The sequence below is a fragment of the Pontibacter liquoris genome, assembly GCF_022758235.1.
Taxonomy (GTDB): Bacteria; Bacteroidota; Bacteroidia; order Cytophagales; family Hymenobacteraceae; genus Pontibacter; species Pontibacter liquoris.
Genome location: NZ_JALEBG010000003.1, coordinates 1 through 230,686, shown reverse-complemented (window position 1 = coordinate 230,686; position 230,686 = coordinate 1). Strand labels below are relative to the sequence as shown.

Annotated in this window: 181 protein-coding genes, 2 tRNA genes and 2 pseudogenes (1 of these 185 cut by a window edge); 97 read left to right on the top strand and 88 right to left on the bottom strand. The window is 52.1% G+C overall.

The annotated features are described in order from the left end of the window. Positions 1 to 849: the 5' portion of a sensor histidine kinase gene (locus LWL52_RS18005; protein WP_242922789.1), read on the bottom strand. Its footprint begins 636 nt before the window's first position; only the first 849 of its 1,485 coding nucleotides appear in the window; the start codon lies at positions 847 to 849; its stop codon lies off the left edge, out of view. A 397-nt stretch (positions 850 to 1,246) separates the two neighbouring features. Here LWL52_RS18005 and gcvT point away from each other — a divergent pair, with 397 nt between their 5' ends. Beyond that, positions 1,247 to 2,335 (top strand): glycine cleavage system aminomethyltransferase GcvT, encoded by a 1,089-nt coding sequence (gene gcvT / locus LWL52_RS18000; protein WP_242922787.1) that lies wholly within the window; start codon positions 1,247 to 1,249, stop codon positions 2,333 to 2,335. A 99-nt stretch (positions 2,336 to 2,434) separates the two neighbouring features. Further along, entirely contained in the window at positions 2,435 to 3,160 is a 726-nt protein-coding gene (locus LWL52_RS17995; RefSeq protein ID WP_242922784.1) for a 2-phosphosulfolactate phosphatase, read from the top strand. A 52-nt stretch (positions 3,161 to 3,212) separates the two neighbouring features. Here the strand turns inward: LWL52_RS17995 and LWL52_RS17990 are convergent, their stop codons facing one another. From LWL52_RS17990 to dtd, 3 genes are all read right to left on the bottom strand, one after another. Next, complete coding sequence (locus LWL52_RS17990) at positions 3,213 to 3,539, bottom strand: nucleotide pyrophosphohydrolase (RefSeq protein ID WP_242922782.1); 327 nt, start codon at positions 3,537 to 3,539, stop codon at positions 3,213 to 3,215. 15 nt (positions 3,540 to 3,554) lie between these two features. Further along, positions 3,555 to 4,478 (bottom strand): hypothetical protein, encoded by a 924-nt coding sequence (locus LWL52_RS17985; RefSeq protein ID WP_242922780.1) that lies wholly within the window; start codon positions 4,476 to 4,478, stop codon positions 3,555 to 3,557. 77 nt (positions 4,479 to 4,555) lie between these two features. Beyond that, positions 4,556 to 5,008 carry a D-aminoacyl-tRNA deacylase gene (gene dtd, locus LWL52_RS17980; RefSeq protein ID WP_242922778.1) on the bottom strand — a complete coding sequence of 151 codons (453 nt, stop codon included), beginning with the start codon at positions 5,006 to 5,008 and terminating at the stop codon, positions 4,556 to 4,558. Between dtd and LWL52_RS20585 the strand changes: the two genes are divergently transcribed. Continuing rightward, on the top strand, positions 5,007 to 5,132 hold the full coding sequence (locus LWL52_RS20585) for a hypothetical protein (RefSeq protein WP_255749828.1): 126 nt from the start codon (positions 5,007 to 5,009) through the stop codon (positions 5,130 to 5,132). The genes dtd and LWL52_RS20585 overlap by 2 nt on opposite strands. A 775-nt stretch (positions 5,133 to 5,907) precedes the next feature. On the opposite strand, the gene LWL52_RS17975 is transcribed toward LWL52_RS20585, so the two are convergent. Then, positions 5,908 to 6,564 (bottom strand): hypothetical protein, encoded by a 657-nt coding sequence (locus LWL52_RS17975; RefSeq protein ID WP_242922763.1) that lies wholly within the window; start codon positions 6,562 to 6,564, stop codon positions 5,908 to 5,910. A 135-nt stretch (positions 6,565 to 6,699) separates the two neighbouring features. On the opposite strand from LWL52_RS17975, the gene LWL52_RS17970 reads away from it, so the two are divergent. Further along, a complete protein-coding gene (locus LWL52_RS17970; RefSeq protein WP_242922761.1) occupies positions 6,700 to 7,596 on the top strand; it encodes an ATP-grasp domain-containing protein in 897 nt (298 codons plus the stop codon). Here LWL52_RS17970 and LWL52_RS17965 read toward each other — a convergent pair. After that, the gene (locus LWL52_RS17965; protein ID WP_242922759.1) at positions 7,593 to 8,483 is read right to left on the bottom strand and encodes a universal stress protein; all 891 of its coding nucleotides are present in this window, start codon (positions 8,481 to 8,483) and stop codon (positions 7,593 to 7,595) included. The genes LWL52_RS17970 and LWL52_RS17965 overlap by 4 nt on opposite strands. 164 nt (positions 8,484 to 8,647) lie before the next feature. Between LWL52_RS17965 and LWL52_RS17960 the strand changes: the two genes are divergently transcribed. After that, positions 8,648 to 11,371 carry a hypothetical protein gene (locus LWL52_RS17960; RefSeq protein WP_242922757.1) on the top strand — a complete coding sequence of 908 codons (2,724 nt, stop codon included), beginning with the start codon at positions 8,648 to 8,650 and terminating at the stop codon, positions 11,369 to 11,371. Positions 11,372 to 11,574: 203 nt separating this feature from the next. Here the strand turns inward: LWL52_RS17960 and corA are convergent, their stop codons facing one another. Then, complete coding sequence (gene corA / locus LWL52_RS17955; protein WP_242922755.1) at positions 11,575 to 12,708, bottom strand: magnesium/cobalt transporter CorA; 1,134 nt, start codon at positions 12,706 to 12,708, stop codon at positions 11,575 to 11,577. 70 nt (positions 12,709 to 12,778) lie between these two features. Continuing rightward, positions 12,779 to 13,381: an IMPACT family protein gene (locus LWL52_RS17950; protein ID WP_242922753.1), complete on the bottom strand. Its 603-nt coding sequence runs from the start codon at positions 13,379 to 13,381 to the stop codon at positions 12,779 to 12,781. Positions 13,382 to 13,527: 146 nt separating this feature from the next. Between LWL52_RS17950 and LWL52_RS17945 the strand changes: the two genes are divergently transcribed. The 7 genes from LWL52_RS17945 to LWL52_RS17915 all read left to right on the top strand — a co-directional run bounded on the left by LWL52_RS17945 (position 13,528) and on the right by LWL52_RS17915 (position 20,699). After that, positions 13,528 to 13,965 carry a sugar 3,4-ketoisomerase gene (locus LWL52_RS17945; RefSeq protein WP_242922751.1) on the top strand — a complete coding sequence of 146 codons (438 nt, stop codon included), beginning with the start codon at positions 13,528 to 13,530 and terminating at the stop codon, positions 13,963 to 13,965. A gap of 48 nt (positions 13,966 to 14,013) precedes the next feature. Beyond that, positions 14,014 to 15,120 (top strand): DegT/DnrJ/EryC1/StrS family aminotransferase, encoded by a 1,107-nt coding sequence (locus LWL52_RS17940; RefSeq protein ID WP_242922749.1) that lies wholly within the window; start codon positions 14,014 to 14,016, stop codon positions 15,118 to 15,120. Positions 15,121 to 15,127: 7 nt separating this feature from the next. Continuing rightward, a complete protein-coding gene (locus LWL52_RS17935) occupies positions 15,128 to 16,069 on the top strand; it encodes a glycosyltransferase (RefSeq protein WP_242922747.1) in 942 nt (313 codons plus the stop codon). Positions 16,070 to 16,257: 188 nt separating this feature from the next. Next, positions 16,258 to 17,235: an acyl-ACP desaturase gene (locus LWL52_RS17930; RefSeq protein ID WP_242922745.1), complete on the top strand. Its 978-nt coding sequence runs from the start codon at positions 16,258 to 16,260 to the stop codon at positions 17,233 to 17,235. 33 nt (positions 17,236 to 17,268) lie between these two features. Then, positions 17,269 to 17,598 (top strand): hypothetical protein, encoded by a 330-nt coding sequence (locus tag LWL52_RS17925; protein WP_242922743.1) that lies wholly within the window; start codon positions 17,269 to 17,271, stop codon positions 17,596 to 17,598. Positions 17,599 to 17,613: 15 nt separating this feature from the next. After that, the gene (locus LWL52_RS17920) at positions 17,614 to 18,714 is read left to right on the top strand and encodes a vWA domain-containing protein (protein WP_242922741.1); all 1,101 of its coding nucleotides are present in this window, start codon (positions 17,614 to 17,616) and stop codon (positions 18,712 to 18,714) included. Positions 18,715 to 19,181: 467 nt separating this feature from the next. Further along, positions 19,182 to 20,699: a sigma 54-interacting transcriptional regulator gene (locus LWL52_RS17915; protein ID WP_242922739.1), complete on the top strand. Its 1,518-nt coding sequence runs from the start codon at positions 19,182 to 19,184 to the stop codon at positions 20,697 to 20,699. 81 nt (positions 20,700 to 20,780) lie between these two features. Here the strand turns inward: LWL52_RS17915 and LWL52_RS17910 are convergent, their stop codons facing one another. The 3 genes from LWL52_RS17910 to LWL52_RS17900 all read right to left on the bottom strand — a co-directional run bounded on the left by LWL52_RS17910 (position 20,781) and on the right by LWL52_RS17900 (position 22,946). Then, complete coding sequence (locus LWL52_RS17910; protein ID WP_242922731.1) at positions 20,781 to 21,071, bottom strand: hypothetical protein; 291 nt, start codon at positions 21,069 to 21,071, stop codon at positions 20,781 to 20,783. A 111-nt stretch (positions 21,072 to 21,182) separates the two neighbouring features. Further along, positions 21,183 to 21,755 (bottom strand): DUF1572 domain-containing protein, encoded by a 573-nt coding sequence (locus LWL52_RS17905; protein WP_242922723.1) that lies wholly within the window; start codon positions 21,753 to 21,755, stop codon positions 21,183 to 21,185. A 150-nt stretch (positions 21,756 to 21,905) separates the two neighbouring features. Then, the gene (locus tag LWL52_RS17900) at positions 21,906 to 22,946 is read right to left on the bottom strand and encodes a DUF4917 family protein (RefSeq protein ID WP_367615727.1); all 1,041 of its coding nucleotides are present in this window, start codon (positions 22,944 to 22,946) and stop codon (positions 21,906 to 21,908) included. Between the two features lie 186 nt (positions 22,947 to 23,132). Between LWL52_RS17900 and LWL52_RS17895 the strand changes: the two genes are divergently transcribed. Further along, entirely contained in the window at positions 23,133 to 23,867 is a 735-nt protein-coding gene (locus LWL52_RS17895) for a hypothetical protein (RefSeq protein ID WP_242922719.1), read from the top strand. A 138-nt stretch (positions 23,868 to 24,005) separates the two neighbouring features. Next, entirely contained in the window at positions 24,006 to 24,770 is a 765-nt protein-coding gene (locus tag LWL52_RS17890) for a ZIP family metal transporter (protein WP_242922717.1), read from the top strand. Between the two features lie 64 nt (positions 24,771 to 24,834). On the opposite strand, the gene LWL52_RS17885 is transcribed toward LWL52_RS17890, so the two are convergent. Further along, positions 24,835 to 25,296 carry a peptidylprolyl isomerase gene (locus LWL52_RS17885; protein WP_242922715.1) on the bottom strand — a complete coding sequence of 154 codons (462 nt, stop codon included), beginning with the start codon at positions 25,294 to 25,296 and terminating at the stop codon, positions 24,835 to 24,837. A gap of 151 nt (positions 25,297 to 25,447) precedes the next feature. Between LWL52_RS17885 and LWL52_RS17880 the strand changes: the two genes are divergently transcribed. Next, a complete protein-coding gene (locus LWL52_RS17880; RefSeq protein ID WP_242922713.1) occupies positions 25,448 to 26,104 on the top strand; it encodes a fasciclin domain-containing protein in 657 nt (218 codons plus the stop codon). Between the two features lie 156 nt (positions 26,105 to 26,260). On the opposite strand, the pseudogene LWL52_RS17875 reads toward LWL52_RS17880, so the two are convergent. The 8 genes and pseudogenes from LWL52_RS17875 to LWL52_RS17840 all read right to left on the bottom strand — a co-directional run bounded on the left by LWL52_RS17875 (position 26,261) and on the right by LWL52_RS17840 (position 36,273). Then, a pseudogene (locus LWL52_RS17875) lies at positions 26,261 to 26,967 on the bottom strand (SDR family oxidoreductase). Positions 26,968 to 27,372: 405 nt separating this feature from the next. Then, positions 27,373 to 28,296 carry a ribosome small subunit-dependent GTPase A gene (gene rsgA / locus LWL52_RS17870; RefSeq protein WP_242922711.1) on the bottom strand — a complete coding sequence of 308 codons (924 nt, stop codon included), beginning with the start codon at positions 28,294 to 28,296 and terminating at the stop codon, positions 27,373 to 27,375. After that, complete coding sequence (locus LWL52_RS17865) at positions 28,293 to 29,546, bottom strand: 3-deoxy-D-manno-octulosonic acid transferase (RefSeq protein WP_242922703.1); 1,254 nt, start codon at positions 29,544 to 29,546, stop codon at positions 28,293 to 28,295. The genes rsgA and LWL52_RS17865 overlap by 4 nt, the downstream gene beginning before the upstream one ends. A 422-nt stretch (positions 29,547 to 29,968) precedes the next feature. Further along, positions 29,969 to 30,721: an SDR family NAD(P)-dependent oxidoreductase gene (locus LWL52_RS17860; protein WP_242922702.1), complete on the bottom strand. Its 753-nt coding sequence runs from the start codon at positions 30,719 to 30,721 to the stop codon at positions 29,969 to 29,971. A gap of 1 nt (position 30,722) precedes the next feature. Further along, the gene (gene porT / locus LWL52_RS17855) at positions 30,723 to 31,508 is read right to left on the bottom strand and encodes a type IX secretion/gliding motility protein PorT/SprT (RefSeq protein ID WP_242922693.1); all 786 of its coding nucleotides are present in this window, start codon (positions 31,506 to 31,508) and stop codon (positions 30,723 to 30,725) included. After that, positions 31,457 to 32,179, bottom strand: coding sequence for a bifunctional demethylmenaquinone methyltransferase/2-methoxy-6-polyprenyl-1,4-benzoquinol methylase UbiE (gene ubiE / locus LWL52_RS17850; protein WP_242922690.1), 723 nt, complete (start codon positions 32,177 to 32,179; stop codon positions 31,457 to 31,459). Before ubiE ends, porT begins: the two co-directional genes overlap by 52 nt. A gap of 146 nt (positions 32,180 to 32,325) precedes the next feature. Next, positions 32,326 to 34,299 (bottom strand): OmpA family protein, encoded by a 1,974-nt coding sequence (locus tag LWL52_RS17845; protein WP_242922688.1) that lies wholly within the window; start codon positions 34,297 to 34,299, stop codon positions 32,326 to 32,328. 645 nt (positions 34,300 to 34,944) lie between these two features. Beyond that, positions 34,945 to 36,273 carry a hypothetical protein gene (locus tag LWL52_RS17840; protein WP_242922686.1) on the bottom strand — a complete coding sequence of 443 codons (1,329 nt, stop codon included), beginning with the start codon at positions 36,271 to 36,273 and terminating at the stop codon, positions 34,945 to 34,947. A gap of 142 nt (positions 36,274 to 36,415) precedes the next feature. Here LWL52_RS17840 and yihA point away from each other — a divergent pair, with 142 nt between their 5' ends. The 4 genes from yihA to LWL52_RS17820 all read left to right on the top strand — a co-directional run bounded on the left by yihA (position 36,416) and on the right by LWL52_RS17820 (position 38,370). Beyond that, the gene (gene yihA, locus LWL52_RS17835) at positions 36,416 to 37,018 is read left to right on the top strand and encodes a ribosome biogenesis GTP-binding protein YihA/YsxC (RefSeq protein ID WP_242922684.1); all 603 of its coding nucleotides are present in this window, start codon (positions 36,416 to 36,418) and stop codon (positions 37,016 to 37,018) included. A 67-nt stretch (positions 37,019 to 37,085) separates the two neighbouring features. Further along, the gene (locus LWL52_RS17830) at positions 37,086 to 37,490 is read left to right on the top strand and encodes an energy transducer TonB (RefSeq protein ID WP_242922675.1); all 405 of its coding nucleotides are present in this window, start codon (positions 37,086 to 37,088) and stop codon (positions 37,488 to 37,490) included. Positions 37,491 to 37,512: 22 nt separating this feature from the next. Beyond that, entirely contained in the window at positions 37,513 to 37,995 is a 483-nt protein-coding gene (locus tag LWL52_RS17825; RefSeq protein ID WP_242922667.1) for a DUF5606 family protein, read from the top strand. A 66-nt stretch (positions 37,996 to 38,061) separates the two neighbouring features. Further along, positions 38,062 to 38,370, top strand: a complete 309-nt coding sequence (locus LWL52_RS17820) for a hypothetical protein (RefSeq protein ID WP_242922665.1) — start codon at positions 38,062 to 38,064, stop codon at positions 38,368 to 38,370. Between the two features lie 144 nt (positions 38,371 to 38,514). Here the strand turns inward: LWL52_RS17820 and fbp are convergent, their stop codons facing one another. Continuing rightward, the gene (gene fbp, locus LWL52_RS17815) at positions 38,515 to 39,558 is read right to left on the bottom strand and encodes a class 1 fructose-bisphosphatase (protein WP_242922663.1); all 1,044 of its coding nucleotides are present in this window, start codon (positions 39,556 to 39,558) and stop codon (positions 38,515 to 38,517) included. A 92-nt stretch (positions 39,559 to 39,650) separates the two neighbouring features. On the opposite strand from fbp, the gene LWL52_RS17810 reads away from it, so the two are divergent. The 5 genes from LWL52_RS17810 (at position 39,651) to LWL52_RS17795 (ending at position 43,744) form a co-directional block, all read left to right on the top strand. Continuing rightward, positions 39,651 to 40,910, top strand: a complete 1,260-nt coding sequence (locus LWL52_RS17810) for an aspartate kinase (RefSeq protein WP_242922661.1) — start codon at positions 39,651 to 39,653, stop codon at positions 40,908 to 40,910. 237 nt (positions 40,911 to 41,147) lie between these two features. After that, positions 41,148 to 41,270 carry a hypothetical protein gene (locus LWL52_RS20575; RefSeq protein WP_255749825.1) on the top strand — a complete coding sequence of 41 codons (123 nt, stop codon included), beginning with the start codon at positions 41,148 to 41,150 and terminating at the stop codon, positions 41,268 to 41,270. Between the two features lie 206 nt (positions 41,271 to 41,476). Then, a complete protein-coding gene (locus tag LWL52_RS17805) occupies positions 41,477 to 42,250 on the top strand; it encodes an enoyl-CoA hydratase-related protein (RefSeq protein ID WP_242922659.1) in 774 nt (257 codons plus the stop codon). A gap of 366 nt (positions 42,251 to 42,616) precedes the next feature. Further along, on the top strand, positions 42,617 to 43,081 hold the full coding sequence (locus tag LWL52_RS17800; RefSeq protein ID WP_242922657.1) for a Fur family transcriptional regulator: 465 nt from the start codon (positions 42,617 to 42,619) through the stop codon (positions 43,079 to 43,081). A 27-nt stretch (positions 43,082 to 43,108) separates the two neighbouring features. Next, positions 43,109 to 43,744, top strand: coding sequence for a peroxiredoxin (locus tag LWL52_RS17795; RefSeq protein WP_242922655.1), 636 nt, complete (start codon positions 43,109 to 43,111; stop codon positions 43,742 to 43,744). Positions 43,745 to 43,844: 100 nt separating this feature from the next. On the opposite strand, the gene LWL52_RS17790 is transcribed toward LWL52_RS17795, so the two are convergent. Next, entirely contained in the window at positions 43,845 to 45,470 is a 1,626-nt protein-coding gene (locus LWL52_RS17790; RefSeq protein WP_242922653.1) for a hypothetical protein, read from the bottom strand. Positions 45,471 to 45,516: 46 nt separating this feature from the next. Then, entirely contained in the window at positions 45,517 to 47,115 is a 1,599-nt protein-coding gene (locus LWL52_RS17785) for a hypothetical protein (protein ID WP_242922651.1), read from the bottom strand. A 333-nt stretch (positions 47,116 to 47,448) separates the two neighbouring features. Between LWL52_RS17785 and LWL52_RS17780 the strand changes: the two genes are divergently transcribed. After that, positions 47,449 to 49,935: a DUF5686 and carboxypeptidase-like regulatory domain-containing protein gene (locus tag LWL52_RS17780; RefSeq protein WP_242922649.1), complete on the top strand. Its 2,487-nt coding sequence runs from the start codon at positions 47,449 to 47,451 to the stop codon at positions 49,933 to 49,935. Positions 49,936 to 50,112: 177 nt separating this feature from the next. Here the strand turns inward: LWL52_RS17780 and LWL52_RS17775 are convergent, their stop codons facing one another. The 5 genes from LWL52_RS17775 to typA all read right to left on the bottom strand — a co-directional run bounded on the left by LWL52_RS17775 (position 50,113) and on the right by typA (position 58,501). Further along, complete coding sequence (locus LWL52_RS17775) at positions 50,113 to 51,213, bottom strand: PepSY-associated TM helix domain-containing protein (protein WP_242922647.1); 1,101 nt, start codon at positions 51,211 to 51,213, stop codon at positions 50,113 to 50,115. Continuing rightward, positions 51,213 to 53,552, bottom strand: a complete 2,340-nt coding sequence (locus tag LWL52_RS17770) for a TonB-dependent receptor (protein ID WP_242922645.1) — start codon at positions 53,550 to 53,552, stop codon at positions 51,213 to 51,215. The genes LWL52_RS17775 and LWL52_RS17770 overlap by 1 nt, the downstream gene beginning before the upstream one ends. Before the next feature lie 194 nt (positions 53,553 to 53,746). Continuing rightward, on the bottom strand, positions 53,747 to 54,961 hold the full coding sequence (locus LWL52_RS17765; RefSeq protein WP_242922643.1) for an OmpA family protein: 1,215 nt from the start codon (positions 54,959 to 54,961) through the stop codon (positions 53,747 to 53,749). Between the two features lie 304 nt (positions 54,962 to 55,265). Beyond that, positions 55,266 to 56,441: an OmpA family protein gene (locus tag LWL52_RS17760; RefSeq protein ID WP_242922641.1), complete on the bottom strand. Its 1,176-nt coding sequence runs from the start codon at positions 56,439 to 56,441 to the stop codon at positions 55,266 to 55,268. A 254-nt stretch (positions 56,442 to 56,695) separates the two neighbouring features. Continuing rightward, on the bottom strand, positions 56,696 to 58,501 hold the full coding sequence (gene typA, locus LWL52_RS17755; protein WP_242922639.1) for a translational GTPase TypA: 1,806 nt from the start codon (positions 58,499 to 58,501) through the stop codon (positions 56,696 to 56,698). A gap of 389 nt (positions 58,502 to 58,890) precedes the next feature. Here typA and LWL52_RS17750 point away from each other — a divergent pair, with 389 nt between their 5' ends. Continuing rightward, positions 58,891 to 59,157 (top strand): hypothetical protein, encoded by a 267-nt coding sequence (locus LWL52_RS17750; RefSeq protein ID WP_242922629.1) that lies wholly within the window; start codon positions 58,891 to 58,893, stop codon positions 59,155 to 59,157. Between the two features lie 137 nt (positions 59,158 to 59,294). Here the strand turns inward: LWL52_RS17750 and LWL52_RS17745 are convergent, their stop codons facing one another. After that, positions 59,295 to 59,519 carry a hypothetical protein gene (locus LWL52_RS17745; protein ID WP_242922627.1) on the bottom strand — a complete coding sequence of 75 codons (225 nt, stop codon included), beginning with the start codon at positions 59,517 to 59,519 and terminating at the stop codon, positions 59,295 to 59,297. A 228-nt stretch (positions 59,520 to 59,747) separates the two neighbouring features. On the opposite strand from LWL52_RS17745, the gene metG reads away from it, so the two are divergent. Continuing rightward, positions 59,748 to 61,787, top strand: a complete 2,040-nt coding sequence (metG, locus tag LWL52_RS17740) for a methionine--tRNA ligase (protein ID WP_242922625.1) — start codon at positions 59,748 to 59,750, stop codon at positions 61,785 to 61,787. Between the two features lie 166 nt (positions 61,788 to 61,953). Here the strand turns inward: metG and LWL52_RS17735 are convergent, their stop codons facing one another. The 6 genes from LWL52_RS17735 to purL form a co-directional block, all read right to left on the bottom strand. Then, complete coding sequence (locus tag LWL52_RS17735; protein ID WP_242922617.1) at positions 61,954 to 63,213, bottom strand: MDR family MFS transporter; 1,260 nt, start codon at positions 63,211 to 63,213, stop codon at positions 61,954 to 61,956. Between the two features lie 227 nt (positions 63,214 to 63,440). Beyond that, positions 63,441 to 64,004, bottom strand: coding sequence for an aminoacyl-tRNA hydrolase (gene pth, locus LWL52_RS17730; protein ID WP_242923816.1), 564 nt, complete (start codon positions 64,002 to 64,004; stop codon positions 63,441 to 63,443). Between the two features lie 268 nt (positions 64,005 to 64,272). Continuing rightward, the gene (locus LWL52_RS17725) at positions 64,273 to 64,857 is read right to left on the bottom strand and encodes a 50S ribosomal protein L25/general stress protein Ctc (RefSeq protein WP_242922615.1); all 585 of its coding nucleotides are present in this window, start codon (positions 64,855 to 64,857) and stop codon (positions 64,273 to 64,275) included. 121 nt (positions 64,858 to 64,978) lie between these two features. Beyond that, positions 64,979 to 65,908 (bottom strand): ribose-phosphate pyrophosphokinase, encoded by a 930-nt coding sequence (locus tag LWL52_RS17720; protein ID WP_242922613.1) that lies wholly within the window; start codon positions 65,906 to 65,908, stop codon positions 64,979 to 64,981. 155 nt (positions 65,909 to 66,063) lie between these two features. Beyond that, positions 66,064 to 66,136 (bottom strand) — tRNA-Gln (locus LWL52_RS17715). 107 nt (positions 66,137 to 66,243) lie between these two features. After that, the gene (gene purL / locus LWL52_RS17710) at positions 66,244 to 68,460 is read right to left on the bottom strand and encodes a phosphoribosylformylglycinamidine synthase subunit PurL (protein ID WP_242922611.1); all 2,217 of its coding nucleotides are present in this window, start codon (positions 68,458 to 68,460) and stop codon (positions 66,244 to 66,246) included. Between the two features lie 193 nt (positions 68,461 to 68,653). On the opposite strand from purL, the gene LWL52_RS17705 reads away from it, so the two are divergent. The 4 genes from LWL52_RS17705 (at position 68,654) to atpC (ending at position 71,544) form a co-directional block, all read left to right on the top strand. Beyond that, positions 68,654 to 68,884 (top strand): hypothetical protein, encoded by a 231-nt coding sequence (locus tag LWL52_RS17705; RefSeq protein ID WP_242922601.1) that lies wholly within the window; start codon positions 68,654 to 68,656, stop codon positions 68,882 to 68,884. 81 nt (positions 68,885 to 68,965) lie between these two features. Beyond that, positions 68,966 to 69,487: a hypothetical protein gene (locus LWL52_RS17700; protein ID WP_242922599.1), complete on the top strand. Its 522-nt coding sequence runs from the start codon at positions 68,966 to 68,968 to the stop codon at positions 69,485 to 69,487. 215 nt (positions 69,488 to 69,702) lie between these two features. Then, positions 69,703 to 71,208: a F0F1 ATP synthase subunit beta gene (atpD, locus tag LWL52_RS17695; RefSeq protein ID WP_242922590.1), complete on the top strand. Its 1,506-nt coding sequence runs from the start codon at positions 69,703 to 69,705 to the stop codon at positions 71,206 to 71,208. Positions 71,209 to 71,298: 90 nt separating this feature from the next. Next, on the top strand, positions 71,299 to 71,544 hold the full coding sequence (atpC, locus tag LWL52_RS17690; protein WP_242922588.1) for an ATP synthase F1 subunit epsilon: 246 nt from the start codon (positions 71,299 to 71,301) through the stop codon (positions 71,542 to 71,544). A 206-nt stretch (positions 71,545 to 71,750) separates the two neighbouring features. Here atpC and LWL52_RS17685 read toward each other — a convergent pair whose 3' ends face one another. Next, positions 71,751 to 73,250 (bottom strand): potassium/proton antiporter, encoded by a 1,500-nt coding sequence (locus LWL52_RS17685; RefSeq protein WP_242922586.1) that lies wholly within the window; start codon positions 73,248 to 73,250, stop codon positions 71,751 to 71,753. Between the two features lie 250 nt (positions 73,251 to 73,500). Here LWL52_RS17685 and LWL52_RS17680 point away from each other — a divergent pair, with 250 nt between their 5' ends. Further along, positions 73,501 to 74,631, top strand: coding sequence for a trans-sulfuration enzyme family protein (locus LWL52_RS17680; protein WP_242922584.1), 1,131 nt, complete (start codon positions 73,501 to 73,503; stop codon positions 74,629 to 74,631). Positions 74,632 to 74,911: 280 nt separating this feature from the next. Here the strand turns inward: LWL52_RS17680 and LWL52_RS17675 are convergent, their stop codons facing one another. Then, a complete protein-coding gene (locus LWL52_RS17675; protein WP_242922576.1) occupies positions 74,912 to 76,045 on the bottom strand; it encodes a DegT/DnrJ/EryC1/StrS family aminotransferase in 1,134 nt (377 codons plus the stop codon). Further along, positions 76,035 to 76,688, bottom strand: coding sequence for an acetyltransferase (locus LWL52_RS17670; RefSeq protein ID WP_242922574.1), 654 nt, complete (start codon positions 76,686 to 76,688; stop codon positions 76,035 to 76,037). Before LWL52_RS17670 ends, LWL52_RS17675 begins: the two co-directional genes overlap by 11 nt. Positions 76,689 to 77,015: 327 nt before the next feature. Between LWL52_RS17670 and ispE the strand changes: the two genes are divergently transcribed. Then, on the top strand, positions 77,016 to 77,825 hold the full coding sequence (ispE, locus tag LWL52_RS17665; protein ID WP_242922572.1) for a 4-(cytidine 5'-diphospho)-2-C-methyl-D-erythritol kinase: 810 nt from the start codon (positions 77,016 to 77,018) through the stop codon (positions 77,823 to 77,825). Here the strand turns inward: ispE and LWL52_RS17660 are convergent. The 3 genes from LWL52_RS17660 to tgt form a co-directional block, all read right to left on the bottom strand. Next, on the bottom strand, positions 77,781 to 78,722 hold the full coding sequence (locus tag LWL52_RS17660; protein WP_242922563.1) for a DMT family transporter: 942 nt from the start codon (positions 78,720 to 78,722) through the stop codon (positions 77,781 to 77,783). The two genes, ispE and LWL52_RS17660, sit on opposite strands and share 45 nt — an antisense overlap. Further along, entirely contained in the window at positions 78,723 to 79,799 is a 1,077-nt protein-coding gene (locus LWL52_RS17655) for an LptF/LptG family permease (protein ID WP_242922561.1), read from the bottom strand. It lies immediately after the preceding gene. Between the two features lie 102 nt (positions 79,800 to 79,901). After that, positions 79,902 to 81,032, bottom strand: a complete 1,131-nt coding sequence (tgt, locus tag LWL52_RS17650; protein WP_242922559.1) for a tRNA guanosine(34) transglycosylase Tgt — start codon at positions 81,030 to 81,032, stop codon at positions 79,902 to 79,904. A gap of 323 nt (positions 81,033 to 81,355) precedes the next feature. On the opposite strand from tgt, the gene LWL52_RS17645 reads away from it, so the two are divergent. The 4 genes from LWL52_RS17645 to rsmG all read left to right on the top strand — a co-directional run bounded on the left by LWL52_RS17645 (position 81,356) and on the right by rsmG (position 84,141). Beyond that, positions 81,356 to 82,420 (top strand): glycosyltransferase, encoded by a 1,065-nt coding sequence (locus LWL52_RS17645; protein ID WP_496197647.1) that lies wholly within the window; start codon positions 81,356 to 81,358, stop codon positions 82,418 to 82,420. Beyond that, the gene (locus LWL52_RS17640; RefSeq protein ID WP_115567331.1) at positions 82,411 to 83,019 is read left to right on the top strand and encodes an RNA polymerase sigma factor; all 609 of its coding nucleotides are present in this window, start codon (positions 82,411 to 82,413) and stop codon (positions 83,017 to 83,019) included. Before LWL52_RS17645 ends, LWL52_RS17640 begins: the two co-directional genes overlap by 10 nt. A 203-nt stretch (positions 83,020 to 83,222) precedes the next feature. After that, the gene (locus LWL52_RS17635) at positions 83,223 to 83,441 is read left to right on the top strand and encodes a hypothetical protein (protein WP_242922550.1); all 219 of its coding nucleotides are present in this window, start codon (positions 83,223 to 83,225) and stop codon (positions 83,439 to 83,441) included. A gap of 61 nt (positions 83,442 to 83,502) precedes the next feature. After that, complete coding sequence (gene rsmG / locus LWL52_RS17630; RefSeq protein WP_242922548.1) at positions 83,503 to 84,141, top strand: 16S rRNA (guanine(527)-N(7))-methyltransferase RsmG; 639 nt, start codon at positions 83,503 to 83,505, stop codon at positions 84,139 to 84,141. A gap of 806 nt (positions 84,142 to 84,947) precedes the next feature. On the opposite strand, the gene LWL52_RS17625 is transcribed toward rsmG, so the two are convergent. Beyond that, entirely contained in the window at positions 84,948 to 85,901 is a 954-nt protein-coding gene (locus LWL52_RS17625; RefSeq protein ID WP_242922546.1) for a YheT family hydrolase, read from the bottom strand. A 547-nt stretch (positions 85,902 to 86,448) separates the two neighbouring features. Here LWL52_RS17625 and rpsT point away from each other — a divergent pair. Further along, positions 86,449 to 86,712: a 30S ribosomal protein S20 gene (gene rpsT / locus LWL52_RS17620; RefSeq protein WP_242922544.1), complete on the top strand. Its 264-nt coding sequence runs from the start codon at positions 86,449 to 86,451 to the stop codon at positions 86,710 to 86,712. Between the two features lie 417 nt (positions 86,713 to 87,129). Here rpsT and pyk read toward each other — a convergent pair whose 3' ends face one another. Then, positions 87,130 to 88,557 (bottom strand): pyruvate kinase, encoded by a 1,428-nt coding sequence (gene pyk / locus LWL52_RS17615; RefSeq protein WP_242922542.1) that lies wholly within the window; start codon positions 88,555 to 88,557, stop codon positions 87,130 to 87,132. A 552-nt stretch (positions 88,558 to 89,109) separates the two neighbouring features. On the opposite strand from pyk, the gene LWL52_RS17610 reads away from it, so the two are divergent. From LWL52_RS17610 to lgt, 5 genes are all read left to right on the top strand, one after another. After that, positions 89,110 to 89,346 (top strand): acyl carrier protein, encoded by a 237-nt coding sequence (locus LWL52_RS17610; protein WP_025609494.1) that lies wholly within the window; start codon positions 89,110 to 89,112, stop codon positions 89,344 to 89,346. 65 nt (positions 89,347 to 89,411) lie between these two features. Beyond that, positions 89,412 to 90,665, top strand: coding sequence for a beta-ketoacyl-ACP synthase II (gene fabF / locus LWL52_RS17605; RefSeq protein ID WP_242922533.1), 1,254 nt, complete (start codon positions 89,412 to 89,414; stop codon positions 90,663 to 90,665). After that, positions 90,665 to 91,405: a ribonuclease III gene (gene rnc / locus LWL52_RS17600; protein ID WP_242922530.1), complete on the top strand. Its 741-nt coding sequence runs from the start codon at positions 90,665 to 90,667 to the stop codon at positions 91,403 to 91,405. The genes fabF and rnc overlap by 1 nt, the downstream gene beginning before the upstream one ends. Before the next feature lie 195 nt (positions 91,406 to 91,600). After that, on the top strand, positions 91,601 to 93,490 hold the full coding sequence (gene nadE / locus LWL52_RS17595) for an NAD(+) synthase (RefSeq protein WP_242922528.1): 1,890 nt from the start codon (positions 91,601 to 91,603) through the stop codon (positions 93,488 to 93,490). A 111-nt stretch (positions 93,491 to 93,601) separates the two neighbouring features. Then, on the top strand, positions 93,602 to 94,462 hold the full coding sequence (gene lgt, locus LWL52_RS17590) for a prolipoprotein diacylglyceryl transferase (RefSeq protein WP_242922526.1): 861 nt from the start codon (positions 93,602 to 93,604) through the stop codon (positions 94,460 to 94,462). Positions 94,463 to 94,517: 55 nt separating this feature from the next. Here the strand turns inward: lgt and LWL52_RS17585 are convergent, their stop codons facing one another. After that, positions 94,518 to 95,378 carry an SdiA-regulated domain-containing protein gene (locus LWL52_RS17585; RefSeq protein WP_242922524.1) on the bottom strand — a complete coding sequence of 287 codons (861 nt, stop codon included), beginning with the start codon at positions 95,376 to 95,378 and terminating at the stop codon, positions 94,518 to 94,520. Between the two features lie 143 nt (positions 95,379 to 95,521). Between LWL52_RS17585 and LWL52_RS17580 the strand changes: the two genes are divergently transcribed. After that, the gene (locus LWL52_RS17580) at positions 95,522 to 95,920 is read left to right on the top strand and encodes a VOC family protein (protein WP_242922522.1); all 399 of its coding nucleotides are present in this window, start codon (positions 95,522 to 95,524) and stop codon (positions 95,918 to 95,920) included. 49 nt (positions 95,921 to 95,969) lie between these two features. Here the strand turns inward: LWL52_RS17580 and LWL52_RS17575 are convergent, their stop codons facing one another. After that, the gene (locus LWL52_RS17575) at positions 95,970 to 96,623 is read right to left on the bottom strand and encodes an alpha/beta hydrolase (protein WP_242922520.1); all 654 of its coding nucleotides are present in this window, start codon (positions 96,621 to 96,623) and stop codon (positions 95,970 to 95,972) included. 508 nt (positions 96,624 to 97,131) lie between these two features. Further along, on the bottom strand, positions 97,132 to 97,614 hold the full coding sequence (gene cdd, locus LWL52_RS17570) for a cytidine deaminase (RefSeq protein WP_242922518.1): 483 nt from the start codon (positions 97,612 to 97,614) through the stop codon (positions 97,132 to 97,134). A 128-nt stretch (positions 97,615 to 97,742) separates the two neighbouring features. Here cdd and LWL52_RS17565 point away from each other — a divergent pair, with 128 nt between their 5' ends. Further along, positions 97,743 to 99,086 carry a saccharopine dehydrogenase family protein gene (locus LWL52_RS17565; RefSeq protein ID WP_242922516.1) on the top strand — a complete coding sequence of 448 codons (1,344 nt, stop codon included), beginning with the start codon at positions 97,743 to 97,745 and terminating at the stop codon, positions 99,084 to 99,086. 150 nt (positions 99,087 to 99,236) lie between these two features. On the opposite strand, the gene LWL52_RS17560 is transcribed toward LWL52_RS17565, so the two are convergent. Further along, positions 99,237 to 100,667 (bottom strand): dicarboxylate/amino acid:cation symporter, encoded by a 1,431-nt coding sequence (locus LWL52_RS17560; protein WP_242922514.1) that lies wholly within the window; start codon positions 100,665 to 100,667, stop codon positions 99,237 to 99,239. Between the two features lie 265 nt (positions 100,668 to 100,932). Here LWL52_RS17560 and LWL52_RS17555 point away from each other — a divergent pair, with 265 nt between their 5' ends. The 4 genes from LWL52_RS17555 to LWL52_RS17540 all read left to right on the top strand — a co-directional run bounded on the left by LWL52_RS17555 (position 100,933) and on the right by LWL52_RS17540 (position 104,176). Continuing rightward, on the top strand, positions 100,933 to 101,922 hold the full coding sequence (locus LWL52_RS17555; protein ID WP_242922512.1) for a dipeptide epimerase: 990 nt from the start codon (positions 100,933 to 100,935) through the stop codon (positions 101,920 to 101,922). A 173-nt stretch (positions 101,923 to 102,095) separates the two neighbouring features. Then, complete coding sequence (locus LWL52_RS17550) at positions 102,096 to 102,551, top strand: MarR family winged helix-turn-helix transcriptional regulator (RefSeq protein WP_367615722.1); 456 nt, start codon at positions 102,096 to 102,098, stop codon at positions 102,549 to 102,551. Positions 102,552 to 102,597: 46 nt separating this feature from the next. Further along, entirely contained in the window at positions 102,598 to 103,257 is a 660-nt protein-coding gene (locus LWL52_RS17545; protein ID WP_242922511.1) for a YceI family protein, read from the top strand. A 151-nt stretch (positions 103,258 to 103,408) separates the two neighbouring features. After that, entirely contained in the window at positions 103,409 to 104,176 is a 768-nt protein-coding gene (locus tag LWL52_RS17540) for a DUF6503 family protein (RefSeq protein WP_242922509.1), read from the top strand. Between the two features lie 128 nt (positions 104,177 to 104,304). Here LWL52_RS17540 and LWL52_RS17535 read toward each other — a convergent pair whose 3' ends face one another. Continuing rightward, the gene (locus LWL52_RS17535) at positions 104,305 to 104,847 is read right to left on the bottom strand and encodes a hypothetical protein (RefSeq protein WP_242922507.1); all 543 of its coding nucleotides are present in this window, start codon (positions 104,845 to 104,847) and stop codon (positions 104,305 to 104,307) included. A 92-nt stretch (positions 104,848 to 104,939) separates the two neighbouring features. Then, complete coding sequence (locus LWL52_RS17530; RefSeq protein ID WP_242922505.1) at positions 104,940 to 107,102, bottom strand: S9 family peptidase; 2,163 nt, start codon at positions 107,100 to 107,102, stop codon at positions 104,940 to 104,942. 256 nt (positions 107,103 to 107,358) lie between these two features. Between LWL52_RS17530 and LWL52_RS17525 the strand changes: the two genes are divergently transcribed. From LWL52_RS17525 to LWL52_RS17495, 7 genes are all read left to right on the top strand, one after another. Then, complete coding sequence (locus LWL52_RS17525) at positions 107,359 to 107,640, top strand: ATP-dependent Clp protease adaptor ClpS (protein WP_242922503.1); 282 nt, start codon at positions 107,359 to 107,361, stop codon at positions 107,638 to 107,640. 12 nt (positions 107,641 to 107,652) lie between these two features. After that, the gene (recR, locus tag LWL52_RS17520; RefSeq protein ID WP_242922501.1) at positions 107,653 to 108,261 is read left to right on the top strand and encodes a recombination mediator RecR; all 609 of its coding nucleotides are present in this window, start codon (positions 107,653 to 107,655) and stop codon (positions 108,259 to 108,261) included. A 265-nt stretch (positions 108,262 to 108,526) separates the two neighbouring features. After that, the gene (locus LWL52_RS17515; protein ID WP_242922493.1) at positions 108,527 to 110,572 is read left to right on the top strand and encodes a T9SS type B sorting domain-containing protein; all 2,046 of its coding nucleotides are present in this window, start codon (positions 108,527 to 108,529) and stop codon (positions 110,570 to 110,572) included. A 1-nt stretch (position 110,573) separates the two neighbouring features. Continuing rightward, positions 110,574 to 111,584 (top strand): PorP/SprF family type IX secretion system membrane protein, encoded by a 1,011-nt coding sequence (locus tag LWL52_RS17510; protein WP_242922491.1) that lies wholly within the window; start codon positions 110,574 to 110,576, stop codon positions 111,582 to 111,584. 168 nt (positions 111,585 to 111,752) lie between these two features. Beyond that, a complete protein-coding gene (locus LWL52_RS17505; RefSeq protein WP_242922489.1) occupies positions 111,753 to 112,967 on the top strand; it encodes a pyridoxal phosphate-dependent aminotransferase in 1,215 nt (404 codons plus the stop codon). Continuing rightward, positions 112,967 to 113,986: a bifunctional heptose 7-phosphate kinase/heptose 1-phosphate adenyltransferase gene (locus LWL52_RS17500; protein WP_242922487.1), complete on the top strand. Its 1,020-nt coding sequence runs from the start codon at positions 112,967 to 112,969 to the stop codon at positions 113,984 to 113,986. The genes LWL52_RS17505 and LWL52_RS17500 overlap by 1 nt, the downstream gene beginning before the upstream one ends. After that, positions 113,967 to 115,766 (top strand): TrkH family potassium uptake protein, encoded by a 1,800-nt coding sequence (locus LWL52_RS17495; RefSeq protein ID WP_242922485.1) that lies wholly within the window; start codon positions 113,967 to 113,969, stop codon positions 115,764 to 115,766. Before LWL52_RS17500 ends, LWL52_RS17495 begins: the two co-directional genes overlap by 20 nt. A gap of 199 nt (positions 115,767 to 115,965) precedes the next feature. On the opposite strand, the gene hemE is transcribed toward LWL52_RS17495, so the two are convergent. Both hemE and LWL52_RS17485 read right to left on the bottom strand, forming a co-directional pair. After that, entirely contained in the window at positions 115,966 to 117,006 is a 1,041-nt protein-coding gene (gene hemE / locus LWL52_RS17490) for a uroporphyrinogen decarboxylase (RefSeq protein ID WP_242922483.1), read from the bottom strand. A gap of 188 nt (positions 117,007 to 117,194) precedes the next feature. Beyond that, positions 117,195 to 117,818, bottom strand: a complete 624-nt coding sequence (locus LWL52_RS17485; protein WP_242922481.1) for a MarC family NAAT transporter — start codon at positions 117,816 to 117,818, stop codon at positions 117,195 to 117,197. Positions 117,819 to 118,112: 294 nt separating this feature from the next. Here LWL52_RS17485 and LWL52_RS17480 point away from each other — a divergent pair, with 294 nt between their 5' ends. The 3 genes from LWL52_RS17480 to LWL52_RS17470 all read left to right on the top strand — a co-directional run bounded on the left by LWL52_RS17480 (position 118,113) and on the right by LWL52_RS17470 (position 120,980). Next, positions 118,113 to 119,243 carry a 5-(carboxyamino)imidazole ribonucleotide synthase gene (locus tag LWL52_RS17480; protein ID WP_242922478.1) on the top strand — a complete coding sequence of 377 codons (1,131 nt, stop codon included), beginning with the start codon at positions 118,113 to 118,115 and terminating at the stop codon, positions 119,241 to 119,243. Between the two features lie 6 nt (positions 119,244 to 119,249). After that, positions 119,250 to 119,780 (top strand): 5-(carboxyamino)imidazole ribonucleotide mutase, encoded by a 531-nt coding sequence (gene purE, locus LWL52_RS17475; protein ID WP_242922476.1) that lies wholly within the window; start codon positions 119,250 to 119,252, stop codon positions 119,778 to 119,780. A gap of 309 nt (positions 119,781 to 120,089) precedes the next feature. Next, positions 120,090 to 120,980, top strand: a complete 891-nt coding sequence (locus tag LWL52_RS17470) for a hypothetical protein (protein ID WP_242922474.1) — start codon at positions 120,090 to 120,092, stop codon at positions 120,978 to 120,980. A gap of 10 nt (positions 120,981 to 120,990) precedes the next feature. Here the strand turns inward: LWL52_RS17470 and LWL52_RS17465 are convergent, their stop codons facing one another. Then, positions 120,991 to 121,971, bottom strand: coding sequence for a glycosyltransferase family 2 protein (locus LWL52_RS17465; RefSeq protein WP_242922472.1), 981 nt, complete (start codon positions 121,969 to 121,971; stop codon positions 120,991 to 120,993). A 316-nt stretch (positions 121,972 to 122,287) separates the two neighbouring features. Here LWL52_RS17465 and LWL52_RS17460 point away from each other — a divergent pair, with 316 nt between their 5' ends. Then, positions 122,288 to 123,526, top strand: a complete 1,239-nt coding sequence (locus LWL52_RS17460; RefSeq protein ID WP_242922470.1) for an acyltransferase family protein — start codon at positions 122,288 to 122,290, stop codon at positions 123,524 to 123,526. A 192-nt stretch (positions 123,527 to 123,718) separates the two neighbouring features. Here the strand turns inward: LWL52_RS17460 and LWL52_RS17455 are convergent, their stop codons facing one another. The 11 genes from LWL52_RS17455 to LWL52_RS17405 all read right to left on the bottom strand — a co-directional run bounded on the left by LWL52_RS17455 (position 123,719) and on the right by LWL52_RS17405 (position 136,314). After that, positions 123,719 to 124,732, bottom strand: coding sequence for a glycosyltransferase family 2 protein (locus LWL52_RS17455; protein WP_242922468.1), 1,014 nt, complete (start codon positions 124,730 to 124,732; stop codon positions 123,719 to 123,721). Positions 124,733 to 124,737: 5 nt separating this feature from the next. Beyond that, positions 124,738 to 125,649, bottom strand: a complete 912-nt coding sequence (locus LWL52_RS17450) for a glycosyltransferase family 2 protein (protein WP_242922466.1) — start codon at positions 125,647 to 125,649, stop codon at positions 124,738 to 124,740. 14 nt (positions 125,650 to 125,663) lie between these two features. After that, positions 125,664 to 126,674, bottom strand: coding sequence for a polysaccharide deacetylase family protein (locus tag LWL52_RS17445; RefSeq protein ID WP_242922464.1), 1,011 nt, complete (start codon positions 126,672 to 126,674; stop codon positions 125,664 to 125,666). 2 nt (positions 126,675 to 126,676) lie between these two features. Next, positions 126,677 to 128,299 carry a glycosyltransferase gene (locus LWL52_RS17440; protein WP_242922456.1) on the bottom strand — a complete coding sequence of 541 codons (1,623 nt, stop codon included), beginning with the start codon at positions 128,297 to 128,299 and terminating at the stop codon, positions 126,677 to 126,679. Positions 128,300 to 128,302: 3 nt separating this feature from the next. Further along, entirely contained in the window at positions 128,303 to 129,571 is a 1,269-nt protein-coding gene (locus LWL52_RS17435; protein WP_242922454.1) for a glycosyltransferase family 2 protein, read from the bottom strand. 14 nt (positions 129,572 to 129,585) lie between these two features. Next, the gene (locus LWL52_RS17430) at positions 129,586 to 130,869 is read right to left on the bottom strand and encodes an ABC transporter ATP-binding protein (RefSeq protein WP_242922452.1); all 1,284 of its coding nucleotides are present in this window, start codon (positions 130,867 to 130,869) and stop codon (positions 129,586 to 129,588) included. 5 nt (positions 130,870 to 130,874) lie between these two features. Next, a complete protein-coding gene (locus LWL52_RS17425) occupies positions 130,875 to 131,729 on the bottom strand; it encodes an ABC transporter permease (RefSeq protein ID WP_242922450.1) in 855 nt (284 codons plus the stop codon). 532 nt (positions 131,730 to 132,261) lie between these two features. Further along, a complete protein-coding gene (locus tag LWL52_RS17420; protein WP_242922448.1) occupies positions 132,262 to 132,978 on the bottom strand; it encodes a hypothetical protein in 717 nt (238 codons plus the stop codon). Between the two features lie 107 nt (positions 132,979 to 133,085). Then, positions 133,086 to 135,020: a molecular chaperone DnaK gene (gene dnaK / locus LWL52_RS17415; RefSeq protein WP_242922446.1), complete on the bottom strand. Its 1,935-nt coding sequence runs from the start codon at positions 135,018 to 135,020 to the stop codon at positions 133,086 to 133,088. A gap of 327 nt (positions 135,021 to 135,347) precedes the next feature. Continuing rightward, on the bottom strand, positions 135,348 to 136,025 hold the full coding sequence (locus tag LWL52_RS17410) for an SGNH/GDSL hydrolase family protein (protein WP_242922436.1): 678 nt from the start codon (positions 136,023 to 136,025) through the stop codon (positions 135,348 to 135,350). Between the two features lie 16 nt (positions 136,026 to 136,041). Continuing rightward, positions 136,042 to 136,314: a hypothetical protein gene (locus LWL52_RS17405; RefSeq protein ID WP_242922434.1), complete on the bottom strand. Its 273-nt coding sequence runs from the start codon at positions 136,312 to 136,314 to the stop codon at positions 136,042 to 136,044. 249 nt (positions 136,315 to 136,563) lie between these two features. Here LWL52_RS17405 and LWL52_RS17400 point away from each other — a divergent pair, with 249 nt between their 5' ends. Both LWL52_RS17400 and LWL52_RS17395 read left to right on the top strand, forming a co-directional pair. Further along, on the top strand, positions 136,564 to 137,136 hold the full coding sequence (locus LWL52_RS17400; protein ID WP_242922432.1) for a DUF4142 domain-containing protein: 573 nt from the start codon (positions 136,564 to 136,566) through the stop codon (positions 137,134 to 137,136). A 100-nt stretch (positions 137,137 to 137,236) separates the two neighbouring features. Then, positions 137,237 to 137,806, top strand: coding sequence for a DUF4142 domain-containing protein (locus tag LWL52_RS17395; protein ID WP_242922430.1), 570 nt, complete (start codon positions 137,237 to 137,239; stop codon positions 137,804 to 137,806). A gap of 60 nt (positions 137,807 to 137,866) precedes the next feature. Here LWL52_RS17395 and uvrA read toward each other — a convergent pair whose 3' ends face one another. The 6 genes from uvrA to LWL52_RS17365 all read right to left on the bottom strand — a co-directional run bounded on the left by uvrA (position 137,867) and on the right by LWL52_RS17365 (position 144,735). Beyond that, positions 137,867 to 140,776: an excinuclease ABC subunit UvrA gene (gene uvrA, locus LWL52_RS17390; RefSeq protein ID WP_242922427.1), complete on the bottom strand. Its 2,910-nt coding sequence runs from the start codon at positions 140,774 to 140,776 to the stop codon at positions 137,867 to 137,869. A 136-nt stretch (positions 140,777 to 140,912) separates the two neighbouring features. Beyond that, complete coding sequence (locus LWL52_RS17385) at positions 140,913 to 141,296, bottom strand: YidH family protein (protein ID WP_242922419.1); 384 nt, start codon at positions 141,294 to 141,296, stop codon at positions 140,913 to 140,915. Between the two features lie 175 nt (positions 141,297 to 141,471). After that, on the bottom strand, positions 141,472 to 141,837 hold the full coding sequence (locus tag LWL52_RS17380; RefSeq protein ID WP_242922417.1) for a YidH family protein: 366 nt from the start codon (positions 141,835 to 141,837) through the stop codon (positions 141,472 to 141,474). A 138-nt stretch (positions 141,838 to 141,975) separates the two neighbouring features. Continuing rightward, on the bottom strand, positions 141,976 to 142,368 hold the full coding sequence (locus LWL52_RS17375; RefSeq protein WP_242922415.1) for a DUF202 domain-containing protein: 393 nt from the start codon (positions 142,366 to 142,368) through the stop codon (positions 141,976 to 141,978). Between the two features lie 121 nt (positions 142,369 to 142,489). After that, positions 142,490 to 143,353, bottom strand: a complete 864-nt coding sequence (locus tag LWL52_RS17370) for an LOG family protein (RefSeq protein ID WP_242922413.1) — start codon at positions 143,351 to 143,353, stop codon at positions 142,490 to 142,492. 134 nt (positions 143,354 to 143,487) lie between these two features. Next, positions 143,488 to 144,735 carry an ABC transporter permease gene (locus LWL52_RS17365; protein ID WP_242922411.1) on the bottom strand — a complete coding sequence of 416 codons (1,248 nt, stop codon included), beginning with the start codon at positions 144,733 to 144,735 and terminating at the stop codon, positions 143,488 to 143,490. A gap of 203 nt (positions 144,736 to 144,938) precedes the next feature. Between LWL52_RS17365 and queA the strand changes: the two genes are divergently transcribed. Further along, positions 144,939 to 145,985: a tRNA preQ1(34) S-adenosylmethionine ribosyltransferase-isomerase QueA gene (queA, locus tag LWL52_RS17360; RefSeq protein ID WP_242922409.1), complete on the top strand. Its 1,047-nt coding sequence runs from the start codon at positions 144,939 to 144,941 to the stop codon at positions 145,983 to 145,985. Positions 145,986 to 146,098: 113 nt separating this feature from the next. Here the strand turns inward: queA and LWL52_RS17355 are convergent, their stop codons facing one another. Both LWL52_RS17355 and LWL52_RS17350 read right to left on the bottom strand, forming a co-directional pair. Further along, positions 146,099 to 146,974, bottom strand: coding sequence for a dienelactone hydrolase family protein (locus tag LWL52_RS17355; RefSeq protein ID WP_242922401.1), 876 nt, complete (start codon positions 146,972 to 146,974; stop codon positions 146,099 to 146,101). A 59-nt stretch (positions 146,975 to 147,033) separates the two neighbouring features. Next, complete coding sequence (locus LWL52_RS17350) at positions 147,034 to 147,852, bottom strand: NYN domain-containing protein (protein WP_242922399.1); 819 nt, start codon at positions 147,850 to 147,852, stop codon at positions 147,034 to 147,036. A gap of 456 nt (positions 147,853 to 148,308) precedes the next feature. Here LWL52_RS17350 and LWL52_RS17345 point away from each other — a divergent pair, with 456 nt between their 5' ends. Together LWL52_RS17345 and LWL52_RS17340 are read left to right on the top strand one after the other, a co-directional pair. Continuing rightward, complete coding sequence (locus LWL52_RS17345) at positions 148,309 to 149,313, top strand: DUF1028 domain-containing protein (protein ID WP_242922397.1); 1,005 nt, start codon at positions 148,309 to 148,311, stop codon at positions 149,311 to 149,313. A gap of 1,019 nt (positions 149,314 to 150,332) precedes the next feature. Further along, entirely contained in the window at positions 150,333 to 151,736 is a 1,404-nt protein-coding gene (locus LWL52_RS17340) for a M20/M25/M40 family metallo-hydrolase (RefSeq protein ID WP_437179366.1), read from the top strand. A 128-nt stretch (positions 151,737 to 151,864) separates the two neighbouring features. On the opposite strand, the gene LWL52_RS17335 is transcribed toward LWL52_RS17340, so the two are convergent. The 4 genes from LWL52_RS17335 to LWL52_RS17320 form a co-directional block, all read right to left on the bottom strand. After that, positions 151,865 to 153,076, bottom strand: a complete 1,212-nt coding sequence (locus LWL52_RS17335; RefSeq protein ID WP_242922395.1) for an S-adenosylmethionine:tRNA ribosyltransferase-isomerase — start codon at positions 153,074 to 153,076, stop codon at positions 151,865 to 151,867. 70 nt (positions 153,077 to 153,146) lie between these two features. Then, positions 153,147 to 153,692, bottom strand: a complete 546-nt coding sequence (locus LWL52_RS17330) for a hypothetical protein (protein WP_242922386.1) — start codon at positions 153,690 to 153,692, stop codon at positions 153,147 to 153,149. A gap of 166 nt (positions 153,693 to 153,858) precedes the next feature. Continuing rightward, entirely contained in the window at positions 153,859 to 169,338 is a 15,480-nt protein-coding gene (locus LWL52_RS17325) for an Ig-like domain-containing protein (protein WP_242922384.1), read from the bottom strand. A 478-nt stretch (positions 169,339 to 169,816) separates the two neighbouring features. Then, entirely contained in the window at positions 169,817 to 170,824 is a 1,008-nt protein-coding gene (locus LWL52_RS17320; RefSeq protein ID WP_242922382.1) for a PorP/SprF family type IX secretion system membrane protein, read from the bottom strand. Positions 170,825 to 172,151: 1,327 nt separating this feature from the next. Here LWL52_RS17320 and LWL52_RS20695 point away from each other — a divergent pair. The 4 genes and pseudogenes from LWL52_RS20695 to LWL52_RS17300 form a co-directional block, all read left to right on the top strand. Continuing rightward, positions 172,152 to 173,555: pseudogene (locus LWL52_RS20695) on the top strand (choice-of-anchor Z repeating domain-containing protein); the annotation flags it as partial. Positions 173,556 to 173,579: 24 nt separating this feature from the next. Beyond that, on the top strand, positions 173,580 to 179,078 hold the full coding sequence (locus LWL52_RS17315) for a DUF8696 domain-containing protein (protein ID WP_242922380.1): 5,499 nt from the start codon (positions 173,580 to 173,582) through the stop codon (positions 179,076 to 179,078). Between the two features lie 410 nt (positions 179,079 to 179,488). After that, the gene (locus LWL52_RS20570) at positions 179,489 to 180,292 is read left to right on the top strand and encodes a tellurite resistance TerB family protein (RefSeq protein WP_255749823.1); all 804 of its coding nucleotides are present in this window, start codon (positions 179,489 to 179,491) and stop codon (positions 180,290 to 180,292) included. A 104-nt stretch (positions 180,293 to 180,396) separates the two neighbouring features. Then, positions 180,397 to 180,564: a hypothetical protein gene (locus tag LWL52_RS17300; RefSeq protein WP_242922373.1), complete on the top strand. Its 168-nt coding sequence runs from the start codon at positions 180,397 to 180,399 to the stop codon at positions 180,562 to 180,564. Positions 180,565 to 180,625: 61 nt separating this feature from the next. On the opposite strand, the gene LWL52_RS17295 is transcribed toward LWL52_RS17300, so the two are convergent. Then, complete coding sequence (locus LWL52_RS17295; protein ID WP_242922371.1) at positions 180,626 to 181,240, bottom strand: DsbA family oxidoreductase; 615 nt, start codon at positions 181,238 to 181,240, stop codon at positions 180,626 to 180,628. 105 nt (positions 181,241 to 181,345) lie between these two features. Between LWL52_RS17295 and LWL52_RS17290 the strand changes: the two genes are divergently transcribed. Next, complete coding sequence (locus LWL52_RS17290; RefSeq protein WP_242922369.1) at positions 181,346 to 182,530, top strand: serine hydrolase domain-containing protein; 1,185 nt, start codon at positions 181,346 to 181,348, stop codon at positions 182,528 to 182,530. Positions 182,531 to 182,625: 95 nt separating this feature from the next. On the opposite strand, the gene LWL52_RS17285 is transcribed toward LWL52_RS17290, so the two are convergent. The 6 genes from LWL52_RS17285 to rpsF all read right to left on the bottom strand — a co-directional run bounded on the left by LWL52_RS17285 (position 182,626) and on the right by rpsF (position 190,882). Then, entirely contained in the window at positions 182,626 to 185,874 is a 3,249-nt protein-coding gene (locus LWL52_RS17285) for an amidohydrolase family protein (RefSeq protein WP_437179369.1), read from the bottom strand. A 484-nt stretch (positions 185,875 to 186,358) separates the two neighbouring features. Next, positions 186,359 to 188,434 (bottom strand): thioredoxin domain-containing protein, encoded by a 2,076-nt coding sequence (locus LWL52_RS17280; protein ID WP_242922357.1) that lies wholly within the window; start codon positions 188,432 to 188,434, stop codon positions 186,359 to 186,361. 106 nt (positions 188,435 to 188,540) lie between these two features. Further along, a complete protein-coding gene (locus LWL52_RS17275; protein ID WP_242922355.1) occupies positions 188,541 to 189,524 on the bottom strand; it encodes a GSCFA domain-containing protein in 984 nt (327 codons plus the stop codon). Positions 189,525 to 189,805: 281 nt separating this feature from the next. Continuing rightward, complete coding sequence (gene rplI, locus LWL52_RS17270; protein WP_242922353.1) at positions 189,806 to 190,249, bottom strand: 50S ribosomal protein L9; 444 nt, start codon at positions 190,247 to 190,249, stop codon at positions 189,806 to 189,808. A 13-nt stretch (positions 190,250 to 190,262) separates the two neighbouring features. Beyond that, positions 190,263 to 190,514 (bottom strand): 30S ribosomal protein S18, encoded by a 252-nt coding sequence (gene rpsR, locus LWL52_RS17265; protein WP_196267828.1) that lies wholly within the window; start codon positions 190,512 to 190,514, stop codon positions 190,263 to 190,265. Continuing rightward, complete coding sequence (rpsF, locus tag LWL52_RS17260; protein ID WP_242922351.1) at positions 190,514 to 190,882, bottom strand: 30S ribosomal protein S6; 369 nt, start codon at positions 190,880 to 190,882, stop codon at positions 190,514 to 190,516. The genes rpsR and rpsF overlap by 1 nt, the downstream gene beginning before the upstream one ends. 564 nt (positions 190,883 to 191,446) lie before the next feature. Between rpsF and LWL52_RS17255 the strand changes: the two genes are divergently transcribed. The 19 genes from LWL52_RS17255 (at position 191,447) to LWL52_RS17165 (ending at position 215,634) form a co-directional block, all read left to right on the top strand. Next, a complete protein-coding gene (locus LWL52_RS17255) occupies positions 191,447 to 192,784 on the top strand; it encodes a c-type cytochrome (RefSeq protein ID WP_242922349.1) in 1,338 nt (445 codons plus the stop codon). Between the two features lie 41 nt (positions 192,785 to 192,825). Further along, the gene (locus LWL52_RS17250) at positions 192,826 to 195,819 is read left to right on the top strand and encodes a TAT-variant-translocated molybdopterin oxidoreductase (RefSeq protein WP_242922346.1); all 2,994 of its coding nucleotides are present in this window, start codon (positions 192,826 to 192,828) and stop codon (positions 195,817 to 195,819) included. 20 nt (positions 195,820 to 195,839) lie between these two features. Then, positions 195,840 to 197,303 carry an NrfD/PsrC family molybdoenzyme membrane anchor subunit gene (nrfD, locus tag LWL52_RS17245; protein WP_242922339.1) on the top strand — a complete coding sequence of 488 codons (1,464 nt, stop codon included), beginning with the start codon at positions 195,840 to 195,842 and terminating at the stop codon, positions 197,301 to 197,303. Then, positions 197,296 to 197,820, top strand: a complete 525-nt coding sequence (locus LWL52_RS17240) for a DUF3341 domain-containing protein (protein WP_242922337.1) — start codon at positions 197,296 to 197,298, stop codon at positions 197,818 to 197,820. The genes nrfD and LWL52_RS17240 overlap by 8 nt, the downstream gene beginning before the upstream one ends. Next, entirely contained in the window at positions 197,820 to 198,500 is a 681-nt protein-coding gene (locus tag LWL52_RS17235) for a c-type cytochrome (protein WP_242922330.1), read from the top strand. The genes LWL52_RS17240 and LWL52_RS17235 overlap by 1 nt, the downstream gene beginning before the upstream one ends. 25 nt (positions 198,501 to 198,525) lie before the next feature. Continuing rightward, on the top strand, positions 198,526 to 199,782 hold the full coding sequence (locus LWL52_RS17230) for a quinol:cytochrome C oxidoreductase (RefSeq protein WP_242922328.1): 1,257 nt from the start codon (positions 198,526 to 198,528) through the stop codon (positions 199,780 to 199,782). A 24-nt stretch (positions 199,783 to 199,806) separates the two neighbouring features. Continuing rightward, positions 199,807 to 200,877, top strand: coding sequence for a cytochrome c oxidase subunit II (locus tag LWL52_RS17225; RefSeq protein WP_242922326.1), 1,071 nt, complete (start codon positions 199,807 to 199,809; stop codon positions 200,875 to 200,877). Between the two features lie 19 nt (positions 200,878 to 200,896). Continuing rightward, positions 200,897 to 202,723: a cytochrome c oxidase subunit I gene (locus LWL52_RS17220; RefSeq protein ID WP_242922324.1), complete on the top strand. Its 1,827-nt coding sequence runs from the start codon at positions 200,897 to 200,899 to the stop codon at positions 202,721 to 202,723. Positions 202,724 to 202,727: 4 nt separating this feature from the next. Then, positions 202,728 to 203,804: a COX15/CtaA family protein gene (locus LWL52_RS17215; protein WP_242922322.1), complete on the top strand. Its 1,077-nt coding sequence runs from the start codon at positions 202,728 to 202,730 to the stop codon at positions 203,802 to 203,804. After that, positions 203,804 to 204,706 carry a heme o synthase gene (gene cyoE, locus LWL52_RS17210; RefSeq protein WP_437179365.1) on the top strand — a complete coding sequence of 301 codons (903 nt, stop codon included), beginning with the start codon at positions 203,804 to 203,806 and terminating at the stop codon, positions 204,704 to 204,706. Before LWL52_RS17215 ends, cyoE begins: the two co-directional genes overlap by 1 nt. Beyond that, positions 204,703 to 205,293 (top strand): cytochrome c oxidase subunit 3, encoded by a 591-nt coding sequence (locus tag LWL52_RS17205; protein WP_242922318.1) that lies wholly within the window; start codon positions 204,703 to 204,705, stop codon positions 205,291 to 205,293. Before cyoE ends, LWL52_RS17205 begins: the two co-directional genes overlap by 4 nt. Positions 205,294 to 205,319: 26 nt before the next feature. Continuing rightward, a complete protein-coding gene (locus LWL52_RS17200) occupies positions 205,320 to 206,066 on the top strand; it encodes a cytochrome c oxidase subunit 3 (RefSeq protein WP_242922316.1) in 747 nt (248 codons plus the stop codon). An 82-nt stretch (positions 206,067 to 206,148) separates the two neighbouring features. Next, positions 206,149 to 206,496: a cytochrome C oxidase subunit IV family protein gene (locus LWL52_RS17195; protein WP_242922314.1), complete on the top strand. Its 348-nt coding sequence runs from the start codon at positions 206,149 to 206,151 to the stop codon at positions 206,494 to 206,496. Positions 206,497 to 206,548: 52 nt separating this feature from the next. Next, positions 206,549 to 207,169: an SCO family protein gene (locus tag LWL52_RS17190; protein ID WP_242922312.1), complete on the top strand. Its 621-nt coding sequence runs from the start codon at positions 206,549 to 206,551 to the stop codon at positions 207,167 to 207,169. Further along, positions 207,147 to 207,701 (top strand): DUF420 domain-containing protein, encoded by a 555-nt coding sequence (locus LWL52_RS17185; protein ID WP_242922310.1) that lies wholly within the window; start codon positions 207,147 to 207,149, stop codon positions 207,699 to 207,701. Before LWL52_RS17190 ends, LWL52_RS17185 begins: the two co-directional genes overlap by 23 nt. A 32-nt stretch (positions 207,702 to 207,733) precedes the next feature. After that, a complete protein-coding gene (locus LWL52_RS17180) occupies positions 207,734 to 207,991 on the top strand; it encodes a hypothetical protein (protein WP_242922308.1) in 258 nt (85 codons plus the stop codon). Next, a complete protein-coding gene (locus tag LWL52_RS17175) occupies positions 207,988 to 208,389 on the top strand; it encodes a DUF983 domain-containing protein (RefSeq protein ID WP_242922305.1) in 402 nt (133 codons plus the stop codon). The genes LWL52_RS17180 and LWL52_RS17175 overlap by 4 nt, the downstream gene beginning before the upstream one ends. A gap of 52 nt (positions 208,390 to 208,441) precedes the next feature. Beyond that, entirely contained in the window at positions 208,442 to 212,146 is a 3,705-nt protein-coding gene (locus LWL52_RS17170) for a sensor histidine kinase (protein ID WP_242922303.1), read from the top strand. After that, positions 212,143 to 215,634, top strand: a complete 3,492-nt coding sequence (locus LWL52_RS17165) for a DUF8818 domain-containing protein (RefSeq protein WP_242922301.1) — start codon at positions 212,143 to 212,145, stop codon at positions 215,632 to 215,634. The genes LWL52_RS17170 and LWL52_RS17165 overlap by 4 nt, the downstream gene beginning before the upstream one ends. A 91-nt stretch (positions 215,635 to 215,725) precedes the next feature. On the opposite strand, the gene LWL52_RS17160 is transcribed toward LWL52_RS17165, so the two are convergent. After that, positions 215,726 to 216,088, bottom strand: a complete 363-nt coding sequence (locus tag LWL52_RS17160) for a PepSY-like domain-containing protein (RefSeq protein WP_242922299.1) — start codon at positions 216,086 to 216,088, stop codon at positions 215,726 to 215,728. Between the two features lie 602 nt (positions 216,089 to 216,690). Then, positions 216,691 to 217,656: an ADP-glyceromanno-heptose 6-epimerase gene (gene rfaD, locus LWL52_RS17155; protein WP_242922297.1), complete on the bottom strand. Its 966-nt coding sequence runs from the start codon at positions 217,654 to 217,656 to the stop codon at positions 216,691 to 216,693. 94 nt (positions 217,657 to 217,750) lie between these two features. Here rfaD and LWL52_RS17150 point away from each other — a divergent pair, with 94 nt between their 5' ends. Genes LWL52_RS17150 through lpxB form a run of 4 tightly spaced genes read left to right on the top strand, consistent with a single transcriptional unit; the run spans position 217,751 to position 221,265 of the window. Beyond that, positions 217,751 to 218,659, top strand: coding sequence for an ABC transporter substrate-binding protein (locus tag LWL52_RS17150; RefSeq protein ID WP_242922288.1), 909 nt, complete (start codon positions 217,751 to 217,753; stop codon positions 218,657 to 218,659). Next, entirely contained in the window at positions 218,656 to 219,666 is a 1,011-nt protein-coding gene (locus tag LWL52_RS17145; RefSeq protein WP_242922286.1) for a FecCD family ABC transporter permease, read from the top strand. Before LWL52_RS17150 ends, LWL52_RS17145 begins: the two co-directional genes overlap by 4 nt. Continuing rightward, on the top strand, positions 219,667 to 220,089 hold the full coding sequence (locus tag LWL52_RS17140) for a 6-pyruvoyl trahydropterin synthase family protein (RefSeq protein ID WP_242922284.1): 423 nt from the start codon (positions 219,667 to 219,669) through the stop codon (positions 220,087 to 220,089). A 60-nt stretch (positions 220,090 to 220,149) separates the two neighbouring features. Further along, the gene (lpxB, locus tag LWL52_RS17135; RefSeq protein WP_242922281.1) at positions 220,150 to 221,265 is read left to right on the top strand and encodes a lipid-A-disaccharide synthase; all 1,116 of its coding nucleotides are present in this window, start codon (positions 220,150 to 220,152) and stop codon (positions 221,263 to 221,265) included. A 385-nt stretch (positions 221,266 to 221,650) separates the two neighbouring features. Here lpxB and clpX read toward each other — a convergent pair whose 3' ends face one another. The 4 genes from clpX to LWL52_RS17115 form a co-directional block, all read right to left on the bottom strand. Further along, positions 221,651 to 222,874, bottom strand: coding sequence for an ATP-dependent Clp protease ATP-binding subunit ClpX (clpX, locus tag LWL52_RS17130; RefSeq protein WP_242922272.1), 1,224 nt, complete (start codon positions 222,872 to 222,874; stop codon positions 221,651 to 221,653). Positions 222,875 to 223,223: 349 nt separating this feature from the next. Beyond that, positions 223,224 to 223,919 (bottom strand): ClpP family protease, encoded by a 696-nt coding sequence (locus tag LWL52_RS17125; protein ID WP_242922263.1) that lies wholly within the window; start codon positions 223,917 to 223,919, stop codon positions 223,224 to 223,226. An 88-nt stretch (positions 223,920 to 224,007) separates the two neighbouring features. After that, the gene (tig, locus tag LWL52_RS17120) at positions 224,008 to 225,330 is read right to left on the bottom strand and encodes a trigger factor (RefSeq protein ID WP_242922261.1); all 1,323 of its coding nucleotides are present in this window, start codon (positions 225,328 to 225,330) and stop codon (positions 224,008 to 224,010) included. Positions 225,331 to 225,403: 73 nt separating this feature from the next. Then, positions 225,404 to 225,485 (bottom strand) — tRNA-Leu (locus LWL52_RS17115). 264 nt (positions 225,486 to 225,749) lie between these two features. On the opposite strand from LWL52_RS17115, the gene LWL52_RS17110 reads away from it, so the two are divergent. From LWL52_RS17110 to LWL52_RS17095, 4 genes are read left to right on the top strand one after another with little or no spacing between them, the layout of a single operon-like run. Next, the gene (locus LWL52_RS17110; RefSeq protein WP_242922253.1) at positions 225,750 to 227,960 is read left to right on the top strand and encodes a RelA/SpoT family protein; all 2,211 of its coding nucleotides are present in this window, start codon (positions 225,750 to 225,752) and stop codon (positions 227,958 to 227,960) included. A 32-nt stretch (positions 227,961 to 227,992) separates the two neighbouring features. Further along, on the top strand, positions 227,993 to 228,493 hold the full coding sequence (locus LWL52_RS17105) for a Fur family transcriptional regulator (RefSeq protein WP_242922251.1): 501 nt from the start codon (positions 227,993 to 227,995) through the stop codon (positions 228,491 to 228,493). Continuing rightward, entirely contained in the window at positions 228,465 to 228,815 is a 351-nt protein-coding gene (locus LWL52_RS17100) for an STAS domain-containing protein (RefSeq protein ID WP_242922249.1), read from the top strand. The genes LWL52_RS17105 and LWL52_RS17100 overlap by 29 nt, the downstream gene beginning before the upstream one ends. Positions 228,816 to 228,822: 7 nt before the next feature. Further along, positions 228,823 to 230,109 carry an adenylosuccinate synthase gene (locus tag LWL52_RS17095; RefSeq protein ID WP_242922247.1) on the top strand — a complete coding sequence of 429 codons (1,287 nt, stop codon included), beginning with the start codon at positions 228,823 to 228,825 and terminating at the stop codon, positions 230,107 to 230,109. Positions 230,110 to 230,686: the final 577 nt, after the last annotated feature.

Below are 230,686 nucleotides of genomic sequence, written 5' to 3'. Positions count from 1 at the left end.
GTCATGCGACACCACATAAGCAAACTGGTCGAGCTCTTTGTTTTTGCGGTCCAGCTCCGAAAAGGTCTCATCGATGGTACCCGACATGCGGTTGAGGGATTGTGAAAGCTGGCTGAGCTCATCCCGCGACGTATCGATGATCTGCGTCTTATAATCCCCCTGCGAGATCTGCTCAGCTAGCGTCACCATTTTAATGATGCGCCCGGTAATCAGGCGTGTGATATAGTATGCCCAGCTAAGCCCGATGATCACGGACAGGATGGTAAGGATGGTGGAAACCTGGCGGGTGGTGTTTATACTTTTGTTAAGCCGCACACTGCGGGCATCCCGCAACTGGTATTCATAGGCATTGAATTCGCGGAAAGCAGTCCGGATGGTATCCATGATTATTTTCTCGCGCAGCACCAGGCTATCGAGCCTTGCATCGTAAAAGCGGCTGGACCGGGAGGCAAGCGTATCGGTCTGTTTCAGCCGAATGAGCGGCTCCGCCATGTCTAACTGCCATTTGGTTTGCAGGGCAATGATGTCGTTTATCTTCTGGGTTTGTTCCTGAGAACTGATTGTGAAATTCTTTATTTCATCAAAAAGGCTGGGGAGCTGATCTTTGGCCTGCACATAGGGTTGCAGGAACGTGGGGTTCCCGTTGAGCAGATAGCCCCGCAGGCCTGTTTCCATATCGATGATGTTTCGCTGCAGCGCAGCCGAGTTGCGCACCACATTCTGAGACCGGTATACCCACTGGGTATTTTCGATCACATCTTCCGACAACTGTAAGTTTACCAGGGCAACAGCCGTAAACAGAACCGAGATAATAACGAACCCGGCAAATAGCTTTACAGATAATTTCATGTATAAATAACAGTCTTGTACGCTTGCGGACTTTATGCACAACAGCCGGTCAGCACCGCCCCGACCATTCGCAAAACAAGGGCAGTAGCAGAAAGGCATTGTTGCAGCGGAACCCGCAATATACGGCTGTTTGCCCGAAAAAGTAGTCATTAATATATTCCTGCCTCCACTCACGGGATAGTATAGCCATCAAGTCATCATTTAAATCTGACTTTAAAGCGGGGTAGAGCCTTTTTCAAGATGCTTTTCTGTAGCAGAAATTACTACATCGAAACCGGTAAAAAGGCGCCGGGTTCGGTACGCTAATAGGGAGCGGGCTTCGTTTAAAATTTCGGGAGTGGCTTTAATTTGTTATTTTTGCAGCAAAACAGCCTTACCATATAAATCCAAAAGATAAATGGAACTGAAGAAAATTGCCTTGAATGACGTGCACGAGGCGCTGGGCGCTAAAATGGTGCCTTTTGCCGGCTATAACATGCCTGTACGCTATTCGTCAGATATAGAAGAACACAACGCGGTGCGCAATGCTGTCGGCATTTTTGATGTGTCGCACATGGGCGAGTTTATGGTGCGTGGCCCGCAGGCCCTGGACCTGATCCAGCGCGTAACCACAAATGATGCCGCCAAACTGGAAGACGGTAAAGTGCAGTATTCCTGCCTACCCAACGAAAACGGCGGTATCGTAGACGACCTGCTGGTGTATCGCTTCGGTGAGGAAGAATACATGCTGGTGGTAAACGCCTCCAACATCGACAAAGACTGGGACTGGATTAGCAAGTATAACACCCAGGGCGTGGCGCTGGAAAATATTTCGGACGAGATGTCGCTGTTTGCCGTGCAAGGCCCAAAGGCCACCGAGGCGCTGCAGTCGCTTACTTCCATTGACCTGCCCGCCATGGTATACTATACTTTTGTAAAAGGCGAGTTTGCCGGCGTGTCTGATGTAATCGTATCGGCCACAGGCTATACCGGCGCAGGCGGATTCGAGATCTACGTGAAAAACCAGGATGCCCGTAAGGTGTTTGACGCCATTATGGAAGCCGGAAAGCCCTTCGGCATCAAGCCCATCGGCCTGGGTGCCCGCGATACGCTGCGCCTGGAAATGGGTTTCTGCTTGTATGGCAACGACATCGACGACACCACTTCTCCATTGGAAGCCGGCCTGGGCTGGATCACCAAGTTTGACAAGGACTTTACCAATGCCGCTAACCTGAAAGCGCAGAAAGAAGCCGGTGTAGACCGTAAGCTCATTGCGTTTGAGATGGTGGATAAAGCTATTCCGCGTTCGCATTATGAAATCGTAAACGCGGAAGGCGAGAAGATAGGGGAGGTTACCTCCGGCACGCAGTCACCTACCTTAAGCAAAGGCATCGGGCTGGGCTACGTAGCTAAAGAATACAGCAAAACCGACAGCGAGATCTTTGTGCGCGTGCGTAACAAGGACATGAAAGCCAAAGTGGTGAAGCTGCCGTTTGTCAAAAAGTAATTTTATAAGAGACACAAGATACAGGATGTAAGATACAGACGAAATATGCTGATCAGAAAGTCCTGAGTCTTGTGTCTTACATCTTAAGTCTAAAGAGTAATGCCAAGTATAGATGTGTGTTACAGCCCGGAGTTGTTGCACTTGTATGACCTGGAGGGGAAGGCTGTTGTAGCCGTGGATATTCTGCGGGCTACCTCTACTATGACCACTGCCTTTGCCTACGGTGCCGCCGATATTATCCCGGTCATGAGCCTGGAAGAGTGCATGGCTTATGCTGCACAGGGCCACCTGACGGCTGCCGAACGCGATGGCATTAAAGCAGACGGTTTTGACCTGGGCAATTCGCCATTCGGCTACATGCAGGAGGAGATCAAAGGCCGTACCATTGCCATTACCACCACCAACGGCACGCGCGCTATTCGTTTGTCTGAAGCAGCTTCGGAGATCATTGTGGGTTCGTTCCTGAACCTGCAGGCCGTGGCCGACCACTTGCGGGAGCTGCAGCTGGATGTGCTGGTAGTATGTGCCGGCTGGAAAGGCAAGTTTAACCTGGAAGACACGCTGTATGCCGGTGCCCTGGTAGAGCGGTTGCAGGATGCTTTCGCTTTTGAGAACGATGCCACCTTGGCCTCGTTATACTTATACCAAACGGCCAAGGCCGATCTGCTCACTTTTCTGCGGCAGTCCTCGCACGTGCGCCGGCTGGAGAACCTGGAGATTCACAAAGACATTGCATTCTGCCTGCAGCACGACCTTTACAACGTGTTGCCCGTTTGGCGCCACAACAAGCTGGTAGACCTTAAAGTTAGAAAGTTAGAAAGTTAAAGAGTTAGAGAGTTAAAGTATAAACAGCTTTCTAACTCTTTAACCTTCTAACTTACTTCAGTTTTTCGTTCTGTTTATGGCGCTGGCTGTCGCGGCTGGTTTTTTTGTCCAGGTTCTGGCGGAGGGCTTCGGTCAGGTCGATGCCGGTCTGGTTAGCCAGGCAGATGAGCACAAACAACACATCGGCCAGCTCGTCGCCCAGCTGTTTGCCTTCATCACTTTTCTTAAACGACTGCTCGCCATACTGCCGGGCAATGATGCGGGCCACTTCGCCCACTTCTTCGGTCAGGATGGCCATGTTGGTCAGCTCGCTGAAGTAACGAACACCATTCTCCTTTATCCATTTATCAACAAGGGCCTGTGCATCAGCTATAGTCATGTGGGGGTGGGTTGGTTATCTGCCAAATTTAATCACAAAATCCACATAAGGTACGCCAATAAATATTTCCTGGGCAATGTCCGGGTTATTTATAAAGGCCAGGTCCACTGTCAGCTTCTCGCCCATAAACCGCAGGCCATAGGAGTAAATGCCGTAATACCCGTCGGTCGGGGCCAGCCAGTTTTCCGTAACCAGCCCAACTTTGCGGCCCACGCGCCGCATACCACTAAACGTAATAATGGGCTTGCTGGAAAAAGAACCATCTACATACCCGTAACCCAAGCCAAGTGTGGCGTTGTTGTCGGTGCTGCCGTAGGTTACAATGCCGTAGCCAACGCCTAAGCCGCTGAATTCCTCTTCAATGTTGGCAGCGTTAAGGTAGAGGATGCCTGCCCCGGCACGCAGTTTCTCGCTTACCGGGAATGTATACTTGGGAGTGAGAAAGAAAACAGGCGTTCCGGTAACAGTGGAAATGAGCTCAAACCCGCCGCCCAGGGTAAAGTTGTCGGTTATACCATAGTTAAAGGAGTTAACGGTCAGGTAGGTGTTCTGGTAATACATTTCTCCTTTGCGGAGGCTGAAAGCGGAAGGGCCAAAAAGATAGCGGGTGGCGTTGGGATTCTCGAACCAGTAAACGCCGTTTTTAAAGTTACGCTCATCTAGTTCCTGCAAGCGCTTCACCCTGCTTTTAGGTATGGTTATGTCGCCGGCACTTTCGGTGCGTAACCGGATATTAAGCTCATCCTGGCCCAGCAGAATGCCCTGAATCAAAGAACCATCGTTTGTTTCCACCACCCAGCGCCGGGGAGCGCCTTGCTGTACCTGTGTGGTATCGGTCTGCGCCACAGCGCTGGAGCTCAAAAGGAGCAACACCCCCAGGCAAAGGCATAGGTAAAAGCGGGCATGATGGTTAGAGGCCGATAGAAAGTTGCATCGCATAGGGCAGGATTTAAAAATGTAAGTATAAAAATATAGAATATACTTTATACGTACAATACCTCCCGGAAGCGATGGCGTTATTCCTTATTTTTAGAGTCGATAATGATGGTAACCGGTCCGTCGTTGAGCAGCGATACTTTCATGTCGGCGCCAAATTCGCCTGTTTGTACCGGCTTGCCCAGCGCCGTCTTCAGCAGGGTTACAAAGCGCTCGTAAAGCGGAATGGCGATAGCCGGAGGTGCGGCCCCGATGTAAGACGGGCGGTTGCCTTTCTTGGTATTGGCAAAGAGCGTAAATTGGCTGATGACAAGTATATCGCCGTTTACATCCTGCACGCTCAGGTTCATCTTCCCGGCTTCATCAGAAAAAATGCGGAGCTGGGCAATTTTAGATGCCAGCCAGGCCAGGTCTTCCTCAGTATCGTCGGGGCAAATGCCAGCCAGCACAAGCAAACCTGTTCCGATCCGGCCTTTTACTTTTTTCTCAATCTCGACAGAAGCCTCGGTGACCCGCTGAATAACGACGCGCATGGTTTACTCTTATTTGGTTTGGCGCAAAGGTATTGATTTGGAAAAGCGCTTACAAACGGCTGCGCTGGCAGCGGATCGTTTTGCTCTGCTTAAGCATAGAAAGGCAGGTATTGAAATGCTGTAGGAGCCGGGTCCAACCACCCCTGAGCCCTCCTTGACTAAGGAGGGGAGTTCGGTGATTACTGCAGGTGAAGTATAATCTTTGTGGTTCAGGCTGTTGATAAAAGACTAACTCCCTTCCATGTTGTCATCTCGACGCAAGGAGAGGTCTGTCTGAAATGCTATCAGGAAACTATTTTAGATTTCTCCTATCGTCGAAATGACAGCTTGCTGAAGTATAAGCAGGTTAGTTTCAGTGATAACATCTCCCTACCCCCTTCAAAGGGGGACTTAGTTTAAGTTGCATAATAAAAGACAGGAGCTATCGAAACAGATCCCAGTCCTTGGGTTGAGCGCCTTGGTGTGTTGCGGTGCCTGAAAGGCAGCCCGCAGCGTAAGCGAGGAGCAGCTTCACGCCACAGCGCGATGCCCGAGGACGAGCCCCCGCGGACTTGGAGCGCTCCAAAGCAATAAATGAAACAAGGCAAGTATAAGACTGAGCAAGAAAGGCTGCTAGCAAGTATAGCTAAAGTATAAAACTGCGGATTGTGATCAGCTAGCAAAGTATAACTCAAGTATAACCGGAAGTATAAAACCGAGCATCAACCTCAAGCTAACAAGTATAGCCCAATTGGAGTTGCAGAAGGCGGCAGCAAAGTATAGCTTGAGGTAGCTTCCTTAAACGGAGCAATACAGCTAGTTTCCAAGTATAACCAGCAGTATAAACCAGAGGCCTCAAACAGCACCTGGCAAAGTATATCCGAAAGTATTACTCGAAAACAGAAAATAAAAACGCCTTATCAGTCCACGTAGCCTTCGTAGCGGATGCGACTCACTTTGCCGTTCTTCAGAAAAAAACGCAACGAGACGGGGGCGCCTTCACGGTTAGAGGCAACTACCTCGGTAGGCGTTTGTGTGATCCGGAGCGGTTGGTCAGGCTGGGCCTTCAGGCGATTCATAAGCTCAGCCTGGCTCATACCCACCCGCAGGTTGTTGCGCAGCGTAATCGCGCTGCTTTTAATATCGGCCACTTGCAGCAGCAGCTCGCCGGTTTGGGTAGGGGCGTAAAACTCCAGCATCGAGGTGTCAAACCGGATGGTGAAAAGCGTATCGGTAACAGCCGGTTCGTGCAAATTTTCAATGGCATCGGCATCTATGGTGAAATCAGTGCTGATGCGGTCGTAGTAAGCACTCAGGCTCCGGCCTTGGGCGCGGCTGGCTACAAAAGGATTTCCCAGCAGGTCTGTTGTGGCAGATTCGCGTGTGTTGCGGCGCGTGGCGGTGGTGTCGGCAGCGGCCAGCGTAGGCAGTTGCTTGTGCGGAGGGGCTGCCTGTTCTTCCTGCCCTTTGTCTGCGCTGCAGGCCGGCGAAAATATACTGATGGACAACAGCAACACCAGCAACCGCACCGAAAGGGAAGGGTTGTAACAGAGGGTGTTGTGGCGCAGGTAGGGCATGATGAGCGTAGAAAGAGGATGAAAATTTACACCTTACATACGTGAACCGGCCCCCAAAAAGTTATATTTAAAAGGATGGCTTTGCGTGTTTCTCCGCCGGATAAAGTTTAAATTCGCAACAAATATCAAACAAATATGGCTATCCAACAAATCGCTTTCATAACCTATAAAAGTACGGGTAATTACAGTGGCATTTCAGATGAGGAGAACGAAGCGCTGCTCCTGTTTCTGCAGGAAAAAGGCCTGGCCATTTCGTATCAGATCTGGGACGACCCTACTGTGGACTGGCGCCGGTTCGATGCCATTATCATGAAGTCGCCGTGGGATTACTTTGATAAGATAAATGCTTTTAATGCTTGGCTGGATGAACTCGAGAAGCTGGATGTGCCGGTGCTGAACCCCTTGCAAACCATCCGCTGGAACACCGATAAAAGCTACTTCAAAGACCTGGCAGCACAGCGCGTGGAGGTAGTGCCTACCTTGTGGCTGAACCAGGGCGATGCGTTTCAGGCCGAGGAGGTGTTTGCCCAATTGGGCGTGGAAAAGATCATCGTGAAACCGCGCGTGAGCGGGGGCGCCAAGAATACGCTGGCCCTTACCCTGGAGCAGGCCGTCGCCAGCACTTCTGCCATCAACGCGCTGCTGCAACAGGAACCTTTCATGGCGCAGCCTTTTATTCCGGAGGTGGCGCAGCAGGGCGAGTGGTCTTTCCTGTTTTTCGGGGGCAAGTATAGCCATACCGTGCTTAAAACCGCCAGGCCCGGCGATTTCCGGGTTCAGCACTTCTTTGGCGGTACCATTCATACGCCCACGCCACCGGCAGCCTTGTTGGCCACGGCGCAAACCATTGTAGAGAAGTTCGCCGCCGACTGCCTGTATGCCCGCGTAGACGGCGTAGCGATTGACGGCCGCTTTGTGCTGATGGAACTCGAACTGATAGAGCCTTTCCTCTTTATGGCAACCAGCCCGGGAGCTATGGCGCGTTATTATGAAGCGCTGCAGGCGCAGTTGCAGGCGTTGCGGGTAAGCTAGGTAGCAGTGTCGTTGTTGTGGAAGATTAGCAGTGGCACTTCTGCTGTGAGGACAAGTTTCTCTGCCAGACTGGGGTGCAGTATCCCCGCCAACATCCCCTGCTTGTGGGTAGTAAGCGCCAGCAGGTCTATCCGTTCGCGTTGCACATAGTCCTGCAGTGTCTCTGCTACATCGTCGCCCTCCAGCAGGGTAAAGTGAACGTCTTGTTCAGCTAAATTGGGTTGCAGTTTTTCTTTGAGCTGCGCTAGTAGCTGCCTGGCTTTCTTCTGGTCTGCCGGCGTTGCGATGTGCAGGCAGTGGAGGGTAGGATGGAAGGGTGCCAAAGTACCGATCAGGTACAAAATGGCTTCTTTATCTGCCTGATCAAAGCTGGTGGCGTATAGGATGTTGTGCCCTGCCTGTCCGGTATTGGTATTCGGAACGGTGAGTAGCGGCACGTTCAGTTTCTGTGCCATTTTGGTTGTAACGGTGCCAAAAATATTGCGGGCCAGGCTCGTCTCGCCCCGGGTAGCCATTACCACCAGGTCTGGATTATAGCGCTGTGCCTCTTCGGCGATCTTCTCTTCCGGCAACCCATGGACTAAGGCACGTTCCACCTGTACATGGCTCCCTTCTAAGCCAGCCTCGTTCAAAAGCTGCAGGTACAATTCTTCCAGTTGCATTTGGGCATCAGTATCATTGCGATGTAGCACCCGCTCTGTCTGTCGCTCCGATTGGGTCATTTCCTGGGGTGGGGGCATGTCCGTATCGGCATCCGACAGATAGTCCTGGTGGCAATGCAACAATAGCAGCCGGGCCTGTGGCTGGGCGGCTGCCAGCCTAAGCGCATAGCGACAGGCCTCTTCCGTACCGGCAGTGAAATCAACAGGGAGCAGGATTTTATACATAGTAGCTTTTATAAGATTGCAACTGTATACGATGGCTGGTGCGGGGATAGTTGTTACATAGCGGTTGAATGCTGCTTACGCGGCGCCTGCCGTGCAAACTACTGCCGGAGGCAAGGCTTTAAATTCAAAATTTCGCTTAGTTTTGTAGTCAGAACTTGCATCCCATGCCCAAACGCATCCTTTTATACTTTCTCGGCTTTGTTGTACTGGCGTCGCTGGCCTACTATGGCTTTAGCCGCTGGAAAGACTCGCGGGAGAAAGTGGACCTCTGGACGCTGGTGCCTGATAGCGCCACCTTTATTGTGGAAACCAGCCACCACGCCGCCCTGGTGGAGCATCTGAAGGAAACGGAGCTTTGGAACAGCGTGGCCATACTTCCTTTTGCCCAGCGCTTTCAGGAGAACATGGCCTGGCTCGACAGCATCTCGCCCGGCTCGCAGCGGTTGGCGCGCTTTCTGGATCAGAAAAATATTCTGACCTCGGTGCATGTGGTGGGCAAGGCCGATGTGGAAGTGGTATACTATGTGCCGGTCAATTCGGTGGGAGAGCACCGCTTTGTGCGCACCCTGACAGAGAACATCAGCAAAAGTGCGGTCTATAAAGAGGACACACGCAAGTACCAGGGCGTAGAGCTGACGGATGTGATCAACACGCGCAACGGCAGTAGCTTTACTTATTTCTCATATCATAACAACCTGATCATGAGTCCCTCGCCGGTGCTGGTGGAGGAGATCGTGCGGCGCATTAACCACGGCAACCTGGTGTCGGTGGCGGCCAGCTTTAAAAGCACCAATTACCTGAACCAGCCCGAAGTATACGCCAACGTTTTTGTTAACTACCGCAACCTGCCCGACCTGCTGGGTTTGTTTATGCAGCCCGAGCTGATGCCCCAGGTGCAATACCTGAGCAGCCTGTGCCAGAGCGGGATGCTGGAACTTAAACTGGAGCACGATAAAATATTTCTCAACGGCTTTTCGAACCCGGAGCGCCTGAAAGGGTCGTTGCACAGCGACATGCAGCCCCGGCGGCCGTATCCGCTCGGCGTGAAAGCTTACCTGCCCAGCCGCACCGCGGTGCTGCTCCATTTTGGCCTGGAGGAGGTAGCCCGACTGCGGGCGCAGGGTAGCGAGGCCCGGAAAGGCTCGGCCTATGCCGCCACTGCCGACAGCCTGGTGCATACTTTCAGCAACGAAGTAGCCCTGGCGTACCTGGAATCTTACAACATCACCACCAGCCCCGAGAAAGTAGTGTTTGCCCACCTGGGCAAGAAAGCCTCTGCCAACAAATTGCTTGCAAGCCTGATCCGGCAGGTAGCGGCCGCACGTAAAAACAAGCCCTACAAAGAGGAGTATGGCAGCTATACCATCCAGCTGCTGGACGTGCCGGAACTGCCGGCGCAACTGTTTGGCAGGCTGTTCGGTGGCTTTGAGCAAAGTTATGTGGTGCAGGTAGACGATTACATGTTGTTCTCCTCCGATATGGCCACACTGCGTTCGTTGCTGGACGATATCTCGGCCGAAAATGTGTGGAGCAAATCGGTGGCGCAAAAAGCTTTTCTGGAAGAAACACTGCAGGAAGCTAATTTCAGCCTCTACCTGAACACCGTTAATGCCTGGTACATCCTTAACCGCTATGTGACCGACAACGACCGCGAAGACCTGCTGCAGAATGCCTCGCTCATCAAGCGGTTTAACCAGGTAAGCCTGCAGTTCTCCAAAGTAGACTCACAGTACTATACCAGCTTTGTGTTCAGGCGGCAAAACAGGAGCAAGACAGGTGAAGATGTCTTCAGCACCGAACTCACCATGCCGTTCCCGAGCCGGCTGGACACCCGGCCTTTTGCCATCCAGAATGCCGTGGACCGAAGCCCGGAGGTGGTGGTGCAGGACTCGGCCAACATACTTTATAACATCACAGCCAACGATAAGCTGGGCTGGACTGATACGGTGGGCACCTCCATCAGGGGCGAGGTGCAGCAGATAGAATACGGGCCGGACAAAAAGCTTCGCTACCTGTATGCCACTGCTAACCACATCCACGCCGTAGACAACCACGGCCAGGAACTGGACAACTTTCCTTTTAACCTGGGCGACTCGCTGCGCATCCAGCACCTGTCGGTATATGATTATGATGGCAAAGGCAATTACGGCCTGCTGGTAGACGATGCCCAGGGCAACCTGTACCAGTATGATATGCGTGGAACGGCTATACCTGGCTGGCAGCCGCGGCCCATGGACTACCGCCTGGCGGCCGCGCCGCAGCATGTGCAGGTGGGCGGCCACGACGTGCTGCTGGTGCTACTCGAAAACGGGTATGTGTATGCCCTCAACCGCGACGGCGAAACGTATCCCGGTTTCCCGTTCAGTGTTAAATCGCCGCTCACATCGGGTGCTGTGATCAGGGCGGGGTCCGACTTGCGCCGCACCGAAGTCACAGCTGTGACAAAGTATGGCCAGGTGGTGGTGTTTAATTTGCAGGGCAAAGTGCTGCGCCGGGAGCAGTTGCTGCGCCCCAGCAAGCGGGCTATGTTCGAGCTGGTGCCCGAAAGCAGCAATGGGCGCTCATTTATACTCGTGCGGCAGGACCAGGGCAAGGTGGCTATCTTTGACCAGGACCTGAAGCAGGTTTTTGAGAAGCGGTATGTGACCTCGGCGCCTAAAATAGTGCAGTTCTATCACTTCGGGGGCGATAAAAAACTATACGCCATGACTGAGACCGGCCCGCAGAAAACATACCTCTATGATGTGAAAGGCAATCTGATTGGCAGCCGCGCCCTGGAAAGCAGCCAGCCCGTCACCTTGTATTACAACGAAGCAACCAACAGTTATACTTTATACAAGGTGTTCCGGCGAGAGCTTAAAAAGATCTCCTTTAAAGTGGCGGAGTGATGTTCGGACCCCGTATCAAGTATCAAGTATCAAGATGAAAAGAACAGGATACAACGGGTGTTCGGGATGAGCGTTATACTTTGCACCAGCTACGGAAGCATACTTCTTATACTTCTTTATACTTCCCGCAACTCCTACGCTTTCCTGTTTACCACCCAAGCTGGTACCATAATACGAGCTTCTAGCTGTGTGACAGGGAAAATTTAAAAGCTCCTGAACCAGCCTTTCCTGTAAAAGAAGAATAGCTGCAGCCCGATGAGCGCGACCATCAGAAAGAGCAGGATCGGGTACGCGTACGGCTGGTACAGCTCGGGCATGTTGAGCGGATAGACGCGACCCGTTTCCGGGTTTTCGTGTGCAAAGTTCATCCCGTACAAACCCACTATAAAACTGAGCGGAATAAAGATACTGGAGATAATGGTGAGCACTTTCATGATCTCGTTCATGCGGTTGCTGACCGTTGACATGTAGAGCTCCACCAAGCTGGAAGTCATTTCCTTTTGGTTGTCGATCAGGTCGATGAGCTGCACGACATGGTCGTAGGCATCGCGGAAGTATACGCGCAGGTTCCCGGGAATCACGTTTTCATCGAGGCGCAGCAACTCGTTCAGTTTGTCGCGCTCGGGCCAGACAATGCGGCGGAGCTTGATCAGTTCGCTTTTGAGGCTGAGCACCTCGCTGAGCGATTGCCGGTTGGGCTCCAGCAACACTAGCTGCTCTAATTTATCGGTATAACTGCCGATATCGCTCATCACCGGGAAATAATAATCCAGCACCACATCCAGAATAGCATAGGCCAGGTACATGACCGGGCGCGTACGGATAACGCCTTTGCCAACGCGGATACGCTCGCGTAGCGGGTCCAGACAATCCTCGTAATCGCTCTGCAGCGTGAGCACGTAGTTGGGGCCTGTAAAAATGGAAAGCTGCACATCATCCAGGCAGTGCGTGTCGTTTGACCAGCGCAGCATGCGCGAAATCAGGAACAGGCGGTTGCCCTCGAATTCTTCTACTTTCGGCCGCTGGTAATCGTTGATCACATCCTCCATCTGCAGCGGGTGCAGCCCGAAATCGCGGGTGATCTCTTCCAGTAACGAGAGGTTACCATACCCGCGTATGTCGACCCAGTGGCGGGCCTCCGGGGCGTTTCGCACCTTTTTGAGCAGTAGCTCATAGCTTTCCAGTTCCATTTCTTCCAGCGAGCTCTCGGAAAACGAGATCAGGAAAAAGCGCGGCTCATAGGCTTCGGCAGGCACGTACAAATGCCCGGGGCGGTCGCCCACTCTGCGGTCCAGTATCTTGCTTCGGTTGTGGCGGTTTTTTCTTCGTTTCGACATAGTATGGCAAAGCAGCGGTACAGGTGCAAGGTAGTAATTAATTCAGGCGCCGCCACGTTTGGAGCCGTACTTAAACAACTTCCGAGACCGATACGGCATCCAGCTCCAGCAGCCTGGCGGTCACGTCGGGCTGCAGCTTTTTACGCACCTCCAGCACCAGGTGGCAATCGAGCGCAAACTGCTGTTGTTTTATCTCCAGTTCGTATTCCTTTACCAGGCGCATCACCTCGTTCATCTGCGCATACTGGAAGTGCACCTGCAGCTGCACGGTTTCATACTTCTCAACGATGGTTGCCTGGCTAAGAGCATCGGCCGCCGCTGTTTTGTAGGCGTTTATCAGCCCGCTTACCCCCAGTTTTACTCCGCCGAAATAGCGCACCACCACTACCAGCACGTTGCTCAGCTCAGCCGAGCGGATCTGGCCAAGAATCGGGTCACCGGCCGAGTGGTTGGGTTCCCCGTCGTCGTTGGCGCGGTAGCGGCTTTTGTCGGCTCCCAATGTATAGGCGTAGCAATGATGGCGGGCATCGTAGTACTGCCGGCGGAGCGCTGCCAGCTGCTGCTTCACTTCCTCCTCCGAGTAAACCGGGTAGGCCAGGGCAATAAATTTGCTGCCTTTCTCTTTGTAGAGGCCTTCGGTGGGTGCGGCAATGGTATGGTAGGTATCTTGCATGGTTATAACCTGCGCTCAGGGCAGCAACGGCAGGAAGTATAAAACAAATTTAAACGAAAAGTTGACGCCTTACCAGCAGCTGTGCCCGAACACATAGCGCATTTCCCATAAAATCTGCTTATTTTGTAACAAACAAGCTTTATACTTTGCCCCAAGCCCCTTATATCCTGACCTTCGATAGCATTGGCTCCCTGTCCGAAGGCTTTCTAACCACAACCCAGCAGGCGCAGCAGTTGCCCTTTGCTGTGAAACGGGTGTTCTGGATGCACGGCACCCCAGCTGCTGTGGTGCGGGGGCGGCACGCTAATGTGGAGACGCAGGAAGTGCTGGTGGCCTTAACGGGAAGTATAAACGTGAAAACCGAGACAGCGGAAAGTTCAGCCGTATTTGAACTGAAACATCCTGACCAGGGCTTGTATATACCGGCTATGTGCTGGACGGAACTGACATTTTCTCCGGGCGCCATTGCGCTTTGCCTGGCTTCTACCGATTTCAGCGAAGCAGATTACATCCGGGATCACGCATTATTTAAAAAACTGGCTGTGCCAGCGGCAGCCTTAAAAACGGAACAAAGCCGTAAGTAGCCTTTTATCATTTGCCCTAAGCTATTCTTAAGCCCTGCCCCAAGCCTTATGCCGCTCCTCCCATACTTTGCTTTCAGAGATTACCCGGCAGGGCTGGAGGCACAGCTCATGCAGGCCGTAACCGACACCGTGAGCAGCAAAAGGTATATCCTGGGGGCGCACTTAGAAGGGTTTGAGCAGGAATTTGCGCGGTATCTAGGTATGGCAGCTGCCATCGGAGTAGGCAACGGCTACGATGCCCTGGTCATAGCCTTAAAAGCCGTGGGCGTTGGCCCGGGCGATGAGGTCGTGGTGCCGGCTCATACGTTTGTGGCTACCCTCAACGCGGTGCTGCAGGTAGGAGCCAGGCCGGTGCTGGCCGACCCTGATAAAGCAACTAATAACCTCACAGCCGCCTCTGCAGGCAAATACATTACCTCCCGGACAAAAGCAATTTTGCCGGTGCACCTTTACGGGCAGGTATGCCAGATGCAGGAGCTGCAGCAACTGGCCCAAGAGCACAACCTGCTGTTGATCGAGGATGCCGCACAGGCACATGGCGCAAAGTATAAAAATCAGCTGGCGGGCACCTTTGGCCACGCAGCGGCTTTCAGCTTTTACCCCACCAAAAACCTGGGTGCCCTGGGCGATGGCGGCGCTGTGGTTACCAACAGCCCGGCGCTTGCTGATTTTGCCCGCCGGTACAGGAACTATGGTGAAAGCCGGAAGTATCAATCAGAACTCATCGGCATCAACTCGCGGCTGGATGAGCTGCAGGCGGCCGTGCTGCGGGTAAAGCTACCGCAGCTCGACGTACTCAACGCTGAGCGGCAGCGGCTGGCGCAGGTATACCTGCAGGCGTTGCAGGGAACAGGTGACCTTATACTTCCGGTTACAGCGCCGGACTGCAGCCATGTATACCACATCTTCAGCATCCGCACCGAATTTAGAGATCAGTTGCAGGCCTGGCTCCAACAACAGGGCATTGCGACGGCGGTGCATTACCCTGTGCCGGTTCACCTGCAGCCTGCTTACCGTTTCCTGAAGTATAAACCCGGCGATTTTCCGGTGGCGGAGGAACTGGCCACAACGAGCCTGAGCCTGCCGCTTTTTCCAGGGCTGGCACAGACAGAGCAGCAGGCGGTGATACAATGTATAACGCAGTTTTTTAACTAAGTTGCTGATGAGCCGGCTGCCTCTAGTTTCTGTTATCTGCCTGTGTTACAACCATGAACGCTTCCTGGTCGAGGCGCTCGATTCCGTTCTGGCCCAGACCTACCCCAACCTCGAAATAATTGTGGTAGACGACTGCAGCACCGATAACAGCGTTGCAATCATCAAGCAATACCGGCAGCAGCATCCGCACATTAGGTTTATTAGCACCGGGCATAACCGCGGCAACTGCGCGGCCTTTAACATGGGCTGGCATGCCAGCAAAGGCGCGTTTCTAATCGATTTTGCTACCGACGATGTGCTGCTGCCCGACCGTGTGGCCCAACAGGTAGCTGCTTTCCAGGCGCTGGATCATAGCTATGCGGTTGTGTATTCTGATGCGGAATATATCAGCGAGCGCGGGGAGCCGTTATACCTGCACAGCCACAAGTATAAAGCAGCTCCGGATGGCGATGTGTTTGCCGAAGTGCTCCAGCGTTACTTTATCTGCCCGCCAACCATGATGATGCGCCGGACGGTGCTGGAAGAACTGGGGGGGTACGATGAAGCGCTGGCTTACGAGGATTTTGATTTCTGGGTACGGTCGGCCCGCAGGTATAACTATTATTATTTACCTGCAGTAACTACCCGACGACGGCTGCATGGCCGTTCCCTTTCCAGAAGCTGGTATGCGCCGGGCAACAGACTGCTGGCTTCCACGGTTACTGTTTGCGAAAAAGCCGCCGCCCTGGTGCAGACGCCCCGGGAGCATTCTGCCTTTAAAATCAGGTTGTTATATGAAGTCAGGCATGCCTACCTGACGGATAACTTTGAAGAAGCGGCCCGGCTCTTTTCTCTGCTATCCCGCCAGGGGAATATCCCAATAAGCTACCGGCTGATGGAGCAATTAAACAGGGCCCGTTTTAGCCTGCATTTTTTCCGGAAATGGTATTTTATGCTTAGATATCTGTAACATTTGCACAGTTCTTGCATAGAATGGGTATATTTACGTATTTTTATCGACTCACGCATTTATTTTTGCGTAAATAACACTCCAGGAGGTTTACCTGCACGCCTGTTTATCAATAATATGCGTATACTGACGTCCTGTTTCTAAAGTATTTTAAAAGCAATTTGAGCCTTATCAAACAAAATAGCATTATGATCACAGCAGTTGCCACAAGAGGAGAAGTAATTCGATGGATGGAAAGTTTTGTGAGTGAAAAAATCACGGAATTTCTGAAATCGGTAGAAGACAGCTGGCAACCTGCTGATCTTTTACCTGATACGACGTTCGATAATTTTCTGGACGAGATCAAACTCCTGCGTGAGAGGGCCAAAGACCTGAGCTACGATTTATTGGCTGTGCTGGTAGGTGATACCATTACCGAAGAAGCGCTTCCCACCTACGAAAGCTGGCTGATGACCATTGACGGCCTGCCACAGGACCCCAATGGGCCGTGGATGAAGTGGAACCGCAGCTGGACTGCCGAGGAAAATCGCCATGGCGATGCCCTGAACCGTTATTTATACCTGACAGGCCGCATTAACATGCGCGAGATGGAAGCTTCGACGCAATACCTGATTGCTGATGGCTTTGACCTGATGACCGACAACGACCCATACCGCTCGTTTGTGTACACTAGTTTTCAGGAAACGGCAACCAACATTTCGCACCGCCGTGTAGCCCAGATTGCCAAGCGGCAGGGCGATAACATGCTGGCCAAGCTTTGTGGCCACGTAGCAGCCGACGAGGCACGCCATGCCAAAGCATATAAAGCGTTTGTGAGCAAGATATTTGAAGCCGATCCGAACGAGATGATGCTGGCTTTTGAAGATATGATGCGGAAGAAAATTGTGATGCCCGCCCACTACATGCGCGAGCTTGGCGTGGAGATCGGCCGCACATTCGGCCATTTTACCGATGCCGCACAGCGCATCGGCGTGTATACTGCTGCCGACTACACTGATATTCTGGAAGGCCTGATCGATGAGTGGAAGATTGATGCCTTAACCGGCCTGAACGAAGCCGGAGAGCGCGCCCGCGATTACGTGATGGCCCTACCTGTAAGACTGAAGCGGGTGGCCGAACGCATGAAAGCGCCTACTCTGGAGTATAAATTCCGTTGGATAGACTAATTTAATAGACTATACAGCAAGTATAAAAAGCATATGAACGAGCAGCCTGGTAAACAGGCTGCTCGTTTTGTTTTCAGCCCTGGGCTAAAGAAAAACCAGGTTCCAGTAGCCTTTCTTCTTCTAAATCGGCGCTGGCGGGTAATTTCTTTTGGTGGCAGCCGGGCAAATGTGCCCGGCAAAAAACAGGCTACCTATATCGCTTTTATGCAGCGGCACGTTTTAAAGAGAGCTGACAGAAATAAGGATTGCCAGTTTGTTGTGGAAAACTGCGGCAGCAGCTGTGTAACACGATCTTTGACCTGTTGCTGCAATCTTATCGGGCTTTTACCGAACATTGCACCCGCCCCGTGTGTTACAGAATAATAAAATACTGAATTTATGGCTTTAGGATATCGCTTTACAGACTATGTGCCGCCGCAGGACGACAAGCCCGGGTTTGAGTCGCTGCTGAAGATATTTCTGCAGCTGGTTACCATTTCTTCCGGCGATGTGGGCGAGGCGCTGGCCTGGCTCAGCTCGCTGGACAAACAGTATAACCTGACCAGCGACGAGTATGGCATCGGGGATTTTATTGAAGATCTGAAAAAGAAAGGCTACCTGGACGAAAACCCACAGGAGAAAGGAGCCTTTACGCTCACTGCTAAAAGTGAGCAGGGCATCCGCCGCAGTGCGCTGGAAGAGATCTTTGGCAGGCTGAAAAAAGGCGGCAAAGGCACCCACGCTACCCCGCACACCGGCATCGGCGACGAAGCCGGCACCGACCAGCGCGAGTACCGCTTCGGCGATGCGCTGGAGCAGATCTCCATGACGGATTCGCTGCGCAATGCCCAGATAAACCACGGCATTGGTGATCTGCGATTGACCGAGCAGGACCTGGAGGTAACCGAAACAGAACACAAAACCCAGGCCGCTACGGTGCTGATGATCGATATTTCCCACTCAATGATCCTCTACGGCGAAGACCGCATTACGCCGGCCAAAAAAGTGGCCATGGCGCTGGCGGAGCTCATCAAGCAAAAGTACCCCAAAGACACGCTGGATATACTTGTGTTTGGAAACGATGCCTGGCAGATCGAGGTGAAGGACTTGCCTTACCTGGAAGTGGGCCCGTATCATACCAATACAGTAGCAGGGCTGGAGCTGGCCATGGACATTCTGCGCAAGCGCAAAACGCCTAACAAACAGATCTTCATGATCACCGACGGCAAACCTACCTGCCTGAAAGAAGGGCTGCATTACTATAAGAATAGCTTTGGCCTGGACCGCAAGGTGGTGAATAAAACGCTGAACCTGGCCGCCCAGTGTCGCCGCATCAAGATCCCGATCACCACGTTTATGATCGCCTCGGACCCTTACCTGCAGGCGTTTGTAGATGAATTTACGAAGGTGAACAACGGGCAGGCGTATTACAGCAGCTTGCAGGGCCTCGGCCACCTTGTGTTCCGGGATTACAAGCAAAACCGTAAGAAGAATTTTTAACGTGTAGCTCTCGCAATGTGCGCAACAGCTTCGAAGTATTCCGGAGGCTCCTGCGAGCGTCTTGGATGCTACTAAGTAATAGAATGCCTGTATATGTTGTACCGAACTTCGTAGTATGAAACCATCCCTGCCACGGTTTCCCTGATCCGCAAGGGATGAGACCAACATGGCAAGCAGGGAGTTCTCAAGAGTCAACTTTTGGATTGTAAATCCGAAAGAGCAGTAGTGGGGGAAGCTTACGAGATTCTGGTTTTAAATCTTCGGGCAAGCAAATATAAGATAAACGAGAAGGCTAAGAACACTTGAAAAAGGCTGAGGCTAATTTTATGGGTAATCCGCAGAGCGCCTCCTATAATAACGATAAGTACCGCGAGGTACATCAGCAAAGTGTATAAGGATGGCTTTTTCATAGCCTGAAACTACATTTTTATCGCGAGATAGCAATTCAACAATTCAAAAACTAAGGAATGAACTATAACGATATTCCAGCCGAAAATCTGCTGAAGATAAAAACACTAGGCCAGCTGAAAGCAGCCGGCTACGAACCACAGTCCGTAAAGCAGGAGCTGCGCCAGAACCTGATCCGGAAGCTGCAGCAAAAAGAAGATATTTTCCCGGGCATCTGGGGTTATGAGGAAACCGTAATTCCGGACATGCAGCGGGCCATCCTTTCCATGCACCACATCAACCTGCTGGGGCTGCGCGGGCAGGCCAAAACCCGTATCGCCAGGCAAATGATAGACCTGCTGGACGAGTACATCCCGGTAGTGCAGGGCTCTGAGCTTAACGATGACCCCATGCACCCGATCTCGCGCTACGCCAAAGACCTGGTGCACGAGCACGGCGACGATACCCCGATTGGATGGCTGCACCGCGACGAGCGTTATACTGAAAAACTGGCGACGCCGGACGTATCGGTTGCAGACCTGATCGGCGATGCGGACCCTATAAAAGCGGCCACCATGAAGTTGCCCTACTCGGATGAACGGGTAATCCACTTTGGCCTGATCCCGCGCTCGCATCGCGGTATTTTCGTGATAAACGAGCTGCCCGACCTACAGGCGCGCATCCAGGTGTCGCTGTTCAATATTTTGCAGGAAGGCGATATCCAGATCCGGGGCTTTAAGGTGCGCATGCCACTCGATATCCAGTTCGTATTCACGGCCAACCCGGAGGATTATACCAACCGGGGCTCTATTGTAACACCGCTGAAAGACCGTATCGATTCGCAGATCATCACCCACTATCCGAAAAGCATTGAGACGGGCAAGAAGATCACTCGCCAGGAAGCGCATGTAAAGGATGGGCAGGAGCACGCCGTAAAAACCAACGAGCTGGTAGGCGATTTGATCGAGCAGGTGGCCTTTGAGGCCCGCGAGAGCGAGTATGTGGACCCCAAAAGCGGTGTATCGGCCCGCCTGACCATTTCGGCTTACGAAAACCTGCTGAGTGCGGCCGAGCGCCGCGCACTGCTAAACGGCGAGAAAACAACCTATGTGCGTGTAGCTGATTTCCTGAACACAATCCCGGCTGTAACGGGCAAAGTGGAGCTGGTGTACGAGGGCGAGCAGGAGGGAGCGGGCCATGTGGCGCAGGTACTGATGGGCAAAGCCATCCGCACGCAGTTTCTCAAGTACTTTCCGGACCCCGACAAGGCCAAGAAATCGAAACAGGGCAACCCTTATAAAGCCGTTACAGCCTGGTTTGGCGATGGCAACACCGTCGATATTCTGAGCGATGCGTCTGCAGCTGATTACAAAAAGGCATTGCTCAAAGTGCCGGGGCTGGAGGCGCTGATAGAAAAGCATCAGCCCGAGGCGAAAGGCGAGGAAAAGCTGTTTATGATGGAGTTTGCGCTGCACGGCCTGGCCGAGCACAGCCAGCTCAGCAAAAATAAGCTGGCCACCGGCCTGCAGTTCAAAGACCTGCTCAGCGGCATGTTCTCGATGCCCACTTTTGGCGAAGAGGAGGAAGAAGACTTTTAGGGAGTTCAGAGTCCTGAATTCTGAGTCTCGGGTTGAATAGAAGTATAAAGGCAGGAGCAGCGATGTTCCTGCCTTTATACTTTATACTTCAAAAAGCGTGGTGGTTATACTTTGCCATTCCTCATCAAGCGTTAGCTGGGGTCTTTGGCGGCCTGCACGGTGGTACCAGTAGTCAGCATTCCAGGTGTCGCCTTCCTTGCGGTGCAGGTAGGCGTGCAGCCAGGCGGCAGTTTTATCAGGCAGATCCTGGATGAGTTCGTGTGCTTTCTGCCAGTCGCCGCTGCCTTCGTGCCACATGGCCTGCAAGTATACCGATAGGCCGGAAGGCGGCGCATCGCTGGTCAGGCTTTGCGTAAAGGTGGAGAGATTCATAAGGTTGATAAGTATAATAGAAGAGGCCAAAGTTATAGCCGCTTTCCTTTTTATGAAAGCTACTTCCATTGGTGGCCCTTAAAAGGTGGTTTCGTAGCTTGACGATGGTCTTTATTCTTTTTTCTTCGGAATAAATTCATCTGTAAAATGCTCCTGGTGTTTTGGGCGGGAGAACTTTTCCTGGTTAAAGGCTTTGGAGTTGCCTTTGGGAATGGACAAGGAAGTCCAGTTATCTGCACAAACCATTTTGCCAATGAAAACAATTTGCCCGATATGGTACGGGTAATGTGCCAATTGCCTGTTAATTGCTTCCAGTACCGTATGCCCTTGGTTCCGGATGTAAATTGTTTTCTCCAGGTCTTCCGGCGTCAGTGCTTTTAATGTGTTCAGGAAGCAATTCCATCCCTCGTTCCACTTGTCTGTTAATTCCTGCTTGGAGGTAAGGTCGTTTTCAAATTCACTTTCCCGGTCGCGCCATTCCTTCTCACCGTCAGTCGTCAGAAAATCAGTCCAGCGGGAAAGCATGTTTCCCCAGAGGTGTTTTACTATAATGGCGATACTGTTGCTGTCTTCATTGTATTGCCAGAATAGTTTCTCGTCCGGAATTTGTTGGAAAGTCTTTTCTCCGAGCATTTTATAATACTCGAATTGCTTAATCACGCTTTCTAAATAACCATCTGCCATAACGCTTCCTTTTACAGGTTGTTAATCAAAACAAACGACTACTAAGCTATACGATTGAGGTCTGAGTTTTATACTTTCATTAACATGCCTGATTTGAGGGGCAGTGAGGCTGTAGATTGAGGCTGGCATTTACGATATGTTATGTGTTTTTTATTGCCAGATCTTAGCAGTTCTCGCATTGTAAAGATTGACTTTACACATAAATTTGCCTTTGATTTTTTCTAGATATTCCAAATTTTCGTCGGCGAAGACCCCAATGTAAACACTGTGTAACTTGTTCCCAGCAGGCTTTCCCAGATGTGCTGCTTTGTTGATTGCATCAATAATATGGGAATCATATTCTCCGAAATTAAAACCGAAAGTCACTAATGAACCTTCAATTTTACAAAGCTCATCGTAACAAAATGATAAATACTTATTATGCATGATATGATTGAGCTTTTCTCTTGCACTTCCTGCAGTAACAAATATAGGGTATTCTTTACTTTCCATTCGTTCATGAATCTTATGTAATAAATAGTGCTGAGAATCATATTCTTCTTTGACAATATCAATTCCTGTATCGAATATTGGTAAAGCTCCATGTAAATAGAAAACATTTTGCCTCTCTTTATACTTGCCCCAACGTAGTTCGGAAAATTCAGCATCCTCTCCTTTGATTATCTCTTCAGGATTCTCTAATTCTCTGCCAAAGCCATCTATAGCAATCTTTGAGTCATTTCTCATTAATACCCAGTATGGAAGCAAATCATAATTAGTAGAGAATACCTTTCCACTATTTGCAAGAAAGTCATTTAGGTAACTATGACAGCATTGGCTTTTTTCCGCAGGAACTATAAAGACATGTTCTGGATGAAGAGCTTTAACAGCTTCAATTAAACTGTTTTTTAAGGTTGTACTGGCACCTTCTATTTTATTAACTAAATGGACATCATTACTAAAGGCTTTGGCAATTTCAGCAAAATTGTCCAACTGCTGCATTATCAGTTCGAAGTTCTTAGTATTGATAATGGAAAATAGCTTTATAAGAAGTTCATTTTGTGAATCGTCAATAAATGTGCTTAATGCGTTATATGAAAATATTTTTGGATCATACGCCATACTAAATCCATTGCCGAATAGTAGATGTTTAGTTCGCTTCTTTTGACGGAGTGATTTAACAACTTCGTCATAAGATGGTAATGTTTCAATTTTTATTTCTATATTTAAAATTCCATCTCACTACCACCCCAAACGCGAACTTACGCTTAGCAGCCTGAGGTATGGAGCGACCTTTATACTTCTAAATATAACGAATTTGCTATTGTTTATACCTCCCTTTCCTCTTTAAATCCTTTACCCGTAACTCCATGCCTTAAATTGTGGTAGCAGGTAGGTATGGAGCATATCTCGATCTGGCCGGTGCTGGTGCTGGCGCTCATACATGCGTTTGGTTCTAAGTTGCGGTTCCTGGGTGGCGTGCCGCGAAGCATCTGGCTTTCGGCGGCCGGAGGTACGTCGGTGGCCTACGTGTTTCTGTACCTGTTTCCGGCATTGGGCGAGGGGCAGGCGCAGGTACAGCGGGCATTTCCGGGCGAAAGTTTTCTGCGCCACCACGTCTATATTATGGCACTACTGGGGCTTACTGCTTTTTATGGCCTGGAGCGGGCGGTGGTGCAAAGCAAGCAGCAAAACGAAAAAACAGCAGGCGAAAACAAAGCATCTGCCGGTGTTTTCTGGCTGCACATGGCTTCCTTTGGCGTGTATAATGCCCTGATCGGCTATCTCCTGTTTCAGCGTGAAGAGGGGACAACCCAGCAGCTGATCCTGTTTTCGACAGCCATGGGCCTGCATTTTCTGGTAAACGACTTTGGGCTGCTGTCCCACCATCAGGAGCGGTATAAGAAAGCCGGGCGCTGGGTGTTGGTGGCTGCTTTAATAATAGGCTGGAGCATTGGGTACCTGCTGGTGCTGTCGCACACGCTGATCGTGTTGCTGGTGGCTTTTATAGGCGGCGGTGTTATACTCAACGTGCTGAAAGAAGAGCTACCCGAAGAGCATGAAAGCCGTTTCTGGGCCTTTGTACTGGGAGCCGCCGCCTATGCCATCCTACTCCTTTCCCTCACTTCGTAGCAGGCGCAGGGTGCTTTCGAAAAGGTAATAGCCTGGCTACGGCAGCCCGCATGCGTGATACTGGCCTGTTCGTATTTACCACCAACTGCTTTTAACCGTAAGACCATACGTCTGGGCACATCATCATAAAACGATACTATGGCACTTCCGCTTTGGTTACAGGCTGGCTTGTGGGGCTTATTAGCAGGCTCGGCGCTTTTACTGGGCGCAGCGCTCGGTTATTTTGTTCCTATCCGGCAACGTCTGGTGGCCGCTATTATGGCTTTTGGCAGCGGCGTGCTGATCTCGGCGCTCTCATTCGACCTGATGGCGGAAGCCTATAAACAGGGCGGTTTTGCAGCTACGGCGGCCGGCTTTTTGGTTGGGGCCATTATTTATACGTTCGCTAACTGGCTGCTGGCGCAACGGGGAGCAAAGCATCGCAAGCGCTCGGGCGAGCAGCAGGCTTCTGAGGCACAGGACAGCGGCAGCGGAGTTGCGCTGGCCATTGGCGCGCTGGTCGATGGTATTCCCGAGTCTATCGTGATCGGGGTAAGTATGATTTCGGGCGGGGCGGTAAGTATGGTGGCGGTAGCGGCTATTTTCCTTTCCAACCTGCCCGAAGGGCTCTCCAGCTCGGCCGGCATGAAGAAAGCCGGGCGTTCCAAAGCCTATGTTTTCGGTGTCTGGTGCAGCATTGCTGTTATTTCAGGCGTGGCGTCGCTGGCGGGTTATACGTTCTTCAGCGGCTTCCCGCCGGAGGTGATCGCAGCCACTACTGCCCTGGCAGCCGGCGCCATCCTGGCCATGCTCTCCGATACCATGATCCCGGAAGCGTTTGAGTATGCGCATAACTTTACGGGCCTGATCACGGTGGCTGGCTTTCTGCTGGCCTTTATCCTGAGCCGCCTGGCAGGGGTGTGATAAACGAAAAAGCCGCCCCGGTCAGATACCAGGGCGGCTTTTATAAGTATAGCCTGAAGGCGGTTTACGCTTCTTCGTTCACTACAATTTTCTCGATCTTGTCGTTGGCACGGATCTGGTCGATCACGTCTACGCCTTCTACCACTTTGCCAAAGCAGGTATGGTTACGGTCTAGGTGGGCCGTGTTTTTGCGGCTATGCACAATAAAGAATTGCGAGCCGCCGGTGTTGCGGCCGGCATGGGCCATAGAAAGCACGCCACGGTCGTGGTACTGGTTTTCGCCTGTCAGTTCGCAATCGATCTTATAGCCGGGGCCACCTGTGCCGGGTGTGCCTTTTGCACCTTCGCGCGAGTTAGGGCAACCGCCCTGGATCACGAAATCAGGAATAACGCGGTGAAAGGTCAGTCCGTCGTAAAAGCCTTTTTTGGCCAGGTCGATAAAGTTCTGTACTGTTTTAGGAGCATCTTTTTCGTAAAACTCAACTTTCATAACACCTTTGCCGGTGTGGATTTCTGCAGTTCTCATGTATACTTCTGGTTTAGCTTAAAAATCAATCTAGATAACAAAAGTACGTAAATTATAGTTTAAGAAAGCTAAGAGGAGGCTATACTGCGTTTAAAGCAGGATTTTTGGTCCCTTTTAGCAATTTTAATTCAATTACAGCCTATAACGAACTATGAAAAGAACGAAAATACTGGCATATGCCCTGGCATTATGCACGAGCACCCTGGTAATGAGCTGCGGCACGAACCAGGGCAACAGCGAGAACGAACTACAGCAGGAAGCAGGCACCAACCCTGGTTCAGATGCGGGTGCCCAACAAACGACTCCGAATGCGGCCGGTGCAGAGACCGGTGCTGCGGATAAGCCTGTAAGACACGATGGCTCTATTGTTGGCGGCCATGAAATGATGCCCTCACAGAGCATTGTGGAGAACATTACCGCCAACCCGGACCTGACGACTCTGGCTTCGGTCCTACGGCAGGCAGGCCTGGTGCAGGACCTGAGTGGCACCGGCCCTTATACTTTTCTGGCGCCTACCAACGAGGCGTTTGATGCCCTGCCCAAAGGCACCTTAGGAGACCTGATGAAGCCCCAGAACAAGGACCGCTTAGTTGCGATCCTGAAAAACCACGTGATCGCTGGCAAAACTACCGGAACAGACCTGAAAGACGGCAGTACTTTACGCACCATGGCCGATTCGCCTTTAAAAGTGGAGAAGAACCAGGATAAGGTGATGGTGAACGGAGCCGAAATAGAGAAAGCAGACATTGAAAGCAGCAATGGCGTGATCCATGTGATCAACAAAGTGCTGGTGCCGGCCGAGAAATAAGCGCTGCAGGATCAGAAAGATAAACAAAAAGGAGCGACTGCGTGTGCAGCCGCTCCTTTTTGTTTTATAAGTATAAGCATTTCCTGAAAGCCTCCGTTTGAAGTGGGGTACTTGCCGGCGCAACTCTCAGAAGAATATCTGCAGCAGTATAAAGATTTAGCCTTTTTCGAAGGGGTTGGTTGCCCATACGGCCAATTCGGGTATAAAACCGCGGCTGTCCATCTCCAAAGCGCCTTTTATGGCCCAGGCAATCTCCTCGCCCCGCAGCCTGTTGGGCTTGCTTTCGCGTTCTTCCCTGTTCTCCCGACCGAAGGCGGTGGTTACCTCGCTGGGGTTGATCAGCATAACGCGCACATCATACTTGCGCAATTCGGCCTGCCAGCTTTGCGTCATGCTGCGGAGGGCGGCTTTGGAGCTGGCATATACCGAACCGCCGGCATACCCGTTTGTGGCTGCCGTAGAACCAATGTTGATGATGTTGCCGGCATTCTGCTGTTTAAAAATCTCGGCCGCCCGGCCATCATCGCTGCGCCGAATACATTGACGCGGTATATCGTTTCAAAATCTTCTACGGTCAGTTGGTCCAGCCCGCGGGTCAGGCCAATACCAGCGTTGTTGATGAGCACATCCAGCCGGCCATACCTGTTCATAAACTCATCAAAGGTGCGCTGCACATCAGCGGAGTTGCCCACGTCGGCGGTAATGGCCATGGCGCCGAGTTCGGCAGCGGCCTCCTGCGTGCGGCTGGCATCGCGGCCCGTAATAGCTACGTTGGCGCCGTGTTCAATGAGCAGTTTTGCGGTGGCGCGGCCAATGCCCAGCGTGCCGCCCGTAATCAGAATATTTGCGTTATCCAGTTTCATTTTATGTTGTGGTTTGTCTTCAGAAGTATGAAATTCTGTAACGGCGCAGGTGCGGATTGGTTGATTGCTGGATGTGCGGTTGCTATGGGATGACCTGAGTAGGAGAATCCAACCACCCCTGCCCCTTCTTGTCAAAGAAAGGGAGCCTGTTTTTGGTAAGGCAAAGTATAACGTTGCAGCTGCTGCCCAGGTTGCTTTTCAGGAGAGTGCGGGTTATACCAGAAGAGGGCAGGTTTATACTTCATCTGACCTTAAAAGGCACAAGCAAACGCTTGCGCCAGACACACAAGGCCCTTTAAAGCTGGCAAAGAGTAAAAGCTCAGAGAATTACGCAAAGTCAGGTATGACTATCTAACTCTTTAACTCTCTAACTTTTTAACTCTCTAACTCTCTAACTTCCCCAGCTTACTTCCGGTTGTCACCGCCGTGCAGCATGCTCAGGTAGCTTTCGTAGCGCGAAAGGGAGATCTCGTTGTGGCGCACCGCCTCGATGACAGCGCAGCCCGGCTCGTTGAAATGGGTACAATTGTTAAAGCGGCACTGGTTCAGGCGCTCGCGCATTTCAGGGAAGAAGTGGCCCAGTTGGGCTGCCGGAATGTCGACTATACCCAGTTCTTTGATGCCGGGCGTATCGATGATGTAGGTATCGGTGTCCACTTCAAACATCTCGGCAAAAGTGGTGGTGTGCACGCCTTTGTCTGAAAAGTCGGAGATCTCGGAGGTTTTCAGCGCCAAGTCGGGCACCAGCAGGTTAATCAGCGTGGACTTGCCCACACCGGAGTGGCCCGACAGGAGAGTGGTTTTGCCTTTGAGCAGCGCATGAAGGGCCTCTATGCCTTCACCAGATTCGGCTGAGGTAGCCAGGCTGCTGTAGCCGATCTGCGCATACATGTGGCTGATCTGATGCTGGTAATTCCGCACATCTTCATCATAGAGATCGGTTTTGTTGAATACCAGCGTGGTAGGGATGCTGTAAGCCTCGGCCGTTACCAGGAAGCGGTCGATAAACCCGAACGAGGTGCGGGGGGATACCAGCGTGACGATGAGCAGCGCCTGGTCTAGGTTGGCCGCAATAATATGCGAAAAAGCTGTTTTGTGGGTGCTCTGACGGATAATGTAATTTTCGCGCTCGGCGATGTGGTGAATCACGGCAGTGGCTTCCTCGGTGCCTTCCACGTCAAACTCCACGCGGTCGCCTACAGCCAGGGGGTTGCTCACCTTCATTCCCTTCAGCTTAAACTTGCCGCGCAGGCGGGCACGGTGCAGCTGGCCGGCTGCATCGCGGACCAGGTACCAGGAACCGGTAGATTTAATGACAACTCCTTTCATGTATGCGGGGTAAGCAGGCGGGCAATATCGGCCATGATGCGGCTTGTAGCGCCTGCCTGGTTTTGTACGTATTGTTTTTCGGTTGTGGTGATGCGGTCGCGCTCGCCGGGCGTGCGGTATACCTGCTCAAAGGCAGCCAGCAGCTCTGCCGCATCCGCCACCGGGAAAGCGCATTTTAACCTTACCAGATCGATCGCTTCCTGGAACTTCTCGTACCGGGGTCCGAAGAAAAGGGGCAACCCGAATACGGCCGCTTCCAGGGTGTTGTGCAGGCCTTTGCCAAACGCACCACCAATGTAGGCATACGTACCATAGCTGTAAAGCGAAGAAAGCATCCCGATATTATCGATCACCAGCACCTTATACTTCGAAACAGTATCGGTAGTGGCTTTGGAAAAGGGCACCGCATCGGCACCCAGCGTTTGCATCAGAGCTGTTATACCTGCCTCGTTCACCTCGTGGGGCGCCACGATGAACTTTATACTTGCCTTATACTGCTGCAGCAGTGGCAAGAGTACGGCCACATCGGCCGGCCAGCTGCTGCCCACGATAAACACCTCCTGGTCGCCAGCAAAAGCTTCGACCAGCGGGAGCTGCTTAACTGATGCGGCTGTCTGCAACACCCGGTCAAAACGCGTGTCACCGGCAACGCTTGCTTTCGTAATGCCTATACTTTGCAGCAACTCCAGCGAGGCTTTGTTCTGAGTATAGAGGTAGGTAAAGTTGCGCAGAATAGCGCGGTTAAATTCCCCGTAAGGCTTAAAGAAGATCTGATCGGGCCGGAAAATAGCGGAGATGGAAAGCACCGGAATGTGCTGCCTATGTAGCGCCTGCAGGTAATAATGCCAGAATTCATACTTGACGAACACGGCCAGCCGGGGCTGCACCACCTCCACAAAGCGCCGGGCGTTGCGGGCACTGTCCAGCGGCAAGTACAGGATGTAATCGGCACCGGTGTAGTTTTTGCGTACCTCGTAGCCCGAAGGCGAGAAGAAGGTGAGCAGGATCTTGTACGTCGGGAATTGCTGGCGGAAGGCTTCCATCACCGGGCGGCCCTGTTCAAACTCACCCAGCGAGGCGCAATGGAACCATACCACCGGGGCCTGGTTTCCGTGCAGGGCCTGCTGCAGGCGTTCAAACTGTTGCTCGCGCCCCTGCCGCATCTGCTTTGCCTTCTGGTTAAAAGGCGAAGCCAGGGCAATGGCCGCTGCATAGGCTCTGATCCCGATATCGTAAAGAAACTTTGGCAAGTATAACGAACATTGAGTGATTACTGCAAAGATAGGAGAATGCCCCGTTTTATGGCAGGTAAGTTTTTGAGCGCGGGTATACTTTAGGCAGCTGCTGTCCTGTTACTTCATTCAAATTAAAACTGGCCGGAACGTACAAGATACTTTGATTCTCTCCTGTTTGTCATCCTGAAAGGATCTTGTGGGCCTGTCGGGTAAGCTTTACCTCCGCCGCGGCAGGAGCTTTCCTTTTTCATCCTGTTTCTCCGCATTAGGTCTGAGATTAAAACCTAGTAGACGGCCAGGACGCAGCACAGGAAAGTATGGCTTAAGGTATAGGTTAGCCGACAGCTATAAAAAAGTGGCTGCGCAAAACACATCGTTGCGCAGCCACTTTTCATGTATAATAGAAGCCTGCCGGCGATATGCCAGCTTTTGTCAGCTTACAGGTTCTTTTTAACGATCGTAGCCGAGGCCTGCGCAGTTGGCAGCACCAGCACTTCAGCCAGGTTTACGTGCGCGGGCCGCGATACGATAAAGCCGATGAGCTCGGCAATGTCCTGCGCCTGCAGGGCCTGGTAGCCCTGGTACACGCTGGCCGCCCGCTCGCTGTCGCCTTTAAAGCGCACCTCCGAGAACTCCGTTTCCACGAGCCCCGGGTTTACCTCCGACACCTTGATGCCTTCCTGCACCAAATCCAGGCGCATGGCCTTTGAAAGCGCGTCTACAGCAAATTTGGAAGCGCAATACACATTCCCGTTCGGGTATACTTCCTTGCCCGCTATAGAGCCGATATTAACGATATGGCCTTTTTTATACGGCAGCATCAGCGGCAGCACGGCGTGGCTTACATACAACAGGCCCTTTACATTAATGTCGATCATGGCGTCCCAGTCGGCTATATCCCCCTCCTGAATCGAAGAGAGGCCATGCGCGTTGCCGGCATTGTTTACCAGCACGTCGATCTGGCGCCACTCGGCGGGCAATGAATCTACGGCTTGCTGCACGGCTTCCTTATCGCGCACATCAAAGGTCAGCGTATGCACCGGCACGTTTGTTATCTGCGCCGTTAACTGCTCCAGGCGCTCAAGGCGGCGACCGGTGGCGATAATATGGTAGCCCTGTCGGGCCAGTTCAAGGGCAGTGGCGTATCCGATACCGGAAGAGGCGCCGGTTACAAAGGCAATCTTAGTCATTTTATTCAAAGAAAAGGATCAGGGAAATGTTGCGGTTGGTGAGCCGGTCGATGCTTTTGCTATACTTCTGGGCATCGTCGTTCAGGGGTTGGTGCATATTGAGTAAACCCTGCGAAAAACGCAGCTCGGGAGCAAACTTAAAGTATGGATAAAAGATATCCAGGCCCACGCCATACTCCACGGCCAGGTCAAACTTGTTTACCTGCAGCAGCTGCTCATCCGGAAGCTCGGGGTTGTTCTTGCGGTTCCCCAAGTCGATGCCCGGCTTGAGACCGCCTACAAAATACATCCGGAAATTGCCCCGGCGCTTGGCTTTATACTTCAGCAGCAAAGGCAGCTCCACCATCGTCGAGCTGATGGTCTGCACATCTTCTACATCTTCGGCCTGGGTGTTGGTAAACACGATCGGGCGACCATAAAAGCCTACGCCCGGCACAAAGCGCAGATCCAGGTACTCGGCCATGCGCACATTTAGTACCAGGCCAGTGTAGAGGCCGATATTGGTTTTGGTGTTGGCGGTAATATAACCTTCGCCGGTGGCATCGGCGTTGGCAAGCTGGTCGGCATACCACTGCGAGTGCTGCAGGTTATAGCGGGTCAGGGGCAGGGCCAGGTAAAAGCCGTAGTGCACCCTTTTTTCGTCGTAGCCGGGCTTGTTCTCGCCTTTGATCTTCTTCTGGGCCACAGCGGCCGTGTTTGCTCCCAGGAGCAGGAGCGCCAGCAGCCCGAAAAGCGTTATTTTTTGCCTGTATAGATTGCGCTTATTCCAAACGTAAGTGAATGCCATTTTGTGCTTTTAAATCCGACTTCTTCAAAGATACTGATAAACTCCTGCCCATCCGGGAAGGCCTGCACGGATTCGGGCAGGTATGTATAGGCAGCATTGTCCTTTGAAACGATCTTACCTACTACCGGTAGTATGTTCTTAAAATAAAATTGATAGAGCTGCTTCATCGGGAAGCTGCGCGGCTTAGAAAATTCCAGTACCACGGCAGTGCCTCCCGGCTTCAGCACACGGTTCATTTCCGAAAGCCCTTTGGGCAGGTTCTCGAAGTTGCGTACCCCAAAAGCTACCGTAATGGCATCGAAGGTATTGTCCGGGAAGGGCAGGTTTTCAGAGTCGCCATACTTGAGCTCTATCTTAGAAGCCAGGCCGCGTTTGGCCAGCTTTTCCCGTCCTACGGCCAACATGCCCTCCGAGATGTCCACGCCTATAATTTTATCGGGGTTTAGGCGCAGCGCTTCAATGGCAAAGTCGGCAGTGCCTGTGGCAATGTCCAGCAACAGCTTGGGCTTTTCAGATTGGAGCAGGCTCACTGCTTTCTTGCGCCAGAGAATGTCGATGCCGGCACTCAGGAAATGGTTCAGGAAATCATACTTGCCGGCAATGTTGTTGAACATTGTGGCGACCTGCTGCTTTTTGTTGTCGTTCTGGTCTTTGTAGGGTACTACCGCCATGCGTGAAATCTAAAGTATACGTACCGCAAAAATACTGTACCTAGAACTATATTGCACGGTTATTGTTCCGAAATATAAAAAAACCGGCCAGGCAGTATTGCCTGGCCGGTTTTTGTTTCTGCTCACCGGGTTTGCCGGCTACATTTTTAGTGGCCTGCCGCCGATTTTTGCGCTACTTCGTCTTCGCGGGGCAGCACCTTAAACTCGGTTCTTCTGTTTTGCTGCATATTCTTCTGCGAGGTGTTTGGCGCGGCCGGGCGACGCTCGCCATAGCTCACGGTCACCATGCGCTTAGGCGATATGCCCTGCTTCACCAGGTAGTCGTAGGCGGCATCGGCGCGGCGCTGGCCCAGCGCCATGTTGTAGGCGGCCGTTGCGCGCGAATCGGTATTCCCCTGGATGCTGATATTTACACCGGGGTTCTGCTTCAAAATGCGGGCGATCTTATCCAGTTCGCGCAGCGCCTGGGGCTGCAGCGTATACTTGTTTGTCTCGAACAGAATGTGCTGCAAAGCCAGCGGACCTGCCGGCGTAGCGGCAGTGGTATCGACATAGGCCACGTAAAAATTGCGGGTCAGGCTGGTGGAGTCGTTCAGCACCACGGGCAACTCGATCTCGGTAGTGGTGATAAGTTGATTGTCTTTTGTAACCTGCACCTGGTACTTGCGCCCGGACAGCACCAGCACCGAATAAGCACCGGAGTCAGGGCGGGTCACATCGCGGTAGGAGATGGGGCGCTTATCGGCCTGCAAGCCGTTAAAAACCAGTTCCACACCTGGTATCACTGTGCTGTCTTGCTGCGAGAACACTTGGCCTTTGATAGTAGCCGGGCGAATGTAGCTGATCGTATAAATATCCTTTTCGCCATAGCCGCCAATGCGGTACGAAGACAGGTAGGCGTAGCTGCCATCGGGTGCCAGGCGGTAGTAGGTATCATCATCGGGTGTATTGATAGGCGAACCCAGGTTTACAGGGCGCGCCCATTTGCGTGCAACCGAATCATACTTGGCCGAGAAGATGTCGTAGCCGCCGATGGTGTTATGGCCTCGGGAGGCAAAGAACAACGTGCCATCTGCTGCCAGGTAGGGGCTATCGTCGTCGTAGGGGGTGTTGATGGTGGCGCCCAGGCTTTTGGGGGTCTGCCATCCGGTGCCCTTCACGTTGCGCTTGGCTACATAAATGTCCAGGTCGCCGTTTTCGGAATAGTGGCTCGTAGAAAAGAACAGCGTTTTGCCATCGGGCGTGATGTAAGCATCCGATTCAAAATCCGGTGAGTTGATGTTGGCGCCGATGCTCTGGGGCGTTCCCCAGGTGCCATCTGCCTGGCGCTCGGCCACCATAATGTCGCCGTTGTTTTCAGAGCGGTACAGCAGCATTTTGGTATCGTTGTCGAACAGCTGGATAGAGGCATCGTGGCCGGCACTGTTCAAGGCGCCTGGCACAGTGCGGGGTTTTTCCCACTCGTCTTCGCCGGTGCGTCCTGTCTCAAAAACATCTTCAAAAAACTCGCCGTCGCGGGCTTCTTTGCCGCCTGTTACGTTCTGGCTGCGGGACGTGAACAGCAGGTAATTAAAGTCAGACGAGATAACGGGGCTATGCTCCGAGTAAGCCGAATTGATGGTTTCGCCCAGGTTCCGTACAAATACATCTTTGGGGTTAGCCACTTCTTTCTGGGCATTTTTTGCATGCTGTATCAGCATGGCCACTTCCTGCTGACGTTCCAGGTCGCGCTGTTTGATCGTTTTCTGATATTTCTGGAAATGATCGATGGCGCTGTCGAAACGATAGTTGATATGGTCTACGCGCGCCAGCCAGTATTCCATGTCCTTGTCTACATTGGGCTTTTGCCGTTGCGCACGGTAGAGGTACTCAGAGGCTTTCTCTTTGTCGAAGCTCATGTAACCGATACCGGCAAAGAAAAGCGCTTTGGCATTTTTAGGATCCTTTGCCAGGGCTTTTTCATAATAAGGCGTTGCCTCGCGGTAGTTTTCTTTTTCAAAATACTTGTTTCCGGTACGGATGAGCTTTCGGGTGTTCTGGGCAGCCGCAGCGCTGGCAAAAAGGCACACCATAAGCAGCAGCAAAGAAAACCGTGAGAACGATTTGGCTAATTGATTCATGTGTAAATGGGTTGTGTTTTTTCCTTGCGTTAATTGTGTTTCTAAAGAAAGACTCTGTTCAATAGCGGTTTACCAGAGGTGATTTCCGATACATTGCATGCTATACGTACTATATTTAAAATAGTATATACTTTATTTATAAAGAAATGGTATTCCGCTGGTAATGAAGTGCTTCCGACTATATGCAACCCCGGAAGTATGCGGTAAAGGTAGTGAGGGTAATAAGAAGTATGGGATAAGTTCTATTATCCCGAACAGGTACAAATATAAAAAAATTATTATATTTTAAACGTTACTGGTAATGTGAACTCTTTACTTTATTAAGGATGACTTATGCTGCCGTTGTCGTTAGCCATTGAAAGCGTGAGCTATCTATAATTAGCTCTTCTTTTCATTCTGTATTTTGAGGTGCTTGTGCTTTAACCGCTTGCCTGACGCTTTTATACTTTCCACTGCTGCCCGGGAGGGTGGTTACGCTCATCATTCCGGCCGCTCGTTGTTCCCTGTTCTCCTATGTTCCGGAAGCATCCTGTTATACTTGCTGCGGCAACGTTCCTGAAAACTCAAGAATTAAAAGCATGGCCTCCCGCCGGCAAATGCCAGCAACTCTTATACAGGTATAAACCTGCTGTAAAGTATAAACCACTACTGGAAGAAGAGCTGGTAAATATCCTTGGCGCCAAATCCGCCGGGCCGGTCGGAGGAGAAAAAGGCGGTGGTGCGGTCCGTGCTCAGCGTAAAGTAGATATCATCCTGGGGTGAGTTTACTGGCAGCCCTAAATTCTGTGCCTGGCTCCATTCCGCATTGCTGATGCTGGAACGGAAAATATCAAACCCGCCCATGCTGTTGTGGCCACGCGAGCTGAAGTATAAGGTGTTTGTTTGCATATCCACAAAGGGAGCGTCCTCGTCGTAGGGTGTGTTGATGGTAGGGCCTAAGTTTAGCGCATCGCTCCAGCGGCCGTCTGTCTGTTTGTAGCACATATAAATGTCCAGGCCGCCAAAGCCGCCCGTGCGGTCGCTGGAGAAAATAGCAAACTTGCCGTCGGCTGTGATATAAAGCGAGGGTTCCTTGGCACCTTTGTTAAAGGGCGTTTCCAGCTGCTCCGGCGCAGACCAGCTGCCCTGTGGCTGCCGCCGTGAAACGTGCAGCCCCTTACCGGCAAAGAAAGTATAGAGCTCCTGGCCGCTTGCCGACACCGAAACCACCGCATGCTGGGCCATTTTATCCTGTGGCTTCAGAAAGAGGGTGGTAGGTTGCCACTGGCCCTGCAGCAAGCGGCTCACCCGGATCTGTTCTACGCCGGCAGCATCAGCCAACCGGTTGCCGGGGCGGCGGGTGGTATAAAACATAGCACTGTCGCCCGGCATCAGCACGGGCACATAATCGGCATATTCGGAGTTGATCACTGGGCCGGCGTTTACCACACGGGCCAGGGGCGGCAGAATGGTCAGGGTTTCGCCTGCTGCGCACTCATCCAGCCGCTTGCGTAAAAAGGCCAGGTAATCCGCATCGGCCGGAGGAGTTTGTTTTATCTCCTGCTGATAGTAGAGGCGGGCCTGGGCAAAATCATAGTCCTGCTGGCTGGCGTCGGCCAGGTATAAAAGAAAATCCTTTGCCGCGGCGGCATCCAGTTTCAGCGCTTTGGCAAAATATAGCTTGGCCTGTTTGGGCTGGTGCAGCTCCACATAGGTCATGCCCAGCTTGTAGGTTGCCTGCACGTTACGGGGCGCCAGCTCCACGGCTTTGGCATAGAGTAGCGCGGCCTGCGTGTAGTCTTCCAGGGCAAAGGCCTTATCGGCTTGTTTGATGTAGCGGCTCTCCTGGTCGCCGGCATCCGTCATGGCACTGCCCAGGAGCACCACGGCTGCAAATGCGGTGGTGCGGAGCAGGCGGCGCACCGGGGTATACGCTTTTAAAAGATCGTGCGTTAAGGCGAGACACCCAGCGGGCAAAAAGCGGATATTCTTCATGGTTGGGAAAATAAATAGTACCTTTGAGGTCCCGGCACGGTCCTCTGGTTAAGCAGGGTTGAAGTTAATGAAAGTATAGCTTTTCCCTAATATTTAAATGGAATAATTTGAGGCAGGCCGCCAAACAGTATCTGACCAAGCGATGATTATAAAGGACGCAAAATTTTTGATGAGCAACACTAAAGTGGAGCTCTGCCCGGCCCCCGATAAGCCCGAGTACGCTTTTATCGGGCGCTCTAATGTGGGCAAGTCGTCGCTCATCAATATGCTGACAGAACAGAAAGGCCTGGCGAAAACATCGGCCTCGCCGGGTAAAACCCAGCTCATCAACCATTTTCTCATCAACGAGCAGTGGTACCTGGTCGATTTGCCCGGCTACGGCTATGCCAAAGTCAGCAAAGATTCGCGCGATAGCTGGCGCCGCATGATCAATTATTACATGCAGCACCGCGAGAATCTGACCTGCGTATTTGTGCTGATCGACTCGCGCCACGAGCCCCTGAAGCAGGACCTGGAATTTCTGGAGTACCTGGGCAAGGTTGGCGTGCCTTTTGTTATTGTCTTTACTAAAACAGACAAGCAGTCGGGCCCGAAAACCGACTCAACCATCGCTGCTTACAAGCGTAAACTGCTGGAAACCTGGGAAGAGTTGCCGCGCATCTTTCTTACCTCGTCTGCCAGCCGGCATGGGCGCGATGAAATTCTGGCTTTTATTGACGAAGTGAACGCGCAAATGCAGAAGTAGCCACACGGGGCTTGAAAGCAGGTGTCTGGCGCTTACCAGGGGATGTTGAAATTTAATGTTTATCCGTATGAAAAGTAAAATCTCATTTTTGTTTCTTTTATTTGCTTTTGCAACGTTCGGGGCATCAGCGCAAACTGCTGCTACCAAACCGCAGACGGCCCCTAAAGCCAAAGTATGGGTGCCGGACAAGGTAATTCCGGTGGCTGAGTTTTACGAGGGTGGCGTGGATTCGCTCTACAGTGACCTTTACAAGGAGCTGAAGTATCCGCCCCTGGCAAAACGCAACCGGGTGCAGGGCGATGTGATCGTGAGCTTTGTGCTGAACGAGGATGGCTCTACCTCTAGCTTTAAGGTGCTGCGCAATGCCGGCGCTGGCACAGGCGAGGAAGCCCTTCGGGTGATAAAGCTGCTCAAGTTCAAGGCACCCGGCTATAGTATGAATGCTACCATGCCGATTATGTTTAAACTATAACCTATCGTTTTTATATTTCATTATGCCCATTGATTTAAGACAAGTTGCTGCCATCTCCGGCATGAGCGGCCTTTTCCGCATCGTAAAGCCAACCCGTACAGGTGTTATTGTTGAAAGCCTGGAAGAACAGCCTAAAACAGTGGTAGCCCAGGCGCGCCACCGTATGTCGCTGCTGGATGAGATCTCGATCTATACGACCGACGAGGAAGGTACCATTGCCCTGGCGGAGGTGTTTGACCGCCTGCACCAGAAGTATGGCGACAGCCTGCCGGTAAGCGAAAAGCCGGATAACAGCGAGCTAAAGCGCTTTATGGAAGAGGCGCTGCCCGAGTATGACGAAGACCGTGTATACGTGTCGGATATGAAGAAGCTGGTGAGCTGGTACGATATTGTGAACAAGTTTGTGGGCTTTACCAAGGCCGAGGCCGAAGCGGCGCCTGAGGCGGCAGAAGAAAATGCACCCGAGGCAGAAGAAGGAAAAAAGAAAGCTAAAAAAGCGAAGTAATTACCGCAAAGCCCTCCCAAAACGGAGGGTTTTGTTTTGTGCTTACCTCTAAACCCGCGTTACGCCATGTCTTATCCGCCGGCCATACTTGCCAGCACGAGCAGCCACCTGCAAAAAGTGTTTGAGGTAGAGCACCTGCCTGCCTCCGATCTGGAAGCGCTTTTCTATAAATTATCGCGTGTGGTGCTGCACCTGCTGCATACCGACATGAACCGCCTGCTGCACATTTTGTACCGTATTGATGTGGAAGAACAACAGGTAAAGCAGGCCATGGTGGCGGATGATGACGAAATAATAGCTGAACGCATTGCCCGCCTGATCGTGAAACGGGAACTGCAGAAAGCACAGCTCCGCCAGAAGTATAGCCAGCACTAAACGCTTTTCTGCAAAATAGGCCTACATAAAAAAGACAGCCGCTCTACTCGGAGAGCGGCTGTCTTTTTTACTTTTATAGTATACGTGGTGTCTTTGCCTGCAACAGGCTGTTGCGGCAGCACGGGAACGGTGTCTTTGTATGGCTTACTGCAGCACGTCGTTAGCGGCTTTCACAATGCTTTCGGCCGCCAGGTCTTCGGCCCGAAGAAACTCCTCTACTTTATCCACCATGTCAGGCGAGCCGATCACGAGCGGGCACCGCTGGTGCAGCTCTTTTGGCGTCAGTTCCATGATGCGGCGGTTACCGTCGGTAGCTTTACCACCGGCCTGTTCTATAATAAAGGCCAGGGTGTTGCACTCATACATCAGGCGCAGCTTGCCGTTGGGCGATTTTTTAGTAGCCGGATACAGGTATACACCGCCTTTGAGCAGGTTGCGGTGAAAATCAGCTACCAGCGAGCCGATGTACCGGGCTGAGTAGTTGTTGTCCTGGCAGTAGCGCAGGTAGTTTTTGATGCCATCCGAAAAAGAGTTCAGGTTGCCCTCGTTGATCGAGTAAATGGCGCCGGTCTTCGGGGTTCTGATATCGGGGTGCGACAAAAAGAACTCGCCCAGGCTGGGCTCATACGTAAAGCCGTTTACGCCACAGCCTGTGGTATATACCATCATGGTAGAGGAGCCATAAATGATATAGCCGGCCGCCACCTGCCGGGTGCCTAGCTGCAGGCAATCTTCTTCTGTGCCGTCCTGGCCAACTTCCGAGATCCTTCTGTAAATAGAAAAGATCGTGCCGATAGATACGTTTACATCGATGTTGGAAGAGCCATCCAGCGGATCGATGGCCACCACATACTTGCCTTTGGTATTGCCGGTCTGGATAATACCGTCTTCTTCTTCCGAAATAATGGTGCACACCTCGCCGCCATTGCGCAGCGCCCGGATAAAGCGGATGTTTGCAATCACGTCGAGTTTCTGTTGTTCCTCGCCCTGCACGTTCTGTTGGCCATGGGCGCCGGTCACATTAAGTAATCCCGCCCGGTTTATCTCCCGGTTCACGATCTTTCCTGCCAGGGCAATGTCGCGCAGCAGTTGCGAAAGCTCGCCGGTGGCAAACGGAAAATCCTCTTGTTTTCTCATGATAAATCTGTCGAGCGTAGTGCCTACAGGAAGTGCAAGTTTGTCGTTCATGGTACTTTAAAATTGGCCTTAATTACAAAAATATCATTTCTAGGTATAAATCCGAACTATACTTATTTTTACGCTCTACCAGCGATAATCGGATGAAAGTATTCAAATTTGGCGGCGCCTCCGTAAAAAGTGCGGAAGCATTTCAAAACCTTGTGCCTATCGTGCAGGAGTATGGTGGCACCAGGCAGCTGTTGATTGTGGTGTCTGCTATGGGGAAAACGACCAATGCCCTGGAAAAGGTATTTGATCTGGCTTTTACCGGCCATGCCTACCAGGAGGCCCTGCAGCAGATATGGTCTTATCATCAGGAGGTAGCATTTGCCCTGTTTCCGGAGGCGGCAAGCCCGGTGTACGAGCAACTGGAACACCTGTATGCGTTGCTGCAAGCGGAACTGCAGGCCTTTAGCCTGTTGGCCAGTTACGATAAACAATACGACCAGGTTGTGAGTTTCGGTGAACTGTTTGCCTCCACCATCCTGCATCATTACCTGCAGCAGCAGGGCCTGCTCAATACCTGGACCGACAGCCGCAAATACATCCAAACCGACACCACCTGGCGCGAGGCAAAAGTAGACTGGACCTGGACCGAGCGGCTCATCAAACGCGACCTGCCTGCAGTGCTTGAAGAGCAACTGGTAGTAACGCAAGGCTTTTTAGGCGGCACCAACAACGGGCTCACCACTACCCTGGGCCGCGAAGGCTCTGACTTCAGTGCCGCTATTTATGCCTATTGTCTGAACGCCTCCGGCCTCTGGATCTGGAAGGATGTAGCAGGCCTGCTCAATGCCGACCCCAAGCATTTTGCCGACACCGTCTGCTATCCCGAGATCTCCTACCAGGAAACCGTGGAGATGGCCTATTATGGGGCTTCGGTCATTCACCCCAAAACCATTAAGCCGCTGGCCAATAAGCTTATCCCGCTTTATGTCAAATCGTTTCTGAACCCGGCTGGCGAGGGCACCCGGATCTGCGATTGCCGGTTTGCCAAGTTCGCCCCAGCCTACATTATAAAAGAGGAACAATGCCTGGTTTCCTTCAGTGTAAAGGACTTTACGTTTATTTCGGAAAAGAACCTGGGTACCATTTTTAACGCCCTCTCCGAGCTGCGCCTCAAAATAAACCTGATGCAGAATTCGGCCATCTCCTTTTCTATCTGCACCGATTACCACCAGGCGCGCCTGCACCGGCTCATCGAAACCTTACACGACCAGTTTGTGATTCACTATAACACGCACCTGCGCCTGTACACCGTAAAAAATTACGACCAGGAAAGTATAGCCAAAGTGATAAAAGGGAAAGATATATTGCTTGAACAGCGTACCCGCACCACTTTTCAGGTCGTATGCCGGTAATTTAAGTTATAATTAATGTTGTAACCACTTTAAATCAGACAAAAAAATATGCGATAATTCAAACTTTTTAGTTTCTTTGTATGTAAGAGGTATGAGCCAGCTATGATATCACCCTCTATCATATATATTATGCAGCCTGCAGAGAAACTTACGGTAAGCTTTGTGCTAAAAATTGCTCTTCTTTTTTCCCTTTTGATCTCTGGCGTGCTGCTCAAGGTTCCCAGGATACAAGGCTCTATGAATGCGCAGAATGTGCAGCGGGTGGCCCTGCCGCCTGTGTATAAACCGGATGTGCAGGAAAAGCCATCGGTCAATTTTGAAGTGGCTAAACAGGGCAAATCCACCACGGTCAGCATCTGACAGCCCTTTTTCTCGTTGCAATAGGGCCTCCTGCTGCTACTGCCGCACAAAACCAGTTACGCTTCTTTACACTGCAACCCCCGCGGGCTAACCTGTATGCCCCTGTTTTCTTATGCTGCTCCTAAGCTGAAAGTGCTTGGGCGGTTTATTCCCGAAAGTATAAAAGCTGTATCTTCAGGCTTCCAATAACGCTTTTATAACATACCATGGATTTTATACTTGTTACCCCGCAGGCACAGCCCCATGTTGCCTTAATCCAGCTGAACCGGCCCAAAGAACTCAATGCCCTGAACCTGCAACTGATGGGAGAGTTGCGCGATGCCCTCAAAAGCCTGGATGCGGACCCCGAGGTGCGCGTGATCATCATTACGGGCGATGCGCGGGCCTTTGCCGCCGGCGCCGACATTAAGCAGATGGCCGGTAAAACGGCGATCGATATGCTCAGTATTGACCAATTCGCCACCTGGGACCAGATCCGGAAAACCAAAAAGCCCCTTATTGCTGCGGTATCCGGCTTTGCACTGGGCGGCGGTTGCGAGCTGGCCATGACCTGCGATATGATTGTGGCCTCGGAAACGGCCATGTTCGGGCAACCCGAGATCAAGATCGGGGTGATGCCGGGCGCCGGTGGCACGCAACGCCTGACCAAAGCCATTGGCAAAGCCAAAGCCATGGAACTGGTACTGACAGGCAAATTTATGACGGCGGCCGAAGCCGAGAAGCACGGCCTCATTAACCGCATTGTGCCCGTGGAACTCTACCTGGACGAAGCCTTTAAGCTGGCCGCAGAAATTGCGCAGATGTCGCCGGTGGCGGCCATGCTGGCCAAAGAAGCCATTAACCGTTCTTTTGAGACTCACCTGGACGAAGGCTTACACCTGGAGCGCAAGAATTTCTACCTCTGCTTTGCCTCCGAAGACCAGACCGAAGGTATGAATGCCTTTGTAGAAAAGCGCAAGCCGGAATTTAGAGGAAAGTAGAGAGTTAGAAAGTTAGAGAGTTAAAAAGGTAAAAAGTTAAAAAGTTAGAGGGGAATGGAGGATGCTGATGGCTCAGTTGCTGCGCTAGCAGATCTGTCAGGCTTTTGAGGGCAAAGTATAAGTAGAGCAAATTATAAGTAAAGCAAACCAAATCCATATTTATGCAAATGGATAGTTGAACCCCACACTTAACCACCTCACCTTTCTACCTCTCCACCTTTCTACCTCTCCACCTTTTAACTCTCTAACTTTCCAACCCTCTAACTTCCCAACTTTCCAACTTTTTACCTCTCTAACTTTTTACCTTCCCAACTATCCCTTATCTTTGTAAAAGTTATCAGGTAAGAATTATTCTTATTTAGAAGTATGCAGCAGTTAACCCGGCAGGAAGTTCATCAGCGTATCGCGGCTAGTGGCTTAAAAGCCACTAGCCAGCGCATTGTGGTGTACGAGGCGTTAATGACGCTGCATGGCCACCACCCAACCGCCGAGGAAGTATACCAGCAGCTGAAGCCGGAAAACCCCAGCATCTCGTTGGGCACCGTCTACAAAACCCTCGATACCTTTGTTGCGGCGCACCTTATACTTCGGGTACGGTCGGAGGAAAGCGGCAAGCGCTACGATGCCAACATTGCAGCCCACAGCCACATTTACTGCAGCAACACCCGTGAGATCATCGATTTTGAGGATGACGAGCTCGAGCAGCTCCTGACCGCTTTTTTCAGAAAGCGGAATGTGAGCAACTTTGAGTTTACCGGTTTTTCGGTGCAGCTAACAGGCAACAAGGTGGAGCCTGATAAACAAATCAGTATTTCACGAGTTTCAGAATAGATGTTTAACTAAATAAACGATTTAAAAATGGCAGTTTTAGTAGGTAAAAAAGCACCGGCTTTTAAAGCAACAGCAGTAGTTGAAGGTGAGTTTGTAGAAGACTTTTCATTAGAACAATATATTGGCAACAAGCACGTGGTCTTTTTCTTCTGGCCAATGGACTTCACGTTTGTGTGCCCGACAGAGATCATTGCTTTCCAGGAAAGAATGGCCGATTTTGAGCGCAAGAACGTTGCCGTGGTAGGTTGCTCTACAGACACGCATTTCTCGCACTTTGCCTGGCTGAACACCCCGCAGAACCAGGGCGGCATTGAAGGTGTAAACTACCCGTTGGTAGCCGATGCCTCTAAAACGATCTCTTCTAACTACGACGTGCTGGCTGGCCATTACGAGTATAACGACGAAGGCGAGATGATCTTTGTAGGCGATCCGGTTGCTTACCGTGGCCTGTTCCTCATCGACAAAGAAGGTGTGGTGCGCCACCAGGTAGTAAACGATATGCCGCTTGGCCGCTCTATTGACGAGGCACTGCGTATGGTAGATGCCCTGCAGTACTTCGAGAAGAACGGTGAAGTATGCCCGGCTAACTGGGAAGAAGGCAAAGAGGCCATGCAGGCTACAAAAGAAGGTGTTTCCAACTACCTGGCTGCTAAAAGCCACTAAGTATAACCTCCTTATAAAACAAAAAGGCCCCGGCATTTGCCGGGGCCTTTTTGTTTTTGGCACCTATGGATTCCGGTTCGTAGCAGTTACCCGGAACCATTTAATTAAGGTAGTAACGAAGCAGCCAGCCGTGGGCATCAAATTTCTGGGCCGGAATATCATCGTCAATGTCGATGGCAGTATGCTTGTCCACATCGAAGGTGTTGCGGTACTTAGAGTCGTTGATACGGACGGCTTTGGAGAGTTTGCTGCCCTGGCCGTGCACTTGGTAGGTGTCCTGGCCGGCGCCTCCCCATACTTTTATTTTGATCGCTGGCTTTACGGAGCCGGTCACAATAAACCGGTCGTTGCCGTCCAGCCCGTAAAGCTCCAGTACATCGGTTTCATTGGCATAAAACGTGCGCTGCCACAGCGCCTTTTTTGTCTTCCCGTCTTTGTCTGCTTTAAAGACCTGCAAGGTTACCTCTTTCCCGGAAAGTACATTTAGCTCGAACACTTCATGCTTGTCGGTACCTACGGCCTGCACATTTTCGGCCAGGATGGTGTAGTAGGTGCGGGCAAGGTGCTGCAGGTTATTGCGCCGGGTTTTGAATGTGGCTATCAGCGGCGCAGCCGTAAGCTGGTATATGGTGTCGGGCATGGCCCGGAATGCCTGTTCCACCACGGCATCTGTCAGTTCCTGCTGCACGCTGTCGGCTACTTCCTGCCAGTCCTGCCAGGCCAGCTTTGCCAGGATCAGGTTATCCAGGTTACGGGCGCTGTGGTTCAAATCTTCAAGGTTTTCTGCGCTAATGCGGGGTTTATAGGTCTGGAAATGTGGTTTAAGGCCCATGAACATGAACAGCCAGGGAACAGGGGCATCGTTTAATTTATAAAACACATTATCGCGGTCGCGGGGAATGGCGCGGTAGGTAGCCCCTTTTTTGTCTTGCTGCTGTTTGGCCCAGCGCCAGTTGTCTTCGTGGCGGCTCCAATCGCCGAGCAGCATGTCCAGCAGGCGGCAGCGCAAGTAAAAGCGGGCATCAAAATTGGCATCGTTGTCGGTCAGGCGCTCTTCGAGGGCCGAGCGGGTGCTTACCACTTTGCGGGCATTTCCCATTTGTGGGTTGTCTGTCTGGTCCCCGTCCGGGCGGCGCTCCAGCAGGGCCAGGGTACCGCCTATATTAGGCAGGAACCTGCCCAGGCGTGGGTCGTGGGGCACATACACCAGTTCCGGACTGGTATGGTAAATATGGATGGCCTCTGCCAGGTGCGGTACTACCAGGGCGGCAAACGGATGGGTGGCGCTGGTAGCATCGCGGACAATGTTGGCCAGGTAGCTTTGTTGTAAACTCTCGGGCAGCAGGCTGGCAGGTTCCTTGTCGATGGAGCGCAGCACATATTCCACGCCTGCGGGGTTTTGCAGCCGCAGGCTGATGGACTGGCGGCTGCCTCCCAGTTCCAGGGGCGTCAGGCCTCCTTCTGCAGTTGCTAGGTCCAGTACCTTCACCGTAACGGGGGTATACCAGGCGGGGCGGTAATGGCGGCCGTAAAAGAACGTATGCAGGCCGCTGCGGTCGTAGTGCTTGCCGGCAGCCAGGGTGATGGTGCTGTCGGTATAGGTGGTGGCGGAGTTGCTATTAGCTGGGGGGGGCACCTGCTGCACCGAGTGCCGAAAGCGCTCACTGCAGCCCGGCAACACGCCAATCCACACTAGTATAAGCAGAAAGCTTTTTGGTAATCTCATAAAGTATAAGCGCATACCTGGTTAAAAGATTGGGAGAGCCGGCTCTTTACCGGCTAAAGCCCTCTCGGTCGAATGCATTTACGCGCACATCTTTGGTGCGCTTGTCTTTGGTAGTAGGGCCGGCCTCTAGTTCTGTGCCGCGCCTGGTATCATACACCCACGTTTTGTTGCTGCAGCCTTTTACATCCGAACTATCTTTTATTTCATCCTCGCCACGGCCGCCCACAATTTTTATTTTTATGCCTTTGTTTACCTTGCCGCTCACCTCGAACTCATCATCGCCGGCAAGGCCATAGAGCGAGATCAGCGCTGTTTCAGAGCGATGGAAAATGCGATGGAAGATGACCTTGTCATCGGATTTGCGGTATACCGTTACCTCGGTGTCTTCGTCGTTGCGGCGCTTTACCACAAAGCGCTCCTCCTCGTCAGAGCCAACCACTAACGGCTCCCGGGCCAGGATAGCATAAAACTCTCCGGCTGCTTTGGGAAGCTGATCCCGGCGGCTTTTCAGTGCGCGAATGGTTTGCGGACCGACCTGCTGAAAGACAGCATCCGGAAAGCGGTGTACGGCCTGTTCAATTACCTGGTCGGTAAGGCTATTTTGCAGTTCATGGGCCAGCGAATCGAACTGCTGCCGTGTAACTTCCGGTAAGGCTCGCGGGTCGATAAAAGAGGAGTTGATGGTGAGCGCTTTCACATCTGTGAAATCCTTCCGGAAAGATTCAAATTTGCGGATGCCCCAGTTTCGACTAAAGAGCCACGGAATAAGCCCGTCCTGGAAGCGGTAAAAGGTATTGTCGCGGTCTTTCGGAATTGGGCGGTAGAGGGTTTCACCGTTCTGGTCGTATTCGGCCCAATCCCACTGTCCTTCGTGGCGGTCCCAGTCGCCCAGGAGCATGTCCAGGAGCCGTGCTTTGGCAAAAGCCAGCTGGTCGATGTGCACGTCATCTTTTTCGAAGCGCTCGTTCAGGAGGGTAGTGGAGCCGTCTATGTCGGTGGCATTTCCCAGATCAGGCGTGATGTCTTTTTCATCATCATACTTGTTTTCCAACAGAAACAACCTGTCGCTGAACCGCTCTTCGTGTTTGCCAAAATCGCTGTCATGCGGGCGCACATACACCAATTGTGGCGTGGAGTGCGGTATGCCGGCTGCTTCGGCCAGCGGCGGTACCACCAGGGCGCCATAGGGGTTTGTAGCCGAGGTCTGATCGCGCAATACGTTGAGCACGAAGGTGTCACGCCATACTTTGGGCAGCACCGTGGCCGGGTCCTTGTCGAGGGTGCGCAGGGCGTATTGTCTGCCTTTTTTATCTGTCAGGGTCATGCTGGTGGTCTGAAAGCCGCCGCCCAGTTTCTCAAATTCTAGTCCTCCTTTGATCGTGTCCATATCGAATACAGCCACTTTTACAGGCGCTGCCCATACTTTACGGTAGTGCTTGCCCCAGACCAGGTTATGCAACCCACTGCGGGTATAATGCTTGCCGGCCTGCACGGTTATACTATCCGGGGTGGCCTGGCCGGTTTCCAGCCTTTGGTACAGGGCCGGGTCAGCCACAGGCGTTTTGGCAAAGAAGGATTTCCGGACACAGCCGGAGAAAAGCAGCGTGATCAGTAAAAGTGTCAGGTGCCTATAGTGGGGTTTCATAAAGGGAGCATCGTTCAAATTATGGTTGTATCTAACGTAAATTACCTATAATGTTTTCATGTGAATGGCTGCGGCTCCAGGGTTAAAGGCCTGAGAACCGAAGGAAAAGAGGGTGCTCGCTGTTTGCCGGGCAACAAAGCAGGCGCAGGGGAGGAGGGCTTTTCCGGCCGTGCCGCGGGCCGCAACCTATCTGCCGGAGGGTTTAATTTGGTGGCTGGCCGGGTTTTAGGCCGCTGTTTTCTCAGCGCAAGTATACAGGCTATAAACATGTGAAGGGAAGTATAGCGGAATAAAAAAATAAACGTACCTTTGCACGCTTAATTTTTTTAGGTTGTGAAAAAACTATTATATTTACTGGTTTTAGCCTTGACGGTTTCTGTAGCCCAGGCCCAAATCAGGATATCCGGCAAAGTAACCGATGCCCTTACCGGTGAAGCCCTGCCCTTTGTCAGCATCTACATCAAAAACACTTCTATCGGCACTTCCACCGATATCAACGGAGCCTTTAACATAAAGCTCACCACCGTACCCGACTCCCTTACGGCTTCTTATGTGGGTTACCAGCCCAAAGCGATGGCCGTGAAAAAAGGCGTGGCCGTGCAGGAGCTGAACTTTGCCCTGGGCACAAGTGCCAAACAGCTGCAGGAAGTGGTGATCCGGCCGGGCGAAAACCCGGCCTGGCGCATCATGCGGCAAGTGGTGGCGCATAAAAGTGCCAACGACAAGCGCAAGCTCACCGCTTACCAGTACGAGGCCTATACTAAAATGCAGTTTGATGTTGATAACCTGGGCCAGAAGAAAGGCAAAGGGGTGTTGGGTGCCGCCATTACCTCGCTGGTGGATTCGCAGCTGTATGTAGCCGGGGAAGGAGGCAAAAAGATGCTGCCTTTCTTTATGTCCGAGTCGCTGTCGGATTACTACTATAACCGCGAGCCCCGCAAGTATAAAGAGATCATCAAAGCCTCTAAAGTGACCGGCATTGGCCTGCAGGACGGCAGCCTGGTCTCGCAGGTGATCGGCAGCTCTTACCAGGACTATAATTTTTACCAGAACTGGGTCAGCGTGCTGCAGAAAGATTTTATCAGCCCCATTGCCGATGGTTGGAAGGCCTATTATACTTACGACCTGGAAGACAGCCTGTATGTGGGAGACGACTGGTGCTACCAACTTAAAATTGCGCAGAAACGGCCGCAGGACCTGGCCTTTAATGGCACGATCTGGGTAACGGCCGATGCCTATGCCCTGCGTAAGATCGATGTAACGGTGAGCAAATCGGCCAACATCAATTTTGTGGAAGGCATACACCTGACGCAGGAGCTGCAGCCCGTGGGAGCGGGTGCCTGGCTGCCTTCTAAAACCAGTGCGCACATCAAGATCGTGGGCCTTACCAAATCACGGCCCGGCATTCTGGCTAACGTGAGCACCTCGTACCGCGAGGTAGTGGTGAACCAGCCTCAGCGGGCAGCCTTTTTCGATAAGCCCCTGGAACTGCTGGCCAGCGCGCAGGGCAAGCAGGAGGCCTTCTGGGAGCAGCACCGCCATGATTCGCTCAGCGTAGCCGACCAGCAGGTATACACCACCATTGATGCAATTCGGGCTACGCCGCGTGTGGCGCACTTCACCAACCTGGTTACGGTGCTGGGAACAGGCTATAAAAAGTTTGGCAAAGTAAGCTGGGGCCCCTGGCCCTATACCTATGCCTTTAACAACGTGGAGGGGCACCGCCTGCAGTTGGGCGGCAAAACCAATTTCGATTTCAGTGATAAGTGGGAGTTGAGCGGCTATGCTGCTTACGGCACCCAAGACCAGAAAACCAAGTATGCCGCCCGGGCGCGGTATATCCTGTCGCGCAAGCGCTGGAGCGAAGTTGGCGTGAGCCACAGCGAAGACCTGCAGCAGGTGGGCCTCATGTCGGATAAGCTGCAGAACAGCCCTTTCTTTATGGGCTTCTCGCGGTTTGGCACCCTGCGCCACCCTATAAGTATAAAAGCCAGCAGCGCCTACCTGCAGCGCGATGTATGGCGTGGCGTAACGCAGCGACTTTCTGTGAGCAACCGCCATTTTGACCCGCAGTATAATTTTGCCTATGTAGCGCAGCAGGGGGAGCAACCCACACTGGCCAAATCGTTTACCACCACCGAGTTGAGCTTTATGACGCGGGTGGCGAACAACGAGGTTTTTGTGCACAACGAGAACGAGCGCATCAGCCTGGGCAATGGCAACTGGCCGGTGTTTGAGATGAAGTATACCGTTGGCCTGAACAATGCCTTGGGAGCTACCCTCAACTACCAGCGCCTGGACCTGGGCGTGGACCAGGAGTTCCCGATGGGGAGGTTGGGCAATACCGTCTATCACCTGGAAGCCGGCAAGATCTTTTCGCCGGTACCTTACCCGCTGCTGGAGGTGCATACGGGCAACGAGACGCCTTTTTATTACGATGCTACCTTTAACCTGATGAACTACTTTGAGTTTGCCAGCGATACCTATGCCTCCCTGCATTACGAGCAGTACTTCGAGGGCCTGTTGTTTAACCGCCTGCCCCTTATTAAAAAGCTGAAGTGGCGCGTGCTGGCCTCCTCCAATATCCTGTACGGCCACCTGAGCGAGGAAAACAGGGCGCTGCTCTCGCCGGTGGGCCTGAACGGTACGCCCCAGGACAGCTTCAAATCCCTGGGCAACACGCCTTATGTGGAAGTGGGGTATGGGGTGGAGAATATCTTCCGTTTCCTGCGCGTAGATGCGTTTCACCGCCTGACCTACCGCGATGAGCCGGGCGCTAAGAAGTTCGGCGTAAAAGTTTCGGTGCAGTTCAAGCTGTAGGAAGTATAAAAAGTGAAAAAAGCCGGAGCCGTAGGTTTATACTTACGGCTCCGGCTTTTTTATTTCACTTCTTTGGTTTCTGCCGACAGCGAGTAATCGGGAACCAATCGGAAAGTATATTCTCCAGGTTCCTCCCTGGCAGTCGAAAGGGCAGTTGGTGTTTTTGAAAGGAAGTAGTTACCGCGCTACCTTTCCTAAGCTTCTCTTTTGCGCCGGCTCCGGCTGCCGCTGTTGGCGATAGTACCAGATCACAAAGCCGGAGATGGAAAGCAGGCCCGGCATCAGCCCGAAAAAGGAATAGAGGATTTTAAGAAATACACCGGCATAATCCGTAATGTGCAGCGTCTGCAGCACCAGCGGGATGCGTGCAAACCAGGGTTTGTCGCGCACGAAATCAGTTTTCTCCAGGGCACCGGTTTTATAGTTGGCCGAAATGCTGCTGTAAATGGTGCCATAGTAGGCCGGGTCGGAGCGGAAATGGCCACGCAACTGCACGGAGCCCGCGGCATTCACCGGAAAGCGCAGGTAGGTAACCTTGAAATCAGGGTATTGCTGCTGCACCTGGTGCAGGGCGGCATCAACCGAACCGGTCAGTGGCGGCACAGCAATGGTTTTAGTATCTCCTTTCAGGGCACTCTCCAGCACTTTATAGGTAAGCACCAGCCCCGAGAGGCTCATGAGCAGGTTAAACGCCAGCGCCCACACCCCTACGATGCGGTGGAGACTGGAGAAAAAGCTGCGCCGGCTTTTCCGGGAAATATGCTGCCGGAACAGCAGCACCTTCAGGATAGCGCGGCGGTAAAGTATAAAACCGGTAATGGTAAGTGTTAGCAGCGAGAGCCCGCAGAGCATGACCAGCACTTTGCCAGGCGTGCCCGCCAGCAGGGTATAATGGATGTCGAGGAGCAGTTGGGTAAAACGGTGATGCGCCTGGCCGACAGTGGCCAGCTGTGCGCCGGTTTCGGGATGCACAAAGAGCCATTTCTTTTGCTGCTTTTGGCGTAGCTCGTAGCGCAAGGCCTGGTCGGGGGCCTCAGGCAAAGCAGGCACCCGGATATCCCAGCCCGGGTACTGCAGCCGGACGCGCTCCACGGAGGCATCCAGTCGCAGGTGATGGGCCGGGTGGGCAAGTATGGCTTTGTCAGCAAATACCGCCTCATCAATGGCATCATCAAAAACAAGCACCGACCCTGTCAGGCTGATGATCACCAGCAGGATGCCGGCAACTAAACCTAGCCAGTGATGGAGTAAGAATGTCCTTTTTACCCGTTTTTTCATTACCATTTATATGACGCACCCAGCTGAAAGCGGGCGCCGTTGGCCCGGGTAAAGTTATCATTGCGGCCATACCAGTACGCCTGTGGCAGGTAATAGGCTTGGTCCAGCAGGTTCTCTACGCCCAGGTCCAGGCTTAACTTCTCGGTGGCCTGGTAAGAGCCCGCCAGGTTAAAAACGTTGAATGCTTTTACCGGACCTTCTCCGGAGCTGTAGCTGCCCTTGGCATTTCTGGCAAATTTATCGCGGTCGCCGGAATATAGCCACTGCAGGTTGAACTGGAGCTTTTGGGTCGGTTTCAGGGTGAGGTACGAGGTGAGTTTAAACGGCGGAATGCGGGTGCCGTTCAGGTAAGCGTCAACGGCGTCAGTATAGGAGTCGTTGTTATCCAGGTCTACTTTGCCTTCGCTGTAAGCGGCGCTGGCGCCAAGGGTCAGTTTATCGGAAGCAAAGAAATCGACTATGGCCTCGAAACCGGACACGCGCTCAGGCGCCCGTTCTATTTCGTATACATTGTCTGCGTTAGCCTTCAAGTTTGCCCCCAGTTTGGATGTGCTGATAAAGTATGCGCCGCTGATCATAAACTTGCCTATGCTGCTGTTAAAGCCCGCTTCGTAGTTGTTTACAATAACCGGCTCCAGGTCCATTTGTGAAATGTAATTTTCTTTGGCACCCCGCACATAGCGGCCCACATCGATCATTGAGAAGCCCTGCGAGTAGCTGATAAAAGGTTTGAATGCCTGGAGCGCGGCATACCGAAGGCCAACGTTATAGGTGTTGGCATCAAACTTCAGGGTACCACCGTTCACATATTCGCCGCCCGTGCCGCTGGCCAGTACCAGTTGTTGAAAATCGGGCACAGCAATGCGCACGTTGTCGTGGCGGTAGCCGGCTTTCACGATCAGGTGCTGAAACAGGTTAAGCTGTAGCTGCGCATAAGGCGCCAGGTTGTGGAGGTCCATTTCCGGTACCCATGTACGGCCATCCACCAGAGGCTGCGAGGTCACATCATTGAGGTAATCTACGCCGTAGCTGATCTGCATGGTGGCGTTGCCCAGGTTTACAGGAGTGTTCAGGTTTAGCCTGGCTCCTTTTTTTACGGATTTGATCGTAGACTGGCCGCCATTCTGGAAGTAAGGTGTCCAGCCATACACGGTATAAAAGTCCTGCAGGTAGGCGCTCAGATCCAGGTTGGTGTGCAGCAGCAGGTCTTTGCCGGTGTAGCGCAGCTGCGCGTTGTGGTTATAGCGGGTGCCTTCGCTCAGGCCCTGTTGTTCGCCTTTCACGCCAATGCTCGGCGATTGGGCATAAACGCCTTCCTGCAACACGTAATCCGATTGCTGGCGGCTACCAAAGTAGTTATACATGGCCTCCACACGATGGTTGGGATTTAAAGTATAGCCCAGTTTGGCGAAGACGTTATACTGGCTGGTTTCTCCCAGGCCGTAAACCGGCGAGATCACCTGGCCTTCGCCATCCTTCAGCACACCCGTTTTCTCGTAGGTGCCGCTGGCTACATAATCCAGGGCTTTTATTTTGCCCGTGAACTGCTGCGATATGCGGCCGCCAAAGGTATCATCACTGTGGAACAACATGCCTGTACCGGCTACCGAGGTGGTGGCGCTGAAGGGTTTGCTGGTGTCTGCCTGGCGGGTAATGTAATTGATCAGGCCGCCGTCGGCGCCGTTGCCGTACACCGCTGTAGCGCCTTTCACTACTTCTACCCGCTCAATGGCGGCAGGGTCGATGGTGCGCACATCGCGGCCGCCGGCACGAAGGGGAGTAGATTGCGGAATGCCGTCCACCATGATCAGTACGTTACGGCCCCGCAGCGTTTGGCCCACGTTGCTTGTGGTGTTGCTGTTGAGCGCCAGGCCGGGCACCGTGTTTGCCAGTACATTCGAAATATTGGTGGTAATCTGCGATTGCAGTTGCAGGGTGCGCGCATCGAGCACATACACGGAAGCAGGCGTTTCGTCCAGTGATTCCACGGTACGGCTGGCCGACACGATCACCTCGCGCAGCGCCTGCTGGTTTGTCTGCAGCGCCAGGTTAAGGGTTACCACCTGGTCGGCTGCCACCGTTACGGGCAGTTTCAGGGTGTTGTATTCTACGCCGCCTACGCGCAAAGTATAGCTGCCCGGGGTTATATTTGATATCTCAAACTCGCCGGCCGCATTGGTATTGCTTCCCAGCACGGTGCCTTCCAGCGCCACCGTGATCATTTCTACAGGCTTACCTTTCTCATTTTTTACGGCTCCCCGGATAGTACCTGTTATATCCTGTGCCTGGGCAGCAAGAAACGTACAGAAGAACAGCAGGAGGAGTAAGGGCTTTTGCATATTGTGTATATATATTATTTAGAAAGATTCTACACGCGCAAAAGTAAGGGACAGGTTTAAAGCTTCCAAAGTTTATTTAAACTAATTCTAAATAAGCAATCATGGGAACTAAAAGGATAAAATGCAACATCCTCCCGGATGTACCGCTTCGGGTGCATCCGGGAGGATGTGTAGGTTGTTTCGGGAGTTGGCAGTTAGCGTTTTACAAATTCGACCCTCCTGTTCTGGCCCTTTGATTCGGCAGTAGCATTCTGGCTGAGGGGTTTTGTTTCGCCCCAACCTTTCGCAACCAATCGCTCCGCCGCAATTCCCTGCTCTATAAAGTATGCTTTCACAGCATCTGCCCGCTGCTGGCTGAGTTTCATATTGGCAGCATCGTCGCCATCGCTGTCGGTGTGGCCCTCTACGCTGAACTTCAGATCAGCCTGATCCTGCATGAGCTTTACAATGCTGCGCAGCGTTCCCTCAGATTCAGGGCGGATAACAGCTTTGTTCGTATCGAACTTTATGCCGTGGGTTACTATTTTGCCGTCGGCCATTACCTGGTCGTAGAGCTTTTTGCCTCCTTCCGCAATAAAGACATTCTTCACCATCGTTCTGGCATCGATGTTCTTGCGCATCTCTACCCGCAGGCCGGTCGCTTTGCCACTAACGGAAGGAACGTTGATGAGGCGGTACTGGTCGAGGTATACTTTCAGGCTACGTTTATTAAGGGCTATGGCTACATGGCGCCACTGGTTCTTGGTTCCCGCTGCTTCAAGTTCGGTCGATGTGGAGCCAAAGTTTTTGAAGCGCATTCTATCGGCTCCTATTTCGATCGGGTTCCGGAAGTCTCCGTTCACCTCTTCCGTGTACTGGGCGTCGTCAGCCAGCAGGAAGATCTGGTATTCAACGTTGGGATTATCGGAATCGAAGAAGAGATCCATTTCGATGGTAGCGGTTTCAGGCATCCAATTCACATTCTTCATCAGGGGCCGGATGCTGGTGCCGCTCGACACCAGGTTTATCACGTTCTCGTTGCCAAAGGCTGCCACTTCGGCATTTCCATCTACCAGGTCCCAACGAGAGGGAAACTCGCCGTTCTCTTCGCCGGCCAGGTTGTCTTCAAACAACACATCATTACCAGGCACAAAATCATACTTGGTCCAAACGCGGGGACTGCTGCTTTCACCTGTCTCGGCCGCTGTGCCAGGTTCAGCTGCATCAGCCTCCGCGGCGTTTTCTTTCCGGTCGGCCCCGGCCTTTAAAGGCTTGTCCAGCGCAGTGTCTATTTTTTTGTCTACCTGCTGGTCGATTTTCTGGTTGAGCTTGTTCTGGAGCTTGCGGCCAATATTTAGCTGCGCGTGTCCAGGTAAGGAGCACAGCAAGTATAAGCTGATGAGCGGAAAAAGAAGAAAGGCTTTTTTCATAGGAATAGAAGGTCTAGAAGAAGCCGTAAAGGAAAATTATTATTTAAATAATTACAATAATTGTTTAAATAGTTAAGTAATATGAAGAGGATAGCGTGTAAAAACCCTCTTGTTATGGGTGAGAATACCAGAGGCGCTTGCGCGTCTTCAAAGTTCGATCATGCAGGAGAGTTGCTGCAAGAGAGAAATTGAGGGAAGGCCGTACCGTTCCGGGGCAGCCGGTATACTTTGACATCGCTATAAAACAGCACCGGCACAGAAACATCGTTTCTGCGCCGGTGCTGCGTTGCAATGCAGGCAGTTCTTATAGTTTAATAAGCTCGATGCGGTTGTTGTTTTGCTCTGCTTTTTCAGAGGAGCTTTTGTCAAGCGGTTTGGCTTTGCCCCAGCCTTTGGCCGATAGCCGCTCCGGCGCAATGCCCAGGTAGGTGAGGTAAGCTTTCACGGCATCCGCCCGCTGCTGGCTGAGTTTCAGATTAAAGTTCTCGTCTCCTAGGCTACCGGTATGGCTTTCTATACTTAGTTTTAGTTGCGGCTGGGCTTGCAGCAGCTGGATGAGGCGCTGCAGGGTTCCGGCCGATTCGGGGCGCATGGTGGCGCTGTAAGGGTCAAACTTAAGGCCGTACGTCACAAAAGGGCTGTCTGCGGCCAGCTGCCTGGGGAAGGGGTTACTGCCTTCGGTCACAAATACATTCCGCACCATCGTGTTCGGTTGTTTAACCTTTTCTACAGCAATGCGCAAACCGGTAGGCGTGCCTTTCAGGCCGGTAAGATGGAGCAGGTGATACTGGTCCAGGTATACGTCGAGTTGGTTTTTGTTGAGCCCGACAGACACATGGCGCCACTGGAATTTAGTAGGGGCCGCTTTCAGTTCAGCCGAGGTAGAGTCGGTGGTCATGAATTTGAGCCCGGCAGCGCTGACCTCGATCGGATTTGCAAAGTCGCCGTTGGTCGTTTCATTGCTTTTATCGCCACTGGCCGTTAGGTAGAGCTTGTAGGTAACGCCCGGCGCTGCTGATTCAAAGAGCACATCCATTTCGATAGTAGCGGTTCCGGGGAGCCACTTTTCTTCCAGCATCATCGGCCGGATTATGGTGCCGGTTTCCTTTAGATTGAGCACAGTGCTGCTGCCATAGGTAGCGGTTTCCAGCTGTCCTCTCATCAGGTCCCACTGCGACGGAAATTCGCCCTGATCTTCTCCTGTCAGGTAGTCTTCGAAAATCACTTTACTGCCGGGTGTAAAATCATAACCAGCCCAGGCCTGCAGCAGGCCGTACTCTGCTCCTTTACCAAAGGGCATGGCTGCGGCGGCCGGTGTTTCTGCCGTTGCCGGGACTTTTGCTGCAGCGCTGGTTGGCTGCGTTTGTTGGGCTTTTGGCTTTGTAGTCGCTTTTTTGCCGGTGGTGGTTTGTGCCAGGGCAGGCAGCGTGAACAGCAGCAGGAGGGAGCTCCAGCCGATAAAAAGATATCTTTTATACATAACAAGGTAGCTTACCACATTTCGTAAATAAGGTTACTTCGGGTGCTGAATCGGACCTGCTAATAGGAACGATCTGCTGTGCCGGCGTAGATTCCTTTCAATCAAAGACAGTGCCGGAGGCCTTGCCATACTTCATTTCCATTGATCACAACGCCGGTAGCGCCCTGGGTTATACATGTCGCTGGATTATGCACAAAAAAAGGCCTGCCACTATACAGCGGCAGGCCTTTTTATACTTGTAGCGTGTCTATTGCTTACGCTTCTGCTTTGGAGTTGCGGTTACGCTCGTTCTCGTCGAGGTAGATCTTACGCATACGGATGCTCTTTGGCGTTACTTCCAGCAATTCGTCTTTCTGGATGTATTCCATGGCTTCCTCCAGCGAGAAATGCTTGGCCGGGGCGATCTTCACGTTGTTGTCAGAACCTGAAGCACGCATGTTGGTCAGCTTCTTACCTTTCTGAATGTTCACTGTGATGTCGTTCTGGCGGCTGTGCTCGCCAATTACCTGGCCCATGTATACATCCACGCCCGGATCTACGAAGAAGAAACCACGGTCCTGCAGCTTATCAATAGAGTAAGCCGTGCCCGGACCTGTTTCCATCGAAATGATAGAACCGTTGATACGGCCAGGGATGGTGCCTTTGTATGGCTCGTAACGGCTGAAGCGGTGGTTCATGATGGCCTCACCGGCAGTAGCGGTCAGTACGTTGTTACGCAGACCAATCAGGCCACGCGCCGGGATGTTGAACTCCAGGTGCTGCAGGTCTCCCTTTGGCTCCATGATGGTCAGTTCGCCTTTGCGCTGTGTTACCAGTTCAATAACCTTACCGGCTGTTTCTTCGGGTACGTCCACTACCATGTGCTCGATCGGCTCGCAACGCACACCGTCAATTTCTTTATAAATTACCTGTGGCTGGCCTACCTGCAACTCATAGCCTTCGCGGCGCATGGTCTCGATCAGTACAGACAAGTGCAGGATACCACGACCGAATACCAGGAAGGTATCTTCACGATCAGTTTCCTGTACGCGCAGGGCCAGGTTTTTCTCAGTTTCCTTGAACAGGCGGTCACGCAGGTGGCGTGATGTCACGAACTTGCCCTCTTTGCCGAAGAAAGGAGAGTTGTTGATCGTGAAGAGCATGTTCATAGTTGGCTCATCAATAGAGATACGCTTTAACGGCTCCGGGTTCACAGCATCGGCAATGGTGTCGCCAATGTCAAATCCTTCTATACCAGTTACAGCGCAGATCTCGCCTGCTGATACTTCGGCTACGTTCTTGCGGCCCAGGCCTTCAAAAATCTGCAGCTCGGCAATCTTTCCTTTTTTAATTGATCCGTCGGCTTTGCACAAGCTGATCGGCATACCTTCTTTCAGGGTGCCGCGGTGCACACGACCGATAGCGATACGACCTACGAATGAAGAATAGTCGAGCGAGGTGATCTGCATCTGCGGCGTGCCATCTAAGTATGGCGCCGGTGGGATCACATCGATGATGGCATCCAGCAATGGCGTGATGTTGTCAGTTGGCTTGGTCCAGTCGGTGCTCATCCAGCCCTGTTTAGAAGAACCATAAAGCGTTGTAAAGTCCAGCTGGTCTTCAGTAGCTTCCAGGTTAAACATCAGGTCAAATACCTGCTCGTGCACCTCATCAGGGCGGCAGTTGTCTTTATCCACTTTGTTTACCACCACAATCGGCTTAAGGCCCAACTGGATGGCTTTGCCCAATACGAAACGGGTCTGGGGCATGGCACCTTCAAAAGCGTCTACTAAAAGCAGTACGCCATCGGCCATCTTCAGAACGCGCTCCACTTCACCGCCGAAGTCGGCGTGACCAGGCGTGTCAATAACGTTGATCTTTACACCTTTGTAACGAACCGACACGTTTTTAGAAACGATCGTGATGCCTCGTTCGCGCTCCAGGTCGTTGTTGTCCAGTATCAGGTCATCAAAGTGCTGGTGGTCAGCGAATAGCTTGGAAGCATGGATGATCTTGTCCACGAGTGTTGTTTTACCGTGGTCTACGTGTGCGATAATCGCAATATTTCGAATGTTTTGCATTGAATAGGTTTTTCGAGGTGCAAAAATACTGAAAAGGGTTTAGATTTTCACTAGTCCGCTCGAAATAAACAGGTTATGGTTGTATTAATTTATTTACGGCCGGCAGAAGCGCGGGCTAGAAAGGCAACATAAAGTTGCTAGGCTTTGTTTCATAAGGTATTAGGAAAATTGCGCGGGCCTTCAAACCGGCGTAGTACCTTCCGGAAATTGCATTAAATTCTGGCTGCAAAAAGACCCCGGTTCGTTTTGAAAAGGCTTTGCCAGAAATTGGTTGCCAACTGCGCCGGCGGCGGCTATTAATCCACATTATACCTGCCACGTGGGGCGGCGGCGCTTAACAATACCGGAACGGCAGCCGTACTTAAACTTCACACCAAAAGTTTAACGTTATGCCAGAACTACATTCAGAAGCAGATAATATTGAGAATTTAACGCAGTGCATCATCGCGGCTTTCAAAGCCATGCAGGTACCGGAAGGCGGCACCTTGTCTTACCAGCAGCTTTATCCTTACCTGCAGGAGCATTACCCCAAGTATAAGGATGTGCAGAAAGAGGCCGAGCATCACCTCACCAAAGAAGGCTTTGTGAACCCGGCACCCGATGGCCTGATGCTGACGCAGGTGGGGTATGATTTTATGTATGGCAAAAACGACTAAGCAGGCGCTGGCAAATATAAAAGCAGGCGCATAGCGCGTGTTGACCGAATACCTTTTATACTTGCTGCCTTTATACTTGCTATAAAGCCACCGCCCTGCCCCGGCTAACCGGGGCAGGGCGGTGGCTTTTAGCGAAACTATTTGTCATTTTCGTCCGGAGCGGTTACATCCAGTGGCTCCTCGTCCAGGTGCAATTCGTCCGGCTCCAGGTCTACGTATACTTCGTGGTCGGGCGGGGTCGTGTCCGATTCCTGGTCCGCATTTTCGGGGGCAGGGTTCTTCGTGATTTTCTGATTTTCTCCTCGCTCTCCCAACTCATCGCCATCTTCGCGGCGGGTTCTGAAATTATCTTTATTTTTCATGTGCTTCTCCTTTTTGATTGAAGGGTGAATTGCTGATCCGAGAGCTGTACCGCAGGTATGGCGGCAGCTTCCGGGCTTCTTTTTCCGTGCGTTTGCCGCTGTAACCGGGCAAACCGGTTTATACTTACGAAAATAGCTGCCGTGGGTAAACCTGGCTGATGGCATTTTGCGCGATTAGCGGCAGGGCAATCCATTCGGCTTTCGTATATTTGTATTTTAATCTTAGACATGACGACAAATCCGAAACGTTATACTGTTACAGCTGCTTTGCCTTACGCCAATGGCCCCGTGCATATCGGGCACCTGGCCGGGGTATACCTGCCTGCTGATATCTACGTGCGCTACCTGCGCCTGCAAAACCGGGACGTGAAGTTTATCTGCGGCTCCGACGAGCATGGGGTGCCTATCACTATCCGCGCCAAAAAAGAAGGCATCACGCCTCAGCAGGCCGTGGACAAATACCATGAGCTGATCAAACGATCGTTTGCCGAATTTAACGTGTCGTTTGATGTATACGACCGCACCTCCTCTAAAATACATGCCGAAACGGCGTCAGACTTTTTCCTGAAGCTTTACAACGAGGGCAAATTTATTGAGCAGACCACGCAGCAGTATTATGACGAAGGCGCGCAGCAGTTCCTGGCCGACCGTTATATTACTGGCACCTGCCCGCGCTGCGGCAACGAGAATGCCTATGGCGACCAGTGCGAAAACTGCGGCTCCTCGCTCAATGCCACTGATCTGATCAACCCGAAAAGTACCCTAAGCGGACTCAAACCGGTGCTGCGCGAAACAAAGCACTGGTACCTGCCCCTGAACGAGTATGAGCAGTGGCTGCGCGAGTGGATCGTGGAAGGGCATAAATCGGACTGGAAACCGAATGTATACGGGCAGTGCAAAAGCTGGATAGACCAGGGCCTGCAGCCCCGCGCCGTAACCCGCGACCTGGATTGGGGCGTGCCGGTGCCGCTGCCAGGCGCTGAAGGTAAGGTACTCTATGTGTGGTTCGATGCGCCGATCGGCTACATTTCCGCGACCAAAGCCCTGACCGAGGATTGGGAGAAATACTGGAAAGACCCGGAAACCAAGCTGGTGCACTTTATCGGCAAAGACAATATCGTGTTCCACTGCATCATTTTCCCAAGTATGCTCAAGGCACACGGCGATTTTATACTTCCGGACAATGTGCCGGCCAACGAGTTCCTGAACCTGGAAGGCGACAAGATCTCCACCTCCCGCAACTGGGCGGTGTGGCTGCACGAGTATATGGAGGATTTCCCGGGCAAGGCTGATGTGCTGCGCTATGTGCTGGCTGCCAACATGCCCGAAACCAAAGACAACGACTTTACCTGGAAAGACTACCAGGCCCGCAATAACAACGAGCTGCTGGCCATACTTGGTAACTTCATCAACCGGGCCGTGGTGCTTACCCAGAAATACTACGAGGGCCAGGTGCCGGCCCGCGGCGAGCTGTACGACTATGACAAAGAAGTGCTGGGCGTGCTGGAAGGCATGCCAATGGTGATTGCGACCTATATTGAGCGCTACCGCTTCCGTGATGCCCTGGGGGAACTGATGAACCTGGCGCGCCTGGGCAACAAGTACCTGGCCGATACAGAGCCCTGGAAACTCATCAAAACAGACCCGGAGCGGGTAAAAACCATTATGAATATTGCGCTGCAGATCTCCGGCAGCCTGGCTATCCTGATGGAGCCATTTCTGCCACAGTCTGCTGGCAAGCTGCGCAGCATGTTAGGTATGAACCCGGGCATGTGGGCGGATGCCGGCGCTGCCGACCTGCTGCCGGCAGGCCACATGACGGGCAAACCGGAACTGCTGTTCGAGAAGGTGGAAGATGCGGCTGTGGACGCGCAGGTACAAAAACTGCTGGACACCAAAACGGCCAACGTGCTGGCGAACGCTACCGTAGAGCCGGCCAAAGATGATATCACCTTCGAGGATTTCAGTAAAATGGACATCCGCATCGGCACGATCCTGGAAGCTGAGAAAGTAGCCAAAACCAAAAAGCTCCTGAAACTAACGATCGATACAGGCCTGGACAAGCGCACAGTGGTGAGCGGCATTGCCGAGTTCTTCAGCCCCGAAGAGGTCATCGGCCAGCAGGTAAGTATACTTGTTAACCTGGCGCCCCGCGATATCAAAGGCATCACCAGCCAGGGCATGATCCTGATGGCCGAGAACGCCGACGGCTCGCTGGCTTTTATACAGCCCGGCAAGCAGGTAGTGAATGGCAGCGGCGTCAGCTAACGTATATTTTGTAATAGCAAAAAGCCCCTGTCTGTATAAGGCAGGGGCTTTTCTGTTTTATACTACTCCGGATAATGGCCGGTATACTTGCTGGTAGCCGCTACCTGGCTTCGCCGTTTCCGGGAGGCATTGGCACTGTTGGTCAGGTTTTAAAAAGCAGCAGAGGTTAGCCGGTTGTAAGCGCCTGGGCCGCTGTTGCTGCCATTTGCTGCTGGTGCCGTTGGCGTTCCATCTGCCGCACTACCAGGTATAAGCCAACGGCCGAAACAACAGCAAAGCCTCCCATTGCCCACCAGAGCGTGGCAAAGCCATACGCCGCCACAATGCTTGTGCCTAGGAACGGCGCCACTACGTGGGCCGCCGAATACGCAATGGTATACAGGCCCATGTAGGCGCCGCGGTTCCGGTCGTTGGAGCGCTCCACGGTAATGGTGGCCATAAACGGCATGGCGCAGATCTCGGCTATACTTAAGAGCAGCATAGCCAGGTACAGCACGCTGATATGCTGCACCAGGTTGAGCAGCACAAAGGAGAAACCAAGTATAAGCACCCCAACCGTTACCAGCACATCTTTGCGCACCTTGTCGCCGAGCAGGTATACGGTGATCATTTCGAGCAGGAAAACAACCATGCCGTTGATGCCCATCAGCACCCCGATGCGGCTTTCGGGCAACACGTAGACCTGGCGGTAATACAGCGGTAGGGTGGAGAACAGCTGGAAAAAGATAATGGCAAAACAGCAGCAGAAGCCCACAAACAGCAGGAAAGTATAGTCCTTGTAAGCGGGCAGCACAGGCGGGTGAGCTGTTGTGTCTTTTGGTAGATGTCTGGGATGGTGGCCCTGTTTGTTGCGGAAGTATAAAAAGAAAAAGAAGCCGGCTGCGATGCAAGTAACGCCATCGGCAATAAACAGCCACCGGAACGAGATAGCGGCCAGCAGGCCACCTAACGCCGGGCCGATGGAAAAGCCTAGGTTAATGGCCATGCGGTTGAGCGAGAAGGCGCGCGTTACGTTTTCGGGTTTAGCATAGGAGGCGATGGAGGCCGAGTTGGCGGGGCGCAGCATGTCGTTTACCAGGCTAAGGACAAAAATGCCCGCTGCCAGGTACCCGAAACGCTCCAGGTTTACCAGCACAAAGTATAAACTGCCGCCCAGCACCAGGCTGATGAGCTGCACCTTAAAATGCCCGATCTTATCGGTGAGCCAGCCACCCAGCAGCGAACCACATACCGAACCCAGCCCGTAAATGCTGAGCACAATGCCTGCCTCGCGCAACCCATACCCGAGGGTCTCGGTCATGTATACGCCCAGGAAAGGCGTTACCATGGAGCCGCTGCGGTTAATGAGCATCACCACCGACATCATCCAGGCGGGCTTGGACAAGCCGCCAAAGGCATTGCGGTAGAGGAGGAAAAAGCGTTTCATAGCTGTGGTGTCAAAGTATGGCGTAAAGGCAAAAGTATACTTTCGGGAGGAAAGTTTTGCTGTCGCTGACGGAAAAGTAAATTACAAAGTATAAACCCGGAGTGCCGCAGCCGCGGGTAGCTCACCGGGATAATGATGCTCCTGTATTTATATGTATACTTCGCCAGGATAGATATACAGACCGCCGGATGCAAAAAGAGACGCTATACTTTGCGTCTCTTTTTGCTTTACTTGGTGTTGAACTGGTTCATGGTGCGCTCCAGGCCAATGGTACCAAAGGCGAGTGCTGCATCTGCCGCTTTCTCGATCAGGGTTTGCAGGTCAATCTGCTCGTCGGCGCTGAATTTGCTAAGCACATAATCTACCTGCTTGCCCTTATGGAAAGCGTCTCCCACGCCAAAGCGCAGGCGCGGGTAATTGTTATGGCCCAGCGTTTCTTCAATATGCTTCAGGCCGTTGTGGCCGCCGGCGCTGCCTTTGGCGCGGATGCGGATCTTGCCAAACGGCAGAGCAATGTCGTCGGTGATCACCAGCATTTGCTCGGCCGGAATTTTCAGCGTGTTTAGGTAGTGGCCCACGGCTTTTCCGCTCAGGTTCATGTAGGTGGTAGGTTTTACCAGCACATAGGTACGGCCCTTGCTCTTGATCTCGGTTACAAAGGCATGGCGGCTCACCTCAAAATGGCCCTCATACTTACCGGACAGGTAATCGAGCACCATAAAGCCTATGTTGTGGCGCGTTTCAGCGTATTCGGGGCCTATGTTGCCGAGGCCCACAATCAGGTATTTCATACTTGTATCTTCGGAAGTAGCCGGAGCAGCGAGCCCCAGCCACGTTTTAAGGAGATTGAACATATTTTTTAGGCACAAGACGCTGGACATAAGATGCAGGATAATGATTGAAAATTATCCGCTAAAGCATTTGCCCTATTGTCGCTTCAAAGGTATAACAAGTCTTGTGTCTTGCATCTTGTATCCTGTGTCCTAAATATTTGAAACAAAAAATCCTGCCCTGCCACATGGCAGAACAGGATCTTGTTTAGACAGTATAAGCGGAAGCTTATTTCTTGCCACGGGCTTCTTCCGTCTGTGCGCTCTTAAGGGCACGCGGAATAGTAACAGTTGCTACTGGCGCCAATGGGTTAGTCAGGATCTCGTAGTTACCTGTTTTGATCTTGCTAACTTTGATAGACTTACCCAGTTCAAGGTCAGTGATATCAACTTCTACAAAATCAGGCAGGTTAGCTGGAAGCGCTTTCACTTTCAGTTTGCGCAGTTTTGTTACCAGCTTACCACCAGCCAAAACACCAGGCGATACGCCTACCATTTTAACCGGGATATCCATTCTCACTTCTTTGTCATCGTGCAGTTGCAGGAAGTCTACGTGCAGCAACACCTCGTTTACCGGGTGGAATTGCACATCCTGCAGAATGGCTCTGTAGTGGGTGCCTTCGATGTTGAGGTCAACTTCGTATACTTCTGGCGAATAAACCAAGTCTCTGAACAGGATAGCAGGCGAGTAGAAGTGCACTTGCTCTCCACCACCATACAATACGCCTGGTACAAAAGACTCATTGCGCAGCTCTTTGGATTGCTGCTTACCGAGATTTGCTCTTTTAAACCCTATAATCTCTAATGTTTGCATAAAAAATGTTTGTTAAAAATATATATCGCTACAAAAGTATAGCCTTTTTCGTTGATCGTTCTTCGTTTGTCGTTGTTCGCCTTCTTTTCGAAAAACGAGCAACGGGTAACGAAAAACGTAATTAAATAAACAGCGAGCTGATCGACTCGTGGGTAACCACGTTGTTAATAGCCCGGGCGAACAGGTCTGCAAAAGACAGCACCTTTATTTTATCGCACTGCTGCTTTAGCGGTATGGTATCAGACACTACCAACTCTTCGAGCACTGAGTTCTGAATGCGCTCGTAAGCCGGTCCCGAAAGGATCGGGTGGGTGGCAATGGCCCGCACCGATTTTGCGCCTTTGTCTTTTAACAGCTCGGCAGCTTTGGTGATCGTACCGGCTGTATCCACCATGTCGTCCACCAGCACCACGTCCATGCCTTCCACATCGCCGATCACCTGCATCGAGGCGATCTCGTTGGCGCGTTTGCGGTGTTTGTCGCAAACAACCATTTCAGCGCCAAAGTTCTTGGCAAACGATCTTGTTCTCACCACGCCGCCCACATCAGGCGAAGCGAAGATCAGGTCGGCGCCCAGGTTGAGGCTGCGCAGGTAGGGCACAAAGATAGCAGAGCCATCCAAATGATCTACCGGAATGTCAAAGAAACCCTGGATCTGGCCGGCGTGCAGGTCGCAGGTCATCAGGCGGTCGGTGCCTACCGACTGGATCGCGTTTGCTACCACCTTGGAGCCGATAGCCACACGGGGCTTGTCTTTTCTGTCCTGGCGGGCATAACCGTAGTAAGGCACCACCACGCATACTTTGTGTGCCGAAGCCCGTTTGGCCGCATCAACCAGCAGCATGAGCTCCATCAGGTTGTCGGCCGGCGGAAACGTGGAGAGCACAATAAAAACTTCGGCCCCGCGAACAGATTCGTTGTAATGAACGCCTATTTCACCGTCGCTGAAGCGGGAGATTGTCAGGTCGCCCAGTTTGGTGCCATAAGCGGCTGCTATTTTTTCAGCCAGATACTGAGAGGCAGAACCCGAGAAAATTTTAACCTGCGGCATAAGGATGCTAAAGTTGAGGATTTAGGTAATTATGCCTGCAAAGCTACCAAAATTATGCGTACCCGGCACCACATTTTTCTGATTTTTAATTAGTTACACGGGGCCTTAAAACAAAAAAAGAACAATACCCATGCGGGTGATTGTTCTTTTTTATGTTGTCCGACCAGGGCTCGAACCTGGACTCTTCTGAACCAAAATCAGACGTGTTGCCAGTTACACCATCGGACAGAGTACCTACTTAACTACTGGGTGGAAGCCCCTTCGCCTTTCGGTGATGCAAAGATAGAGAGACGATTTTAAACTGCAAACAATTGCTGAAAAATAATTTAAAAAATTTAGTCTAAAATCTGCTCTAGCGCCGTGTCATAGTGTTTTTTTGCAACCGTAATGCCATGGAAAAGCGCACCGTCGATATGGCAGTCGTGGCGGGTTACCACACCTAATTTTGTGAAATTCACGCTGTTATTTTGAAGCGATTTCTCAAAAGCAGCTTGCTGGTCCGGCGAAACCGATACCACCACGCGGCCCTGGCTCTCGCCAAATAAAAACGCATCTTTTCTGAAATTTTTATCTGTTTCGATGTCAAAACCCAGCTCCAGCGGCATGGCTGCCTCTAATAAGGTAATGTATAAACCGCCATCGGCCACGTCGTGCGCCGAGCGCACCAGCTTTTTGGTGATAAGTTCTTTTACCGCCGCCTGCAGCTTCACTTCCTCGTCCATATTAAAGTATGGCGCCGGCGAAAGCTTCACGTTGTGGTAGGAGTAGAGGTATTCGGAAGAGGCTATATCGTTCTGCGCATTGCCCACCAGGTAAATCGCATCGCCGGCCTGCTGGAAGGCTAGGGTCATCTGGTTGTCCTTTTTCTCCATGATACCCAGCATGCCGATGGTTGGCGTTGGGAATACGGGCCCTTCGTCGGAGGACTGGTTGTAGAAACTTACGTTACCACCTGTTACCGGCGTGCCGAAGGCGTTGCAGGCTTTGCCCATGCCTTTGATAGCGCCCACAAACTGCCAGTATACTTCGGGTATGTAAGGGTTGCCAAAGTTAAGGCAGTTGGTAATGGCTACCGGTTCGCCGCCGGCGCAAACTATGTTGCGGGCAGCTTCGGCCACAGCAATGGCGCATCCCTGCTCCGGGTCGGCATGCACGTAGCGGCTGTTGCAGTCTACTGTTACTACAATCGATTTGTCGGTGCCTTTTACTTTAACAACGGCCGCATCGGCTGGTAAATTGGTGCTCATGGTGGCTGTGCCTACCATGGAGTCATACTGGCGGTATACCCAGCGCTTGGAAGCGATGTTAGGGTGCGTGGCCAGGAACTCGGCTACAGCCTGGTAATCTTCCGGCTCCTGTACCTGGTCGATGTTGAATTTCTTGGCTTCGGCAAAGTAGGCCGGCTCGCGGTATTCGCGGTGGTATACCGGCGCGCCGCCGCCCAGTACCAGGTCGTGTGCCGGTACTTCGGCTACTAACTCGCCGTTCTGATAATATCTTAACTGGCCGCCCTCAGTTACTACGCCGATCTGCTCGCAGTACAAATCCCACTTGTCGCAGATAGCTTTTATAGTTTGCTCTTCGCCTTTCTTCATCACGATCAGCATACGCTCCTGGCTTTCTGATAACAGGATCTCGAAGGGCACCATGTTTTTCTGGCGGGTCGGTACTTTGTCCAGCCAGATATCCATGCCGTGCTCGCCTTTGGCGCTCATCTCGGAAGTAGAGCAGGTAATGCCGGCAGCGCCCATGTCCTGCATACCGATCACGGCGCCGGAGCGGATGATCTCGAGCGTTGCCTCGAGCAATAGTTTTTCCTGGAACGGATCACCTACCTGCACCGATGGCAGGTCTTTGGCCGAATCTTCGGTAATATCTTTCGACGCGAACGCAGCGCCATGGATGCCGTCTTTACCAGTGGCAGAGCCCACGATGAATACCGGGTTGCCTGCACCATAAGACGTGGCAGAAGCCGTTTCGCCAACTTTTACGATACCGGCCGAAAACGCATTTACCAGCGGGTTGATGTTGTAGCACTCGTCAAAGAACAGCTCGCCGCCAACGGTTGGGATACCGAAGGCATTGCCATAATCGCCAATGCCTTTTACTACGCCTCTTAGCAGGCGCTGTGTTTTCTCGGATTGCGGGTTGCCGAATCGAAGCGAGTTAAGCTGCGCGATCGGGCGGGCACCCATGGTAAAGATATCGCGGTTAATGCCGCCCACACCGGTTGCGGCGCCCTGGTAGGGCTCGATGGCCGACGGGTGGTTGTGCGATTCTATTTTAAAGCTGCAGGCATACCCGTCGCCAATATCTACCAGACCGGCGTTTTCTTCGCCAGCCTCGGCCAGGATACGGGGCGAGGACTTCGGGAGCGTTTTAAGCCAGACAATGGAGTTCTTATAAGAGCAGTGTTCCGACCACATCACCGAGAAGATACTTAGTTCGGTAAAGTTGGGGGTGCGCCCTAATATTTGGGTGATGCGTTCAAATTCCTCTTCCAGAAGGCCGAGCTTCCGGGCAGTTTCTACAGTAGTGAGTTGTTGTTCCACGTTTGTCTGGCTTTGGTAACGGATGTGCAAAAGTAGGAATTAATACCATAAGGTACAGCCCATGCGCTGGTTTTTAAGCTTGTACCAGGTATAACAACAGCCGTTGTGGAAAACTTTGTCGTGTTTTATACTTTAACACTGTCACTTGCAGCAGGTTTATGCGTAAAGAAATGCCAACACCTTATAAATTTCTATGCCAGTAACAGCCACCAATTCTGAGATTGTGACCACCACCTGCGGGCAGCAGGTAGACCTGAGCGCCACCGAACTGGTAATTGAGCGCTCTAACAGCTTGTTTAGTTATAACATACACAAGCTGAAATCCGGTGAGTATGTGATAGCCGAGAAGTTTTACGCCAACCCCTTTAACAACCGCTATATTCTGCTGAACGACGAGCAGATCGAGATGCTGAAAAGCCTGTGAAAGGCCTGTTAATTCGTGCCGGTGTGATTGTGATGAATAGTTAAATTTATTATATTTATAATCACATAACATGGCACAGGTATGAACATGGCAACCGTTTTACCCATCATTTTTCTTGCTGCTTTGGGCATGTTTCCAACACAGCAACCTGTTTCTCCACCTCCGGTAAGTGCAGCGCATACTAGTGCGGCTGCTGTGCTATTGCAGGACACCACCGCTGCGAAAACAGAAAGCAGCACCTCCAGGAAAAAGAAGAAGAAAAACAAAAAAGAAGCCACCTCCTCGCGCATAACCATGACCCGCGATGTGACCCGGGCCACGCTGATCCGCAAAAATGAGGAAGGAGACAACAATAACAAGGTAGAAATCATTGTGATGAGCTCGGGCATGCCCGTTCACACCGCTGAAGACCTGCAGCTGATCGGCAACAGCGGCACCACCGTTTCGTCGGGCAGCTACATGGGCTTTGATAACATCTCGGTTCCCTTTGAAGGGTATGTGCGGTTTAAAGCACCAAATAAAATGAAAACCGTGCTGTATGACCGTGAGGTGCGGTTTGTGGTGACCGAGCCCGGCCACTGGACCGTGCGGGTCGATATCTGATTCCGGAAGGTACAAACGCAAACACAGGCAAGGGTAGCCGGCACAATCGGATGGCAAACGAAGATAAGCCATAGGAGAGAGGCCGGCTACCCTTGTTGCTGATAATTAATAAGTTAAAACTTTTTGAGGTCTTGTATGGATTTCAGAGATTTATACCTTAGTTTTGCACCCTGAAATAAGTCCGTAACAATAGTTAATAACTATAATAAAGTCAAATGGCGAATATTGGCAGCATTACCCAGGTTATCGGTCCGGTGGTGGACGTTAGCTTTGCGGGTGAAAACTCTAAACTACCAAATATTTTGGATGCCCTTGAAGTGACGAAAGACAATGGCCAGAAGATCATTCTGGAGTGTCAGCAGCACCTTGGCGAAGACCGTGTACGTACCATTGCGATGGATTCTACCGAAGGTCTTACCCGTGGCGCAGCCGTGCTTGATCTGGGTACTCCAATTACAATGCCGACAGGCGAAGGCATCAAAGGCCGTCTTTTCAACGTAATCGGCGAAGCCATTGATGGTATTTCTCAGCCTGTGAGCGCTGGTGGTCTTCCAATCCACCGTTCTGCTCCCCGTTTCGAAGATCTTGCTACTTCTTCCGAAGTACTTTATACCGGTATCAAAGTAATCGACCTCCTGGAGCCTTATGTGAAGGGTGGTAAAATCGGTCTGTTCGGTGGTGCCGGTGTAGGCAAAACCGTATTGATCATGGAGCTTATCAACAACATCGCAAAAGCCTACGCAGGTCTTTCTGTGTTTGCCGGTGTGGGTGAGCGTACGCGTGAAGGAAACGACTTGCTGCGTGAAATGATCGAGTCTGGCGTTATCAAGTATGGCGATGCCTTCAAACACTCGATGGAAGAAGGTGGCTGGGATCTGAACGCCGTGGACATGGACGAGCTTGCCAAGTCGCAGGCCACGCTGGTGTTCGGCCAGATGAACGAGCCGCCAGGGGCACGTGCCCGTGTAGCGCTGGCTGGTCTTACAGTAGCAGAAAACTTCCGTGATGGCGACGGTACTGGTGCCGGCCGTGACATCCTTTTCTTTATCGACAACATCTTCCGCTTCACGCAGGCGGGTTCTGAGGTATCGGCTCTTTTGGGTCGTATGCCATCAGCGGTAGGTTACCAGCCAACGCTGGCTACGGAGATGGGTGCCATGCAGGAGCGTATTACTTCTACCAAGCGTGGTTCCATTACATCGGTGCAGGCCGTTTACGTACCTGCGGATGACTTGACTGACCCGGCTCCGGCAACAACGTTTGCTCACCTGGATGCTACTACCGTACTTTCCCGTAAAATTGCCGAGCTTGGTATCTACCCTGCGGTAGACCCACTGGACTCTACTTCACGTATCCTTTCTGCTGACGTTCTGGGCGAAGAGCACTACGGTACAGCACAGCGCGTGAAAGAGATCCTGCAGCGTTACAAAGAATTGCAGGACATCATCGCCATCCTGGGTATGGACGAGCTTTCTGACGAAGATAAGCTGGTTGTACACAGAGCGCGCCGTGTGCAGCGTTTCCTGTCGCAGCCGTTCCACGTGGCCGAGCAGTTTACTGGCCTGAAAGGTGTGCTGGTAGATATCAAAGACACCATTCGCAGCTTCAACGAGATCATGGACGGTAAGTATGACTACCTGCCGGAATCTGCCTTTAACCTGGTAGGTACCATCGAAGATGCCGTAGCCAAAGGCGAGAAAATGCTGGCCGAAGCAAAATAGGTTTAACTAGTTATGAGTCTCGAGTTCTGAGTCACGAGTTGTTTCCAACCTGACTCAGAACTCAGAACTCAGAACTCAGAACTCATAGAAATGTATTTAGAGATAATCACACCTGATAAGAAGGTTTTCGCCGGTGAGGTGGAGGCTGCGCAGTTTCCCGGAGCCAGTGGTTCTTTTGAGGTTTTAAACGGGCACGCCCCGCTGATCAGCACCATGGAAAGAGGCCGTGTGCGCCTTACAACTAGCAAAGGACAGGAGTTCTTTACCGTTGACGGTGGTGTGGTAGAAGTGCTCAACAACAAGATCATTGTGCTGGCTGAGTCGGTGATCGCGTAGCGCAACCTTTCTAAAGTATAAAACAGCGCCTTCTGTTCTTTGTGAGCAGAAGGCGCTGTTTGTTTTTAGCACGGTCCGATCCTACTTATACTTGGACGCAATAGCCAGTTAAATATAGAAAGTATAAACCTTAACCGCTCAAAACGCAGCTGTGTAAAGTATGGCTGCTGGCAGCAGGGAGGTCATACTTCACACGGCTCTTGGCATCAGGCGGGGGCATCGGTGCGCATATTTTCTATGGTTTGCATCAATGCTTCCTGGTCGTCGGTGATGATGAGGAGCTTGTCGTTTTCCGTTAACAGCGTTTTGCCGGTCGGTACAAAGTACTTCCCATCGCGTTTCACCATTACCACCAGGGTCTTGTCGGGCAAAGGCATGTCCATCAGGCGGTTGCCTTTTTCCAGGGCCTGGGGCGTTACGCTGATATCGGTCATCACGGATTTGATCTCATCGGAGAATTCCACGTCAAAATCCTGTAGCTTTTTTAATTCATGAGGCTTCTCGGCAAGCCCCAGCCAAGTGGCCATTTTGGAGAGCGAGGTGCCCTGCACCACCAGCGACACAAGCGTGCAGAAAAAGACGATGTTGAAGATCAGCCGGGCATGCGGCACGTTCTCGGCCAGCGGGATAATGGCAAAAATAATGGGAACAGCCCCGCGCAAGCCCACCCACGAAACAAAAGTTTTGTCTTTGAAGTGCATTTTGCGGAAGGGCAGCAGGCACAAAAAAACGCTGAGCGGCCGGGTCACAAAGATCATCAGGAAACTAATGATCAGGCCGGGAACGATGATGGGAACCAGCTCGTGCGGATTTACCAGCAGGCCCAGGGTGAGGAACATGATCAGCTGGCTCATCCAGGCCATACCGTCAAAAAAGTTGAGGGAAGAGCGCTTGTGCACAAACTTGGAGTTGCCGATAATCAGGCCCCCGATGTAAACGGCCAGGTAGCCGTTACCTTTGAGATAGTAAGTGGCAGAGAAAATAAAGATACAGAACGTAAAGACCAGGATCGGGTAAAGCGAGCTGTTGTCGATCTGTACCCGGTTGATCATGCGCACGGCCAGCTTGCCCAGCACGTACCCGGCCACCGCTCCGATCACCAGTTGCATGAGCAGCATCCCGCCTGCCAGCCAGTAGTTGGGGGAAGACTCCATCTTGATGATCTCGATGAGCGTAATGGTGAGAACATAGGCCATGGGGTCGTTGCTGCCGCTTTCCAGCTCCAGCATGGGGCGCAGGTTGTTTTTGAGGTGCAGGCCCTTGGAACGCAGGATCGAGAACACCGAAGCCGAATCGGTGGAGGACATAGTGGCGGCCAGCAGCAAGGCCGTGGTGAGTCCGATGGCAGCAGAAGGTATGGTCATTCCTAATACCCACCAGCTCACCAGACCGGTAAGGATGGCGGTCACAAAAACTCCCAGCGTAGCCAGCACGCCCCCCTGCGGCAGGATCGGGCGTATTTCTGAAATCTTGGTATCCATCCCGCCAGAGAAAAGTATAATGCAGAGCGCCACAGTGCCGATAGTTTGGGCTACCTGAATATTTTCAAAATGAATGCCCAAGCCGTCGGAGCCGGAGAGCATGCCCACGGAAAGAAAGAGCAACAAGGCAGGAACCCCAAATTTGTATCCGGCTTTCCCGGCCAAAATGCTCAGAAAGAACAGGATAGCCATAGCAAACAAGACCAGTTCAGTCGATAGAGGCATAGGCGCTAAGTATATTTTTTAGTTTGAGTGACGGATTTTTACTTAAAACTGACTTTCTGCCACAACAGGTATGGCTTTCGGTTAATTTTATACTTTCAAAGCCCGGTAAAAAGAAGGTCGCCGATAGTTGCAGCTGCCCTTGTTTTGGCCGGTGCAGGGCAGGAAACTGTAAAGAAACGGCATTCCCTTGACCTGTCTTTACAATATAAGAAATCCTGCTTACTTTTAGCCTGAATTATACTTGCCAGCCATGCCGCACATACATCCCAAAACCACGCCTATCTACCAAACCTCTGTTTTCGCTTTCGAAGACCTGAACGCGCTGGAACTATACTTCAGTGAGCCCGGGCAGAGCTACATGTATACCCGCTACGGCAACCCCAATGCCGATGAGCTGGCGCAGGAAGTGAACAAACTGGAAAAGGGCATAGGAGCTGTGGTAACGTCTTCGGGGATGTCGGCCATACTGGCGGCCATACTTGCCGTTTGCAAAGCCGGCGACCATGTGCTGTATGCCGAAGAGATCTATGGCGGCTCCTCGTCGCTGCTGGTGCAGGAGCTGACCCGCATGGGGCTGGATGTAAGCGCCGTGCCTACCGCTGACACTTATAACCTGCAGGCGCATGTAAAGCCGAACACCTGCATGATGCTGGCCGAAACCATGAGCAACCCGCTGTTGCTGGTGCTGGACATAAAGCAACTTGCGCAGCAAACAAAGCAACATAACCTGAAGCTGGTGATCGATAACACGTTTGCCTCGCCCATACTTACCCAACCGTTGTTGCTAGGCGCCGATATCGTGATCCACAGCGTTACAAAATACCTCTCGGGCCACTCCGACGTAACAGCCGGCGTAGTAGTAAGCGCGCAGCCCGAGGACCTCAAACGCGTGAAGCAGGTGATGATGGTGTATGGCCTGAACCTGAGCCCGTTCGAAAGCTGGCTGGCTGCCCGCGGACTCAAAACCTTGCGGGTGCGCATGCGGCAACATTGCAGCAATGCCCTGACCGTGGCCCGCTACCTGGCGCAACACCCTAAGGTGGAGAAAGTATGGTACCCCGGGCTAGAGCAGCATCCGCAGCATGAACTTGCCCGCGAGCAAGGGCAGGGCTTATTCGGGGGTATGCTGAGCTTTAAAATAAAAGATGACACGGCTGCCGTAAATGCGCTGATGCAGGCGTTGGAGCATATCCCGTTTGCGCCTTCGCTGGCCGGCGTAACAACGTCTCTTTCTTACCCGGTCGGTACGTCCCATCGGTCGCTGAGCGAGGCGCAGCGCCAGAAGATCGGTATAACGGCGGGCGTTATCCGACTGTCGGTTGGTATTGAAGAGCCGGAAGAACTACTGGCCGACCTGGAACAGGCGCTGGCGGCGGTATAAAAGGTATACTTCCATCGCTGGCGTGATCCGCTGTTGCCCTTACTTTCGAACTCGCATTCCAGTGAGATTAAGGTAGGAAGTCTGTTGTTACTTTTGCTAAAGTATAAAGTTCATAGCCCCGGCTATCTTGCGGACAGGTCGCGACCTGTCCCTACAAAGTATAAATACCCAAAAGCACTGAAGAGAAACAGTAACTTGTCTGAAGACAGGAAGAGTAATAGGTAAAAACGCCCCCTTCTTTGAAAAGAAGGGGGCGTTTGCATTTTAAATGGAAGTATAGCTAGACTACTTCCAGCAGGCGCTGCAGGTGTTTGATCACCTTATCAAGTTCTTCCTCTGTCAGGCTGCTGCTGCTGGGCAGGCAAAGGCCCCGCGAAAAGAGCCATTCGCTCAGGCCGTCGCCATAGTAGGGCGCGTCTTTAAAGAGCGGTTGCAGGTGCAGGGGTTTCCAGAGCGGGCGCGTTTCGATGTTTTCGGCTTCCAGGGCCTGGCGTATACTTTCTGGCGTATGGTTTTCGGGCAGCAGCACTGTGGTAAGCCAGCGGTTAGAGAAACAGGTCTTTGGTTCCGGTAAAAACACCAGTTCTTCCAGCGTTTTAAGGCGTTCGCGGTAATAGGCATATACTTCGCGGCGCTGCTTTACGCGCTTTTCCAACACTTCGATCTGCCCGCGTCCGATGCCGGCGCTGATGTTACTGAGGCGATAGTTATACCCCATCTGCGCATGCTGGTAAAAAGGAGCCGGCTCTTTGGCTTGCGTTGCCAGGAAATGTGCCTGCGCTGCCAGCTGCTCGTTTGCCGTGATCAGGGCGCCGCCGCCGGAGGTGGTAATGATCTTGTTGCCGTTGAATGAGAAAATGCCGATGGTACCCAGCGTACCTACCTGGTGGCCGCTGTAACGGGAGCCAAGGGCCTCTGCAGCATCTTCCAGCACCGGAATGCCATACATCTCCGCTACTGCCAGGATCTCTTTCATTTTGGCAGGCATGCCATACAGGTGTACCACCAGAATGCAGGCCGGCTTTTTACCTGCTTCGATGCGGGCGGCAATTGCCTTGCTTAACGTGTCGGGGCACATGTTCCACGTTTCCGGTTCGCTCTCCACAAAAACAGGCGTAGCGCCCACGTATAAGATCGGGTTGGCCGTAGCCACAAACGTAAAGGTAGAGCAGAGCACCTCGTCGCCGGGGCCAACGCCTAACACGCGCAGGGCCAGGTGCAGGGCGGCCGTGCCGGTATTCAGGGCTACGGCAAAGCGGGCGTTGGTATGCTGGCAAATGTCATGCTCAAAGCCCGCCAGGTTAGGCCCTGCGGTGCTCACCCAATTATCTTCCAGCGCTTTCTGTACATAATTTTTTTCGTGGCCGCCCATGTGGGGTACCGACAGGAAAACACGCCCGGGTTTATAGTTCATGTTGGTTGCTGATTTTTGCTGGTATGCCTGCGGCTGTGCACCGGGCAGGTAGCGCGGTTGTAATTACGGCTCCGGCGCCCACCTGGCTGCCCTCGCCTATACTTAGATGTGGCAGCACCACGGCATTGGCGCCTATCAGAATGCCTTCGCCCAGACAGGTGTTGCCCGAGAGCGTTGCTCCCGGCATTAGGGTACTAAAGTCGCCGATGGTGGCATCGTGGCCAATGGTGCAGTTAGGATAAACAAGGGTATGGCGGCCCAGCCGGATGTTGGTAGAAAGCACCGCTCCCTGGAAAATAAGTACGCCCTCTGCCAAGCTGATCTGCTGGTAGGGACGGGGCTGCGCCAACGGATGCACCAGGGTGGCGTAACGGGCGTTCGGGTTCTGTACGCGGCGGCTAACAGCGGCCCTGGCAGCCGGCAGGCCAACAGCCAGCACCAGGTATAATTCGTCCGGAAAGTAAGCCAGCAGACCGACCGCACCGTGGCAGGAAACGCCATCGATGGTCTGGCCGTGGTAGGCCGTATCATCGTCATAAAACCCGATCACGTTCCAGGTAGGGCGCACTTCATTTATCTGGTGGAGCAGTACCAGCACCTCACGTCCCAGGCCGCCGGCCCCAATGATGGCGATGTCTTTCATACACTTGTTTTAGACGCGGTAAAGCCCGTGATGCCCGCTTTTACGTGATGCAGCCGCGCATGTTCCCGTAAGTATAAAGGCCGGTAAAAACCAGCCCGGTCACAGCGGGTTACGGGCCGCGGCAGCCTGCTTCTGTTGCTTGTTTACAGGAGCCGCAGCATGCCGCAAGGCGTTTCACAGCGTAGCCTTTAGGCCTCCTCAAGATACATTATTTTCCGAATATCAAAGGGTTTCGGTAAGTTACTTTTAGGCAACTTCCAGACAGATTACCGCCTTTTGCGTTCATTTTTATAGATTGCATGTATAAAAACATAAGCTTTCCTTCTGATGCTCGATTTTCCGAATGCCAAGCTCAACCTGGGGTTATACATCAAGTCTAAAAGGCCGGATGGCTTTCATGAACTGCAGTCCTGTTTTTACCCGGTGAAGTGGAACGATGCATTGGAGATAGTGCCGGCCGACATGCAGCAGTTCGATATGACCGGGCTTCCTGTGCCCGGCGAGCCTGGTACCAACCTGTGTGTAAAAGCGTATCAGCTGCTTAAAAAGGACTATGGCCTGCCGCCGGTGCACATGCACCTGCATAAAATCATTCCGATGGGGGCCGGGCTGGGAGGAGGGTCGGCAGATGCGGCTTTTACCCTGCGCATCCTCAATACCCTGTTCGAGCTGAATTTGCCAACAGAAACACTCGTGGCGTATGCCCGCCAGTTGGGGAGCGACTGTGCTTTTTTTGTGGAGAACAAGCCCGTGATCGCCTCTGGCCGCGGAGATGAGTTCCGGCCTGTGGCGTTAAACCTGAGCGGGTACAGCTGCATCGTGGTATACCCGGGCATCCATATCACTACCGCCGAAGCCTATGGCAACGTAACGCCGCAGGAGCCCAGCTGCGAGATGGAAATGCTGCTGAAACAGGATGTGCATGTTTGGAGAGAAGTGCTGCACAACGATTTTGAAACTGCGCTGTTCCCCAGGTATCCGGAGCTGCCCCTGATCAAAAAGAAGCTCTATATCGCCGGCGCTGCCTATGCCGCCATGACGGGGTCGGGCTCGGCTATTTACGGGCTCTTTAAAAAGGAGATACCGGCCGACTTAGTCTTTCCGGACCATTACCTTGTCTGGAAAGGCCTGCTTTAATTTTTTGCGCCGCTCGGCATACGCGTCCAGCACCGGGTAAATGAACACGCTGAGCAGAATGATAGCCGCTCCGTAATAGAAACCGCCGGACATCTGCTTGTTTTCCTTAAAAATGAGAAAGGCCAGAATGATGCCATACACCGGCTCCAGGTTCACGGTCAGGTTCATGGTAAAAGCCGAGATGCGCTGCATCAGGCGCACCGACGCGGTGTAGGCATATACTGTGCAGGCCAGCGCCAGCACCAGTATCAACAGCCAGTCCAGCGGGGTGAGGGTATAGTTTAGCTGCCCACTATCGGTGAACCATACTTTGTAAAACGGCAGGAAAACCAGTGTGGCGAGTAAAGCGCCGACCATTTCGTAACAGGTAATGGTGGTGGATGGTAGCTTTTTGGCCAGCCGCGAGTTGATGATCGTGAAAATGGAAGCCAGCAACGCAGAGCCTACCGCCATGGTAATGCCCAGAATGTTTTTCAGGTCAGTTTCGTCTTTAAAGATGATGTAGAGCCCGAAAATAATGAGCAGGGCCAGCAGGATCTCGTGGGGCTTCACCTTTGTTTTAGACACCAGCGGCTCCAGGAAAGAGGTCCACAGGCTGCTGGTAGCCATGCCAACCAGGCAGATCGAAACAGAAGATATACGCGCCGAGGCAAAGAACAGGATCCAGTGCGCAGCAATCAGGAAACCCACGCCTGTAATTTGCAGCGCTGTTTTACGGCCTACCCAGAAAGGCGTGCCACGCTTGTAAATAATGGCTCCCAGCGCCAGGGCTGCTATGAACGTACGAATGGAGACCAGCTCTACCGCCGGAATGGTGATGAGCTTGCCCAGGATAGCCGTAAAGCCCCACAGGAAAATAATGAAATGGAGCTCCAGAAAATCTTTTAAACGTGGCATTTAGCGGGGAACGTAACGGTATAACAAAAGCCCGATACCGGTAAAAATAGTGGTCGGTATCCAGGCGGCATACTTGGGATCAATGTCGCCTACCTGGGCCAGACTGCGGCTGGTGATCACAAAAATAATAAAGATAAAGGCCAGCAAAAAGCCCAGTGCGATCTGGAAACCAACGCCGCCACGTGCTTTACGCGCACTCACAATTACCCCGATAATGGTAAGAATGATGATGGCAAAAGGATAGCTGAAGCGCTCATACTTCTCGATCAGGTATGTTTCCAGGTCGTCGGCGCCGCGGTTCTTTTTTTCATCGATATAGCGGCTTAGCTGGGGCAGGGTCATGGTTTGCTCCAGGCGGTAGGTGCTTTCAAAGTCTTTGGGCAGCAGGTTGATGGCGGTGTCCAGGGCGGCGCCTTTATAGATCGTTTCCTTCGGCCCGTTAAAGGTGCGCAAGGTGTAGCTGTCTACGTGCCACTTCTTTATGTCCGGATTCCAGGTGATGTTGTTGCTTGTAAGCCTGCTTTCGAGCTTGGTGCTGTCGATCTTTTCCAGTGCAAAATTATAGCCTATGTTGGCCGTGTTGTTGTAGCTCTCCATGTATACATAGGTTTCAGGGGCTACTTTTATGTGGATGTTGCGGTTATCGTAGGTAAAGGGGTTCTTAACATACTTTATCTGGAAGGCCACCGTCTTTCTGTTAGCATTGGGAATCACCCAGCCGATAAGCCCGAAAATGACCGTCGCAATAATGCTGGAGCCAATCAGGTAGGGCACCAAAAAGCGCCTAAAACTAACGCCGCTGCTCAGGATGGCCACAATCTCGGTATGCGAGGCGAGCTTGGCCGTAACAAACACTGTAGCAATAAACACCGTGATGGGACTGAGCATGTTGGCCCAGTAGGGGATCAGGTTCAGGTAATAATCGAACAGGATCTCGTAAGCCGATACGCTGTGCTCGATAAAGTCGTCGTTTTTCTCCGTAAAGTCGATCACGCAGATAACGGCCACCAGGATGAGCACCACAAACACGTAGGTGGACAGGAATTTTTTCAGGATATACTTATCGAGTAGCTTCAACGCTTTGCTTTAATTATGAATTAAAAATTAGAAATTAAAAATAAACACGTCATCAGAATTATGCTCAGAATTAATTTCTAATTCATAATTTCTAATTTCTAATTATAACCGTGTCATCAATTTCTTTACCATCACATCTTTCCAGTCCCGGAAAGTTCCGTTCAGGATATGCTGGCGTGCCTGTTTTACCAGCCACAGGTAAAAAGTAAGGTTGTGGATGCTGGCGATCTGGCCGGCCAGGTACTCGCCGCTATGGATCAGGTGGCGCAGGTAAGCTTTGGAGTAGAACGTGCTCGCGTAGCCGCCCAGTTCCGCATCAATCGGGCTATGGTCGTTTGCCCATTTCTGGTTTTTGATGTTGATAACGCCCTGCGTGGTAAACAGCATGCCGTTGCGGGCATTACGAGTGGGCAGCACGCAGTCGAACATGTCCACGCCCAGGGCAATGTTCTCCAGGATGTTGGCCGGCGTGCCCACGCCCATCAGGTAACGGGGTTTGTCTTTGGGCAGTATGTCGCACACCAGTTCCGTCATTTCATACATCATCTCGGCCGGCTCGCCTACGGACAGGCCGCCAATGGCATTGCCCTCCCGGCCAAAGCTGGCAATCGTCTCGGCCGACTGCACGCGCAGGTCTTTATAGGTGCTACCCTGCACAATAGGGAACAGCGTTTGCGAATGCCCATACTTGGGCGTGGTGCTGTCGAAGCGGTCTACACAGCGCTGCAGCCAGCGGTGGGTGCGCTCCATCGAGTTTTTGGCATAAGTATAATCGCAGGGGTACGGCGTGCATTCATCAAACGCCATGATGATGTCGGCGCCAATGGTGCGCTGCGTATCCATCACGTTTTCGGGCGTAAAGTTGAGGGTAGAGCCATCGATGTGCGACTTAAACTTAACGCCTTCTTCTTTTATTTTGCGGGTGCCGGCCAGCGAGAACACCTGGTAGCCGCCGCTGTCAGTAAGTATGGGCCGGTCCCAGCCGTTGAACTTGTGCAGCCCGCCCGCCTTTTCGAGCACGTCTAAACCCGGGCGCAGGTATAAATGGTAGGTGTTGCCTAGTATGATCTCCGCTTTTATATCTTCTTTGAGCTCACGCTGGTGCACGGCCTTTACGGTTCCGGCAGTGCCCACGGGCATAAAAATGGGCGTTTCGATCGGGCCGTGGTCGGTTTGCACCACGCCGGCGCGTGCCTTGGATTGGGTATCTGTTGCGATTAAGGAAAACTGCATGCTTGTATATGTGCGCGGCTGCCGGTGCTGAACGGCTGCATCAAACGGCCGGCGAACGCTAAGGGCTTATATTATAGGGATTATGAACACGTTTACGAACCGGCAAAGATACAAAGGAGCAGGGCACAAATCATAAACTATTATAAAAACAGCGGAGCCCTCGGAAATGCCTATACTTTGCCTAAATTTGACTGAGCGATGCCACGAGACAACTTTTGCCTGCCGCAGGAGCAAGGCATTGCCTCATCACCCTAAACCCGTAACCTATAATAGTACTTCTACCTTTGGTCTCTTTTATACTTTTGGGGCTGCTCGGGCTTTGCGTGCTGGTGCAGCTGTATTTTAGCCTTGTTTATTTTTTACCTTTGGCCCGGCACAAAGACCCGGAGGCGCAGGTGCAATACCCGGTGTCGGTGGTGGTGGCGGCCCACAACGAGCAGGATAATTTGTTCGAATTGCTGCCCCTGCTGCTGGACCAGGAGTACCCCGAATTTGAGGTAGTGCTGGTAAACGACCGCTCGGACGACGACACCGAGTTTTACATTTATGAGCTGGAACGGCAGTTTCCGCACTTCCGGGTGGTCACCATTAAAAAGACGCCCGACTACCTGAATTCTAAAAAGTATGCGCTGGCACTGGGCATCCGTGCTGCCCGGTATGAGCACCTGCTGTTTACGGATGCCGATTGCCGGCCCAGCAGCAAAAACTGGATCGAAAAGATGCAGCAGGGCTATGGCACTGGCGCTGAGGTGGTATTAGGCTACTCGCCCTACGTGAAGCGAAAAGGTTTTTTAAATCATCTTATCCGATATGAAACCTTGCTTACCGGAATTCAGTATCTGTCTCATGCATACAAGGCGCGCGCCTATATGGGTGTGGGCCGAAACTTATCTTATACCAAAGCGTGTTTCTTTAGAAATAAGGGGTTTGCATCGCACATCAAAACAATTGGCGGCGATGATGACCTTTTTGTTCGGGATGCTGTCAACAATAGTAAGGTAAGCATTGTTATCAACAAGGAGGCGCAAACCGCAAGCATTCCCAAAAAGACGTTTCGGGAGTGGGTAACGCAGAAGAGGAGGCATATGTCTGTTGGCAGTAAGTATAAACCCGCCGACAAAAGAAAGATAGGAATTTTTGTATCTTCTAACATACTTTTTTATATACTTTCCGTATTACTTCTGGTGCTACATAGTCATTTCGCTATATTAGCAGCGCTTATCATCCTTCGCTACCTTGTGGTAGTGCCGGGATATGTGCTTGCCGCGCGAAGGTTGGAGGAACCCCTTTCGGTCCCGCTGCTACCTGTGCTTGACGCAGCCTATTTTTTCAATTACCTGTTCCTGGGTGTATCTGTAATAATGTATAAAAAATTCAGATGGAAGTAAACAAACAATTCTCTGCGAAAGCAAAGCACGACTTCAAACTCATTCAAGCCGCAGTAGAGGAGAACGATGAGAAGGCCTATGCTGAGCTGATGAGCATCTATAAAAAGCCCGTTTACCACGTGGTGCTGAAGATGGTGCGCAATGCCGATGATGCGGAGGACTTGACAATTGAGGCTTTTGCCAAAGCTTTCCGTAACCTGCATAAATTTAACCCCGAATACGCTTTCAGTACCTGGTTGTTCCGTATCGCTACCAACAACTGTATCGACTTTATCCGTAAGAACAGGATCAAGACCATGTCCATCGATTCGGCCATCAAAATTGATAATGGCGACGAGATCACAATCGATTTTAAAGACAAGAACCTGAACCCGCAGGAGGAAGCGATCAAAAATCAGAAAATCGAGATCATGCAGTACGTGGTAGCCAAGCTGCCTGATAAATACCAGCGCCTGGTTACGCTGCGCTACTTTAATGAGCTAAGCTACGAGGAGATCGCTACTGAACTGAACGCGCCGCTGGGTACGGTAAAAGCCCAGTTGCACCGCGCCCGCGAGCTGCTCTATGACATGGTGAAAAACAAGAAGCACCTGATCTAATTGTTGCTTGTTGTATCAGCAGAAAGACTAAAAAAGTATTGAATTAAGGTTGATTATATTGATTACGTTAGAAGCCCCTGTTGCCTTTGTGCAGCTGGGGCTTCGTTCTTTTGCACACATCCCGGACTTATTTTATACTTTTGCAGCCATAAAGACACAAGTAGTAAGACACCATACTTTTCCTGATTAAGTGTAATAATAAGATGCCTGCCAGAGCCGATGCCATACTTGAAGGAATAGGAAGGCGCTATTTATACCTGCGCTTGCGCAACCCAACGCTGGTAGAGCGCGAGTTGCAGCAGAAGTATGAAGGCAAGTATAAAAATGCGGGCCTGGTGCTGCTCTTCGACCTGCTGATGGCCCTGGCCGTAGTAGCGGTTGTCGGAATTGTTGCCGTTGTTTTATACTTTGTAGTGGCCTGATGTATAAGGTTATGCCGCTTTAACTTTCTAAATTTAACGCTTAAATTTCCTAACGTAACACATGCCGCATAACACCGCAATCCACACCTTGCTGTCCGGTTATTTCCCGGAACTCACCGAAGACCAGCTCCGGAAGTTTGAGCAGATGGGGGATTTGTACCAGGAGTGGAACCAGAAGATAAACGTGATCTCGCGCAAGGACATGGACCAGATCGGCGTGCATCATATCCTGCATTCGCTGGGCATAGCCAAGGTGGTAGCTTTTCCGCAGCATTCCGCGGTGCTGGATGTGGGCACTGGTGGCGGCTTGCCGGGTTTGCCGCTGGCCGTGCTGTTTCCGGAGGTAAAGTTTCACCTTATCGACTCGATCGGCAAAAAGATACACGTGGTGCAGGAAATTGCCCGCGAGTTGCACCTGCCCAATGTAACGGCCACGCAGGTGCGGGCCGAGCAGGTGCGCGAGAAGTTTGATTTTGTGGTGAGCCGCGCCGTGACCCGCTTGGCCAATTTCTACCCCTGGATTGCTAATAGTTTTAAAAGAAGCGATCTGTCCAATAAAGGCCTGTATTATTTAAAAGGCGGTGACCTGGCCGAAGAGATTGCCGAATCCGGGCTGATCGCAGAAGTATATGATCTGAAGAACTACTTCAACGAGGAGTTTTTTGATACCAAAAAGGTCGTATACGTGCCGCTCAAGTAGTAGAGGAGGCTCTTTCCTTGCCAAGTACAAACGTTACAGGACCGGTCCATCCCCCTGGCCCTTCCTTGTTTAAGGAGGGGAGTCTCTAATAGCTGCAGGTAAGCGTAAGCTTTGTGAGTTAGGGCTATTGCGAAAAGTGTCACGCTCTTTCATGTTGTCATCTCGACGCAAGGAGAGATCTGGTTGAAATTTCTTCATGCGTCTATATCAGATTTCTCACGTTGTTCGAAATGATAGTTTGCTGAAGTATGAACAGTCTAGTCTATGTAAAAGAAGAACATCCCCCTACCCCCTTCAAAGGGGGACTTGGGCTATTGCTATACTTAGGCTAAAGTTTCATGGCAACTGCCATCGCGGACAGGTCGCGACCTGTCCCTACAGGGGGTTAGCATAGTAATAGACAGTAGCTATCGAAGATGATCCCAGTCCTTGGGTTGAGCGCCTCGAGAATTTCCGGTGGCGAACGATAGTGAGGCAGCCCGAGGTACGAGGGCAGGAAATGAAAGCAGCGCGAAACGCAAGGACGAGCCCCCGCGGGCTTGGAGCGCTGCAAAGTATAAGATGAAACAATGCAAGTATAAGACTGAGGAAGACCGGTAGCTAGTAAGTATAGCCGGAAGTATAAAGGAGCATCAAACTGCAGCAACCAAGTATAACTAAAGTATAAAACTGAGCAATACAGGTGCTACCTAGTATAGCAGAAGTATAAACTGAGTAAGAATGGTAAGTATAACTGAAAGCAGAACGTCGGGAAAACAGCCTCTTACAAAGTATAAAATAAGTCTAACGGCACTTACCCCTCCCTGTTATTCTCCTGCCAGTAAAAACGACACAGCGCGTTCTTCGGAATAATACCTGTTCTTCATCAGGGCTTCAGGGAAACCCACGTGGCCACCTTCCTCCGGTACTTCCAGGTAAAAGTTAGGATTTGCCTGTGCCTCCTGCACCGGGTAGCACTGCTCCGAAAGAAAAGGATCGTTTTTGGCATTTACCAGCAGCGTAGGCACCTGAATGTTTTGGAGAAACTGCCTGCAGCTGACGCAGGCATAGTAATCTTCGGCGTTTTTGAAGCCATGCAGCGGCGCTGTGAACTTGTCGTCAAATTCGGGGAAGGACCAGAGCACGCTGTAGTCGCTCATATCTACCGCATCAGGATACATCAGGCGCTTTTGCTCCAGTTTTTCGCCAAGGGTTTTCAGAAACCGCTGCGTATATACTTTCGAAATGCGCTGGGCCGATGTTTTCAGATCAACAGGCACCGAGAAGGCCACAGCTCCTGCTACCTGGGGTGGCACCTGGTCTGGGGCTTCGCCGAGGTATTTTAAGGTAATATTGCCGCCAGCGCTAAAACCAACCAGGTATACCGTGTTGTAGTGGCCGCTTGTCAGGGCATGGCGCAACACAAGGTCCAGGTCGTCGGAAGCGCCCAGGTGGTAGGAGCGGAGCAGCTTGTTGGGCTCGCCGCTGCAGCTGCGGTAATTCCAGGCAATGGCGTCTACGCCATGTTCATTAAAGGCTTTTACCATGCCTTGTATGTAGGGGCGGCCCGAGTCGCCTTCCAGCCCGTGCGAGAGCACCACCAGCTCATTAGCGCCTACCCGCGACCAGTCCACATCCAGGAAATCATCGTCGGGTGTAAGCAGTCGTTCCCGCTCATAATGCACTCCCTCCACTTGCCTGAACAGGCTGGGAATGATGGTTTGCAGGTGGCCGTTAAATAAATAGAAAGGTGGTTTATATTTGGATGCTAAAAGAGGCATGATATGTAAGCTATACTTATCCTTTTTACGATACCGGTTCAAATTTAATCAATTCCGAGGCGTATATATACCGATATTATTTTGGAGCTACTTTCTCCTGTTAAGAAGCAACCTGCTCACGCAGATAAAACATTTAAAGCGAGCTTAAAATTTCATTCTGATGCAGGATTATACCACAGGTAAATCCATTCATTTTCCGCTTACTGTTACCGCCTAACCAGCGAAGTATAGCACAGGTTTTGGCGGCAGCCACAGCGGCAGGCCATAACGCGGGCAGGAGGATGATAAGTAGCAGGTATGGCTTGTGGGGGCTTGAATGGCAGCGGGCATACTTGTTTGCGCTGGCAGGAGCGGGGAAAGCTAGCTTGTGGCTACAGGGCGTTCGCAAGCCGGCAGCACGCCGAAAGCGCTGTGGCTGCCGGCCTTACGCCCGAAATATTTCTAAGGATTTTATCAGAAGCATGCTTTGGAAATTAAATGGAAAGCCTTTATCTTTGCAAACTCATTCAGGAATAGAATCCAAGGTTTATAATTATTATAAAATAACATGGCTAACCACAAGTCGGCATTAAAGAGAATCAGAGCGAATAACGCTAAACGTCTTCGTAACAAGTACCAGGCGAAAACGACTCGTACGTTTATCAAGAGATTGAAGGGAACAACTGATCAAGCCGAGGCGCAAGAACTGTACAAGACGGTATCTTCTATGCTTGACCGCCTGGCTAAGAAAAACATCATCCACAAAAACAAAGCTGCTAACAACAAATCGAAGCTTGCCAAATTTGTTAACGGCCTGGCTGTAGCTGCTTAATTTTTGCCGGAATAACCTCTGAAGCCTTGTACTTTTGTACAAGGCTTTTTGTGTTTGCGCCTGTTATACTTTATAAATCCTCGCTGAAAGGCAGACACTCCAGACATACCTCTCAAAATCAGGCTACAGGAAATACTATCCCTTTCCGGCGTTTCTTCATACGTGTGCCGTTCCGCCGAAATGGCGCAGCAACCCAGGTATGAAAGCAGTAAACCAGGAGCAGCGCTGTAGCAAAGCATAGCAGCTTTTTTCAGGAGCAAGCAGTCTCATGTATCCTTTCAGGTATACTTATACCTATACTTGTGGCGCTGTATTGGTAGCGGCAGCTGCGGACATGCAGGATAAAGCCGGCATTACAGGCATAAAAAAAGCCCGGAACGATTTCTCGCGCCGGGCTTTTTTTATGTGTTATAAAACTTAGGCTATACTTAGCTTGATCATGTTGGTGCGCTTCTGCTCGCCCATCGGCATGCTGGCCGTGTTGATGAACACATCGCCTTTTTTGATGAAGCCGGCTTCCAGCAGCGTTTCTTTGATGTCGGTGATAGTGGCGTCCGTCGACTCGAACTTATTGTAGTAGAAGCCACGTACGCCCCACACCAGGTTCAGGGTGGTTAAGAGCCGCTCGTTTTCCGTAAAAATAAACACATTAGATTTAGGGCGGTGCTTGGCCAGCTGAAACGCCGTGTAGCCGGACTTGGTCATGCCAATGATGGCGTGCGCGTTCGTATCGCGGGCCAGGTAGCAGGCGCTTGCCACTAAGCTATCGTTATAGAACGTGTTGGAATGCGGGTTAAGCACATACGACTTGTTAAAGATGTCGGCGTTTGTTTCCACCATTCGGATCGTAAGGCTCATGCTGCGGATGGTCTCGATCGGGTAGGCACCTACCGCGGTCTCAGCACTCAGCATCAGGCAATCCGCGCCGTCAATCACCGCGTTGGCCACGTCGTTGGTCTCCGCGCGGGTAGGGCGGGGGTTCACGATCATACTTTCCATCATCTGGGTAGCCACAATTACGGGTTTGCCGGCCTTGTTGCTTTTCTCTACCAGCATTTTCTGGATCATAGGCACTTTTTCCATGCCTACTTCCACGCCCAGGTCGCCACGGGCCACCATAATAGCGTCGGTGGCGGCAATGATTTCATCAATATTAGTGATGGCTTCAGGCTTTTCGATCTTGGCGATCACGCGCGTGTCTTTGCCGCGCTCTTTAATGATGCGCTTGATCTCATTGATGTCCTCCAAGCGGCGCACAAAAGATAAGGCCACCCACTCCACATCGTTGTCCAGGCCAAAGTGCAGGTCCTGAATATCTTTCTCCGTCATCGAAGGAGCTGATACATTCGAGTCTGGCAGGTTGATGCCTTTGCGGGGCTTCACGATGCCGCCATACACAACTTCCGCTTCTACCGTCATGTGCTTGTCGGTAGAGATCACTTTAAGTTCGAGCTTTCCGTCGTCCAGCAGGATCATATCGCCGGGGTTCACGTCGTTGGCCAGCCCTTCATAGATGGTCGAAAGCCTGTTTTGCGTGCTCACCGAGCCATCGCACACCAGTTGGATGCGCTGCCCTTCCTTGATCTCTACGCCACCACCTACTACATCTCCTAACCTGATCTTTGGTCCCTGCAGGTCTTGTACCAGGCAAATGCTGGTATTGAACTGACGGTTGATATCGCGCACGCGGTTAATTACTTCCAGATGTTCGGAATATTCGCCGTGCGAAAAATTAAGGCGGAAAGCGTTCACGCCTTCTTTTACAAGTGCCTGCAGGCGCTCAAAAGAATTACTGGCAGGGCCTACAGTGGCCAGGATCTTGGTGTTGTTAAAAGATATTTCCATGTCTAAAATCAGGTTCTCCTTAAACTTAAAGTATATGCGGATCTAATGTATGCTACTATACAGGGCTGTTTGCTGCAGCGCCTGCTTGTGCTGCTTCCTTATTTATAGCGGAAGCAGCCTTTGTTTATTTCCGGGGCTGGCGGCTCCTTTTTCAGTTGCCTGCTTTTGACAGCGCAGCCACGCCGGCCGGGCACTCTGTTGTACTCAAAGGTAGAAATATTTAGCTCACCTTTGGCTATCTGCTTTAAACACAGGTCCTGCTTTTGCAGCTTTTTGCACCGGGCTTTGCTGCAGGCGTTAAAATAATTGTGCTAACTTAAGTTCCTTTACGAGCAAAACCAACTCCTTTTGCTGAAAGTCGTAATTGTACTCTGTATTCCTGTGGCCTGTTTTTGGAAGCCTTGTTTCAGGTTTTCAAAAATAAGAACCAGGAAATGCAAAACAGCAGGCAAAGTATAAAACTTTTGCAAATAGACGAATAGAGTAATTTTTTTTGATAATGTCTGCTGAAATATATTTCTTTGCACAGTGTTTTAATAAACTATAAGAAAAATGTCAGAAATCGCAGAAAAAGTAAAAGCTATCATCATCGATAAGCTGGGCGTTGAAGAGTCAGAGGTTACTCCAGAGGCGAGTTTCACAAACGACCTGGGCGCTGATTCATTGGATACGGTAGAGCTTATTATGGAATTCGAAAAAGAATTCAACGTATCTATTCCGGATGATCAAGCTGAAAACATCTCTACTGTAGGGCAAGCAGTGAGCTACCTGGAAGAGCACGCGAAATAATATCCCGCCTTTATCTCAAGTTAAAGATTACATTATCTACTGTCTATCCCCTCTACTAACAGCTTATGGAGCTTAAGAGAGTCGTAGTTACTGGGCTTGGCGCACTCACGCCAATTGGCAATACTGTTTCAGAATACTGGAACGGGCTGGTCAATGGCGTGAGTGGCGCTGCACCTATTACACGCTTTGATGCTGCTAAATTTAAAACCCAATTTGCCTGTGAAGTAAAAGGGTATGATGCAGAAAAGTATTTTGACCGGAAAGAGGCCCGCAAAATGGACCTTTTTACGCAGTTTGCCATGGTGGTGGCCGATGAGGCCGTAAAAGATGCCCGGCTACTGGAAGATAACCTGGACCCGGACCGCATTGGCGTGATCTGGGGCTCAGGCATCGGCGGTCTTCGCACTTTTCAGGAAGAATGCGTGAACTTCGCCAACGGCGATGGTACCCCACGCTTCAACCCGTTCTTTATCCCTAAGATGATCGCCGACATCAGTGCCGGTCAGATCTCTATCAAGTATGGTTTCCGCGGCCCGAACTTCGTAACCGTATCCGCCTGTGCTTCAGCTACCAACGCCATCATCGACTCTTACAACTATATCCGCCTGGGTATGGCCGATGTGGTGGTGAGCGGGGGCTCGGAGGCTGCCGTAACGGAAGCCGGCATTGGAGGCTTTAACGCCCTGAAAGCCCTTTCAGAGCGCAACGATTCGCCGGAAACGGCTTCCCGTCCGTTTGACGTGGACCGCGATGGTTTTGTGCTGGGCGAAGGCGCCGGTGCCCTCATCATTGAGGAGTACGAGCATGCCAAAGCGCGCGGCGCAAAAATTTATGCCGAAATAATTGGTGCCGGCATGTCTGCCGACGCCTACCATATTACGGCCCCGCACCCCGAAGGACTGGGCGCCCTGAACGTGATGAAAAACGTGCTGCGCGATGCCAATATCAGACCGGAAGAGGTGGATTACATTAACGTGCATGGCACTTCTACGCCGCTTGGCGATATCAGCGAGGTAAAAGCGATCGAGACGGTATTTGGCGAGCATGCCTACAACCTGAACATCAGCTCTACCAAGTCGATGACCGGCCACCTGCTGGGTGCTGCCGGTGCTATTGAAGCCATTGCCGCTATTCTGGCCATCCAGAACAACGTGGTACCACCAACCATCAACCATTTCACAGACGATGAGAACTTTGATCCACGCCTGAACTTTACGTTCAACAAGGCCCAGGAGCGCGAAGTGACCATTGCCCTGAGCAATACGTTTGGATTTGGCGGCCACAATACCTCTGTTATATTCCGTCAATTTAACGACTAGTGTTCGGTCCTCTTAAACCGGTACGGCGCTTCTATCACAGAGTATTTACCCAGGATAAGGAATTAGTACGTGCTGTAGCCGGCATTACGGGCACTACGCCAGATAATGTCCGCCTCTATAAGCTTGCCCTTACCCATACGTCGTTTGTGCGGCAAACGCCCGACAGCAAGAACGAGACCAACGAGCGTCTGGAGTTTCTGGGAGATGCCATACTTGGGTCGGTGGTAGCCGAGTACCTTTTTAAGAAATTTCCTTACGAGGACGAAGGATTCCTCACCGAGATCCGCTCGCGCATTGTTAACCGCGAGTCGCTGAATCATATTGCCCTGAAGATCGGGCTCAACCTGCTGGTGCGCGTCGATACTTCAAACCAAAGTATGCGCCACAAATCGGTGAACGGGAATGCCCTGGAAGCCCTGGTTGGGGCTGTATACCTGGACAAAGGATATGAGACCACCCGGCGCTTTATCCTGAACAAGCTCGTAAAGCCGTACGTGGACATGCACCAGCTGGTAAATACCACGTCAAACTTCAAGAGCAAGTTAATCGAGTGGGCACAAAGCCGCAACCTCGACATCCGCTTCGAGATCGTGAAACGCAAGCAGCAAGGCAACACCACCGAGTTCACCTCCGAAGTATACATCGACGATAAACCTATTGCCGTGGGTGTTGGCCTGTCCAAGAAAAAAGCCGACCAGGCGGCCGCCGAAAAAAGCCTCGTCTTCCTGAAGATCGCTTAAAGTTACTTTGTTGAATTCTTTAGTTGGCTGGGGGTATACTTCTCAGCCTTTTTTTATGCTATAGCTATGAAGCTTGACCAGGTTTGATGATCTATACTTGTCAAGCGCTCCCTTTTCAGAGATCAGCAATCCCACAATTTACCAATCCAACAATTAGATTTAACTTGCCTGCTCAAACATGCGTTTAACAACCTCATGGAAGAAACCAGACTAATCTTAGCAGGCGCCGCACTCAATCAAACCCCGATTGATTGGGAAGGCAACCTTCAGAACATACAAGAAGCGATTACCGAAGCCAAAAAAAATAAAGTAGACCTGCTGCTGTTGCCGGAGCTGTGCATTACGGGCTACGGTTGCGAGGACTTGTACCTAAGCCATTGGCTGGCAGAAGAAGCATTCCGGAAACTGCTCGAAGTAAAGGAGTGGTGCGACGGGCTAACCGTAGCCGTAGGCCTGCCGGTGGTGTTGGAGGGGGCTGTTTACAATACGGCCTGTGTCATAAAAAATAAGCAGATCGTTGGCTTTACGGCAAAGCAGTTCCTGGCCAACGACGGTGTGCATTACGAAACGCGCTGGTTTAAGCCCTGGCCTGCCAACCAGGTGCAGGAGTTTACCATGTTCGGCCAGCAGTACCGCATCGGGGATATTATTTACGAGGAGCAGGGCGTGAAGTATGCCTTCGAGATTTGCGAGGATGCCTGGCGGCCAAACCGCCCTGCCGAGCGGCACATGGGCAAAGGCGTGCAACTGATCCTGAACCCAAGCGCCAGCCACTTTGCCCTGAGCAAGACTGATGTGCGCTACCGCTTGGTGGTGGATGCCTCCAAAAAATACCAGTGCGCGTACCTGTATGCCAACCTGCTCGGTAACGAGGCGGGCCGTATGATCTATGACGGCGAGGTGCTGATTGCCCAGAACGGCAAACTCATCCGCCGCAACGACCTGCTCTGCTTTAAGAATGTGGATATGGAGGTGGCCGAAGTATGCTTTTCGGATAATCCACAGATTGCCGAGGTGATTGAGTACCTGCCCCCCATTGACGAGAACAAGGAGCTGATTGCGGCCCTGAGCCTAGCCCTGTTCGATTATATGCGCAAGAGTCATAGCCGTGGTTTTGTGCTGTCTTTGAGTGGCGGCGCCGACTCATCGCTGTGCGCCGTGGCCGTGGCCGAGATGGTGCGCCGGGGCGTGGAGAGCCTGGGCGTGCTCAATTTTGTAGCCAAAACCCGGATGTTCAGTATAAAGGAGGCCGACTATTTTGATAAGCTTCCGGCAGACCAGGTGCAGCCGGAACTGGTAAAACGCCTGCTCACCTGCGCCTATCAAGGCACGATAAACTCTTCTGACGATACTTACAACTCAGCCAAAGGACTGGCCGACTCTATTGGCGCTGTCTTTTACAACTGGACTATGGACGACGAGGTGAAAGGATACGTGTCGAAGATAGAGCACGCCCTGGACCGGCCGCTGACCTGGGAGCACGACGATATCACGCTGCAGAACATACAGGCCCGTGTCCGCGCGCCCGGTATCTGGATGCTGGCCAATATCAACAAGGCACTGTTGCTGGCTACCTCTAACCGCAGCGAGGCTGCTGTAGGCTATGCCACCATGGATGGCGACACAGCCGGCAGTATCGCGCCTATTGCGGGCATCGATAAAGCATTTATCCGCCAGTTCCTGATCTGGGCGCAGCAGCAGCTTGGCTACGTGGGGCTGCAGTATGTAAATAACCTGCAACCTAGTGCCGAGTTGCGCCCTGCCAAAGAGGCGCAGACCGACGAAAAAGACCTGATGCCCTACGAGGTGTTGAACCAGATTGAGCGGCTTGCTTTTTATGACCGCCTTTCGCCGCAGCAGGTATACGACAGGCTGGTGGGGTTGGAGGTGGCCGCCCCCGAAATACTGCAGGCCTGGATCACGAAATTTTATACTTTGTGGGCCCGCAACCAATGGAAACGTGACCGCTACGCGCCCTCCTTTCACCTGGACGACTATAACCTGGACCCGCGCAGCTGGCTGCGATTCCCTATTCTGAGCGGCGGCTTCCGGGAAGAGCTGGTGGATTTAAAGGCGAAATCCTGATTCACAGGGTATAGCCGGCGGCAAACCGTGGAAGCAGGCAATAGCAAGCGTGGGGATAACGTTTTTTCGGTAGCCTAATTATCGTAACTTTGGCAGCAACACTGCACCCTTATGAACAGCATCCTCAACTATATTACCTGGAACGTTGATCCGGAGATCTTCCACATTGGCCCCTTAAGCATCCGTTGGTACGGGCTGTTGTTTGCCCTTGGCTTCGTGATCGGGCAACGCATCCTGACCAAGATCTATGTGGCGGAAGGGCGTACCGAAGGCGATGTGGACGTGATCACGCTCTACATGATCATCGGCACGGTGATTGGCGCGCGGCTTGGACATACCTTGCTTTATGCCCCTGATTACTACCTGAGCCACCCCATCGAGATCCTCAAGATCTGGGAAGGAGGCCTGGCTAGCCACGGTGCTACCGTAGGCATTCTGCTTTCGCTGTGGCTTTTTAGCCGCAAGTATAAATTCGACTATGTGTGGGTGCTGGACCGCATCGTGATCGTGGTAGCCTTGGGAGGCGCTCTGATTCGACTCGGTAACCTGATGAACTCCGAGATATTTGGCCACCCGACCAACCTGCCCTGGGGCTTTATCTTTGAGCGCAGCACCGAGTACTCGCATGTGCCGCGCCACCCTACGCAGTTGTACGAGTCGCTGAGCGTGTTCCTGCTGTTTGTGCTGCTCTACTGGTTATGGGCCAAGTATAAAACCGCCCTTCCGCGGGGCTTGCTGTTCGGCATTTTTGTTACGTCTCTGTTTACCTTCCGTTTCCTGGTCGAGTTCCTGAAAGAGAACCAGGAAGCCTTCGAAGACCAGATGGCCCTGAACATGGGGCAGATCTTAAGTATACCGCTGATCCTGGTGGGTGTGGCCATCCTGATCAAAGTATGGCTGAAGCCAACGCCGGCACTGCCCGGCGGCCATCTGCCCGAAACCACTTCTAAAAAAGAGAAAAGCAATGTATAAAAGAAAGGCCCGGGTGAGTAGCCCGGGCCTTTCTTATACCTGTTTTATACCTGCGTTACTGAACACGATACCTGTAAATGTTTCCGCCTTCGCTGGTAATAACCAGGGTGTTGTCGTCTTCAAAAGCCACGCCTTCGGTTTGTCCAGCTTCCGGAAGAGGCAGGTTCTCATAATTTTCCTTGTAAAAGGCGGCAGGGTTATTCAGGTTCCTGAACAGGTGCAGCTTGCCTTCGCTCAGCAGTGCCACCATTTTCTTATCCGGGCTGATATCGGCGCCTGTTACCAAATCACTCATCGGAACGCTGCCGGTCTTCTTTGCCTTGTAGGTGCCGGGGCTATCGGGCAGTTCGTATACGTTGGCTGTTTCCTTACGGCCCCTGTCCTTGGTGATCAGGTATAAATGGCCATCATACCAGAAGAGCGCTTCGCTATCGAAGTTCATGTCTTTCTTCTTTGGCGGAAAATCATACTGATCCTCGTAAGTAAAATGAATGGCAGCCACTTTCTCCGGGTTGTTCAGCGACATTTTGTACACTGTCAGGTCTTTGCGTTTGTTGTTGTTATTGCCGGTATCCGCAATGTAAATATTCCCTTTATCGTCTTTGGTCAGATCTTCCCAGTCCTTGTTCGGCTCCTGTATTGGGATGGACTTCAGCAGCTTGCCCGCGGCGTTGATCTCGTAGAGGAAGGGCTGGTTGCCGGCATCATTGTGCGTCAGGAAGTGGTCTTTTTGCGGAAGCGCCACAATGCCGGAACTTTCATGCACCTCGTCAGGCAGGGGCGCCAGCCGCTGTAACTTACCGGCTACGGCATCCTTTGGCTCCGACGAAGTGGTGTGGCCGCTGGGAGCTTCATTGCGCGTGACATAAAACATCAGGGCAATAGCTGCCAGAAATACGAAAATAACTTTGATCATGAGCTTCATAGTTTGGGTTTAGCAGGTGCCCGGGGCAAATCAGGGCTTTTAATTTAACGTGAACAGCATCGCTGACGTTTACCTACTACGCAGAAAACAAGCGCCTGCAGGCCTGTTTCTTGCAGATATAAAAATTTAACTTGATGGAATTCAGGAAAATAAAGGAAACGTGCCTGTATGTGCAAAGCCTGGAGCGCAGCAAAGCCTTTTACCAGGGCAAACTGGGCTTAGCAGTTATTGGCGAAGTGCCGGGCCGCCATGTGTTCTTCCGGGCCGGCGAGTCGGTGTTGCTTTGCTTTATAGCCGAAGCTTCGGGGCAGGGCGGACATTTGCCGCCGCACGGTGGCGCCGGACAGCTGCACCTGGCGTTTGAGGTGGCGAAAGATGCCTATGAAACGCGCAAAGCCGAAGTGATGGCACAGCAGATCCCCATCGAGCAGGAGTATGACTGGGGAGGTGGTTTTCTGTCCTTCTATTTCCGTGACCCCGACCAGCACCTGCTAGAAGTGGTGATGGCTGGCATGTGGGAGAGGGGAAAATAATTACGAATTACGAATTACGAATTACGAATTACGAATTACGAATTACGAATTACGAATTTTCGGCCTTATGCAGCAGTAGCAGGGTTTCGGCGTGCAGGGTATGGCCACCTTCATAGGATAGTATAGCCGGCGTAATGCCGAGCTGCGCCATTACCTGCTGATGCCGTACCAGCATGTCTTCTTTAATTAGGGCATCCTGCGTGCCGTATACCAGCGTAACCGGCAAGTGGGCGAAAGCTTCGCGACCGGCAGCAAAGTCCACATCCTCCGGAAAGGCGCCTGCCCAAAGTATAAGCCGGTGGCAACGGGCCTTGCCGGCTGCCACCCACCGCGAGACCGTGACCGCACCCTGCGAAAATCCCAGTACCGTAACCCTCACATCAGCGGGTAGTTGTTTGCGCTGCTCTTTTATCAGCAGGTCCAGGTACGCAACGTAATCATCTATTTCAGCCAGGCGGTCTTCCTTCGTCATCCAGGTAGCACCCACTCTTCCCGAAAAGCCGTCCAGGTAAAACCGCGACAGGGCCTCCGGCGCTACCAGCAGCGTCTGGCCGTTGTTGAGCACGTTAAAATGCCGCAGGAAAAAACGCGCCAGCTGCCCATACCCGTGGCATACGAGCCAGAGCTGCTTTATCTGTGGAGAGGGTGTTCCGAGGGTATAATAGCGGGCAGTGCGCGGAATGGTCAGCTTATTTTCCTGCATGGGTTAGATTATACTTTTAGAGGCTGTTTTGATTTCACAGGGATAGTCATCCCCTACAAAGGCAGAGCCATTTCATTCTGTTAAATACGGTCGCGTTTCGCAGGCACTCCTACTTGTGAGTGGTTATACTTTGAGCCGCTGCCCTGGTCGGACTACAAATCCGGCAGGATAAGTAAGACACGGGTTACAAACCCGCGCCAGCAAGCGAAGTATGATACATACTTATTCACGTGTTATTTACCCAGGTAAGTAAAGTAAAAATCTAAGCAAAGAAAAAGTCCCCCTTTGAAGGGGGTAGGGGGATGATTACTCCTAAAGCGTATGCTACTTTAATCAATAAGCCTGTTGGAGGCTATCTAAGTTTATACTTGCCGGTTTACTTACGTACTCTACGTTCCTCTAAATCTCCGGGCAAATTGTGTCCTCAGCTTTTACTATAAAGTCCCAGCTGCCCATCTCCGTTACGAATTACCGATTCGTTATTCGTAATTTTTAATTCGTAATTCCCCTAAAGGTTTTCTTTGGTGAACTGGAAAGGTAGCAGGTCAGACACGGTTTTAAAGCGGTAAAATTTGCCTTCAGGGCCCTGCAGCAAAACCGGAATTTGCTCCTGTTGTTTATACTCGTATTCGGCCATTACCTGGCGGCAGGCACCACAAGGCATGGCTGCCAGGTACTCGTGCTCGTGACGGCGGCGGGCTGTAACGGCCAGCAGGCTTATCTTTTTATTTGGATGATTGGCGCTTAGGGCAAACAGGGCGGTGCGCTCAGCGCAGAGTCCCGAAGGATAGGCGGCATTTTCCTGGTTGCTGCCTTTAAACAGGCTGCCATCTTCCAGCAGCAGGGCCGCACCTACCAGGAAGTTGGAATAAGGCGCATAAGCGTCGTTTGCCGCCTGCCGGGCCAGTTCCATGGCCTGGCATTCTGCCGTACTCAATTCGGAGAGTTCCAGCACATCCACGCTGATTTGTAACTTCAGTTCACTTGCCATTTCTTGTCGAATAGGTCTAAAAATTAGAAAAGGGCTATAAATTTAACTAATATTCTGGTAAAACAATGCTTGTGGTTGGCGATGCCTGGTGTAATGCGTAATTTAAGGCTCTACCCACTTGCTTTACTATGAAACATATCCTGCTGCTGGGCGCGGGCCGTTCGGCCTCTTCGCTGATAAAGTACCTCTTCGACCATGCTGTTGCTGAAAACTGGCAAATCACGATTGGCGATATGGTGGTGGATCACCTGCAGCCGCTGGTGGCCTCGCTGCCTTTTGCCCGGGCCATTCCGTTTGATGTGCACAACGCGGCCCAGCGGGCAGAAGAAGTGAAGCAGGCCGACTTGGTGATATCCCTTTTGCCGGCAATTTTCCACATTGAGGTGGCGCGCGAGTGCCTCCTGCAGGAAAAGCACCTGATCACGGCCAGTTATGTAACGCCTGCCTTTCTGGCCCTACATGAAGAGGCGCAGCAAAAGAACCTAACCATTCTGATGGAGTGCGGCCTGGACCCGGGCATCGATCACATGTCGGCAATGGCCGTGATCAGCCGCATTAAGCAGGAGGGCGGCACGCTTACGTCCTTTAAATCTTATACCGGGGGCCTGGTGGCCCCCGCGTACGATACCAATCCCTGGCGCTACAAATTTACCTGGAACCCCCGCAACGTGGTACTGGCTGGGCAGGGAACAGCTAAGTATATCAAAGACGGCGTGTACAAGTATATCCCTTATCACCAGCTGTTCAGGCACACCGAGAAATTGTATGTGGAGGGCTACGGTACTTTTGAAGGCTATGCCAACCGCGATTCGCTGAGTTACCGGGAGCCGTATGGCCTGCAGGAAATCCCTACGATGCTGCGCGGCACGTTGCGCCGTCAAGGGTATTGCCAGGCCTGGGACGTCTTCGTACAACTGGGCCTTACCGACGACAGCTATACCCTGGAAAACTCGGAAACGATGACCTACCGCAGTTTTGTAGAAGCCTTTTTGCCGGCCGCCACCAGCCCCGAGCAATCGCTGGAAACACGCCTTGGTTTATATTTAGGCCTGCCGCCGGAGGGCGAGGTAATGCAGCAACTGGCCTGGCTCGATCTGTTTACCGATACCCCGGTGGAGCTGGCAGGAGCTACCCCGGCACAGGTGCTCGAAAAGATCCTGAAAGAAAAATGGACCCTGGCGCCTGGCGATAAAGATATGATCGTGATGCAGCACCTGTTTGCGTATCAAAAGGGCGGCGAAGCCCACCAGGTAAGCGCCACGCTGGTAGCAACCGGCGATGATGAGGTGCACACAGCTATGGCGAAAACCGTGGGCCTGCCCGTAGCCATACTTGCCAAACGCCTGCTGCAGGGCAAAATCTTGCGCTGCGGCGTGGTGATCCCCATCTACCCAGAACTCTACGAACCGGTACTGGAAGAGCTAAAGCAATACGGGATCGATTTTGTAGAGCAGGAAGCACCTGGTGCCTGATGATCTGCGGCGAACGGCTGCTTCCCTCTTAAAAATATACTTGGTTAAGTAGCTTTTATATGACAGTGAAAGCATAACCTAAAAAGCACTACGGCCTGACATATCTGCCAGGCCGTAGTGCTTTTTATTTTTCAGTTGAAAGGTGTGCCTTTAGATAACCCGGGCCGTTTCGTCTTCCGGTGCCAGCGCAATTTCCGGGTTGGTGGTTTCTACCAGGCCAACTTCGGCTTCCGGATGGAAATCGCCTTCCCAGCGGGCTACCACAGCCGTAGCCAGGCAGTTACCGGTCACGTTAACAGAGGTGCGGGCCATATCCATCAGTTCATCAATGCCCAGAATGGCAAACACCGGCCATACAGGCAGGTTAAATGAAGCCACCGTTCCGAGCAGAATGACCAGCGAGGCACGCGGCACGCCGGCTACGCCTTTGCTGGTAAGCATGAGCGTAAAGACCATCACCAGTTGCTGCTCCCAACTCATGGGAATGCCGGCCGCCTGCGCCACAAACACTGAGGCCAGCGACAAGTATAAGGTCGTACCATCCAGGTTAAAGCTATAGCCCGTAGGCATTACGAAGGCTACAATGCGGCGTGGTACGCCTAGTTTTTCCATTTCCTCCATAGCGCGGGGCAGAGCGGCTTCGGAACTGGTAGTAGCGAAAGCAATCGATACCGGGCCCGAAATCGCCTTTAAAAAGCGCTTGATCGGCACGCGGGCAATAAGCGCTACCGGCAGCAGCACCAGCACGGCAAAAGCCAGAAGGGCTACATAGAGCGTGGCCAGCAGCTGGAACAGGTTCAGCAGGATGCCAAAGCCCATGTGGCCTACTGTGTACGCAATGGCTGCGCCCACACCCACCGGGGCAAAGTACATGATGATGTTCGTGAACTTGAACATGGTTTCGGAGAGGCTCTCGCAGAAAGCCAGCATTGGCTTGCGCTTTTCTTCGCTCACCATGGCCAGGCCGATGGCAAACAGCACACTGAAGACAACGATCTGCAATACCTGGCCTTCCGCTACCGATTTGGCGACGTTCTCCGGAAACACGTGCAGGATGATGTCGGCTGCCGTTTGCTTGGGAGGCGCTACGATCTCTTCGTGGCTGGCGGCCAGTTTCATGTCGATGCCCTCGCCGGCCTTGCTGATGTTGATAGCAGCCAGTCCGATAAAAAGAGCTAACGTGGTTACGACCTCAAAGTATAAAATGGCTTTCCAGCCCATGCTGCCCACCTGTTTCAGGTTAGAGTGGCCCGCAATGCCCACGACCAGGGTAGCAAAAATAAGCGGTGCAATGATGGTTTTGATCAGCTTGAGGAAAACCTTGCTGAGCACGCTCAGATCCTGGGCAACTTTCGGAAAGTCGTAGCCGATCTCGGCCCCCAGTACCATACTTACCAGAATCCAGGTAGTAAGCGAACGCTTCTGCACACCATAAACCAGCAAAAAGCCAATGCAGACCCAGCGTACGATACGCAAGGCATCATCCGAGATGGAAAGAAAAGCATAATGGTCCAGCACACTTAGAATAAGGGCAATGCTGATGCTAAGCAGTGTGATAAGCGGTAAAAAAGACTTCTTCATACAAGTAGGTAAACAGGAACGCAGCGCGCGGAAACAAGTGATTTCTGGGCAAGGCAAGGTCTTCGTAGTGCCTTCGGCCCGGTGGTATGGGTATAAAAACGTAGCAAATATAAGATTTTTGGGCACATGGGCAAAGGGGAACGCACAATGAATTCGGCAACAGGCAGGTGCTGCGGCAGCGGGCAGAAAGCAAAAGCATTAGGTAGTTTAAACAGAATAATGCAACTTGACACTACCTGAAACTTTAAAACCAAAAAACTGACTTATGTTGAACTGGCGGATAGAAGCCCTGCATCTCAAGCTGAAATATACCTGGAAGATTGCCCGCAATGCCTCCGATGAAAAAGTGAATTTCCTGGTGCAGGTAACTGATGGCACCTTCAACGGTTTTGGCGAGGCGGCGCCCAACGTGCGCTATGGCGAAACCCCGGAGCTGTTGCTGCAGCAGTACCAGGTGCTGCTGGCCGCGGGGCTACCCAATGTTAAAAGTATGGAAGACCTGCTGCAGCTGCTGCAGGAATACGCTCCGGCTAATGCGCTGCGCTTTGCTGTGGAATCGGCTTACCTGCATTATTACTGCCAGCACAAAGGCCTTGCCGTGCACCAGATGCTGGGGCAGGCGCCGCCCCGGCCGCAACCCACCTGCTACACGGTGCCCATTATGGAACCCGGCCAGGTGCAGGCCTTTATCACCAAGTATCAGCTTAACCGCTTCAGCAGCCTGAAGGTGAAGGTAAATCACGAGCTGGCTACCGACCTGGTGCAGGAGGTGCTGCGCGTGACGGACAGGCCGGTGGTGGTGGATGGCAACGAGAGCTGGCAGGAGCCCGATGAGCTGCTTGCCTTCCTCTCGCAGCTGGACCGCGAGCGGGTGTTGTTTATAGAGCAGCCCATGCCCGCTTCCTGTGCCGCCGCGTACGCGCACCTCAAACCCCTGAGTCCTTTTCCGGTGATAGCCGACGAGTCGGTGACCGATGCGGCTGATTTTGCATTGCTGCGCGAGCAGTTTCACGGCATCAACATAAAACTGATGAAAGCGGGCGGCTACTTAAATGCGGTACGCTTGTTGCAGTTAGCCCGCCAGCATCACCTCTCCACCATGATCGGCTGCATGGTGGAAACCACGCTAGGCATCTGGTCGGCCATGCAACTGAGCCAAAGCTTTGATTTTGCGGACCTGGACAGCTTTATGGTGCTGGAGCAGGAGCCCTTCGGCCTGGTGCACGAACAGGAAGGCGCCTTGTATCTGAAGTAAGTATAAGCCGCCTAGCGAATAAATGTCAGATCCGAGGCGGTCCCGGTTACATTTTTGCTGTAGCGGGTATGATGCCGTATGATATTCAGTTATTTGTGAAACTTTTTTAAAAAATTTGTGTTGATATGTTTGTACATTAAATGTATGTACATATATTTGTATCACCAATGCGCATGGCTATGAAGATAGAGGAGGAAATAAAGCAAAGTGCTTTCCAGAGCGAGTACCAGAAAGCTTATATCAATCTTGTGTATACTTCGGGTTGGCTGGGGCAGGAGCAGGCGGCACTTTTTAAGCCTTATGGGCTCACATTGCCGCAATTTAACATCCTGCGCATCCTGCGGGGGCAGTACCCGAAACCCGCCACCGTTAGCCTGCTGATTGAGCGGATGCTGGATAAAACCTCCAACGCCTCGCGCATTGTAGACAAACTGGAAGCCAAAGGCCTGGTAACGCGCAAGCAGTGCCCCGAAGACCGCCGCACGGTTGATGTGCTGATCACGGACAAAGGGCTGGCCTTGCTCGAGCAAATGAACGGCCTGGAGGGCGGCACAAGAACCGGCATCCGGAACCTGACTGAGCAGGAAGCCCAGGAACTGAACCGTTTGCTAGATAAGATCCGGGATTAAACACAAATAAAGAATCACAATAAAAACGCAATCATATACTTATAAAATGAAGAAAATTACAATTTTAGCCTCTTTAGCTGCCACGCTGTTCTTTACAGCAAATGCCGGCACATCAAAAGTTTCAACGCCTGCTTCGGCAACCACTGAAGTAGCTGCTCCTGCTAAAGGAAAAGCCTACAGCGTAGTAGCTGATAAAAGCGAACTAAAATGGCATGGCAAAAAAGTAACCGGCGAGCACTTCGGTAACTTTAAGCTGAAAAGCGGCGCGCTTAACATTGCCAACAACAAACTGGCAGGCGGTGAGTTTGTGATAGATATGACCTCTATCTCCAACACCGACATCCAGGATGCAGAGTACAAAGGCAAACTGGAGGGCCACCTGAAGTCAGATGACTTCTTTGGCGTGGAGAAATTCCCGACAGCTACTTTTAAAGTAACAAACGTGAAGCCGATTGCCAACGCCGCTGCCGGAAAGCCTAACTATACAGTTACAGGCGATCTGACCATCAAAGGAACGACTAACCCTGTTAGCTTCCCGGCCACTGTTACAGTGAACAAAGGCGTTGCCAACGCGAAAGCCGATATAACCGTAAACCGCGCCAAGTATGACGTGCGTTACGGTTCCGAAAGCTTCTTTGGTAGCCTGGGCGATAAGGCGATCTACGATGATTTCGTGGTATCGATCAACCTTACTGCCAAGCAGTAATCATCCTTTCTTATAGTTTTGATTTTCCGCTCCGGCTTAGCAATAGGCCGGAGCGGTTTTCGTTTGTGGCTTTTCGCCTTGAATGCCCTACCTTTGCCTGCGCTATACTTATTGGCCCTATACTTATTTGATTAAGGTGATACTTCTGAAGATGAAAAACTCCGCGACATTTTTCAGGCTGCCGGCTATACTTGGCACTGTGCTGCTGCTGATTTTGAGCAGTTGCGGCGGAGCCGATCAACCGGATGCCCGGCAACTCATCAGCCAGGCCGTGCAGGCACAGGGAGGCCAGAAGTATAACCAACGCATCCTCTCTTTTTCGCTGGATAACAAGCAATACCGGGCCCTAAACGACAGCGGCGCTTTTGTGTATAGCCGCACCTATACCGACACAACCGGCCAGCGCGTGTACGAGGTGCTGCGCAACAGCGGCTTTACCCGCAAACGAAACGAGGAAGAAGTACTTTTGCCGCAGCAGGAAACACAGGCTGCCGGCAGCGCTGTTTTAGCCACCATTCAAATGGCTATGCTGCCCTACCTGCCCCAGAACCCGGAAACAGAAAAAGCATACTTGGGCGAGGCCACCCTGCACGGGGAGCCCTACTACAAGGTGCTGGTAACAACGCAGGCCGCTGGCCTGCATCCGGCCCAGGAGTACCTGTTCTGGCTGCATCAGCAGCGCCATACCCTGGATTATGTAGCCAGCCGCGCTGTTGCAGAAGGGGAGGCCGGCCAGCCATACTTTGGGGTAGCGGTAAACGCCCGCCAAATGGAGGGCATCCGCTTTCAGGATTATCAGGTGTATGTTGCCAAAGAACCGCTTCCGCTGGAGAATTATGCCCGCGCCTACGAAGCCGGCAAGCTGGTGAAAGTAACTGAAACAAACCTGGAAAACATAAGCGTAAAGCCGCTCAACTAAAATTTTCGGGCTCGGGCTTCTACTTGTGAGTAGGAGTTTTGGAAGGGGCTGTCGCGTAAAGCAGGATTGCTGTTGCATTTTCGGCAAGCCACAGGGCAGGCAAGCCAATCATACTATCATTATACTTCTTATGCCACTTCAAAGGAGCGGGGCAAGCCGGCAGGCACGGGTTTGTTACGGCTGTGTATGTGCTCGAGCATCGTATCCAGCTCCGGTTTATACTCCAGGTGGTAGTCTTCGTGCAGGTTTTTACGGACAAGCTGCGTGGTGCGCAGCAGCAGGCGCGTGGTAGCGGTAAAAAAGCTTTTGTAATAGCTGTCGAACTGGCCGGTAAAGTTGTCGAAGATCAGGTGCAGGGTATAGAGGTGGAGGTCTGCTTCGGCTTTGGGATCTTTGGTGATGCGTTTAAACCGGGCAATTTCCTTTACGGCTTTGCGCAGGGCTTTGGCCAGCGCCTTGGCCAGGCTGCGGCCACTGGCCGTGAGCAGCAGCTCGTGAATGGTGTCTTTACTTTGCTCAAACAGCTCCTCCAGCGTAAGTTCTTCCAGCTCATAGCGCAGCAGATCGTAAAGCTCCGCATCGCGCCGTACCGCCTTCAGAATAATGGCTTCTTTTTCTTTGTCGCTCAGCTGCTTTACGGCTTTGCGGAAGGAGGGTGAGACAGTTGGCATATAAGGTATACGGGCGGTTTTATCCGGGTGTAAAAGACTATAAATGTATATGGCGACCACTTGTGTAGCCGCCATATACGAAAGTAAAAATTTTAAAGGTTATCGTCAAAATAATTGGTCACCTTCTGCATCAGGTGCACGCGGTCTTTGCCCCGCACATTATGCGGATGGCCTGGGTATACAAAGTAGTCGAGCTGGATGCCCTCGTCTACGGCCTTTTTGAGGTACGATAAACTATGCTGCCATACTACCACATCGTCTACCGTGCCGTGTATCAGCAGCAGCTTGCCTTTCAGGTCTTTCACATAGTTGAGCAGGTTGGCTTTATCGTAGCCTTCGGGGTTTTGCTGGGGCGTGTCCATATAGCGCTCGGTATACATGATCTCATAGAGTCTCCAGTCTATCACCGGCCCGCCGGCCACGCCTACTTTAAACACGCCGGGCGTGCGCGTCATCAGCGAAGTGGTCATAAAGCCGCCAAAGCTCCAGCCGTGTATACCCAACCGGTCCGCATCTACATAAGGCAGCGATTTGAGATATTCCACTCCTTTTAACTGGTCGGCCATCTCCACGGTGCCCAGCTGGCGGAAAGTGGCTTGCTCAAAAGCCAGGCCGCGGTCGCCGGAACCCCGCGAGTCAATGGTAAAGACAATGTACCCTTTCTGGGCCATCAGCTGCATCCACAGGTTAGAACCCGCCAGCCAGCTATTGGTAACCAGCTGCACATGCGGGCCGCCGTAGAGGTATACCACCACCGGGTATTTCTTGCTCTTGTCCATGTTAGGCGGTGTGATCATGCGGCTGTAGAGCACCGTGCCGTCGTCGGCTTTGAGTGGGAAAACCGTGGTGGTGCCCAGGGTATAAGCTGTGAGCGGATTTTTTGCCTTCAGCAGGGTTTGCTGTACTTTTCCGTCGTTGCCGAGCACCACAATGTTGCGGGGCACTTCGGTGCTGCTATACTCGTCCAACAGGTATTTGCCATCGGGGCTGAGTGTGGCCATATGCATGCCGCTGGCATTAGAGAGCTTCTCTGATTTGCCGTTGTGCAGGCTTACCTTGTAGAGATGGCGCTCCAGCGGGCTTTGTTTGGTAGAAGTATAGTATAGCTCGCGCCCTTTTTTGTCAAAGCCCAGCAGGTTGGTTACCATCCAGTTGCCACTGGTGAGCTGGCGCAGCAGTTTGCCGGCGGTGTTGTAGAGGTATAAATGATCGTAGCCGCTGCGCTCGCTCACCCACACAAACTGATCGTTTTTGCCGGGCACAAAGTATAAGCCGTGCTCGGGCTCCACATACTTGTCGTTTTTCTCCTCGAAAAGCGTTTTCACGAAAGCACCGGTGGCAGCGTCATACTGGTTTAGCTTCAGGTAGTTCTGATTGCGGTTCAGCACGGCAATGTAGACGTACTTTTCGTCGGGGCTCCAGGTTATGTTGGTCAGGTACTGCTCGGCCGGCTCGCCGGTTTTCAGGTACAGCGTGTTTTTGGTGGCCAAATTATAGATGCCGACGGTTGCCTGGTGGCTTTTATCGCCTGCCATAGGATACTTTATGTTCCGTACCTGGGCTGGGCGCGGGTTGATGTCCACAAGAGGGTAATCGGTTACCATGGTCTGGTCCATGCGGTAGAAGGCAAGTTGGCGGCCGCTAGGAGCCCAGAAGGTGCCCTTGGTGATGCCGAACTCCGAGCGGTGCGCCGCCTGACCATACACAATACCCGCGTTGGCCTCATGGCTAACCGCTACATCGGGTGCGCCCGGAGCAGACACGTACAGGTTGTTGCCTTTGGTATAAGCCACGCGCTGCTTGGTAGGGTCCAGGTCAGTGGTCTCTGCCGAGTCGGAAAAGGAGGTTACTACCTGCGCCTGGCCGGTGGTGAAGTTGTAGCGGTATACTTTGTTTTGCGTAACGGCCACAAAACTGTTAGCGTCTGCCCACTGTATGGCCGGGAAGCTTTTCAGCTGCTGGCCGCCGGCTGCCTGCAGGGCGCTGCTCAGCTTTGCCAGCGTCAGTACCTGGCTGGTTTTGGAGGAGGCTGCCGTGCCGCGCACCAGCACCTGCGCCTCGTTTTTGCCTTGCAGATACGTAAAGTCGCTGGAGCCCGCCACCCACGTGAGCTGGGGCAGGTTTTCGGGTTGCAGGGCCGGGTTGATGATGGCATCCTGCATGCTGAGCATTTTGGTTTGCGCCTGCAGCTGCCCGGAGGCGGCCATCAGCACAAACAGCCAAAGCAGCCGTTTAAAAGTAGAAGGTATAAGCATGATCACAAAGGTTTAGCGGTTGATGTTCGCGTAAGTAAATGATCCTGCAAGAAAGCAGGATTATCGGTAGGGAGCAAAAAAGAAGCCCTTTTGCAGCCCTACGCCAAGCAGTAGAATTGTGGCGCTGCCGGAATTATACGCCCGCCTGCGGTGTTTAAAACTATGCCGCATTCAGAAGGCGACCGAAGTGATTCCGGGCAGGCTTATACTTGGCCGGGGGCTTCTTAAAGTGCTTATTTTTTAGTAATTTTGGACTATGAATTGGGAGACAGAAATTTTACATAAAGAGGATGTGGTGGTGCTGGAGGAAAGCACCGACCTGCGCAACCTAGTAGTATACAACGATGATGTGAACACCTTCGATCACGTGATCGAGACACTGATCAAAGTATGCGGCCATACTGCCGAGCAGGCCGAGCAGTGCACGCTACTCATCCACTACAAAGGTAAATGTACGGTTAAAGTGGGCTCTTACGAGGAGTTGGAGGGCAAATGCACCGCCCTGCACGACAAATCGCTTTCGGCCAACATCGAATAAAGCGGGAGGTTCATGAATTTTCCGTCCAAACTGATTGAGAATGCCGTGGAAGAGCTGGCAAAGCTGCCCGGCATCGGCAGGAAAACAGCTCTGCGCCTGGCGCTGCATCTGCTCAAAGAAGAGTCGGAGGAGTCGTTTTCGCTGGCCGAGGCACTTGTGAAGATGCGCACCGAAGTAAAGCACTGCAAAGAGTGCCACAACATTTCGGATACCGAGATCTGTAACATCTGCGCCAACCCGCTCCGCGACCGCAGCCTGCTGTGCGTGGTGAGCGACATCCGCGATGTGATTGCCATTGAGAATACGTCGCAGTACAAAGGGCTTTACCACGTGCTGGGCGGCGTTATTTCACCGCTCGAAGGTGTGGGGCCATCCGATCTGCACATCGACTCGCTGCTTGAGCGACTGCCTGCTTCCGAAGTCAAGGAAGTGCTGCTGGCCATTAGCCCGACCATGGAAGGGGATACCACCGCCTTTTACCTGACGCGGAAGCTACGCGACAGTGCGGTCCGCATTACCACCATTGCCCGCGGCGTGCCGGTAGGTGGGGAACTGGAGTATACCGACGAAATAACATTGGGTAGAAGTATAGTAGAGCGCACCGCTTACGGCAGGGTTTAAAATATTTTTGCTGCAAGTCACGTTTTAAGAGCCTGGGTAAACGCCCGGGCTTTTTTATTTTTTTTCAGCGTTGCAGCCGGTATTTTGTGCGTTAAGAATAGATTTATCGCTATGTACTAATGTGATACGAGAAGCTTGTATCCAAAAGCGCCGTCCGGCAGTATCCTGAAAAAAGATGAAGGCATAACTTTTTTAGATAAATCATGTATTAAAGCATTGATTTCTATCCATACATCTGAATGCACCCTGCTTCCCGCGTCTTTCTATGTCCCCTTTAAATATAAACGGATTTCTATACAAGCTTCTATTTACCTGGCTGCTCCTGGCCATTTCATACCAGTGTGCCTGGGCACAATGTACCATGCCCACGGCGCCGGTCATCCAGACGGAAGGCACGACTAACACCATCTGTACCGGCGGTAGCCTGATCCTGAAAGTAGTGGATCCGGCTCCCCGCCCGGGTTTAAAGTATACCTGGAGCAACGGCACCACTGGCGTGGATCGCATCAACGTGACCAAGGCCGGAAAATATTCTGTGATCGTGACAGACGAGAATGGCTGTACGGGTACCTCCAATATAATAGAGGTAACACAAAGTAAAACGCTGAAGCGCCCGACAATTGAGGCCTCAGGGCCTACTTCGGTGTGCGAGGTGGGCAGCGTAACCTTGTCGGTGCCGGCAATTACCGGCGCCTCTTACGAATGGAAAAAGGATGGCGTAACCTTTGCCAAAGGCGTGAATAGCATTGTGGTAACAGAGCCAGGCGAATACACAATCTTGGAAACCAACCCCTGCGGACCGGTATACAGCCGGAATAAAGTTGACTTTATCATTGACCATCCCGTACCATCTTTTTCTGTCATCGCAGACGGCCCGCTGCAGTTCTGCCCCGGCGACAGTGTGATGCTTTATGCGCCCGATGTTCCGAACGCCACGTATGTCTGGAAAAAAGATGGCGTAGCATTCGGGGATAGCTTGCAGGAGCAGGCCATAAAAGAGGCCGGTACTTATACGGTAGAACTGGTAAACACCTGTGGCGTATTTGTCAGCAACAACAAATTGACGGCTGCCATCCTGCCGGCGCCTGTTCCGCCAAAAACAACCGGCGGCGGCGGTTGCAAAGATTCCCCGATAACACTTAAGGCCAGCGGCGGCACAAACGGCATGTACCGTTGGTATACCAGTGAGTTTGGCGGAACCCCCATTAAGGGCGCTGTGAACGATACTTTTGTGACTCCTCCGCTGCGCGAGAGCTATACGTACTATGTGGCCATTAGCAACGGCAGCTGCGATAGCTTCCGGACACCCGTAGAGGCTAAAGTGGAAGAGATCCCGCCTCAGCCAGCTATTACGTATACCGGCGCCCTTTCGGTTTGTAACGGGGAGGTTGTCCGGCTAGCCGGCCAGAAGATTGCGGGCGCCATTTACCAATGGAAAAAGGATGGCAAGATCATCCCCAATGCACAAGACAGCGTGTACTACGCCGCAGAGAGCGGCACTTACTCTCTGGAGTTCAGCAACCTTTGCGGAGCCAGAGCATCCTCTAAACCGGTAACAGTAGAGATACGGAAAGTGGTAACGCCGCCAACGGTGCAAAACGATGGTTCCTGTGAGCCTGCCAGCCTTACCCTGCTTGCTTTCGGCGGTGATGTGAACGGCTATCGATGGTATGAAAACCCGGTAAGTGCCGATCCGATCCCCAACGCTACAGGGGCCACGTTCGTAACCCCCAGACTCGAAAAGTCCCATACTTACTATGTGTCGGTGGTAAAGGACGGGTGCGAGAGTGAGCGCGTACCAGTAGAGGCGATCATCACCACGCCTCCGAAAGCAAATGCCGGCAAAACCGTGGTGATCGAGCAGGGGAAGGGCGCCGAGTTGCAGGGAAGCGGCGGTGTGCAGTATCATTGGGAGCCGGCCACCGGCCTGAGCAACCCCAACATTGCCAACCCGATTGCCAGCCCGCAGGAGACGATCACCTACCACCTGACGGTTACAAACGAAGCAGGCTGCCAGGATACCGCCTCTGTGGTAGTGCTGGTAGAAAAAGCCCTGAAGATTCCCAACGCGTTCTCGCCAAACGGCGATGGCGTGAATGATACCTGGCATGTGGGCGGCATAACCGAGTTCCCGGGCGTGAAGCTGGAAGTGTTTACCCGCTGGGGAAATAAGATATTTGAAAGTGATTCGTATCAGAACGAGTGGGACGGTACCTACCGGGGTAGCCGCTTACCCGAAAATACCTACATGTACATTTTTACACTACCGAGCAAACGGCAGATTACCGGCTACGTGAACCTTGTCCAATAGTATGAAAAGACCGCAACTGAAAACAATCCTACCCTTTCTGTTATGGATGGTTGTGTCGCTGGCAGCGATGGGGCAGCAAAAGCCGCAGTATAACCAGTACGTGATCAACAACTACTTGCTTAACCCCGCTATTGCGGGCATAGAGGAGTATGTGGATGTGAGAATAGGCGCCCGGCAGCAGTTCACCGGCGTAGACGGCGCGCCCTCTACCCAATATGTGAGTGCCCATATGCCGCTTGGTTATACCTCGTATGGCCACAACGACCGCAATGTGCAACAGGCCCCTTCGTTCAGCAGCCTGCGGAACAACCCGATGATCAAACCCAAGCCGCACCATGGCATCGGCCTGATGGTGGTGCATGATGAGATCGGGGCATTTTCCAGAACCGAAGCCAGCTTTGCCTATGCTTACCACCTGTTGCTGAGCAAAGAAATTAAGCTGGCAGCCGGAGCCTCGGCAGGCATTATACAGGAAAGCGTGAGTGCCAGCAAACTGGAGTTCTTCGACCCCGCGGACCCGACGGACGTGGACTGGAATGCTGTGAAGCCTAATCTGAACATGGGCCTCTGGCTGTACAGCAGCAACTTTTATGTGGGCGTATCGGGTGCTCAGTTGTTTGCCAACGATGTGCATTTCGATGATACAATAGATGACCGTAACCACCAGTCGCGCCATTATTTTGTAACGGGCGCCTATAAGTTCGAGCTGACCGACAGGCTCAGCCTGATTCCTTCGGTGATGGCCATGTGGGTGCAACCCCTGCCAGGCTCCATTGATTTTAATTTGCGGGGCGTATACGACAACCGCTTCTGGGTAGGCGGCTCTTACCGCGAGAACGGGAGCTTTGCCGCACTGGCCGGCGTAAACCTGAGCTCTACCTTTGATGTGGGTTACTCTTACGACACGGGTATGAGCGGACAGAACGGGGTGAACAGCGGCAGCCACGAAGTAGTGGTGGGTATCCGGCTGCTGAACAAGCGAAAAGTATTCTGCCCTTCCAACCTGTGGTAATCCGGAGTTCCCGGCCGCGCTTTATTTTGTCTTCACCTTAAACAACCGATAGGTGAGCCTCTGAGCAAGTATAAGCTGCTCAGAGGCTCACCTATCTCGATATTCCCGCCGGCACAACTGGCATGTCTGTTGCATAATCAGTAAATTGCCCGCTAAACGATCAACCAAATGTACGAACAAGAAGAGGTACGCCCTGTATTATCGGACCGAATTACTGCGCTGGCAGAATCACAGACGATTGCAATGGCCAAAAAAGGCCGCGAACTGGCGGCACAAGGGTATGATGTAATTAACCTGAGTTTCGGGGAGCCTGACTTCCAGACACCAGACTATATAAAAGAGGCCGCCAAGCAGGCCATCGACGAAGGGTTCACCTTTTACACGCCTGTGGCCGGTATTCCGGAGTTGCGGCAGGCTATTGCTGATAAGTTTCTGCGCGATAACAACTTAACGTATAAGCCCGAGAATATTGTGGTTTCGACCGGCGCCAAGCAAAGTATAGCCAACGCGGTGCTGTGCCTGGTAAACCCCGGCGACGAAGTGATCATCCTTTCACCTTACTGGGTTTCTTACGAAGAGATCGTGAAGCTGGCAGAGGGCGTGCCTGTGCCGGTGCAGGGACGACTGGAAAATGACTATAAAGTAACGGCAGAGCAGCTGGAAAACGCCATCACGTCCAACACCAAGCTGGTCATGTATTCTTCGCCCTGCAACCCTACCGGTGCCGTGTTCAGTGCCGAAGAGCTGCTGGCTATGGCCACGGTGCTGCAGAAGCATCCGCAGGTACATGTTATTGCCGACGAGATCTACGAATACATCAATTTTGAAGGGCACCACGCCAGCATGGCCAGCATCGACTTTATCCGCGACCGGGTAATCACGGTGAATGGCTTTTCAAAAGGTTATGCCATGACGGGCTGGCGGGTAGGTTACCTGGCCGCCACAAAGGAAATAGCTTCGGCCTGTGATAAAATGCAAAGCCAGATCACGTCCGGCACTAACTCCATTGCCCAGAAAGCAGCCACTGCAGCCCTGCTGGGCGGAAGCGCCTCCTCGCTGGAAATGACGGAAGCATACCGCCGCCGCCGTGACCTGGTGCTGGACCTGATGGCCGATATCCCGGGCTTTAAGACCTATGTGCCCAGCGGCGCGTTTTATATCTTCCCGGACGTGAGCTATTACTTTGGCAAACAATACGAAGATATAACCATTGCTTCTGCCCTGGATTTAAGTATGTACCTGCTGAGCGATGCCCACGTGGCGCTGGTAAGTGGCGAAGCATTCGGTGCGCCGCAGTGCATCCGCTTCTCTTACGCTACCTCCGACGATAAATTGGTGGAGGCCTTGCGGCGCATTAAAAACAGCCTGGCAAAGCTTCAATAATGAATCAGATTACAAGTTTAGAAGATATCTTTTCGGCATTTAACAGGCTACGTGTGCTAGTAGTGGGCGACGTGATGATCGACTCCTACCTATGGGGCAAATCTACGCGTATCTCGCCGGAAGCGCCGGTGCCGATCGTGAACCTGGTGAAGCGCGAGCAACGCCTGGGCGGCGCGGCCAACGTAGCTCTGAACGTGCAGGCTATGGGCGCCATGCCCCTGCTTTGCTCGGTTATTGGCAACGACCAGGACGGGGCAGATTACCTGCGCCTGATGGCCGAGAAAGGCCTGCCTACCGAGGGCATTGTGCAGAGCCCCGAGCGGGTGACCACGATCAAGCACCGGGTCATTGCCGGGGCCCAGCAATTGCTGCGCATCGATTCGGAGATAGAGCACAACCTGTCGGAAAAGGAAGAGCAGCAGCTGGAGGCACGCTTTCTGCAGCTGCTTGAAAAGGCGGACGTGGTGATCTTCGAGGATTATGACAAAGGCGTTTTTTCTGCCCAAAACATCCAGCGGTTTATTTCGCTGGCCAAGGCGCGCGCCATTGCCACCGTGGTAGATCCTAAAAAGAAGAACTTCCTGAGTTATGTGGGTTGCACGCTCTTTAAGCCAAACCTGAAAGAACTGAAGGAAGGCTTAAAGCTGGACTTTGCAGACGAGGACCAGGCTGATTTTGAACAGGCTGTGGTGCAGCTGCAGGACCGCCTGCAAACCAGCCAGGTGCTGGTCACGCTGTCGGAGCGGGGCGTTTTTGTAGCCGAGGGCGCCACCAAGACCTATATCGAAGCGCACCGCCGCGCCATCTCGGATGTGTCGGGTGCCGGCGATACGGTGATCAGCATCGCTGCCCTGTGCATGGCCCTTAAAACGTCGCTGCCCTTTATGGCTGGCCTGAGTAACCTGGGCGGTGGTCTGGTTTGCGAGCAGGTAGGCGTAGTACCCATAAACAGGCAGCGCCTGCTGGAGGAAGCCCGCCGTATCAGGCTATTTGAAACCCATGAACACAGAGTCGCTTAACAGACGCTTATACGATACCAAGTTGTTGGCGTATTCCATTATGCGCAAAACAACGTATGTGCTTACCATTCTTTCGGTTGGGTTGCTGTTGTATGCGCATGGCGTGGTAGAAGACCCCAAAGAGCTGCAGCAGCTGTATTATATCATTGATGGCATCCTGGCGGTATTCGTGGTGATATACTTCCTGCGGATCCTGTATACCTTTGAGCGCGTCAAGTTCCTGCGGCGCACCTGGTTTGAGGGCCTGTTGATGGGCATCATCTTCCTTAACCAGTTTTGCACCTATGTGCTGGGCATTCCGCTTATCTACAATGTTTTCGAAAGTATAGGCATTCCCCTTTCAGTGGAACTGTACCGGGCGGCCGTATCGCTTTACATGCTGGTGCTGCTGGTCGTGGAACTAGTGGAGACAAGGATCTACCTGAAAACCATTCAGCTCAAGCCATCGTTTGTTTTCATCCTGAGCTTTATCTTCCTGATTTTTGCAGGAGCGGGGATCCTCATGCTTCCCCGGATGACGAATGTACCGAACGGCATACGCTTTATCGATGCGCTGTTTATGTCCACAAGCGCCTCCTGCGTTACGGGCCTGGCCGTAGTAGACCCCGGCACTTACTTCACCTTTTCGGGGCAGGTGGTGCTGTTGCTGCTGATCCAGATGGGCGGCCTTGGTATACTTACGTTCACCACCTTTTTTATTTCGCTGATGCGGCAGGGAGTAGGGATTAAACAGCACGTGGCCATGCACGAGATACTGGAAAGTGAGTCGCTGATTACGAGCAAGCACATGTTCCGCAACCTGGTTTTACTTACGTTTGCTATCGAAGGGCTGGGGGCTGTTGCCGTCTTCCTGACCTGGGGGCCACAGGCGCAGTTTACCGACCTGGGCAGCAAAATCTTCTTCTCGGTTTTCCATTCGGTTTCCGCGTTCTGTAACGCCGGTTTTTCCCTTTACCCGCAGGGGCTTTACACCGAGCCCATCCGCTATTCGTATGTGCTGCACCTGGTTATAGCCATGCTCATCATCTTCGGCGGCCTGGGCTTCCCGACCATTGTGGATGTGTTTTCCCCGAAAGCCATGCGCGAGCGGCTCGCATCGCCCTGGAAGGAATGGAAGATGCTCTCGCGGATAACCATTTACGTATCGGCTGCGCTGCTGGCCCTGGGAACTGTCGGGTTTTTCTTTCTGGAGTATTATAACACCCTGTCAGACAAAAACCTGGCCGAGGCGCTGGTCACCTCCTTTTTTCAGTCTACCACCACCCGTACGGCCGGTTTCAACACCGTGGATATCTCGGCGCTCACTGTGCCCACCATGCTGCTTTTTATTTTCCTGATGTTCATCGGTGGTTCTCCTGGTTCCACGGCGGGCGGCATCAAGACCACTACTTTTGCTGTCATCCTGCTGGCCGTGTCCACCACCATCCGCAACAAGCGGCACCTGGAAATAGGCCGGCGCACTGTTCCGCACTCGGTTGCTTATAAAGCGTTTTCGGTCTTTACATTTGCCGTGCTCCTGAACATGGTTTTCCTGTTTATACTTACCATTTCAGATGCGCAGTATGATGTTATAAAGCTGGCGATGGAGCAGGTATCCGCTTTTGCAACCGTGGGCCTGAGCACAGGTATAACAGCCGGCTTATCGGATGTGGGTAAAACGGTCATTATCCTGTCGATGTTTATTGGCCGGGTGGGGACCATTACGCTGGCCGTGGCCTTAAGTACCCGAACGAAATCGACCAGTTATAAATACCCGGAAACACACCTGGTGGTAGGCTAAAGGCCTTGAAGTTAGAAAGTCAGAGAGCTTGAAGTTAGAAAGTCAGAGAGCTTGAAGTTAGAAAATCAGAGAGTTAGAAAATTAGAAAGTTAACTGAAAATAGGGGCAAACGGGTTAGTATACCTATGCAATTATAAAACAAAAAGGCCTGCTCGTAAAAGCAGGCCTTTTTTATATACTATTCGCTTTCAGGGTATGATCAGTGATTACGCAGGCTGCCATATTCCTTTACCGTTTGCACAAAGCATTTCACTTTTTCCGGGTCGGTATCCGGGTACACGCCGTGCCCAAGGTTGGCAATGTGGCGATGCGGCCCGAACTCCTTCAGCATCCGGATCGTGTCGTGCTGGATGGTGTCGAAAGAGCTGTAAAGCAGGCAAGGGTCCATGTTGCCCTGCAGGGTTTTGTTCGGGCCTACCAGCTGCCGAACCTTTGCGGGTTCCATATTCCAGTCCAGGCCAATGGTCTCGCAGTTAAGCTGTGCAAAATCCTCGAGGGCAAAAAAGGCGCCTTTGGCAAATATCGTGACCGGCACATTGCGGATAGCATTGCAGATCTCGGCAATGTAAGGCAGGGCAAAGGTACGGTAGTGCGCCGGCGAAAGAATGCCCGCCCAGGAATCGAACACCTGGATCAGGTTGGCACCGGCCTCTACCTGTGCTTTCAGGTAGGCAATAGTCGTGTCGGTGATCATGCGCAGCAACTGATGCGCCAGCGCAGGGTTAGTATACAACATGCCGCGCGCATGCGAAAATGTTTTAGAGCCGCTGCCTTCCACCATATACGCCAGGATCGTCCAGGGAGCCCCGGCAAACCCGATCAGCGGCACACGGCCGTTCAGGGCACGCTTGGTAACCCGGATAGCTTCCAGCACATAATGCAAGTGCTCGTGCGGGTCGGCAATACGCAGGTGTTTAAGGTCTTCTTCGGTGCGGATGGTTTTAGGAAAGTATGGCCCCCGCTTTTCCACCATCTCGTATGTGCAGCCCATTGCTTCCGGCACTACCAGAATATCAGAGAAGATAATGGCAGCGTCCACATCCAGGATATCCACTGGTTGGATAGTGACCTCGGCAGCCAGCTCGGGCGTTTCTACCAGCTCTTTAAAACCACTCAGGCTGTTGCGCACAGCCCTGTATTCCGGTAAAATGCGGCCCGCCTGGCGCATGAGCCAGACCGGGGTACGCTCCACCACCTCGCCTTTGGCGGCTCTTATAAGCAGATCGTTTTTCAGTTGCATGGCGCAAAGATAAGGAAATTAGATTTGAAAATTTTAAGATGAGTAAATTTGGAAATGCCCCATAGTCGCTAACCGAAACCCTGGCAGCAAACTGCTTTAGGTGGTTAAGATTGAAGGAAGCTCAGATAGATGCTTTAGCAATGTTTCAAGTTGCAGGCTATTAAATCATCTTCCCATCTTCAAACTACCTACCGTCCGGTAAAGAACAAGGCATAAATAGCCGATACGATGAAGTTAACGCCAATAGAGAGTACGATAAAGCCCATGATGCGGGAAAGGGCTGCCAGCCCGGACTTGCCCATGTAACGGGTAAGCTGGTGCGAGAAGCGCAGGATGATGTAGGAAACAATTGCCAGCAGCACGATCGCCACCAGGATCAGCGTCATGTCCAGGTAAGAGAGCGACGTGGTATACATGGCGATACTTACCGCAATGGCGCCGGGACCGGAAAGCATGGGCATGGCCAGCGGGGTGAACGAAATATCTTCTTTCTGCTGCCCTTCTTCCACCACATCCGACGAGATCTTCTTCTTGCTGGCACCGGGGGTAAGTAAATCAAACCCCGCGCGCATGATCATCAGGCCGCCGGCTATGCGCAGGTCGTGGATGCGGATGCCGAAAAAGTTTAGCACATACTGGCCCGCCAGGAAAAACACCGCCAGAATGCCCACCATGTATAAACATGCCTTGAGGGCCTGCTGGTTGCGTTGCAGGGGAGTGTCGTCCTGGGTAAGCGTAAGAAATACCGGCATGGCGCCGAAAGGATTTACAACAGAGAACAGGGCCGAGAACGTGGCAAGTATGATTTCCATGGGCAAGCGAACAGTAGGCAAAGGGTTGATCTTAAAATTAGGTGAATTGTGATGCAATGCAAAAGCTTTTTCTGCAGAATAGCCTGAAAGGTTACATTTCCGTGACGGAAGGTGTTAGGGGGAACTTCTTGTTAGCACATACTATTTTGTGCTTTCGGGTGTTTAGTTGCGGGGCGCTAAGGAGAATATCTTCAGGCAAGGGGCATAAAAATAGCGTGCCTGTCGTATTTTGTCTTTTGTCTCTGCTCTTTATGCGTATTTTTGAGAAACAATCACCCAAAAGCATTACCATACATGAAAGGAGAAGTAAAGCTGGGCATACTGGGCGGCGGGCAGCTGGGCCGCATGCTGCTGCAGGCCGGACTGGATTTTAACCTCTATACCCTGGTGTTGGACCCCGACGAGAATGCCCCCTGCAAAGACCTTTGCAACGAGTTCTTCGTGGGCAGTTTCCGCGATTACGACACCGTCTATGAATTCGGCAAAAACTGCGACGTGCTCACCATCGAGATCGAGCACGTGAACTGTGATGCCCTGCAACAGCTGGAGCTGGAAGGCGTAAAGGTTTACCCTGATGCCCGCACGGTGCGCACCATACAGGACAAAGGCCTGCAAAAAGAGTTTTTCCACAAACACAACATACCAACCGCTGATTTTATACTTGTAGCGGATAAGACCGAGCTAACAGAACAGCAAGCCTTTCTGCCCGCTTTTCAGAAGTTGCGCCGCGAAGGGTATGATGGCCGGGGCGTAACCCGCTTAACAAATAACGCAGACTTTGGAAAAGCCTTCGAAGAACCGTCAGTGCTGGAGAAACTCGTGGATTTTGAAAAAGAGCTTTCCGTGATCGTGGCCCGCAACCCCAGCGGCGAAGTAACCGCTTTTCCGGTGGTGGAACTCAGCTTCCATCCCGAGCACAACCTGGTAGACTCGCTTTTTGCACCGGCCAATATCCCGTACAAACTCCAGCGTCATGCCATCGAAATTGCCACTCGTGTGATCGAAGCCTTTGGGATGGTAGGAATACTTGCCGTGGAAATGTTTCTGACAAAGGACGGCGCCATCCTGGTAAATGAAGTGGCCCCGCGGCCACACAACAGCGGTCACCACACGATCAAAGCAAACTATACCTCGCAATACGAGCAGCACCTGCGCGCGATAACCGGCCTGCCGCTGGGCTCCACCGAGATCCAGTGTGCCGCCGTGATGCTGAACCTGCTGGGAGAGCCGGGTTATGATGGCGAGGCAACGTATGAGGGCCTGCAGGAGGCGCTGGCCGTACCGGGCGTATACATCCACCTGTATGGTAAAAAGTTTACCCGGCCGGCCCGCAAAATGGGACATATCACCGTGCTGGGACAGACCCTGGAAGAGGCGCAGCAACGTGCTGCGTCGGTAAAAAATGTGATCAAAGTAAAAGCATAAAAACGAATGGCCGAAGAAACCACAACTGCACCCCAGCCCCAGGTGGGCATTATCATGGGCAGCCAGTCTGATTTGCCTGTGATGGAGGCTGCTGCCGAAATTCTGGACACCCTGGGCGTACCCTATGAGCTGACCATTGTGTCGGCGCACCGCACCCCCCACCGCATGATCGAGTATGCGGAAACTGCCCGTAAAAAAGGCCTGAAAGTGATCATTGCCGGCGCCGGCGGAGCCGCGCATTTGCCGGGTATGGTGGCCTCGCTCACTACCTTGCCCGTTATCGGTGTGCCGGTAAAATCAAGCAACTCCATCGATGGGTGGGATTCGGTCTTGTCGATTTTGCAGATGCCGGGCGGTATTCCCGTCGCCACGGTTGCGCTGAACGGTGCCCAGAATGCCGGCATCTTGGCTGCCCAGATCCTGGGTACAAGCAATGCCGTGGTAGCAGACAGGCTGGAGAAGTATAAAACAGGTCTGAAAGAAAAGGTAATGCGCGCAGTAGACGAGCTCCGTCGCGGCGACAGGGATCTGGACTAATAAGCTGTGCCCGGGTGCCATCGGGTTATAGCCGGTTTTAAAGTAAATAGCTGAATGCAAGCCTGTAATCTGGGCGTGGGTAAACTTCCTGTAAAATTTGTATAACCTTGCTGCGTTGGTGAGAGTAAATGGGTACGATTAATGGAAAGCTATTCTTTTCTATTAATATATTTTAATTGATGTATATATACTTGAAAATAAATATTCATCTTTAAACTGGTTCACCTTAATGTCATCAAAAACAAGGCTTTTATGCAGAGGTTATTTTTAAGGATATTGTATGTTTTTACAGCTATCAAATACCCTTCTATGCATGGTAAGCTGCAGCGTTATATCCGGGATAATTATTATAGCAGGTTATATCAGATCAGGTATTGCATTCAGGACTATTATATAAAGAAGAAGTATAAGGTGATTGAGTTCCGGCAGGAATTCCAGCAGGAACTTACATTTGTGCTGCCTTTTGCTTACTGGCACCATCTGAACGGGACCTTGAAAAAGACTATTTCCTGTGCAGATACCAAAGACTTTTATTTCTTTAGTGAAGACCACGAAGAACGGTATACCTACAGGGTGTGGAAGTCCGAGGATAATCCGTATGCGGTGCCCAACATGGCGCACTCCTATACGTTTAGCTTTAAAAAGTGGGCGCGGGTGCCGCTAAAGGAGCATTTTACAAACGATATTTTCCTATTTGAAAAGCCCATCCTGGTGATCGCCAACAAGTATAACGTGGAGTGGGATGGCGCACCCATCAATTTTTTTGACTACCCCACGCTTTATAAGATCATCTCCACTTATAAAGACAGGTACCAAATCATTTACAACAGGCCCGAGCCGGACCATATTGTGCTGGATAACAGCGAGATACTGGACATGAAAGAACACGCTGCTATCCGGCAGGACCACCCGGAGGTGCTGCTGATGAGCGACCTGTTTAAAGCGTATAAGGAGAAGGTAAACAGCTTTAACCACCTGCAGCTGCTGGTGTATGCCAACTGCAGCCATTTTGTGTCGGTGCACGGCGGCACGGCGGCCCTGGCAAGTTATTTTGGTGGCACAAACATTGTCTTTTCAAAGCGCGGCATCGAGCATTATTTCAAAGAGTTTTCCTCTATTTTCCCGGCCCTGTCGGGCGCCAACGTGCTGCATGCCAAAACAGAAGCCGACGTATTCCGCTACCTGGAAGCGCATTATTAAGCCTTTCTTTTCAGACTTGCTTTTTGAAGGTGATGGCCAGGTATAGCAGCCCGATTTTGGCGTAAAGCCGGGGGCTGCGGTGCATTTTGAGCACCTGCTTCACGTTAGCCTGCACATGGCTGAAATTACGGGAGGCATTCCAGAGGCGCTTGGCTATTTTAAGGCCATAGTTGGCATAGTAGGTGCGGGATTTCTGAAGCACCGCTTTCCGGTGAGCTGCCGGCAAATGCGCTTCCACCATTTTCATGGCTCGTGTCAGATCCTGCAGGTATTGCCCGGTTACAAACATCTTCCCCGAAATAGAGGTCGTATGCCTGCGGTAATCGGCCAGCACCTCGGGCGTGTAAGCCACAGGGTAATGCCGCGCAATGCGTACCCACATCTCCCAGTCTTCGGCGTACGTCATACCATAAAAGGCCCCCAGCTTTTCGTATACTTCGCGGCGCACGGTCATGGCTGCATACTGTATACGCTGGTGCTCGCCAATACGCAGGAGCCAGTTAGCTAATATCCCGGCTTCAGGCATTTCAGGTTTGGGCAGGTAAATATCCCGCTCTTTGTCGAAGGTATTGAACCGGCAGAAGGCGGCGCCGGCTTCCGGATACGTTTCCAGCAGCGCGCCGATCTTCTCGTAATAGCCCGGCCTTACTTTGTCATCGCCGTGCAGCAGGTGCACCAGTTTGCCGCGGGCACGGTTCAGGCAGGCTTCAAAGTTCCGCAGGCTCCCCACGTTCCGGGGTTGCCGGAAGTAGGTGATCCGTCCCTGCCCAATGCGGCTTACCAGGGCTGCGACGTCGGCATCGCTGCTGGCGTCGTCTACCACTTCTATCTGCATATCCGGGCGCGCGAGGGCCTGTTGCAGAACGCTTTCCAGCGTTTCGGGCAAGTACTCGGAGCAGTTGTAAACCGGGATCATAACAGACCAGAGCGGGCGTTCTTCGCCGTCGGGTAGCGGCCTGATAACAGGGGGTGCGGAAGGGATGTCGTGCATGTAAACGGTAATTGCAGCAGGTTTTAACGTGAAAACGGTCGGAAAGATATAACAAATTTAACGGCCATCTTGGTTGCAACGGTATAAGCAACATGCCCGGCAGGCGTTTGATTGTTATATTTTCATAAAGCCCGCCGGCCAGGTATACGGCCAGCAATGCACGGCAGGACCGGAGGAACAGATGAATTTATACTTTAATATCGGTATATAGCTGGTTTTAGTTAATTATAGCTGGATTTTTAAAACCTATATGTATAAAATAAGTAAATGTTTATACCTGATGCGAAACTTGATTTAGACAGGACCCATACGTTATATGCCCACTTTATCTCCTACACAACCCTCCACTATACTTGAGTATAAGCCCCAATTGGACGGACTCCGGTTTTTTGCTGTGCTTACCGTGCTTTTCTACCACTTCCTGCCCATGTACCAGCTCATTGGCCAGTTGCTGGATATCGGGGTGCTGCTGGTTTTCTTTTTTGTGCTGAGCAGTTACCTGATCACCAAAATACTGCTTACCGGCAAAGACAAAGGGCTGGCAGCGGGCTATGGAAAAGCGAAGATCGGGCTGGTGTTTTTGATGCGCCGGACCATCCGGATTTTCCCGGCATACTACTTTTACCTTTGCATTCTGTTGCTCATCCCGGCAGCGGATTATGTGCGCGAAAATGCCGGCACCTATTTTCTTTACGTATCAAATTACGAGATCTTTTTCTCGCAGCAGTGGGGCGAATTGACAGCGCATATTTGGACGCTGGCCGTGGAGGAGCAGTTTTATATTATCTGGCCCTGGGTCATCCTGTTAACACCAAAGCGCCACCTGCCCAAGGTGCTGTACGTGATCATTGCCTGTGGCATCCTGTCGCGCATCATCCTTTACAACGTGCTGGATGCACCTGCCACTGAAAACGTGACATTGTTGGTGCTCACCCCTACCTGCCTCGATGGCTTCGGCTTTGGCGCCCTGCTGGCCTACCAGCATTATTATTACGGTAGCTCGATCAGGCGCATCTGGCGGAAGGTGTTTCTCGTGGCGCTGGCGGTCTGGGTAGCCACGGTATTTTTGAAAAATCCTGCCATTTCGATTGTATACGACCGGGTGTTTATTTCGCTGTTTGCCATGTTCATCATTGAGGGAGCTAACATAGGCTATAAGAACTTCTTTGGCCGCGTGCTGGAGCACCCTGTGGTGCTATACCTGGGCAAGATCAGCTATGGCATTTACCTCTACCACATCCTGGCAGTATACCTGTTCTGGCAAGCGTTTGATTTCATAACGCAGGATATACACAGGGTAGCCGGCATCCGTATGTCTCGGATCGTTGAATTTCTGGTACAGCCCTGGGTTTGCTTCCCTATCTATGTGGCGCTTTCTATTGGTTTTGCCATTGCTTCCTGGTATCTGCTCGAGAAGCCGATCAATAACTTAAAGCGCTTCTTTATCTATACTTCCTCCAAGAAAGCAGTTCCGGCCGTGGCGCAGCCAGCACTGGTTAGTAGCAGCTCCGTGCCAGCTGAGATGCAAGAGCGTGTGGTACCTGCAAAGCAGTAGGCTATACTTGCAGCTAGCCGTAGGAGGAAAGCAGCCTTGTGACCCGCGCGTTCCGCCGGTTGCAAGGCTGCCTAAATATCAGCTACTGATTAGATAAAATGCACATAAAGCAGACTGGCGCCCCTTAGCACTTTAAAAGTATAAGGGGCGCCGGTCTGCTTTATGACACAGCTGGTTGATGCTGGAGCGGCGTTAGGAGAGGAGTTTTTTCTTCAGTTTCTTCAGCAGGTATTTGGAATAGCCTAGCTTAATAAATAGGGGAATACCCTTGTGCGGCGGCAGATTCTCGAGAAAGTAACGGGCAATGAAGCGGCGTTTATACATGGCAGCCATTTTCATGGCTGCGACATCCCGGTTCACGTTTTCTTTCGCAAGCATATACCCGGTCAAGCGGTCGAGTTCGCGTATGCAGGCCAGCACGCTGCTTATACTTTGCTCTGCCAGCAATGGCGCAAAATTATGTTGCAGGCACTCCACGTAACTTTCCGGCAAAGTATACTGCTCGCCGGCATAGTAGCGGAAGTTACGCAGCAATTGCTCCTGCTGCGCCTGCGCGTATTCCTCTTTGCGAAGCACCTGGTGCAGGCTTTGGTCCGTTACACGGTAATCGAGCAATACCTCGGGCAGGTTATAGATCTTATACTTGCGTGAGAGCTGCCAGAACAACTCGAAGTCTTCGGAATAAGCCGCCGTATACATGCCCACCTCCTGCACGGCATCCTTGCGGTACATCACCGTGGGGTGATAGATCCAGCAGATAAAGGTGAGGTTGTAGTAATAATATGCGCTTTCGAATACGTCCTGGCGGATAAATTTGCCATCTTCTGAAATTACCCGCACCAGGCTCGAAACCATCGCGCAGTCGGGGTGAGCCAGCAGGTAATCATACTGCTTTTGCAGCCGGTCAGGGTAGCTGATATCATCGGCATCCATGCGGGCAATGTATGGCGCTGCCGCCAGTTCGATGCCTTTGTTCAGCGTCGGGCTAATGCCCAGGTTCTGCTCGTTCTGGTAAAAGCGGATGCGGGGATCGGTGTACGATTGCACAATGGCAACGCTCTCATCCCGGGAACCATCATCCAGTATCAGCAGCTCAAAATCCGTGAAGGTCTGCTGCAGCATGCTGTCAATGGCCTCGCGCAGGAATTTGGCGGCGTCATAAACCGGCATCAGCACCGTAATGCGGGGTGTTGTTGCTTTCTCCATCGGCTCTAAATGCTTTGTTTGAGGATGCGCCTCAGTCGGGCAGGTAGCGTGTTGGTCAGGTAATGCAGCCGGGGATGATGATAAGGATGCAGCGCCTTGCGCAGGAGCTTTTCAAGGCCCGGGTCTGTTGCCTGTTGCTGCTGCAGGTAGGCTGCAAACCACTCCAGGAAAAACCGGCGCACGGCATGATACTGTCCATCGGCGTGCACCCATTGCACAATAGAGCCTTCGCGCTGCCGGTACAGGTTATTACAGGCCGAAGAAATATAGACGCTCTCCTTCAGGTATACTTTGTTCAGAAAGGCCTGGTCTTCGTACAAGGCATACTTTTTAGTAAAAGACTCCTCAAAACCACCCACACGGGCAATGGCGTCCTTTGTGAGCATCAGCCCGGAAGGGCAGGGGGCCGCACCGCTGCTCAAGGGGTAGAGGTGGCTGAACAGCTCTGCAGGCCCGTATACTTTGTCCTGGGGAGCGCCCACCGAAATGGGAACGTCCTTTTTGGTGGCATCGGCCCAGCTATACCAGTAGGTGGATGCTTCTGCTACCATAGCTATACCGGGGTGGCGCTGAAAAATAGCGACCTGCTGCGCCAGTTTGGCGGGCAGCCATACATCATCGGCATCCAGGCAGGCAATAAGCGCTCCTTTGGCCTGGCGTATCCCCTCGTTGCGGCTGGCGCTTAACCCTTTGTTCACATGGCCGGCATGCTCGCAATAAATTATTTGCGCTGGGTAACTGGCAGCATATTTTTGCGCGATTGCCGTGCTTCTGTCCGAAGAGCCATCATCGACTAGCAGCAGTTCCCAGTTTTGATATTCCTGGTGCAGCACACTTTCAATGGCTTCTTCCAAAAACCGCTCCTCATTCAGAAAAGCAAGCACAACGGATACAAGGGGTAAGGTATGGGCAGACATGGGTTCGTGTTATATTATTTCCATTGGTTTAGCATGGCCGAAAAGGCCGTGGCATCCCAGTTTTTTGCCTGCACCCGGCCAAGGCTATAAAGCGGCGTGCGGTGGGTTACAGGTTTTTCTTCGGTAGTAAAGGCAGCCAGGAAGTTCATTTCGGCTGCTACCGCTATGGTGTCTTTGTTATAGTTGCCATAAGGGTAGGCCAGCAGGTTAGGCTGCCGGCCGGTTAGCTTTTGCAGGTACTGGGTGTTGCGCAGCAGCTCTTGTTGCTGGTAGGCAGGCGCATGGAAGGCCAGCGCCGGGTGCGATGCCGTGTGTGCTCCCACCGTCAGCAGCGGGCTCTTGTGCAGCTCCAGCAGCTGCGCTTCCGACATACTTTGGTATTCCGGCCGTGCGGCCGGGGTGGCGCCGGCCCATTGCCGGATATGCGCCATCACCTCCTGCTGGTTTTGGTCAGGCAGTGGTTTAATGGCTTCCCACAAAGTATAGAACAGCTCGCTGCGCCGGGTGGGTGGCGCCTCATCACAGGCCTTCCAGCGGTTGTTCTGCTGTCGGAGTAGCTCGTTCAGCGCTGTTTCCTGCAGCAAGTCGAATACGATCCTGTTGCCGTTAAGCGTCATATCCAACTGCTGGGGCAGGTGTTCCGAGAACAGGAGCAGGTATTCCAGCTCATCCCACCAGAACTCAGCTGTTTTGCCGATGTTAACGGACGTGATAAAGAAGGTAGCCGGTAACCAGTATTTCTCCAGCAGCGGCTTTGCCACCAGAAAGTTGTCCACATACCCGTCATCGAACGTAATGGCCACGCTGTTTTTGGGGACTTTGCCCTGCTTTATCCCTTCGGCCAGCTCCTGCAACGGGATCACATTTTTGGTTCTCCGGAGCACCTGCAGCTGCTGTTCAAAGTTTTCGGGGCTTACGGCAATGTCCCATATATCCGACTCGGAGGCCGACACACGATGGTACATCAACACCAGCGCCCGGTGCTCAAAGTGCTTTTTGAGGAAAGCGCGCAACGCGGTTTTCACAGTTACGATGCTTTTACGGCTTTAACAGTGATGATCACCTGGAAATGCGGGTCATGGTGGTCGAGCTTGACTTTGGGCACCTCGGGCAAACCCATGCCATACAAAAAGGCAGTGGCTGCAAACACGTTGCCGTAGGTTTCTACGGCAATATTGCCCTGCGGAAAAGCATCGGCCATTAAGCGGCGCATGGCTTTATCAGTAAAGGCCCAGTACCAGGTTTCCTTCCATTCACCATGGTCGATCGGGGTGATGCCCGGCACGGTGAGCAGCAGCGTGCCACCTGGTTTCAGGATGCGGTGGCAGGTAGCCAGGGCCGCCCTGAAATCATAGATCAGGTGTAGTGTCTGGGTCAGCACAATCGTGTCGAAGGTATTGGAAGGTAGCTGCGGGGCATCGCTGATGTCGCCAACAAAGGTGGCTTTGGGGTTGGTGGCATCCACGTGCAGAATGTCGCTTTGCGTGATGCGTGGGCCGCCAAAAAGCAGCGTATACTCGTTATCGCCGATCTCCAGGGCACGACCTTTTATACTTTCGCCTTCTGCCCGCAGAAAGTTCTCGATGTAGTAGCGGTCTACCGGGCCACCACGGTCGTAGCCAAACTGCGTGCTGAACGGTGAGGTGCGGGCAAAGTCGCCGAGTGCTACCTGGCCTATGGCCGGTTTGCCTCGTTTTTGTAGTCCCATCTTTTGCAGCAACTTCAAGCCGAAAGCGGGCGTGTTCTTTTTTACGAGTGATTTTAACGTGGGGGAGCTTTGGCTTGCCATATACTTAACGAATAAGGATGGTTTGGTTTTTAAAAGTGTTATCAATGCTTTGCCCGTTGCGGGGATCTTCCCGCGCCGAAGCTTTTGGTAGAGTTCTTTGCTGTAATAATCTTTCCAGACCTGGTGTCCTGCCGCAAAGGCCCGCTCTTCTGCCGGCGATTGCAGGCGGTTTTTCTGCCGGTCGAGCACCTGCAGCACGGTGGCCAGCATCCGCGGGATATTAGCCGACATGTTGGTGGTATGCAGCCGGTAGGCTGCAATTTTATGCGTATGATGCGCCACCGGGTACTTACGGGCAATGTTCAGGTAGAGATCGTAGTCTTCGCAGAACTTAAGCGAAACATCATACTGCAGTGCATCAAACACCCACCGGCGGTACATCACCGTGGCATGCATGCCAATATAGTTGCCCTGCAGCAGCTGCTGGTAATGGTTGCCTGTCACTTCGTAGACTTCTTCCCGCACCAGGCCCTCATCCACAAACACCTTGTCGTGCGCCCCTGATACGAATGCCAGCGCCGGGTGTTGCTGCAGGTAACGCACGTTGGCCTGTATGCCGCCGGGCAAGAGCCAGTCATCTGCATCCAGAAATACCAGCAGCTCGCCGGTGCTGTGCCGAATGCCGGTATTGCGGGCAGCAGAAAGGCCCTGGTTCTTCTGGTAGATATACGTAACCCCGGCATACTTTTCGGTTATCGTCCGGGTATCGTCCGTCGACCCGTCATCGACCACGATCACTTCCACAGCGGGATACTTCTGTTGCCAGATGCTCTCAAATGCCTCGGGCAGGTAAGCGCCATGGTTGTAGCAGGGGATGATAACAGAAACCAGCGGAAGATCGGTAAGAGACGCTTCAGCCATAAATTAGCGCATAGGGTTAGTATGATGCTTCCGGTTGATAAAATAGAAAGCCAGCCCGGATAGCACCCCTTTGATCTCGACCCACAACGTGCTGTAGCGGGAAGGATAATGCGGGAAGCCGCGCAGTACCAGCTGCCCGTAATATTTGGGCAGTACCCGGAAGATATGCCGTTTATAGCCCGCCTGCTCGTGCTGTTTCTGTTGCATGAGCGCCGCGGTCGTGAAGCCACGCATGTAGTAAAAGATCTGCTTCTTGAGGCCTTCAAACTCTTTGCGGTGCTCATGGAACACAACAGCCCGTGGGTTATACTTAATCGTATGGCCATGGGCCAGGATGCGGTACCACATTTCCGAATCGCCGTTACAGCCTGCTGCGCCCACGTCCAGCAGTTCGTTAAAGCAGCCCACCTCTTCAAACACGGCCTTGCGGAACGCCATGTTGGCCCCGGCCCCAATTTCCCACACCGGCGGGCCCTTGGTTAGGGTCGCGTTAAAGTAATTGCTGTCGTAGGTTTTGTCTACATAGCCGCGGTTAAAGCTCCAGTGTTTCTCAAACGTATACTGTGCTTCGGTTTGCAGCTCCGAGGCGATCACAAGGCCGGTCATAGCGGCTACAGCCGGGTCCTGGAACGTTTCCCATACCCTGTAGAGCCAGAGCGGGTGCACGGTCACATCGTCATCCACATAAGCGACCACCGGCGATTTGGCATAGATCAGGCCGGTATTGCGGGCAATATCAAGCCCTAAATGTGGTTCGCGGACATAAGTTACCCCTTTGAATTTCTGCACAACCTCTTTCGTCGATTTATCGGAAGAGAGATTGTCGACCACGATGATCTCGGCGGGGCGGCAGGTCAGGGTGGTCAGCATGTGCAGGCACTTGGCCAACTGCACGGCCCGGTTGCGGGTGCACACAATAACGGACACCGGCACGGTAGCCGGCACTTCGGCCGAGGCACGGCTGGCAAAGACGCTGTTCATCCAGTTAGACCAGGCACAGAAATTTTGTTCCGGCAACCACTGCTGCCAGTCCCCCGCGGAGGTCAGGTGCCCTTTGGCATATAGCTCGACGGCCGGCCGTATGGCTGCCACCAGTTTGTTGTAATATTCTTTTAGCGTGATCTCACTGCCCTTTTGCAGGAACAGGTGCCCCAAGGCAATATTCTTCCACCAGAAGACCAGGTAATGGCCCTGGTCGCTGAAGTCTAATTCAGGCGGCGCCTGCTGTTTGTCGAGGTAAATATGCGTGATCAGGTAAAGCGGGTGATTCATGAGGGGCGGTGTCATTACTGCTGCAATATCAATTCGTTCTGTTTGAGCCGGAAAGGAAATTTAGGACGTACCGCTCCCCACCATTTGCCATACCACTGGATATTGCCGCGGTAATCTTCCATGTCGAACGAGAGGCACTCCTGCAGGTAAAAGAGCTCGACAGAAGTATCCTTCACGACAATAATGGAAAAGTAGTAGGAGCCATCGTTGAGGAAGTTGCCCGGAATGGTACACTCGCCCTCTACCAGGCCTTTATCGCAACGCGTGGCGCTGGAGGGCACATCAAAGATGCACTCGTCGCTATAGGTGAACAGGTGCAGGCCGGTGCTCAACAGCACGTCATCAGTCATGTTCCAGAACTGGAACTTGACGGTAAGCGGGGTGCGGATATCGATCGGGGCGCCGGGATGAAGCCGATGCGGTACAATCTCAACAGACTTGAAGCGGATCAGGTCGTTGCCGGGTGCCTCTTCCGGGGTAGCCCATTCCTGCTTGAGTTTAAACTGCTGCGTGCCCGTGATATACTTGTTCACCACAGTTGAGACATCGCCCATTTCCTTCATTTTTCCCTGGCTCAGCCACAGCGCTTTGTCGCAGAGGTTATTTACCGCCTGCATGCTGTGGCTCACGAAAAGGATGGTACGGCCGTCGGTGTGCGAGGCTTCGCGCATTTTACCCAGGCATTTTTTCTGAAAGTCGGCGTCTCCTACCGCCAGTACCTCATCCACAATCAGGATGTCGGGTTCCAGGTGGGCCGCCACGGCAAAAGCCAGGCGCACATACATGCCGGAAGAATAGCGTTTCACGGGCGTGTCGATAAAGCTCTCTACGCCGGAGAAAGCCACGATCTCGTCAAATTTCTTGCGGATCTCTTCTTTGCTCATGCCCAGAATGTAGCCGCTGATATAAATGTTCTCGCGGCCGGTGAGCTCTTGGTGAAAGCCTGTGCCCACTTCCAGCAAACTGCTGACGGTGCCACGGCCCCGCACGGCTCCGTGGGTAGGGCGCACAATGCGCGAAATGATCTTGAGCAAGGTGGATTTGCCCGAGCCATTGCTGCCGATGATGCCCAATACCTCACCGCATTTCACATCAAAGTCGATGTTCTGCAGCGCCCACAAAAAATCCCGGTCGGCCGAAATGGCATCGCCTCCCTGCATCTGGAAATAAGGGTCCTGTCGCTTGAGCACGGAGGTCGTCCACCAGCGCTGCACATCGCGGCGCAAGGATCCGGTGCCGATGGTGCCCAGGCGGTATACTTTAGAAAGGTTTTCTACTGATATTACTACTTCTCCCATACTACCTATACTACATCAATCAGTTTATCACCTTGTTTATTAAATACGAGCATTGCTCCGGATAGTATCACAATCATAAAAGTAAGGCTATACAGTAATTGCACAGGTGTAACGGTGCCTTCGCCCAGCAGCGACAAGCGGCCCAGCTCGAAAAGGGGCGTTAAAGGATTTAGCTCTACAATCCAGCGCAGGTTTTCCGGCAGCGACTTGAGCGGGTAAATGACCGGGGTTACATACATCAGTAAGCGGATACCCAGGCTCACAAAGCCACCAATGTCGCGGTACTTGGCCGTGATTACGGAAAAAAAGAGCCCCAGGCCCAGGCCAATGCCGCCAATGCAGACAATGGCAAACGGAAAGGCCAGCGTAGTTACGGAAAAGGGAACTGGCAGATCGCGGAACGCCCAGTAATAGCCGATCAGCAGCAGCAGCATGGCAAACTGAATCAGGAATCGTAAAAACTGCGTGCTAGTCACCGCCATGGGGACGATGATACGCGGGAAGTACACTTTGCTGAACACCTGCGCATTGTCGCGGAAGGTGTTTGAGGTGCCACTAAAGCTGTCGCTAAAGAAGTTCCAGAGCACGATGCCCGAAAAATAGAACAGCACCGGCGGCAGCGAACCTGTCGAAACGCCCACCAACTTGCCAAACACCACCACATAGGTTGCCAGCGTCATGAGCGGCTGCAACAGGATCCAGATCGGGCCCAGCACCGTTTGCTGGTAATTCAGCAAAAAGTCACGCCGCACCAGGCTACCCAGCAGGTGCCGGTAGGCCCAAAGTTCCGTACCGCTCCAGCCCCAGTAACTTGTTTTACTCGTTATTTCCCAATCCCAGGTTTTTTTGCTCTCTGGCATACTTTACTTATACAGGTTAATTTAAATGGCGGATATTTCCCGGCATAGCAGCGGTCCTTGCCTTGCAGGGCAGTTCAGATAAAACAGATTAATGTTGATAGCTAAACACGGACAAAAGCTGTTAGCTTTATTGTGCAGGGTTCTCCGCAGGCTTCATGGAAGACAAATGAAATTGCACGAAACTCTTCTTCTTAGTTCCAGATATAGGCTTTTACCTATCCTTTAGGAAAAAGTTATACCTACAGGCAGAAAAATTTGCTATATGCCCGCTGCAGTAAATAAAGGCATCAAAAAGAAAGGCACGCCCGTGCAATCCGGTCGTTATACACGGCCCAACTTAGATAACAACGGTCTTTTTATTGATGTAGTATGGGATCAGAAATGACCGCTTAATACGAAGTATGAGGTGTTAAAACAGGGAACAGGGTTTTGAGAGCGGGTATGCCGTAGTTTTACCCCTATATAAATATGCAGTGACAACAGTCCTTGCTGTTTTGGCAGAAGCTGGTTTATTTGGAATGCGTGGGGGGCCTTAAAAATAGAAATTTACCCCGAGCCTGGAATTCGCCAGGCTGAGATCAACAGTAAACCCCTGTGACTGCTCTTGTCCTTCCGGAAATCTGCTGTTTTCCAGGCCATGGTCATATTGCAGTATACTTGTCTTCAGCTCAAGGCCCAATCGTGGCTTGATAAAATATATTATACCCGGAGACGCCACAGCACGGACCGAAACCGCACTTGTTTTGGACGTACTATAGCTTGTCGCGGCAGGCGTGCCGTTCTCCAAATTATAGGGACTGTCGGGACTGTGGTAGTAATACAACTGGGAATTGCTTTCTACCTCCGCAGATTCAAAGTATAGGCCCGCCTGTGCCTCTCCAAAAGCTGACAACCTATCGTTAACAGACCAGTAGTAACGCGCCTGTGGCCCGAGGAACCATGACCGCCGTTTTAACTCAGAAGCGCTATAGAAGCCGCTATAGCCTGAGCCGCCATTTACAGGCAAGAGTGTCTGGGCAGACTGTGCGGTTGTTCTGGTGTGTTCTGCCACTAAACCAATAGACCAGCTGTTGTTTAACCGGTAGTTTATACTTGTGCTTAGCAAGAGCGCTTGAGATTTGTTTGATGCATCTTCTTTCTGGATCGTTGCACCGCCACTGGCTGTTACAAAAAAAGAATGCTCCCGGACCTGTGCATGCGTTTGTGCCAGTATGAAAGTGCTGCAAATTAAAAGTATAAGTTTTTGCATGATAGATCCATATGATTTAAGTGCTATATACTTAAATTTATATAAAACAAAAAATCCCCTGCCGAAACCGGCAGGGGATTTTATACTATACTTATACTTTAGCCGGCTTACTTGTTGCCGTCTACTTCTTCATAATCTACATCGGTCACACCGCCGTCGGCAGCTGCGCCCTGTGCGCCCCCGCCAGGCTGGCCGTTGCCGCTCTGGCCATTGCCACCCGGCGCACCCTGGTCCTGCGTGGCGGCATACATCTCTTGCGAGGCAGCGCTCCAGGCATTGTTCAGGTTCTCAACTGCTCTGTCGATGCCGGCTACATCTTTGGCGCCGTGAGCGGTTTTCAACTCGCCCAGTGCATTTTCGATGTTCGACTTGTTACCGGCAGAAAGCTTCTCACCATACTCCTTCAACTGTTTCTCGGTTTGAAAGATCATTGAGTCGGCTGTGTTGAGCTTCTCAATTTCTTCTTTGGCCTTTTTATCAGCCTCAGCGTTGGCTTCGGCTTCGCGGCGCATCTTTTCAATTTCCTGCTCGGTTAAGCCCGAAGAAGCTTCGATGCGGATCTTCTGCTCTTTGCCAGTGGCTTTGTCTTTTGCCGTTACGTGCAGGATACCGTTTGCATCGATGTCGAAAATAACTTCGATCTGCGGTACGCCACGTGGAGCCGGCGGAATATCAGCCAGGTGGAAGCGGCCGATCGTACGGTTATCCTTGGCCATCGGGCGCTCGCCCTGCAGCACGTGGATCTCCACAGACGGCTGGTTGTCCGAAGCGGTAGAGAAGGTCTCAGACTTCTTCGTCGGGATCGTGGTGTTCGATTCGATCAGTTTGGTCATTACACCACCCATAGTCTCAATACCCAGCGAAAGTGGCGTTACGTCCAGCAGGAGCACGTCTTTTACTTCCCCTGTCAATACACCACCCTGGATGGCAGCACCAATGGCTACTACCTCATCCGGGTTCACACCTTTGGAAGGCTTCTTGCCGAAGAATTTCTCTACTTCTTCCTGCACTCGCGGGATACGGGTAGAACCACCTACCAGGATCACCTCATCAATATCAGAAGTAGATAAACCTGCATCTTTCAGGGCTTGCTTACAAGGCTCCATAGAGCGGCGGATAAGGCTGTCAGACAGCTGCTCGAACTTGGCGCGAGTTAGTTTGCGCACCAGGTGTTTCGGCACACCATCAACCGGCATAATGTAGGGCAGGTTGATCTCTGTTTCGTTTGAAGAAGAAAGCTCGATTTTTGCTTTTTCGGCAGCTTCTTTCAAACGCTGCAGCGCCATTGGGTCTTTGCGCAGGTCGATGCCTTCGTCGTTCTTAAACTCGTCGGCCAGCCAGTTAATGATCACCTGGTCAAAGTCATCACCACCCAGGTGGGTATCACCGTTGGTAGAAAGTACTTCGAACACGCCGTCGCCCAGTTCCAGGATAGAAATATCGAATGTACCGCCACCTAAGTCGAATACCGCGATCTTCTGGTCCTTGTGCTTCTTATCCAAACCGTAGGCCAGTGCAGCTGCCGTTGGCTCGTTAATGATACGCTTTACTTCCAGGCCTGCAATCTGGCCGGCTTCTTTGGTAGCCTGGCGCTGTGCATCGTTAAAGTAAGCCGGTACGGTAATAACCGCTTCAGTAACCGTTGTACCGAGGTAGTCTTCTGCAGTGGCCTTCATTTTCTGAAGGATCATGGCCGAGATCTCCTGAGGCGTATATTCTCTGTCGCCGATCTTTACACGTACTGTGTTGTTGCCGCCCTGCACTACTTTATAGGATACCTGCTTAGACTCTTCGCTTACTTCGTTGTAGCTGTGGCCCATAAAGCGCTTGATGGAAGCGATGGTGTTTTGCGGGTTGGTGATTGCCTGGCGCTTGGCAGGATCTCCTACTTTGCGCTCGCCGTTACCGTTATCTAAAAAAGCAACGATAGACGGTGTTGTTCTGCGACCTTCGCTGTTAGGTATAACCACGGGTTCGTTGCCTTCCATTACGGCAACACAAGAGTTGGTAGTACCTAAGTCAATGCCTATTATTTTTCCCATTCTATAGTTTTATTTATCAGTTTCTAAATTCCTTTTTCTAGTTGACTCTAGTATAACAAGCCATGTGCCAAGGCATTTCAAGGCCTTTTTATATGTCAATATGTCACGATGGCAATATGTATTTTCGCTTTTGTCTGACTTGAGCCACAATGCCTACCACCAATGCGCCAATATTTCGGCAAGCACTTTATACTTCTTACTGCTGCGTAGGAGGAGGGGTTTCGGAAACTGCAAAACGAAACAGCGGCAGCGGGGTGTTGCCGCCGCCGGGTTCCCCGGGAACATGCAACACCGCACTGCTGCTTTAGGGGGGCATAAGCCGGGAGGTTACGCTACTATTTTCTGGGCCAGCGGCAGCGCGAGCAGGGCCCATTCCCGGTGCATGTTGCCGGAGTAGTGCAGGTTGTCTTCTGCCAGGTAGGCTGCATCATTGCCATATGTGCGGGTTAGTGGGGTGATGTCGAGGAAAGCGATGCCGGCTTTTTCTGTTTCTTCTTTGGCCACGGCATTAAAAGCATCTATCTCTCGGGCTATCAGCTGGCGGTCGCGTCCTTCCGCAAAAGGTGTGGCGCCCCAATCCGGAATAGATAAAACCAGCACGCGGGCAGGATCACCGCCGGCAAGCCTGACAGATGTTTGCAGCAACTCCGTGAACCCGGCGCGGTAAGCGGAAACAGGCAGGCCCTGGTACTGGTCGTTTACCCCGATCAGCAGCGATACCAAATCATACCTGGGGGCCAGGTCGGCCTCTTGGATGGCACTTGCCAGCTCCGTTGTGGTCCAGCCGGTGCGGGCAATGGTTACGGGGGCTGCCACGGCCACCCCCTGCTGCCGGAGCAGGTCTGTTAGTTGCCTTCCCCACTGTGCTGTTTTGGGCACGCTCTCCCCAATAGTATAGGAATCGCCGAGGGCAAGATAGGTATGGGGGGCCTTAGATGCAGGTGTTGGCGAAGTGGCCGGCAAAGGAGCATCCTTCTGGCAGGTGGTAAGTGGTAGCGTTGTCATGAAAGCTATTTTGATGTTAAGTATGGAACATGTTTGGAGGTGCCAGGGTATCACGAGGTATACTGTTAAAGTATAAACGGCCGGCTCCATTTAATCCTGGAATAGTATTCGGATACGGGCCCGCCCCATTAGTATAGCTCATTTTACGTTTTTTATACTTGCGGTTACCTGCTTCCGCAGGCTCCTTATCGGGCAGCGGGTCTTTTTGCCGGGCCAGCGCGGTGCTAAATGGCAGTAGCAGGAACACCTGCAATAAGGTTACCTTAACGATGCTGATCTCGCTTAGCATGGTGCAGCAATAGAAATATGAAAGTACGTGTTTGGTGCACTTCTGCACGGAGCATCAGGCAGTTGCAAGGGCGGCTTATCAGCAAAGCTTATACTTGTAGGTTCCCTTTTTGGGTTTGCATTATGCCCGCCGCCGGTGGCTGTGGGCCTGCAGAAAATTCTCCTTCCCGAATTCCATAACTACTTAGCGCTTAGGGCGTATATAAAACGGGTTTATACTATATATTTGAAACTAACCAACGCTAAAATTATGAAAAAATTTGCATCAACAGGACTCATGGTAGCCGCTATGTTATTCGGTACCGTAGCCTGTAATCAGAAAAAGGATACCGTAGAGGAAGCGCAGGAAACAAATGAACAAAAGTTTGACGACACTGCAGCTGAAGATACCAAAGAAGACCAGTCTGAATTTATGACCAAAGCGGCCAGCGGCGGCATGATGGAAGTGGAATTAGGCAATCTGGCGCAGCAGAACGCCAGCTCGCAGGATGTAAAAGACTTTGGCAAGATGATGGTGACCGATCATACCAAAGCGAACACTGAGCTCAAAACCCTGGCGCAGCAAAAGAACATTACACTGCCCGACAGTATGGACCAGAGTATGATGGACCATGTGAACAACCTGCGTAATAAAAAAGGCGCTGAGTTTGACAAAGATTATATGTCGCTGATGGTAGACGACCACGAGGAAGACATTGACCTGTTTAAGAATGCTGCACAAAACGAGCAGGACCCTGACGTGAAAGCCTTTGCTTCTAAAACAGTGCCTGTGCTGCAAAAGCACCTGGATCGTGCCAAAATCGTAAATGATAAGGTAAAATAATAATCTGGCTCAGGCGCACGTCTGGCCATCCTTAAGGGCCATAAAGCATCTGCAGGATTAGATACTTGCAGATGCTTTATATTTTGAATAGCTTTTACACATGAAGAAAACCATACTTATCAGTTTGCTTGCCGCAGGCAGCCTGCTTGCCGGCTGCACCACCGACGATCCTGTGCGGCAGGCGAAAGAGCAAAGCGTACAACAGCTCGAAGCGGCCGGCATCACAAACATGGAGAATGATGCCCTGTTTGCCGCCGAAGCAGCTTCCAGTAACCTGTTACAGATAAAATTGGGGCAGACGGCACTTGAAAAAGCGGTTAGCCCGGAAGTGAAAGCGCTGGCCGAGCAGCTGGCCAACGACCACCGGCAGATGGAGGACGAACTGGAGACGCTGGGCAGCCAGACGCATCTGGTGTTGCCTGCGTCGCTGGGCAAAGCCGACAAAGACGTGTTTGACGCCATCAATGAGAAATCAGGCATTGCGTTTGACCTGGCCTACATCAAAGCCATGGAGGAACAGCACGACCGCCTGACGCAGCGTTACGAAGATATGGCCAAGAATGGCGTCAGTATGGAAGTAAAGCAATATGCTGCCAGGCAGTTGCCCCTCCTGCAGATGCACCTGCAGAAAGCCACCAAACTGGAAGAGGTGGTGGATGATGCCAGTTAAGTATAAAGTATAAAACAAAAGGGCTGCTATACTTTAGCAGCCCTTTTGTTTTATACTTTCTTATGCTTCGCCATTTTCGTGATAATGGCTTGTTTTCAGCTCTTCTTTCAGGAATCTGGAAGTATAGCCTTTGCCGGAAGCCGCTACTTTTTCGGGTGTGCCCTGCGCCACGATCATACCGCCTGCTTCTCCGCCTTCCGGCCCGATATCAATGATCCAGTCGGCTACCTTGATCAGGTCCAGGTTGTGCTCGATGATAAGCACCGTATTGCCTTTGTTGGTCAGCTTGTGCAGCACGTCCGAGAGGTGCTCAATATCCTGGAAATGCAGCCCGGTAGTAGGCTCATCGAGGATATAAAAAGTCTGGCCGGTATCTTTCTTCGATAGCTCCGTAGCCAGCTTCACCCGTTGCGCCTCGCCGCCCGACAGGGTGGTGGCCTGCTGCCCAAGCGTAATATAGCCCAGGCCCACTTCGTGCAGGGTTTGTATTCTGCGCAGTATGCGGGGCTGATTTTCAAAGAACTCCACGGCAGCTTCTACGGTCATATCCAGCACATCCGTAATGCTCTTGCCTTTATAGCGCACCTCCAGCGTTTCGCGGTTGTAGCGCTTGCCTTTGCATACTTCGCAGGGCACGTATACGTCCGGCAAAAAGTTCATCTCAATAGTGCGCATACCGGCTCCTTCGCAGGCTTCGCAGCGGCCCCCTTTTACGTTAAAAGAGAAACGGCCCGGCGAGTAGCCCCGGATCTTGGCTTCTGGCAACTGCGCAAACAGTGTGCGGATATCAGTAAACACGCCGGTATAAGTGGCCGGATTAGAGCGCGGCGTGCGGCCGATCGGCGACTGGTCCACTTCGATCACTTTGTCGATCTTCTCCAGTCCTTCGATGCTCTTGTATGGCAGCGGTTCGCGTTTGGCCCGGAAAAAGTGTGTGTTCAGGATCGGGTACAGCGTATCGTGGATGAGCGAGGACTTGCCGCTGCCCGATACGCCCGTTACGCAGATCATCTTGCCCAGTGGAAGCTCCAGCGTTACGTTTTTCAGGTTGTGGCCGGTAGCGCCTTTCAGTTTAAGCACATCGCCGGTGCCTGGCCGCTTTACGCGTGGTACCGCAATGCCGCGGCGGTTGCTCAGGAAGTCAGCGGTAGTGGTGCCCGCATTTTTTATTTCCTCCGGCGTGCCGGCGGTTACTACCTGGCCGCCATGTATGCCGGCGCCCGGGCCCACATCCACCACGTAATCCGACTGCAGGATCATGTCCTTGTCGTGCTCCACCACAATAATGGAGTTGCCCAGGTCGCGGAGGTCTTTGAGCGCGTTGATCAGGCGCTCGTTGTCGCGCTGGTGCAGGCCGATGCTCGGTTCGTCCATGATGTATAGAACACCTACCAGCTGCGTGCCGATCTGCGTGGCCAGGCGGATGCGCTGGCTTTCGCCGCCCGACAGCGTGCGCACCGGGCGGTGGAGACTCAGGTAATCCAGGCCCACATCCAGCAAAAAGCCGATGCGCTTGCGGATCTCTTTCAGCAGCTCGCGGGCAATCATGTTCTGGCGCTCGCTGAGCCGCTCCTCCAACCCTTCGAACCAGGCCGCTAGCTTGTTTATGTCCAGCACCGAAAGCTCGCCAATATTTTTATCTGCGATCTTAAAGTGCAGCGACTCTTTTTTGAGACGATAGCCCTTGCATTCGGGGCAGGTACTCGTTTGCGTAAAGTCCTCTACCCAGGCGCGGATGTTGTCGGAGTCCGATTCCATCTGCCCTTTCAGAAAGTTGATGATGCCCTCGAACTCTACCGTGTAATTGCCTTTTTTGGTGTTCACTTCCAGGTCTTCTTCCAGGCCATAGAGCAGCACCTTCAGCACTTCTTCCGGCAGATCCTTGAGCGGCGTAGACACCGATACTTTAAAATGCTTGAACAGCGCTTCGATCTGCTTGAAGATCCAGATATCGCGGTACTCGCCCAGGGGGGCAATACCGCCGCGGCGTATACTTAAGCTCTTGTCCGGGATAACCGATTCTTCCGTGATCTCCTGTATTTCGCCCAGACCGTTGCATACGGGGCAGGCGCCGTAAGGTGAGTTAAACGAGAAGGAATTCGGCGCCGGATCGTCGTAGGCAATACCGGTGGCCGGGTCCATGAGGTGGCGCGAGAAGAAATGCGTTTTATTTGTGTCCGCATCCAGCACCAGCACCATGCCTTTGCCATGCGTTAGCGCGTTCTGGATCGAGCTGGACAAACGGTAGCGGTCCTCTTCCTTCACCACGATCTTATCGATCATTATTTCGATGTCGTGGATCTTATACCTATCTACCTGCATTTTGGGCGTGATCTCTACCAACTCGCCATCTACGCGTGCCCGGAGAAAGCCCATTTTGCGGATCTGCTGAAACAGCTCGCGGTAATGGCCTTTACGGCCTTTTACCACCGGGGCAAGTATAACCAGGCGCTTACCATCGAAGTTTTCCAGGATGTGGTGCACGATCTGGTCATCGCTCTGGCGCACCATTTTATCGCCGGATACATAGCTGAACGCTTCGGCCGTACGGGCCCACAACAGGCGCATAAAGTCGTAGATCTCGGTGATGGTGCCTACCGTGGAGCGTGGGTTACGGCTGGTGGTTTTCTGCTCGATAGCGATTACCGGCGAAAGCCCTTCGATTTTATCGACACTAGGGCGTTCCAGGCCACCCATAAACGAGCGGGCGTAGGCCGAGAAGGTCTCCATGTAGCGGCGCTGCCCTTCGGCGTATATGGTATCGAAGGCCAGCGACGATTTGCCTGAGCCGCTGATGCCCGTAAACACCACCAGCTTGTAGCGCGGCAGCTTGATCGAAATGTTTTTGAGATTATGTTCGCGGGCGCCATATACTTCGATCTGCTGTGCGTCGCCATCTATTGCTGGGGCGTGCGTAACAGCAGCTTGAGAGGTGCCGGTAGTAATTTCTTGCTCTTGGTTAAAAGCCATGCAGTATGCGTTGATTTTAAATAGCAAAGGTACAAAATTGCCAGCGTTTTATAAGCGCAAAACACTAACCCTTCTTAACAGTGTACGCCGGCAATTGGTTTACTAATTCCCAAGTATAACTGCTGTGATAGGCCTGCTAATCCACGTTGCCGTACAGGGAGGCTTCTTTGTTATGCAGTTCGGCGTGACCATGGCTGGTATGGGTATATTCGCTGTTGTGTTTGTTGATCAGTTTCTGTTTCCGGAAGTAGCGGTAAAAACTATAGACGATCAGTGCAAATCCCGACGCCATCAGGACGATCCCCAGGATAGCCATATACTTATGCCTGGAGAGCTTAAGGGCAGCAAAACCGCCGCCAATAATGGCAATGGCCGTGCGCAGGTAGGCCATCAGGGTACGCTCGTTTGCAAAGATCGTGCGTTGCATGGCCATCTGGTCCCGGATCTCTGCATTCTTCTTCTCCTGCTGCTTTAGTTTCTTTTTTAATTTCTTTATCGCTTCTTTTTCCGGATCAGCCATCCCGCGGTTTTTGTCAGATATACGGCAGCCCTAGCAAATAGTATAGGTTGGTAAAGGCCGGAAAGTCCGTGCTTTTTCTTTGGAAAGTGCTTAGCAGCAAAGCTCCGAATATAGGCACGCAGCGGCAACCAGCCCAATCGACAGGGAGGGATGAGGTTTGTTGCGAGGTTGATTGCTAGGGATGTTGTGCCGCATGCACCTTTTCATGCTCGTGGCTGGTAGGGGTGTAGGATTCGTGGTGGCCTTCGATAAGTTTTTGTTTGCTCCGGAACCGGAGCAAACTATAAACGCCCAGCAGCAAACCGATCGGGATCAGAATGCCACCTATAGCATGCAGGTAGAGCTCATCCGAAAGTTTGATCGCTGCAAAACCACCCACACATACCGTCATGGCCGTGCGCAGGTAGGCCATCAGGGTGCGCTCGTTGGCGAAGATGGTGCGCTGGGTGGCCATCTGGTCGCGGATCTCGGCATTCTTTTTCTCCTGCAGCTTCAGCTTCTTTTTCAGCTTTTTAATTTCAGCTTTCTCCGGGCTAAGCATAAATATTCCTTTCTAAAAGTATACGGCATTACGGCAGAAGCGTGTACCGGGCAGGCTGTTTTGCACCCACAGGTCAGGCCCACAGCAGGCGTGGTTTGCAAGGGACAACGGCAGTGACTATCGTATTGCCCGGCAGGTTTATACATTGGCGGCCGGGTCTTTCTTTTGCTCGGCCGCGATCTCGGCGTGGGCAGCGCTGGTGGGCGTATAGGCGCTGGTATGATTTTCGATTTTCTCTTGTTTGCGGATGTATTTGCGGTAGCCGAAAAAGCCTGCAAATAGCCCCAGCGGTATGAACAAAGCACCCAGAACCTTATAGAGTGGGTCCTCAAAAAATTTGATAAAAGTAAGTCCTGAAATAACCAGCGCCATGGCTGTACGGCCGTAAGCAAGAAAGGTACGCTCGTTTGCAAGCCGGGTGCGTTCCATGGCCAGGCTGTCGCGGATCTCGATATTCTGCTTCTCCTGTGCCTTTAGCTCCTGCTTTACGGCTTTGTGCCTGTTGCGGAATAGTAATGCTCTGATGCTCATTCGAAATTGTACGCAAGCCGGCAGCCAAGGTGTTGCAAAAGGGGGCGCCTGCCTACAAAACAAAAAAGCAGGCCCCGGAGCGGAGGCCTGCTTTGCCAGGTATACTTTCGGCAAGTATACGTTAGAAGTTTGGAGACAGCAGGTATTTGCTGTAGAAGTCGTCGATGATCTTTACGGCCTCTGTCGCATCATCCACGATGTGCACCAGGTCCAAATCTTCTTTGTTGATGTTGCTTTCCACGTTCAGCATCACGTTCTCGATCCACTCAAACAGGCCTTCCCAGTACGAGCGGCCTACCAGCACGATCGGGAAGGCGCCGATCTTCTTGGTCTGGATCAGGGTGATGGCTTCAAACAGTTCGTCCAGGGTACCAAAACCGCCCGGCATGCCGATAAAGCCTTGGGAATACTTCACAAACATCACTTTGCGCACAAAGAAGTAGTCGAAGTTGATGAGCTTATCTGAGTCGATGTAGATGTTGTTGAACTGCTCAAAGGGCAGGTGTATGTTCAGGCCCACGGATTTTCCGCCTTCGGAGTGCGCGCCTTTGTTACCGGCCTCCATAATGCCCGGCCCTCCGCCTGTGATCACGCCATAGCCATGGCGCACCAGTTTGGCGGCAATTTCTTCGGCCATCAGGTAGTACTTGTTATCGTTTTTGGTACGGGCCGAACCGAAAATAGAAACGCAGGGCCCGATCTTGGCCAGTTTCTCAAAGCCGTCTACAAATTCGGCCATCACCCGGAAGATCTGCCAGGAGTCAGCGATCTTGATCTCGTTCCAGTCTTTGTCTACAAACGCCTGGCGTATTTTGCGGTCTTCTTCCGAGGCCGGGGCCGCCGTCGATTGGCCGCTTTCGCGCAGGTCCGTAATGGTTTTGGCTTTATGGTCGTTGGCATCAGGCTTCAGAATGGTTTGGCCACTGCCTGTATTAATGTTTTCGTCGTTAAGCTTTGTTTTGCTTGTCTTTCTAAGCTTTGTCATAATTAATTCTTCTTCATCTTCTTCACAAGGCGGCTGCCCTGTGTGCGCCAGTGTGTGCGGCGCACGTCATCATCATAAAAAATACCCAAAACAGCAGGCACACGTTGCCGGCTGCTTAGCGGTTGCAAATATACCTATTTGGAACGGATTGCTATCACAGGGTCTAAATTGGAGGCCAGAACAGCCGGAATGATGCCCGAAAGCATGCCTATCACGGCCGATACGCCAAAGCCCAGGATTATGTTGCTGGCCGAGAGCACCACCTTCATCATGTCCTGCGGAATGAGCGTGAGCAGGAAAACCAGCAGAATCCCGATGCCGCCGCCTAATACGCTCAGAAACACCGACTCGAAGAGGAACTGGAACAGGATGAAGTAGTTTTTGGCGCCCAGCGATTTTTGGATACCGATAATATTGGTGCGCTCTTTTACAGACACAAACATGATGTTAGCAATACCAAAACCGCCTACCAGCAGCGCCAGGCCGCCAATAAACCAGCCGGCCAGCCCCACTACGTCAAAAAAGCCGGTTACAGCCTGCGTGGCCATCTCAGGGCGGTTCATGGCAAAGTTATCCTCGTCGCGGGGGCGCAGGCCCCGCACGTTGCGCATTATGCCCCGTATTTCGTACTCCAGCTCCAGCAAACCCACATCTTCTTCGCGTCCTTTTATGGCAATGGTGGAGCCGATGCCACTGGGCCCGACATCATAAATTTTGCTGAAGGCCCCATACGGCACAATGCCTTCTTTGTCGTAGTCTGAGAAGCCGAAGATGTTTTCGCCCTGCTTTTCGAGCACGCCAATGATGCGGAATTTCTGCCCGGCCACTTTTACTTCCTGGCCGATTGCCGAGCCGAACGGAAACAGGGAAGTGGCGATCTCATCACCCAGTATGATCACATTGCGGGCGGCCTCCACTTCCTGCGGGGCAAAGTAGCGCCCCTGGGCCAGCGGAATATCCATCACCTTGTTATAGTTAAAGCTCACACCCGAGAGTGTGGCATCGGAAAAGCTGTTGTTGCGGAATTTATAGGTCAGACCGCCATTGCTCGACATAATCGTGGAGCCGGCATCGTTGGTGAGGTGGCGCTCCAGTTGCCTGAACTCGCGTATGGTAGGCTCGGGCCGCTGAAAGTATTTCCACCACGGGTAACTGCCCCCGAACGCCCAGGGCCACTTCTGCACATAAATTACTTTGTCGCCGATAAAGCTCATACTTTCCCGCACATTGCGCTCCAGCGAGTCTACCAGGGTAAACACCGCAATGATGGCAAAGATGCCGATGGTAACGCCCAGCAACGAAAGGATGGTGCGGAAAACATTGGCCTTGAGTGCCTGCCATGCAAAGCGGAAGCTTTCTCCTATTAATCGCAGGTATATCATAGTTTCAGGGGGAGAGGGGGATTAAGACAGCCTTAAAGTAATTTTCTTAAAAGTAAGAATTATTCAGGCAAAATAAGTAAATTTGCGGCTTGTTTTTTGTTTTTAATGCGGGCGGATTCCCCTCTATCCCGGGCGGCAATTTTAAGGGTTGCCAGGCCTGTATAAATGACTCTTTTGGCATTAAATACCGTAATATTTAATTTATGAAATTATCAGAATTTAAATTCGAGCTTCCCGAGAACCTTTTAGCCACGCATCCGTCCGAAACCCGCGATGAATCGCGGATGATGGTGCTGCACCGCGCCACCGGCAAGATCGAGCACCGCATTTTCAAGGACATCCTGGAGTATTTTGATGACGGCGATGTGATGGTGGTGAACGACACCAAGGTGTTTCCGGCCCGCCTGTATGGCAACAAGGAGAAAACCGGCGCCAAAATCGAAGTGTTCCTGCTCCGCGAGCTCAACAAAGACATCCACCTGTGGGATGTGTTGGTTGATCCGGCTCGTAAGATCCGGGTAGGCAACAAGCTATACTTTGGCGACAGCGATCTGGTGGCTGAAGTGATTGACAACACTACCTCACGGGGCCGCACGATCAAGTTTTTGTTTGACGGACCGGACGACGAATTCTATAAAACGATCAACGACCTGGGCGAAACGCCGCTACCCAAGTATATCAAACGCGAGGCCGAGCCTGCCGACCGCGAGCGCTACCAGACCGTGTATGCTAAAAACGTGGGTGCTGTGGCCGCCCCAACAGCGGGCCTGCACTTTACAAAAGAAGTGCTAAAGCGCCTCGAAATCAAAGGTGTGGATGTAACGCCGGTTACCCTGCACGTGGGCTTGGGCACCTTCCGACCGGTGGATGTGGAAGACCTGACCAAGCACAAGATGGACTCGGAGAACTTTATGGTGCCGGGTGCTACTGCCGATATTGTAAACAAAGCCCTAGACAACAAAAAGCGCGTGTGTGCCATCGGCACCACAACCATGCGCGCCCTGGAGTCGTCGGTATCGGCCAATGGTCGCCTGAAGCCAAACGAAGGCTGGACGGACCGGTTTATCTTCCCTCCGTATGATTTCAAAATATCGAATGCCCTGATCACGAACTTCCACATGCCCGAAAGCACCCTGCTGATGATGGCGGCTGCTTTTGGAGGCTATGACCTGGTGATGGAAGCCTACCAGCAGGCGGTAAAAGAAAAATACCGCTTCCTGAGCTACGGCGACGTGATGCTGATCCTTTAATAGTATAGCCTTAAAGGGGAATACCCCGGTATAAATAAAAAAGCGGCGCAGGGACTACCCGGCACCGCTTTTTGTTTTATACCTTTTCAGTTCTGTTTATACTTGTTCAGGGCTTATTTTAGGTGCTCTTTGATAAACGCTACTGCCAGCTTGTGTGCTTCCTGCGCATAGGCTGCTTTATACTTGGGGTTGCTGGGATTGGCAAAGGCATGATCGGCATTATAGCTTTTGATCGTGAATTGTTTGTGGGCTTTGGTCAGGTTCTGCTCAAATTCCGCTACTACTTTGGGCGTGATCCAGGCGTCCTGGCTGGCAAAGATGCCTAATACCGGGGCTTTCAGTTGTTTCAAACGCTCCAGGTTCTGCTCCGGCATGCCATAAAACATCACCGCCGCTTTGGCCTGGTCGCCGGCCATAATAGCTGTTTGCAACGACCAACCCCCACCAAAGCACCAGCCAATGGTAGCAATCTCCGCATCTTTTCCGGCATAGGCCAGTGCCCCGTTGATGATGGCCTTTGCCCGGTCCTCTGAAGTGGCCTGCATGTACTGGCCGGCCTGCTCCTGCGTGGTCGCTACTTTGCCATCGTACAGGTCCAGGGCCAGCACGTTCACGTTGCCTAGTTCGGTAGCCAGCTGCTCCGCTTCTTTTTTGATATAATTGTTTAGGCCCCACCACTCATGCACCACCAGCACATACCGGGTTGTTTGCTGCGGGGCTTTTATCAGGTAAGCATTGGCCTTTTTGCCATCAGCCGTGGGATAGGTGATCATGCTGCCTGTCGCCTGTAGCAACGTAAAAGGCAGCGGGTTTTCGTGCTTCTGAACAAAGGCCTTATCCTGGCTCAGCAGGGCAAAGCGGGCCGTGGCTTTGGTGATTTCCGTTGTTTTAGCAGCAGCGGGTTTGGCGCAGCAGGCCATTTTGCTCTGGGCAAAGGCCAGCGGCAGGGTTAGCAGGCAAAGTGCCAGCAGCAGGAACAGTTTTTTCATAAGGCGTAGGCTTGGTTTTAAAGTATAAAAGATGCAACCCCACGCATAAACAGCCCGTGCTATACTTTGTTGGCCTCTTTTTCAGGCTTGCCCTGTTTAGGGCGGGCGTTGCGGCGGTTGCTCTTGCGTTTTACATACACGGCCGAAGGACCTTTGTCGTCTTCCTGCCGGATGGTGAACAAATCCTTATGCGCTTTGATCAGCTGCGAAAGCTGGCCATAGCCAAAGGTGCGGGGGTCAAAGCTGGGGTCGAGCTGGCGCAGGTTCGTGCCCATTGTGCCCAAATGCGCCCAGCCATCTTCATCAGCCGACATGGTGAAGGCTTCTTTCAGCAACGGTACTGGGTTCGGGCGGCTCTGGCTGCCGGCATTGGGGCCGGTTGCGGGTTCTTTTCCGGCTTCCGAGATCTTGTTATCATCAATGTCATCGGTCAGGTTCTCAGTAAAAATAAAGACGTTACAGGCATTCACAAACGGCTTGGGCGTTTTGCGCTGCCCGATGCCCATTACAAAAATGCCTTCCTCGCGTATGCGGGTGGCCAAGCGGGTATAATCGCTGTCAGAAGATACAATGCAGAAGCCATCTACCAGTTCGGAGTGCAGCAAATCCATGGCATCGATGATCAGGGCACTGTCGGTGGCGTTTTTGCCCACCGTGTAGCGGAACTGCTGGATAGGCTGAATAGCATGGTTGTTCAGGCACTCTTTCCAGCCGTTCATCTGCGGAGTGGTCCAGTCGCCGTAAATGCGGCGGATGGTAGGGGAGCCATACTTGCCAGCCTCGGCCAGTAGTTTTACAATCAGGCTGGGCTGGGCATTATCGCCATCGATCAGCATGGCCATACGGCCTAATTTTTTATCACGCGAAGTGTTTTTCATGTATAAGGGGTGTTTCCGGGCAGGTGCTCATCCGGGTTGATTGGAGGTGTAAGGACTACTCTGTATACTTTGATTTTGAACAGAGGTTTAGCAGCCTTTGGTCCCTAACGGCTCAGTGGTATAATTGTTTAAGAAGAATGCAGTATACTTGTGTAACTGCAGTAGCGCTGGTATATACAAGTATAAGCAAGCATAAAGACAGGCCGGCGCGTTTTTTAAAGCTGGCAGCACCAGGCCGCTCAAGGTAAACATTATATCCGATAGTGGCTCATGATCGCTGCGTACGGCAGGTAACCGCTCATACATCATGCAGCGCCGGCCTGCTGTAGCAAAAGGAACCCGCCCATCGTAATAAAGCGGGGTGTCGTTGCAGCTGCCGTAAAGCATTAAGGCGGGGAACAGCGGGACACAGGTACCGGAATGCCAGCAAATCGGGTGGTTCTAAAAATCAATTTTATGAAAAAGTTTAAAACAATATTGGTAGCGATGGGAGTTTCTTGTTTGGCCTCGCTGGGTACGGCAAAGGCACAGGTATTTAAAGCCGAGGAACCATTGGCGCACACATTCTCGATCGTGGCCCGCGACCCGAAAACCGGCGAGATGGCCGTAGGGGTGCAGAGCCATTGGTTCTCGGTGGGCACGGCCGTGCCTTGGGCCGAGGCCGGCGTGGGTGCCGTAGCCACGCAGTCTTTCACCAACAAATCCTTCGGGCCCAGAGGCCTGGCGCTGCTCAAAGAAGGAAAGTCGCCGGAAGAAGCACTGGCCATACTGCTGGCCGACGATGCGGGGCGCGAGGTGCGGCAGGTAGCCATTATAGACGCGCAAGGGCGGGTGGCGGTGCATACCGGCAAGCAGTGCATCCGCTATGCCGGCGATATTACAGGCAAAAACTTCTCGGTGCAGGCCAACATGATGCTGACCGACAAAGTATGGCCGGCCATGGCCAAAGCCTTTGAAAAGAGTGAGGGCCAGCCGCTGGCCGAACGCGTGCTGCTAGCGCTGCAGGCGGGGCAGGAGGCTGGCGGCGACATCCGGGGCAAACAGTCGGCGGCACTGGTGGTGGTAAAAGGTAAAGCATCAGACCAACCTTGGAACGACCGCCTGATCGACCTGCGGGTAGATGACAACGAACAGCCTCTGCAGGAACTGGACCGGCTATTGAAAACCTACCGGGCCTACGAGCACATGAACAACGGCGACCTGGCCGTGGAGAAAGGGCAGATGCAGCAGGCCATGCAGGAGTATGGTGCGGCCGAGGCCATGTTCCCCAACAACCTGGAAATGAAATACTGGCACTCCATTACGCTGGCTAATAACGGCCAGATAGAAGAAGCCACCAAACTGCTACGCGAAGTCTACAAAAAAGACAGCAACTGGCGTGAACTGACCAGCCGCCTCCCCGAAGTAGGCCTGCTGACGGTGAGTAAGCAGAACATGGCGAAGCTGATGACGGTGAAGTAATGGCGCTGAGGCTTTTTGTTTAGCATAGTCCGGCAGTCTTCTAAGAACAGGGATTGAGTTTTGCTGTTAGTTCTTTTTGAAGTATAAGTATGGCTGTCCCTGGTCCAACCACCCCCTAACTCCTCCTTGTTTAAGGAGGGGAGTCTGTAATCGCTTTAGCTTAGGTATAAGCGTTGTTGGTTCTATGCAGTTGCGTAAAGAGTCCACCCTGTTGTCATCTCGACGCAAGGAGAGATCTGAATAAAATACTTTCAGGAGCCTGTAGCAGATTTCTCCTAGCGTCGAAATGACAAATTGCAGATAGATTTTACCTGTTACCGCACAAGTATACTTAAGCCAAAGTATAAGAAGTATAGTTTTAGAGAAAGAAGAACATCCCCCTACCCCCTTTAAAGGGGGACTTTTGGGCTGATGGAGGAGGAACAGTATCTCATTCATCAGGCTTCATCTCCCTTCCTCCAGGATCACCCGCAACAAGTGCGGGATCTGCGACTTTCAGGATGACAAAAAACAAGCAAAGAGAGAAGGCATATACTCAGGTTATACTTTCAAAGCGGCTGCCATCGCCCGGACAGGTCGCGACCTGTCCCTACAGGAGTTGCGAGTTGTAAAAGCCTAAGCTATAGAGAATGATCCCAGTCCTTGGGTTGAGCGCCTTGGTGTGTTGCGGTGCCGCGCATGCGGCAGCCCGTTAGGGCAGCTTCACGCCACAGCGCGAAACGCAAGGACGAGCCCCCGCGGGCTTGGAGCGCTCCAAAGTATAAGATGAAACAAGGCAAGTATAAGACTGAGCATCAAACTTAGGCTAGTATGTATAGCGGCGAATTATACTAGAAGAACAGTTACTACTTATTATAGCAGAAAGTAGAAATGAGCATCAGAAGAAGCAACCAAGTATAGCAGAAAACAGAACTCAGCATCACACCAACTAAGTTTAAACATTTACATGCTAACTGAAAAGTTATTACCTTATAGCCGCTAAACGAAACTCTTAAAACAAACACTTCACCCTGAAACGCATGCGATTCAATTCTCAAGTACGCACCCTGGCGGTGGCTGCGGCTGCAGCTGCAGCCCTGGCGCTGCCGGCTATGGCACAGCAAAAGCAACCCGCCGACTCTACCGTTATCCGCCAGTTTTACGACAATGCCCTGACCAGCTACGACAGCTATAACAACCTGCGCTATCTGACTAAAAATATCGGCGGGCGCCTGTCCGGTTCTCCGCAGGCAGCGGCAGCCGTAGAGTGGAGCCGCCAGGTGATGGATACCATGGGCCTGGACCGCGTGTATTTGCAGGAGGTAATGGTGCCCCACTGGGTGCGTGGCGACAAAGAAGTAGGCCAGATATTTGCCAAAGAACGCGGGGCGGTAGACGTGCCGGTTTGTGCGCTGGGAGGCTCGGTTGGGACTGGTAAGCAGGGTTTGAGCGCCGAAGTAGTGGAAGTGCACAGCTTTGAGGAACTCGAGAAACTGGGCAAAAAGCATGTGAAAGGCAAGATCGTTTTCTTTAACCGCCCCTTCGATAACAGGTTGGTTTATACCATGCAGGCTTATAGCGGCGCGGTAGACCAGCGCGGAGGGGGACCGGTGGCGGCTGCAAAACTGGGAGCCGTGGGCGTAATTGTACGCTCCATGGCCAACGAGCTGCAGGATGTGCCGCATACCGGCGGTACCCGCTACAAAGATGACGTGACAAAGATACCCGCTGCAGCCATCAGCACCAACGGGGCCGAGCTGCTGAGCAGCATGCTCAAGAACGATCCGAAGCTCAAATTCCACCTGCGCATGACCTGCGAAACTTTGCCGGATGTGAAATCATACAACGTGATCGGCGAGATAAAAGGCTCCGAAAAACCCGAGGAGATCATCGTGGTGGGCGGCCACCTCGACTCCTGGGACTTGGCCGAAGGCGCCCACGACGATGGTACCGGCATCGTGCAGTCGATGGAGGTGCTGCGCCTGATCAAGAAACTGGGCATCAAACCAAAACGCACTATTCGTGCCGTGATGTTTATGAACGAGGAGAACGGCCTGCGCGGCGGCACCAAGTATGCCGAGTTCGCCAAGCAGAACAAGGAGAAGCACGTGGCTGCGATCGAGTCGGATGCGGGTGGCTTTACGCCGCGCGGCTTTGGGGTGGAAGGTACCCCGGCGCAGTTAGCCAAAGTGGCCGTATGGAAGCCCCTGCTGGCCCCTTATGGCCTAAACGATTTTGAGGAGGGCCATGGCGGTTCCGACATTGGCCCGCTGAAAGGCCAGGGCGATATTACCCTCATTGGTTACCTGCCCGATTCGCAGCGCTACTTCGATTATCACCACACGCCCATCGATACGTTCGAGAATGTGAACCGCCGCGAAATGCAACTGGGCGCTGCCGCTATGGCCTCACTGGTATACCTGATCTTAGAGCACGGCTTGTAAGGGATAAATTTGAAGATTTGAAGATAATCTTCAGAAGCATAAAGTAAGAACGCCTGCTGTGGTAAATCTATAGCAGGCGTTCTTACTTTAAAGGAAAGACAACGCTCCTGGGCGTGTCTGTTTTATACTTAGGGCAGCAGCAGCGAGCTGTCGCCGTAGCTTAAAAACCGGTAATCGTGGTCCAGGGCATGCTGGTATACGGTGCGCCAATCCTCCCCGATCAGGGCCGAAACCAGCAGCAGCAGCGTGCTCTCCGGCTGATGAAAATTTGTGACCAGCCCGTTGCAGAGCCTAAACGTATAGCCCGGCGCAATAATGATCTGGGTGCTGGCATGCAGGAACCCGGTGCCCTGTCGGTCCATATACTTCACCAGCGCATCCAGCGCCTCGGCAGGAGCGGGTGGGTTTTCTGTTTCGTAGGCCTGCCACTGCGAAACGTGCAGATCTTGCGAGGGGAGCTCGGGGTGCTGCAACAGCATGGCGCCCAGCCAATATAAGCTTTCCAGGGAGCGCATGCTGGTGGTGCCCACCGGTATAATGGGGTTCCCCAGCTGCTGGCGTAATTGCAGTACTAACTCCTTGCTGATATAGAGCTGCTCGGCGTGCATTTCGTGCGCTTCCATTACCTCGGCCTTCACTGGTTTAAAAGTGCCGGCGCCCACATGCAGTGTTAAATAAGCTGTGCTTATACCTTGCGCCTGCAGCATATGCAGCACCCGATCGGTAAAATGCAGGCCCGCGGTCGGGGCGGCCACGGCACCCTGCTGGTTGGCGTAAATGGTTTGGTACCGGGTATGGTCGTCGGGGGTGAGCTCGCGGTTGAGGTAGGGAGGCAGGGGCAGGCGGCCGCAGCGCTCCAGTACCTCGGCAAAGGTTAATTCAGCCGGCTCCCAGTTAAAGCGGATTAGGAAATGCCCTTCCTGCTGTGCCTCCCGTGTGGCCTGCAGCGTGCCGCCTTCAAAGTATAAACTAACGGGGCCGCTCTTCCAGCGCTTGTTGTTCCCCACCAGGCACTTCCACACGGCGTTGCCGGTTTGCTGCATGGCCAGCTGCACCTCGCGGTGCGGCGCTACCGGCTCCAGGCAGAATATCTCCACACTGCCGCCGGTCTCTTTCTGGAGCAGCAAGCGGGCCTGCACCACTTTGGTATCGTTAAATACCAGCAAAGTATGGGGCGGGAGCAAAGCAGGTAGATCTGTAAAGGTATGATCCGAAACCTGGCCACTGCGGTAGCACAGCAGCTTCGACTGGTCGCGTTCCGGCAACGGAAATTTAGCAATGCGCTCGTCGGGCAAGGCGTAAACAAAATCCTTTATCGCAAGTTTTCTGGGGTCAATCATCTTTAAAAGTTCTGAGTTCCGAGTTCCGAGTTACGAGTTTACAAATTCGTAACTCGGAATTCGGAACTCTCTAAAGGTTCTTGAGGAAATCTTCGTCCAGTGGGGGCAGGGGCTCATCATCTTCATCGTTCTGGGCGGCTGCTTCCCAGTCAATGTCTTCCAGCAGTTCCAGCCCTTCCATGGTTAGCTCGTCCAGCTCCTCTTTGGTGCCCGCATCCAGCGTACGTTCAAACAAACCCAGGAGCAGCTCGCGGTGTTCGTTCACAAAGATCTCGTGGTAGAGGTGGTCAAAGCTGCCGATCTTTTTCTGGATGATCTTGTCGATATCTTTCGTGCTGTTTGCTTTGAGGGCTTCCTGCAGCGTTTCCAGGGCTTCAATGCTTTTTTCGTTGTCCGAAAGGCGCGTGAAGGCTTTTACGAAGGCTAGGGCAACTCCCAGGCGCACCATTTCAAAATAAAAGCTGAGCTCTTCTGATGGCTGGCCACCTTTTAAACGGGAGGCCTTGAGCGCCCGCTCCAGGTGCTCGTAGGCTGCGGCAGTGCCGCCTTCCAATGCCTGCGGCGCTTCGGGGGCGTAGGCGAATTCAATCAGTAGTTCAAAGCTTCGGGCACTCATACGCTTGTGGGTTAAATTCTTAAAGGCTGCAAAGGTACGTGATTATACTTTCTTACACCATGGCTGCCCAAAGAGTTGTAGGCGCCCGGACCAACTGAGCGGAGCAGGTATAAAAAAACCGGCCCTGCGTAAGCAGGGCCGGTTTAGAGAGGATTTACTGAACTAGTTACTTCATCAGGGTAATGCTACCCGATATAGGCGGTTCCGTGGCGTTCAGGCGGATGACGTAGTAGTAGGCCCCTGCCGGAAGCGGACGGCCGTTTTTAGTGCCATCCCATGGCGTGGTATAACCCCGCGTCTCAAACACCATCTCGCCCCAGCGGCTGAAGATCTGCACTGTGCAGTTCTCGTATCCTTCCAGGTGCCTGATCTGGAACACATCATTGTACCCGTCGCCATTCGGCGTGATCACGTTGGCCGGCTCTACCTTCGGCGATACGGTAACGGTTACCTGGTTGGTAGCGATACAGCCGCCAGCAGTGGTTACGGTCACCGTATAGGTGGTGGTCACTTTCGGGCTGGCCATCGGGCTGGCGATGGTCGGGTCCGACAATCCGATTTCCGGCGACCACTTGTAAGAAACGCCGCCTTCGGCCGAGATCTTCACAGCTTTGCCATAGAAGATGGAAACATCCCCGCTTACAATAGCTTCCGGTGCTACCACGATCGCTTTCACTTCGCGGCGCTCCGGGCTCACGCATCCGGTGCTGTTAACCGCCTGCACAAAGTAGGAGGTCGTGGTCACCAGCTGCGGCGTGGCATACGAGGTGCCAACCTGCAGCAGGTTGCCGCCAACCGGCGCATCGTACCACTCCAGGGTTTCGCTGCCATTGGCAGCGGCCGTTAAGGTCACCGAGTTGCCCGGGCAGATCTCCTGGGAGGCAGCTACCGGGGCAGCCGGTAACGGCACTACCACTACTTTTACCAGGTTGCTGTAGCTTTCCGGGCAAGGACCTGTGGCCGTTACTTTGCGGCGGAACCAGGTGGTGCGGGTATAAGCGCCCGTTGGCGAGTAGCTCTGGGCCGTGGCGCCTGCCACATCCGTAAACCGCACCCCATTGTCACTTTGCTGCCACTGGTAAGTATAGGCCCCGTTCGTTCCGCCCGGCACTGTGCCTGTGATGCGGGCCGGCGTTTCGCCGTAGCAGATCGCCGGTACAGCGCTGATCGTGTTGTTGCTGATCGCTGACACAACCGACACAACGACGGCCTTCCGCGTGCTGCTCACGCAACCCGAGCCATTGGCCGCCTCCACATAGAAGGTGGTATTAGCTGTAAGCGCATCTGAAGTAAAGGTAATGCCCGAACCTAAGAAGGTGCCGCCAACACTGGCCGTGTACCAGTTATACGTCATACCCGACTGGGCATTCTTCACGGAGAGAGAGGCGTTGCTGCCGGCGCAGGTGGTTACATTGTCGGCAAGCGGCGCGGCTGGCAGTGGCACCACAGTCACTTTTACGGCGTTGCTGATGCTTTCCGGGCAAGGACCTGCGGTTTTCACTTTTCTTCGGAACCAGGTAGTAGCCGTTAGGGCGCCGGGCGTATAATCCTGGGCGTTGCCGCCGGCTATACTTGTAAAGCTCACGCCATCGGCGCTGCGCTCCCACTGGTACAGCATGTTGGTGCCGCCCCCCGCCGGCAAGGTGCCGGTTAGTTTAGTTGGTGCGCTGCCGTAGCAGATCGTTTGCTCCTCGTTCACCTCATTATCGGTAATAGCCGCTACAACAGTAACAGTTACCGTCTGGCTGGCACTGGCGCAAGCCTGCCGCGAAGCAGCATAGGCTGTTACAGCGTAGGTAGTATTGGCCGTCAGTGATTCGGTGGTATAGCTGGTGCCGGTGTACAGCAGTGCGCCGTTTACATCAAACCACTTGTATACTACGGTCGGATCCGGGGCGGTAATGGCTAGCGTGGCAGAGCTGCCGGTACACACGGTGGCGGCATTTACCAGCGGTACGCCCGGTTTAGCGACCACGGTCACATCAACCTGCTTTAGCGTAGCGCTTGCGCAGTTGCCGCTATTTACGGCCGCCACAAAGTAGCTTCTGTTGGCAGGTATAGCGCCGGAAGTATAGGAAAGGCCGGTGCCGATCTGGTCGGTAGCCGTTGCATCACTGTACCACCTGTACTCCAGGGCTGGATCGGGGTTCTTCACCCACAGCGTTACCGCCTCACCGGCACAAATAGTGGCATTTTCTACCGCCGGTGCTGCCGGCAGCGGCAATACAGTTACTACTGCCGGCTTGCGCGACATACTCACACAACCATTTGCCGTAACAGCCTCTACATAATAAGTGCTGCTGCTGGTCAGGTTGCGGGTAGTGTAGGTGCTTCCGGTGGTGAGCAGGTTGCCACCAACCGGCGCATCAAACCAGCGGTAACTCAGGTTTGCCTGCTCGTCTGCTACCGTCAGCGTAGCCGTCTGGCCGGCGCAGATCGTTTGGTTGGTTACTACCGGCAGGGCTGGCAGCGGCGTTACTTCCACCAGAACGGCCTTTCGCTCGCTGATGCATCCGCTTGCCGTGCTGGCTTCTACATAGTATGTTCTGCTCGAGGACAGGGGAGAGGTATTGAACGTCGGGCCGGTGGCCAGGGCTGTTCCTCCTGCGGCTGCCGTGTACCATTTATACGTCAGCGCCGCATTGAAATCCTTCACCGTTATACTTGCCGAGCTGCCGGAGCAAACCGTTACGTTGTCTGCCAGCGGCCTGGCCGGCTGCTGGGTAACGCTCACGGTAACGGCGCGGCGGCTGCTGGTGCAGGCCTGCGCCGAGGCTGTGGTGGCCTCCACATAGTATACGGTGGTTCTGCTCAGCGCCGGCGTGGTGAACGAGGTGCCGCTCTGCTGCAGAATGCCGTTGCCATCATACCAGTTGTAAAGCAGTTTGGAATCCGGCGATGTAACAGAAAGCGTGGTTTGCTCTCCTGCGCAGATCGCTTTATCTGCTGCTTCGGGTGCCTCGGGCAGTGGGGTCACAAAGACCGTTACGGCACGGCGGGCACTGTAACAACCACTTGCATTCACCGCCTCCACAAAATAGGTTGTGGTGGCAGCCATTGAGGTTGCTGTGAACGAGGCGCCGGTTGCGATGCTGCTGCCGCCGGTGGCTACGGTATACCAGCGGTAAGTCTGCTCGCCGCTAGGTGCCGAGGTGCCGGTGCTGATGCGTAAGGTGGCGTTGCTTCCGGCACAAACCGTTACATTCTCGGCCCTCGGCATGGCTGGCAATGGTACTACCGTAATCTCTACTGCCGCGCTGGTATGCGCCGGGCAGGTGATGCCGGCCATCGCTTTTCTTCTGAACCAGGTGGTAGCGGTAAGAGCTTCGGGTGTGTACTCTCTGCCGGCGGCATTGGCTATACTTGTAAAGTTGATGCCGTCTTCGGAGCGCTCCCACTGGAAGGTGATGCCTCCCGTGCCGCCAACCGGCTGCGAGCCGGTGAGCGTAGCCGGTGTGCTGTTGTAACAGATGGTCTGGGCCGCCTGGATGACGTTGTTGGCAATGGCCTGGGCCACGGTTACGGTAACGGTTTTGCGGGTAGCGCTGGCACAGCCATTCGTCGTTTCGGCCGTGACATAGTAGGTAGCGCTTGCCTGTAACACCGGGGTAGTATAACCCGGCCCCGTAGCCAGCAGCTCATCCTGTTCATTGTACCATTTATAAGTGACAGACGGAACTGTGTTGCTGATCCAGAGCACGGCGGTAGAACCGGCACAGATCGTCGCATCTTCCACAACAGGCGTTGCAGGCAGGGGCGTGATGGTGACGTTCACTGTTTCGCGCGGGCTGCTGCAACTTGGCGAGGTTTGGGTGGCTGCTTCTACAAAATATGTGGTGCCAGTTGAAAGCGCAGGAGTCGTATAGGTGTTGCCGGTGGCCAGCTGCGTGCCGTTCTGGTCATACCAGCGGTACAACAGCGTCGCATCCGGGTTGGCTACCGCCAGGGTTACCGGTTGGCCGGCGCAGATGGTTTTGTCCGGGGCAACCGGGGTAGCCGGTGCCGGAATCACGCCCACGGCCACGGCACGGCGGGTGCTGCTGGTGCAGCCCGATGCCGTTGCCGCTTCCACATAGTAGGTTCTGCCGGTAGTCAGAGCCGGAGTAGTATACCTGGAGCCCGTATGGATCGGGGTACCGCCGGTAGCTACCGTGTACCAGCTATAGGTAATGCCCGGTAAGATACCGGATACCACCAACTCGGCGGCACTGCCGGTGCAGACATTCACGTTGCTTACAACCGGAGTGGCCGGCCGCGTCGCCACGTTTACTGCCACTGCCGTGCGTGGGCTCAGGCAGCTTGGCGTTGCGGCCGTAGCTGCCTCTACATAAAACACAGTATTGCTGTTCAGCACACCGGTCGTATAGGTGGTGCCGGTAGCCAGCAGCGTGTTGTTACCATCATACCAGCTGTAGGTCAGGCCGGCTTCCTGGTTGGTTACGGCCAGGGTGGCCTGCTCGCCGGCGCAAATGTTCTGGGCTTCTGCCAGTGGCGCTGCCGGCAAGGGCAGCACCGATACGGTTACCGTGCGGCGCGGGCTAATACAACCGCTATTATTTACTGCCTCCACATAAAACGTTGTGGTGCTCTCCAACGGATTCGTGGTGAACGAAGTGCCGGCAAGTATGGCACTGCCTCCTACCGGGCTGGTATACCAGCGGTACGTGTAAGCGGTGTTGGCATCCTGTATACTTAGCGTGGTTGCAGCGCCCTGGCAGATGGTGGCGTTTGCTGCCATCGGCGTAGCAGGAATCGGGGTAATAGTGATCTGCACCGCACTGCTTATACTTTCAGCACATGGGCCAACCGCTCTTACCTTCCTGCGGAACCAGGTGGTAATGTTCAGGGCTGTGGGCGTGTAGTGCTGGTTGGTGGCATTGGCAATGCTGGTAAAGTTGATGCCGTCCTCGGAGCGCTCCCACTGGTAGCTGTAGTTGCCGCCCCCGCCGTTAGGCAGGGAGCCCGTGAGCGTGGCCGGCGTGCTGCCGCTGCAGATGCTCTGGCTGGCATTGATGAAGTTGTTGGCCACAGCCGGCGTTACAGTTACCACTACGCTGCTGCGCACCGGGCTGCTGCAGGCAGTGCCGGTGTTTGTTACGGCTTCGAGGTAATACGTCGTGCTATTGTTCAGGGTACCGGTGGTGAACGATACGCCGGTTCCAGCCAGGGCGCCGCCGCTGTACCAGTTGTAAATTACGTTCGGCTCCTGGTTGCGAACCCACAAAGTGGTGGTGCTTCCGGCGCAGATAGTTACGTTGTCCGCCTCCGGTGTAGCAGGCAGCGGGGTTACATCTACCGTTACCGCTCTGCGGCTGGTGCTGACACAACCGGTTGCCGTTACGGCAGCTACATAATACGTGGCGCCGGAAGTTAAAACGGCTGTTGTGTAGGTATCGCCGGTTGCCAGCGGGCTGCCTTCTGTGGCGGCATCATACCATACATACGAGAGGGCATTATCCGGATCAGTTACCTGCAGCGTCGCTTTCTGGCCTGCGCAGATGCTCATGTTGGCTGCCAACGGAACCGCTGGCAAAGGCACCACTTCTACCACCACGGCCGTTCTGCCACTGGCGCAACCTGCTGCCGATACCGCCTCTACGTAATACGTTCTGCCGGAGGTAAGCACCGGCGTCGTGAAGCCTGGCGTGCTGGCGACGGCTGTTCCGCCCGTTGGGGCTGTATACCACTTATAAGTCACATTCGGATCAACCACGCTTACGGCTAAAGTAGCGGTGCTGCCTGAGCAGGTAGAAACACCTGCTGCCTGCGGCAACTGAGGCTGTGGCGCCACTTCTACTGTCACCGTCGTGCGGGTGCTTGCGGCACATTGCGGCGGCGTGATGTAAGAAGCTTCTACCTGGTAAATGGTGGTCTGGTCCAGTGCCGGTGTGGCGAATGAGGTGCCGGTAGCTACCTGCGTGCCATCCAGGGTATACCACTTGTAGTTTACACCCGAAACCGGGCTTGTTACAGCAAGAGTGGTCGTCTGGCCGGTGCAGATCGCTTTGTTCTCCACCACGGGTGCCTCCGGCAGCGGCCGTACGGTAACCGTTACCGCACGGCGGGCACTAATGCAGCCGGTGGCGTTCATGGCTTCAACATAGAAGGTTGTCGTGGTGCTCAGTTCACCGGTCTCAAAAGCAGGCAGCGAACGAAGCGGGTTTCCGCCGGTGGCCGTGGCGTACCAGTGGTAGGTGAAGGCATTATCCGGGTTGCTCACCTGCAACGTAACCGAAGAGCCGGCGCAGCTGGTGGCGCCGTTGGCTACCGGTGTGGCTGGGAGTGGGGTTACGGTAACATGGATCGTGTTGCTGGTCTGCTCGGCACAAGGGCTGCCAATGGCCGTTACTTTCCTGCGGTACCAGACATCTGCTGTAAAGGTGGACGTTGGTGTAAAGTGCTGGCTAGTGGCCCCGCTGATGGCGCTGAAGTTCATGCCATCGGTGCTGCGCTCCCACTGGTACGTATAGGTGCCATTACCGCCCGCAGGCGTGGAGCCGGTCAGCGGAGCTGGAACAGCACCTGTGCAGATCGTCTGGTCGGTGCCGATGAAATTGTTGGTGATCGGAGGAACAACCGTTACCTGCACCATTCTGCGTACGGCACTGGCACAGGCAGTTGCTGTAGTAGTTACTGCTTCCACATAATACGTGGCACTAACATCTAAATTGCCTGTCGTGTAGGAGTTGCCTGCGGAGAGGAAACCACCGGCATTGTCGTACCATTTATAGGCCAGTCCTGCTACCGGGTTTGTAACCCAGAGGGTTATACTTGCTCCTGCGCAAATGGTCTGGTTGTTCACTTCCGGAGTGGCCGGCAGCGGCGTCACGGTAACAGTTACCGCGCTGCGGGAAGTGCTCGCGCAGCCATTTCGGGTAGCAGCTTCCAGGTAATAGGTGGTGCTGCTTTGCAGGGCAGCTGTCGTGTAAGTATCGCCGGAGGCCAGCAGGTTGCCATCTACAGCAGCATCATACCAGTTGTAGACCAAGTTGGCATCAGCGCCGGTAACAGCAAGTACAGCTGTGGATCCGGAGCAGATGGTTTGACTGGCGGCAACAGGCGTGGCCGGTAGCGGGGTGATAGTGACGCTTACGGCAGTGCGGCCGCTAGTGCAACCGGCGCCATTTACAGCCTCTACATAGTAAGTGCGGTTAGAGGTGAGGGCTGCGGTGGTAAAGGCCGGGCTCTCAGCGATGGAAGTGCCGCCGGTAGCCACCGTGTACCATTTGTAAGTGATGGCCGGATCGATAATACGTACGGAAAGCCGCGCCGTGCTGCCCGCGCAGATGGTGGCATCTGCTGCTTCAGGCATGGCAGGTATGGCTGTTACGGAAACAGCTACAGCCCTACGGTCGCTTATACAAGCCGGCGAAGAGATCGTGGCCGCCTCTACATAAAACGTCGTGCTGGCAGGCAGCGGATCCTGCGTCGTGTAGGAAGTACCGGTTCCAACAAGGGTACCCGTCTGATCATACCACGAGTATACCAGGTTCTGAGAGGAGGAAGAAACCGCCAAGGTGGCTTTCTGTCCTGCACAGATAAACGCATCTGCCACAGCAGGAACAGCCGGTTTGTCGGTAACAACCACTGTAACGGCTCTGCGGGGGCTCACACAGCCTGTGCCGTTCACGGCCTCTACGTAGTAGGTGGTGGTGGCGCTAAGTTCAGGTGTATTAAACGAGTCATCGATCTTAAGTGCGTTTCCGCCCGTGGCAGTGGCATACCAGCGATAAGTATAGCCGGGGGTAACATCCCTTATACTTAGCGTAGCGGTTGTGCCGGCGCAAATTGTTTGGTTATTGGCAAGCGGCGTGGCCGGTGCCGCAACGATCGTTATCCGGACTGGTGCGCTGTAAGCGGGTGTGCAAGGACCGGTCGCACTCACTCTTCGTCGGAACCAGGTAGTGGCCGTGAGCGCTCCAGGTGTATAATGCTGGGTAGTAGCTCCGGTTATACCTGTAAAGTTGGTGCCGTCGGCGCTTTGCTCCCACTGGTAGGCATAGCTTGTGCCGCCGCCAACCGGTATTGAACCGGATAGCTCAGCTGGCGTGGCGCCATGGCAGATCGTCTGGTCCGATGCAATCGTGTTGTTGGTGATGCCCGGGGTAACGGTTACCGTAACTGTTCTGCGCGAAGCGCTGGCACACTCGGTGCTGTTGTTGGTTACGGCTTCCAGGTAATAGGTGGTATTGTTGTTTAACGTGCCAGTGTTGTAGTACTGGCCGGTGGCTACGTGCGTGCCGTCACTCTTATACCATTTATAAAGAAGCGTAGAGGCAGGGTTCTGAACAGAAAGCACCGCAAACCCGCCCGCGCAGATCGTGGCATCCTCTGCTACCGGCGTAGCGGGCAACGGCGTTACAGTTACTGTTACGGCGCTGCGTGTGGGGCTTACGCAACCATTGCCTGAAAGGGCTTCGACATAATACGTGGTGCTGGTCTGTAGTATTCCGGTATTATAGGTGTTGCCGGTGGCCAGCGGATCAGGAGCGGTGCTGCTGGCATACCAGCGATAAGTTAACGTTTCATCCGCATCCGAAACAGCCAGGAGTGCCGGCCTTCCTGCACAGAGCTCCATGTTAGGGGCAAAAGGAGCTTCGGGTAGTGGGGCAACATGCACGGTAACCGGCACTCTGCCACTTGCGCAACCCGAGGCGGTTACCGCCTCTGCATAATAGGTTCTGTCGGATGTCAGGGTAGGTGTTTCAAAAGCTTCTCCGGTAAAGAGAGCACTTCCGCCTGTTGCCTGCGAATACCAGTTATACGTTACCTGCGTGGACGGATTCTGCACCTGCAACAGGCCTTTGGCGCCGGCGCAAACGGTAATATCAGCTAAGACCGGCTGTCCGGGAAGCGGGGTTACCGTTACCGTTACTTCTCTTCTGGGGCTGGCGCAGGTCGGGTTATTGCTGTAAGCAGCTTCCAGGTAATAGGTAGTGGTGGCCTGCAGATTCGTTACATTCAGCGAGGATACGCTCGAAAGCACCTGCCCGGCGGCATTATACCAGGTATAGCTAAACGAAGGATCCGGCGTGCTAACTGAGAGGGTGGTGTTCTGGCCGGCGCAGATCGTTTTGTTTTCGGCTAGCGGCATTTCAGGCAATTCCCGCACCGTAACAGTTACAGGTCGGCGGGCGCTCACGCAGCCGGAGGCATTGGTCGCGTCCACATAATACGTGGTAGTCGTTCTGAGGATATCTGTCTCGAAAGCCGTTCCGGTGCCTAGCACGTTTCCACCGCTTGCCTCACCATACCATTTGTAGGTAATGCCGGTAACTGGGGCATTTACCTGCAGGGTAGTGCCTGTGCCGGTGCATATCGTACTGGCATCGGCTACCGGGGTAATGGGTAATGGATTTACGCGTATCTGAACGGCCACGCTGCTATTTTCGGGGCAGGAGTTGGACCCTTGTACGCGCCTCCTGAACCAGGTAGTGGTTGAAATGGCGCCAGGCGCATAGTCTTTGCTGACGGCCCCGCTGATGCTGCCATAATTCACGCCGTCGGTGCTACGCTCCCACTGGTACGTATAGGTGCCGTTTCCGCCGGCAGGCGTGGAGCCGGTCAGCGGAAACGGAACAGCACCCATGCAGATCATCTGGTCGGTGCCGATGGTGTTGTTGGTAATGGGCGCTACAACAGTAACAAATACTGCTTTGCGTTGTGCGCTGGCGCAGGCAGCTGGGGTATTGGTTACGGCTTCTACGGCAAAGGTGGTACTGGCGTCCAGAACAGGGGTCGTATAGGAAGTGCCGGTTGCCAGGTAGGCTCCTGCATTATTATACCACTTGTAAACGATGCCGTTGGTCTGATTTGTAACCCAGAGGGTTATACTTGCTCCTGCGCAAATAGTCTGGTTGTTCACTTCCGGAGTGGCCGGCAGCGGCGTCACGGTGACGGTTACCGCGCTGCGTGAGGTGCTCGTGCAACCGTTCCGGGTAGCAGCTTCCAGGTAATAGGTAGTACTATTCTGAAGGGCAGCTGTCGTGTAAATATCGCCCGAGGCCAGCAGGTTGCCATCTACAGCAGCATCATACCAGTTGTAGACCAGGTTGGCATCAGCGCCGGTAACAGCAAGTATAGCTGTGGATCCGGAGCAGATGGTCTGACTGGCGGCAACAGGCGTGGCCGGTAGCGGCGTAACGGTGACGCTTACGGCAGTGCGGCCGCTGGTGCAGCCGGCGCCATTCACAGCCTCCACATAGTAGGTGCGGTTAGAGGTAAGGGCAGCCGTGGTGAAGGCCGGGCTCTCAGCGATGGAAGTGCCGCCGGTAGCTACCGTGTACCATTTGTAAGTGATGGCCGGATCGATAATACGTACGGAAAGACGCGCCGTGCTGCCCGCGCAGATCGTCAGGTCTTCTGCTACCGGCAGGTTAGGCGTTGTGGTGACGGTTACGGCTACGGCCTTACGGGCACTCACGCACGAAGGCGTCGTGGTAGTGGCTGCCTCCACATAAAAGGTCGTGCTGGCGCTCAGGGGCTGCGGTGTTGTAAACGAGGTGCCGGAGCCTACCTGGGTGCCGGCGTTATCATACCAGGTATATACCAGGTTTTGCGCGGCCGCTGAAACAGTGAGTGTGGCGGTTTGGCCCTGGCAAATAAATTTGTCCGGCACCTGTGGCAGTTCCGGTACAGGGGTAACGGTTACGGTCACAGCTCTGCGCGGGCTCACACAACCTGTGCCGTTCACGGCCTCCACATAGTAAGTAGTGGTGGCGCTTATTTCAGGCGTTACAAAGGTTGAATTGATATCGAGTATGTTACCGCCTGTTCCCGCTGCATACCAGCGGTAAGTATAGCCTTGGGTGACATTCTGTATTTGTAGTGTGGCCGTTGTTCCTGCGCAGATAGTGGTATTGGCAGCAAGGGGTGTAGCCGGCGGCGCAATGGTCGTGATCTGCACTGCCGGGCTGTAGCTGGGACCACAGGGGCCTGTTGCCGTCACTTTTCTGCGGAACCAGGTAGTGGTGTTGAGCGCACCCGGAGAGTAGTGTTGGCCGGTTTCGCCGGTTATACTTGTAAAGTTGCTGCCGTCGGCGCTTTGTTCCCATTGGTACAAATACCCCGTGCCGCCACCAGCCGGAACAGAGCCATCCAGGCGGGCCGGCGTGCTGCCGCTGCAGATGCTCTGGCTGGCCGTAATGGTGTTGTTGGTGATAAGGGGAGTTACGGTTACGGCTACGGCTTTGCGGGTGGCGCTGGTACAGGCCGTCGTATTTACGGTGATAGCTTCCAGGTAATAGGTGGTGCTTTCGCTGAGCGAACCGGTGTTGTAGAAGATGCCGGTGCCTACCTGCCTGTCATCGGCATTATACCATACATACCGGAGCGAGGCATCCGGGTTCTGTACTGATAGGATGACATACCCGCCGGCGCAGGTTATTTTGTCTTCTGCCATCGGCTCAGCCGGGAGCGGGGTTACGGTTACCTGCACGGCCTGCCGTGAGGCGCTTGCGCAGCCAGAGGCTGTCATCGCTTCCAGGTAATACGTGGTGGTAGCCTGCAAGGCTCCTGTCGGATACGTCTGGCCGGTAGCTACGGGGTTAAGGGCGGTGGCGGAAGTATACCAGTTATAGGTAAGCGCATCATCCGGGCTGGTGACGATTAGAGTGGCCGTTTCGCCGGCGCAGATGGCGACATCTGCCGCAAGCGGTGTTTCCGGGAGTGCTGTTACCCGTACGTTCACGGCTTTACGGCCACTGGCGCAACCACCGGCAGTTGTCGCTTCCACATAATAGGTGCGATCCGATGTCAGGGCAGGTGTATCAAAGACAGGCTCGTTTTTAACAGAAGTACCGCCTGTTGCAACCGTGTACCATTTGTAGGTGAGGGCTGGATCAGCATTCTGTACCTGCAGTCGGCCGGTGGCGCCAGCGCAGATGGTGATATCATTTACGACAGGCAGGGCTGGTAGTGGCGTTACGATTACAGTTACTTCGCGGCGCGGACTTGCACAGGTAGGGTTCGAAGTATAGGTGGCCTCCAGGTAATATGTGGTGGTGGCCTGCACATTGGTCAGGGGCAAGGTCGTCTGGCTGGAGAGCAACTGCCCGGCAGTGTTGTACCATTTATACGAGAGCCCGGCAGCCGGAGAGGTCACTGCCAACGTGGTGTTCTGGCCATAGCAGATGGTAGTGCCGGCAGCCATCGGCATTTCCGGAAGGGCTCTGACTGATACGGTTACTGCCTGGCGCGGGCTTATGCAGCCATTGCCATTGGTTGCCTCCACGTAAAAGGTCGTGTTGGTTTCCAGGATGCCGGTCGGGTAAGTGATGCCGGTGCCGAGTACGTTTCCGCCCGTGGCGGCATTGTACCATTTGTATGTAATGCCGGTTACCGGGGCGTTTATACTTAGGGTAGCCGCTGTTCCGGTACAAACTGTTTGTGCGTCTGCTACCGGGGTGGCTGGAAGGGCATTTACCGTTACCTGCACAGTGTTGCTATAGCTTTCAGAGCAGGAGTCAGCCCCTTTCACGCGTCTTCGGAACCAGGTAGTAGTGGTAAGGGCGCCCGGGCTATAGTTCTCGGCAGTAGCACTGCTGATGTTGGTAAAAGTGGTGCCATTTTCGCTTTTCTCCCACTGGTAAGTCAGGATGCCGCTGCCACCGGTCGCTGCGCTGCCGTTAAGTAAGGCTGGCGTGTCGCCGTTGCAGATGGTCTGGCTGGCGGTTATGGTGTTGTTGGCGATAGGTGGAATAACGGTTACAACCACCGTTCTGCGGCCGGGGCTTGCGCAGCCGCTTGCGTTGTTTGTTACGGCATCTACATAATAGGTGGCGCTGGTTGCCAGGTTCCCTGTTGGCAGCGAGGTGCCTGTCTGGAGCAGCGTGCCGCTGCTGTTGTACCAGCGGTATACAAGGGCAGAAGTAGGGTTGCTGATGTATAAGGTGGTGCTGCCGCCGCTGCAGATGGTGGCGCCTGTTACTTCCGGAATAACAGGCAGGTCAATGACAGAAACGACTACTGCCTTGCGGCTGGCGCTGGCGCAACCAGCGCTGTTTACAGCCTGCACATAATAAGTGGTGGTGCTGGCCAGGGCATTGGCAGTGGTGAAGGTGGTGCCGGAGGCAAGCAGGCTGCCGCCTTGTGCCGCATCATACCATTGGTATTCCAGTCCTGCCGTTGGGGCCATCACCGTCAGGGTGGCTTTGTTGCCGGCGCAAATGGTCACATCATCGGCAACGGGCACAGCAGGTAGCGGCGATACCGTTACAGTTACAGCCCTGCGGGTGGCACTAATACAACCGAAGCCGCTTACGGCCTCCACATAGTATGTTTTGTCAGATGTTAATGCTTCGGTAGTAAGCGTAGGGGCATTCAGGGCGATGGCCATGCCGCCGGTAGCTGCTGTATACCAGTTGTAGCGGAGACTGCCATCCGGGAAAGGGATCTGCAGGGTAGCGGAAGTGCCGGTGCAGATGGTTTTGCCGGGGATAACGGCCACGACAGGCAACTGGTTGATCTCAACTTTCACCACATTGCTGGCTACGGCAGGGCAGGTAGCAGTGCTTGTACCGGCCATGCGCCGGAACCAGGTGGTGGTGCTAAGTACCTGCGGGGCATAGTCGATGCCTGTTGCGCCGTTTATATTCGTAAAATATGTGCCATCCTCGCTGTACTGCCACTGGTAAGTATACCCTCCGCCGCCGCCATCCGGTATGTTGCCCTGCAGCTGCGCCGGCGTTTCACCCCGGCAGAGCATTTGGTTAGCGGTAATCGTGTTGTTGCTGACAGGCTGCAGTACCGTAACCAGTACGGCACGTTTGGGGCTGGTACAACCTGGCGAAGCATTGGTAACGGCCTCTACATAAAACGTGGTGTTCTCGGAAAGAGGCCCGGTGGGGTAGGTGACACCCGTGGAAAGGATCGTTCCTTCGCTGTTATACCACCTGTAAAAGAGGGTGGCATCGGTGGGGTTTACGGCCAGTGTGGCGCTGTTGCCGGCGCAAACAGTTACACCGTTTGCAACAGGCTGTGCAGGTGGGGTGGTAACTGTAACCGTTACAGCGCGCCGGTTGGAAATACAGCCTGCCGAAGTAGTAGCTTCTACATAATACGTTTTGTTGGAAGTAAGCGGCCCTGTGGGAAAGGAGCTGCCTGTGCCTAAAACGCTGCCGCCGGTGGCTACATCATACCAGCGGTAAGTATAAGTGGCCGGGTCGGCATTGTTGATCACGATCGTAGTGCCGGAACCGGCGCAAGCCATCGGGTCGGTAATGTTGATGGAAACCGGCAGTGGGGCCACGCCAATGCGAACCGTATTACTGATCGTGGGTGGACAAGAACTGGTAGAGGTTACTTTGCGGCGGTACCAGGTGGTGGTGGAGAGGCTGCCGGGAGCAAAATCCTGGGCATTCGCACCAGGTATATCGAAAAAGTCCGCCCCGTTCTCGCTACGTTGCCATTGGTAAGTATAAGTGCCGCCGCCGCCCTGCGGAACAACTCCTGTTAAAGCAGCAGGCGTGCCCCCACTGCACAACGACTGATCGGCCGAAATGGTGTTGTTGGTGATCGGCGGGGTAACCACTGCTTTTGCTTCCACCCGGGCTGTCGTGCTGCTACACGAACTGTTAGCGGGCGTGGAGGCCTCTACATAAAAGCTGGTGTTTGCTGAAAGTGTCTGCGGGGAGGTAAAAGTAGGGCCGGTACCGATGGAGGTAGTGGTGGTTGTGTTGGCATACCACTTGTAAACCGTGTTCAGATCTGCGTTGGCTACTGTGAAACTGGCCTGCGTTCCGGAACAAACAATCACGTCGTTCACCACCGGGGTAGCTGGCCGTGGGACTACTGTTATTTTAAGAACATTCGATTCCTCCCCACAATAGTTGTTGTAGGCAACTCTTTTAAACCACGTGGTCTGTGACAAAGGAGACGGGGTATAATCGCGGTTACGGGCAGAAGCAATAGGGAAGAAATCCGCATCCACTCCGGTAGTGCTCTGGAACCATTGGTAGGTCATAAAGCTCGAGTTCGGAGCATTGCCCGATATCAAGCCGGGTGTTTCGCCGCTGCATACCTGTTGGGTGCTTGTGCTAATGCCGCCGCCACTGCCCGTTGGAGAGGTGGCGGTGAGCGATGCAGCGGTGCGCGTGGAACTGGTACAGCCTGCCTGTGTGGTTGCTTCAATGTAATACGTGCCGGGGGTAGCGGTAGTATAGGTGGTGCCCCATACCAGGGGCGAGCCTCCTGTGGCGACGTTATACCACTTGTAGATATAATTTGGGTTCGGGCTTGTTACCCACAAAGTTCCCTGCGTTCCGGTACACATACCGCCATTTTCGACAATGGGCGGGTTAGGGCGTGCCTCTACTGTAATGGCTTGGCTGGCAGTAGCAGAACCGCAAGTATTTGAGACGGTAACGCTTACCCGGTACGTACGGCCTTCCTGAAAACTGAAGCTGGGGTAAGCAGTGTTTGTAGCGGATACAACGCCATCAATCGACCAGGAATATGTAAGGTTTGTGCCTGTATAGGAGACCTGATGGTTACCGTTTGCGTTGGTAAACGTGATGGTTTGCGGTCCGCAGTAACCCTTGTCCGGGGACATGGTTACTGTAGGCGTGGGGCAATTCTGGGCAAAGGCTTTCTCGGTCTGGGTGATAAAGAGAAAGAAGGAAAGGAGCAGGGGTAAAAATATCTTCATATAAGATTTGTTTTCTACTTTGAATCAGTACAATTAAAAGCTAGTGAAAGCTTCCGGATGATGTAAGTAATAAATTGCACTATAATGTTTTTGGTTGTTGTATTTTGCTCATTCAGACCTGAAAAAACAGGCTAAATAAAATTTGATTTATTTTTTGATAGATCTTGTGCTATATAATGCAATTTTATGCAAAAAGCACGATTATTCAAATGGATAGATATAGAAATTTGATGCTTTGCTTGATGCTTTGGAAAAGTAGCCGGGAGAGAAAAATAGTATCGAAAAGCTTGTGATGGTAACCAGTTGTTGAAGTATAATTATAACGTTTTGTCAAGTATTATAAATAAATCAGTTCATACTGACCGGGCAGAGTATAAACAAGGATATCAGATAAGCGGGGATGATGCAATTTAAAAGAAGCAAACACGCAGGCGGTAGTAAAAAAGCTGGCGAGGTAGCAAAGGCATTTGCGTTATACTTACCAGACCCAGGTAGGGCAGATGACTTTCTGGCTGTTTTGCAGCTTAAAACCTATCACCACTTCATGGCTTCCGGCACTCACCTGGTTGAGGTTGGAGGTTGTCAGATCGTAGGAATAGCTCATGTCGAGCAGGGGGCTCAGGTTAACCCCTGCCATGAGGGCCATGGCATCATTATGTCGGTAGGATGCGCCAGCCCACACACGCTGAGAAAACAAAGCCCGGAGGTTGAAATCAATCGCGGGAGTTGCCGATTCTGTCATCTTTATCATCACGGACGGGACAAGCGAGAGGTCGCGGCTCGGCTGCAGGCGTATACCGGCGGTTCCATAATAGTGGGGTTGCTGGCGCATGTGGGGCTGTCCGGCAGCGCCGCCGTTCTCCACATCACTGCTGTTGCGCAACAATTGCCCACCCGAAAAGCCTGCAAAGAAATCCGGGCTGTAGAGCCATACACCCAAGCCTAAATCGGCTTTCAACGCATTTTGAACGGTACCCGACAGGTACGGATCGCCCGGGTCATAAACCACCGCATTTTGCGAATTGAAAGTGAACTGGGAAACACCGCTGGAGATGCCACTCGACAGGGTGAGATAGCGGCTGATAGGCTGGTGGTAGGAATAACTCAGGTTTAGGGTAGAGGTGCGTAAAAGGCCGGCTTTGTCCATCATGGCCAGCATGCCAAAGCCATGGTGTGGCACTGAGCGCTTGAAGCTGTTCTGCTTGGAAAAGCCACCGTGGCTTGCTTTTGTTTCTTTGGGAGAATGATTTCCGTTATAGCCCAGCGAGCCATGAAGGGTGGCATAAAAGCTGGTGGGGGCACCTTCCAGTCCCGTCCACTGGGTACGGTAGCCCAGGCGCAGGTCGGTGTATGTTTCAATGCCACCTACTGCAGGGTTCGTCAGGTAATTATTCTGCACATACTGCGTATACTGCGGCCGTTGTTGAGCCAGCGCAGCCAGGCAGGGCATAAGAAAAAGGAATGCTCCCAGTAAAAGTTGTTTCATAGCTGCACGCTGTTATTCTTCAATTTTCACTCCCACTAAAGGAGGGTTGCCACATTGGTTGATTACCTAAACTCTTCTTGCTAGCAGTAATAGCCGGTATACTTCTACCGAACTGGCAGCCGTTTCCCAGGTATGCTTGAACATAACAAAAAAACAGATTCTTATTTTTGTTATGTTCTTTACCGGTTTAATAAAATTTGTAATTTACTTGGAAGATACAAGGCTTTCAAAGTATAGCAAATATACAATAGTTAGGCATATAAAAAAGCTTTTGAGTGACTAACCCCACTTTATGTAAGACAGTTCAAAAAAAGGATAAGAAAATATCAATTGGATTTATAGTATATGTTTGGCTGCTTTTACGGCCTGAGTGCCTCCGAATAGCATCGCTGGAATTATCCTTCAGCAAGATGGTACCAAATCTTTTTTCCTTGAGCTTGCGCTATAACCGCTAAGCAGGCAATGCGTAGAAGCAGCAGGATACTAAGCCAAGGTGCTGCCTTGTTTTCCGTAGCTCAAAAAATGCTTTGGGTTATGCTCTTTTATCTCTGGAAGTAGCTTACAAAACCACAATGTTCAGCGGCAGCTATACTTGTTTTATGTAGCCGATCAACATTACTAAATGCATTAACATGAGCAGGTGCTTTGTGGCCGGTTTCGCTCGCAGAACGGGCTGCTGATAAACAACTTTTTTAAGTGTGCTACCAAGAGCGCTAAACCAGCCAAAACCGGAATTCTTTACCCAGAAAAAGCAACTGCAGACCTGCATGAATTCTGTTGTGTGGAGTAGGGTTTCCAAGTCGAATTTTTAAGCCCTAAGGTAGCGATAAGGAGCAAGTCATGAAAAAAGCTGCAGCATGAAAGGTTTATATTCCTACTGCAGCTTTTTATAAACAAGCTAAATAAACCAGAAATGCATTATATATATTCTATTATATATAATGCATTCTTAATGTTTATAAATAATTTATCTAATAATGTAACATAAATCATCTTAGGCTGTATGTAATCTTAATTAAAGATAAAATATTGTTATAAAATTAAAAGTATAACATGCTTTCATAATTTACTTGTGTAAAGGTCCTGTTTGTACTTATCACCTGATGTAGAAAAGCTCTCACCCCCTTCAGTATAAGTATAGTATGTGCTAAAACTTGCCTGAATACTATGCCATCTAGTTCATAATGTGATGCCAGCTTTTTTCATGGCTGAAAATCACATCAGGGAACTACTACGCCCATTTGCGATGCAATTTATATGGTATTTACTATATAAAGTGATTTAAATATTATTCCGAGTGCTGCACCCAACCCCAAACCTTAATGTTATGTATAAAAATTTTACTAGGTTCATTGCCAGGCTTGTTCATTCGCAAAAGCTGGTTTTAAGCACACTAATACTCCTGGTTATACTTGCCTCGGCGGCTTATTTGCGGGCGGCTGTGGGGATTAGTATAACAGGATCTGGTACATATAATCTTTCTGCTGATTTAGCTACCACTACAACTTATACCCCAATCACAAATGTGGTTGTTACAGATGTTGTTGGTGACGACTTTGCGGCTAATAGTTCTTATAGTATTGTGCTGACGGCTCCTATCGGTTGGGTTTTCTCTACTGGTGTTACTGTTACTTTAGCTAACGGAGAAGTTACTCTTGATCCAACTCCTGTTTATACTTCGGATGCTGCGGGTGTGAGAACAATTACCTTAAAGCTATCAACTAGTAATGGTAAACAAAACAAAAATGATCAGATAACAATCTCGGGTCTTAGTATCAAATCTACAAATGGCGTAATCGATCCAACGCAGCCGAAGTTAATAAAAGTTGATGTAATAAATACTTCAACTTCCACTACTGTTGCAACTAAAAGCCCCATCTCTTTATCTCAGGTAGCGGGTGCAGCAAAACAGCTGGCTTTTACCACGCAGCCTTCCACTGTTGAGACAGGCACAGCTATCTCACCAGCACCCCAGGTAATCTTAAAGGATCAGTTTGGTAACACGGCAACCAGTGCTACCAACACAGTTACATTGACCATTGGTACTAACCCGGGCGGAGGGACCTTAACCGGCGGGTCAGCGGTAGCTGCTAATGGAGTAGCTACCTTTTCAAATGTAAGCATCGATAAGCCGGGTGTGGGCTATACACTTGTTGCCTCCGGTTCAGGTCTGACAAGTGCGACAAGTGGTACGTTCACGGTCAATAACAAGCAACCAGTAATTACGGCCGTCACCAAATCGGATGGCAGCACGTTGTGCTTATCTAAAAATGATCCTGCGACCCCTATTACTGTTACAGGAACTGACTTTGTATCAGGAGCTACCGTATTGGTAGGAGGAGTTTCAGTTGCAACTACTTTTGTGAATACCACAACTCTAACCGCTACTATACCAGATACTAAATTAACAACAGCTGGTGGCTTAGGGATTGTTGTTCAAAACCCTGCACCTGCAACCAATGTAAAATCGACTACATTTAATATGCCTGTCGCAGATCTTTACCAATTAACAGTATCCGGATCTACTTCAGTATGTGCTAATTCTACTATCGTTCGGTATAGTGCTAACACAGGCCCTAACGTAAGCTCGCATGAGTGGAAGATCGTATCCGGAGACGCCACCATACGGCCCGGAACAGCAGGATCGGCCATTATTAACGTTGACTTTGGGAATACGAGCGGCGATGTAGTGCTTTCGCTTATTGCGAACAATTTATGTGGTAAGCCGGGCCCTGCGACATTAACTACCATAAGCGTGAAGCCACAGCCTGTGGTTAGTGTTGTTGCCAGCAAAACCGAAATCTGCGCAGGTGAAGAAATAACGCTCACGGCGAGCGGCGCGGACACGTACGTATGGTCTGGTACTGGAGTAGCGGCAGGAACTACGGGTTCAACCCTTACAGTTAGCCCAACTGCCACCATTACGTACCAGGTAGCCGGCACTACAAACACTTGTCAGTCTGTGACGCAAAAAGTTACGATTACAGTGACACCAGCACTCACGCAGGGGACTATTACAAGTATTAGAGAGTATTGCCAGAATGCAACGCCTTCGGCTTTAACGGCTACTGTTAGCGGCGGAGTATCAGCAAAGGTTTATTTGTGGGAGCAAAGCACAACCGGTACTGATTCGTGGGCTCCTGCCGACGGTACAAACAATACGGCTAGTTATTTGCCATCAACTGCTACTGCCGGCACCATGTACTACCGCCGAACCATTACATCAGGTAGCTGCACCAGCGTAGGCGAACCGGTAGCGGTGGTGGTATCACCGGCCATAACAAACAATACTATTCTTTCCGGTGCACAAACCATCTGTTCAGGTACCCCCGTTGCTTTACTGGATGGCGCCACAGCATCAGGAGCCACAGACCTGACATACTTATGGGAACAAAGCACAACGGGCACAGGTAGCTGGGTAGCGGCCGACCAGGTAAACAATGCCGAAGATTACCAGCCTGCCACCCAAACAGTAATTGCCACTACCACCACATACTACAGAAGAAAAGTAGTTTCGGGCTTTTGTACTAACTACAGCGATGTGGTGTCCGTTAAAATTACGGCGATGCCGGTGGCCACTATTCTGGAAGGTTCTAATACCTATTTCTGTTCGCCGGGTACTGCCGTACTAACAGCGCCGAGCGGGACAAATTATACGTATGCCTGGTTCAAAGAAGAAGGGGATACAGATGCCCCTGCAGGAACCGACAGAAGTATCAATGTAAGTATAGCCGGGCAGTATTATGTAATTGTAACACAGGTAACCGATGGCAACAGCTGTTCCACTACATCAGCGCCTATTACGGTTGAAGAAACGATCGTTGGCAATAACATTATCAACAGCCAGGATCAACTGGTTTGTTATGGTGCAACACCTGTTCCGCTCGATGGCAGTGAAGCAACATCAACCTTAGGAACAGTTTCTTACCAATGGCAGGTCAGCAGCAACGGCACTGATTTTACTAACATTGCAAGTGCTGCCGGAGGTATAGGAGTAGATCTTATGCTGGGAGCCCACACCGCAGACCGGTGGTACCGCAGAATAGCAAAAGTCGGCAGTTGTACGAATGTTAGTGACGAAACAATAAAAATTTCGGTGCTGCCGCAAATTGTTAATACCCTTACCACGCCAAACCAGACAATATGCCTTAATAGCCCGATCGAAACTATTACAGGTAACCCTGCATCCGGGGGTGATGGAACTTATACCTATGCCTGGTATCAGAAAACCGGAAATGGCAACTGGGAAGTTGCGCCTGCTCCTAACAATGGGGTAAGCTATGATCCGCAGATTGCAGCTACAGCAGGTACTTACGCCTTCAGAAGAGACGTGATTTCGGGAACCTGCGCACCGGTAGAAAGTAATATTGTAACGGTAACTGTTCAGCCAGCCATTGCAGGCAATACCATTGCCGGTACCACCGACTATTGCCAGGGCGCTACGGCAACAGCGTTAACCACCAACGGCACGTTATCAGGAGGTAACAGCAGCTCTTATACTTATGTATGGCAGCAGAGTACAACGGAAACAGGTCCGTGGACCAATGCCGCAGGTACGGCTACCGGTGCTTCTTACACGCCTTCCACTGCAACGGGTGGTACCACTTACTACAGACGACTGGTAAGCTCAGGCCAGTGCGCAAACGGCGAAAGCAACGTACTGAAGGTAGTCGTTACGCCTTCGGTAGTAAATAGCATTAGTACCACAATTACGGCCTATTGCCAGAATACTGCTGCTACAACTATTGGCGGAGCAGTTAGTGGTGGCAACGGCGATGGAACATATACTTACGTTTGGCAGGAAAGCGCTGCAGCCAGTGGGCCATGGACAACCATTAGCACAGCTACCGGGGCGGATTATACGCCTGTTACCACAACTGCCGGAACCAGGTACTACAAGCGCATCGTGACTTCCGGCAATTGCGCTAACAAGGAAAGCAATGTCGTTGCCATAACAGTTACGCCAGCAATTGTGAACGTTATTTCAGGTACATCCTCCTATTGCCAGAATGCTGTTGCTTCTGCAATAGGAGGAGCTGTGAGCGGTGGTACCGGCACTTATACTTACAGCTGGCAGGTAAAATCCGGCGTAAACGGTACCTGGGGCCCGGTGAGTGGAAATACGGCAACCCTGGTGCCAGCTACCGCGCAGGCAGGAGAATTTTATTACAAACGGATTGTTACCTCCGGGGCATGCGTTGGCGCAGAAAGCAATGAGTTTAAAGTTACCGTAGTACCAAGTATCGTGAATACCCTGGCAGGGGCTGCCACATACAGTTACTGCCAGAATGCGGTGGCTTCTGCTATTACTGGCACTGTAAGCGGAGGAGATGGCACGTATACTTACCTGTGGGAGAAAAGCGCTACCGGAACCGGCTCCTGGACGGCTGCTAGTGGAACAAACAACCAGCCTAATTATACACCTGCAACTACAACCGTCGGTACTACTTATTACAGACGCACTGTAACCTCAGGCGTATGTGCCACCCCGGTATCGAGCCAGGTAATTACCGTTACTGTTAATCCAAATCCAACCGTTACTGTTACCAGCCCGGCAGTATGCGCCGGTAACTCAACTACTATAACAGCCACAGTTTCCAGTGGAACTGCTCCTTATACCTATATTTGGACCGTGCCGGCTGGGGTAACAAACCCCGGCAATGTGGCAAGCTTTTCGGCAAGTATAGCTGGTACTTATAGCGTAGTGGTAAAAGATAGCAAATCCTGTAGCAGCGCGAGCGGGTCAACAAACTTTACCGTTAATCCGCTACCAACCATGTCGTTTACCGGTATAACCGACGGGCAGGTCGTCTATTCAGGAGATGGGAACTATGCCTTAACAGGCTCTCCGGCAGGAGGTACTTTCTCAGGCCCTGGCGTAACAGGCACTACCTTTAATACCTGCGCTGCAGGAGCAGCTGGTACTAAGACGATTACCTACACTTATACAAACGCAAGTGGCTGTAAAAATACCGTTTCGAAAACAGTAACCCTTAAAAAGTCTGTTTACAAGGTAATCGTCGTTGCAAATCCGTTTCCCTTCTGCCAGGGAGAAAATGTGACTTATACTGCAAAGGTATACCGCGATGCCGAAGTTATTTATCCTTACCTGGCCAATGATAAGGGCCAGCCGGTGGATAAAGCGGGTAATTTGATCCCGACAGGTGCTGGAAGTTTTCCGATTGCGAATGACCAGTATCCGTTCCCGGCCGGTACGCCGGACATCATAAAGGCGCAGGCTTACCGGTACTATCAGCCAATAGTAAAAGAAGGTACGGGCGTATTACTGGATCCAAGTCTATTTACTTACCAGTGGACGAAGAACGAAAAAGTAGATAGAAAGAATGGTGCGCCCGTAACGGATGATGCAGGCCTTTCCTCGCAGGATTACTATGGTGTAAAGGTAAGCTCTAAGAGCGGAGCACTTTGTGATGCTGTATTAGACAATCAGATGTCGTACAGGATGTATAGCGCCGACGTGCCTGATTATACCGTTACGCTAGCGGCCAGCCCGAACCCAATCTGTATAAGCGGTTCTATAACTTTTACGGCTACGCTTGCTGCATCATTTCCTTATTGGTCTATTGCCAATGTGCGCTTGGAATGGGTATTGAAAAGGGGTAGCACCTTATACTCTTTAGGAACTGTTCCTTATAGTGGTTCTAACACACTGCAACTAACAACAGATGCGGCAGCGGCAGGAGGCTATGTGAACGGGGATCAGGTCTATGTCAATATTTATTCGGATATAGATGCCTATGTTGCTAACACTAAGTGTGCCGGCAAAGCACAATCTACCCCAGTTACCATTGTCGTGGACCAGCCGGCCACACTCACAGCAGACTTAAGTACCACCTCACAAGCCAAGTGCGAAGGCGACAATGTGACCTATACTGCAAGTGCCACAGGCACCGGCATATCGTTTGCCTGGTACAGGAAAAACGCCGATGGCAGTTCCACGCTGCTTTCTGGCAGCAAGTATAGTATAACCAACACTACGGCAACCAGTGGAACAACAAGCACGCTGGCCATCACCGGCCTGGCCGTAAGCGATGCCGGCAGCTATTATGTGACGGTAAGCAATAGCACAACATCCGTTTGCCAGGCTTCGGTCACATCGGCAATTTCTCCGTTGGTTGTCAATCCCTACCCGCTTGCCTTCACGGCACAAAGTGGTAGCTACTGCCCGCAAACAAGTACAGGAACTCCTATTGTATTGTCTGATTCTGAAACAGGGGTTAATTACCAGCTTGTCCGGTTACCAGCTGAAAATGTGAAAACGATGGCAGGTACGGGCGATGCACTGAATTTTGGCTTATGGCCTGAAGGAAGCTACAAGATCGTGGCCTCTAACGGCTCCAGCTGCCTGCGCGAAATGCCAGTGCCGGATGTAGTAAAACAACCTGTTTTACAGTTCTTTGCCGAGATAAAAGTTACGCCGACTCCTTTGAAAATCGGAGACCCTGCCACCTTTACCGCAAACGCAACAAACGGGGGAACGGCTCTTACTTACCAGTGGTACAAGTATGATAATACTGCAAACAATTTTGTAAAGCTGGCAAATGAAACTGCTCAGACCTATACCATTGCGAAAGTGGAGGATGAATTAGTGCAGGTGAAGGTAGAAGTAACCGCCGACGGAACTACATGTGTTCAAAATAACGTGTTTGCCGCGGAATCAGGCCAGCTCACCCCGCTTCCGGTGGAGATAATTTACCTGCGGGCCAGCAAACAAGCAAACGACGTGTTGCTGGAGTGGGCTACGGCACAGGAAAAGGATAATACCGGCTTTGAAGTGCAGGTGTCGGAAGATGGCAAAGTATACCGTAAGCTCACATTCATCCCTACCCGAAACGGCAATGCGGCTGTGAAGCAGGTATACGAGTTCCGGGACAGGGAAAACGGCAAGCACGGCACCCGTTACTACCGCCTGAAACAAGTGGATGTAAATGGCACCTTTGAGTTCTTCGGACCAAAAGTGGTAACCTTCGATGCCGTGGCTGATAACATCAAAGTATACCCTAACCCATTCTCCAGCGAAATAACCCTGGATATAGCGGCTGTACAGGACGGAGAGCTGCTCATTACGGTACACAACGCCGTAGGCAAGCAGTTGCTGCAACGCAAGGTCCACGTGAAACAGGGCCTGACATCCGAGAAACTGCAGCTTGGAGATGGACTGCCACAGGGCGTATACTTTATCACAACACAGCTGGATGGCCATCTGGCCCACTTCAAGCTTTTAAGAGAGTAATTACAATAACTATTAGGGTTTAAAGCTGAAAGAACCGGGTATTTTATCCGGTTCTTTTGCTTTTAAGTATAGTATAACCCCACGCGGTCAACAGCAAATAGCGCAGCAAGATGTTAATCCAGGTAAGTATAAGCAATTCCCAGCGCTGCTGGTAACGGCTCTGTTTTGTCCGCTTCTTTCGAGCTACACATACCTGGCATAAACTACCTCTGCCCAGCGAGGTAACCGAGCATTGATTGGCCGGATTATAGTTAGATTATACTTAAGGGGAGCTTTCAAGGCAGTTGTTCTAAAAGCTGCGCGACCCCATGGCGGCTGCTATACTGTCATTCAAGCAAGCTGGATGGCATGGCATCAACCTGCAGAGGCTGCTATGCGTTATTAGAGCTCTACCAACAATATGAAAACAAATGGAACAGGAACAGACCACCTTACTAAAAGATTACTCCAAGGAGGAAAAAGGGGCTTATTTTGGCGCACTAGCTACTATGGCGTCAGCAGATGGGAATGCCTCGGCCGAAGAGCTGGAATTTCTGAAACTGATGGGCCAGGCAGCAGAGCTAACAGATAATGTGCAGCAGGAAGTGGTGCAGATCGCTAAGAACCCGTCTGTGATCAACCTGCAGAAGTGCCTGGATGTGCTCAAAGGTAGCCCGCTCCGGTTTTCTTTCATTACCGATATTATCAGCTTTGCCAAGTCAGATGGCCAGTATTCTTCCGAAGAACAAAAGCGCATTTCTGAGATAGCCGATTACCTGGGTATCGACCAGGAGCAGTTCAGTATTCTGGATCAGTTTGTGAACAAGGCAGACGAGGCGCAACAGCGCGGCGAAGATCCAACCTCACAGTCATTCCTGAATAAAAGCGGCTTTGGCGATATGTTTAAGAAAGCAGGCATTTCGCCGGCCATGGTAACGGGTATGCTGGGCATTCTGGCGCCACTGGTTATCGGACGAATGATGAGCGGCGGGCGCAGGGGCTACGGTGGCGGCATGATGGGTGGACTGGGCGGAGGGTTGCTCGGTGGCTTGTTAGGCGGTGGTATGGGTGGTGGCATGATGGGTGGCGGAATGCGCGGTGGCGGCTTAGGCTCCATTATCTCCATACTTGGTGGCCTGAACGGCAGGCGCGGTTACGGCGGCATGGGCTCTGGCGGACTAGGCTCGTTGCTGGGCGGCCTTTTTGGCGGCAGGCGCGGCGGCACCGGCTGGTAACGTTAAGCTAGCCTCTACTTATATTGCTACATCATACAGGTTATATCTAATTTTCCTTATATTGATGCTAGTTATAAGGAATCTGTAACCTATACTTGTATCAAATGAAGCGAAAAACTGTAAGTGGCCGTGATGTACGCATCTTTCTGCTGGGGATGCTGGCTATGTTCTTAATTGTACTCGCTTTTGACTGGCGCGATGCGAAAAGAGGCTTTATGGATGGTTTAAACGGCAGCGCCTACAACTATAAAGAAGCAGCCGTTTCTAAGTAAATTCTCATTTAATTAAAACAGCTGGTACTGTAACGAACATTACAGTACCAGCTGTTTCTGCTTAGCGGGCATCTGGCAGGTTCTCAAGTTCCTGTTTGATCAGTCGGCGCAAATCTTCTTCCCTTAATAAACCCCGCACTTTTTTGTTGCCGATGATAAAGGTAGGCACCGCAGTCACCTGTACCTCCTCATACGCCTGCTTCAGCGCATCCAGGTGTGCCTGTTTATACTTGCCTGCCTTCAGGGCCAGCCTAAATTCCTCCTCATTTAACCCCACTTCTTTGGCCAGTTTTGTGAGCACCTCCAGATCGCCGATGTCCTGCTCTTCCTGAAAAAAGGCACGGAACATGCGTTGGGTGTACGCCTCGCCCAAACCTTTTTCCCGGGCATATTGGTACCCCTCAAAAGCATGGTGCGTGTGGGGCTGGGGAGATACGGCCGGCAGCACAATGGGGATATCCAGTTGCGCGGCCATCGGGTACACCGAGTTTTGCCAGGTGGTCTGCAGGTAGTCTTCTTCGGGTTTGAGCGTGGGCGTAGGGTAGGGGCGCAGCTCGAACGGCATCCATTCTATCTGCACCTGGCCCTTTATACCCTGAAGCGCCCGCTCCAGCACCACTTCGCCCAGAAAGCAGAAAGGGCACACGTAATCGGAGTATACTTTAATCTGTAACATTAGCGGTAGTCTGGTTTCTCTCTTTTACCGGATCCGCGTGGCATTGTTTTGGTTGTTGTAAATGCAGGCAATTTTTTTGTAGCTTGAGAGGCTAAAAAAAAGATCATGATGCTTCGACGTTATTTTTATACACTTGCCCTGGCACTTGGGCTGTTGGCCTGCCAGCAGCAACCGCAGCAAACGGCCACCGCCCAACAACAGCAAACCGCATCCAAAGTATACTTTCCCGGCAAAGGGGATAACTGGGAGCATAAGCAACCCGAACAGCTGGGCCTGGATGCCGCCAAACTGCAGGAAGCCGTGGAATGGGCCAAAACGCAGGAAACCACCCAGATGAAGAAGGATTTCTCCACGCAGGAAGAGATCTTCGGCACACCCCTCGGGCCACTGCCAGCTGACAGGGCTTTTACCAACGGCCTTATACTTAAGAACGGCTACATTGTGGCCGAATGGGGCGATACTAAAGCAGCCGACCCGACCTACAGCGCCGCGAAAAGCTTTCTATCTACCATCCTGGGCCTAACCATCGACAAAGACATGATCCAAAGTATAACGGACCCGGTAGCAAAGTATGTGCATGATGGCGGTTACGATTCGGCACACAACAACAAAATAACCTGGGAGCAGCATGCCCGCCAAACGAGCGAGTGGGAAGGCGAATCGTGGGGCAAGAACAGCAACTTTATCGGGCACGAGGCCTTTGGCAAAGGCGAGCGCAAGCCACGTGAACTGCAGGAGCCGGGTACCTTTTATGAGTATAACGATGTGCGCATCAACCGGCTGGCGCTTTCGTTGCTGCGGCTCTGGGAAAAGCCTTTGCCGCAGGTGCTTAAGCAGGAGATCATGGACCCGATAGGGGCTTCCGATACCTGGCAATGGGTGCCTTACCGCAACTCGACGGTAAGTATAAACGGCCAGCAGATGCCTTCGGTAAGCGGCGGCACGCGCTGGGGCGGCGGCCTTTGGATCAGTGCTCGCGACGAAGCCCGCTTTGGCTATCTTTTTCTGCGCAACGGCCGCTGGGACGGCAAACAGCTGGTGTCGGAAGAGTGGGTGAAACAGGCTACCACACGCCGTGGACCTGTGGGGCCGGATTATGGCTACCTGTGGTGGCTGAACACCGAAGGCAAGTTCTGGCCGGATGCGCCTACTACCAGCTATGCCGCACTGGGCGCCGGACAAAACACCATCTGGGTAGACCCGGCACACGACCTCGTGATCGTATGGCGCTGGCACGACGGCAACCAGAACGAATTCATTAAACGCGTGCTGGCAGCCGTAAAAGAGTAAGTCAAAGGCTGCTCCAGCCACAGCAAATAAGTATAAACGGAAAGGGCCACCTCAGTTGAGATGGCCCTTTCCGTTTAAGTATAACGCTACTTTTGTTAGTCGCAGATGATACCTTCTGAAGCGGCTTCTTCGTGAAAGTCGAAGGCGGAAGCTGTTTTACTGTTCTCCCAGTAGAACTTGGAAGGCTTGCTGTTATAGTTACCAATCTCAGCCATGGTCTCGGCGTCGTACAGGCGGCCATTCACCATCGTATACCGCACGTTTTCTGAGTTATGGATGTCTTCGAGCGGGTTCTTGTCCAGCACGATGAGGTCAGCCAGTTTGCCTGTTTCCAGGGAACCGATCTCGCTGCCCATGCCAATATACTGCGCGCCATTTAAGGTAGCGGCTCGCAGCGCCTCCAGGTTCGTCATGCCACCCTGCTGCAGCATCCATAGTTCCCAGTGGGCGCCCAGGCCCTGTAACTGTCCGTGCGCGCCCAGGTTCACTTTCACGCCGGCATCCGTCAGGGCTTTTGCTGCTTTGGAAGTGGCAATGTAGCCGCCTTCATACTCCTCGTCCGGCGACTGCATTACGCGGCGCGAGCGGCTATCGATCACCGAACGTGGCGTAAAGCGCAGCAGGCGCTCTTTCTCCCATACTTTGGTGTGCTGATACCAGTAGTTCTCACCTGAGTTACCGCCGTAGTTCACGATCAGGGTAGGCGTATAGCCCGTGTTGCTGGCTTTCCACAGTTCGATCACGTCTTTGTAGAGCGGCGCCACCGGGATGTTGTGCTCAATACCGGAATGGCCGTCCAGGATCATGGTCAGGTTATGGAAGAACGTCGAGCCACCTTCGGGCACAACGGTCATGTTCAGCTTGCGGGCTGCTTGTATGACCTGCTGGCGCTGCTCGCGGCGGGGTTGGTTGTAGCTCTTCACCGAAAAGCCGCCGGCTGCCTGGATACGGCGCAGGTGCGACATTGCATCTTCTTCGCTGTTGATTACGGCTTTAAAATCGCCATCGGCGCCATACAGCACGGTGCCCGTCGAGTAAATACGCGGCCCTACCATGGCTCCCGATTTCACGGCTTCCGACTGGCTGAATACCATCTCGGTGGTAGACGACGGGTCGTGGGTGGTGGTCACGCCATAGGCCAGGTTGGTATAGTATGCCCACTGCTTTTTAGGGCTCATGCCGTTGCGGAAAGTGCCCATGTGCGCATGCACGTCCACAATGCCCGGCATAATGGTTTTACCTGCCGCATCGATCACTTTGGCATCGGCCGGAGCCTGCACATCTTTGCCAACCGCTATAATGCGGTTGCCTTCCACTACAATCGTTCCTTTCTCGATCACATCATCCCCCTTCATGGTGATAATGCGGGCGTTAGTGAAAGCCACTTTGCCTTTCGGGATATCAGTGGTCAGCTTCAGGCCAATCTTGATGCCAGTGGTATCAATGGCGGGCAAGGTATCGGGCGCGCCGGCTACAAACTTAAAGCGGTCCTTCAAATCGTTGGAGAAGTATTCATCGCCCAGCACCCAGTGGATCTTTTTGCTGTCCGCGGACCAGTTGATGCTGCTGCCCGCGTCGCGGGTAAAGCGCGCTACAGGCACTGCTTTAGTTTCGGCACTCAGGTCCAGGCCGCTGCCATTGGCAGACAGGGGAGCAATGTAACCGTTGAACAGCTCCACAAAAGCGACCCACTTGTTGTCGGGGCTCGGGTGGAATTCGGTGGTATACTTGGAGGTAAAGTGAGTGATCTCCTCTTTGCCCTGCAGGTTTATACTTTTGAAAGCTGCCTTGTCGCCTTCGGAACCGGTAAAGAAAATACGGTCGGAGGTGGCATTAAACTCAGGCGAGGAACCTCTCTCGGTTACCAGCACGGCTTTACCGCCTTTGGCAGGCATGTAGTAAATGCCCGGGTCCTTGCTGAACGTATAGCCCATGTGGTTGTTGCCGCGCTCGCGCACATACACCACATACTTGCTATCTGGCGAGAATGATGGCGTGGCATAATAGCCCTTCTCGGTGGTCAGTTTCTCGGGCTTCGCATTCTTTTTGCGAATGTCGAGCTTCATCACCGCACTCAGGTCCGCATCATCCCAGGTGGCGTACACCAGCGATTTGCCATCAGGCGAGAAGGAAGGATAAAATTCGAAATCCTGGCCTTTGGTGAGGCGCTCGGGCTTGCCGTTGGGCAGTTCTTTTTTGTAGAGGTAGCCTGCTGCGTTAAACACCAGGGTTTTGCCGTCGGGCGAGGTAACCGCATGGCGGATAGCCTTTGCTTCGAACTGCTTGGGCGTAATGCCCTCTTTGCTGAAATCGTGGCGAACCGCCTGCGCGATGTGGTGCGTAGCCGTTGCTTCGAACGGAATCTCGGTCACCTTCCGGTTTGCCACATCAATTTTGTTGATCTTGCCACCGGCCCAGAACACAATGCTCTTGTCGTCGGGTGTCCAGGAGTAGTTCGGGTACACACCGAAAATAGCCCAGGCTTCCTGCTGGTCGTGGTTCAGGTTGTCGTAGATCGGCCATTCTTCACCTGATTTCAGGTCGTGCAGAAACAGCACCGATTTAGTACGTACGCGGCGCACAAAAGCAAGGTACTTGCCATCATGCGAGAGCACCGGGCGCACGGCACCGCCATTTCCGCTTACTTCATTCTCTATTTTGCCGGTGTTGCGGTCTACCCGGCGGATCACGTAGATCTGTCCGTTCGGATCTTTGTTATACTCAAAGGTGGAGCCGCCGCTCATATCTTCGGAGAAGTATACATACTTACCATCTGGCGACACGAAGGGCTCGCCGGCATCCTGCTGGTCGTTTTTGCGTTTGGTGAGCTGCACGCCGCTGCCCCCTGAAAGGTGGTACATCCACATCTCGCCGGCGCCCAGCGAGCGGGTACCGGTAAAGTGCTTGCGGGCGATGAGATATTGCCCGTCGGGTGTCCAGACGGCATTGTTGAGCAGGCGAAAGTTTTCGTTGGTCACCTGGCGGGGCTTGGAGCCATCGCGGTTCATCACCCAGATATTGTCGCCGCCGCCTTTGTCCGAAGTATACGAGATGAGCTTGCCATCGGGGCTGAAACGGGGCTGTACCTCAAAGGCACGGCCGCCGGAGAGCAGTTTGGCTTTGCCACCGGTGATGGGCATCAGGTAGATGTCGCCGAGCATGTCGAACACGATCTCCTTGCCATCCGGGCTCACATCCACACTCATCCAGGTACCTTCGGTGGTAGTGATAGTGACTTCTTTTTGCGGACCGTGGGCGTCTTCCACCTTCCACTTGGGGGCTTCTTTTTTGTCCTGGGCATGGGCAGTGCTGATAGGGAGGGCCAGGGCGGCTGCCAGCAACATGCGCAGGTAAGTACGGTTGTTCATTCGTAAGGGTAGCTTAGTTTGTGCTACAAGTTAGGGAATTAGATGCTTGGATGAAAGGGGAGGAGGTTGGCAAAGCGTTTCCCTGCCGCAAGTTTGCAATCTTGCTGTTAGTACAGTTGGAGCTACTCCGCTATACTTGCGATAACAGTGCTTGTACGGACCCAGACCACATGCGGCTGGCCCAGCGAAGCAGCATCTCTGGCGCAAGCGTCCGTTTGTGCCTTGTCAGCTATGGCACTTTGCCTGAACAGCACAAGCGGACGCTTGCGCTATAGCATGAACTTTTAGTTTTCTAACACACTGCTCTTTCGGACTTCCCAGTCCGGAAGCCAGCTGCCAGGGATTTCCTAATCCCCAGCAGCTGTGGTTAACGTGAATTAGGAAATCCGCTCCAGACTTCGTTCCGGATTAAGAAATCCGGAATAGCCGGACACTGTAAGCTAAGTATAGCTGAGCCTGCCTACAAAGCCGGGAACTTGCTGTCCTGTTGCGTTTTGTTTTGCAGTTGCTCCAGAGCTTCAGCGGCCGTGTGCACGGGCAACTGGCAGGTTTTGTTGTAGCAGACATACACCGTGGTTTTGCCCTGTATGGCGACTTTGTCGGCGAGTAACGGGATCTTTGAGTCGGCTGCCTGTTCCTGTGTGCTGCCAAGCAGGAGCATGTTGGGCAGGAAGAAGGAGCTGAGCTCAGAGCGCATTTCAGGTGCCTGGTCGCCTACAATGGCTACCTCGGCGGTGGGCGTAAGTTTGTAGAAGTAGAGCATGGCCCAGTTGCTCAGGTGCGAGGGCTCTTTTACGACCAGCTCTTTGACTTTCCGCAGCATTTCATCTGAGAGGGAAGTATAACGCTCCTCATCAAAGTATAAACCCAGGAAGTGCAGGTTGGTGGCCATCACCGAGTTGGAAGAAGGCACCACATTGTCAAAGATCTCCTTTTTGCGTGCGATAAGCTTTTCGGAACTGTTGTCGGTAAAGAAGAACAGCTGCTCGTCCTCGTCAAAAAAGTGCTGCAAGGTATAATCCGCCAGGCTTCTGGCCTCCAGCAGCCACTCCTCCTCAAAGGTTACTTTATACAACCTGGTGAAAGCGCGAATCAGCAGTGCATAATCTTCCAGGAATCCCTCGATGGTGGCTTTGCCTTTTTTATAGTTGTGGTAGAGCTTATCGCCCTGCTTTAACTTGGTAAGTATAAACCGGGCGTTGCGCAGGGCCAGTTCTAGAAAGTGCTTGTTGCCAAAGGTATAGTAGGCATCTGCCAGGCCTTTGAGCATCAGCGCGTTCCAGGAACAGAGGATTTTGTCATCCAGGCCGGGGCGCACACGCGTGGCGCGTACGGCCATTATTTTTTCTTTCCAGCCCTGTACCATTTCCTGCAGCACATCCAGTTCCAGCTCGTTTTCTTTAGCATACTTCTCATCCGATATGCGGCGGTGCAGGATGTTACGGCCGTGCTCGAAGTTACCGGCAGCGGTGGCATGATAATACTTGGAGAAAAGGGGTTCTTCAGCGCCCAATATATCCTGCAGCTCTTCTTTCGTGAACGTATAGAATCTGCCTTCCTCGCCTTCGCTATCGGCATCCAGCGACGAGTAAAAGCCGCCTTCCTCACTCATCAGCTCCCGCTCCACAAAAGCGATCGTCTCATATACTACCTCATGGTACAATGTTTCACGTGTGGCCTGGTACGCTTCAGCATAAAGGCTCATCAGTTGGCCGTTATCGTAGAGCATTTTCTCAAAGTGGGGCACCAGCCAGTCGGTATCCACGGAGTAGCGGGCAAAGCCACCGCCTATCTGGTCGTAAATGCCGCCATAAGCCATCTCGCGCAAGGTAAGGTGTACCTGGTTCAGGGCGGTCTGGTCGTTGGTCTGGTGATAGTAGCGCAGCAGGAACATGTAATTAGTCGGCATTGGGAACTTGGGTGCCTGACCCAGGCCGCCTTTCTCTTTGTCGAAGCGGGTGCTTAGGTGGTGGCCCAGCAGCCGGAAGTCTTCTTCGCGCACATGGTAGTTGCTCTCCTTCAAACCAAACTGGGCCAATTCGCTGCGGTTCAGGTGCTGGGCAAACTGCTCGGCAGAGCCATCCAGCTCCTCGCGGCTTTTCTCATACGATTCGGCGATGTTCTCCAGCAGGCCTATCCATTGCTTTGGCGGAAAATAGGTACCCCCGTAGAAGGGCTTTGCATCCGAATTGAGGAACACATTCAGGGGCCAGCCACCCTGCAAGCCCATGGCGTGCAGCGCATCCATGTACACGGCATCCACATCGGGGCGCTCCTCGCGGTCGACTTTGATGCACACAAAGTGCTCGTTCATCACAGCCGCTATGTCTTCCTGCTCAAACGACTGGTGCTCCATCACGTGGCACCAGTGGCAGGCAGCGTAACCTATACTTACCAGAATGGGCTTTTGCTCCTGTTTTGCCTTCTGCAGCGCTTCCTCGCCCCAGGGATGCCAATCTACCGGGTTATAGGCGTGCTGCAACAAGTAGGGGCTGCTTTCGTGAATGAGGCGGTTTGGTTTTCTATCTTTGGCCATAGTATAGTCTTTGGATACAGGTAGCCATAAGCGATTATTGCTTTGTAAGGGCTTTCTGCGTCTGTTTTGTACGGGCAAGTAGGGTAAAAGTGTTGGCTGGGCAGCGTTATGTGGTTGAAAGCTGCTGCTGAAGGAGGGCTTTCTCCGCTGAAACATCAATTTTATACTTGCCGGCCAGCACATCCAGTTGCTGCAGGGTGCTTCGCAGAAAGTTCTTGTGCGCTTCGGAGGTCGGGTTAAAGGAGCGGTGGTGCAGGGCGCGCCGCATGTTGTCCCATTCACGGATAAACTGCTGGAATTCCAGGGTATAGTAGGCTCTTGCAAATTTGTCCCAGATGTAGTTCTCGGCTACTTCGGTGGGGTGCAGCATATCTTCCTTGTAAAAGCGGTAATCCCGCAGGTCGTCCTGCATGATCTCAAAGGCAGGAAAGTAGTGCACATCGGGATGAGCCTGGGTGAGTTGGTAGCAAAGCACCCGCAGCAGGGCCTTGCTTACGCTGTTGGTTTCGAGTGTTTCTTTCACATGGCGCACCGGGCTTACCGTTAGTAACAGTTTTATGTCGGGGTTAAACTGTTTAAGCGAAGTATACATTGTCTCAAACGCGCTTTGCATTTCCGCGCCAGTCAGTAATACCCTTTCAAAGTTACCTGCCGGCAGCTTATGGCAATTTGCAACCACCAGGCCCGAGGTTCGGAGGCGGTACGCTACAGCCGTCCCTAGCGTAATGATCAGTAACCGGGCCTGCTGCAGCTGCTGTCCTGTTTGCTGCAGCTGTTCACTGATATGGTAAAGCAACTGCTCTTTGTCCGGCGAGGAGAGGGAGGAGTGGAGATCGTAGGCATACCAGATGCCGTTGTTCTGAACCAGGTGCGGCTCAAAATCAGGCGCCAGGCCACAGCTGGCCTCCAGCAGCTTGCAGACGGAAAGCGGATTGAATAGAGTACCGAAGGGGTTTGCTAGTACTGCTACCTTGTGCTGCTGCAGTTTGGTGCCGATCACGTCGGCAAAGCAGGAGCCCATTGTCAGAACTTTGTCCTGCAGCGTAAGTTGAAACGTAGCGGGAGCCACTGTTACTTCTGTCCGGAACATAGCTTATACTTGTGTTAGATGTATACGAAGGTGAACGGAAACAAGAACTTCTCCAAGCGTGCCCCTGAATTGGATCAACAACCTTCGTGAGTTCTTTATACTAGGTACTGACACTCTACTGAAATTGCTTGTGTCTGCGTGTGAGATGATATCGGTCCGGCGCTTTTCCTGCTACAAGTATAAAACACACGCGGGCTCTTTCGCCGGGAAGTATAAAAAAAGCGCCCTGCTTTGTGGGCAGGGCGCTAATAGGGTAGTAGTTTCTTACGTGTTTTTGATGCTTACTCAGCTACCACGTTGAAACGAACCTGGTGCTTCACTTCTTTGTGCAGGTTGATGGTTGCAGTGTATTCGCCGGCAGTTTTCACATCCTGGTCAAACGAAATACGCTTACGATCTACCTCAATGCCTTTTGCTTTCAGGGCATCAGATACCTGCAGGGTAGTAACAGAACCGAAAATCTTACCAGTCTCGCCCACTTTAGCAGGAATCTCCAGCGTGATGTCGCCAATGCTGTTTGCCAGCTCCTGGGCATCATTCTTGATTTTTTCTGCTTTGTGTGCTGCCTGGCGGATGTTCTCCGCTACTACTTTCTTGCTTGATTTGTCAGCGATAACCGCCAGCCCCTGCGGGATCAGGTAGTTACGGCCATAACCCGGCTTTACAGAAACGATATCGTTCTTGTAGCCCAGGCCTTTTACGTCATCTTTAAGTATGATTTCCATTATCTGTCCCTCCTTATTTTAAAGAATCCGCTACATAAGGCAAAATAGCCAGGTGGCGCGCACGCGCAACGGCCTGAGATACTTTACGCTGAAACTTCAGGCTGGTGCCTGTTAATCTTCTAGGAAGGATCTTGCCTTGCTCGTTTACGAACTTCAGCAGGAAGTTGCCATCCTTATAGTCGATATACTTAATTCCGCTTTTCTTGAAGCGGCAGTATTTCTGACGGTTGTCTTGCTTGTGTACTCTTTCGTTTACTAAGCTCATTATCCTTTAACCTCCTCTTTTTTAGCTTGTGATTTGAACTCGCCGTTTCTTCTACGCTCGTTGTAAGCCACAGCGTGCTTATCCAGGGCAGTAGTTAAGAAGCGAACAATTTTTTCATCACGGCGATAAGCCAGCTCAAGTACATCAACTACAGTGGTTGGAGCTTTAAACTCGATGAGATGGTAGAATCCAGTTGATTTTTTCTGGATTGGGTAAGCCAGCTTGCGGAGGCCCCAGTTCTCTTCGTGGATAATGTCGGCGCCATTTTCCTTAAGCACCTGTCTGAACTTCTCGACCGTTTCCTGCATCTGACCATCGTTAAGCAACGGGGTCATGATGAAGATCGTTTCGTAATTTCTTAATTCCATTCGGTTCGACTAAGAATTTTTAAATGTTTTTATTTAAGCCTGCAAATTTACAACGGTGTTTTTATAAAAGCAAGAATGCCTGGCGGTATAGTTTTAGTGCCCTGCAAATACTGCTCTGCTGCACGTGCTTTCCTGAATAGAAATCATACTATATATAATAAGGAGTAGGATAGTAGTAAGTGCCGGGCTACCCGTTCTAACAGCACCGCACCGGAGCAGTTGGAAAAGTACACACCCTTATTGGTGTAAACATAGTATAAAAGTTCCACGCACCCTCTGAAGAAGGGCACAGTATGGGTTTATAACTTGTATGATTCTTTTTAATAATTGCACTAAATATTGTACTGCGAAGTCGGATAAGCGGGTTTCTTATTTAAAACTATTCTAAATAAAACGCCTTTATTTTTATTCTGAATGGGTTTTTCACCTTTGGCAGCAGCAGGGGAGAGCATGTGCTCTGCAGCGTCATAAAATAAACTTATTCTGTTTGAATAATGGAATTCGCATAGTAGATTTGTGGCCAATAAGTAATTTATCATATACAAAACACAAGTGATCTTGGCTATGATTAGCTGTATACCTAAAACAAAACACAATATTTTCATTGCCTTTCTGTTCGCGCTGGCGGTTTCTTTTGGTGCAAATGCCCAGGGAGCCAGTGAGCAGGCAGAAATCGGCACGAAAGGAGTAGAGCCAGGTGCTACACAAGGTGCAGCAGCTGCGGGCGATGCGGCTGCTGGGGATCCTGCTGTAATTGATGCAGGCGCTGCCTTGTTTAAAAACAACTGTGCTGTTTGCCACTCCGCAGGTAGCGATGTGATCGTGGGCCCGGGATTGCAAGGTGTGGATAAAAGACACAACGAGGCCTGGTTGCACAAGTGGATCAAGAACTCGCAGGCCATGATTCAGTCTGGCGACGCTGCTGCGGTGGCTGTTTACAACAAGTATAACAAGCAGGCAATGCCTTCTTTTGCCTTCTCTGACGATGAGATCAGCTCTATTCTGGCTTATCTGAAGTCAGGACAAGGTGCTGCGCCAACGGCTGCGGCTACGCCAACTACGGTTGGTGGCGTACCGGGCAACGAGGCGGGTACCAATGTAGGAACCGATGCGATCGGCGCGGTTGGCCCTTACCTGGACATTGTGCTGGTGGTGCTGATCATTGTGCTCATCGTGCTGGTTGTTACCTTGTTGCTGATTACTTCACTGCTGAAGAACTATCTTAACAAGAACCGCAAGCTAAACGAGTATGATAACGAGGTAGTTAACCAGCGGTTTGACTTCTCTAAGATCTACAAGTCTACGCCTGTGCGTGTGCTGGTGCTGCTCATCTTTATCGTGGTGTTGCTGGACCTTGGCTGGAATTCCCTGATGGGCGTTGGTATACAGCAGAACTATAAGCCGAAGCAGCCAATTGCTTTCTCGCATAAAATTCACGCCGGCGATAACCAGATCAACTGTAACTACTGCCATACAACTGTATATAAGAGCAAGAGCGCCAGTATTCCTTCTGTTAATATCTGTATGAACTGCCATAGCCAGATCAAAACAGAATCTCCTGAAATTCAGAAGATATACCGAGCCGTGGAGCGCAACGAGCCTATCCAGTGGGTGCGTATCCATAACCTGCCAGACCTGGTTTATTTCAACCACTCGCAGCACACGCAGGTGGGCGGCGTAGAGTGCCAGACCTGCCACGGACCTATCCAGGAAATGGACCAGGTATACCAGTATTCTCCGCTTACAATGGGCTGGTGTATCAATTGCCATAGAGAAACACCTTTGAACACGAAAGGCAATGCTTACTACGACAACCTGGTGAAACTCCATGACGAGTCGACTTCAAAAGCGTTTACCGTAGCGTCGAATGGTGGTACAGAATGCTCTAAGTGTCACTACTAATTAACATTATCAATTAAGTATTCGAGTTTTCTAACGATAATATGCAAGACAGAATAAAATACTGGAAAGGAATTGAGGAGCTGGAAAACACTCCGGAGTTCGCAAAGAATGCTCATAATGAGTTTCCAGAATTCCTGCCGGTTAATGAAGCCAAAGGAGATGATGCATCTGCCGGCGGTAAAACGCACCGAAGAGACTTTCTGAAGCTGTTAGGTTTTAGCATGGCAGCCGTATCGCTGGCTTCCTGCGAAGCGCCGGTACGAAAAGCAATCCCGTATCTGAACAAACCGGTAGATGTGGAACCAGGCGTTGCGAACTGGTATGCCTCTACGTTTTTCGGAGATGGAGATTATAACAGCATCCTGGTAAAAACAAGAGAAGGCCGTCCGATAAAGATCGAGCCAAATAACGAGTCAGGTCTTACTTCCTCGGGAACAAGCCCGAAAGCACAGGCTTCCCTGATGGGGCTGTATGACGAAAATAGACTGCGTTACCCGTTAATCAATAAAAAAGAAGCTAGCTGGGCAGAGGTAGACAAGCAGATCAGAGCGCGTCTGGCCAATGTAAACGGCAAAGTAGTTATTGTTTCGTCTACCATTATCAGCCCCTCTACCAAGCAGCTGATCAATGAGTTTGGCTCCCGCTTTGCCAACTTTGAGCATGTTACCTATGATGCCAATTCCGCATCCGGGTTGCTGGCAGCAAACGGTGGCGTTGTGCCTGGGTATGATTTCAGCAAAGCAAATGTAATTGTAAGTGTTGCTGCTGACTTCCTGGGAACCTGGATTGCCCCTATTCCATTTGCCAAACAGTATATCCAGCGCAGAAAAGTATCTTCTGACAAGCCGGAAATGTCGCGCCATTACCAGTTCGAGACGCGTTTATCGTTAACGGGTTCGAATGCCGACGTAAGGGTTCCGATCAAGCCTTCCGAAGAAGCTGCTGTGATCCAGGCCCTTTATAATGGTATTACTGGAAATGGTGCTGCCTCTGCTGCCGGCGTTGATGCCAAAGCCCTGGCTGCAGCCATTAAAGAACTGAAAGCCAACAACGGCCGTGCCCTGGTGGTAGCTGGTTCTAACGATCCGGGAGTACAGGCCATGGTTACAGCAATCAACAGAGCGCTGGGAGCGGAAGGTACTTCCATCGATACTACTTCTCCTTACTATACACGTCAGGGAAATGACGGACAAATGATCCGTCTGGTCAATGAAATGAATGCCGGTACGGTAGGTGCCGTGTTCTTTTATGATGCCAACCCTGTATACAATCACCCACTGGCAGAAAAAGTTGTAAGCGGGCTGAAGAAGGTAAACCTGCGTGTTTCCTTTGCCGACCGTGTAAACGAAACAGCCGCTTTGGTTGAGTTCGTAGCACCGGATAACAACTACCTGGAGTCGTGGAACGACTTTGAACCGAAGAAAGGATTCCTAAGCCTGGCCCAGCCGGTGATCAGCCCGATCTTCACTACGCGCCAGGCACAGGACAGCTTGCTGGTCTGGAGCGGAAACAGCACGTCATACTACGATTACCTGCGCAACAACTGGCGTAAAATTGCTACCGGCGACTTTAACAAGTTCTGGGAGCAGGCGGTACACGATGGTGTGCTGCAAAACGGCACCAGCGTGCTGGCCATTACACCGGCTGCAACATCTGCTGCTCCGGTAGCAAGGGTAACCAAGCCAACAGGTATAGAGGCTGTGTTGTATGAAAAAGCAGCGATCGGTTCCGGCGAAATGGCCAACAACCCATGGCTGCAGGAAATGCCGGATCCAATCTCGAAAGCTACCTGGGGTAACTATGTAGCCATGCCACGCAAGATGGCCGAGGAGATGAAAGTGGTGCAGGGCGATGTGATCAAAGTGACCATGGCCAATGGCAGATCCATTGAGCTGCCGGCACTCGTACAGCCAGGCCAGGCCCAGGGTACCGTAGCTATTGCGGTAGGTTATGGCCGTAACGTGGATGCGATGCCAGTAGCTAAAGGTGTAGGCGCTAATGCTTACCCGATCGCGACGGTAGCCGATAACACGGTGTTCTACACAGGTTCGGTGAAACTGGAGAAAACCAGCGCTTTCTCTGAAATTGCACAAACTCAGACGCACCATACTATTATGGACCGCCTGGTAGTGCAGGAAAGCACCCTGGCCAAGTATAAAGAGAATCCGAAAGAGGTAACCGAATACGCGCGCATCCCAACGCACAATGGTCCGGCCAAGCCCGCTACCATCTCCCTTTGGGATGACTATGAGTACAAGGACCACCACTGGGGTATGGTTGTAGACCTGAACTCCTGCATTGGTTGCGGTGCCTGTACCATCAGCTGCCAGGTAGAGAACAACATCCCGGTAGTAGGTAAAGCGGAAGTGCTGAACCGTCGTGAAATGCACTGGATCCGTATCGATCGCTATTACAGCGCCGTGGAGCACGAAGACAGGGATTACAAAACGATGGAAGACCCGGCAGAAAATCCTTCTGTTGTATTCCAGCCGATGATGTGCCAGCACTGTAACCACGCGCCATGCGAAACGGTTTGTCCGGTAGCTGCTACCATGCACAGCTCAGAAGGCCTGAACCAGATGGCTTACAACCGTTGCGTAGGTACCCGCTATTGCGCAAACAACTGCCCGTATAAAGTACGTCGCTTTAACTGGTTTGCGTATCCGAACAATGAGAAGTTTGTCAACATCAATACCACGATGCAGACGGACCTTGGTAAAATGGTGCTCAACCCGGATGTGACCGTGCGTTCAAGAGGTGTAATGGAGAAATGTTCTTTCTGCGTGCAGCGTATCCAGTTAGGAAAGCTGGAAGCGAAACGCGAGAACAGAAGACCAAAAGACGGCGAGATCGTTTCAGCTTGTGCGCAGTCCTGCCCAACCGAAGCCCTGGTGTTTGGTGATATGCTGGATCCGGAAAGCCGTATCTCTAAACTGCTCAAGAAAGAGCAGGGCGAGCGTGCCTTCCATGTGCTGGAAGAACTGAACGTGCAGCCGAATGTGACGTACCTGACGAAAATTAGAAATTTAGCTTAACATAAATATAAGATAGCGTTATGCAGCATGTATCTCCGATAAGAGAGCCTCTTGTAACGGGGGGGAAAACATACCATGACATCACTGAAGATGTCTGCAGACAAGTGGAGGCAGCACCCAACCCGCGTTGGGCCGCTGCTTTCGGTGTCGCATTAATTGGTCTGGCTATTTTCTTCTACTCCGTTTACCGTACCCTTTGGTTTGGTATTGGCGAGTGGGGCCTGAACAAAACTGTAGGCTGGGCATGGGATATTACCAACTTCGTGTGGTGGGTAGGTATCGGCCACGCCGGTACGCTGATCTCAGCCGTATTGCTGCTGTTCCGCCAAAAGTGGCGCAGTTCTATTAACCGTGCTGCCGAGGCGATGACGATTTTTGCCGTAATCTGTGCGGCAATGTTCCCGGTACTGCACATGGGCCGTCCGTGGCTGGCTTACTGGGTGTTACCTTTGCCAAACACATTCGGTTCGCTGTGGGTGAACTTTAACTCCCCGCTGCTTTGGGACGTATTTGCAATCTCGACCTATTTCTCTGTATCGCTGGTATTCTGGTACATTGGTCTGGTGCCTGACTTTGCAACCATCCGTGACCGTGCAACCGGCCCGATAGCTAGAAGAGCTTACTCTTTCTTATCCCTGGGCTGGACGGGCTCTGCTAAATCCTGGTCCCGATACGAAACCGTTTCCCTTATCCTGGCCGGTGTAGCCACGCCACTTGTACTTTCAGTGCACACCATTGTATCTATGGACTTTGCAACGTCTGTGATACCAGGTTGGCACACGACGATCTTCCCGCCATACTTTGTGGCTGGTGCGATCTTCTCGGGTTTTGCCATGGTGTTAACCCTGATGATCATTACCCGCAAAGTATTTAAACTGGAGGATTACATCACCCTGGAGCACGTGGAGTCGATGAACAAGATCATCATGACGACAGGTTCTATCGTGGGTATTGCCTATACAACAGAATTCTTTATCGCCTGGTACTCACAGGTAACCTACGAACAATACGCCTTCATTAACCGCGCCACAGGTCCTTACTGGTGGGCTTACTGGACGATGATGACCTGTAACGTGATCACGCCGCAGCTTTTCTGGTTCCGTAAGATCCGAAGAAGCCTGGTGGCCACCTTCATCATCTCTATCTTCGTGAACATTGGTATGTGGTTCGAGCGCTTTGTGATCATTGTGATCTCGTTGCACCGCGATTACCTGCCATCCTCCTGGGCCATGTTCTACCCGACCTGGATTGACGTGGGCATTTATGTAGGAACGTTTGGTTTGTTCTTTACCCTGTTCTTCCTGTTTGTGAAGTTCTTCCCGGTAATCAACATGGCCGAAGTAAAAGCTATTCTGAAGTCTTCTTCAGGCGTTACGCACCACCACGGGCATGTAAAGCATCCGCAAGGCCACCATACCAATGCCGTTATCGTGCCTGGTACTGCAACAGATTCGAACACTAATACACATCACAGCAATGAATAAGAAATTTGTTCTAGGTATCTACGATGATGAAGATGTGCTGCTGACAGCCATCGAAAATGTCCGGGCTGCCGGTACTAAAATATACGAAGTATTTTCACCATATCCTGTGCATGGCATTGATGATGTATTAGGTATAAAGCGCTCACGCCTGCCCATCGCCGCCTTTCTGTTTGGCCTTTGCGGAACAAGCTTTGCGCTGTGGATGCAGATCTGGATGCTGGGCTTCGACTGGCCGATGATCATTGGTGGCAAGCCGCACATTGCGCTGCCTTCCTTTATCCCGGTTACGTTCGAGCTGACCGTACTCTTTGCTGCCTTCGGAATGGTTTTTACCTTCTTTACAGTAGAGCGTATGATCCCGACCTTCAAAGTGAATGTTTTTGATAAGCGTTCAACAGACGACAAGTTTGTGATGGCTATTGAAGTGAAGGAAGGTGTAACAGACATGAAAGCACTTGATAACCTGCTTCGTTCAAATGGTGCAATTGAAGTTAACGAGAAGGAGGTAGTAAAATAATGAAACGATTTACGATAATAGGCTTTAAAGCTTCTGCCGTTCTTTTTGCTACTGCATCACTCGTGGCATGTGGCAGCGATGATGGCCGCGGTGTAGAATATGCACCAGACATGTATCATTCCATTCCGCTGGATCCTTATTCGCAAATAAAGGAGGAGAAGTATAACCCTTACGGCATGAACATGCGCCAGCCGGCGTATGGAACCATTGCCCGCGGCAAGGAAGGCTACAACATGTATCTGTCGCAGGATACAGCCGAAGTTGCCGGTGTAGAGTTGACCAACCCGCTACCGCATACTGAAGAAAACCTGGCCAAAGGTAAAGTGTTGTATTCCCGTTTTTGCCAGCATTGCCATGGCGAACAAGGCGACGGACAAGGTTTGGTAGGGCAGAAGTTCAAAGGCGTGCCTTCTTACTCAGCAGGACGTGTAGCTTCCCTGCCGGCAGGACATATTTTCCATGTGATCACCAACGGCAGAGGCCGTATGCGTCCTCATGGCTCGCTGGTGAACCCTACAGAGCGCTGGGAAATTGTAATGTATGTGCAACAGCTGCAAAAAGGAATTACAGATACAGCGGCACCTGCCGACAAGCAAGCTGCTGATGAAGCAGGTGGTACGCCTGGCACTGACAATCCTGTAACCGGAACTCCTCCAGCAGAGGCGGCTCCCCAAAAGTAAGTCTAAGGCATAAGATATAAGGATAATGACAGAAGAACGACTCATCATTTCCAGAAAAACGAATAACAAGTTTTTCCTGATGATAGCTGTAGGCGTAATAATGCTTATAGCAGGTATAATTTTTATGGCCGCGGGCGGCGGAGCCGGTCATGGTGAAGGACATGGCGGCGGGCATGATGCCGTAACCTGGACGCAGCGCCTTTTTGTTAACCTTTGGCTCAACAACGTATACTTCACAGGTATATCTATTACAGGTATCTTTATTGTAGCCGTTCATTATGTAGCTTACGGTGGCTGGTATGTGCTTGTAAAGCGTATTCCTGAAGCACTGGGCGCTTACCTGCCAATCGGTGCAGTGGTGATGCTGCTGGTGTTCATTTTAGGCCGTCATGATATTTTCCATTGGACACACGAAGGCCTCTATAAAATAGGTGGTCCCGAGTATGATCCGATCATTGCCGGAAAGCAGGGCTACCTGAATTTTACCTTCTTCATCGTCCGTATGCTGATCTACTTCGGCTTATGGATCCTGTTTGCCCGCATGCTGCGCAAGAACTCCATTGCAGAAGACCTGCACGGAGGCACTTCATACTATAACAAGAACATCGTTATTTCCGGTGGTTTCCTGGTTATCTACGGTATCTCTTCTTCTATGTCGGCCTGGGATTGGGTGATGTCAGTTGATACGCACTGGTTCTCTACCATGTTTGGCTGGTATGTGTTTTCAAGCTGGTTTGTAGCGGGCCTGGCAGCCACCACCCTGGCTGTGATCATCCTGAAGCAGAATGGCTATCTGAAGCTGGTAAATTCCAACCACTTGCATGACCTGGGTAAGTTTGTATTTGCCTTTTCTATCTTCTGGACATACATCTGGTTTGCTCAGTTTCTGCTTTACTGGTATGCTAACCTTCCGGAAGAAGCGCTTTATTTCATCGAGCGCTTAGGCGGTAACAACGGGCATTATCTCCCTATCTTCTTTATCAATCTGATAATAAACTTTGTGTTTCCTTTCCTTGTTCTGATGACAAGAGATGCAAAGCGTCAGATGATCATGCTGAAGATCGTAACAATTGCCATCCTTATCGGACACTGGTTAGACTTTTACCTCATGTTTATGCCTGGTACATTGCGCACAGGGGCTGGATTTGGGTTTATTGAGTTCGGAGCTGCATTGGTTTTCTTAGGAGTGTTCCTGCTTGCCTTTACCAGAGGTTTGACCAAAGCTTCTCTTGTGCCGGTAAATCACCCATTCCTGGAGGAAAGTGTTCACCATCATGTTTAGAGATCTTACTAAAAAAATTTTATAATGATTACGATCGCTATAGGTATATCCGTTCTTTTATTATTAGTTATCCTGTTCCTGCTTTTCAGAATAGGTACGCTGGCCTCTATCTTCCGGGGTTCCTCAGAGCGTGCAGCAGGAACAACTAAAACCAGTAACCGTGTAAACAGCGTGATGATGTTGCTTTTCCTGATTGTGGGAGGAGCAGCTTTCGCATGGTCTTTTAACGATTCCTGGGACGATATGAACCAGCCGATTGCTTCTGTGCATGGGGTGTGGACAGACAGCTTGTTCTGGACGACGATGATCATCATCGGTATTGTGTTTGTAATTACACAGGTGCTGCTTTTCTGGTACTCTTATAAATACCAGCACCGCGATGATAAGCGTGCTTTCTATTATGCGCACAACAACAAGCTGGAAATAGTATGGACCATGATCCCGGCCGTGGTAATGGCGCTGCTGGTATTCGGTGGCTGGAAAACATGGGCCAAGATCACCAGTGCCCCTCCTGCAAATGCCGAAGTAATTGAGGTAATGGGCAAGCAGTTTAACTGGATGGTGCGCTACCCTGGTGCGGATGGCAAACTGGGCGTTGCTAACTATACCCTGATCGATGCTACAAACGAGTTTGGCGTAGACTTTAATGATAAAGCGTCGCTCGACGACTTTATGCCAATGGAACTGCACGTGCCGAAAGGCAGACCGGTTTTACTTAAGATCAGAGCGCGTGATGTGATCCATAGCGTGTTTTTACCGCAGTTCCGCCTTAAAATGGATGCTGTACCTGGTATGCCTACCAAGTTCTGGTTTGTGCCGACAAAGACAACCGCAGAAATGCAGAACGAAACAGGAAATCCGGACTTCAAGTATGAGCTGGCCTGTACCGAAGTATGCGGCCGTGGTCACTTTGCCATGCGCATGGTGGTAGTGGTAGACGAACCGGAAGACTACGCAAAATGGAAGGCAGCACAAAAACCTTTCGTAGAGCAGAACCCCGATGTGCTGGCTAAAATTTCGGCCGGCTCCGAGAAAGCCCTCACATTGCAACAGGGTGCTGGCGCTAAGAAAGAAGAAGTTAAATCAGAGTTGTAGCATTTAAACAGGTAATAAAATGTCTAGTATAGATATCTCCATCGACAGAGATGTACACCATGCACACGACGAGCATGACGAACATCACGACCAGAACTTTTTTGAGAAGTATATCTTTAGCCAGGACCATAAAGTAATTGCCAAGCAATACTTGTTTATGGGTATTGCCTGGGCCTTTATCGGAGGCTTCTTATCGATTCTTTTCCGTATGCAGCTGGGCTGGCCCGAAGCTACGTTCACTTTCCTGGAGCCGATCCTGGGAGGTTGGGTAGAGAACGGAAAGATCAACCCTGAATTTTACCTGGCCATGGTTACCATGCACGGTACCATCATGGTGTTCTTCGTACTGACAGCCGGCCTGAGCGGTACATTCAGTAACTTTTTGATTCCGCTTCAGATCGGTGCCCGCGATATGGCTTCCGGTTTCATGAACATGCTTTCTTTCTGGATCTTCTTTGTTGCCAGTGTGATAATGTTTTGCTCGCTCTTTATCGAAACAGGCCCTGCAGCCGGTGGCTGGACAATTTACCCGCCGCTTAGCGCTTTGCCGCAGGCAATTCAGGGTTCCGGTACGGGTATGACGCTGTGGCTGGTAAGTATGGCACTGTTCATTGTGTCGCAGTTGCTGGGCGGTGTAAACTACATCACTACGATCATTAACCTGCGCACCAAAGGCATGTCGATGTCGAAGATGCCGCTTACCATGTGGGCGTTCTTCCTGACAGCTGTACTTGGTTTATTGGCTTTCCCGGTTCTTTTCTCTGCGGCGTTGCTGCTGATCTTTGACCGAAGCTTTGGTACCAGCTTTTTCTTATCAGATATCTACATCGCCGGACAGGCGCTGCAGCACTCCGGTGGTACACCTATCCTGTTCCAGCACTTGTTCTGGTTCCTGGGTCACCCGGAAGTATACATCGTAATTATGCCGGCCATGGGCCTTGTTTCGGAAGTGATTGCTACAAACTCCCGCAAGCCTATCTTCGGATACCGCGCCATGATCGGTTCGTTGTTCGGTATTGCCGTGCTATCCTTTGTTGTATGGGCGCACCACATGTTCGTGACAGGTATGAATCCGTTCCTGGGTTCGGTCTTCATGTTCCTGACGCTGATCATTGCCGTACCATCGGCTGTAAAAGTATTTAACTGGCTGGCCACGCTTTGGAGAGGTAATATCCGTTTCACAGCGGCTATGTTGTTTGCCATCGGTTTCGTATCGCTCTTTATCTCAGGTGGTCTGACCGGTATCATACTTGGTAACTCAGCCCTGGATATCCAACTGCACGATACCTACTTCGTAGTAGCGCACTTCCACCTGGTAATGGGTGCGGCTGCCTTCTTCGGTATGTTCTGCGGCGTGTACCACTGGTTCCCTAAAATGTTCGGCCGTATGATGGACGAGAAATTGGGCTACGTGCACTTCTGGCTTACCTTTATTGCCGTATACCTGGTGTTCATGCCGATGCACTACATTGGTATTGCCGGTTTCCCAAGAAGATATTATGCCTGGACAGGTTTTGACTCTTTCAACACCTTTACTGACCTGAACACCTTTATCAGCCTTGCCGCTATACTTGGTTTCTCTGCCCAGTTCATCTTCCTGTTCAACTTCGTTTACAGCATCATCAAAGGGCGCAGAGCTACAGCTAACCCATGGCACTCTAATACCATTGAGTGGACGACGCCAATTAACCCGGGCCACGGTAACTGGCCGGGAGCACTTCCTGTGGTTTACAGATGGCCATACGACTATAGCAAGCCGGGAGCACCTGAAGATTTTATTCCGCAAACAGTACCTTTCTCCGAAACGCAGTCATCAAACCTGCCACAGGAGAAAGATTTTGAATAACTAAATGGCAATTAAATCTTTTCAGTCTAAAAGATTTAGAACGATTGGCATACTGACCGTAGTGGCAGTATACTTCCTGATATTAGTTGGAGGAATCGTGCGCAGCACCGGGTCCGGGATGGGATGCCCTGACTGGCCCAAGTGCTTTGGCAGCTGGGTTCCTCCAACTGATGTCAGCCAGTTGCCGGCTGATTACCTGGAGGTTTATAAACAACAGCGGATAGAGAAGAATCAGAAACTGGCGGCTTATCTGAGTAAGTTCGGGTTTGAAGATGTTTCTGCCGCTATTTTTTCGCATCCAAGCCAGTTTATAGAAACGGAGTTTAACCCTACCAAAACGCTCATCGAGTATGTGAACCGGCTGGTGGGTGTCTTGATCGGGATCTTTATTTTCCTGACCCTGCTTTACTCCGTGCCTTTCCTGAAACAGGATCGCACGATTTTTTACCTGTCGTTGGGGAGTTTTATACTGGTGGGATTTCAGGGATGGTTAGGCTCCATTGTGGTTTCTACAAACCTGCTGCCTGTAACCATTACCATCCACATGGCCCTGGCCCTGATTCTGGTAGCGATGCTGCAATATGCCGTTACTAGGGCAAACAGGCAGGAGATTACCGAAAGCTTTGAATACTCGCCCAAGGTGCAAAGCATGCTCTGGCTTGTGGCGCTGATCACATTCGGGCAAATCTTACTTGGCACGCAGGTGCGTGAAGAAGTGGACCTGGTAGCCTTCATGATGAACGGCGTAAACCGGGACCAGTGGATCGATAAGTTGGGCATTGATTTTTATGTGCACCGTTCTTTCTCCATCATTGTGCTGGGCTTGTATGTATTCTTGGCCTATCTGATTTACCAATTGCAGGACAAGCACATGTCGAAGCTGGCAAACATCATGTTGCTGTTGGTAGGAGTAGAGATCGTAGTAGGAATCATACTCGCTTATTTTGCCATACCTCCCTTTCTGCAGCCGGTGCACTTAACACTGGCAGCCCTGTTGTTCGGGGTGCAGTTTCAGTTATTGATCAGTAATCATTACGCCTCTCAGAAGGCGATTAAAAAGTCAGTAGTAAGTTCTATATAATGTTAACGCAGCAATCAGAATCGCTACTGCCACATAGTATTATGGTACAAAAAGCAGCAGCGTATTTTAAACTTCTGAAGTTCAGATTAAGCCTGGTAGTTGCTTTTTCGAGTGCCATTGGCTTTATACTGGGGGAGACGGATGCCAGCTTTCTCAATATTGTGCTGGTTATGCTGGGCGGGCTTCTGGTAACAGGATCAGCCAACATCATTAACCAGATCATTGAAAAGGACCTGGACAAGCTCATGAAGCGCACGGCAAAGCGTCCGTTGCCTACCGGGCAGGTTTCCGTAACAGAAGCTATCGTATACTGCGTTTTACTTGGCGTTTCCGGTTTAACGTTGCTGGCGTTAAATTTTAACGTGCTTACAGCCGTGCTCTCGTTTATTTCGCTGCTGCTGTATGGTTTTGTGTACACACCAATGAAGCGGATCAATCCCATCTGTGTGTTCATCGGAGCCATACCAGGCGGTATGCCGCCCCTGATCGGGTGGGTAGCAGCTACCGGGGTGCTGGGCGTAGAAGCCTGGATCTTATTCGGGATACAGTTTATCTGGCAGTTCCCGCATTTCTGGGCTATTGCCTGGGTGCTGGATGATGATTACAAGAAAGCCGGTTTTAAAATGCTGCCTACAGCGGGCGGCAAAGATCTGAAAACAGCCATCCAGATCATGATTTATACCTTGCTGCTGTTGCCTTTAAGCCTGCTGCCCCTGCAGTTTGGCATGTCGGGGAGCACGTCTGCGCTGATTGCCATTGTTTGCGGCGTTTTGTTTCTGGCGCAAACATTTTACCTCATGCGCACCTGCTCTAAAAAAGCAGCAATGTCGATTATGTTTGGGTCTTTTTTATATCTGCCAATCGTGCAGATAGCCTTTGTATTAGATAAAGTTACTATATGAACATGGTTGCCAAAATAAATGAGGAGAGAGATAACGCCGCAGGAGTGCATCCATTAAAGTTTGCCTTGTGGTTGATTATTGTAAGTATAATCATGATGTTTGCAGCTTTTACGAGCGCTTACATTGTGCGGCGCGCGGAAGGAAACTGGCTGGAAATTGACCTGCCCAGCATCCTGCTGATAAATACCGTGATTATTGTGCTGAGCAGCGTAACCATGCAATGGGCTTATTTTGCTGCCAAGAAAAATAACCTGAACATGGTAAAGATGATGCTGCTTGTGACCTTAGGGTTGGGCATCGCTTTTCTGATCGGGCAGTGGAATGCCTGGGGTGAGCTGGTAAAGGACAACGTATACTTTGGTGGTTCAGGTGCCAACCCGGCGGGCTCATTTTTATATGTACTCACCGGCGTGCACGGGTTCCACATCATCACCGGACTGATCTTTTTGTTAGCGGTTTTAGCCGCAAGTTTGAAATTTAGAGTACACTCTAAAAAAATGCTCCGTATACAGTTATGTACTATATACTGGCACTTTTTAGGAGGACTTTGGCTATATTTGTACGTCTTCTTATTGGCAAATCACTAAACACGTTTTTTTACAATACATAAACTATGTCTACTTCAACTACGCTGGAAGCACCAAACACAGGTACATGGGATGGCGGTAACGAGCCATTCAAAGCGAGCTATGGAAAACTCATGATGTGGTTTTTCCTGCTTTCGGATGCATTTACGTTTGGATCGTTTCTGATTGTTTACGGATTATCCCGTCACAAGCATTTACCTTATACGGGTTCGCCGGAAGCATTTACGTTTTCTACCGAATGGTGGCCTATCCCTGAGAAAGTGTTTAACGCCTTCCCTGGTTTCCATGGTGTGGATCTGCCTCTGGCTTTCGTGGCCTTAATGACCATGATCTTGATCCTAAGCTCGGTAACGATGGTACTGGCTGTAGAAGCTGGCCACCGCATGGATAAGAACGACGTGCAGAAATGGTTGTTGTGGACGATCCTGTTTGGTGCCACCTTTTTGGGTTGCCAGGCGATTGAGTGGTCGCACTTTATCGAAGGAACAGAAGCCGGTATGGTAATGTCTGACGGAACGATCTTCCATGGGGCTAACCTGACGATGAACCAGTATGGGCCGCCCTTATTTGCCGACCTGTTCTTCTTTATCACTGGTTTCCATGGTACCCACGTATTCTCCGGCGTTATCCTGCTGATCATGATCTTTGTGAACACAGTGAATGGCGTATATCAGAAGCGTGGCCACTACGAAATGGTGGAAAAAGTAGGTCTTTACTGGCACTTTGTAGACCTTGTTTGGGTATTTGTATTTACCTTCTTCTACCTGATATAATTAGTATCTAAAATCAAAGCATTCGGCTTTCTGTTCTTTTACAGCACAGAAGCAGCATGTTAAACTAAGAAACAGCAATAATATGGCAATGCATACTGATCACGCCCACGATGTAGAGCACGTTGGCGAGCTTCCCAAGCCACAGACCAAAGCAATCTGGCGAACGTTTATTATTCTGGTAGCCATCACGGCACTCGAGTTCCTAATTGCCTTTACCATGGATTCGGGTACGGTAAGAAACGCGATCTTCATTATACTTACTGTACTGAAGGCGTTTTATATCGTTGGAGAGTTCATGCACCTGAAGCACGAAACCAAAGGCCTGATCTGGTCGATCCTTATCCCAATGGCACTGGTAGTATGGCTGATGGTGGCTTTGATCTCTGAAGGCACGTATTACTTTGAGTCTGTTACGAATTACTTCAGATAAACTTCCTGTAATGAGAAATTTGAAGGCACTAATACTAGGACTCCTAATATTAGTGCCTCTTTTTATTTTTGTATTTGTGATCACCTTTGGTGAACAGCATTTTACATTAAGAGGCTATTTCCCGCAGGTCAATGCGGCCGGTGAAGTGCTGCGAACGGCGAAAGGGGATACCCTTTTTAAACGCGTTCCCGGTTTTCATTTTACCAACCAATCCGGCCATACCATAACCCAACAGCAACTCACGCAGGGAGACGGCGTTTATGTCGTGCAGTTTTTAGAGAAGGAGTGTGCCGACAGCTGTAAGATTGTTTCGACGCAACTTATGCGCGTGCAGGAGGCTTTCAGGAAGAACCCCCAGGTGAAGCTTGCCTCTATCATGGTGGCTGCCGCGGCTGATACGGTCCAGATGCTGCAGCACATTGCCGCCCAATACAGCGCCGATCCTAAAAAATGGTTTTTCCTGGCTGGCCCTCGCGCTGAAGTATACCAACTGGCTTCACAGGGGTTTCACCTGCCAGTAGGGGAACAGCAAAACATAGCAAGCCATAAAGTATGGCTGGTAGATAAGGAAGGCCATGTGCGCGGCATCTATAAAGGTGCAAAGGTCACCGATATTGACCGGCTTAACATGGAAATAAACGTACTGCTTGATGAATACAGCAAAAGTAAATAACCCGACAAGTACCCGTGACCGCCGGTTTCTAACTCTTATTGCCGTGCTTTCGGTTGTGGTGCCGGTGCTTGTAGCCTTATTGTTCTTTATGCCCAAAGCGGGCGGCGCTAAAATGGATGTCTCCTTTCTGCCTCCCTTTTATGCCTCCATCAATTTCCTGACGGCTATTGCGCTGGTGGTTGGGTATGTGAATATCAAAAAAGGGAATATCAAAGTACACCGGGCTTCCATGCTGACGGCTTTTAGTTTGTCGGCTATTTTCCTGGTCGCCTACGTGGTGTATCACTACTTTGGCGAAAGAACTGAATACGGTGGCGAGGGCGCCCTGAAGTATGCCTATTATTTTATCCTACTCACGCACATTGTGCTGGCCATTGTTATTGTGCCACTGGTGCTACTGTCGGTATACTTCGGTATCACCGGGCAGTTAAGCCGTCACCGCCGCATCTCCCGCTGGACGTTCCCTATCTGGCTGTATGTGGCAGTAACCGGCGTGCTGGTATACCTGCTCATTTCGCCATATTATTCCTGAAACCAGAAAGCTTACACAACTGTTCTATTACCATGAAGCTGCTACATAAATTCTTTTTCACGCTGGCAACCGTCCTTGTACTTGCGTTTACCAGCACAGATGCCTACAGCCAGTGTGCCATGTGCCAGGCTACCGTAGAATCTAATGCCGGTAAAGGCCACGAAGAGGGCGACAACCAGGTGGGCACCGGCCTGAACACCGGTATACTGTACCTGATGCTGGTACCCTATGTACTGATCGGAACCATCGGGTTCTTATGGTACAGGAGCAACCGCAAAAAGCAGGCATGAGCCAACCGTCCAGATTGGGAGCCATACTTGCGTGCCGCTGCCCGCGCTGCCGGCGGGGAGAGGTGTTTACCCACTCCGCACTAAAGCTGCGCAAGTTTGATGAGATGCACGAGAACTGCCCCGTGTGCGGCCTGCACTACGAAGTGGAGCTGGGCTTTTTCTGGGGAGCAATGTATATCAGCTATGCTTTCTCGGTGATCATTGTGTTGCTGACTGGCATTTCGCTCTACTACCTGGCCAACGATCCGGACATGTGGGTATACCTGACGGTAGTGGCGTCGACGGTGCTCATCCTTACGCCCATTCTCTTTCGTTATGCACGAATCCTGCTGTTGCATTTCTTTGGCGGCATCACCTACGATCCGGGCTATGAGAAACGCATGGCAGGTGCAGAATAAGTAGCGGATTATCTTACGTTTTTGCTTAAATTCGTAGATAAACGTCTCTGCTTTGAACCGGAAGTTAACGCCCTTTGCGCTTTTGTTTGTCTCGTTGCTGTGTTTTATGGCCACAGCAGCGCTCCATTTCAACGTACTTTTCAATCAGTATGCTGCCGAAAATGCCGCCGAAGTAAAAAACATTGCCGGGCGCGTGCAGCATTGCATTGACGATGCGACCAATGAAGCCGATGCCATTGGCCGGCAACTGAAACAGAATACCGTTTCTTTCTCCTCCCTGCTGCGGCAAACGCATTATCCAACCTTCATCTACAAAGGCAGCCGGCTGATATTCTGGTCCAACCACACCATCATACCGGAGTTATACTTTGGAAGCGTACCCAACCAACCTTCCGTGGTCAGCAACGAGTATGGCACCTTCATCGTCGTGCCTCGCCAGTCGCAGTACTACACCATCTTTACCTTTATCCCGCTGCAGGTTGATTACAGTATCCGAAACAGCTTTCTAACCCCGAAGCTGGATGAGGCGATATTCCGGAAAACAGACCTGCGCCTAGACCTAGACCCGCAGGCAAAGCTGCCGCAGGTGCGCACGCGCCAGCATACGTTCCTTTTTGCCGTGGATTTTAAAGCTGGTAGAAACCAATCCGGTTCCGAAAACCTGCAGCTAGCCTTGCTGGCACTGGGCTCCTTCTTTTTCATCCTTTTCAGTATCGTGCTAAGCCGCCGTTTTTTGCAGCGCGGGCAGTATAACACGGGCATTGCGTTGTTGCTCTTTCTGCTTTTCATTTTTCGGATTGCGCTGCTGCTGCTTAACCTGCCTTTTTCCATTGCCGAAACCGAGCTCTTCGACCCACGGTTGTATGCCGCCTCCTTCTGGTCGCCCTCTATCGGGGATCTGGCGCTAAACATGCTGCTGCTGACCACCATAGCCGGGAGCGGCATTTATTTATTTCAGAAAAACAAAGCCTGGTTATACCTTAAGCTGCTTCCGCAAACCAAAAGCCGGCTGCTGCAGCTAGGGTGCTTTGTAGCGTTTTACCTGTTGCTTGTGCTGCTGTACCGGTTCTATTACGGTGTGTACCATAACTCGCCGCTGGTGCTGGACGTGAGCCAGTCGCTGGAATTTACCCGCTATAAACTCATCATCTATGGGGTGATGCTGCTGCATACCATCTCGCTCAGTATGTTCACCTACATTCTGGCCACGATGGTGTCGCTGCTGCTGCAGCGGGAAACAAAGCTGTGGGCCTATCAGCTGCTAGCTCTTACTGGCGTGGTGATGGCCTTGCTGGCGGTAGTGATGGCGCCGCAGATGCTGGTCCTGATGCTGCTGGGCACGCTGTTCTGGTTTCTGATCGTGCTGGCCACCCATTACCGGCAAACGATCAACTCCCCTTACCGCACCTACCTGTTTTTCTTTCTGGTGGTCATCATCAGTGCCTTGATGGGGGCTTATGCGCTTTATAACCACTACCAGGGCGAGCTGAAGATGTATAAGCAGGACTTTGCCTACAAACTGCTGAAGGATAACGATGTGCTGGGCGAGTACCTGCTGGAGCATGTAGCCGACAGCATTGCCGGCGATGCCCTGATACAGGCAAAGATGATGGGTCCCTATGTGGATGCAGACTTTATCAAGCGCAAGATCACCAAGCAGTACCTGCGCAATTATTTCGACAAGTATGAAACAAGCGTGCTGCTGTTCGATTACCGGGGCCGCACCCTAGAAAGCCGCGATACCACGGCTTCCACCCTGCAGGAGTTGCGCCGCAAGTATGACACGCCGCAAACCCGCACCGAACGCCACAACCTGTTTCTGGTAAAGGACCCCACCCGCTACAATGCCCGCACCTACTTTAAACTGATCGAAGTGCCAGTGGGCAATTGGCAGAAAGGCACCATTGTGCTGCAGCTCACCCTTAAAAAATTGCTGCCTAACAGTGTGGTGCCCGAGCTTTTGGTAGATCGCAAGAGTAACGAGCCGTTCCGGATGGATATGCTGAGCTATGCCATTTACGGTAACCGGCAACTGCGCTACAGCGAAGGAGAGTATGACTACGCCACCAACTTTAACAAGCGCCTGCTGCGCCGGCCGGAGCTGTACCAGCAGGGGGCTAATCAGGGCAATTATCACCACCTGGGCATCAAAGGTGACAACGGGCAAACGCTCGTTATTACCACCGAGAAGTATGGCGGCCGCGAAGTGCTGTCTAACTTTTCGTTCCTGTTTCTGATGTTCATCGCGGGCCTTATCGTGAGTGGCTTTATATACCTGCTCACGCAGCGGCACCGCTACCGGGAGTTCAGTCCCAACTTCAGCACCAAGATCCAGATCTTTCTTAATTTCGGCATTTTGCTACCGCTCTTGCTGGTAAGTATAACCACCGCCAGTCTGGTAACCGCCTCCTACAAAAAAGATCTGATGAATGCGTATGAGCAGCGGGGCGAGGCCATCCAGGAAAACCTGGGTAGGCTGCTGGACAGTCACTTGCTGGTACAGCGAAAAGGATTGATACAAAAAGTGGAGGAGGTCGCCTCTATTGCTGAGGCCGACGTGAACCTCTACGACCGGAACGGCAGACTGCTGGTAACCAGCCAGCCGCTGATATTTGAAGCGGGCCTGTTGTCCAAGCTTGTAAACCCCGAAGCCTTTGCGGCTATTTCAGAACGGCAGGCCCTACGGGTGTTGCTCGAAGAGCAGGCGGGGAACCTCTCGTTTAACGCGGTCTACCTGCCGCTGCATTCCAACAGGAACCCGGGCGAGCTGCAGGGCTTTATCGGCATTCCGTTCTTCGACTCTGAAAAACAATTGGACCTTAAACTTATCGAGCTCGTTACCACTACCATGAATATTTTCTCGGTGATGTTTATCGTGTTTATGGTGCTCACTTTCTTTGCCTCGCGCGCGTTGACGGTGCCGCTGCGTATGCTGGCCGATAAACTGAAACGCACCTCGCTGACGGGCAAAAACGAGATGCTGGCTTATAAAGGGGCGGATGAGATCGGGATGCTGGTAAACGAGTATAACCGTATGCTGCTTACCCTGGAGCAAAACAAAGTGGACCTGGCAATGCAGGAAAAGGAGGCGGCCTGGCGCGAGATGGCCCGCCAGGTAGCTCACGAGATCAAGAACCCGCTCACGCCGATGAAGCTCTCGCTGCAGTACCTGCAAAAAGCCATTGCCGAAAAGAAACCGAACACTGAAGAACTGATCAGTAAAATTTCCCACACGCTTATCACCCAGATCAATATCCTGAGCGATATTGCTACCTCTTTCTCCAGCTTTACGTCCATGCCGGAGCCTAAAACGGAGCGGATGGATGTGGCGGCTGCGCTGCAAAAAGCCGTGGACCTGCACAACGACCCTGCCACAGCCGTGCTCACTACGGCCATTCCTGTAGAGGCTGTGATGGTGATGGCCGATGAAAGCCTGCTGGTACGGACCTTTAATAACCTGCTGCTGAACGCCATCCAGGCGGTGCCGGCCAGCCGCAAGCCGCACCTGAAAGTGGCCTTGCAGTCCGGAGCCGATCACTCGGTGCTTATCTCCATCCAGGATAATGGCAGCGGTATTCCGGACGACATCCGGGACAAGGTCTTCATCCCGAATTTCAGCACCAAGTATACCGGTTCCGGTATCGGGCTGGCGGTTGCTAAAAAAGGAATTGAGAACGCTGGTGGCCGCATCTGGTTTGAGACCGAAAGCGGCAAAGGGACGACCTTCTACATTTCTTTACCACTGGCCCGGGGATGAGCAGGCGCAGTTTTTACCTGCTCCTGCTGCTGCTCTGGCAAAGTATACCGCTGCTGGCGCAGCAGCCTGTTAATAACCAGCGCTGCCGGTGGCTGCCCGTCACCTCGGAACCACAGGTGCTGGATTCACTGACGTTGCTACCCGAAACGGTTACCTTCACGCATCCCCAAAAAGAAGCCTTTGCCTTCGACTATAATTATACGAGCAATGAATTCCGGCTCACCCGCTTTCCGGCACCCGACTTGGTGGTGACCGATACCTTGGGTACCCGGCGGCCCTTGCCCGATTCGGTGCTGGTCTGCTATCGGGTGCTGCCGCTAAACCTTACCCGGCCGGCGTTTAAGCGGGATGTCGCCAAACTGGAGATGAGCTCATTTCAGCAGAACTTTTACCAGGAAGACCTGGCTACCAAAGAAGAGATCTTCCGGACGCCGGGCCTGAACAAAACAGGAAGCATCAGCCGGGGCATTTCCTTTGGCAACACCCAGAACGTGTTCGTGAATTCGGCCCTCAACCTGCAGCTGGATGGCAAACTGACCGATGACATTAGTATCACGGCGGCCATTACGGATCAGAACATCCCGTTTCAGCCCGAAGGCAATACGCAGCAGTTGCAGGAGTTCGACAAAGTATACATCACGCTCCAGCACCGGCGCTGGCAACTCACGGCCGGCGATGTGGTGCTGCGCAGCCGGCCTTCGTACTTCCTGCAGTTCTATAAAAATGTGCAGGGCGGCGCTTTTTCATTTACCAACGGCAAATCGCCGGCGCGGCAAGGCGTTACCACGGTAGCGGCTTCGGTTTCGAAGGGCAAATTTGCCTCCCAAACCCTGCAGATGCAGGAGGGCGTATTGGGACCTTACCGGCTGACAGGCCCCAACAACGAGCGTTTTATTATTGTACTGGCCAATTCGGAGCGCGTTTTCCTGGATGGCGTGCTACTGCAGCGCGGTTACGACTACGACTATGTGATCGACTATAACCAGGCCGAGATCACCTTTACCACCCGCCATCTGATTACCCGCAACAGCCGCATCAAAGTGGATTTTGAATACTCGGACCAGAACTATAGCCGAGGCATTTACCACCTGAGCCACTACCAGCAACTGGGCAAACTGAACGTGTTTGCCAACTACTACAACGAATCCGATAACCCCAACAACCTGCTGAACCTGGATCTGAATGATCCGGAAAAACGCCTGCTGGCAAGTATAGGCGACAGCCTGCAGCTGGCGGTAACCCCTGGTGCTGAGCGCGTGCCCTTCGATGCCGGCCAGGTGCTGTACGCGCGGCAGGACACTACGTACAATATGGGGCAGAGCCTTGCCGCCATTTATGTATACTCGACTAACCCGGATGTTGCTTTTTACAACGTGCGCTTTTCGGAAGTGGGGCAGGGGCAAGGCGATTATGTGGCATCAACTAATGCAGTGAACGGACGCATGTACCAGTGGGTGGCGCCGGTAAATGGCGTGCCTCAAGGCAACTATGCGCCGGTGCGGGTGCTGCCCACGCCTAAAAAGAAGCAACTGGTAAATGCGGGCGCCAGCTACGAATTGCAGAAAGGCGTAGCCGTTTTCCTGGAAGGCGCTACTTCGCAAAATGATCTGAACCGGTTTTCCAACCTGGATGCGCAGGATGATAACGGCAAGGCGGTGCGGGTGGGCTATACAGTACAGGATAAGCAAATCACCTTTCTGAAAACCTACCGCCTCAACAGCACGCTCAACTACGAGTATACGGATGAGAATTTCGCACCTATTGACCGGTACCGCCCCATTGAATTTGACCGGGACTGGAGCCTGCCAACGGTGGCTACCAGGGCTGAGGATCATATCCTCAATTTCTCGGTGGGAGCTGCCAAAGATGCGGCGAATCTTTTTAACTACCGCATCAGCCGGCGCAACCGGACGGCGCAGGTAGATGGCGTGCAGCATTACCTGGATGTGCTGCAACAGTTTGGGCGATTGGCGTTACAGAACCACTTTTTTATGCTCCACAGCACGCAGGCCGCGCAACGCTCGGTGTGGTACCGCGGCGAGGTAGGGGCCAGGTATGCGCTGGGCAAACTGACGCCCGGCTATACGTACCGCTTCGATAAAAACCAGCTCACCGCGCTTGACTCTGATTCCGTGACGGGCTCGGCACAGTATTTTGAAGAGCACCTGCTGTTTGTAGAAAGCAGCGACACCGCCCGCACCCGCTTCCGGGCGGATTACAGTTACCGCACCGACTGGCAGCCTACCCCCGATGGCCGGATCGGGCTGCCGGAAGTGGGCCAGACGTACAATGCCCTGATGGAAACCGAGTTCAACCCCGGCAACCGGCTGGCCCTGCAGGCCACTTACCGCAAACTGCAACTGGCAAACGGCAAAGCCGAGGAAACCATCCAGTCGCGGGTAGACTGGACCACTGCTTTTCTGGATGGCGCTTTCCGGTCGGAGCTCAGTTATGCCGTGGGCACCGGGCGGGAACTGAAGAAGATCTTCATCTTCCGGGAAACACTGCCTGGCCAGGGCACCCATTACCTGCGCGAAGGAGGCGATCCCAATAATCTGAACGATTACCTGGAGGCCCAAACCTTGGACCAGCGGCGCTATATCAAGATCTTTCTTCCTACCGATGAGTATGTGAACGCTTATTCCAACCATTTCATGTATCGCCTGAACACCAGCGCGCCCCGCAGCTGGAACAGTGGGCGAGGTATAAAAAGACTGGCTGCCAAGTTCTCGGTGCTCACCTTCGTCAGCATCGACAAAAAAACAACCGACGATGACCTGGCCAACCGCTTCAATCCTTTCAGCGAAGATTTTGAAGACCAGTTCCTGCTCTCACTGGTTAAATCCTTGCGCAACACCTTATACTTTAACCGCAGCAACCCCAACTATGGGCTGGAGTATTCGATGCAGCAAAACCAGCAGAAATCGTTGCTGGCCAACGGCACCGAAACGCGGCATGTGGGCAGCCATACGTTAACAGGCCGCCTCAACCTGAACGAAGTGCTGAGTACCCAAATGACGGCAGAGCGGAACGTGCGGGAAAACCGCTCTAACTTCCTCGACTCGAAAAACTTTGAAATAGAAACCCGGCAGCTCACCCCGGAACTGGCCTATCAGCCGAATACAAAGCTGCGTTTTACCGGCACCTACCAGTACGCTATCCGGCAGAACCTGCAGGCCGCATCCGATGAAAGGCAGGCAGGGCGGTTTCATGAGCTGGGGCTGGAGATGAAGCTAAGTCAGGTCAGCAAACGCACGATGTCGGGCAACATCCGCTACATCAACATCGCTTTTGAGGGAAACCTGAACTCCTATGTGGGTTATGAGATACTGAATGCCCTGCGCCCAGGCAACAACCTGACCTGGTCCTGGAACCTGCAGCAACGCCTGAGCAACGGGCTGAACCTCTCTTTTAATTACGACGGCCGCAAAGCAAACGGCATCGGAGCGGTGCACATGGGGCGTACGCAGGTTTCGGTGCTTTTTTAACTTCATCCGTTGTAGCCGGGCAATAAAAAAGCCCCCGCATGACGGAGGCAATTTTACCTTGGCTAAAAGTTGAGTTTGTTTGGTGAGGGTGTTACTCTTTAGACGCGTCGCCGCCGTCTTCGGTCATTTTCACAATGCCTTTCTGTCCTTCGGCATTGGTTAGGGTAATTTCGTATACTGCTTTGGTCTTGCCTGCTGCCGGTGCTACTTTGTTGATCTCACTAACGGTCCAGTCCTTGTAGGTGTCGTTTTTGAGGGCTGTTTGCACGGCCGCCGGCAACTGGTCCTGGGTCACTTTCTCCTTCTTTACTTCCTGGCCCTGCTGTCCTGCCTGCTCTGTTTGTGTCTGCGCTTGCTGCGCGGCATTTTGTGGAGCAGTAGTTTGTGCGCTGGCGTCCAGGGAAGTCAGGCCCAATAGGGCGATTGCTGCTGCTAAGAAAGTTACTTTTTTCATCGTTGTAGTAAATTGGTTATGCTCCTTCTTATAACAGAACTGTGCCAGAAAAAAGGGAATGGGCTAACCTGTTGTGAGTCATGTAGCTAAACAAAAAGCCTGTCTGGCAAGCTTTGGGGAATAAGTGGCAGGGCTGTGGTTATTGTCCCCATGCTGTAGAAACTATGCCTCAATCGTGGCTGCAATGCAGAAAGGCTATAAAACAACAAAGGCTCCTGGAGTGCAGGAGCCTTTGCCTGAGAAAAGTTTATTAGAAAACTTCTCAACTTTTAGCCGTTCTTTTTTACGGCACCAGATAAGGGAAGGTTGTAGAAAGTTAAAAAATAGTGCAATTATTTTTGTCCGGAGCGTTCAGCCAGGTATAAAATCTGGCGCCTGATCCGGTGTGAGATTGTTTTGAAAGCCATTGAAAGCCAAGGTTTAATACATTAAGAGTGTACGTTGCTGCAAAGCGCCGCTGCTTTTGATGTATAAAAAACAAAGTGTCTGTCCTTTTTACAGTGCAAAATTAATGTAGCTACATACGCTTAAGAGGAAATAATAAGGCCGGTAGCGTCACACATTTAGAGGTGTAGCGTTACCGGCCTTTTTACATGTGTGTCTTACTGTAGCTTGCCCGGCAGCAGGTAGTGCTGCACGTAATCTTTTACGCCCTCCTCCAAAGTATAAAACGGTTTATCGTAGCCAATGGCGCGCAGCTTGGCCATGTTAGCTTCGGTAAAATACTGGTAGGTGTCGCGGATGCTTTCCGGCGTATCGATAAAATCAATATCCGGGGTTACGCCCATGGCTTCGAAGGTATTAAAGGCAAGCGCCAGAAACGTGCGGGCCTGCCCGGAGCCCAGGTTGTAGATGCCCGAGTCGCGGCGGTGGCGCATCAGGAAAAGGCATACTTCCACCACGTCCTTTACATAAATAAAATCGCGCATCTGCTCGCCATCGGCAAAGTCGGGGTTGTGGGAGCGGAACAGCGTGAGGCGGCCTTTCTCGTTGATCTGATTAAAGGCATGAAAAATAACCGAGGCCATGCGCCCTTTATGGTATTCGTTGGGACCATACACGTTAAAGAACTTCAGGCCGGCCCAGAAAAAAGGCTTGGCTGTTTGTTCCAGCGCCCAGATATCAAAGTCATTTTTCGACTCGCCATAAGGGTTAAGGGGCTTCAGCAGCGGCACCAGCGTTTCGTCATCATCATAGCCCAGCGTGCCGGAGCCATACGTGGCGGCCGACGAGGCGTATACCAGCGGGATCTGGTACTCGCAGCAGGCATTCCATACTTTCTTGGAGTAGTTCAGGTTCAGCAGGTCAAACACATCCTTGTTCATCTCGGTAGTGTCGGTGCGGGCCCCCAGGTGGAAAATAAACTCTACGCCTTCGTAGTTTTCGTCCAGCCACTCAAAGAACGTGTCGCGGTCTACAAACTCCTTTATCTTTTTACCTGCCAGGTTGTTTTCTTTTTTGGCGACAGAGAAATTATCCACCACCACGATATCATTAAAATTGGCCTCGTTTAGCTTGCTGACAAGGCAGCTGGCAATAAACCCTGCGGCACCGGTTACTACAATCATACTTTAAGTTTTATAGCCTGTAACGTAAATTGCCTTAAATTTACGAAAATAAATGAAGCGGTTCTGCCACAGGTCCCGCTGCCAAAGGGATACTTTGAAAAAGAAAACGCGTTTATACGTTAGCCTGCCGGCCCTGCTGCTCGCACTGCTGCTGCTGGCCGGGGCGTGCAGCGGCGATAAAACCACCCGGCAGCAGGCACTGGTGCTGCACGACGATTTGGGCCGGGAGCTGCAGCTGGCTAAGCCGCCGCGGCGGGTGCTGGCGCTGGCTGCGTCTATGACCGAGATGCTCTATGCCGTAGCCGATACCGCTACCATTGTAGGCCGCACGCCCCAGGACGATTATCCGGCCGCCGTGCTGCACAAACCGCTGGTAAACAACTATCCCGTTGATTACGAGCAGGTGCTTCGGCTCAGGCCCGACCTCATTTTTACCATCGAAGGCATTACGCCCCTGGAGGTGGCTGCCCGGCTGCAGGAGCTTGGCGTGCCGGTGTATTACCAGAAGTATAACACGGTGGATGATATTTTCTCGGGCCTGGAGGACATTGGCCGCATCATGGGCCGCGAGCAGCAGGCGCGCCACCTGACCGACTCGCTGCGGCAGCAGGTTGCTGTTATCAAAAAGCGCCACCGGCAGGAAAAAACACCGCAACGGGTGCTGACCATTACCTGGCGCGACCCGATCTATGTGTATGGCCGCAATACCCTGCTGACCGATAAGTTGCATATTCTAGGGGCCGAGAATGCGGTGCAGGAAACCTTTGACCAGCCTTACCCGGCCCTGACGCGGGAGTATATCCTGAAGCTGAACCCCGATGTGCTGCTGGGCGATACGCCGGAAATCTTTGAAGAGAAGTTCTTCAGCCTGTACCCGGAGCTGCGCCGCATCAAGGCCTACCAGCATAAGCGGATGTATAAACCCACAGGCAACCTGATGGAGCGCCCCAGCCCGCGCGTGGTAGAATCGATCCTGGAATTGGAGCATTTTTTATACCCATGAGGCGGCGGAGCTTATACTTTATACTTGCCCTGCTGCTGATTCTGGTGGTGATGTTGCTGGGTCTGCAGGTGGGTTCTTTCGCCACCGATGCCAGGACCATCTTCGATACGTTCTTCCATTACAACCCCGGTAACACCACCCACTTTGCCATCCTTCATTTGCGCCTGCCACGGCTTATACTTGCGCTGGTTGTAGGTGCCTCGCTGGCCTTTTGCGGTTACCTGATGCAGGCCATGGTAAACAACGGGCTGGCCGATCCGTACCTGCTGGGCACGGCTTCGGGGGCTTCGCTGGGGGCGGTGATCGTGTTCTTTGGGTTTGTGCCCGTAACGATTGCCGGCTTTTATATGCCCTCGGTGTTTGCTTTTGCCGGTGCTTTCCTGGTTACGCTGGTGGTGGTTATACTTGGTTACCGCAAGCGGCAGCTCATCCCCAGCCAGCTGCTGCTGGCCGGCATTGCCATTAGTTCGCTCTGCACCGCTATACTTGGCATGCTCACCTTCCTTTCAGATTCGGAAGGAAAGTTGAAAGCGGTCATTTTTTGGTCGATGGGTAGTTTTGAGCGCGCCAGCTGGCCGCTGGTTGTCTACCCGGCCGTAGCTCTGTTGCTGGCGCTGGTGTTCTTTGTGTTTTACCAAAAGCAGCTCAACATCCTGCTACTGGGCTCGGAACGGGCGCAGGCACTCGGCATTCAAGTGGCGCGTACGCGCTGGGTCATCATGGGCGTGGTGTCGGTGGTCACAGGGTTTGCCGTGGCTACTTCGGGGCCGGTAGGGTTTGTGGGGCTCATTGTGCCGCACGTCACGCGGGCGCTGCTGGGCACTACCGGCCGCTGGAACCTGCTGTTCTGCGCGTTTGCGGGCGGCTTGTTCATGCTGCTCTGCGATCTGCTTTCCCGCGTTATTTATCCGCCGGCCGGGCTGCCAATTGGAATCATTACTTCGTTCTTTGGTGTTCCTTTCTTTGTATATTTGCTGTTCAGAAAGAATTACAATTTTAGAGGTTAGATGATTTACGTAAGCAGGTTAGAGCACTTTAACGCAGCACACAAGCTGCACAACCCGAACTGGTCGCTGGCAAAGAATAAGGAGGTTTTCGGGCCATGTGCCAACACCAACTGGCACGGGCACAACTATGATCTTATTGTGACGGTGAAAGGCAAGCCGGATCCGGAGACAGGGTTTGTGATCGATCTCAAAAAGCTGAGCACCCTTATCCGCACCCATATAATTGACAAGGTAGACCATAAGAACCTGAACCTGGATGTTTCCTTTATGGAAGACAAACTGGCCAGCACCGAGAACCTGATCGTGGAATTCTGGCAGATCCTGGCGCCGCGCATTACCGAAATATCCGGCAACAACGCTACCCTGCACAGCCTGAAGCTGTACGAAACGCCCCGGAATTATGTAGAGTACTTCGGCGAATAGTATGCCTCTTTACCGGAATACCTTTTTGCCCGCACAGGCAGCTCAAAGTATACTACCTTCATGAAATACTATATTATAGCCGGGGAGCGATCGGGCGACCTGCATGCTTCCAACCTGATAAAGCAGCTTCGGGTACAGGACCCGGCAGCGGAAATACGTGGGTGGGGCGGCGATATGATGCAGGACGCCGGCATGGAGCTGGTGCACCATTACCAGGAAATGGCCTTTATGGGCTTTGCCGAAGTGGTGAATAACCTGCGCAAGATCCTGGGTTTTCTGAAAGAGTGTAAAGCAGATATCGTGCGCTGGCAGCCCGATGTGGTGATCCTGGTAGATTATGCCGGTTTTAACATGCGTATTGCCAAGTTTGCCAAAGCCCGCGGCCTGAAAGTATTCTATTACATTTCGCCCAAGATCTGGGCCTGGAACCAGGGGCGCGCCCATAAGATCAAAAAGCATGTGGACCGCATGTTTGTGATCATGCCCTTTGAGGAAGAATTTTACGCCCGCTACGACTATAAAGTAGATTATGTGGGTAACCCCGTGAATGACTCCGTTTCAGACCACGTGGCCAGCGCCGACTTCAGAACCCGCAACAAGCTGTTCAACAATAAACCGATTATCGCTATACTTCCGGGAAGCCGCAAGCAGGAAATAGAAGCCATGCTGCATGTGATGCTGCGCGTACTGCCTTCGTTCCGCGATTTTCAGTTTGTGGTAGCGGGCGTTTCCAATTTCTCCCGCGAATATTACGAGCAGTATAACAAAGACCCAAACATCAAGATTATTTACGACCAGACCTACGACCTGCTGGCGAATGCCAGGGCCGCGCTGGTAACCTCGGGTACGGCTACGCTCGAGACAGCTTTGTTCGGGGTGCCGCAGGTGGTGTGCTACAAGACCAGTGCTATTTCGTATGCCATTGCCAAACGTGTGATCAAGGTACCCTACATTTCGCTGGTGAACCTGATTGCTAATAAGCAGGTGGTAGCCGAACTGATCCAGGATGATTTTACGCCGAAGCAGATCATCCATGAGCTGAAGGAGATCTTGTTCGACAAGCACTTTATGCAGAAGCAGCAACAAGGCTATGCGCTGGTGCGCCAGAAGATAGGGGAGTACCGCACCGCCGAAAGAGCGGCCGAGTTGATGGTCAGGTACCTGCAATCTTCGTAAGGACAGGTCGCGATCTGTCCTTTTGTCTGAATCCGGATTTGCAGGATGCTGTGATTCGCAGGATTTTGATTTCCAGCGAACCATTATACCGCAAGTTTAGCGCCAGCGTAACGTGTGGTTATACTTGAAGCCCCTTTGTAACGGACGTTGCCTGCAGCTATACTTTCGCCAGTTGAAAACTGGCTACCATACTTACCCACCAATTACCACTGCGCTCAAACTTGTAGTATGGAAGGTGTCTTATAGCTGTTCAAACTGGTGGTTCATAGGCCTGCCATCGCGGACAGGTTGCGACCTGTCCCTACAAGACAAGACAAGTATAAACAGAAAGCCCCGGCTATTAAGTAGCCGGGGCTTTCTGTTTATACTTGTCTTACTTTATACTTTACGCTACACGCAGTTGCTTCAGGGTAGACTTGTCAAATTTCTCGCGGGCATAGTCGCCGGTGATCACCAGTTCATGGGTGCCTTCTTCAGAGGGCAGCTCAAACATGGCATCTGTCATAATACCTTCGCAGATCGAGCGCAGGCCGCGAGCACCTAACTTATACTCAGCAGCTTTCTCCACAATATAATCCAGGGCATCGTCGGCAAAGCTCAGGTTGATGTTCTCCATTTCGAAGAGGCGCTTATACTGCTTCACGATCGAGTTCTTCGGCACGAGCAAAATCTGGCGCAGGGTTTCTTTGTCGAGCGGCTCCAGGTGCGTGAGCACCGGCAGGCGGCCGATCAGTTCTGGTATGAGGCCGAAGTTTTTCAGGTCCTGGGCCGTAATGTAGCTCAGGAAGTTCTCTTTCTCCTCTGCCTCGTCCATTTTAGACTTCGAGAAGCCGATCGGGCGGGTATTCAGGCGATTCTTGATCACACGGTCAATGCCCACAAACGCGCCGCCACAGATAAAGAGGATGTTCTCGGTGTTGACGGTGATCATTTTTTGCTCGGGGTGCTTGCGGCCACCTTGCGGAGGCACATTTACCACGGTGCCTTCCAGCAGTTTGAGCAGGGCCTGCTGCACGCCTTCGCCGCTCACATCGCGGGTAATAGAAGGGTTGTCGCTCTTGCGCGCTATTTTGTCAATTTCATCAATGTATACAATACCGCGCTCGGCGGATTCTACGTTGTAATCGGCTGCCTGCAGCAAACGGGTCAGTATACTTTCCACGTCTTCGCCCACATAACCTGCCTCCGTTAACACCGTGGCATCGGCAATGCAGAAAGGTACCTGCAGAATGCCGGCCATCATGCGGGCCAGGTAGGTTTTACCGGTACCTGTTTCGCCTACCATAATGATGTTGGATTTCTCGATCACTACATCATCCTCGTTTGTGCGCTGCATCAGGCGCTTGTAGTGGTTGTAAACGGCCACCGACATCACTTTCTTTGCCTCATCCTGGCCTACCACAAACTGGTCCAGGTACTGCTTCATCTCCTTGGGTTTCATTAAATTAAACTTAGGAGTGCGGCTGTTGGCGCGAATTTTATTTTCTTCGTTCAGAATCTGCTGCGCCTGCCCGATACAACGGTCACAGATGTGCGCGTTGATGCCGGAGATCATCACGGAGACGTCTTTCTTGTTTTTGCCGCAAAATGAGCAGGTAATTTCAGCCATATATTCTATTTGAAACGGATTGGTTTGGCTACTAAAGCCATCGCATTAAACAAAGGTACAAAATTGAATAGTTTTATAAATACAATTTTTTTTGTGCAAAGTGGATAAAAGCCCTGAAAGCAGGCTAAGAATTTCAAAATAAGGATTTTTATATTCTTGTACAAATTCCTTATCATCAGGTATTTACAAGGCAGCTGTTTCCACAACAGGCTGTTGATAAATTCCTGGTGCCTGGCTCACTTTCCTGCCAGCTGGGGCTGCTAATGGAATAAAGTGGTGCAAAAAGGCAAAATAAAACCCGTACCGGCTACTACCAATACGGGTTTCGGGGGCCTGTCGGCTATACTTGTTATACTTTGCGGGTCAGTACCTCGTCTATCAGGCCGTACTCTTTGGCCTCATCGGCTTTCATCCAGTAGTCGCGGTCTGAGTTGTCGTATACTTCCTGGTAGGTTTTACCGGAGTGCTGCGCCAAAATCTCATACAGCTCTTTCTTTAGCTTCAGGATCTCGCGGGCCGTGATCTCGATATCAGAGGCCTGGCCTTGTGCACCGCCCATTGGCTGGTGAATCATAACGCGGGCGTGAGCAAGGGCAGAGCGCTTGTTGGCGGCACCACCGGCCAGCAACACGGCGCCCATCGAGGCAGCCAGGCCGGTACAGATGGTAGCCACATCCGGGCTCACATATTGCATGGTGTCATAAATACCCAGGCCGGCATATACCGAGCCACCGGGGCTGTTGATATACAGCAGGATGTCCTTTTTGGCATCAGCCGACTCGAGGAAAAGCAGCTGCGCGGTGATGATGTTGGCAATAAAATCATCTACCTGCGTGCCCAGGAAAATGATACGGTCCATGATCAGGCGCGAAAACACGTCGATCTCACGGAAGTTGGTCGGGCGTTCCTCAATTACCGAGCGCGTCATGCTTTCCACCGTGTGCATGGCTCTGCTCTCGATGTGGTGGATATATTGGTCTACGCCCAGGCCGCTCATGCCCTGGCCCTTTACGGCAAATTTTCGGAACTCGTCTTTGTTAAACATGTCTTGTTTAGATTTACGGTTTACTCAAAAATAAAAAAGTCCTTCGTAAAAAGGACTTTTTTATACTATTGTTTTATAAGCGTTCTGCTTAGAACGACATATTTCTGAAGTCCTCAGATGTGATGGTCTTTTCTACAACCGTCATCTGCTCTTTAAGTTTAGCAAGCACCTTCTCGGCCAGCAATTGCTCGTATTCCTGTATGTAATTACGGCCATTGTCCTGCTGCAGGTACTGGTTGGCATAGTTGTTCATGCTTTCAGCCAGTTCTTCCGGAATCTCGGGCATGTTGAACTGGGCCAGCATTTTCTGCTTGGTAGCCGCTACTACTTCGTCGTTGCTTACTTTCAGGTCGTTGTCTGCTACTACCTTGTTCTTGATCATCGACCACTTTAGCTCTTTGGTATACTGGTCGAAGTTCTCGTCGATCTGCTCGGCAGTCAGTTTTCCTTCGTTTGTCACCAGCAACCAACGCTTAAAGAACTCGGTTGGCAGTGCCACGTCCACGTTATCCACCAGCGTGTCGATGATGCGGCGGTTCAGCAGGTTGTCGGCCTCTGTTTTATAGTTCTCTTCGATCGTTTCGCGCACTTTGGCGTCGAACTCTTCCTCGGTCTTCACCTCGTCTTTGCCAAATAGCTTGTCAAACAGCTCCTGGTTCAGCTCGGCGGCCTCCGTACGGTTGATCTTGTCTACTGTAAATTCAAACTCTCCGTTCAGGTCAGCCGTCACTTCTTTGCTCAGGCCGGTTACGTGGGCCAGGGCCGCGTTGTCGTCGCCAAAGGTCTTACGGATATCGAAACGGATCACATCACCGGCTTTCACGCCCAGGAATTTCTCCTGGCCTTCTACCACGCGGGCAGTCGGGATCAGCGTTTTAGAGGCAAACTCACCGTCTACCTGCTTCAGCTCGCCATAGATGAAATCGTTGGCTTCAGATGTCTCCGGGTTCGTGGTTTTGCCGAACTGGCGCTTGAGGTTCTCGTATGCCTCGTCGATGGTTTTCTGGTCCAGCGCTACTGAATACCCCTCTACGCTTTTATCCAGCGGAAGGTTAAAGTCCGGCAGCAGGCCTACCTGGTAAGTAAACTCGAAGTTTTTCTGGTTGTCCCAGTCAATGTTGTCCTGGCTTGGCTCCGGCAGGGGCTCGCCCAGTAGTTTCACATCATTGTCTTTGATATACTTGGAGATTTCTTCCTGCAGCAGCTTGTTGATTTGCTCTACCAGGATGCTCTTGCCATACATCTTTTTAACCAGAGCGGCCGGCACTTTACCTGGTCTGAAGCCTTTGATCTGAGCTTTCTTGCTATATTCTTTTACCTGTTGGTCTACCTTCGGCGCGTAATCGGCCTCTTCGAGTACCACCTTCAGTTGAGCGTTGGTGCTGTCGGTTTGGTTTAATGTAATATTCAAGGCTTAAAACTTTTAATTTGGAACATCTGGTAAAAACAAACCCCCAACATGGCTGTTGAGGGTCTCTGTTGTGTGCGGATGGAGGGACTCGAACCCCCATGCCTCGCAGCGCTAGATCCTAAGTCTAGTGCGTCTACCAATTTCGCCACATCCGCATGTGTGCTGGTTTGTAATGATGGTGCAAATTTAAGCACCTGATTTAATATTACAATAGCCAACCTAAAAAAAGGCAAAAAAATTATACCTTTAAGTAGGCGCGGGGCCCGTAGCAGCGGCCTGGTTGGGGCGTGCGCCTGAGTTTCAGGGGCTTACCGGGTGGGTATGGATTGCAGCATATAATACCTTATATTTGAAACTTATACGCACGCAGCCTTATTTATACTTATAAAGCCGCTGGCAGCTAACCCTGGCAGCGGCACATGCTCATGATTACAGTTATGATCGATCCGGAAGCAGAACGCAAAGAGATCTTAAGGCATTACCGCCGTTTGCTTCGGTACGCCAAACCTTTTCTGAAGGACAATGACGCGAAAATTATAAAGAAAGCCTTCAATACCTCGCTGGAGGCGCATAAAGATATGCGCCGCAAATCCGGGGAGCCATATATTCTGCACCCGCTGGCCGTGGCCCAGATCGCTGTGGAGGAGATCGGACTGGGTACCACTTCCATTGTGGCGGCCCTGCTGCACGATGTGGTGGAGGATACCGAAATGGAGATTGCCGACATTGAACGGGAGTTTGGCCCCAGCGTGGCACTTATCATCGAAGGGCTGACCAAGATCTCCGGCGTGTTTGACTACGGCACCTCGCAGCAGGCCGAGAACTTCCGGAAAATGCTGCTCACCCTGAGCGAAGACGTGCGCGTGATTTTGATTAAGCTGGCCGACCGCCTGCACAACATGCGCACCCTGGATAGTATGGCCCGCCACAAGCAGCTTAAAATTGCTTCGGAAACCATGTACCTCTACGCGCCGCTGGCACACCGCCTGGGCTTGTATGCCATCAAATCGGAGCTGGAAGATCTCTACTTAAAGTATACCGATACCGACACATACAAAGATATCTCCAACAAGATCCGGCAGACGCGCAGCGCCCGTAACAAGTTTATCAAAGACTTTACCGCACCCATAGAGGAAGAGCTGGACAAGTATGGCTTTAAGTTTGCCATTAAAGGGCGGCCTAAATCCATTTACTCCATCTTAAAAAAGATACGCAAGCAGAATATCACCTTTGATGAGGTCTACGACCTGTTTGCCATCCGCATCATACTTGATGTGCCCGTCGAAAATGAGAAAGCCGCCTGCTGGCAGGTATACTCTATTATTACGGACTTTTACCAGCCAAACCCCGACCGCCTGCGCGACTGGGTGAATACGCCTAAAGCCAACGGCTACGAATCGCTGCATACTACGGTGATGAGTAAGTCGGGCCAGTGGGTGGAGGTGCAGATCCGCACCAAGCGCATGGACGAAATTGCCGAGCGGGGCTATGCTGCCCACTGGAAGTATAAAACAGAAGGTATTGGCGGCAGCGAGTATGGCCTGGAGCAGTGGATAAACAAAGTGCGCGACATGCTGGAAAACAACACCGGCAACGCCCTGGAGTTTATGGACGAGTTCCGCAAGAACCTGTTTGTGGAAGAAGTGTTCGTGTTTACGCCCAAAGGCGAGCTGATCATACTTCCGGATAAAGCCACGGCCCTGGATTTTGCCTTCGAGATACACACGCACATTGGCCTGCAGTGCCTGGGCGCCAAAGTAAACCAGAAGCTGGTGCCGCTCAGTTACCGCCTTAAAAACGGCGACCAGGTCGAGATCCTCACCTCGCACAAGCAGAAGCCTAACGAAGAGTGGCTGCAGTATGTAGTGACCTCCAAAGCCCGCACCGGTATAAAGGATGCCCTGCGCGAGGAGCGCAAAGACAGAGCCGAACAAGGCGCAGCTATGCTGGAGCGCCGCCTGGCGCAGCTAGGCATGCCCGATACACAGGTGAACCTGAACAAGCTGATGGCTTTCTTTAATGTGCCCACGCTGCAGGACCTATACTTCCGGATCGCGACCGGCCATATCGACATTAAGAATATAAAAGAGGTTATTTTTACAGCTGCCGCGGATAAGGCCAACTCCAGGCTCGAACCCAAATCCTTTGACAAGGAGGTGCAGAAAATCCGCGGCGTGAACCCCGATATGCTCGTGATAGGGGAGAACTCCTCTAACATGAACTATAAGGTGGCCAGTTGCTGCAATCCGATACCCGGCGATGACGTGTTTGGCTTTGAAACCGGGGACGAAGACATCGAGATCCACCGCACCAACTGTAAACGGGGCATCGAGCTGATGTCGAATTACGGCAACCGGATTATCCGGGCCAAGTGGACGGACCAGAAGGAACTGGCGTTCCTGGCGGGTATCCGCATCAAGGGCACCGATAGGGTGGGGCTGGTAAACGACCTGACAAAGGTGATCTCGACGAGTTTAAAGGTGAATATGCGCTCGATCACCATCGACTCGAACGACGGCATTTTTGAAGGCAACATCATGGTATTCGTAAACGATACCAACCACCTCGATAAGTTGATTCAGCGCATGAGCAGAGTGAACGGTATACTTACTGTTGAGCGTTTTGAATAAGAGCGCTCATTTATACTATTAAGAAAAGGGATATGGCATTGAACGAACATAAATTTGAGGAAGTAAAGAAGATATTTACCGCTTACCTGGAAAGCAAGGGCCTGCGCAAAACCCCGGAGCGCTACGCCATCCTGGAGGAGATCTATTCCCGCGACGGTCATTTTGATGTGGAATCGCTCTACATCAGCATGAAGAATAAAAACTATCAGGTGAGCCGCGCCACCGTATACAACACCCTGGACCTGCTGGTGGAAAACGACCTGGTGAGCAAGCACCAGTTTGGCCGTAACCTGGCCCAGTACGAGAAATCGTACGGCTACCGGCAGCACGACCATGTGATCTGCACCGAGTGCCACAAGGTGGTGGAGTTCTGCGATCCGCGCATCCATAATATACAAACGATGGTGGGCGAGCTGCTAAATTTTCATATCTTGCATCACTCCCTGAACTTGTATGGGATCTGCGGCGATTGCCGCGCTAAAAAAGCGACACAGGAACAGCAACATGAAGTATCAGTCAGAACTCAAGGATGACATTTTGTTCATCAGGCTGCAAGGCGATCTGATTGCAGGCACCGATACTCAGTCTATGATGGAAGCGGCAGATGGCCTGCAGGATGGAAAAGTGATGCTTTGCGCTGTCGATCTGTCGCATGTGCGCTTTATGGACAGCAGCGGCATGGGCGTACTGGTTTCGTTGCTGACCAAGTTCCGGAACAGGGGCGGCGAGCTGGTGCTCATCAAGCCATCTGATCATATCCGCAAACTTCTGATCGTTACAAAGCTGAATGCTATTTTCACTATTGCAGAAAATGATAGCTTTGCGGCGCAATTCTTAAAAGAATCAATATACTAATTACATAATGGCAGTTGACATATTAATCGGGCTGCAGTGGGGCGACGAAGGAAAAGGAAAGATCGTCGACGTACTGGCACCCACCTATGATATTGTAGCCCGTTTTCAGGGAGGCCCCAATGCAGGGCATACATTAGAATTTGAAGGCACCAAGCACGTGCTGCACCAGATTCCATCGGGCATCTTCCACCCGCATATCCAGAACATCATTGGCAACGGCGTGGTATTGGACCCGATCGTGTTCCGCACCGAAATGGAAAAGCTGCAGGCAAGAGGCGTAGATGCGGCTAAGAACCTTTTTATCTCTAAAAAGGCAGCGCTTATACTTCCTTCGCACAAAGTGCTGGACCGCGTGTCGGAAGAAGCCCTGGGCACTGGCAAAATTGGTTCTACTTTAAAAGGCATTGGCCCGACTTACCAGGACAAGATCGGCCGGGTTGGGCTGCGGGTAGGCGATATCCTGGAAAGCGACTTCCGGGCAAATTACGATAAGCTGGTAGAGCGGCACCGCAAAACCGTGGAGTATTACGGCCAGAAGTTGGAGCTCGGCGACGAGGAGAAAACCTTCTTTGAGGCCGTAGACTACCTGCGTTCGCTCAAACTGGTGGATAGCGAGTATATGATCAACGATGCCCTCAACAGCGGCAAGCGCATACTTGCAGAAGGCGCGCAAGGCTCGTTGCTGGATGTGGATTTCGGTACTTATCCGTTTGTAACCTCTTCTACTACGCTGGTAGCGGGAGCCTGCACAGGCCTTGGCGTAGCGCCACAGCATATTGGCCAGGTATACGGCATCTTTAAAGCTTATTGTACCCGCGTGGGCAGCGGTCCGTTCCCGACAGAGCTGCTGGACGAAGAAGGAGAGAAGATCCGGGTAGCCGGGCGTGAGTTTGGTTCCACTACCGGGCGGCCGCGCCGCTGCGGCTGGATAGACCTGCCTAGCCTGAAGTATTCCATTATGCTGAATGGGGTGACCCAGCTGAATATGATGAAAGCGGATGTGCTGACAGAGTTCGATACTATAAAAGTATGCACCAAGTATAAGCTGGCTAATGGCGAGCTGACAGATCGCGTGCCGCATTCGATGGAAAACGAGATTGCCGAGCCGGTATACGAAGAACTGCCCGGCTGGAAAGTAGACCTGAATCAGGTGGAAACGCTGGAGGATCTGCCACAGGCTTTTGTTGATTACATCCAGTTCCTTGAAAAACATCTGCAGGTGCCTGTTACCATTGTTTCGGTAGGCCCGGATCGTAAAAGCACTTTGATGCGCGAAAGCATGAAAGTAAGCTAGCTATACCTATTGTATAAAGTATAAGAGAAGAGCCCCGTTCCTAAACGGGGCTCTTCTGTTTACACAAGACGCATAGTATAGGAAAGGGACACAAAGTATAAAGAGGGGTGTTCTGACAGTTTATTCCAAAATATCTGGCCAACTTGGCTGCCCGAGCCCAACCTGGCGCAAGCGTCCGCTTGTGCCAAGCCTAGTATAAAGATTTAATGTGCCGGAGTGGCGTTAACTAGAGGCGATCTATTATAGTGTGATTCGCATGTATGGGCATTAGGCCCGTTATGCCCTTTTGAATAACGTAAGCAATCTAAACGAAAGGGGAAGTATATACACTCAGCTTTCTCTCGATGGTCGAAATGACATAAAGTATGTCCGCGTGGGCCTATGGCTGCTTCTAAACAGGCCAGTTAGCCAGGTTACATTCCCCCTCATGGTCTTCTTAAAGTTAGCTCCGAGATACCCTGTAAATTATTCCCTTTCATTTCCAGGCACTTAGGCGATGTTCATGATTTTTCTTTACCTACTGCTTGGAAAGGGGAAAAAGGTTCGTACTTTTGCATCCCGTTCAGCAGGAAAGGGG

Bases quoted from the DNA above. Each gene is read 5' to 3' on its own strand.
- LWL52_RS17480 (WP_242922478.1), top strand. From the start codon at position 118,113: ATGAAAGGAGAAGTAAAGCTGGGCATACTGGGCGGCGGGCAGCTGGGC.
- LWL52_RS17795 (WP_242922655.1), top strand. From the start codon at position 43,109: ATGGCAGTTTTAGTAGGTAAAAAAGCACCGGCTTTTAAAGCAACAGCA.
- rpsT (WP_242922544.1), top strand. From the start codon at position 86,449: ATGGCTAACCACAAGTCGGCATTAAAGAGAATCAGAGCGAATAACGCT.
- LWL52_RS17920 (WP_242922741.1), top strand. From the start codon at position 17,614: ATGGCTTTAGGATATCGCTTTACAGACTATGTGCCGCCGCAGGACGAC.
- LWL52_RS17160 (WP_242922299.1), bottom strand. From the start codon at position 216,088: ATGAAAAAAGTAACTTTCTTAGCAGCAGCAATCGCCCTATTGGGCCTG.
- LWL52_RS17215 (WP_242922322.1), top strand. From the start codon at position 202,728: ATGGCAATTAAATCTTTTCAGTCTAAAAGATTTAGAACGATTGGCATA.
- LWL52_RS17810 (WP_242922661.1), top strand. From the start codon at position 39,651: ATGAAAGTATTCAAATTTGGCGGCGCCTCCGTAAAAAGTGCGGAAGCA.
- LWL52_RS17175 (WP_242922305.1), top strand. From the start codon at position 207,988: ATGAGCCAACCGTCCAGATTGGGAGCCATACTTGCGTGCCGCTGCCCG.
- LWL52_RS17275 (WP_242922355.1), bottom strand. From the start codon at position 189,524: ATGTTCCGGACAGAAGTAACAGTGGCTCCCGCTACGTTTCAACTTACG.
- LWL52_RS17105 (WP_242922251.1), top strand. From the start codon at position 227,993: ATGGCATTGAACGAACATAAATTTGAGGAAGTAAAGAAGATATTTACC.
- metG (WP_242922625.1), top strand. From the start codon at position 59,748: ATGACGACAAATCCGAAACGTTATACTGTTACAGCTGCTTTGCCTTAC.
- LWL52_RS17745 (WP_242922627.1), bottom strand. From the start codon at position 59,519: ATGAAAAATAAAGATAATTTCAGAACCCGCCGCGAAGATGGCGATGAG.
- LWL52_RS17335 (WP_242922395.1), bottom strand. From the start codon at position 153,076: ATGATTGACCCCAGAAAACTTGCGATAAAGGATTTTGTTTACGCCTTG.
- LWL52_RS17845 (WP_242922688.1), bottom strand. From the start codon at position 34,299: ATGAATCAATTAGCCAAATCGTTCTCACGGTTTTCTTTGCTGCTGCTT.
- LWL52_RS17525 (WP_242922503.1), top strand. From the start codon at position 107,359: ATGAATTGGGAGACAGAAATTTTACATAAAGAGGATGTGGTGGTGCTG.
- LWL52_RS17500 (WP_242922487.1), top strand. From the start codon at position 112,967: ATGAATCAGATTACAAGTTTAGAAGATATCTTTTCGGCATTTAACAGG.
- LWL52_RS17860 (WP_242922702.1), bottom strand. From the start codon at position 30,721: ATGACTAAGATTGCCTTTGTAACCGGCGCCTCTTCCGGTATCGGATAC.
- LWL52_RS17430 (WP_242922452.1), bottom strand. From the start codon at position 130,869: ATGGGAGAAGTAGTAATATCAGTAGAAAACCTTTCTAAAGTATACCGC.
- LWL52_RS17290 (WP_242922369.1), top strand. From the start codon at position 181,346: ATGATGCTTCGACGTTATTTTTATACACTTGCCCTGGCACTTGGGCTG.
- LWL52_RS17435 (WP_242922454.1), bottom strand. From the start codon at position 129,571: ATGAATCACCCGCTTTACCTGATCACGCATATTTACCTCGACAAACAG.
- atpC (WP_242922588.1), top strand. From the start codon at position 71,299: ATGTATTTAGAGATAATCACACCTGATAAGAAGGTTTTCGCCGGTGAG.
- typA (WP_242922639.1), bottom strand. From the start codon at position 58,501: ATGCAAAACATTCGAAATATTGCGATTATCGCACACGTAGACCACGGT.
- LWL52_RS17545 (WP_242922511.1), top strand. From the start codon at position 102,598: ATGAAGAAAATTACAATTTTAGCCTCTTTAGCTGCCACGCTGTTCTTT.
- LWL52_RS17510 (WP_242922491.1), top strand. From the start codon at position 110,574: ATGAAAAGACCGCAACTGAAAACAATCCTACCCTTTCTGTTATGGATG.
- LWL52_RS17535 (WP_242922507.1), bottom strand. From the start codon at position 104,847: ATGCCAACTGTCTCACCCTCCTTCCGCAAAGCCGTAAAGCAGCTGAGC.
- lpxB (WP_242922281.1), top strand. From the start codon at position 220,150: ATGAAATACTATATTATAGCCGGGGAGCGATCGGGCGACCTGCATGCT.
- LWL52_RS17765 (WP_242922643.1), bottom strand. From the start codon at position 54,961: ATGAAAAAAGCCTTTCTTCTTTTTCCGCTCATCAGCTTATACTTGCTG.
- LWL52_RS17560 (WP_242922514.1), bottom strand. From the start codon at position 100,667: ATGAAGAAGTCTTTTTTACCGCTTATCACACTGCTTAGCATCAGCATT.
- LWL52_RS17890 (WP_242922717.1), top strand. From the start codon at position 24,006: ATGGCACTTCCGCTTTGGTTACAGGCTGGCTTGTGGGGCTTATTAGCA.
- LWL52_RS17820 (WP_242922665.1), top strand. From the start codon at position 38,062: ATGTCTTATCCGCCGGCCATACTTGCCAGCACGAGCAGCCACCTGCAA.
- nrfD (WP_242922339.1), top strand. From the start codon at position 195,840: ATGCAGCATGTATCTCCGATAAGAGAGCCTCTTGTAACGGGGGGGAAA.
- dtd (WP_242922778.1), bottom strand. From the start codon at position 5,008: ATGCGCGTCGTTATTCAGCGGGTCACCGAGGCTTCTGTCGAGATTGAG.
- LWL52_RS17385 (WP_242922419.1), bottom strand. From the start codon at position 141,296: ATGGCTGATCCGGAAAAAGAAGCGATAAAGAAATTAAAAAAGAAACTA.
- cyoE (WP_437179365.1), top strand. From the start codon at position 203,804: ATGTTAACGCAGCAATCAGAATCGCTACTGCCACATAGTATTATGGTA.
- LWL52_RS17225 (WP_242922326.1), top strand. From the start codon at position 199,807: ATGATTACGATCGCTATAGGTATATCCGTTCTTTTATTATTAGTTATC.
- LWL52_RS17800 (WP_242922657.1), top strand. From the start codon at position 42,617: ATGCAGCAGTTAACCCGGCAGGAAGTTCATCAGCGTATCGCGGCTAGT.
- LWL52_RS17895 (WP_242922719.1), top strand. From the start codon at position 23,133: ATGGAGCATATCTCGATCTGGCCGGTGCTGGTGCTGGCGCTCATACAT.
- LWL52_RS17530 (WP_242922505.1), bottom strand. From the start codon at position 107,102: ATGCTTATACCTTCTACTTTTAAACGGCTGCTTTGGCTGTTTGTGCTG.
- LWL52_RS17940 (WP_242922749.1), top strand. From the start codon at position 14,014: ATGCCGCTCCTCCCATACTTTGCTTTCAGAGATTACCCGGCAGGGCTG.
- LWL52_RS17880 (WP_242922713.1), top strand. From the start codon at position 25,448: ATGAAAAGAACGAAAATACTGGCATATGCCCTGGCATTATGCACGAGC.
- LWL52_RS17735 (WP_242922617.1), bottom strand. From the start codon at position 63,213: ATGAAACGCTTTTTCCTCCTCTACCGCAATGCCTTTGGCGGCTTGTCC.
- LWL52_RS17330 (WP_242922386.1), bottom strand. From the start codon at position 153,692: ATGAGTGCCCGAAGCTTTGAACTACTGATTGAATTCGCCTACGCCCCC.
- cdd (WP_242922518.1), bottom strand. From the start codon at position 97,614: ATGGCAAGTGAACTGAAGTTACAAATCAGCGTGGATGTGCTGGAACTC.
- LWL52_RS17180 (WP_242922308.1), top strand. From the start codon at position 207,734: ATGAAGCTGCTACATAAATTCTTTTTCACGCTGGCAACCGTCCTTGTA.
- LWL52_RS17350 (WP_242922399.1), bottom strand. From the start codon at position 147,852: ATGAAAAACACTTCGCGTGATAAAAAATTAGGCCGTATGGCCATGCTG.
- LWL52_RS17925 (WP_242922743.1), top strand. From the start codon at position 17,269: ATGAACGAGCAGCCTGGTAAACAGGCTGCTCGTTTTGTTTTCAGCCCT.
- LWL52_RS17400 (WP_242922432.1), top strand. From the start codon at position 136,564: ATGAAAAAATTTGCATCAACAGGACTCATGGTAGCCGCTATGTTATTC.
- LWL52_RS17705 (WP_242922601.1), top strand. From the start codon at position 68,654: ATGCCAGTAACAGCCACCAATTCTGAGATTGTGACCACCACCTGCGGG.
- clpX (WP_242922272.1), bottom strand. From the start codon at position 222,874: ATGGCTGAAATTACCTGCTCATTTTGCGGCAAAAACAAGAAAGACGTC.
- dnaK (WP_242922446.1), bottom strand. From the start codon at position 135,020: ATGGGAAAAATAATAGGCATTGACTTAGGTACTACCAACTCTTGTGTT.
- LWL52_RS17610 (WP_025609494.1), top strand. From the start codon at position 89,110: ATGTCAGAAATCGCAGAAAAAGTAAAAGCTATCATCATCGATAAGCTG.
- LWL52_RS17340 (WP_437179366.1), top strand. From the start codon at position 150,333: ATGCGATTCAATTCTCAAGTACGCACCCTGGCGGTGGCTGCGGCTGCA.
- LWL52_RS17515 (WP_242922493.1), top strand. From the start codon at position 108,527: ATGTCCCCTTTAAATATAAACGGATTTCTATACAAGCTTCTATTTACC.
- LWL52_RS17285 (WP_437179369.1), bottom strand. From the start codon at position 185,874: ATGTTGCTGGCAGCCGCCCTGGCCCTCCCTATCAGCACTGCCCATGCC.
- LWL52_RS17670 (WP_242922574.1), bottom strand. From the start codon at position 76,688: ATGAAAGACATCGCCATCATTGGGGCCGGCGGCCTGGGACGTGAGGTG.
- nadE (WP_242922528.1), top strand. From the start codon at position 91,601: ATGGAAGAAACCAGACTAATCTTAGCAGGCGCCGCACTCAATCAAACC.
- LWL52_RS17250 (WP_242922346.1), top strand. From the start codon at position 192,826: ATGCAAGACAGAATAAAATACTGGAAAGGAATTGAGGAGCTGGAAAAC.
- LWL52_RS17255 (WP_242922349.1), top strand. From the start codon at position 191,447: ATGATTAGCTGTATACCTAAAACAAAACACAATATTTTCATTGCCTTT.
- LWL52_RS17125 (WP_242922263.1), bottom strand. From the start codon at position 223,919: ATGTTTAACAAAGACGAGTTCCGAAAATTTGCCGTAAAGGGCCAGGGC.
- fbp (WP_242922663.1), bottom strand. From the start codon at position 39,558: ATGAACGACAAACTTGCACTTCCTGTAGGCACTACGCTCGACAGATTT.
- LWL52_RS17470 (WP_242922474.1), top strand. From the start codon at position 120,090: ATGCATGGTAAGCTGCAGCGTTATATCCGGGATAATTATTATAGCAGG.
- rsmG (WP_242922548.1), top strand. From the start codon at position 83,503: ATGCCGCATAACACCGCAATCCACACCTTGCTGTCCGGTTATTTCCCG.
- LWL52_RS17685 (WP_242922586.1), bottom strand. From the start codon at position 73,250: ATGCCTCTATCGACTGAACTGGTCTTGTTTGCTATGGCTATCCTGTTC.
- LWL52_RS17300 (WP_242922373.1), top strand. From the start codon at position 180,397: ATGAAGCGAAAAACTGTAAGTGGCCGTGATGTACGCATCTTTCTGCTG.
- LWL52_RS17280 (WP_242922357.1), bottom strand. From the start codon at position 188,434: ATGGCCAAAGATAGAAAACCAAACCGCCTCATTCACGAAAGCAGCCCC.
- LWL52_RS17145 (WP_242922286.1), top strand. From the start codon at position 218,656: ATGAGGCGGCGGAGCTTATACTTTATACTTGCCCTGCTGCTGATTCTG.
- LWL52_RS20575 (WP_255749825.1), top strand. From the start codon at position 41,148: ATGAATGCGCAGAATGTGCAGCGGGTGGCCCTGCCGCCTGTGTATAAA.
- LWL52_RS17495 (WP_242922485.1), top strand. From the start codon at position 113,967: ATGAACACAGAGTCGCTTAACAGACGCTTATACGATACCAAGTTGTTG.
- lgt (WP_242922526.1), top strand. From the start codon at position 93,602: ATGAACAGCATCCTCAACTATATTACCTGGAACGTTGATCCGGAGATC.
- LWL52_RS17110 (WP_242922253.1), top strand. From the start codon at position 225,750: ATGCTCATGATTACAGTTATGATCGATCCGGAAGCAGAACGCAAAGAG.
- LWL52_RS17410 (WP_242922436.1), bottom strand. From the start codon at position 136,025: ATGACAACGCTACCACTTACCACCTGCCAGAAGGATGCTCCTTTGCCG.
- recR (WP_242922501.1), top strand. From the start codon at position 107,653: ATGAATTTTCCGTCCAAACTGATTGAGAATGCCGTGGAAGAGCTGGCA.
- rpsR (WP_196267828.1), bottom strand. From the start codon at position 190,514: ATGAGCTTAGTAAACGAAAGAGTACACAAGCAAGACAACCGTCAGAAA.
- queA (WP_242922409.1), top strand. From the start codon at position 144,939: ATGAAATTATCAGAATTTAAATTCGAGCTTCCCGAGAACCTTTTAGCC.
- LWL52_RS17585 (WP_242922524.1), bottom strand. From the start codon at position 95,378: ATGATCAAAGTTATTTTCGTATTTCTGGCAGCTATTGCCCTGATGTTT.
- LWL52_RS17935 (WP_242922747.1), top strand. From the start codon at position 15,128: ATGAGCCGGCTGCCTCTAGTTTCTGTTATCTGCCTGTGTTACAACCAT.
- LWL52_RS17580 (WP_242922522.1), top strand. From the start codon at position 95,522: ATGGAATTCAGGAAAATAAAGGAAACGTGCCTGTATGTGCAAAGCCTG.
- LWL52_RS17640 (WP_115567331.1), top strand. From the start codon at position 82,411: ATGGAAGTAAACAAACAATTCTCTGCGAAAGCAAAGCACGACTTCAAA.
- LWL52_RS17965 (WP_242922759.1), bottom strand. From the start codon at position 8,483: ATGTATAAAATCCTGCTCCCTGTTGATTTCACTGCCGGTACGGAAGAG.
- LWL52_RS17790 (WP_242922653.1), bottom strand. From the start codon at position 45,470: ATGAGATTACCAAAAAGCTTTCTGCTTATACTAGTGTGGATTGGCGTG.
- LWL52_RS17380 (WP_242922417.1), bottom strand. From the start codon at position 141,837: ATGCTTAGCCCGGAGAAAGCTGAAATTAAAAAGCTGAAAAAGAAGCTG.
- LWL52_RS17635 (WP_242922550.1), top strand. From the start codon at position 83,223: ATGCCTGCCAGAGCCGATGCCATACTTGAAGGAATAGGAAGGCGCTAT.
- LWL52_RS17660 (WP_242922563.1), bottom strand. From the start codon at position 78,722: ATGCCACGTTTAAAAGATTTTCTGGAGCTCCATTTCATTATTTTCCTG.
- rpsF (WP_242922351.1), bottom strand. From the start codon at position 190,882: ATGGAATTAAGAAATTACGAAACGATCTTCATCATGACCCCGTTGCTT.
- LWL52_RS17725 (WP_242922615.1), bottom strand. From the start codon at position 64,857: ATGCAAACATTAGAGATTATAGGGTTTAAAAGAGCAAATCTCGGTAAG.
- LWL52_RS20570 (WP_255749823.1), top strand. From the start codon at position 179,489: ATGGAACAGGAACAGACCACCTTACTAAAAGATTACTCCAAGGAGGAA.
- LWL52_RS17440 (WP_242922456.1), bottom strand. From the start codon at position 128,299: ATGGCTGAAGCGTCTCTTACCGATCTTCCGCTGGTTTCTGTTATCATC.
- rsgA (WP_242922711.1), bottom strand. From the start codon at position 28,296: ATGAAAGGAGTTGTCATTAAATCTACCGGTTCCTGGTACCTGGTCCGC.
- LWL52_RS17840 (WP_242922686.1), bottom strand. From the start codon at position 36,273: ATGAAGAATATCCGCTTTTTGCCCGCTGGGTGTCTCGCCTTAACGCAC.
- LWL52_RS17930 (WP_242922745.1), top strand. From the start codon at position 16,258: ATGATCACAGCAGTTGCCACAAGAGGAGAAGTAATTCGATGGATGGAA.
- LWL52_RS17195 (WP_242922314.1), top strand. From the start codon at position 206,149: ATGGCAATGCATACTGATCACGCCCACGATGTAGAGCACGTTGGCGAG.
- LWL52_RS17165 (WP_242922301.1), top strand. From the start codon at position 212,143: ATGAGCAGGCGCAGTTTTTACCTGCTCCTGCTGCTGCTCTGGCAAAGT.
- LWL52_RS17575 (WP_242922520.1), bottom strand. From the start codon at position 96,623: ATGCAGGAAAATAAGCTGACCATTCCGCGCACTGCCCGCTATTATACC.
- LWL52_RS17985 (WP_242922780.1), bottom strand. From the start codon at position 4,478: ATGCGATGCAACTTTCTATCGGCCTCTAACCATCATGCCCGCTTTTAC.
- LWL52_RS17990 (WP_242922782.1), bottom strand. From the start codon at position 3,539: ATGACTATAGCTGATGCACAGGCCCTTGTTGATAAATGGATAAAGGAG.
- fabF (WP_242922533.1), top strand. From the start codon at position 89,412: ATGGAGCTTAAGAGAGTCGTAGTTACTGGGCTTGGCGCACTCACGCCA.
- LWL52_RS17205 (WP_242922318.1), top strand. From the start codon at position 204,703: ATGAACATGGTTGCCAAAATAAATGAGGAGAGAGATAACGCCGCAGGA.
- LWL52_RS17425 (WP_242922450.1), bottom strand. From the start codon at position 131,729: ATGCCAGAGAGCAAAAAAACCTGGGATTGGGAAATAACGAGTAAAACA.
- LWL52_RS17505 (WP_242922489.1), top strand. From the start codon at position 111,753: ATGTACGAACAAGAAGAGGTACGCCCTGTATTATCGGACCGAATTACT.
- tgt (WP_242922559.1), bottom strand. From the start codon at position 81,032: ATGCAGTTTTCCTTAATCGCAACAGATACCCAATCCAAGGCACGCGCC.
- yihA (WP_242922684.1), top strand. From the start codon at position 36,416: ATGATTATAAAGGACGCAAAATTTTTGATGAGCAACACTAAAGTGGAG.
- LWL52_RS17365 (WP_242922411.1), bottom strand. From the start codon at position 144,735: ATGATATACCTGCGATTAATAGGAGAAAGCTTCCGCTTTGCATGGCAG.
- LWL52_RS17775 (WP_242922647.1), bottom strand. From the start codon at position 51,213: ATGAAAAAACGGGTAAAAAGGACATTCTTACTCCATCACTGGCTAGGT.
- LWL52_RS17550 (WP_367615722.1), top strand. From the start codon at position 102,096: ATGGCTATGAAGATAGAGGAGGAAATAAAGCAAAGTGCTTTCCAGAGC.
- LWL52_RS17240 (WP_242922337.1), top strand. From the start codon at position 197,296: ATGAATAAGAAATTTGTTCTAGGTATCTACGATGATGAAGATGTGCTG.
- LWL52_RS17095 (WP_242922247.1), top strand. From the start codon at position 228,823: ATGGCAGTTGACATATTAATCGGGCTGCAGTGGGGCGACGAAGGAAAA.
- LWL52_RS17675 (WP_242922576.1), bottom strand. From the start codon at position 76,045: ATGAACTATAAACCCGGGCGTGTTTTCCTGTCGGTACCCCACATGGGC.
- LWL52_RS17830 (WP_242922675.1), top strand. From the start codon at position 37,086: ATGAAAAGTAAAATCTCATTTTTGTTTCTTTTATTTGCTTTTGCAACG.
- LWL52_RS17485 (WP_242922481.1), bottom strand. From the start codon at position 117,818: ATGGAAATCATACTTGCCACGTTCTCGGCCCTGTTCTCTGTTGTAAAT.
- LWL52_RS17235 (WP_242922330.1), top strand. From the start codon at position 197,820: ATGAAACGATTTACGATAATAGGCTTTAAAGCTTCTGCCGTTCTTTTT.
- LWL52_RS17700 (WP_242922599.1), top strand. From the start codon at position 68,966: ATGAACATGGCAACCGTTTTACCCATCATTTTTCTTGCTGCTTTGGGC.
- LWL52_RS17680 (WP_242922584.1), top strand. From the start codon at position 73,501: ATGCCGCACATACATCCCAAAACCACGCCTATCTACCAAACCTCTGTT.
- LWL52_RS17625 (WP_242922546.1), bottom strand. From the start codon at position 85,901: ATGCCTCTTTTAGCATCCAAATATAAACCACCTTTCTATTTATTTAAC.
- LWL52_RS17450 (WP_242922466.1), bottom strand. From the start codon at position 125,649: ATGTCTGCCCATACCTTACCCCTTGTATCCGTTGTGCTTGCTTTTCTG.
- LWL52_RS17465 (WP_242922472.1), bottom strand. From the start codon at position 121,971: ATGCACGACATCCCTTCCGCACCCCCTGTTATCAGGCCGCTACCCGAC.
- LWL52_RS17885 (WP_242922715.1), bottom strand. From the start codon at position 25,296: ATGAGAACTGCAGAAATCCACACCGGCAAAGGTGTTATGAAAGTTGAG.
- LWL52_RS17805 (WP_242922659.1), top strand. From the start codon at position 41,477: ATGGATTTTATACTTGTTACCCCGCAGGCACAGCCCCATGTTGCCTTA.
- LWL52_RS17910 (WP_242922731.1), bottom strand. From the start codon at position 21,071: ATGAATCTCTCCACCTTTACGCAAAGCCTGACCAGCGATGCGCCGCCT.
- rplI (WP_242922353.1), bottom strand. From the start codon at position 190,249: ATGGAAATCATACTTAAAGATGACGTAAAAGGCCTGGGCTACAAGAAC.
- LWL52_RS17185 (WP_242922310.1), top strand. From the start codon at position 207,147: ATGAATACAGCAAAAGTAAATAACCCGACAAGTACCCGTGACCGCCGG.
- LWL52_RS17420 (WP_242922448.1), bottom strand. From the start codon at position 132,978: ATGCAAAAACTTATACTTTTAATTTGCAGCACTTTCATACTGGCACAA.
- LWL52_RS17220 (WP_242922324.1), top strand. From the start codon at position 200,897: ATGTCTAGTATAGATATCTCCATCGACAGAGATGTACACCATGCACAC.
- LWL52_RS17355 (WP_242922401.1), bottom strand. From the start codon at position 146,974: ATGAAAAAACTGTTCCTGCTGCTGGCACTTTGCCTGCTAACCCTGCCG.
- hemE (WP_242922483.1), bottom strand. From the start codon at position 117,006: ATGCAACTGAAAAACGATCTGCTTATAAGAGCCGCCAAAGGCGAGGTG.
- LWL52_RS17950 (WP_242922753.1), bottom strand. From the start codon at position 13,381: ATGCAAGATACCTACCATACCATTGCCGCACCCACCGAAGGCCTCTAC.
- LWL52_RS17405 (WP_242922434.1), bottom strand. From the start codon at position 136,314: ATGCTAAGCGAGATCAGCATCGTTAAGGTAACCTTATTGCAGGTGTTC.
- gcvT (WP_242922787.1), top strand. From the start codon at position 1,247: ATGGAACTGAAGAAAATTGCCTTGAATGACGTGCACGAGGCGCTGGGC.
- pyk (WP_242922542.1), bottom strand. From the start codon at position 88,557: ATGGAAATATCTTTTAACAACACCAAGATCCTGGCCACTGTAGGCCCT.
- porT (WP_242922693.1), bottom strand. From the start codon at position 31,508: ATGGCATTCACTTACGTTTGGAATAAGCGCAATCTATACAGGCAAAAA.
- LWL52_RS17915 (WP_242922739.1), top strand. From the start codon at position 19,182: ATGAACTATAACGATATTCCAGCCGAAAATCTGCTGAAGATAAAAACA.
- LWL52_RS17460 (WP_242922470.1), top strand. From the start codon at position 122,288: ATGCCCACTTTATCTCCTACACAACCCTCCACTATACTTGAGTATAAG.
- LWL52_RS17345 (WP_242922397.1), top strand. From the start codon at position 148,309: ATGAAAAAGTTTAAAACAATATTGGTAGCGATGGGAGTTTCTTGTTTG.
- LWL52_RS17455 (WP_242922468.1), bottom strand. From the start codon at position 124,732: ATGGAGAAAGCAACAACACCCCGCATTACGGTGCTGATGCCGGTTTAT.
- LWL52_RS17960 (WP_242922757.1), top strand. From the start codon at position 8,648: ATGCCCAAACGCATCCTTTTATACTTTCTCGGCTTTGTTGTACTGGCG.
- LWL52_RS17555 (WP_242922512.1), top strand. From the start codon at position 100,933: ATGTTGAACTGGCGGATAGAAGCCCTGCATCTCAAGCTGAAATATACC.
- LWL52_RS17565 (WP_242922516.1), top strand. From the start codon at position 97,743: ATGAAACATATCCTGCTGCTGGGCGCGGGCCGTTCGGCCTCTTCGCTG.
- LWL52_RS17785 (WP_242922651.1), bottom strand. From the start codon at position 47,115: ATGAAACCCCACTATAGGCACCTGACACTTTTACTGATCACGCTGCTT.
- LWL52_RS17325 (WP_242922384.1), bottom strand. From the start codon at position 169,338: ATGAAGATATTTTTACCCCTGCTCCTTTCCTTCTTTCTCTTTATCACC.
- LWL52_RS17825 (WP_242922667.1), top strand. From the start codon at position 37,513: ATGCCCATTGATTTAAGACAAGTTGCTGCCATCTCCGGCATGAGCGGC.
- LWL52_RS17750 (WP_242922629.1), top strand. From the start codon at position 58,891: ATGCCAGAACTACATTCAGAAGCAGATAATATTGAGAATTTAACGCAG.
- LWL52_RS17770 (WP_242922645.1), bottom strand. From the start codon at position 53,552: ATGCAAAAGCCCTTACTCCTCCTGCTGTTCTTCTGTACGTTTCTTGCT.
- pth (WP_242923816.1), bottom strand. From the start codon at position 64,004: ATGAAATACCTGATTGTGGGCCTCGGCAACATAGGCCCCGAATACGCT.
- LWL52_RS17720 (WP_242922613.1), bottom strand. From the start codon at position 65,908: ATGCCGCAGGTTAAAATTTTCTCGGGTTCTGCCTCTCAGTATCTGGCT.
- corA (WP_242922755.1), bottom strand. From the start codon at position 12,708: ATGTCGAAACGAAGAAAAAACCGCCACAACCGAAGCAAGATACTGGAC.
- LWL52_RS17295 (WP_242922371.1), bottom strand. From the start codon at position 181,240: ATGTTACAGATTAAAGTATACTCCGATTACGTGTGCCCTTTCTGCTTT.
- LWL52_RS17230 (WP_242922328.1), top strand. From the start codon at position 198,526: ATGACAGAAGAACGACTCATCATTTCCAGAAAAACGAATAACAAGTTT.
- atpD (WP_242922590.1), top strand. From the start codon at position 69,703: ATGGCGAATATTGGCAGCATTACCCAGGTTATCGGTCCGGTGGTGGAC.
- LWL52_RS17905 (WP_242922723.1), bottom strand. From the start codon at position 21,755: ATGGCAGATGGTTATTTAGAAAGCGTGATTAAGCAATTCGAGTATTAT.
- LWL52_RS17370 (WP_242922413.1), bottom strand. From the start codon at position 143,353: ATGACAAAGCTTAGAAAGACAAGCAAAACAAAGCTTAACGACGAAAAC.
- LWL52_RS17970 (WP_242922761.1), top strand. From the start codon at position 6,700: ATGGCTATCCAACAAATCGCTTTCATAACCTATAAAAGTACGGGTAAT.
- uvrA (WP_242922427.1), bottom strand. From the start codon at position 140,776: ATGGCTTTTAACCAAGAGCAAGAAATTACTACCGGCACCTCTCAAGCT.
- ubiE (WP_242922690.1), bottom strand. From the start codon at position 32,179: ATGGCGGTAGTACCCTACAAAGACCAGAACGACAACAAAAAGCAGCAG.
- LWL52_RS17320 (WP_242922382.1), bottom strand. From the start codon at position 170,824: ATGAAACAACTTTTACTGGGAGCATTCCTTTTTCTTATGCCCTGCCTG.
- LWL52_RS20585 (WP_255749828.1), top strand. From the start codon at position 5,007: ATGGTTTACTCTTATTTGGTTTGGCGCAAAGGTATTGATTTGGAAAAG.
- LWL52_RS17540 (WP_242922509.1), top strand. From the start codon at position 103,409: ATGAAAAACTCCGCGACATTTTTCAGGCTGCCGGCTATACTTGGCACT.
- LWL52_RS17375 (WP_242922415.1), bottom strand. From the start codon at position 142,368: ATGAGCATCAGAGCATTACTATTCCGCAACAGGCACAAAGCCGTAAAG.
- ispE (WP_242922572.1), top strand. From the start codon at position 77,016: ATGCTCGATTTTCCGAATGCCAAGCTCAACCTGGGGTTATACATCAAG.
- LWL52_RS17395 (WP_242922430.1), top strand. From the start codon at position 137,237: ATGAAGAAAACCATACTTATCAGTTTGCTTGCCGCAGGCAGCCTGCTT.
- LWL52_RS17975 (WP_242922763.1), bottom strand. From the start codon at position 6,564: ATGCCCTACCTGCGCCACAACACCCTCTGTTACAACCCTTCCCTTTCG.
- LWL52_RS17995 (WP_242922784.1), top strand. From the start codon at position 2,435: ATGCCAAGTATAGATGTGTGTTACAGCCCGGAGTTGTTGCACTTGTAT.
- LWL52_RS17100 (WP_242922249.1), top strand. From the start codon at position 228,465: ATGAAGTATCAGTCAGAACTCAAGGATGACATTTTGTTCATCAGGCTG.
- purE (WP_242922476.1), top strand. From the start codon at position 119,250: ATGGCCGAAGAAACCACAACTGCACCCCAGCCCCAGGTGGGCATTATC.
- LWL52_RS17760 (WP_242922641.1), bottom strand. From the start codon at position 56,441: ATGTATAAAAGATATCTTTTTATCGGCTGGAGCTCCCTCCTGCTGCTG.
- rfaD (WP_242922297.1), bottom strand. From the start codon at position 217,656: ATGATTGTAGTAACCGGTGCCGCAGGGTTTATTGCCAGCTGCCTTGTC.
- LWL52_RS17200 (WP_242922316.1), top strand. From the start codon at position 205,320: ATGTCTACTTCAACTACGCTGGAAGCACCAAACACAGGTACATGGGAT.
- LWL52_RS17140 (WP_242922284.1), top strand. From the start codon at position 219,667: ATGATTTACGTAAGCAGGTTAGAGCACTTTAACGCAGCACACAAGCTG.